The sequence below is a fragment of the Candidatus Hadarchaeales archaeon genome, assembly GCA_038823825.1.
GTDB lineage: Archaea > Hadarchaeota > Hadarchaeia > Hadarchaeales > Hadarchaeaceae > JAVZGN01.
Genome location: JAWBCC010000001.1, coordinates 57,672 through 288,357, shown reverse-complemented (window position 1 = coordinate 288,357; position 230,686 = coordinate 57,672). Strand labels below are relative to the sequence as shown.

Genomic DNA, 230,686 nt, shown 5'->3' with positions numbered 1-230,686 from the left:
GGCATGCCGTTTATTTCAAGCCTAACCGGATTTGCGTCGCTTACCGTGCCCCGCACTATTATCTTATCTTGTGTTGTCACAAATCCGTCTCTAGGTTCAGAAACGGTAACGATTGGTGGTGTTTTATCTGGAACGTACTCTATCGAGTACTCCTTCAAAACGGGGGTCAATGAGCCAAACCCATATAAAATAGCTTTGACCTGCAGATATCTGCAGTTGTAGACTGGGCTCCGAATGTTTCTTGAATCGAGCGGCTCCCACTCAGACCACAAAAAGCCATCTGGTGAGGACCTGGTGAAGAACTCTATCGATGTATCTGTCGGTGTGTCCACATCAAACTTTAACTCCCCCCAACTGTCCACGTAGCCCAATAGGAGTGGTTGGCTTACGAAAATGCCCTCCCGATAGATGAGCGGAAGATGTTCTATCTCTAGCACTTCAACTAGCGGTGAAAATCTGAAATCGGTTGAGAAGAGTTGAATGCGATACTGGAGATATCTGGATCTAAAGGCAAGATTGTCACCAACGTTGAAAATAATCCAGTCAGTCCAATTTTCCGGAGGAAATGGCTCATCGGTTGGATCGTTGTCTGATCCAAAACGAACTTCCACAACTATTGATGTTCCGTAAGATTTCACAGCTCTAACTGCTAAGTAATCGATGTAAATAGTCGTCTGTGTCCAATCCATACTGTCTGAATCTTCGAATTTCACGAAGAGATTTTCTCCCCCAATCAAGTAATCTGGCAAGTCAGAAAGTTTGAAAGACATGAAGTTCGGCGAAGCGGGCAGGACACCAAGCTTTACCCAGTTAGAAGTTGAATTTTTCCAAACACTTATCTCTATGTTTTCATCGTTGTCGGAGAAGCCAAGGATCATTATTTCCGCATTTTCGTATGAATTATCCAAACCTGAGAAAACATAACCCCACCTTAACGCATACTGATTCCTCGCGACTTGAATCTCTGCTACGAGCCTATCTGCTAGCAATTTATGAGCAATCGGCTCTGAAGATCTTATTCTGATTTTTATCAAGTTATCGCTTGAGACATATTCACTCCCGGTAACTCTCACAACCAGAACATTTTCAACCGTGTTGTCGCCGATATGCCTAAGGGAGTTCTCACTATACGTTCCCGTTATCCAGTTGTAAATTCCAAGATAGTACGTCGCCCCATTTTCCGAAGAAAATTTCAGATAAATTAACAAGTTTTCAACTTGGTAACCAGGTGGTAAGTTCAATCGGAGAGAAGACTCAGTAGATATATCGTATTGATAGGAAAGCTTGGGATATCTCCAGAAGCTGTTGTCTCCGTAAGCCCTCACCAGATACGTGAATGATCCATCGAAAACAAGTCTGTCGTTTGCATTGCTGATCGCCGCTGGTAAGTCCGTCATTTTCACCCATCGATTTTCTGGTATTATGAATCTGCCGAATCCAACTCTCGGACTACCGAATCCAACCGCATAAATGATATTCTCATTTATCACTTCTTGTGCTCCTCCAGCCCCCCATGTTCCAGGAGCGCCCGCAAGTCTATCCCAAGTGTTATCAGCAATGTTATATCTCCAGTATTGGCTCATTCCGCCGACTGCGTAGTAGAGATATCCGCCCACCGCAACGAGCGATGAACCGCTTCCCGGACTCCTCGGGGTCCCACCATAAACTATCGTGTACAATCTTGTCCATGAATTATCACTTATCGAGAAGACATAGAGTGCGTTATCGGTTACAGCTTGGAAGATTCCATATATTTTATCTCCTCCATCCCATGCGATGCAACTTCCAGTCCTCTGATCAATCGGAACATTTGGTAGGTTTTCCCATTTGTTTTCTGGGATGTGATATCTCCAAAAATTGGGAAGACTGTATCCTCCTTTGGTCATGTAAATGTAATTATCTTTAGTCCACACCATTCCGCTACCGGCGAATGCCTGAGCCGGCAAGGGTCCGATATTCTCCCACAAGTCCGCCGCAATGTCGTAACGGTAGAGATGTCTAGTATCGTGGGCATAAACATACTTTCTGCCCGACAATATGTTTTCAGCGTAGCAAGCGGCTCCATTTGTCAAAAGTCCAGGCCAGGCCGCCATATTTTCCCAGTTTTCCTCTGTTATGTACGACTGAACAGAAAATACCTCAAAATATATTCCATCTTCATCATTCATCAAATCCGGAGAACTTACATTATCGCCTTTCAAAACTATTGTGGTTTGCTGATTCTCTAGGAAAACTTGTGACTGTTGTCCTACAATTTTCTCTGAAATGTTTTCAAATAATCCATCTAAAACGAACGTTTGCGAATAGTTGGCAAGTGGCATGGGAGTTGGTGGAATTTCGGGCGCGCTCAAAGAATTTTGAGGATTTCTCACCGGTCTTACAAAGAAATCAAAAGAATTGTTGTTTGTGTCGCAAGCATTTCCTAAATTCTCATGCATGCCTCCGACCAACATGTCAGCAATTGTGGAAAATGGTGTGGCTCTCCGCTCTACACTCTTGTTATTTTTTGTAGTTCCATGGTTTGGGGCCGGTGGTCCTTCTTCAGTATAATTATGACCGCTTCCATAACTGACAGCATCCAACACATTGCCAAAATTATCTACGAGTCTCAAATGTCCGCTGTCCGCAATTGTATCCGTCATCTGAGCATCTCCCTGCACACCTTCGATCACTCCTCCTGGATACCCCTGTCCATTTACAGCAAGATAGAAACCGTACGCAGGGATCTTCGCTCCGCTTGGAAATACAACCCTGTCGTACCAACTCGTGCCGGTCACTGACCGGTACTGAATCTTCCATCCTGTGAGATCAACATCTGAGGATGTGGGATTGTATATCTCGATAAACTCTTGATATGCGTTGTCGGGCCCTCTCGTTGCAAACTCGCTTATAACTGGATGATCTGCGGGATACCAAATCGGAATCTGACCAACCCTATTAGAACCATCTGGTAATGCGCTTGGCTCATCTGAAGTTTGAAACACGCTTTCTACTATCCCATCTGGCTTGGAGTAAGACCAGGATATCTTTCCCCAATCCGTCTCCGCGCCGACATCGATAACTCGCGAATAAAATGACTCAGCTGTAGAAAATAGCGGAGGATTGTACTTCCAAAAGCCTGTTGAACCGTGGCCACGCAGGAAATAAACGACACCATCTATCGCCGCTAACCGACTGCCGTTTCTTCTTCCAACACCCTCTGGAAGATTTGCCAACTTTTCCCAACTGTTCGTGCTGATACAGTAGCGATAGAAATTGTCCGCGTAATCATGTCCTGCTCCATCTCCTCCCTTCACGGCGTAAATGTAATCTCCTGCCCAGACGATAGTGCCTCCATCATCGACACCCGATCTGTCCTCCGGTCTTCCGTTGTAAGGTATAGGCGCTAGTTCCTCCCATCGGTTCTCTTTGAGATGATATCGCAGAAAATGGCTCTCCTCTAGTCCGCTCAATGTTTCATTATATGCTCCGACCAAGTAGTATAGATAATTATCTCCCGTCCAAACCATGCTCGAACCGTCATCACATCCGTATGGAATGGTTCCACTTACCCCATACCGGCTATATCCACCAACCCACTGGATGACCTCCCACTTCGAAGGTTCGTTGTCCGGGTCCATCTCCCATGCAGCGATGTTAAATCTGGCAAAAACCATTCCTCGCCTGCCCGCCGCAGCAGATGAGCTAGTAGTTCCTATTATCGCATATATGTACTCCTTTCCATCAAGTCGCACCCATGCCATCGCATTTCCTGCACCCTGATACCATGGAGTATTCTCCAAGATTTCCCAGGTGTTCGTCTTTATGTCATACCTCCAGAAATCCCTGTAGAAATCGGAATATGCGCCACCACGCATGACATATATATAACGTCCGCCGTCCCAAGCCATACAAACGCCATTCTTCACTACATCTAGCCCGCTTTCGGTTGGACTCGACAGAACCTCCCATCTGTTTGCTGACACGTTGTACCTTCTAAATGCGTCCGAATAGCTTCCTTTCCGCCAGAGAACATAAATGTAGCTTCTTCCATACTCGTCCTTAACGCCCACCATCGCCTTTCCATCGTAATCCGCCCAGCTTTCGATATTTTCAAGAGAGACCCAGTTGTCCCCGCCAATTTTCTCCAGGCGCAGGCTCAGCTTGTCAGAAATCTGTTCCGGTCCTATTCTGAGCCTGACTTTTCCATCAACAACTTCAGTTCCCTGGAGATAAATTTCCGGAGATGAAAAATCACGCTCAATGAAGGTTTCTCCCGATGTAGCAAATGCTATGATGTGGCAGAAAACAAATACCACCAGCGCCAGTAGCGGAAATTTCCTCATGCCTTCCACAAAATATTGTCAAAAAACGGTTAAAAAGTTTCCGAGTCAAATGCTGCGCAAAACGTTTAATATAGCCAGTGATGCGATGAGCGCTTCCTCCGTTCTCACCGTTTCCGTTCCCTGTCCCGGGACCATGTTTATCACCATGTCAAAAAGATCTTCGGTTTTTACACCCTCTCTCGCACATATTTCGAAAAGCCCGGCATAGGGGCCTCCAAAAGCTACCGTAAGAGGATCTCGGACAGATTTAAGAAGGTGCATGACATCCTCCAGATTCCTGCCATGCTTAGAGGTTCCTATCATGAAACCTGAACGCGACATTCGAACGGCTTCGCTCAGACTGGGGGCAGTATAAACTCTGTATCCCCAATAATCCTTTACCTCCTCTTTCCTAACTTCCTCCACGATCAGATAATCTCCGATATCTTTGAGTATCCTCACGGTAATTCTTGTGCCTGGCTTAACCTCTTCGCTTAGAAGTCCCCGCTTTGGAAGACCTAACTCGACTATGCTCTTTCCTCCTTTAGAAGAAATGACAGCCCCCTCGCGTATCTGTTGGCGAGAGGACCTCTCATGAACAGATGGATGATGGGGCGTGCGTAAGGGAGGAAGCATTCCTGCAAATTTGAGCTCTTCTTTCTTTCTAAAAAGTATCTTTCTGAGATATTGGGGTGTTTCCATGTACTCGAGTATGAGTTTTATAAGATTCATTTCCTCTTGTGGATTTTTCACCTTCGGCTCGTGATCGTCGTATATCCACACTGAGTCTACTCTGAATATCGCTAAAGCCCTACCAACAATCCCAATCTTAAGCGTTTTTTGTCTTAAATCTGAGACGTCGCACACAAGAGAGGCCGGAAGGAGGACTCTAAATCTCATCCTTTTGCTACTCCTATCGGGCGCAATCTTGCAACTTTGATGGCGATTCCAGCTCGATGCGAAACATCTGCAACACGATCGACATTTTTGTATGCCTCTGGTGCCTCCTCTGCGATAACAGAAATCTTCGCCGCTTTCACGACTATTCCCTGAGATTCCAGCGCTTTCTGAACATAATCGCCCCTGAAGCTCTTTAGAGCAGCCGCCCTGCTTAGATGACGCCCTGCTCCGTGAGCCGTCGAACCAAAAGTCTCCCACATGGCTAAATCTGTTCCAACTAAGACATACGAAGCAGTCCCCATATCTCCAGGAATAAGAACTGGCTGTCCAACATCTCTGTATGTCGAAGGAACATCGGGGTGTCCAGGACCGAAGGCTCTGGTTGCACCCTTTCTATGAACTACAACTTTTCTTTTCCCATCATCGACTTTATGCTCTTCGAGTTTTGCTATGTTATGGGCAACATCGTAAATTATGTGGAGACCCATGCTTTCTGCATCTTTTCCGAATACTTGCTCGAAGGACTCTCTCACCCAATGAACGATCATCTGCCTGTTAGCCCAAGCATAGTTAGCAGCACACTTCATGGCCGAGAAGTAATCCTGCCCTTCTTGGGAGGTGAATGGAACGTTTACAAGCTCCCGGTCGGGAAGTTTTATTCCATATTTGTGAACGACGTGTTCCATTCTGCGCAAGTAGTCTGAACAGACTTGGTGACCAAGACCTCTAGAACCTGTGTGAATCATCACAGTAACCTGGTCTTCCTCAAAGATCCCGAATTTCTTTGCGACCTCCGGGTTGTATATTTTATCCACAACTTGAACCTCGAGGAAATGATTTCCGCTGCCCAAACTGCCGAGCTGTGGAAACCCCCTCTTTTTGGCTTCTTGACTAACTTTGCTCGGATCTGCACCCCCCATACAACCTCCCTCTTCCAGTCTCTCCAAATCTTCTTCCCATCCGAAGCCATTTTCCACCGCCCATTTTGCTCCCAACCGTAGAACGTCATCAAGCTGTTGTGGTGTGAGCTTAACATGCCCTGTGCTACCTAAACCCGAGGGAACATTTCTGAAAAGAGTTTCCACTAGCTGACGAAGTTTTGGGATAACATCCTCTTTCTTCAATTCTGTGCGTAGCAGTCGAACACCACAGTTTATGTCGTAACCAACCCCACCCGGGGATATCACGCCCACCTCGGCATCTGTTGCAGCTACGCCACCAATCGGAAAACCATAACCCTGATGTCCATCGGGCAAAGTTATGCTATATTTGTAAATCCCTTTAAGGAAAGCAACATTTGCCGCCTGTTCTAGGGTCATATCCTTACGCATTTCTTCGAGAAGTTCTCTGTCTGCGTAAATTCTCGCCGGAACCAGCATACCGGGCTTATAATCGCTTGGAATTTCCCATCGTACTTCATCTATTTGTTTGATTTTCCCCATCCACGTCATAAAAAGTCACCAAAGATAATTATCAAGGAGAGGGAATATTATCTTTTTGTTTTTTCAGATATCTACCACAGCCTGAACCAGCCACTCGTCATTTTTCTTTTTTATTTCCATCATGTGATACGTCATTGCCTTGACGGCTGTGCGTCCCTCATGTCTGCTTGGATCGAATTTCTCCCCCCAAGCTTTCGCATTTAGGAGAAAGCCCTCGGAAATCTGTGCAATGTTCACCTCAAACTTCGAAAAAACTAGTTGCTCACTGTCGTGTAACGCTATCAATCTATCTAGCCAGTCATACAAGAGGGACTCCGGATCCTCCGACCTCAATACTATCGATTTCTCGATTTCAGGCCGCACAGTGGATGTGTCAACCATTATCTCGAAAAGCGCAATTGCAGCGTTTTCAAAAGCTTCTGAGAGAGTTCGCCCATAAGCACGGAATCCAACATCGCTCGGATGTTCAATCCAATCAAACCTCTTCACTTGGCTTCCTCCCTAAGAACCTTTCTAATTTCCTTCTCAAGCAATTTATGAACCGTTTCCCCATCAACACGTCCACGCAAACTTTGCATTAGGATTCCCATCAGAGGCTGGAGAGCAGCCTCTCTTCTTTCCAAAATGAAAGATTTTTTCTCACACACTACTTTTCGGACAAACTCGCACAAATCCCGCTCACTTATCGACCACAAATTAAGCTTATCAATCGCTTCTTTTACCGAAATCCCGGAAGAAATTTCCCTAAGAATTTCTGAGATTCCTTCTTTCGCAATTTTTTTCTTTCTAACAAGAATCAAAATTTCAGCGATGTCCTCCACTCTTATTCTCTCGACTTGAACACCTTCCCTCCTCAGACTTGTCAGAGTTTGCGTCAAAAGAGTCGCTACAAGGGTTGGATCCGCCTTGGTTCTTTTTAAAAGATCTTCAAAAAGTCGGAAATCTCCATAAAAAACCATCTGCTCCGCAAGTTCACGACTCAATTTGTATGACTTCATAAACCTTTCGATCTTTTGTTCAGGACGTTCAGGAAGTTTTTTCTTTATTTTGGCAATCCTTCTCTTGTCTATGGGAATCGGTGGTATATCGGTTTCCGGATACATTCTGGCTGCTCCAGGCAGTGGACGCATAAACTCGGTGGTTCCATCAGAAAGAGCTCTTCTCGTTTCTTCCGGAACTCCAACGATCGCCATATTGGCCCTTTCGACTACTGCTCTTAACGCATTCTCCGCATCTTTGGGTTTAGCCACCGTTAAAACTACAACATCATTTTCGGAGGCACCCATCTCATTCTTTAACTTTGAAACTTCCTCATCCGAGATTCCATAATTAGGAAGTTCATCGGTATGGAAGATTCCTCCAACTTTGCCGAAAACTCTCGCCCGATCTGCAAGCTCCATTCCAAATCTTCTTCCCGGACAAAGTTCCATTCCCAATAGACCGGCAAACCCAGCTAGCTTTACGGCAAAAACGTCTGCACCGCTTTCAATAGCTTTCTTTATCATTCTACAAGCCGTATTTTCGAAGATGTGTGTGACTTTGCGAATCTCACAGGGGTTCTCCTTGACTCCACGCCTGTTCAGCTCATCTTTAAGCTTCAGCAGACCAAGTTGCCTAGCGGCTTCAAATTCGATCACCTTCGGAATCAGTGAAAGTTCTTGAATGCCTTTTATCTCCTGTCTCGCTCCACCAGAAATCGATATATTTATATCTTGCCTAGTTGCTCCTAACCCCCATTTTACCTTGCTAGTCATCCTGCAGAGCTGACCGATATAAAAAGCAACCTTCGCCGGTGTCTCTGGATCTGAAAATTCTGCCGCGGTCGCTATCTCCACTAGCGGGATTCCTAACCTGTCAAGACGATATTCTATATATTCCTCTGTTTCTCCCACCTTTCTCGCGGCATCCTCTTCCAAGCAAACGGTCGTGATTTTGTATCTTTTTCCTTCTACTTCTATCCATCCATCCATCGCAATTAACATTGTGCGCTGAAATCCAGAGGTGTTGCTTCCGTCTATTACCACTTTTCTCATCACATGAACTTCATCTACGGGCTTCGCGTTGAGTAATAGACTTATTTCGAGAGCTGCATCTATAACGTCATCACGAACTGAATGTGGCGGCTCCTCGTCCAGTTCCACTAAACAAGTTGTGTCCGAATCCATTTGATATTTGAAGCCTTTCCCCTTGATGGCTTCAGCAAGCGCCGCCCTGTCGAACTCGCCTAACTCGCTCTGTGTCGGTCGGAGTCTTCTTATTACCGTGCCTTCCGGCGTTTTGTCTGAAAGCAGGGTAGGACACGCACAAAACAGTTTTTTAGTTGCGAGTTCTTGATGAATTTCGAGCCCCACTTTCAGACCGATTGCGCCATAATCTATTATCATCACCTTCCCTCCCAAAACTCGACAGACGGCGATCTTTCAGATATCTCCCCAGCCATGTTTGTAAGCATCATTTCGTGGATTTTTCTCATATTTTTCGTATGGCCGAGAACATACATGAGCTTCACGAAGGCTGTTTCTGGGAGCATATCTTCTGCGGGAATTATGCCCAGATTTAGCAGATCCCTGCCCGTTGAATAGACTCGCATGTTTACTCTTCCCCATATACACTGGGAAGTCATTACGACTGGAACACCCCGACTTATGGCATCTTTTATTCCATCGAACATCGTCTCAGGCACGTGCCCCAAACCTGTTCCTTCAATCACAATCCCACGATATCCAAGATTCACAATTGCTTCCAACACTTCAGAACGAAGACCCGGCGTGGCCTTGAGAAGTATTACCTTTGGATCAAATTTACCGTCCACCCTGACCCTCCCTTTTTCACTCGCTCTGCGATAGTTTTCCTCAATTATTTTTACCTCTCCATCTTTGATCAAAGCCAATGGTTTCTGATTAACGCTGACGAAAGCATCACGCCTACTGGTATGACATTTTCTAACCTTTGTACCCCTGTGAGCCAAACAAAAATCATCAGACATTGAACCGTGCATAACCACGGTAACTTCCGCCACGTCGGACTTTACAGCAAATGCTACCGCGGAAATCAAATTCAGAAAAGCATCACTGCTTGGTCGATCGGAAGATCGTTGCGCACCAACGAGAACTACTGGCCTAAAGAGACCTTTAAGCATGAAACTCAAAGCAGCTGCGGTATATCCCATCGTGTCTGTGCCGTGAGTAACTACCACACCTCTGGCTCCTTTGTTTATCTGGTGGGCAACCTCCTTTCCTATCTTTACCCAGATATCGGGTCTCATGTGCTCGCTGAAAACTCTGCACACTTCAACAACTTCTATGCTTGCTAGTTCGGCGAGTTCTGGAACGATGCTATAAAGCTCCCCAGCAGTTAAAGCTGGAAAAACGGCTCCCGTTCTATAATCAACTCTGCTGGCTATCGTCCCCCCAGTCCCCACAATCGCAACTCTTGGTTTTTCTTTAGGAGCCGAAGGTGGAGGTGCTAGCAGAATTTTCGGGGGGCTTCCTTTCTCAAGAACTTCAAGTTTTTTGATGGATTCAACGCGAATGCCAATATTATAACCGCTCTGCAACTTCACTACCAAATGCTTTTCATCCGCCAGTTCTGTTCTGGGCATCAAAAGACCTTCAAAAATCCCTTTGTCGGTTTCGATCCTAATCTTGTCCCCAACGGCTGCCCCCGCTTTTTTCAAAAAATCTGCAACCAAACCGCGATATCCAGTCATCAAGAAAATTTAAACGCAGGCTAACTTAAATGTAGCCTAACGGCGTGAAAATTCCTGCACTGTCTCCTCATAAACTTTAATCGTTTCTTCGGCAACTTTCTGAATCGTGAATTTCTCGAGTACTCTTTTTCTTGCATTTTTACCCATTTGTCTTCTCAGACCGTCATCCTTCAAGATTTCAACAACAAACTTTGCTATGTCACTTGGATCATCCGGATTTATGTGTGCTCCACACCTGTCAGGTCCCCAAGGAATTACCTGCTCACGCATGCCCGAGACCCCCCTTGCACCTACGACCACTGGTTTACCCATTGACATTGCCTCCGTACAGACTAGACCGAAGGGCTCATATTTTGATGGAAACACTGCAACATCACATGCTGCGTATCTCAGAATTCTATCCTCCTCTTTGACATACTTGTACTCAAGAATGACGCTCTTTTGTATTCCCATGTGTTCAACCATTTCTCTTATCATTTCCTCTTGGTCTCCCTTTCCAAGGATCAAGAGTTTCGCGTTTGGGACTTCTTGAAGAATCATTGGCATCGCTCTCACAAGTGTGTCTGCACCTTTTATCCAAACCAGTCGTCCAACGAAAAATATGAGCGGATCATTGCCTATTCCAAGAGATTCTCTGAATTCCTTGACTTTTTCTTCTGGAACTCTCGCTGGATCATATTTCTGCTCGTCGATTCCGTTATAGACTACTCTTATCTTGGCTTCCGGGTATCCAAGAGAAACCAACTGGTCTCTCATAGCGTAACTTACTGTGACTATTCTATCCGCAATTTTTCCGGCTTGCTTTTCCAGCGATTTTATAGTCACTGAACCATCGCCACTCCTGCCTTCTTCAATTGAATGTAAATGAAGAATAAATGGCAACTGAAGCATCCTTTTACAAAGTATACCTGCCATGCAGCCGAGCCAATCATGTGAAACGATTAGATCGAACTTTCTGTTGTTCTTGCCGACCAAAAGATTTACAGCCTTGGTTGCAGAGAGAATGTTATACATCAAAACATCGGCAAAATAGCGCTGCGATTTTGGAGGCCAGTATTTTATGTCCTCTGGAACTATGCAAGGGAGAAGATCTGTGGCATCTGCGAGAAGTGGTCTGTGAACTTCAACACCCTCAACCAGATCGGTAGTGACGGCATCTCCTGGATTCATTGCGAAAAGCGTCACGCTATGACCAAACCTGGCAAATCTTCGACTCATCTCATACGCGTAAGTTCCAAGACCACCCACGAAATAGGGTGGAAATTCAAAGGAGAAATATAGGATGTTCATGTTTCACCTTATCGGTTGAAGATTTCATGGTATTTAAATCTTTCCCATCAAAACCTAGAGTTTTATAAAAGCTAAAAAAGACAAAGTGGGAGGTGAGAAAGAGCATGAGCAAAACCATACGCCACTTGAGCGGGACTGTCGCAGTTCTCCTCGTCTTCGCAGTTTCTCTTGGAGTGCTTTTAGCACCTGCTAGCTTCGCTGGGACAAGAACCGTCGATGGAAATCCAAACGACTGGATTGGAACACCGCCTGCCGCAGTAAACACGTACACAGTCGAAAATGGAGAGTGGATATGGAAGGACAACACAGGAGACCAACGAACAGATGTTGAGGGTCATGAAAACTGTGACATGAGCGAATTCAGGGTAACGGGAGATACGGAAAATATCTATTTCCTTCTGCGCTTTACAAATATGACAGATGCATGGAGAGTGCTCGTCTATATTGCCGTCGACACCACTCTAAACAGTGCTGGAAATGAATGGTTCCCAGATTTCACAACAACACTTGTGAACGCGAATGCAAGATGGGAGAGAGTTATAAAGGCATCAGTGGCTACTACTGGATATTATAACACATCGTGGCAGTATACCACCGCCGGAGCTTCTTATTTCAGCGCTACAAATAAGACCGTTGAAATCTCGATGCCATGGAGTGCCTTGGGCGTAAGCCTACCGGCTACTCTCAGATTCACGGTGATGATATGCGCTGACAACGGTAGTGGATTCCCCGTTGACATCGGCGGAGGAAGCATATCTGACGCTTTGGATGTCATTACAACGGTGAGTGGAAACACGTGGGGCGAGGTATCAGACAATGTCATAGATTATTATTTCGATGTAAACTTTGATTCCAGCGGAAATGCAACTTACGGGACCGGTCTGATCGCGGAAACTAGCAAACCAATGTACGTTACTTTAAGCCCAGGCATCGGTTACGTGCAGATAGTATCTATAAGCGATAACATCAACTTTGGCAGCGTTACTGCAGGAGAAACCAAGGAAGCATTGACGAATCCTTTCACTGTCGTTGTTAACAGTGAAAATGTTTCCGGAGTGGATGTCTACATAAAAGGAACTGATCTAACTGGTGGAGGCTGGACAATCGGAGTTGATAATATCGAGCACAGACCATTCGAGGGCGGATCCTGGGTTGCATTGACAAAAACCTACGCATTGCTGAGAGGAGACCTAGCAGCAAATCAGCAGCACACGATCAGGGAAAACTTCAGAATAAAGGTACCAGCACTGAACGTTCCAACAACGGTCAACTTCACGGGGACTGTATGGGTGAGAGTTCAAGACAATAGCCTACCCGCTCCGTAAGGCTGGAGGGAGAGAGATGCCAGACCACCGAGCTCGAACACTCGGCGGTCTGGTTATTTTTATTTTTTTAATAATGTTTCCTCCCCAAGTCTCGGCTAAGGCAGCCATTTTAGCCGACTTTCCTAGCTTTTATAAAAATTTGAACTTGAAAGCTGGAGAAAACGCAACTGTCTATCTTTATATCGTCAACAATGCGGAGGTCTCGGACGAGAACTGCTGGGCAGTTATCAGATCTGAGGTTTACCAAGACAACAAAATTATTGAACCAAAACATTTCTCGGTTTTGATAGATCCGGAAAACTCTGCTAGAGATGATCAAGCCCCCATTAGTGAAAAAGATGTGATAGCTGTGTTCACGACACCGGGTCAACCAGTAGTAGAGGTGCCTCCAAGAGAAGAATGGTCAGAATATGTTGACACATATGTCAAGATTTTAGGGGAAAATAAGTTCTACCCTGCCAGAATGGTGAAAGTGGTGATAATAGTGAGCAAAGAGGCTCCTTCAGATAAGTATTTGTTGGTTTTTCCCATACATCCTTGGACCGGCCAGGCGGGGGGTATCCAGATCATTGGAGAAACTGCTCCTTTCGTAACCCTTAACATTATAGCGAAACCCGGAGTAAACTATGTGCCAATAATTGTCATCCTTCTATGTATTGTCGGCTTGTGTCTTGGATTTCTTATGTTCAGAAATCTTCAGCGTAGATAGTTCTTCAAAAAGGAAGCAAGATCTTCCGGCATCGTGTCTATCACTGGCTCAAGCTGGAAGAGTTCCATAAAACCTATGTCGCCGGCATAAAGAGACGCCGGTGTTGGTCTCGCAACGAGCCTTATATTAAGCCAATAACAGTTACTCCAGTTTTCACCAACTGGTGCAGAAAAGGTTCCCATATTAAAGCTTCTGACACCAATTTCACAGTAACCACGAAGAATAGCTGAGAGCCCTTCGCAGAAATCGGAAATCTGCTGGTCATTCAAATCACTTAATGAAGAACTTCCCTCAAAAACCGCTATGATTTCCTTGTTGCCAATTGGAGAGAATGCTGCTATCCAGTGAACATTTCCTTTTCTCCCAATATATCGTTCATTAAGTTTTTGCTCTACTTCTATCAGCTCGCTCCAGTAATTCTTCCCCGCGCGTTCCTCAAATTCTCTGCTTTTTTGAAGCATGGTATGAAGGAAGAAAGTCGGTTCCCTACATGCTACAAGCTGAAAATGAGGATGAATGAGACTAGCAGCGGCTGGGGGCATGTAGTTCCAGCTGATGTTCCATATTTTGGCTGAATTGTCGAGTTCGAATATCCGTCTGAAATATTCGAGCGATGCTTTCATACAATCGCGCAAAAGAACTGGAGAAAAAGAAGACATCTCTATGTGATGCTCTCGAGATATCACTGCTACGGCATGATGGGCTGCAAATGGGAAGAGATTCGGTAAAACACATGCTTCTCCAACCCATATCCGATCCGGAAGTGGAGATGGAAACTTTGGAGTTGTGTTTTCTATGTTCTCGGGACAGAAAAAGCAGCCTTTTCTAGAGCTTTCAATTATTTGCTCGTATTCTGGAGAGCATTTGACATGTTTTGGCCGACGGGCTCTTTGGATGTTTAAACGCGATTTTCTTCCGGTAAGCGGATCTACACGAACCTCCACCTCTTGCGTCACAAGATTAAATCCTTCAAGTGGACTGCGGAATGTCGCTTTTTCTATTTCGCGCCTGAATTCCACAGTCATCCATATTATGAAGATGTCTCAACTTAAAAATATAATGTGTAGACTTTTTTATCTATACCAGCGAAGACGATCGTCAAAATATTCAGACAAGAAAAGTCTGGCGTCCTCATTTCGCAGGAGCTTGGAAGCCTCTGCATCGATCAGAAGTTCGCAATTTCCCTTCATTATGAGATCTGCGACATCCTTGCCAAAACCCAAACGCTTCTGAAGCAGATCCTTTATAACGGATACCGGGTCTCTCCATTTTCTTTCGATCTCGAAAACAATGTTGCCAAACTCATTTACTGTTGGACCGACAATTGTTCGCTCGGAATTTATGTACGTTTCGATAAACTTAGATGAATCGATCGGTGGGCGCGGACCAACTCTAGCCTCAACATTTGGTAACTTCTTGGGAAACGTCTCCATTACGATGGCAGCATGACGGTCACCTGACCATACGGCATAACGCAGCACTGAAAATCCCCTTTGCACAAGCCCAGTATGAATGGCTTTGGCCGTTTTTCTAAGCTGAGGATACATAACTTCCTCAGATATTCCATCATGCTTTATGTAAAGGACTATGAATCTTGTTTCCCTTTGCTTTAGGATTTCACGCAGACTTTTTTGAGTTAATCTTCTTGGAGGTCGCGGGAAGAAGAAATTCAAGCTCGGTGATTTCAGAAAATCTCTGCAAGCCTGAATAAACACGCTAAAACTTCTGTGAGAAACCGCTGCAGCCACATTTCGTTTCGGATCTACTGGGTCTATCACGATTAGAGGTTGATTTGGAAATAGCTTTGAGAGATCACGTCTGTCGCTGTAAAATTTTTCAATGTCGATGACGACGCCATGATACCAGTTGCAGGCGTTTTTTACAAGTTCCATGAATGATCCGTAGTGAAGAATCAAAAGTTCACAAAGATATCCGGAAAATCCTTGCACTTTTGCTTCTGCTCCGTATATACCGATCCCTATGGCAAACTGTTTGAGAAGAAGCACTTCATCCGCGAGCTTTCCCTTGATTCTTTCTTTAATATATTGCTGGTGGTGCGGAGTACGATCCGGAGCGCTTTTTGTCTTAGTCGGATCAGAAATATCGAAGCAAGGGACTAAATCGACTTCAAATCCCTCAAAAACCACTCTAACGTACGGATGCTCGGCGTATTCCTCTTTCCCTGATGATCCAGCAATTTCTCTAGCAAGCTTCATTCCGAGAAACTCCATCTCCTCTTCAGATATTTTCTCAGGGAAAAGAAGCAGAAGATCGATGTCCTTTTCCCCTTTCAACCAAGTCCCTCTTGCGGCAGAACCAACGAGCATGACTTTTGCATCAATTCCGAGTTGCTTCATTTTTTTCTCTGCAATCGCCTGCAGCTTACGTGCGGCGGACAACATTCTGGTCAAATCTTGGTTGCTCGGTTTTACCTTCTCAAGGACTTTCCTCAGGATTTCTTCATGCATACAGCTCAAATTATACACCAATGTAAATAAGTTCTCATGATACGGGTTAAAGGTATTATCTCTTAAACGGAATTGGGAATATGATGATATGCCTCGGAATAGAAGGAACTGCTCATACCTTCGGGATCGGCTTGATGAACTCTAGAGGAAAGATCCTCGCCAACTGTTGGAAAACGTATATCCCGGAAAGTGGAGGAATTCATCCTAGAGAGGCTGCGAGGTTTCATGCTCAAAATGCGGGAAAAGTTATAGAAGAAGCTATGAGAATCGCTGGGGTTTCTCCTCAAGACTTGGACTTGATCGCATTTTCACAGGGGCCTGGACTCGGTCCTGTGTTACGAACCGCTGCAACAGTTGCCAGAGCCCTGGCTGCATGGCTCGAAATCCCAATCATTGGGGTTAATCACTGCATCGCACATGTAGAGATCGGAAGGTTAGTTGGAAAAGCTAAAGATCCCTTAACCGTTTATGTAAGCGGTGGAAACACACAAGTGATTGCATTCGCTTCTGGTAGATATCGAATATTCGGAGAAACACTAGATATACCATTAGGTAACTGCCTGGACGTTTTTGCCAGAGAGGTTGGAATACCTCATCCTGGAGGACCCAAGATAGAAAAGCTGGCAAAAAAGGGCAAAAAATATCTCCACCTGCCTTACGCTGTCAAGGGGATGGACTTGTCTTTTAGTGGCATACTGAGTGAAGCGATCAGACTCGTCGAAAGTGGAGAACGTTTGGAAGATGTTGCATATAGTTTACAAGAGACTACCTTTGCAGCTTTGGTCGAAGTATCTGAAAGAGCTCTGGCTCACACTGAGAAAAAGGAGCTCATGCTCACCGGAGGTGTTGCAGCTAACAAAAGATTGCGTGAGATGTTAAGTTTAATGGCCAAGGAACATGGAGCCAAATTTGTTGTCCCTCCGGCCGAACTCTGTCAAGACAATGGTGTAATGATTGCTTGGACCGGATTATTGGCTTACAAGAGTGGTTGTAGACAGAGACTGGAAGAAACCCAGGTAAAACAGAGATGGCGAACGGATGAGGTGGAAGTGACATGGAGATGATAAAAAAAGGTGCCGAGGCAGACTTGTATCTCGCTGATTTCCATTCTGTTCTTCACCGCGGAGGGAAGGGTAAAGTCATCATAAAATTGAGAATTTCGAAAAAATATAGGATACCCGAAATCGACCGGTGGTTGAGAAAATCTAGGACTTCTTTGGAAGCTAAATTGATGATGGACGCAAAAGCGGCTGGCGTACCGGTTCCGGTTATCTTCGAGGTAGATCCTGAGAGTTCAAAAATTGTCATGAAATTCATAGAGGGCATACAGCTTAAGAAAATTCTGGATCGGATACCAACCAAAAGACGTAGAAAAGTTTACAGGAAAATCGGAGAATATGTGGCAAAGCTTCACCGAGCAGGAATTGTTCATGGAGATCTGACAACATCTAACATGATACTAACAGAAAACGATGAAGTATTTTTCATAGATTTCGGACTTGGAGAATACGATTCTTCGACTGAAGCAAGGGGCGTTGATCTTCATCTTCTCCGAAGAGCTCTAGAGAGCGTACACTTCCGAATAGTTAATGAAGCCTATCACCAAATAATCGAGAGCTATCGCAAGACTTTTGGCTCTGGAGCAGAGGAGATAATAAAACGAGCAGAAGAAATTTCTAAGAGAGGAAGATATGTGGCAAGAGAGGAGAGAACTTGGCGCTGAACTTTGTCACAACAAATGAGCATAAGTTCAAAGAAGTTTACATAATAGCGAAGGAGGTCGGAGTTAAAATAAATTGGAAGAGGATGTCTTATACCGAGATTCAATCCGATGATTTAAGCGAAATAGTGAAAATCGGGGCTAAAGAGGCCTGCGAAAAAATCAAGGAACCATGCTTCGTAGAAGATGCAGGAATGTTCATACATGCGCTAAAAGGTTTTCCGGGCCCATATTCCAAATTCGTTTTCCTCACAATAGGTAACAAAGGTATATTGAAGCTGATGAACGGTGTTGAAGATAGAACTTCTGAGTTTCGATCAGCAGTGGGTTTCTGCACACCTGGGCTGGAGCCTATTGCTTTTGAGGCTTCTGTCAGAGGTAAAATAGCCTTTGAAGAGAGAGGAACACACGGATTTGGATTTGATCCAATTTTCGAAATAAATGGCAAAACTTATGCAGAGATGACTACTGAGGAGAAGAATGCTCTTTCTCATCGTGGGATAGCAGTCAGAAAGTTTTTAACTTGGTTTAAAGGGAAATATGGAGAAGGTATAGGGGAAGAAGATGAGACTCGAGATACCAAACTCTGAAGAAGTTGAGAAACTCGTGGTAAAGCTTGCCAAAGAAGGAAATCCACCAAGTAAGATAGGGTTGATACTCAGAGATCAGTATGCGGTACCTAGCGTCCGGGAAATCACGGGAAAGACTGTAAAACAAATTCTCAAGGAACACGGACTCATGCCAAAGCTCCCAGAAGATTTGGCGAATGTCATAAGAAAGGCTGTAAAACTTTATGATCACCTTTCTAAACACAAGAAAGATTATAAAACAAAAAGAGCTCTGGAAATCGTAGAATCAAGAATAAACAGACTTGTACGATACTACAAGAGAAAGGGCGAATTGCCTCCAGACTGGAGATATGACAGAGAAAAGGCCAGCTTGCTCGTATGAACCCCTTTGGGGATTGAATGAGAGAAAAGTTAAAGTCACTCCAGCGAGATGCACAGGAAGCAGCTGAATTTTTGAGAGAAAAGTTAGAAGAGGGCGAAAGCGTCAAAATCATTTCCCACGTCGATGCGGATGGGATTTCTGCAGCTGCCATCTTGGCCAGATGTCTTCATTATTATAACGTTCCATACGTTGTGAAATTTTGTAAACCCATGAGAAGTGATGAAATAGAAAAACTAAGCAGAGAAAGTTGCGGGGTATTCATTTTTGTAGACCAAGGCACCACTCAGCTTGAAGACATCCATAAACATCTGCTGGCTAAGGGAAAAACCGTTCTTTTGATCGATCATCATGCTGGTGAGCTCAAGACTCATTCTAATTTGAGATGCGTTCACTCGCATACGGTTGGAATAAATGGCGGACGGGACATAAGTGCTAGTGGTGTGGCGTATCTCGTGGCCGAAAATATGGGAGCAAAGTTCAAGTCACTCATCAGACTTGCTCTAGTAGGGGCAATTGGAGATAGGCAAGAGTTTGTAGATGGATTCCAAGGAGCAAACGCGATATTTCTAAAACAAGCGGTAGATTTCGGCATGGTGGAAATAAAGGAAGGATTAAAACTTGCAGGGAGAAGTCTGCGATCAGTTCTTTTTTCTCTTTGGCTCTCCACCAGACCTTATCTGCCAGGACTTTCTGGAGACATCGATGAAAGTAGAAAACTTTTAGAAAATTTAGACATCGATCCGTCAGTGTCCATTTGTGAGCTTGATGAAGAAAGCGAGAAAACTTTGCGGGACGCTATCATTGCGAAAACCAACATTGGCGAAGATCTTGGACATCTGATATGGGGAAAAATTTACATTGATAAACAAAAAGAACTTGTAGGAACTAATGACTTAAGAGATTTCGCGTATTTGCTTGATAGCTGTGCTGATATGAATTCGGCCGATGTTGGATTTGCGGTTGCAATCGGAGATAAGGGGATGTTGAATACCGCTCTGGATAGATTTGAAACCAGACAAAAAGAGATGCTGAAAATTTTACAACAGATAATGAAAAAGATGGAAAGCTTTAAAGAAATGAAAAACTTCCGTTACATTTTCTGTCCTGAAATTGGACCTCTCATGATAGGTGAGGCTATTTCTCTTTTACTCGAGTCTGCGATCCTTAGAGAAGACAAGCCCGCCGCGGGAATAAGCGTGATAAATGAAAATGAACTAAAAATTTCCGTGCGAGCGACTCTTGGTCTTGCTGATGCGGGCTACAATGTTGGAGAGGCTGTGAGGAAAGCGGCGAGCGAAGTTGGAGAAAACGGAGGTGGACACGATGTGGCAGCTTCTGCAAGAGTGAGAAAAGAAAAGCTTGATGATTTTCTGAGGGCGCTGGATAGATATTTGGGAGGAGGTGCATGAACTACTTTGAACAGGTTGAGAGACTATACAGAGAGAATTCTGACTTTAAACACGCTATCGAAACAATCAAAGGTCTTGGAAAAAAATCTAAAGTTTTAAACTTTTCTCATAACGATGTAGATGGAGTCTGCAGTGCTTTTCTGTTAAAAAGAATGCTAAAAAAATACGGAGGAATTGAAACAATCTCGGTTATGCCTCCAGATTTCAAACTAACCAAGAAGGATGTGGAAAGTTTCGGAAAAGAGGGGAGATTCGACCTGCTGATAGTTTCTGACAAGGGGACTTTTGAAGACTACGATGAAATTTGCGAAATTGCGAGCGATGTGTTGATTATAGATCACCACCAGCCCCAGGGCATGCCTAAAATCTGCAAAGTGTTCAATCCAAGATCTGATAATAAAGAATATGCTGCTGCGACCACACTTCTTTGCCATATGATTATGACGAAGCTTGGTATATCTGGAGAAATCGAAGATTTCATTTGCGCGATGGGCTGTAGAGGAGATTTCGCGTTTGATGTCGTCAGCGGTAAATGTCAGCCGTTCGCAAGACCTTTCTTAGAATATGTCCGACCAAAAATTCCAGAAATTTTCGAGATAGTGAAGGAGAAACCAACGATGTTTGACACAGAAGACCGAACAAAAACTGCCATTTTACATAAAATTACAGAAATTGTTCATGCTGGAACACTTGCGCATCTCTATTCTGAAGATTTTGTCCTAGATATACCCTATGGCCCCGATCTTGTTCTAAACTTCTTCATTGAACTCTCCGAAACTGGAAAATATCCAAAAAACGTGGAGGAATTTCTCTCCACCAAAAGTGGTAAACTTATCGGAGAAGTTTACGAAAAATTTCAAAACGACTGGAAAATTTTAGAGAAACGTGTCAAAAATCCTATACATCTTGGAAAGGTCGGCAATGCATCCATTTATCTAATTTTCGCTAGAGAGATTCGCAGAGCAGAACAAACAGCTTTCTCTGCGATTCTACCATTTGTTGCCTTTGCACACATGAATGAATTTAAAAAGGAAGGAGAGGAAACAGTAATCATCGTATTTTGTCCAAAGAAAATAGGAACACATATTTCTATGCGGACAGATGGAAAAATCATCAACTGCGGCGAGTTTCTGGCGAGGCTTGCTGAAAAACTTAGGAAAAGATACCCCAATGAGAAAATCAGTGGAGGTGGTCATGCTAATGCCGCCGGATTCTTCGCGTCGTCCGGAGTATCAATGTACAAAGTTTTACAGGAGTTGGTCTCTTTAACAGAGGAGATACTCACGGAGATAAATATTTGAAATTAACTGACAATTTTCTGATGAATTATGAAAATTGAACTTCCTCCGGGGAAATTGTACAGACTCGAGGGACCGGCAAATCTTCGAATAATAAGCGGCAGTCTGCGCGTGTCGGGCGGATTACGAACTGAGGGAGACCAAATTGTTGTTCCAAGATTGAGATCCGTTCCGATTGAGGTTCTGACACGTTCGCTTGTCGAATATCAGTTGGGGGAGGAGGGAAGGTTGGAAGAGTTAACGGGGGTTGCGATTCCGGAAGATTGGACAAAAGTCATTGAGAAAATCCAAAAATCTAGGGGCAAGGTTCTCATAATAGGAGAGGTGGATGTGGGAAAAACCTTCTTTGCGACGTATGTTGGAAATGTCCTTTTTCAAAATGGGCTTAAAGTTGCTGTTGTTGATGGAGACGTCGGACAAAGCGATATCGGACCGCCTACCACTGTAGCTTTGGGTATTTTCGAAAAACCTGTATGCCTTCTTTCGGAGGTGCCAATGGTGGCGTCTTATTTCGTGGGCAATGTCTCACTCGCGAATCATATACCAGAATTCTTGGCCGGTATGGCTAAATTGACGAAAAAGGGCTCCACTTTGGCCGACGTTCTACTGATTAACACGCCTGGCTGGATAACCGGGCTGGGGGCTTTTCTACAAATTTTGACCGAAGAATTACTTGAGCCAGACATAGTTGTTGGACTGCAACGAACTTGTGAACTCGAACGAATTCTGAGATTTTTCCCGAACTGGAAAGTTCAGCGAATACCCGTTTCGCCTCACGTTAGAAGAAGAAGCAGAGGAGAAAGAGCTGAGATAAGAAGGCTAAACTTCGCGAAATACTTTGAAAATGCGAGAAAAGTGAGAATTGACACCAACAAGTGTCGAATCCTTGGAAAGCATGAGGATTACGAATTCTGGCAACTGGGAGAAAAAGTTCATTTCTTAGAAAATCTCCAAATTATGAAAGGACTTCTAGTTGGATTGGTCGACGAGGAAAGGAAATTACTTGGTTTGGGGATAGTAGACGGATTTAACATGCGGGAAAAATATATCGAAATCATTACAGCGGTTGAAAATCCAGAGAAAATTACCGAAATTAGGCTGGGAAGCATCAGAATAAAACCTAATGGAGAAGAAATATCTGGGGAACGCTATGAAAATGAAAGCGGAACTAGAAATCGAATATGAGGACGAAAAAACTGCCAGAGCGTTGGCGGAAGCCTTAACACCTGATAACTTAGAAGCTCCAAATGAGATGAAAATAATCACTAAAAGCGAAGGGTGTGTTATCTTTACGGAGATAAATTTCGGTGGAAGGATTAGAACATTGATTGCCACGATCGATGACCTCCTTTCTTGTCTCCAAGCTGCAGAGGAGGCAATCGGACTCGGATTTACAAAAGAGAAGGTGGAAGAATGAGATTCGAACTAGAGGGCAAAATAGTCTTCAGAAAACCAATTGAGGAAATCAAGGTGGAGATTTCTGAAATTTTGCATAAAAATGAAGATTTGCTCGTAAAAGGTGCCCGCGATAAAGAAGATGCTGCGAAAATAACGGGCTTCAAGATAGAAGGTGACTCCGTTACTCTTATGTTGGAGTCGGGCAGAAAAGTTCGGGCACACGATGTCTTACTTCGGTTTGCCCGTGTAATGTCTGAAGAACTTGGAAAAAAACATAAAATAGGATTGAAAACAATTGAAATTCCAAACTGTAGAATAAGGATACCCTGCATAGATCCGGAAACCGCAACAGATAGACTAAGCAATTTGCCTTGCAAGATAGAAAAAGGAACAAAAGAAATCGTTTTGATTTTGAACAACTTGGGGGAAGCAGACATCAGAAAAAGAATGATCGACAGACTAGTCGCAGATGCAGAAAAAGCCCTTGTCGAAATTCCGAGAGTGGAAGAAGAAAAAATAGTAAAGAGAAGTGAACCAAAAGAGCACAAGTTCAAAGAGGATCCGTTCAAACTAGCTCTCGAGCTTGGATGGGTGAAAGAATTTCCGGGGAGAGGCCAATGGATTTATGCCTCTCCTTATGCTAAACTTTTCACTGCCATCGAAGATTTAATTGTTGAAAAAATTATCAAGCCGATGGGGTTTGAGGAAGTCCTTTTACCAAAACTCATACCGCTCAAGGTCATGATGAAGATGCCAGGTTATCTTGACAACGTTCCGGAAGGAATGTATTATGTTTGTCCTCCCCCAAGAGACCCAGAAGCTTTTGAGAAATTTAAGCAAAAAATCAGGCTGAAGAAAGAAATCGATGTAATAGAACTCGGAAAAGTTCTCAAGAATCCTGCTTATGTCCTCGCTCCTGCCCAGTGTGAACCCTTCTATCAGCAGTTTTCCGGAAAAATCGTGAAAATGGAAGAACTTCCGGTTAAGCAGTTCGATCGCAGCGGATGGACGTATAGGTGGGAAGGCGGAGGTGTGGAAGGACTGACCAGAGTTCAAGAATTCCAGCGAATTGAGGCGATAATGCTCGGAAAACCAGAGGATATCAGAAAAATCAGGGATGAGATGGTGGAAAGAAGTGTGGCACTGGCGGAAGAACTCGGAATGGAATGGAGGGTTAAAGTAGCAACACCTTTCTATTTGCGTGAAGGGTCCGAAGGAGAAGTCGGTGCTGCCACTTACGACCTAGAAGTTTTTCTGCCTTACAATCAAGAATGGCTCGAAGTAGGGTCCTATAACGTACATGGAAATAAATTTGCAAAAAGCTTTAGAATAAAAGAAGCAAGAGGAAGGGAGGTCTGGACTGGATGTTGCGGATTTGGAACAAACAGATGGGTCGTGGGCTTTTTAGCTCAGCATGGGATGGAGATGGAGAAATGGCCGAAAATCGTGAGAGATAGGGTGATCGGATGACAGAGGCTACTGAGAGGAAGAAAATCAAAAGTTGGAAGGAGAAAGTCTGGTATGAAGTATACGCTCCTTCGATGTTCGGAGGAGCGATGGTAGGAGAGATCCCTGCTTCGGATCCCTCGCACTTAATCGGGAGAGTCTTCGAAACTACGCTCGGTGATATTTTCAATGACCCTTCAAAGTCATGTGTCAAACTCTATTTTAAGATAACCAAGGTTGAGGATACGAAAGCTCATACAGAGTTTGATGGACATGAGATGGTCAAAGACTACATCAGAAGTCTGGTTAGAAGAAGAAGCGAGAAAGTCGACGAAATAACTCCTGTGCAGACAACAGACGGATATCAAATGAGGATAACTTCGATGGCAATAACGGCGGGAAAGACTAAGAGTTCTAAGATCTCCACTATGAGGAAGATGATAAGAGAAATCATACAAAAAAGAGCTGCGGAGAGAACTTTTGATCAGTTTGTGCAGGAAATGGTGCTCGGAAAGCTCGCAATGGATATCCTCAAGGCGATAAAGGTTATTCATCCTATCCGCAGAATTGAAGTTTACAAGAGCAAGATTTTGAAAAAGCCTCAGCAGACATAAGGGAAGATAATGGGAAGACTTTTTGGAACTTCTGGGATAAGAGGAGTTTTCGGTCATGATATAACACCAGAAATGTTCATAGAAATTGGAAAATCTTTGGCGACTTTCATTGGCGGAGGGGAGGTAATTGTTGCCAGAGACCCTAGATTATCTGGAGAGATTTTGGCGAACGCACTAATGGCCGGGATTATGGGCGGTGGATGCCAAGTACTCGATGGAGGAATTGCGCCGACTCCAGCCTTGGCTTTTTCTGTGAGAATTCTCAGAAAGAAAGCTGGAGCAGTCATAACAGCATCCCACAATCCACCCGAGTACAATGGAGCAAAATTTTGGGATGAGCGCGGAATGGCATATACAGCGGAGATGGAAAGGGAGATAGAGCGAATCTATTTTGAAAAATCTTGGAAAGGTGTTGAGTGGAAGTTTGTTGGAAAATCACGAAAGATTGATGTCTGCAGAACCTACATACAGGAAATACTCAAAAATCTGCAACTTGAAAGAAAGTTTAGAGTTGTTGTAGATTGCGGCAATGGCGCTGGCAGCGTTGTTACACCATTTCTTCTGAGAAAGCTTGGATGCGAAGTAATCGGGCTGAATTGTCACTTGGATGGCAGATTTCCGGGAAGAGGCTTAGAACCAAACGAAGAAAACCTAACAGTCCTCTGCAGGATAGTAAAGGAGGTTAGGGCGGATCTCGGGATAGCGCATGATGGAGACGCGGATAGGGTGGCTGTCGTTGACGATCACGGAAGGTTTGTTGGCGGAGATAAGCTAGTGGCAATGCTCGCCAGCTGGATCGTGAAAAGCAAAGGAACCGTTGTCACGACAGTTGATGCATCTATGATCGTAGACGAAGCCGTGGAAAAGGCTGGAGGCAGGGTAGTTAGGACCAAGGTAGGAGATGTGAGCGTGGCTTGTGAAGTTGCCAAATATGGCGCAAAATTTGGAGGAGAACCCAGTGGTGCTATGATATTTCCCGACCTTCATCTTGCGCCAGATGGACCACTCGGAGCAATCAAAGTTCTGATGATGCTCGAGGAGATAGGACGACCACTCTCAGAACTAGCAGATGAGCTTCCAGAATTTCCAATAGCGAGGAAGAAGATAGCATGCCCCAACGAGATAAAGGAAAAAGTCATGAAAGAGGTCTCCGAAGAATTACCAAGAATGCTGGAAACCATTTCCTTAACAACGGTTGATGGAATCAGAGTAGAAACTGAAGATGGATGGGTACTCGTGCGTCCTTCCGGGACTGAACCTTACATAAGAATAACGGCAGAAGGTAGAAGCCCAGAGGTCACCAAAATGCTCGTCGAGAAAGCTTCCAAGGTTGTGGAAAAAATCATTTAGATATGGCTTTATAGAGAAACACCGCGATTAGTGAATATGAGAAAATGAAAGCGGTTGTGTTAGCTGCTGGATTGGGCAAGAGACTGCGACCGCTAACTTTCACAAAACCGAAGTTCTTATTGCCTGTGGCCGGAAAACCGGCCCTAGATCATGTATTGCTCCTCCTTAAGAGTTTGGGCGTGGAGGAAGTTGCTTTAATAGTTGGCTTCGGAAAGGAGCAGATAATTGACAGATATAAGGATGGAAGAGAACTGGGATTAAAGCTTCATTACATCGAGCAAAAGAAGCTGCTTGGAACTGCGAACGCACTAGGCATGGCTGAGGACTTTGTCGGAGAAGAAAGGTTCATAGCGATGAATGGAGACACGCTCGTTGACTTCGAATCAATGAAAAGTCTGCTTGAAAAGTATGAGAGGGTGAAAGATAATGGGAATTTCGGCGGAGTGATGGCGACCATTGAAGTTGATCAGCCTGAACAGTTTGGAATCGTTTTTGTGGAGAACGGAAAAGTTGTGAAAATTGTTGAAAAAGCCAAGAGAATAAAAAGCAGAACGGCGAACGCTGGAATATATATTTTTGATCCAGCGATTTTCGAGGCAATACACAGAACACCAAAGTCTGTTAGGGGAGAATATGAGCTTACCACTTCTATGCAGATTTTGATAGATGAAGGAAAGAGCATCCATGTTTCACCTGTGAAGCTCTGGGCCGACATTGGACGACCTTGGGACCTTTTGGTCGCTAATGAGTATTTTCTCCAAGGTATCAAACATGAGATTCATGGAAAGATTGAGGTGGGAGCGCACATAGAAGGTAAAGTCTACATAGGAGAGGGGACGACAATAAGGTCTGGTTCATACATAATCGGGCCGACTTATATCGGAAGGAATTGTGATATCGGGCCGAACTGCTTCATCAGACCCTGCACGAGCATTGGAGACAATGTGAGAATAGGAAACGCGGTTGAGATCAAAAATTCGATTATCATGGATAACACACATGTGGGGCACCTTTCTTACGTTGGGGATAGCGTTATCGGGAGTAACTGCAACCTTGGCGCTGGAACAACTATAGCCAATCTGAGGCTTGATGAAAGACCGATAAAAATGAAAATCGATGGGAAGGTTGTGAGCTCCGGGAGAAGGAAGCTTGGAACTATAATCGCTGATAATGTAAAGACGGGTATAAACTGCACCATAAATGTTGGAGTTAAAATCGGACCAAACTCCGCAATTGGTCCCGGAACGTATGTCTACGAAGATGTGCCGCCGGGTACATTTGTTTACACGAAGCCACAAGTTAAAAAGAAAAAATGGAGACCCAAGGAGTCGTAAAACAATGGAGATTGATATTGAAGAATTCAAAAGAAAGTTTCCGAATCTCGCCAGAGAAATTTTAGGATCCCAGGGATATAGGATAAGCTCTGTCAGAAGTTCGATTGAGGAAGGAGAAAAAACTGCAATAGGAGAGAGACCGAACCTGATTGACTTTTTGAGAAGATGTGATACGGACGAACAAGCGCTAGAGATAATCAATTATTTCGAGAAAAAAGGCGAGATTTCCGAAGAATATGCGGCAAGATTACGGGCACAGCTTGTAAAGGAAGGTGTCAGAAGTTTTGGCAGCAAGCTTGAAAGAAACTGGTTCCTGAGGGAAAAGACTTGATGGAGATTGGATTGGTCGGAAAACCGAACTCCGGGAAAACTACGTTTTTTAACGCTGCTACTCTCCTCAACGCTCCGGTTGCTGATTATCCGTTTACAACAATTGAGGCAAACATCGGCGTGACCTACATTCGACGTCCATGTCCATGTAGAGAGTTAAACGTTAAATGTAATCCTCAGAATTCGATGTGCATTAATGGAACCAGATTTATCCCGGTAAGGATCATAGATGTTGCAGGACTTGTCGAGGGCGCACATGAGGGGAGGGGTCTCGGGAACAAGTTCTTGGACGACTTGAGAATGGCTGCCGCGCTTCTGCACATTGTGGACGCATCCGGATCAACAGACAAAGAGGGGAGAGTATGTGAACCTGGAAGCCACGACCCCCTGGAGGACGTGAAGTTCTTGGAAAATGAAATCAGAATGTGGATAAAAGGAATCCTGGCTAAAGATTGGAAGAGCTTTGCTAGACGAACAAAATATCAGAGATTGGATCTTGCGAAGGAGATTGCAAAGATAATGACAGGATTGGGGATAACCGAAGAGCAGGTAATTGAGGCGATGAAGAAGGCCGGCGTTGATAGGGGGGACCCGGAGAAGTGGTCGGATGAGGATCTTCTGTCTTTTGCTGGCGAGCTGCAGAAGGTTAGCAAACCGATGATAATAGTTGCAAACAAATGTGATGTTCCGACGGCCGAGAAAAACATCGAAAGGTTAAAACATGCTGGATATCTCACTGTTCCTGCGTCCGCGGAGGCTGAGCTGATACTGAGAAGAGCAGCGGAGAAAGATATCATTTCCTACCAGCCCGGAGATCCTAGCTTCATTATAAAACATCCAGAAAAGCTCACCGATCTTCAGAAATCGGCGCTTGAAAGGGTGAAGAAACTTATGGAGAAGTTTGGAGGCACTGGCGTTCAGCAAGCTATAGAGATAGCGGTCAGAGATTTGCTGGAATTAATAGTTGTATATCCTGTAAGCGATGAAAACAAGTTTGCGGATAAGAACGGGAATGTTCTACCCGATGCGTTTCTGGTAAGACGCGGGACTACGGTAAAGGAGTTTGCATACAAGATTCACACAGATCTAGGAGAAACGTTTTTATATGCTGTCGACGCCAAAACAAAAAGAAGAATCGGAGAAGACTATGAGTTGAAGGAAGGAGATGTGATAAAGATAGTGGCGACGAAGGGATTGTGATGAAAATATTGGTAGCAGACAACATCCACGAAGACGGTGTGCGAGAACTCCGTAAGCTCGGAGAGGTAGAGGTAAGACCCGGAATGTCGATAGAAGAACTTCTTGAGCGTGTAAAGGATGCGGATATTCTCGTGGTTAGAAGTGCAACAAAAGTGACTAAAGAAGTTATTGAAGCAGGGAAAAAACTTAAATTAATCGCGAGGGCTGGTGTTGGACTTGACAACATAGATGTGGCCGCCGCAAGGGAGAGAGGAATCATCGTAGTAAATGCTCCAGAAGCACCATCCGTTGCGGTTGCGGAGCTAACAATCGGGCTTATGTTGGCGATTGTTAGAAAAATTCCAGCAGCCGACATGAGCATGAAGAGTGGAAAGTGGGAGAAAAAAGCCATGATGGGTAGAGAGCTCCGTGGGAAGACTCTTGGAATAATAGGAACTGGAAACATTGGAAAAGAAGTGGCAAAGAGAGCGAAAGCTTTCGGGATGGATCTGCTGTTTTACGATGTCGTAAGAGACGAGAATTTTGCTAAAGAGGTTGGCGGGAAATATGTTGGACTTGAGGAACTCTTGAGAAATTCCGACTTTGTGTCCATTCACGTGCCATTGACAGAAGAAACACGGAGAATGATCGGAGAAAGAGAAATTGCGATGATGAAGCCTGGAGCTGTGCTTGTGAACACATCGAGAGGACCAATTGTGGATGAAATGGCGCTTGCGGAGGCGCTTAAATCAGGTAGACTTGGAGGAGCTTGCTTGGACGTTTTCGAAAAGGAACCACCGGTTGGCAGTCCGATTTTGGAATGTCCGAATACTGTGCTCACTCCTCATATTGGAGCTTCGACCGTGGAGGCGCAGAGAGAGGCTGCGCTTATAATCGCAGAGAAAATTAGGAAGATTGTGGTGGGCTAGAGTGAGACGATACAACATACCTGAAGAGGATTTAGAAGCTGTGATGAAAGAGAGACTCATAAAGTGGAGAAAAGGTCCGGCGATCGTCAGAGTTGAGAGACCTACTAAACCGAGAAGAGCTAGGAGTCTGGGCTACAAACCCAAGCAAGGGATAATTGTCGTAAGGGTGAGGGTCAGAAAGGGTGGAAGGAGAAAACCTAGACCATCTAGAGGAAGAAAACCGAAAAGAATGGGAGTTAGAAAGATTACGCCTGGAAAGAGTCTGCAGGTGATTGCGGAAGAAAGAGCAGCTAGAAAATTTCCAAACATGGAAGTTTTGAATTCCTACCATGTTGCATCTGATGGAACACATGAGTATTATGAAGTCATCCTTGTAGATCCGCATCATCCGGTTATAAAAAGCGATCCACAGCTGAAATGGATAGCCGAACCCCAACATAAAGGAAGAGCGTTCAGAGGGCTCACCAGCGCTGGAAAAAAGATGCGTGGACTGAGACGGAAAGGAAAAGGTGCGGAGAAAGTAAGGCCGAGCGCTAGGGCGAATGAGTAGAATGAAAAGAATAGTGGATAATCTCGAGGTCACTGTTTTCGCTCATGCCACTGAGAACGAGAACAAGGTGTTGAAGTGTTTGCAAGTAGTGCTTCCTGAAAATATCGGAGTTGAAAAAAATCTTTTAAGAGGTCACTACGGAAATCCCATCACAAAATTTTTTGGTAAATGCCGTGGAAAGAAGGCTCAGTCATGTCTTGATGATCTAATCAGAAAAATGAGCAGAGAAGATTTGAAGAGTTTAATCGAGAATTTGAAAAACAAGTTCGATAGCTCTTGTCATCTTTACCTGCGGCTCTCCAAACAGGAGGCTTATGAAGGAAAAGTAAAGCTTTCTGAAGGAGATGATGTGATTCATGTGAAAGTGAAGGTGCTCGCCAGACCGGCAAAGGTTGAAAACGCTACACGCATCATCAGGAATTATCTTCTTGGGGTGTCGGGTTGCGTAGAGAAAGAAGAAGATACATAGTCGTGCGTGGTAAACCAGAAATAATTGAGGGTATAGTTGGATGCGAGATAATCAGAAAACTTCCAGCCAACGGGGTTGTTATCAGATGTCGACATTTGGACCTCCCACGGATAAGAAAAGAACTCGTAGAGCGTGGCTGTGAAGTTCTCGGAGTGTCCGGAACGATCAAGAAAGCGATAACGAAATTTTGGTATAACCTTTAAAAATGTCGATTTCTGAGTTTTAGTGGAAGAGATGCGAAAAAGTGCTATCGGAATCGTCGTGTTGTTTTGGCTTTTGGGTTCCACGCTTGTGAGCGCTTCTTTGAGCATCAGATATCCTGCGGAGTTAAACAGCTTGAACTTGAAACTTGTGGAGAATCAAACTATAACGTATCCAATTACGATTGTCAACAACTTTTCGAGAAATGTCTTAGTGCATATTACGGATAACAACGATAACAAAGTTGTAGATATAAATCATCCCACAACCGTGCTCATCACAGAAGGAGGAAATTTTGTCGTAGATGTCACAATCAGAGCGAAGTCCTCTGGATCATTTTGGTTTAGAGTTGATTTTAACTGTGGTTTTGAAAATGAAGAAAACATTGTTAAATATTACGGAATCACCTTTAAGGGGAAGGTAACAAACGAGATCGAGGAAGACTCAGTCGGCGTTTCCTCAGGATCGTTGATCTGGGTGATCATACCCGTATTTGTGATATTTCTATGGGACTAATTCTGAAAAAGAAGCAATAGAGTGGTGCCGGGGGCGGGACTCGAACCCGCGGCCTTGGGATTTCCCACCCATCATCCGAAAGTCAGCACTCACAGCCTATTGGACGTAGGCTATGAGTCCCACGCTCTAACCATCTGAGCTACCCCGGCCCAAAAATATCTCGAAAACATCAAATCTTAAAGTTTGCTGAAGAATCCGAGGAATTCTCTTTTGCTTTTGATAACGTCGTAGCCGCCTTCGTGACCTACGATGACAATATCTGCTAGATCGGTAAAAATTCCGTTCTCGACAACGCCAGGAATTTCATTCAACTTTTTCTCCAAGCTTTTCGGATTTGTTATTTTTTTAAATCGAACGTCGAGGATATAATTCCCGTTGTCCGTAACAAACGGTTTTTCACCAGAGAGTCTGAGTTCTGGCTTTCCGCCGAGTCTCTTTATTTCTTCGGATGTAAACCGCAGGGAGAACGGAATGACTTCGACTGGGATTGGGTTTTTCTTTCCGAGTTTCTTCACGAGTTTCGTTCTGTCGACTACGATTACGACTTTTTTTGCGGCTTTAGCCAGTATTTTTTCCCGAGTCAGCGCACCACCCTTGCCTTTAATCATGTTGAAGGAAGTATCTATTTCATCCGCGCCGTCTATCGTTAAGTCGAGCTCTCCGCCGAGTTCGTAGAGCTTCAGACCGAGTCTTGAAGCCAACTTCGCTATTTGCTCTGAAGAAGGAACATACTTCGCTTTTATTTTCTTCCTGGCAAGAGCTTTAACAACTTCAGCCATTGTAGTTCCAGAACCGAGACCGACCGTCATGCCGGGTTCAACCAACTCAACCGCGGCCGTTGCAGCAAACTTTTTCCACTCTTCCCACATCTGACCATCAACAATCGATTAGAAAGTTATTTATAATAACTCGTTGCGCAAATAGAAAATTGAGAGCAATGAGGAATAGAGTGCTCGTCGGAGAAATAATGACGAAAGACGTTCTTACTATAGGACCAGAGAGCTCTGTGATGAAAGCTGCGAAGATGATGGCGAGCAGAAGCGTTGGCAGCATCGTTGTCGTACAGAAAGGAAAACCGATTGGGATAGTCACCGAGAGAGATTTGTTGATGAAGGTGATAAGCACAGATCTCAGACCCAGCAAGGTTCTAGTGAAAAAGATAATGTCTAAGCCTGTGATTACTGTAACACCAGAGACTGATGTGCTTGATGCTGTCAGAGTTATGGCTAAAAATCACATAAGAAGGCTTCCAGTGGTTGATGGTGGAAAGCTGGTCGGCATAATAACAACGAGGGATATAATGAGAATTTCCCCGGAGCTCTTGGAGGCAAACATGACGCAGCCAATGGCAACGGGTGAGAGAATAGAGGGTAGTGTCTGCGAGATCTGCGGAGAGTTTACTACTCACCTTTACGAAGTCAATGGAATGTGGGTGTGTGAAAGCTGTAGAGATGAGATAGAAAGGTAGATTGTTTGAGGAGTCCTGGGGTCTCACTTGGTGGCCTCACGGCAAGAGAAGTTATGGTTAAAACTTTTCCCAGTGTAGGATCGAGAGATCTCGTTACTAAAGCCAGAGCTATAATGCGCGAAACCGGATGGAGAATCTTGCCAGTAGTCGATGGTGGTATGCTGGAAGGGATTATCACTCAGCGTGAAATCCTCCGAGTAAGTTCGACGAGATCGAACATACCTGTAAGCGGAATTATGTCAATCGTGCCGGTTTTGATCACACCGGCCACTGAGTTGAAAAGGGTAGTCAAAGCCCTAATCGATTTTGGGCTTGACGGGTTGCCGGTTGTGATGGATCAAACAAACAGAACCATTGTCGGGATGATCAGGGCCGAGGATATTATGCAGAGATTGGTTGAGCTCTCTAGTCTAAAAGTCAAGGTGGAGGACATCATGACAAGAGATCCTGTCGTGTGCAGCCCGGAGGATGAAATCGTAAAAATCTGGGAAATAATGGAAAAATCTCACTTCTCGGGAGTGCCTGTTGTTGAGGTGAGAGGGGGGAAGAAAATTGTTATTGGCATGATAACTAGAAGCGACATCATAAGAGAAGGTAGTGCGAGGTTATCGGAAGAATCCAGAAAAGAAAGAAAAACCAAGGTCAGAAGTGTTATGAAATCGCCTGCTGTTACGATTGAGCAGGATTCCGAGGTGGTACAAGCGATGAGACTCATGCTCGAGAGAAAGATTAAAAGGCTACCAGTTGTGAAAAATGGAGAACTGGTCGGGATAGTGAGCAGAGAAGACATACTGAAGATGATATGCAGGTGATCGATTGAGAAGAATTCCATCGTATGGGTATGGAGACAGGGGGCCTCTGGAGTTTAAATCGAGACTTCACAGAGAGGAAGGAGAAGTGATGAAAATCGCAAATAGAGATGTTGTTACTGCTACATCTACGACCCCTATTTTGAAGATAGTTAGCCTGATGGTCAAGAATAAAATAAGAAGAGTTCCGATCGTGCAGACTGGCACTAAGAAAATCGAGGGAATCGTGAGATCTAGAGACGTCATAAGCTTTCTCGGTGGTGGTAAGAAGCATGAAATCGTGCAGAAAAAGTTTGCAGGGAGCTTTTACTCGGCGATAAACGAGCCGGTCAGAGTGATCATGGAGAAAGATTTTCCCAAAGCAAGCATGTACATCAAAATTCCTGAGGCAGCTGGGCTTTTGCTGAGCAGTGGACATGGAGGACTAATTCTGACCGACGAGAAGAATGAAATAGCTGGGGTTGTTACAGACAGAGATTTTGTGAAGTTTTTGCCTGAGAGGACAGGATATAATGTTGGGTATTATATGACGAGAAGGGTTGTGACGGTTGAGCCTTCACATCCGATTTTAGAAGTAATGAAGAGAATAATCGACTGGAATGTGAGGCGGCTTCCAGTGGTGGAAAACGGAAAGCTTGTGGGAATCATCACAAGTATGGATATATTGAGATATTTTGGAACTGGGAAGGTTTTCGAATACCTCATGAGTCAGAAAATTGACGACGTGGTCTCGGTGCCCGTTGAGGAAATAATGACTAGAAATGTCTTGAAGATTTCTCCTGAGGCAGACATAGGAGAGGCTGCAACTTTGATGAGGGAAAAAGGATGCGGAGGTTTGCCAGTCGTGAGTGACGACATGTTGGTTGGGATAATAACGGAAAGAGACATACTCAGGCTGATGGTGTGAATTTTTGTCTTCTCCTCGGAGGATGAGAAATGAGAGTTAAAGACATCATGAGTTCTCCGCTTCTGACGATCGACCCTCGTGTTTCTCTTGGGGAGGCTGTCAGAATCATGAAAGAGAGAAAAATATCCAGACTTGTTGTTGTGGAGGGAGAAAAACTCGTGGGTGTGCTGACGGAAAAAGACATCGCGAGAATCGAAATCCCGCGAAAAGGTACTCTGGGACCGATCCAAGTTGGAGATATCATGACTAAAAATCCCATAACAGTTGACCCTAACGTTACGGCGAAGAGAGCTGCGGAGATAATGTTGGAGAGAAACATCGGATGTCTGCCAGTTGTCGAGGGATCTAAGGGAATCGGAATAATAACAAAACTGGACTTTGCGAAAGTTTGCCTCGATTTTGATGACGTTTTTGTCGGAGAAGTTATGCAGTCTGGACCCAGAACAGTCGGATTGGCGGAAAAACTCCCCCAATGCAGGAAGACCATGGTGGAAGAAGATTTGGTGGTACTTCCGGTGATGGAGAGGGAGAATCTAGTCGGAAATATCGTTCTGATAGATATCGTAGAGAAAACCGTCCAAATAGAAGCTGATAGGGTGAGAACAATGACTGCTGGTGAGGTGATGAGTCCGCCGAAGGTGGCTAGAACAGACTGGACTCTGGCGGAAGCTGCTAGGCTGATGTTGGCGGAGAGAATTTCTGGATTGCCGGTCGTGAATCCGGCTGAGGAGCTAGTAGGCCTGCTAACGAAGACTGAACTTGCAGAGGTTGCGCGCGAAAGACTTTAGATTATCGAGGATGATTGAAATTTGGCGGCCGTGGTCTAGCCTGGTCTAAGACCCGGGCTCCCCGGGCCCGTGACGCGGGTTCGAATCCCGCCGGCCGCATCATTCAATTTCAACTTAGTGGGTTCATTTCCAAACCCTCCAGGATTGCCTTAACCCTTCTCCAACCTAATCATTTGGGTTACAAGGATTTCTGTTCGGAATTTGAAGTTTGTCACGGTGGCGGTAAGATTCAAATTTGGATAAAGGTTGCTCCTTAAGACAACATCCTTAACAGTATTGCAAAGTGTTAGAGCTTCAAAATTATAAACTAATTCAATTTGACCTTTTTTCCCATCTATCAATCAGCTCTTTAAGTTTTGGAAACAAAAATGAAATTAGCTAACCATCAGCTTTCCCCCCAATGGCTATCTCAGCATTGAGATCGTATTCTCTGAGATTTAGTATCCATTGATGGAAGTGATCAAAACATACTTTTAAAATGGAAAAGTCACAGAGGCTGCAGGAAGGATGGAGAAGACCTCAGGATGAAAGGGAACTAACACACTTGGGTTCCGACGGGATAACCAAGCTTTGATTCGTTTTTAATGGCGTTTAGCTCATGCCACGACTAGCGCTTGAAAAGACCATATCACCGTTCCTAAAGACGATTAGCTCTCCACGCTCAAATTTCTTCCATCGCTCGTAGGTCAGCTCTCTCGACGCTATGATAAACCCCCTCTGAGATGGGTCTTTTTCTGCATCAAGATTTACTTCAAAATCCTCATCTCGCAGACGAACCGTACAGAAAGGGGCCTTGCGTCGGACGAAACAGAGCCCGCTGTATCCACTCATATCATGATAGCAAAAGAGATATTCTCCATCAGACATTAGACAGTTGAAATCCCCGTAACTGTTGATTTCTCTAAGTTTGTCATGCAACCATCTGAAATTTCCCTTGGACCAATTGTTGATGTCGAGGCTCCCCTCTTCAATTTCGCTCTCTAATGAAGCAAGAATATGGCAAAATGCGTGCTCCGAATCGGTCTCCCCCACCGGTCTGAATCTTCCGATTTTCAGCGCCCGGTAGTTATGAAGTGTTCCATTATGGGCGAAAACGAATTCTTTACCCCCCAATTCCCTCTGGAAGGGATGCGTGTTTTTGTGGGTCACAGGTGAGCCGCTTGTACACCTCACGTGGGCAATTATTATTTTGGACCTTATTTCCGGGTAGTCTTTTATAAATTCGGACAATAAACTTTCGCCTGCCCGTATTGGTTCTTTGATTACCTGGACTGACTCATCCGGATAATAGGCAATTCCCCAACCGTCTCGATTTTTCTCCCCCCTAAGCCGGAACCCTCTAAATGATAAATTGGGCCTGACTGGCTGATTGAATATCATCCCCAACAGTTCACACATTTTACTTTCCGAGTGAAAACTTTGGTTGTGGATATATTAATCTAATCTATTATTCTGGGGATCGTATCCAAACTTCAGCCAAGAGTTTTCTGCAAGCTGAACCTGCCCCGTTTTTATTCTCAAACGTTGAAAAGAATAGGTAAAGCAGGAGCATCCAAGAGGCTAATTAATCTTCATCTTCGCTTCCCTTTTTTCCAATACTTTCGAAAGTATCCAATGCTCGCCGGCCGCACCATGCAATTTTTGAAGAATTTTCGCAATTTGACGAAAAAAAGCTAGCATATCGACTTGACGTCGAGCAAAGAATCACAGGAATTCCTACTGCCGATAACCATATGCTTCAAATTGAATATCACATAACCGGAGATTCAGAGAATGTTTCCCTCTACCTCTATAATTTTTCGTCTGGTATATGGGAAGAGATAGACATTCTGCGGGCCCGCACCCTTGAAAATTACTATTTCAAGCTTACTGACACGCCATATCTCCAAGGAGGCGAGGTAAGATTGAGATATGTACAGAAAGAAAACGATAATGACACGACTTATTTAATGATCGACTTTGTGCGTGTTAGAAGTTGGATGGATGACCCGTGAGAAATGCTTTTATAAGCGTGCAAGAATCGAGTATTTTTCGATGCCCAAAAGGAAATGCGGTAAGAAGAAAAAGAAAATCAAAAAAGAGGAGGAGGTCCTGGAAGAGGAGGAAGCCGAAAAGCTCCTAGAGGAGTTTCCGGAGGAAGAGATACCAGAAGAAGACGAGGGTATGGAGTGGTACTACGACGAGGAAGGCTGGTAACTTCTTTTCCGGGAACCTCCAAGGCAAACCACGAGTCTAGTAGAGAGAGGAGGTTATAGGCAAAATTTCTTAATTTACCGAGAAATCAAATAGTTCTGGTGAAGCTTGAAAAGATTATACTGGTCTCCTGAACTTCCTGTTCCTGAAACCTTGCGGTCCAATAAGCCACTTGTAATTTTGGACTCCTGCGCACTTTTCCTGCTATTCCGACCACAAATGATGGAACACATCTCAATTTTCAAAAAAAAACAACCATCACGGAGAGACTGAATAAACTGATGGATCCAAAGATAGAAACATCTGTGGTTGTTTTCGATTTTATTCTTAACGAAGCAGAGATAGAGGAGAAAAAAATTTTTGGAGAAAAAACGATGAAGAAAAGTCTAAAGCAGAAAAATGTTTTTCTCGTGAAAACCGATATCAGAGGATTGCGGGCGGCGGCGAGAACAATAGACATGATTCCGCACAAGCATGAAGTAATCAAAAAATTTGACAGCTTTTACTCAATCGACTCTGCTCTGATTGTCTGCACCCGCAGACTTGCCCAAGAGGGTGTGAAGGTGTATATTGCAACTATCGACCGCGCAATGACTGAGCATCTGCAAAAATGGGGAATTCCAAATTTTTTCAAGGAGATAGGTATTTCGTTCTGATTTGTTTATATGAATCGTGGGTAAATTTTTATTGATGAAATTCACAAAGAAGGAAATCGATTTCCTCGAGAAGGGCGAGGTCTGTAGGTTCGCGACAACCGATAAAAATGGAAGACCACATGTTGTTCCGGTTTGCTACATCTTTCATGACAATTTTATCTACATAGCCACCGATTACAACACAAAGAAATACAAGAATGTGAAAGAGAACCCTTATGCAGCTTTGGTTGTAGACACCTACAAACCACACAGAGCAATCGTCATACAGGGGAAAGTGGAGATTTTGGAAAGGGGAGAGGAATTCAGAAAAATCCGTGAGATGTTTTACAAGAGGTTCAAATGGGCGAGGGACGATCCGTGGGATGAGGGAGAAGCCCCCATCTTGAAAATCGTTCCCGAGAAGAAGCTAAGCTGGGGGCTTTAGACACATCTTCAAGAAAAATTCGTGTAGTCTGGTGTCGTCCGTTAACTCGGGATGAAAAGCGAGGGCGAGAAAGTTCTTCTGCAAAACTCCTACAATCCTTCCGCCAAACTCTGCGATAACTCTGGCGTCTCCCCAGACTCTTTTGACAGCCGGAGCCCTTATGAAAACCGCCCTGAAGAGTCCACCCTCGATGATCGGGATTTCTATGTCGGCTTCAAAGGATTCTCTCTGTCTGCCGAATGCGTTTCGCACAACCTCCATATCCATAAGACCTAAGAGGGGCTGACCGGTTCTTTCCACCTGCTCATCCCCCTTTTTCGCCAAAATGATCATCCCAGCACACGTCCCAAAGACTGGAGTCCCAGACAACCCGAGTTTCCTGACCGTTTCAAACATTTGGGAAGTTTGCATGAGTTTGCCTATCGTTGTGCTTTCGCCACCAGGGATGATTATACCCGAGCAATCGAGGAGATCTTCTACGTTGCGTGCCCAGATGACTTCACCTTCTATTCCCATCTTCTGCATGGTTTTCTTCGTCATTTCGATGTGCTCCTCAACTGCGCCCTGCAAGCCAATCACACAGATTCTAATGGGTTTCACCGTCATTCTCCCAAAAATCTCGGAAAACTTCCAGATTTAAGATATGTGGAGGGGAGTTTGATACGATGAAAAAAAGGCTCTTTGGAACCAGAGGGATAAGAGGACCAGTTCATGTCAAGGTTTCACCGGAGCTTACTTTCAAATTAGGACTTGCGCTCGCCGAGTTGACCGGCGGTGGCGAGGTTGTGGTCGGAAGGGACACGAGGGTTACTGGGGAGATGCTTTTTTCAGCGTTTTCGGCGGGATTGATGGCTGGCGGATCCGATGTGCTTGATGTTGGAATTGTTCCCTCGCCATGCTTGGCTTTCGCGACGAAGAAGCTTGGGGCGTCGGCTGGCACGATGATAACAGCCTCCCATAATCCGCCGACGGACAACGGTCTGACGTTCTACACCGAGAATGGGTCTGAATTCACAAGCGAGAGGGAAGTCGAGCTTGAAAGGCTCGTCCTAGATGTTCAACCAAAAATGGTGGAGTGGATGAATGTTGGAAGCGTCCACAAGATCGACATCACTGAAGAATACATCACGGATATCGAGAAGAAAGTAAAGGTCGATGGGAGTGTGAAGGTGGTTGTGGATCCGGCAAATGGAGCAGCATCAGGGATCACCCCTGTCCTTCTTAGGAGACTTGGGTGTGAGGTCGTAACTATAAACTCTCATCCAGATGGTCACTTCCCGGGCAGACCTGCAGAGCCTCAGCCGTGGAACCTTGGAGAGCTGATGGCGGTCGTCAAGAAGGTGGGCGCAGATCTTGGAATAGCACACGATGGAGATGCTGATAGATTGGCCGTTATCGATGAGAATGGAGATTTCATCAAGCATGATACGTTAATTGCTTTCTTTGCGCAGAAGATTGTAAGAGAAAGAGGTGGTGGGATAGTAATCACAAGTGTAAACACTTCTAAATCGATCGAAGAAGTTGTCCAACGGATGGGTGGGAAGGTCATCAGAGTTCCGCTTGGCGCGTTTACGGAAGGATTGATCGAACACCAGGCTTGCTTCGCTGGGGAACCGGGGAAGCTCGTGTTCCTTGAGCATGGGATGTGGGCGGACGGGATTTTTTCGGCAGCCAAAGTCGTCGAATTGATTTCCAAAGAAAGAAAACCGATTTCACGTATTTTCAAGGAAAGCGTTCCGGACTATCCCATGTATCATGAAGATTTCCACTGTCGGGACGAGATGAAGCCCTACTTCATGGAACACATGAAGAGGCATGTTTTGAAAGAGATCGGAGATGTAGAGAAGATAATTGATATTGACGGTGTGCGCATTGAAAGAAAAAACGGAAGTTGGGTCCTAGTGAGAGTTTCCGGGACTGAACCAAAAGCGAGAGTCGTCATAGAGGGCAGAAGTTTGGAGGAGCTCGAGGATTTGAAGAATAAAATAGTTGAAGAGGCTAGGAGATTTCTCGATGCGAGGATGAGATGACAGCAAACGTTCCTTTTTTATATTCCAAGTATCTATTTTGATGAGGTGAAACGGAAATGGTTAGAGCGTACAGTTTGATTTCTACCGAGCCTGGGAGAACGGCTGAGGTTTATAGGAAAATAAAAAGCATCGACGGAGTAAAACTCGCGGAAACCGTTGCTGGTCCGTACGACATTGTTGCACAGATAGAAGTCGATTCCTTGGAGAAGCTGACGAAGATAATCTTTGGAGAAATCAGAGGAGCTCCCGGCGTAACAAACACAACCACGCTGATCGTGATTGAACTGTGAGGGACTTCAAGGTCATCGGGCTTGTCGGACTTCAGGCGGCTGGGAAGACCGAGATAGCCAAAGTTTTTTCAAAATTTGGCATTCCTTGCATCAGAATGGGGGATGTTGTAGTCGAAGAGGTCAAGCGAAGAGGTTTGGAAGTAAATGAGAAGAGTGTAGGCGAGATGGCGGACGAATTGAGAAAAAAGCATGGGATGAGCATCATCGCGAAGTTAAACATACCAAAAATAGAAAGCGCTGGGAAGAGCAGCAGAGCCGTTGTCGTTGACGGAATAAGAGGATTGGCAGAAGTTGAGGAGTTTCGACGGGCCTTCGGGGAGAGATTTATTCTCTGCGCCGTTCTGGCACCAGCCAAGGCAAGGTTTGAGAGAATAACAGGAAGGAGGAGAGAAGACGATGCTGGAAGCTTTGCTGAGTTCGTTGAGAAAGATGAGAGAGAGCTTGGATGGGGATTAGCGGAAGCCATTGCGCTGGCGGACGTTTTCATCGTGAACGAAGGGACGCTGGAAGAACTTAAGGAAAAGGCGGAAGAGCTCTATAGGAGGATTATTGGTGAAGCTTGAGGTAGAGGCTGAAGTGAGGAAGACTGAAGACCCGGAAAAAGTCAAAAAAGCCATCCTGAATATCTTCCCGGGATTGCAGCTGGACATCAAAAAGGATGTTATTTGCGGTGAGGGGAGTGATGTCATGTTACTTTCGCGATTCAGGGAGCTTCTCAGAAAGCAGGCGATTCTGGATGCGGCGAGGTCCGTGATGAACGCGGGAGTTTCGGATGAAAATTCGATGTGTTTTCGTCTAAACAAACAAGCCGCCTTCGTTGGAAAGGTGAGTTTTACGAATGGGGAATCGCCGATGGGGCCGATTGTTGTGAAGATTTGGGCGGAAGATTTGAAAAGAATGATCGATTATCTCGCCCCGAAAACGAAGAATGGGGTACCACTTTATGAGATCGATTATCTGCTTGACCCGTGAAGTTAAATAGAGATTTCTAGCTGAGGTTTTAGCGATGCAAACGATTGCCGTGATAGGCGGAACTGGAGACTTGGGCAGAGGTCTTGTGGCGAGATGGGTGCTCGGAGAGGAGAAAGTGATCATAGGCTCGCGCTCGCCGGAGAAGGCGAAGAAGGTTGCTGAGGAGCTTTCTAGGCTTACCGGGCGGGAAATCGGATGGGGTAGAAATAGTGAAGCTGCCAGACTTGCGGAAATTGTAGTGTTAAGCGTGCCGTTCGCGGCTCTCTCCGAGATTGCGGAGGAGATAAGACCAGAAGTTCGTGGGAAGATTGTTCTAAGCGTCATCGTTCCTCTGAAGTTTGAAGGAGGAGATATAGAGTACATCAGGCCGGAAAGTGGATCTGCCGCGGAAGAAGTTGCGAAGTTGCTGCCGGAGGCGAGAGTCGTTTCGGCCTTCCACACGGTCGGAGCGAAGATGCTTCAAGATATCGGATCGCCGGTTCCGTGTGACGTCGTGATCTGTGGGGATGACCTGGAAGCCAAGAAGAGAGTTATCAGGCTTATAAATCACATCCCTGGGATGAGAGCGATTGACGGTGGGCCGCTAAAGAACAGCAGGTTAGTTGAAGTTACTGTCGCATTGCTTGTCGAGCTCTCGCGGATGTACGGAGTTCCTGGCGTGAGTTTGAAGTTTGAGGGACTTTGATTTTCTTCTACGTGGGGAAGGAAATCGGGCGGAGCGAATCGCTTTTATCGTCCGCTGAAGAAGAAATATGGGCGATGAGGAAAAGAGGGTTAGGAGATTTGATGATCGAATCCTCCAGACTGAGCCCTCATTCTTCGGGATAGGGAATCTCGAGTTCCATCAGGTCTTCTGCGATGATCGTGTTTGGAAAAATCCTTCTGGCTTGCTCGAGCAGAGGGGATGGGTCCTCATGTCTCGGGCTTATGTGGAAGAGAATCAGAAGGCGAACGTTTGCTGCTCTCGCGATTTCGGCCGCCTCTAAAGGGGTGGAGTGACCTCCTTCTCTTGCCTTTTCCGAGAATTCTTCGCCGAGCGTGCAGTCGTGAATTAAAACATCCGCATCTTTCGAAAGCTTGACTATTTTCTCAGAAGGAATGGTGTCACCAGTGTAAACTATCTTTCTTCCCCTTCTGGCCGGACCTAAAACATCACTAGGGTAGACTTTTCTTCCGTCTGGAAGTGTGATGCTCTCTCCGGCTTTGAGCCTTGAGAAGCCGGGGCCGGGACGAACACCGAGCGAAATCGCTTTCTCAACGTTGAGCTTTCCTGGGCGGTCGTTTTCTACTAGAGCGTATGCTAGAGAGGGGACTGAGTGGTCGGCCTCCGCCGCGACTACTCTGTATTCAGACATCCTGACCTCTTCCCCGTCAGAGAGCTCGCGGATCTCTAAATCGAACGTTAGGTCGTATCTGGGAGCGAAGATGTAGGATTTCAGACGTTCTCCTTCGCCACGCGGACAGTAGATGGATAGTGGCTCTTTTCTTGAGAAAAGGGACATCGTCTGGATGAGACCAGCAAGACCAAGAAAATGATCTCCGTGAAGATGCGTGATGAAGATAGCGCCAACTTTCAGCGGGCTTAAGTGGGCTAGGAGCATCTGGCGCTGCGTTCCCTCACCACAGTCGAAGAGGAGCAAGTCGCTCTCTCTCCTTATGGCTATTGAGGGCATTCCGCGAGATTTTGTTGGAATGCTGCCGGTTGTTCCCAAGAAGATTATCCTTAGAGTCATCACATAATTCTCGTGTTTGGAAGTTAATAATCGATTTTTAAAGCCCACGTGTGCACTTAAAAACTGCCCGGCTTCCTGAAAACGTGAAAACATCTGATGAGACTGCGATGAACCTTCTGCTCGTGATAATCGACCACTTCGAGGCCCGCCTCCTTTCCAGTTTCTCTGATATCTGCCGGTGCAGTTATACAGAGAAATCTTCCAGGCTTGAGAACCTCTGTCATCGAGTGAAGAGATTCTCGATAGAGATCCCAGACCTCACTCCCTGCGGTCGTGGCTTGCCTCCCGTAGGGCGGGTCTGTCGCTATCGCGTCCACCTCCATTCCACCCAGCTTTCTCGCGTCTCCAACTTCCAGCCTGTAATCCCTGATCCCGAAGGCCTCCAGATTTTTCTTCGCTCCCTCAACCATCTCTGGTTTTATGTCAATCCCAACCGGAATCGCACCGACAAGACCCGCCTCAATCAAAATTCCACCGACACCACAGAAAGGATCCAGAAAAATCCCACCCGGAGGTGTTCTCGCCAGATTAACCATACATCTTGCCAAAACCGGTGTCAGAGTGCTCGGATGAAATGCGGGTCTCCTGGATGGTCTCCTCGCCGTAAACCTTTTCCTATCAACCTCCGCTACTTTCACTCCGCAAACACAACTCTCCCCAGTCAAAACGAAAACAAGTTCAAACTCCGGATTTCGCAAATCAGTTTTAAATTTTACCTCCCGCGAAATCTTCTCCGCGAGCCACTTTTCCAACTCCGGCGTTTGAAGATGTTGTGCGCTTCTTTTAATCCTCTTCACGGTGATCGCAAAAGTCTTCCTCGGATTAAATATCTCCAAGAAGTCAGAGCTGAAGAGAGAATCCAAGATTTCCCGCTTGAATGCCGGCGAAGTAAAGAGGTGGAATCCAATCATCCAGCTCATTGCGAGTCTTTCAGCCAGAACAGCAGGCTCCGCCGAGGTTTCCCCAACCAAAACTTGATCGAGAACATCGACTGGTTTAAAAGTATGCCCTAGAGCCTCACACGCCCCCACAACCTCAGCGGCCGGGAGGCTTGAGTGCTCCCCAGAAAGAAGAAAGAAAAATCTCGCCATCAGCGCAACGCCTCAACAATCAGAGGTGCCACCGAAACTACGCTTTCCTTACGCTCAATCGTGTCAGTCGCTACGATTCTTGCGACTCCCGCATTTCTGAGTTTTTCCTTAGCATTCCCGCAGAGAACGGCATGCGTACATGCGGCAAAAATCCTCCTCGCTCCAGATTTCCTCAAAATCCTCGCAGCCTCGGCTACAGTCCCACCCGTGCTTATCATATCGTCTATTATCACAACATCTCTTCCCCTAACCTCAAACCTCTTCGGCCTCATCATAACCTTCGTCGGAGTCAGCCTTCTTTTCTCTAGATAGTCATAGTCTGCGCCGAACTCTCTTGCGACTAGTCTAGCTCTTTCCTCTGAACCTTCGTCGCCCCCCACAACCAATGGTTTCCTCAAGTGAAGCCTCTTTAGCCAAACTCCCAAGAGTGGCATCGCCGTAAGATTCCTAGACTTCAAGCCAAATCTTGGAAGGGTTTCTGGTTCATGGATATCAACCACTATGAAGGAGTCGGCGCCGGAGTTCGAAATAAGGGATGCCACATAATCGAGCGTCACGGCTTCACCTGGTTTGAATCTCTTATCTTGCCTAGCATAGGCGAGATAGGGAACAACCAAAGTGACTTCCAACGCACCTAGATCCTTAGCGGTTTTAGCGAGAAAATAGAGTTCCATCAGATTTTCGTTCTGCGGTTCCGGGGTTGATTGGACGATCACGACGTGCTCACCGGCAACCTCCCGTGTAAACCTGACGTAAAGCTCGCCATCGGGAAACCTCTTGCGCTCGGGTCTTAAGAGAGGACATCCCAAAAGTCTCGCAATCCTTTTCGAGAGCTTCGGGGAAGCCGATCCTTCCACAACCAGCAAATCTTTCACCATTAGAAATCTCCAGTTTATTTTTTATCGGTTGCCTCTGTGGCCACTTCTATTTTCACGTAAGAACGAGTTCTGAAGATATACGTCAAATGTCGAAATTTCCTTCAAAAATCGTCGAAAAAAATAAAGCGCTTTTCTTACCATTTGCAAAATTTAAATTTCCGATAAGCTTTAAATAGGGTAAGAAAAAGATAATTCCGCAAAAAAGAGGTGAAAGAAATGAAGAGTACAACAGCAATGATAGTGATTGCGGCAATGCTAATGACACCGATAGCCATGGTTCTTTCGACGAGTTTCACCAGCGCAGCGCACACAGCAACAATCTCGATCACACCAAGCAGAGTCCGTGGCGGAGAAAACGTGATTCTCGACGTCACAGTAACAAACTCTGGAGATAGCGTGCATGCCATCAGCAAAGTGAGAGTCACCATTCCGTCTGGATGGTCAAAACCATACCCGGTCGTGCGGATTCCAAAGGAGAACAATGTATGCGTTGTTGCAGCTGATAACGTTGTATACATCCCCGCAGGAACCACCGTGCTTCTGATCGAGAACGACAATATCTTCCTGCCGGAGAACACCGTGGTCATCGTGAAGGAGAACAAGTGGGTTTGGGTGCCTCCACTTGGACAGACGCAGTTACTTGAAGACGTCGAGGTCAAAATCGCTGCTAGCGGAGGAACTTTCACAGAGAATGTTGACTGGGAAAACTTTGAGGTTGCCAAAGACGTAAGCTTTGGTTACCCCGTCGGCACGGCTCTAGTTGTGGATCAAGACATTTTGGCGATCAAAACCGGTCCCAGTATCGTAATGCTTCCAGAGAATGCAAAGCTTAGAACTGTTGGCGATATGAACATCAAATTGTCCGACAACGCAGTGAAACCGGCTACAGACATAACCGCGGTCATAAAGGACAATGCTGTGACTCTGGTGACAGACAGACCACAGAACGTGATGAACTGGACCTTGCCCAGCGGGCGCAGTCTACAATTGATTGACAACGAAGTTGTCATACCCGCTGGTACCTTGGTACAGCTCACTAGAGCAACAACATTCGAAATAATCAGAGTCTCAGACAACACAGTGGTCATAAGAAAAAAGGGTCAGGAACTCGATGTTAGCGCCGCAACCGTGGAGAACATCCCGAGCGGATGGTCCGCGAGTAGTGCGGCAACCTATGTAGAGTGGACCGGTGGTCAAATCGCTCCCGGCTCAACCGTGACCTTCAAGATCGCCGTAGAGTCAGCAACTTCAAGCGGTCTTTACAACTTCACAGTGACAACAACGGATACGACAAATCTTGCCAGAAACTGGACTACCTCAGTTGAGGTCGACAGTAACCCGCCAGTGCTCACCCTCGAGGTTGACAAGAGCTGGGTGGGCGGAAGCGAAAACGTGACAATCAAGCTGAAGGGCAATGAATCGTTCACCTTCGAAAACGTAGAAATCTGGGAGAACGGAATGGCTCCCAGGCTGCTCACCCTTACACCGAACGAAGACAACACCGAGTGGACTGGAGTCTACACAACCGAGAACACGGATTACTGGGACAACGACGGTTACATAACCGTGAGAGTAAACAAGGCAAAAGATGTGCTCGGGAACGAGAATACTGTTGCCATCTTCGCTGACAAGATATTCGTCGACAGACGCAGACCGATAGCTCCCAGTCTGACTGGTATTGGACTGTCCGTAGGCATCGAGAACAAGAACGACTACGTGGTCAACGTAACTCTCTCCGATACCGATGATAACCTAGTGTTCACACCATCGGGCTACACACCTGAAGGCCTGAAGCTCGAGGTCCTATTGGACAACGAAGTAGTCGCCAGTGGAGTTGCGGACTGGACCGGACTGGTAAGCTTTGAGCTTACTATTCCGGACGGCAAACACAAGATCGCGGCAAGAATAATCGACAAGGCCGGAAATATCGGTGAAGAAAGCATCGACAACTTGGTCGTCGACACACGTGCTCCAAATGTGACAGTAGAAGTAAAAGAGAACGTCTCAGGGGAGAGCATCTCTGACGGAGGTTACGCCAACGAAAACGTCTTGGTGATCAAAGTGACCTTCAGCGACGAGGTTCTGGGAATAGAGAATAAGCTCAACTGGCCAGACCTCTTCGAAAACGAGAACCTTGACAACGGTTATGTCGTCGTCCTGAAAGCTATCGATAACAAGGGAGTTCTGCCAGCAGACAACTTCGTTCTCCTCCCGAAGATCTACCCCGTTGAGGAGAACGTTGAAAACGCCGTACCGAACGTCTTCCTAGCCTACGTTCTAGAAAACACTATCTGCCTGCCAGAGGGAACGTACGAGATCGTTGCAATTGCCGGAGACAGTATGTTCTCGAACTACGGTAAGGGAGCTCAGAGAACAAAGGTTGTCCTGCGCTTCACGGTCGACATAACACCACCTTCCGCGCCGGTTCTCACGACCACACAGTACGTGGGAACCACGAAGGAATCCCCGGAGAGGTCGAGGAGATTCTCCTACACCATCTCCGGAACCGCGGAGGCTGGTGCGACCGTGAGAGTGCTAGCCAACCTCTACAACTTCAGAACCGGCCAACTCATCCAGTCTGGAGTTGTTCTGGGTTCCACAACAGCCGGCAGCGACAACCGCTGGACGATCATCATTGACATCAGCCAATACCAGGGTAAAGTCGTCGAAGTCCTGACCGAAACGATCGACGTCGCAGGAAACGTCAGCACATCCCGCACTAGCTACGGTTATCTGCTATACGATGCCAGCGCGCCAAGAGTGACAATCGATGCGAAGTATAAGAACATGAAGACTGGTCAGAGCTCCGTCGTCATCGAAGGAACAATCACAATCGACGAGTGGGAGACCTACGACGACATCACCGTGACGGTTAGCCCGGCTGGCGCTTCCGTGAACCTTGACAGAACTACAGGCAAGTTCACGGCAAGCATCCCGCTGGCCGAGGGTAAGAACCAGATAACTATAACCGCCACGGACCTGGTAGGCAACTCCGGCTCCGACGCTGCTATAATCACAAAGACTGTTACACCATGGGCAACTTACGCAATCGTCATCGTCATCATCGCACTGATCCTGGCCGCAATCGCTATCTTCAGGAGAGCCTGAGGGTCGATTTAAAACCGGCCCTCTAGCCTTTTTTTCTTTTTTATTTTCTTTTCATTCTCCCAGTGTAGAGATTTTTGCCGTGTATGTCTATAGCTACTACACAAGGAAAATCCTTGACTCTTAAGACCCAAATGGCCTCGGCTGGCCCCAGATCTTCCCAGATTACCTCCTCGACCTCTTCAACAAATCCGGCAGCAAGCACCCCGGCGCCCCCTGGAAATGAGAGATAAACACATCCAAGCTCGGGAAGTCTGGCGGCAATTTTTTCCCCAACACCTCCCTTGCCAATCAAAACCTTTACTCCGGTGATTCGCAGAAACCTTTCCTGAATTTCGTCCATCCTAGAACTCGTTGTCGGCCCTGCGGAGATAACCTCATATTTTTCCTCATGTCTGACAACAAGCGGACCACAATGATACACCACGCCCCCTCTCATGTCAACAGGCGCCTTACCCGATTGAACGACCCTCACATATGCCTTGTCTCTCGCCGTGAAAATTCTCCCAGAAATTTTCACGAGATCTCCAGCACGAAGCTTGGATATATCTCTTAGAGTTACCGGAGGATGAAGGATTTTCAAGGCTCTATCACCTCCATCCTTCCGTCAACAAGCCTAGCCAGTCCCCTTCTCCCCGGCCAGCACTGGAAGGAAAACGCAATAGGAAAACATGCCGTGTGAGTCGGAGCGGTTTCGATCTTCACACCGAGAACAGTACAAACTCCACCAAGACCCATCGGACCAATTCTCAACAAGTTCGTCCTTTCAGTTAACGATCTTTCCAACTTCGCAAGTCTTCGATCCGGATTTCTCACATCCAACCGCCTGAGGAGCGCTCGTCTCGATAACAGGATCGCGCGAGAAGCATCACCCCCGATTCCGACACCAACGATAACGGGAGGACAGATTTTACCACCAGCCTCCCGCAAGACTTCCAAAAGTTGCGCCTCTACCTTTTCCAAGCCATTCGATGGTGAAAACATGAAAAGTTTTGAAAAGTTCTCCGTTCCGGCACCCTTAACAAGCAAAGCCACTTCAAGCCCCTCATCTGCTGGTTCTATGTTGACAGACCACACACCTCCAGAAATCGCCACACGGCTCAGCGGATCCACGGCACTCATCCTCAGAGGTACCTTTTCCTCCGCCTCTAGAACCGCTGCACCGATTGAACGAGCAACATCAAAATCAAGCCTCTCCCCAACACGAACGAAAAAGGAGAGAACTCCAGTATCCTGACATATTGGTGCTTCCTTCTTTTCAGCCAGCTTTAGATTCTCCAGCATCATCTCGAGCTGCAGCCTCGCAACCCTTGAACGCTCGATCCTCACACACCTCTGAAGAGCTTTCCGCACGTCTTGAGGGGCTCTAGTTTCAGCTTTTTTTACAAGTTCGACAATACAGGCGCGGAACTCCCTCTCAGAAATCATCACTCCACCTCTATCACGGCCGTTGTGAAGAAGGGACCGCGAACATCCACCCTCTTCTTGTTCGATGTTATAAAGTTCCTCGCGGGCTCTTCTATCTCCAAATTTATGTCCGATGGCAGCTTCACATTTTTAATCTGAACCTCCACCATTTTCTCCCCACTCTCAACGGCTTCCTCCGCTCTCCTTCCGACCAAGTTTGCAAAAGCCGACATGAACTTTATCCCAGTCGAGATCCCCTTCTCCCTGACTACTCTGACGAATTCTTTTTCCTCCCAGCCAGTTGGCGGAACCGCTATGATGTTTCCGTCATAAACAAAGATTTCGTTAAAACCTGCGGGTCCCACGAGCTTTTTATTCTCCTCCGGTTCCACAAGCTTAACGCTCACCCGTCTCCCGCCGATTTCACCCTCGAAGACAAGAAATCCGCACGGACTGGGAGCATCGGCATATTTTTTCGCTATCTCAAACAAATTTTCGGCGATCTTTCTCCCGACCTCTGTTTTAGGAATCTCCACCATGTGAATCATCTTCGCTATCTCTTCATCGGAAAGAACAACAGGTGTGTAGAGATACGGATAAACCAGCCTGCGTATATCCGTTTCCCCCGTCTCGATCATGAGAAGACGTTCAAGCCCGATTCCCAAATTGAAAACCGGATACGGTATCCCGTAGTTCGCCAGAGCAACCGGACTGTAAAGCCCTCCATCCCCAACCTCAACAGGACCAGACTTATGTTCTAGGAAGACTTCGAATTCCGTCCCGGGAGCGTAATAACGCGAAGTCGACTTTTTGATCTTCATCTCAACACGCGGATACCCAACTTCGGCAAAGATTCTCCTTGTTATCTCCATTCCATCTTCCAGCGTTATCTCCTTCGCCATCACGACAACTGACGCCGTCCAAGACTCATACAGATGCGTTTCATCGAGTCTTTGTTCTCTCCTGAACTTTGGCCCGACGTGAAAGAGCTGGATTGGAAGAGACTCTCTCCGGTAGAGCTCTGCGAGTATCCCGAACCAGCCGGCCGTCGTATGCGAGCGCAGCGTGAGATCGCCAGGAACAGGTTTAAGATCTCTCAGCTCAGAAAAGAGTGATAAAATTTTCTCCGCCTCCGCATCGGAAATCGAAAGCTCGCTCGAAATCGTTTCTATCAGGTCGTCCGCAGGAATCTCCCCCAGCTTATACCTCCTAAAAATTTCCTGAAGCTTCTCAACCTTGTTGAACGATGGAAGAAAGCTCCTTATCTCCTCTATCTTTTTCTTCCCGATTCCAATGTCAGGACGCTCAAGCGTTGCGAGGAAGAAAACCCTGTCCAATATTATCGGCGCCTCCGATCCGTATTGCTTATAGACCTCACGCTTGTCGACGATAATCGGGACAATCATCTCCCTGAAACCAAGTCTAATCAGAGCCTGTCTGAATCTTTGTACAAGTTCGAAGAGTGGGTTTGGCTTTCCGCTAGGTTGGAGCTCGAAAACCCTGCCCGATTTCCTGACAAGGTTCGCGCTTTCTTCCCAAGCCTTCCTGAAATCCTTCTCCGCAAGTTCACGCAACTTTCCGACATCAAACGGCAAACTAACCACCCTCCATGAAGGCCAGAGTAAAATCCCTCCTAGCCTGTTCTACTATCCTCCTCACCCGATCCTGTTTGTGTTTCATGCCCGGTAAAACAGACTGTGGGAAATCAAGCTCCATTAACATCTCAAAAATTTCCTCCATAACCCCCAAGATTTTTTCGCTCTCACGCCTATCTCCATTTCTCACACCATTGAGAAAAACCCTGTAAAGTTCTCCGGCAACGTCTGCCAAGGCGAATGCATACGCTCTTGGAAAAACTCCAAGACTCTCAAGATCCGGAAGTGTCCCGTTTTTCAAGATAGAGGCTAGCATAACCGCTTCGGCATACTCCTGCTGAGCTGAAACGAGGACATTATAGAACATTCCCCAACCCTCTTCATCCAAAAGTGCTTCGAAACTTTTTAGATTTTCACCGCTTTTTCTGATCAAAGCATTAGCGGTCTTGAAATTTCCCCTGTGAATAGCGCTAATAGCTCTCGACGCATTTCTTATTATCTCGCGGGAGAGTTTCTGCACATTTTCCTGTATCCTCTCTTGCCGGGCGAAGTGTTTCCTCAATCTTCCTATCGTTCTTCTCAAGAGAATTCCCTCAATCTGGCTTTGACCCCTCTTTCAGCGGAATTAGATATATCTCCGGAATTCTGGGAAGAAGGAAGGGAGCTAAGATCTTCGATGCCCTGCCAATATCTGTCGATGTCAAAATTCCAACTATTTTGCCCTCCTCGACCACCGGCAACCGTCTTATCATATGCTTGTCCATCAGCTGGATGGCTTCTATTATGGGTGTTTTAGATTCCACAGTTATCAGCGGCTGGGACATTATCTTTTCTACTTTTTCGTCCATCGATAAACCTCGAGCCACCGCTCTGACCACGATGTCCCTATCCGTGACAATTCCGACAGGCCGATCTTCCTGGAAAACTATGATGCTTCCAACTTTTTCCTCTGCCATCAATCTGGCCGCCTCCGCAATCGTTCTAGAAGCCTCTATCTTCACGACCTTTCTCGTCATGAAATCTTCAACCGTCACGGGCATGCAATCCACCTCCAAACAAAATCTTTTCTGCCCCAACACTATTAAGATTTCCCGCCGAACTCCTTCGTTGCCCTCAAAATGTTTGTCTTATGATACCTTATTTTGATGATTGCACCCTTCTTTTCGAGATTGTTGACAAGAGCACTGAGTTTTGACTTCGACATGTCGACCCGCCTTCTAAGAACGTCCTGCCTTATCTCTCCTTCTCTTAATATCTCATTCAAAACTTTTCTCTCATCCTCACTCAAAGTGAGCATTGCCACCCTAACCGCTCGCTCAGTTGCGTAGCGTTTGAAAAGAAAAAGCAGAATTGCCGCAATCGAACCAGCTACAGACGCCATGATCGCCACAGCAACAACCAAGGCTGAAAGATCAAAAAAAGGTGAAAAAAGATAAACAATAAAGCTCAGACAAAGCTGAAGAACCACGACAACCGCGACGATCGCTAGCATCTCCTTGGTATCCATCGATTTTATCTTGACATTCTGTGTTTTTATTTCTGGCGACGCGTGGCGGCGACCATCAGAAGAGCTATCCCCCCTGAGACCACCGCCGGCAGCAGAAGAGCAAGAACTTTGGCTGAAAGGTCTTCGACACCCTGAAACAACCCAGCGAGGATGACCACTGGTAAGATCATCGAGAGTATGACTATCCCTGCGTCCTGCCTCATCGTTTCACCTTCTCCAGTGCGGCGGTTTTATCATATCTACGATCGTGGACTGTATCTGCTGCGGAGGTATCTCTCCAGCTTCAACTCCCTGCTGAATCTGATTGATACTCTGCAAACAGTTCTCCGTCCATTCTATGAGATTTTCGACTGGTGCACCGGCCGGAACGTTCTCTTTAAGTGGCAATATCTTGTGCTCCAAGAGATTTCTGACCCTTTCCAGTTGTTCCGGTTTATTCACTCTCCTAACGATTCTGTAGACATGTTCGCTCGCCATGTCCAATGATCGCATGCTTCTGAGATTTTCGACCTGCATCTGGAGATTCTTGATCAAGACCTCGACTGTTGAGAGATCGAGATTATCGATAATTTCTTGAATGTTCTCACCCTGACGCAGCCTTTCTCTTATTTCCTCTCTGATCTGCTTGAACTCTTGCCTGATTTCTCTGATTTCCTCTCTGATCTGGCGCAACGTTTCCTTGATGTTCTCACGCATTTCTATCGGAGGTACTTGAGGAATGTTTACAACTTTGTTCTCCACAACGACTATTACTATAACGATCCTGTTGCAAATAGGTGGAATCCATGGCAGGATCTCTGGCATGTTTTCGCGGATATTCTCGAGCTTCTCCCGGTATTCAGCGAGTTTCTCCAGCACTTCTTCGATGAGCTGATTATCCGTGCAGTTTGTCAGCGCTTCCTCTAGCCTTCTCTGTATGAGTTCTGCGAGATTTTCAGCGTTCTCTGGTTTCACAACAATAATGTTCTCTATTCTGGCCATCAACCTTGTGGCGACCATCATATGGACTCTGTGCAGAGCCGGCTCTATCGGCAAATTCATTCGTAGGTTCTCTTCCGCTTCTTTCTTGAGATCTGCGAACTCCTCACGCATCTCTCTGATTCTCTCGCGGATCCTCTCGCGAGCCTCAACGCGAGCCTGAACTTCTGAAAGAACGCCCATCACTGCACTGCTCCTGCAAAGCGCAAAGGAAACCGCAAGCCTGGCTTTCTCCGGCAGATTCTCGTTCTCCAGAAGAGTCTCTAGTCTTCTCGTGTGTATCTGGACCGCCTCCATCGCCCTGACGAGACCGACGTTTTCAGCAGCCCTCTCCGTCGCCTTCTCCAGTCTTTCAGCGATCTCGTCTGCAAGCCATGCGTATCTCTCGGCCTTTTGACGTCTGACCATGAGCTCTAGCTCCGCTGTTCTCTCTTTTGCGAGAGAGATATCCATCTGCTGTCCACCTGCAAACGATTCTCTGATTCTCTCTCCGATCCTTTCCAGTCCGTACAGCGGACTGTCTGGATTAACATCGATGGAATCTACGATAACCGGTATCGCCATTCCCGCGCCCACCGAGACCAGCACTATTACGACCACCACGGCCGCAAATCCGTGTTCTCCCAGCATTGTTCTCCCTCCTTTCATTTCGGGTGCAGCTCCTCGTGCGGCCCCTGTCACCGCACGACTCATTGATTCCGAAGAAATTTGTGTAGGAGGAAGTATTTAGAAAATCTCCAAAAACGGTTCGATATTTTAATTTTCTTTCTGCAAAAACAAAACTTTTCCAAAAAATTGAAGAAAATTTTCCTTTAGACCGTTCAAATGGTCCAAATTTTCCCAAATTTCAAAAATAAAGCACGAAATAATTGTTTTTGATCAGCGCTTGAGTAGGACAACTCTGCTCGCCGGTTGCTCACCTGGTATCCGATATCCCGTCGCTGAGGAAAGTTCGCTTGCGAAACTTGTAACATCTGCGTGAGAAGGCATGTTCTCCAATTTGAGTCTGCTTCTAGAGTAACCAACCCACATATATCCCTTCACTTCAACAAAGTCCGGCTCAGCGCGAATGACAAGCGGAGCATACGCCGCTGGATCGTCCATATTCATTCCTCTGATTAGAGTTATCCTTATAGCCGTACGACCTTTAAAACTCCTGAGAACATCCAAACTTTGCAAAAGCCTGTTCCACCCATCCTGAATGAGTGGAGAACACAGTCTTCTGTAAAGTTCCTCATTGGGAGCAAGAACGGAGATGTAGAGTTGACTCGGACTTGGTATCTTCTCCAAGACTTTTGGATGCATGCCATTAGAGACAAGAAAACTTGTCATTCCACGTTTCGCGCATTCTTCGATCAGTTCGGCAATCTTAGGATAAAACGTGGGCTCACCAGCGAGCGATATCGCACAATGCTTCGGATTCTTCGCTTCCTCAAATTTCTTTCTGTTAACTACCGGATTCCCGCCGAAACCGCTCAAGAGTTCTCTCTGCGCTCTGATGGCTAAATCCAAGATCAGGGAAGGATCGTCAGGTTCCCCCTCCCAAACACTGGAGGTCACTCTGGTGTCTCTCCAGCAGTGGACGCATTTGTGGTCGCAAAACCACAAAGCAGGCGTCATCTGGAGACATAAGTGACTCTTTATCCCGAGCTCACGTCCGTAAAACTCCTCTTTGTAGCAAACGCCCCGGTCTAACAAGCTCTTTTTCGTCCAGTGGCAAACCTTCACAGCGCTATGTCTTCCGATTATCCTGTAGCCCGCCTTCTGTAGACGTTCACTTTCCAAGTGCATACCTAGCCAATTTCTTCTGAAGAAGATTAAACAAATTTCTTTTGAGATCTTTGAGCCTTCCTTCTCCCATCATGCTTGCCGCCCCTGGATGTCCCCCACCGCTTCCGTTGAAAATCTTCCCGAGTTCTTCCGCCACTTCACCAAGATGAATTTTGGTCTCCTCGATGAACTGCTCGCTTGCCCTCATGCTCATCCTTAGCTTACCCTTATCCTCAGATGCGACAAAGGCAGCGTCCGCACCGATCTTCACGAAAATCGAAGCCACATCACCCTCAAAAGCTCCGACCTCTGAAAAAATGAAATGAAAACCGTGAATTCTTTTAACCTCCGATCTTTCAATCGCCTTAAGAACCGCTACCCTCTTTGACTTATCCTCCGGAGGCTTGAGTAATTCTACAACTTTTTGATAATCCGCTCCCGCCTTCAAAAGCTCTGAAACCACGAGAAAGGTCTTTGGTTTAGCTAACCTGAAATGCGCCGTGTCCGTAAGAATACCGGCGAGAAGCATGGAGGCCTGCTCGGGGGTTAACTTAAGTCCCATCTCCTTCACGAGATCCGCAAGCAGTTCACATTCGGAAATGTACTCTTCAAAAACAAAATGAAAATCCACGGCTTTTCTGGTTTCCTCATTTGGTCGGTGGTGGTCTATTACTATCTTCAAACCCTGAAATTTTTCGACTTTTTCACCAAAACTTCCGAGATGACCAAAACTGGAAGTGTCCACGAGGACTATGGCATCAAAATCGAGCTCCGGGTTGATTTCCACCTTCCTTCCGAAATACTCCAATATCTGCCGAGCTGGCAGGGATATGTCATCGGCGACAGCAGCCACTGATTTTGCTCCAAGCGTAGAGAGAACCTCGGAGAGAACGACAGTGCTTGCTACCCCATCCGGGTCGGCAAAGTGGTGACAGAGAACTAACGCCCGCTTGCCCGAAAGCGACCTGAGGGCTTCCGCTACCTCCATCATCGACAAGCTAACCGGCCGCCCCACCTTTCGGCTGTCCCTTGAGAGCCTCTTCCAGCTTCTGGCGCATTTCCTCCAGTCTCTCCAGAATTCTCTCCTGCTGCCTTGCCAGCGTCTTTATTCTCAAGTCCAGCTCCTCTTTTTCTTCAGTTAAACTCTGTTGCAGCTCCTGCTTGTTCACCCTGACCAGAATTGTCCCAACGCTCTTGTAAACCACAGCATCGTCAGGTAACTTTTGCAGCTCCTGCAGCGCCATCTCTGTTTCCTTAATCAGCATCTCGAGCTGCTGTCTCTGCGCGATTATCGCCTGCGCCTGCTGCTGCGCCTGCTGGAACTGGACGAGCTGATGTCTAACCTGCGGGGAAAGCTCTTCCATTCCTCACACCTCTCCACCATCTCATCCGCTAGAGCTATCCACCTCCCCACGGAGTTTATGGCAGCTCTCAGCGAAGCCGTGTTTGGAGCATCTATCTCAACATATAAAACGCTTTCCCTTAAAAACATGGAAACTCTGCATCTTGATCTCTCTATATCCTTCTCCGGTAGAACCGCCTTGAATACACTTTCTGCTTTTTTCGTGTCTTCAAAGTCGAAATAAAGCTTTGCAGAAACTCTTTTAGGCTTCGCCACCGACTTTCCTCCAAGAAGAAACATATAACTCCGGAGGAATCCTTCCCTGTCCATCCCAGAATGCTATTTCTCTTTCTCCGACGAGCACCGCAGGTTCTCCGGATTTTTCAGCAATCTGTAATTGCAGAAACTTTGATATCTCGTGGGCAAGGGGTTCTCCCCCAGGAAGAATCTTCAAGTGCGTAGGACTGATTTCTATCTTCTTTCCGGTTCCTCTTTGAAGAACAAAATCCGAGAAGTCGATTTGGAGTTCTTCCCAGAGGCTGCCACGGGTTGGCAATATACACCTGAGAAATCCTGGCTTCCCATCGGAGTTCTCCACTATCCACACCCCTTTGAGCCCGAAGCGGAATGCGAGCGAGAGAAGTTCGTTGACCGTTTTAGTTCCCCGCGGAAGGTAGCGGGAAGACGGGAGGACTCTTGAGAGTTCACGGGCAAGAATTCGCGTCTCGTGATACGGCCTCCTTGAGGTCGTAAGCAATATCATACAATCTCTTTCAAGCGGATTCAGTCGGATAGTATGCCCGACCTGCGAATTTCGTCCCGCATCGTCTGCACTGCCATATCGCCGTGCTTATTCTCTTGGCCTTCACCGCACCGCAGTTCGGACACGGATACTGTTTCCTGGCCTTCTCCGCAACTTCGGCATATCTCCTCCTCAGAGTGAATCCATAGCGCGGGCCGAATTTTCCGGCTATTCCAACCTTTTTCGTCCTCTTTCTAGCCATTTTAACCTACTCCTAATAATCTTCTGAGCTCCGCGGACTTTTGCCTTGCAATCTGAAAGGCTCTCTCCACTTCCTCTCTGGTAAAGTATCCCTTTCCTCCCTTCTGCATAGCGCACAAGGCTCCATCCTCCGTGAAAGCCATCGTCAGTCTAGCATCCATCACCTGCTCTTCCTCAAGATTTGGATCCAGCAGAAGCTGATCGCCAATCTTCGCAAAAGTCACGGCTACAGGATACTTTCTCAGCGGAAAACCTTGAAGCTTCCAAGCCTCATCGGCCGGTGGCTTCGTATCAGTCAGAGCGGCTATGGCTGCGAGAGCCGAGGCATCAATAAGGTTTCCGTCGTGATCCAGAACATAAATATCTATAAAAACCGTCCAGACTTCCTCGCCCGGAACTATCGCCATCTTTTCAAGCTCCAAGCATTTAGACTCCCGGATACCGCGGTCGACGACCCTCGCAAGCTCTATCGCATCTTCGTCCGGCGGACCTGGCTCAAAAGTCGGTGAGGCCAAAGGAAGAAGCTCCGCGTTCACGACCAGAATTCCTTCTTCCGGCTGGTCGGGAAAAGGTTCTCCTTTCCCTATCTTCACTCCAACAAGCACCTGCGTGGCACCCATCTTCACAAGAGCCGATCCGTTAGCAGTTTGGATAATCCCTTTCTCCACGCTAACACTTCTGAACTGATCGAAAGCTCTCCCATCTATTCTCTTCCCTTGCTGCAGCAAACTCATTATGTAATCCTTCTTTATTCTGGAAACCACTTCCATTTCTCACACCTTCACCACATATTTCTCCTTCAAGGCACGTCTCTGAGCCTCAAATACCTGCTCGCACCCTTTGAAAGCAAAATCCAGAGCTTGCTTAAACTCTTCCTCCGTGAAATGTCCGTCCATCTGGAGAAGCGTGATCGCCTTTCTCCTGACTATCATCGCGACTGGCATGTCTGTCTCTCCAAATTGATCTTCCTCTTTGTTAAGATCCAAAACCACTGTTCCATCGACCTTTCCCACGGCAATCGCGGAGACAAGATCCTTCATTGGAATCCCGGCGTCGGCTAGGGCAACTGCCGCGGCGTTTATCCCGGCTGTTCTTGTCCCAGCATCGGCTTGAAGCACCTCGATAAACACGTCTATGACAGCTCTTGGGTATAATTCCAAGAAAAGAACCGGTTCAAGGGCTTCTCTTATGACCTTGGAAATCTCAATCGATCTTCTGTCTGGTCCTGGTTTCTTCCTCTCCTCAACAGAGAACGGTGCCATGGAATATCTACAGCGCAGGATGCACTGGTCGGGCTCTGCTTCATGCTTCGGATGCATCTCACGAGGTCCGTAAACCGCCGCAAGAACCTTGTTTTTTCCAAGCTCTACATAGGCTGATCCGTCAGCCCTCTGCAAGGGTCCAGCAATTATTTTCAGTGGTCTCATCTCGTCCGGTGCCCGACCATCTAGCCTTCTGCCATCAATTATCAGCTTTTCAGGTTTCTGCATCCTTTACATTCCTCCCTTCCAGCATTAAACGTATTCGGTCTGTCAGACCTGGTATGTGCGCTTCCCTCTCAATTCTCTTCAGAGCCTCAACTATTACAGCCGTGCGCTCAGGTGTTTTCGCCCATATAACTATTCTTCCATTCTGTCCGACCAAAAGTCGACATCCACCGATATCCTGAAGAACCTTGAGCATTGAACCCTTTTTTCCTCTCACGCGTGGGATTTTCATGGGAGAGATCTCTACCATTCTGCCTCCTCGCAACCTCCCGAGACCAGCTTTGCCGCCCTCAAGTAAAACGTACTTTCTTTCGTTAACTTCTTTGACCTGCAGAGCAACAACATCACCAAGTGTGAGATGTTTGTGTGGATTTTCCCGGACCGGATCCACCTTTCTTTCTAAGTAATCGGAAAACAGCAGATTTCCAGTATAGGGTGAGTTTATGTCCACAACCCACCCCCAAGCGTGAACGTCTATCACAACTCCTATGACCAGATCGCCTTCCTTGGGAATATATCTCCCTTCTAGCGGGATCACCTTAATCGTTTCATCGCTGATTTCCGCTAGACCAACCACTGCAGCAAATATCTCGTCACCTTCCTTGTAAACTCCTTCCTTGATCTTGTACTTTCCTTCCGCGATTTTCTGACCTGGAATCACAAGCTCCCTGTTCTGAACGAGAATCATTCTATCACCTTCGTTTCAACCTCTCCTTTCGTTAGCTCGTTCAACTTTTCGTAGACTTCGGCTTCCACAGCAGCCGGGATCTCCATTAAAACCACCCAAGAACCATCTTGAAGCCACTCCTCCTGCTTGATGGTGCCCATTTTTCTCACAACGTGGATAGCTTTTCCGACGTAGGCTGGCGGAATTTTAACTGCAATTTTCCTGATTTCAAATTTCAACGGTAGAATTGGAAGCAAGGCCTTGACTATCTTCGGAATCTGCTCTTCAGCACTCTTGAACTCGTCGATTTGAACCTTTGCCTCCTTCAGGGCAGCTTCTATCCTTGCCGGAGGATGAGGAGTTCCAGTCTGTGGATTTATCGCCCTTCTTGAAAGGATAGTCACGATTTGCTTCACCTTTTCCTCCCTCATCTTTCTGCGCTGCTCGGTCGTAAGCTGAATTTCACCGTTTTTCACGATTTGTTCGGCAACCCGGAAAACGTCGGACGTACCGAAAACCTTTAAAAGACTTTCTTCCGACGCCGACTCTCCCTTCCGGGCATCTTTGAAAACCTTGTCAATGGCGAGCATCGCTCTCATGTCTACCTGCTTGCCCTCTCGCAGACTAACAGCCAAGTTTGGGTCGACCAAAATTTCGAAGTTCATGCCGTGACTTGAAAATCTCGCTATCACGGCATCCTCTAACTTGACCATAGGAGACTCCTTCTACTCCTTCGGTCTGGCTTTTTCGTATGGCTTCGTATACTTTGAGATCTCTGTCTGCGTGAGCTTTCGGAACTTTGCGGTCTCCATTGGAATCACAGCCATTTCTAACTTGTCGGAAGTTAAGGGCGGCTCGACAACTTTCGATAGGGCCTCGACCGCAAGCTTTATCGCATCTTCTAAACCGAGGTTCGGGTCGTATTTTTCCTCGAAGAAGTTAACCACGGTTTGCGATTCCCTACCTATTGCCTGACATTTGTAAGCAGCTACAACTCCGCTTGGATCAGTCTCGTAGAGGCTGGGCGTTCCATTATCCACTCCTCCTATCAGAATTCTCACCCCGAACGGACGAACGCCACCGTGCTGAGTGTAAAGTTGCTGGATATCTCCGATCCTCTTGGCCAATGCGTAGACCGTTATCGGCTCGTCATATCGCAGTCTGTTTATCTGTGCCTCAAGTCTTGCTTGATCTATTAGGACTCGACCGTCAGCGATGAGGCCGGAGACTGCAGCCCCTATGTGCTCGTCTATCTGGAAAATTTTCTCTATCGAAGTCTCCTCAACGAGTTTGCTGCGGACCATCTTTTCAGCTGCGAGGACAACGCCATCCTTGACTTTCATCCCGAGAGCTGTGAGTCCCCGTTTTACCGCTTCTTGAGCGTACTGGACCTGATAAAGTTTGCCATCCGGGCTGAAGACGGTTATCGCCCGGTCATAACCCGCGCCTGGTGGTGCAAATACCATTTTCCATTCCTCTCCTTTCTTCGACTCAATAATCGTAAGAGAACGATGCTTTTAATCCTTTGCTTTTTAAAGCTTCATGCCATAATTTGTGCTTCCCCTGGGCGTGATGTGAATTTTAGTTTTTTCATAGTGTAAACACAAAGCATCAGCTGTTTTTTCTCAAAGCCAGAGGAACATCGAAGAAATTTTTTAAACTAAGGGAAATTAATAGTGAATATCAATGGAAGCAAGAGCTTTCGACGTGTCCTTTTGGATGGAGACTCTGCAAAAACTGGGTTATCCGCTTCGAGAAGAGAAGCTGGACACAGAAACACTGAAGGATGCTGGGGTTATTCCTGCCCACGTTAGTCCTGTAGACGTATTGAGGATTTACAAGGACGATTACGTGGAGGGGATCATCCTTCAATTCTCCAAACTTCCTCCGAGGAGTGTCCGCTCTCAAGTGGCGAGAAACTGGAAAAGCAAAAGACTCATCAGGCCCCTCCTCTTCTTCACGGACGGGAGAGATAGTTACGCTGTGATCGTTCCGGGAAAAGGCACTGGAGGGGAAGTAAAAATCCTTTGGCTTCACGAGAGACTTTATCGCACCGACATAGAGGTTCTGGAATCTCTCAGGTTTCCAGGAAAGGAGAAACTGAAAGATGCCTATGATACGAGCTTCTTTCCGTATGAAAAAGTCAGGGATGAGTTCTTCGAGGGATACCGTGAACTCTACGAGAAAACGGTTTCGGTCCTCAAAGCGAGTATGGGGGAAAGAGCATCCTCCTATGCTCAGAGGTTCTTGGGCAGACTCATGTTCCTGTACTTCCTTCAAAGGAAGGGATGGTTGAAAGGAGACAGGAAATACGTCGATAGGATAAAAAATGTACGGGACTTCAACCGCCTGTGTTACGAGGAACTCGCCAAAGGAGAAGGTGGAATGCCTTTGCTCAATGGATCGCTTTTCGAGCGAGAAGAATACTTCACACCGGAACTCGAGGATAAGACGGAAAAGAAGCTTGAGCCCATCTTTTTGGAGGCTAGGGAGTTTTTCAACAGATACAATTTCACCGTGGATGAGTCTTCCCCTATGGAGATGGAGGTATGCATAGATCCCCTCCTGCTGGGAACCGTGCTTGAGAACCTCCTTTCGGAAAAGGAAAGAAAAGAGAAAGGAACCTTCTACACCCCTCCCAACGAGATAGGGTTCATGTGCAGGAAAGCCATTGCGGCCTGTCTGGGGCTCAAAGATAAAGTGGTGGAAAGAAATGGGAGACTGGAGCTGGTGGATGGACTTGAGGAATTCTTAGATGAACTTAGGAGAGAAAAATCGGAAAAGAAAGTCAGGGAGTTCAGAGAAAAGCTCCTCTCCCTGCGGGTAATGGATCCCGCGGTAGGGTCCGGTGGTTTTTTGGTAATTATGATGCAGACCCTGATCCAGCTCATCCACGAAGCCGAGGCTACTGTGGGATGGAGAGGGGACCCAGAGGAATACAAGAAAAGGATTCTCCCTAACCTCTGCGGCTTCGACATAGAGCCTGAGGCAGTGGAAATAGCAAAGCTGAGGCTCTGGCTTTCCTTGGTCATAGACCAGAGGGAACCTGAGCCTCTTCCAAACCTAGACTTGAACCTCATGGAAATCGAAGATTCCCTATATCCTCCTTCCCAGAGTCCAAAGCTGGACGAGTTTATGGAGACAAAGCTTTCGGAATTAATAAATGAATTTAGGAGACTCAACGCGGAGTATCTCAGAGAGCACACAGAGGAAAGGAAAAAACTGCTCAGAAAGAAAATGAGCGAACTGAAGAGGAAAATCAGTGAGAAGATGGGGGTACGCGAGGGTCTTACCATCGAAAGCCTCTATCCTTCCAAGGTGGATATCGTGGTAATGAACCCGCCCTATGTCAGGCAGGAGCAGATACCGGAGGGAAAGAAGAATTTGTATGTTGGGATTTACGGTTTGGACAGGACCTCGGATCTCTATGCCTACTTTATGTTAAGAGCCATTCAATTGGTCAGAAAGGGCGGGGTGGTGGCCGTCATCTCTTCTGATAAGTGGTTGGAGTCGGGCTACGGAAGAACTTTACAACGAGAGCTCCTGCCACACCTCAGGGCGGTATACGGGCAAAGGAAGAGGAGCTTTCAGGCTGACATAAACACCGTTATAACCATCCTCCAGCGGGAAACGGGGGAGGAAAGTGTCGATTTCATCTACTTGGACTCCTATACGGGTAACACTATTAGAAACTATAGGTCCTTTAGGAGGTCAGAACTGAAACCAGGAAAGTGGTACTATTTACGCTCCCCCCGCATTTTCGAGGAAGTTTTCTTACCGAGGTTGACTCACAAACTGAAGGAATTCGTTGAAATAAAATTTGGGATTAAAACGGGAGCAAATGAGTTCTTCTACATGAAGGATGTGAGCCACCTCTATGAAGCCGACAGGCTCGCGAATCCCCAGAAATTCAGGGATATCCCAGCAAAGAACCGGAAGGAGTTGGAGGAAAAGGGGCTGATATACATAGAAAATGAGGCCGGAGAGAGATTCGTAATAGACCGTAAAGACACGAAGCCCCTCGTGAGGAGCCCAAAGGAGATAAGGAGCTTCTTGATTCCTTCCGTCAAAACGCTGTGTCTCTACACCTCGGACCCCGGACCCTTCACCAAGAAGTACATCAAATGGGGGGAATCGCAGGGATTCCATAAACGTCCCACCTGCAAGGCGAGGGAAAGATGGTGGGAGCTTCCCGAGTTCGAGCCCACCCACATCCTCCTTCCCATGTCTTGGAGGGACCTCATCTACATACCCTTCAGCAAGAATCCCGTGATGTGTGACCATAGGTTGTATGCTTTGTATTGTAACAGGGGAATTGATCCCTTGACCGTTTGGATTTACATGAATTCCACCCTCTTCTACCTCACCGTGGAGCTACACTGCAGGAGGCTTGGAGGTGGAGGTGCAGCCACAGACATAATGGTGGAGGACTACGAGGAGTTAACTGTCCCAGACCTGAGTGACATGAAGATAAAGTTCGACCCACACAAGCTGATGGAAAGAAAACCGTTGAAGTATGCGGAGGAAATCAAGCAAACTGACAGGAAAGAACTCGATAAGGCGGTAATCGAGAGCCTTTTAAGTATGCCAGTCTCTAAGCCACCCTCTTGGTTCACCGTCCAAACAGTTTTCGGCACACGTCCCAAGCTGGAGCTGGATTCCCTTCTCAACGAGCTTCACCAGGCCTTCCTCGAAGTGGTGGAAGATAGGCTAATAAAAGCAGGGAAGGTGTTGGCCACTTGACTGCTAGAATCGTGGATAATAGAAGGGAAGTTCTGGCGGAAGTCCTGAAAAGGGAGCTGGCGAAGGCTAACGAAATTATGATTGCCACGGCTTACTTCAACATCCGGGGCTGGGGTGCCATCAAAGAAACCTTGGTTGGAAAACCTCTCAAACTCTTGCTGGGAAAGGAGCCCACGGAGAGCATGAGGTGGGAAGACGAGATCTTAAAGGAGCTAGAGGAGAACGAGGACAACCCTGAATATTTCAAGCTTCTCCAGGAAGCCATATCCCATTTTGAGTCCCCAGAAGTAGAAGTGAGAATTTTGGAGATGCCCTTCTTTCACGGAAAGGCTTACCTAGGCATTTCCAGCCAACAAGAAGCCAACGGAGTGGCCGTGGTCGGATCTAGCAACTTCACCTATGCCGGTCTGGTCAAGAACCGTGAGCTCAACATGGTAGACACGGATCCGATGGCAGTTCAACAGCTCTTCGACTGGTTCCAAGAAGTCTGGGAGATGGCAAAGGATTTCAAGGAGGAGTTCCTCTCCATGCTCAAGAACTATACCGTCACCTGGACCCCCTTGGAGGTGCTTGCCAAAGCTCTCTACGAGAGCTATAAGGAAGGACTCGAGCAGATAGAAGAAAAGGAGAAAACTTTTGAGAAACTTTATCCTCATCAACGCCTTTCGGTGCTGGAGTCCCGCTTGAAGCTTCAAAAATGGGGAGGCGTTTTAGTCGCGGACTCTACGGGGTTGGGCAAAACTAGGGTAGGTCTGGTGTTGGCCCACGATGCCATGCCTGACCGCACTCTTCTCATAGCCCCCAAGAGTGTGCTGGAGACCACTTGGAAGGAGGAGATGAGGAAGATGAACATCCAGCTGGAAAGCATCAACTCCGAGAGGCTGTCCAGCGACCCTGAGGGAACAGTTGAAAAATTCTCGGACCCGGAGAATCCCCTTGGTCTAATCATAGTGGATGAGGCGCATCAATTCAGGCATCCGTCTACCAACCGCTATCGGGCTTTGGCGGAGTTAATCAACAAGAATCGAGCCGATGTGGTTCTGCTTACTGCTACTCCCGTCAACACGAGCTTGATGGACCTTTACTCCCTCCTAAGTCTTTATTTGCCCGATACAGCCTTGGAAGGAGGATCCCTGAGAGGATACTTTACCGCCAGACAAAAGGAGTGGCTAGAAGGAAAACCTGTGGACATGGACGAGGTTCTCCGAAGGTTCGTGGTGAGAATCTCAAGAGATTTCGCCAAAGAACTTTCAAAGGAGGTAAAGTTCCCAGAAAGGAAGCTCCTCAGCATCCACTACTCTTTGCCCTTCGACCCCGAGAAGGTAATGGAGATTCTAGAATCCATGGATTTCAAGTGCTACGATTTTTCCGTCGAGAAGCTGAGCGGAGAACTGAGACTTCCTGACGGAAGCATCATCTCGAAAGCTGTGGCCTCCGAGAAGCTGGAAAAACTCAAGGAGCTGGTGAAGACGGTAGTAAGAATAAACCTACTGAAGAGGCTCGAGAGCAGCTTGGAGGCCTTCCGAAAGTCCTTGGAGAAGATGGAGAATTATTTGGAGAACGCGGTCAAGTACGCGAAGGAGAAGGGAATCTTCCTTCCCCCGCGAGTAAGGGGAGAAGTACTTTCGCTGGTTGGAGAAGAAGAAGGAGGAGAGCTTCCGGAACCTGAGGAAGTCTTCAAACTCCCGGAGCTTGTGGAGAAATGTAGGCTCACCCCTGCGGAAATCGAAGAGTTCCAGCAAGGGTATGAGAAAGATAAAGAAAAAATCCAAGAACTCCTCAAGCTGCTTCCAGAGAGAGATACCAAGCTCGAGGAGGTTAAAGCTTGGGTAGAAGAAACCTCACGTAACCTGACCGGAAATAACGGCATCATCATTTTCACGCAATACGCCGACACCGCTCGGTATTTATACGAGAGATTCAAACACCTCTCCCCCTTCCTAGTAACAGGAGAAGGAGCCATAGGGCCTCAAGGAAAAAGGATGGGGGAGGCTGAAGGAGTCGAAGAATTCAAGAAAAGAGGAGGACTGATGATCAGCACCGATGTTCTCAGCACCGGCCAAAACCTACAAAACGCCCAATACGTGATCAACTACGATTTCCCTTGGAACCCAGTGGTTCTCATCCAAAGGGCAGGAAGGGTGGACAGGATAGGTTCTCCTTATCCTGTTGTGTATTTAACCAACCTATTCCCGGAAGAAGACACTCTACAGCGCTTCCTCCGTCTGACGGAAAGGTTGTATCTGAGGTTAGAAGCCATCCGGAGTACCGTAGGGCTTGATGCTTCGGTTTTGGGAGAGCAACCAATCCCCAAGGACTTTACGCTGATTAGGGCCCTCTCCAAAGAAGACCATGAAGCACTCAGGTTCCTCGAAACCCAGATGGAGCAGTTCACCAACGATCCTGCTGACGTTCTAGCGGAAATCCTAAGGGAAAAAGGAAAAGAGTGGCTGGAGAAACTGCCTTGCGGCATAGGTTCCTTCATGAGGGGGGAGAGGGAAGCCCTTTTCGTAGCATTTACCGACGGAAAGGAGATTTACTGGAGGTTAAGGTATTTCGATAAACCTCAAACCGAAACTTCACCCATTAAGGTCATAGAGATTTTGAGAAGACCTGGAAACGGAAAGGGAGAGAGAATAGATTATGAAAAGTTAGTGGAACGTTTAAAACTGGTCAAACTGGAACTCATCAAGGAATTGGAAAGGAAAAAAGTTCGTCAACGAACTCAAGGTCCTCTAGGCGGTCGGAGGGTTAGAGAAATCTTTGAGAAGCTCAGCGCCTTAGGTGATGAGGGAGAAGAACTGGCCGCAGGTTTTAGGGAAGTTTGCGATAGGACAACGGTGGTGAACCAGCTCTACAGAGCCATGAAGGAGGAAAGGTTACTGGAGGAAGCAAAGAAGGTGATACCTCCTCTCTTAAAGGAAAAGAGAACTTTAACACCAGAAGAGGAGGAAATCAAACTTAAGAGGATTTGCTGGTGTTGGATTTCACCCAACAAAAAGTGAATTTAACTTCTGGTGCGGCAGGCGGGATTTGAACCCGCGTCACGAGCGTGGCAGGCTCGTGTCCTAACCAAGCTAGACTACTGCCGCCCGGAAATTATCTAACCACACAAACTCATAAAATTTTCTCCAGTTCATTTCGCACGCACGAGATCAATACATATCCCAGCGGCTAATGTCTGACCCCCATGTCTTATAGCGAACCTGCTCATGTGCGGAATGTCGGAAGCCCTCTCGATAACGATTGGCTTGAGTAGCTGGACCTGAATTATTCCTGCCTCCCCTTTGCGCAGAGCTCTGGGAGTCTCCTCCAAAACCGAACCACTCCTCGGGTCTATCTTCTGCAAAATCTGAACAACCCGCCCGGGCGCGTGCGCAGCATGACAGTGAAAAGTGGGTGTGAAACCGGGAGCGATCTCGGGCGGAGAAAAAAGAACAACAACCTTTCCAGTAAACGCGGAAGCCACAGTCGGTGGGTTATCAGGATGTCCCGCCACATCTCCTCTTTTAATCTGCTCCTTCGAAACCCCTCTCACATTGAAACCTATGTTATCCCCAGGGAGCGCCCGCTGCACAGGTTGGTGATGAATTTCTATCGATCTAACCTCACCCTTCACACCTGGTGGCTCAAAAACAACCATATCACCAACTTTGAGCACACCTGTCTCAACCCTCCCAATCGGAACTGTCCCGACACCCGTGATGGAATAGACATCTTGGATCGGAATCCTGAGGGGTTTGTCGACCGGCTTCGGCGGTTCCTTAAGAGCCTCAAGAGCCTCCACAAAGGTTGGGCCTTTATACCAAGGCATGCGTGGGCTATGCTTGGTTATTCCTTCCCCGTGAAAAGCGGATATCGGTATGTAGGGAAACTCCTCCGCCCGCTTATATCCGATGCTGGAAAGGAGAGTCTGCAAGTCCCTCTTCAGCTTCTCATAAACGTTCTGATCGAAATTCACCAAATCCATCTTGTTTATGGCGATGATGAGTTGATCAACCCCGAGAGTGAAAGCCAGCACGGCATGCTCCTTCGTCTGCGGCATAATACCATCATCGGCAGCGACCACAAGAACCGCAGCATCAGCCTGACTTGCCCCTGTGATCATGTTTTTTATGAAGTCTCTGTGCCCAGGAGCATCGATTATCGTTATTATATTTTTCGACGTTTCAAACTTCTGATAAGCCACGTCTATCGTCACGCCGCGTTCTCTCTCTTCTTTTTCTCTATCCATTATCCAAGCAAACTTGAAGCTGCCAGCCTCTTCCTGAAGTTCCTTCTCAGAAATCACGCCGGTTTCGACAAGCATTCTACCTATAAGAGTAGATTTTCCGTGATCTACGTGACCTATGAAAACTAGGTTTATGTGAGGCTTCATCGAGGACTACCCTGTCCCAAATGCAACCTTGGCAAACTCCTGATAATTTTTGGCTGCTATCTCAAGATCTCTCGCGAGTCTATCGGCTGCTCTCGCAAGCGGGTCCACATAAGGACGAAGAATTTCCGGTTTAGTCTGTGCATATCCCGAGAGTTTCTCAGCGATTTTCTTCATCCGGCTGGACAGATCGGTTAAATATCCGGTGATTTCGGGTTCTAGCACCATTTTCCTCTCAATTCTTTGAAGCATGACGCGCAGAAAACTCCGAACGGTATCCAGCTCCGTCATCACGTCCCCGCTCGGTAGATCGGCGAAGTCTCTCCTCCAAACGATCAATCTCATCCTCTGAAAGAGAAGCTCAACATTTTTAGCAACGGGACGGAGATCGGAGAGAAAAACGCTCGGGACTGCCATGGATTTTGGATCAAGTCTCTTTAGCGAGGCAAGCGGTTCTCCTGCATCCATCCACCACGAAAAATCCTCCAGCGGTATCTCCTTGAACCTCTTTTTAGGATAGGCGGAGATGTAAAGATAAACGGATGCTGCAGCAACTAGCAACGTCGCAAGAGCAATCCCCATCGTAAGCGGAGTACCAGAATAAGCCGATGCTCCGACCGCGATTATTGCGACAATCAGAGCAAAGACCGGCCAGATTATTTCCATCCTCTCACTTCATTATCACCAACAAGACTTAAAAAATGCTTTTTTGGAGTTTGGAGAAGAGGAAAAATCGTGGAGAGTTGGGTTTCAGAAGAACATCCTCGGGCTTGGTCTTTAAAAATAAGGGAGAGATTAGCCGAGGGTTTCAGAAGAGGGATCGTCGTCCCGGAAGGGTTGATCGCTCACGGACGCGGAGAAGCTTTCGATTATCTTCTCGGTGAAAAAACCTGTCCCTTCGCTAGGAAAGCCATAAGAGCTGCTGCCGCGATGCTTCTTCTAGCTCGTTCACCCGTGATTTCTGTAAACGGAAATGTTGCAGCGCTTGTGCCAAACGAGATTGTAAAATTGGCAAAAGAGACAGGTGCAAGGATCGAAATCAATCTCTTCCACAGAACCGACGAAAGAGTCAAAGCTATTGCAGACTGGTTGAAGGCCCATGAAGCTAAAGAAATTTTTGGAACCGACAAAAGATACTTCACAAAAATTGACGAAATCCATAGTGAGAGAAGGGTGGTAGATAGAAGAGGAATCTACTCGGCGGACGTCGTTTTCGTTCCACTTGAAGACGGAGACAGAACGGAAGCTCTGAGAAGAATGGGCAAATGCGTAATAGCGGTCGACTTGAATCCTCTCTCGAGAACAGCAGTAGCTGCAAACATAACGATAGTAGACAACATCGTACGAGCCGCTCCGCTTTTAATTTTGGAAGTCAAAAAACTTAGACACATGAGCTCGAGAAGGCTCGAAAAAATTGTGAGGGAATTCGACAACAAAGAAAACCTGAAAGAAGCGTACATGCACATAAAGAAAAGATTGATGAAAATCAGCAGGCAATAAGTGTCCTTTTTATTAGATGATCCCGGATTGATTAGTATATGGAGCCGGGGTAGCTCAGTAGGTAGAGCGCACGGCTGTTAATCGGACGCGAATGAAGAACGAACCTCCATTCGAAAAACGGACGCGTGGCCGTGCGGAAACCGTGAGGTCGGAGGTTCGAGTCCTCCCCCCGGCGCCAAAACTTAAATTGACCTACTTTAGCATACGTTCTTCATGCTCACGCAAATATTGAACCGACCTGCTTACGTCTACAAAAAGTTCCCTTACATGCTCCACGTGTTTCTTCTCAACGATCTTCGCGCCTTCGGCTATGGCGACTTCGGATGCGGGAGCAAGAAGCTGGATCGCATATCTGAGAGAATTTGCCTCACCGATTTGTGCCAGATATTCCAGCGCCTCCTGCGAGAGATTTATTTTTTCGGTTTTAGCTCTTATCTTCAATATTTCCAAAATCTCCTCCCTCGTATACGGTTGTGTGGTTATTATCAGAAGCCTGTCCAGAAGATCCAGTGGCATGCCATGTGGAGCTTTAAAGTCTGTTCCTCTGACTACGGTAAGTCCCCTGTTTGTGGCAAAGATGATAATCGGAGCAAGCTCCTGTTCCATTGCCCTACCGAGAAATGCAAAGGTTTCTATGTCCAGCATAGAACATTCGTCAATAAAGACAACTCCCGGGAGTATTTCGGCCTTTCCCTCCTCCACCCATTCTTTAACAGTTTCATCTACTGTTGCACGCGTTTCGGCCGAAATCTCCTTTCTACCCTCGCCACCAAAAAGAAGTCCAAAGAAGCTGATGCTGCTTCTGGAGTGCGCAAGATCTAGATCATGAAGGGTTACCGTGTAGACGAACTCCTTATTCTTCAATACGGGACCGCTCGGAACATCAACAACCTGAACACTGGAGAGATCAATTTTCTCTTTTTCCGCGGCTTCTCTCGATTTTCCTAACTTGACGACCCTACCACCATCGACATCTATCTGAATCACGTCGCCTGTTTCCACCCCTTCTCGTATAAGAGAAATCGCAAAAGCTTGATCCATCGAAAGTTTTTGAGAATGATCAAGCGTGGCAAGCTTTATCGTCCCACCGACCGGAATTTTGACATAAGGATTGTAGGGATGTGGCTCCTGTCGAATGGAAAGCTCCTCAACCTTCCCCTCGTAAACTCTTCTCATCTCCCGTATCCTAACACCTATAGCCCTCCGCAGAGCTTGCGTGAGGAACTCCGTTTTCTTTATTTCAGCGGAGTAGATTTCCGAAGCCGTGAGAAGGACCACCGGAACATCGCGTCCCAACTCTTTTGCGATGGCTATCGCCAGAGCTGTTTTACCAGTTCCGGGGGGTCCGGCTAAGAGAACGGCGCGTCCGGCAAATTTTCCCTTCCGAACTAAATGAACTACCAAGCCTGCCGCCTCTCTTGCTTTGATCTGACCGACCATCCCTGCAGCCACTGGTTTTGCTTTTAGACCTTCCAGACCGAGGCCGGTTATGTGGGTGTGAGCAGCAACCCGTTCCCATTCTTTAAGAGAAACCGGAACTGCTCCCTCCTCCATGCACAAGCGCCCCCAAATTTTTTTAAATTTTCTTTTAAGTTTTACTGTTAAAGAAGATTTTTGAACCATGAGAGAAATCAAAATAGAGTCGTGGAAACATGCCAAAAGTACTGATCTTGACGAAAAGTGAAGTCGAGAGCCTTCTCTCGATGAAAGAAACAATAGAAGCTGTTGAAGAAGCTTTCCGAGAAAAGGGAATGGGCAAAGTCCAAATGCCTCCGAAGTCCTACGTTTTCTTCAAAGAATTCAACGGAGATTTTCGGGTGATGCCAGCCTATCTCGAAAGCATAGGAGCTGCCGGTGTCAAAATTGTTAATGCTCATCCGGACAATCCGAGAAAATACGGACTTCCAACCGTAATGGCCATCATAGTTCTCATCGACCCGAAAACCGGGACTCCGCTAGCGGTTATGGATGGCACAACTATAACCAACATGCGGACTGGGGCGGCCGGAGCTGTTGCGGTCAAATATCTCGCTAGAAAGGATTCTAGAATCATAGCAATGGTTGGGGCCGGCGTTCAGGCCAGAACCCAACTTCTAGCCATCTCCGAAATCATGAAAATCGAAGAAGTACGGGTGAACGATGTTAGGAGGGAGAAAGCCGAAGAATACTGCAGAGAAATGGAAAAGAAGATAGATGCCGACTTCATTGTTTTTGATGATACGGAAAGAGCCGTGAGAAACGCGGACATCGTGATAACAACTACGCCTTCGAGGAAACCGATTGTGATGAACGAGTGGATAACCGAAGGCGTCCATATAAACGCTATAGGAGCGGATGCACCAGGGAAGCAGGAGCTGGATCCGGCAATATTAAGGAGGGCCAAGGTGGTGGTTGACGACATTGAGCAAGCATCACACAGTGGAGAGATTAATGTACCTATCTCTCAAGGTTTATTCAAAAAATCCCAGATTTACGCAGAACTTGGTGAGATCGTGACGGGTAGAAAATCCGGCAGGGAATCCAAGGACGAAATAACTGTTTTCGACTCCACAGGGCTCGCTGTTCAAGATATAGCAACAGACTGGTTGGTTTACCGGAAGGCTCTTGAGCGCGGCATCGGGAGGGAAATGGAAATTTTCGATTAAATTCTCAGGATAGGAGTCAGTTCTTTCTGGAGTGCATCCAAGAATTCATCGAAGAGGTTAACTGGTACACTTGCGCCTGCAGCCGTGCTGTGACCTCCACCTGAACCTCCAAGTCTTGAGACTATCCTGCGTAGAATCTCGTTCAGATCAACCATCGAGTCGCGTTTCCTCCTCAAGCTCATATCTATTTCTTCGCCGCTTCTCCTAGCGCAAACACCTACCTCGGCGCCCGTAATCCCCACAGCAAAAATCGCGGCTTTTCCCAAACTTCCCCGCGGCAGATCACGGACTATCGCGAGAGGACCCCTTTTCTCAACATTCGCCTTAACGTACTTGTAAAGCTCCCACTCTGATTCAGTAGCCTGAATAGCGCGTCTGATCACCTCCGGCATCCTAGATGGAAACTCAAGCCTAGAGAGGGATTCGACGACCATCCTTTTGAATTCGTAATCACCACCTGCCTCACCTATCGCCTGGCTGAGGAGACCTGCCTCCATGTAAATCGTCCGGCGATCATATCTTCCAAGAGTCTCCTGAACAAAGGAAGTTTGCTCACAATAATCTGCTATCGAACCCCAGAGGGCTATACGCTCATGTTCCTGACTGAAACCGTGTTTGAAAAGCCTGAACGTCAGCTCTGAGGCGCTTGGACCCAGCTCATGGGCGAGAGTCGTTGCCGGTATGTCTTTCTTGAGCGTGCGGTAGGGGAGAGGGTGGTGATCCACGTAGATTACTTCGCCAGATTTGGAAAGCTCACCAATCGTTGCGAGTATTTCTTCTTTTTGCGTTTCGTTTATCGCTATGTCTAAAATCACAACTGTGTAATTCGGTCTGATTTCTTGAAGATCCCGCAAAAGGTTAACCGGTCTCGTAAATTTTATTTCAGCGTCAGGAAAGAGGGACTTGACAAGAGCCGCAGAACATACACCGTCAGCATCTCCGTGGCAGAGAATCTTTACTCTCAAGCTTATCAAAATACTGGAAGTTGTGAGTTTTTAATGATGCCGAAACAATCAAATAAATCGACTGAAAGAAGATGAATAGGGGCCCGTAGCTCAGCCAGGTTAGAGCGTCCGGCTCATAACCGGGTGGTCGAGGGTTCGAATCCCTCCGGGCCCACCACTCGCGATGAAGATCGAAAGCTACGAATTCGGACGAATCATCATAGATGGTAAAACTTACACGTCTGATGTTCTCGTCTTCCCAGACAGGGTCAGAGATAAGTGGTGGAGGAAAGAAGGCCACCGTCTTGACGTGGATGATCTCGAGGAAATTTTGAAATTCCAACCTGCTGTTCTGATCGTGGGCACCGGTTACTCTGGTTGCATGGAGATTCCGGACTCCACAAAACGTTACTTGGAGATGAAAGGAATAAGATTAATAGAAGCGAAAACTGGAGAGGCTGTGAAACTTTACAATAGTTTGAGTGAAAAAGAAAAGGTTGCTGCTGCGCTCCATCTCACCTGCTAATCCCGAGATCGAATTTTAATAATTTAAGCGAGACTAGTTTAGATGTACAAGAAATCAAAAGATCGATTTGGAAGATCTATATTTTTTCCGCTAATTCTAACGGTGCTCGTTCTAACGGCTTCTATAGTCTGCGCATCTCAGCAATCCCGACAAACGATGCGCCGGGAGATAAAACCTTTTGAAGTCTTACTGCTTGTCGGTGTCATACTCGTTTTCTCTTTCCTGGGAGACAAGATATTTGAAGTCTCGGGCTTTCCAGATGTCGTTCCGCTCATAATCCTCGGAATCTTGCTCGGACCGATCACCGGGCTGATCAACACGGAAATCCTCAGCCCATGGATTCAATACTTCGCCACTCTTGTGCTCGTTCTGATTCTTTTTGACAGCGGAATGAAGCTTGACATGAAGCAAGTTTTCGTCGAAGGGCCCCGTGCGATAGCGCTAGCGATTGTCGGATACGTTTTCAGCTCCATCACAGTTGCTACTTTCGCGGCGATCTTCCTGTGGTGGGGAAAACCCTTCATTTATTCAATCATTCTCGGAGCAATACTGGGCGGAACTAGTAGCGTCATCGTAATTGCCATCGTATCACGCATGAAGGTGAGCAAAGCCTGTTCAACGATAGTTACAATTGAATCAGTGATAACCGATATCATCAGCGTAGTTCTCGTTCTGGCGGCTCTCAAGGCAGTCACAGGGGCTGTAGGATTTACAGAGATTGCCAAAGATATCGGATCTAGATTTTTGATCGGTATGGCTGTCGGGCTCTTTGCCGGGTTGCTCTGCCTTTCTTCTCTTTACGGGTTGCGTGGAACTCCAAATATCGACGTCCTCCTTTTTGCCCTCGTCCTGATTGTCTACGCTTTCTCCGAGTGGATTGGAGGCAGCGGTGCTCTCTCCTCCCTTTTCTTCGGACTCATCTTGGGTAACGAGAGAGGGGTCTACCGAGCATTCAGAGTGAAAAGAGGAGAATTTGTCGATGCGGGCTTCAGAAGATTCGAGACAGAGGTGACCTTTATTCTCAGAACGTTCTTCTTCCTTTATCTAGGATTGATGTTCTCCATCCGGGACTTGAAAATCCTCTTGGCTGGCGGATGTCTCTCAATCCTCCTTTACCTAGTGAGGAGCGTAGCCGTAAGAATGACAACGATCCGTTCACCACTCGCAGAGGAAAGGGATGTAATTTCTATTCTTTTCGCGAGAGGACTGGCGGCGGCCATATTGGCGACGTTGCTAACAACCTTCGCCGATCAAAATCCGACTCTCGCCGAACTCTCGAATATCTATCTTGGAGTCGTCACATCGGTGATCTTTTTCACTTCGATCGGTTCCGCAATCGGTGCTTTTATCGTGAAACGTCGAACAAAAAATCGTAGAATTTAACAGAAACAAGGGATAAAACAAGAATGGTAAAACGATGAAGGATTCCTCTATCCCAAAGAAAGTCATTCTCGCTTCGAAAAGCGACCCAGCCGCGCAGAACATCAAAAGACACCTTCTCAGACTCGGAAACTTCATCGAGATCGAAAAAGGTGTGTACACATCACAAAAGGCTCTCCTCATCGAAACGAGCCCTCAGTCCGTGTCGCTTCCTTCCGGAACTGATGAAGTCATCGTAGCATCCAGACATGCAAGCCAGTCGGGCAGGCCTTCGCTCACCGTGCACGTCCCAGGACTCCCGGAAAAATCGCTACTACCACCAGCATCTCCGTCAACCGTTCGTGCCGCTCTTCTTGAACTTAGAAATCAGGTGGCGCGTTTAAATTTACCTCACCAAGTTTCGCTAGAAGCCACACACCATGAACCAGGAGACTTCGCCGTTCCAATAACTTTCGTCGAGATCGGGAGCGAAGAAAAGGAGTGGGTTAACGAAAACGCTGGAGAAGCAGTAGCCCGAGCGATCCTCTCCGCATTGGACCCTCATCCATGTAAATTTGCGATCGGTGTCGGTGGTCCGCACTATTCTCCGCTTTATACGAGAATATCTTTCGAGTCGAACATTGGATTCGGACATATCCTTTCTAAACATGCCCCAGCAAATGTCGAACTCATAAGACTGGCTCTAGAAAAGAGTTCTAGTCGAATGATCGTGCTCGATTGGAAAGGTGCGACAAGAGAACAGAGAGAGATATGTCTGGAAATTTCCGAAAATTTTGGAATAGAAGTCGTAAAAGCCGGTTCCCTCCTCGTTAAAAAACTTTAAATTGACACTTGTCTAGTTCAAAAGGCGGATGATATGAGCAAAAGTGTTACTCCTAATCCCGAAGGAATTTGGAAACCCGGAATTTCCCCTGTGCCTACGAGAGGTCCGGCACCCCCTAAGGGCGTGACACAAGAGGAGCTCGAGGAAATACTCAGAGAGGCGAGGGCAAAGATTTTCGTGGTTGGTTGCGGAGGCGCTGGATGCAACACTATTTCGAGAATAGCGAAGGTTGGGATAGAGGGCGCCGAAACGATTGCTATCAACACCGATGCACAGGATTTGCTCTACACGGTCGCGGACAGAAAGATTTTAATCGGCAGGGAAACTACGCGGGGACTCGGGGCGGGCAACGATCCGGACAAGGGGGAAGCTGCAGCCAGAGAAGAAGAAGACGTAATCAAGGATCACCTCTATGGGGCAGACCTAGTCTTTGTCACATGTGGTCTGGGCGGAGGAACGGGGACAGGATCTATCCCAGTCGTTGCGGAGATTGCTAAAAATCTAGGAGCTCTAACAGTCGGTGTCGTCACACTTCCGTTCACGGTGGAAGGCACGAGGAGAATGAAAAATGCGAGGCGAGGACTTGAGAAGCTCAAGCAGGTGGCAGACAGCATCATCATAATCCCGAATGATAAGCTTCTGCAGCTTGCGCCGAATATCTCCCTCATCTCAGCGTTTGAGCTCGCCGACAAGATCCTCATGAACAGCATCAAAGGGATAACAGAATTAATAACAAAGCCTGGTCTCGTGAATTTAGATTTCGCCGATGTCAGAGCCGTGATGAAAGACAGCGGGATAGCGGCAATAGGTATAGGAGAATCAGATACAGCAAACAGGGCGGAGGATGCCGCAAATGAAGCTCTTAACAGCCCACTCTTGGACGTCGATGTGACCGGTGCAAAGGGAGCACTCGTAAACGTTTCCGGAGGACCCGATCTCAGCGTAGCGGAAGCGGAAAGAGTTGTCTCTAAGGTTTCGGAAGTTGTTGATCCGGAAGGCCAAGTGATATGGGGAGCGCAGATAGATGAAAACTTGAAAAAAACGCTCAAGGTTATGGTGGTTCTCACGGGAGTGCATTCGCCCTATGCTGCTGAACCGAAACTAACTAGAAAAATAGAAATCGATCTTGGACTAAAGGAGATATAGGGATGGGAGAGTTCATCCAAAATTGCAAACGACTGTTGCAAATAGCCAGAAAACCGGATTCAGAAGAATTCAGTAGAATAACAAAGATAAGCGGACTAGGTTTTTTGCTGATAGGAGCTATGGGATTTATAATTATGTATGTCGCCTCTATTATTTCGGGGGCTTGAGGAATGGAAGTTCCGAGAGTCAGGATCTATGCGGTGAAGACAACGATTGGCCAAGAAAGAGCTACGGCGGATATGATTTACGCCAGAGCAAGGAGTAAAGGCATCAAGGAGTTTATCTCTGTTGTTGTTCCACACGGACTTAGGGGCTATGTCTTTGTCGAGGTGGAGGGTGACCACACCGTCGTGGAGAAACTCCGTTCTGGAATAAAGCATGCAAAGAGTGTGGTGAGGAAGGAGGTTGCATTAAGAGAAATCGAACCCTTCATCTCACCGGGTCCGCCACCCATCAAAGTGAGCGCCGGGGACCTTGTAGAATTAACTACTGGACCGTTAAAAGGAAATAGGGCGAAAGTCATCAGAGTAGACGAAGCAAAAGAAGAGGTTACGATCGAACTCATCGAGGCAACCTTTCCGATTCCAGTCACGGTCAAAGTAGATATGATTAAAGTCATAGAGAAGAAATAAATCCTCTGGGCATCTTTTTAAACAGTGGGTGCTATTTTTGAAAAGGTTAGGAGATAACCATGTCCCCAGAAATAAAGTTGCTGATTGAAGGAGGCAAGGCAACTCCGGGCCCCCCAATTGGCCCAGCCCTTGGTCCCTTCGGGCTGAATGTGGCAAAGATTGTGGCGGAAATCAACCAAAAAACCCAAGAGTTCGAAGGGATGAAAGTCCCGGTTACGTTGATCATTGATCCTAAAACGAAGAGTTATGAGATAAAAGTTGGACTTCCGCCAGTTTCTGCTCTGATCAAGAAAGAGCTGGGCTTGGAGAAAGGAGCGAGTGCACCACAAAAAGAGATTTTTGGGAACCTCACAATGGAGCAGGCTATCAAAATTGCAAAGATGAAGCGTGGAAGTAGTTTGGCGAAGACCCTCAAGGCTGCTGTGAAAGAGGTTCTTGGAACCTGCGTGAGCATGGGTGTAACAGTCGAGGGGAAGGATCCGCGTATTGTCCAGAAAGAAATCGATGAAGGAAAGTATGATGAGGTGCTTAAAGAATGACAATCAATAGAAAGGAGATTCTCGAAGCCATAGCAAAGGCGAAGCAGAATAAGGGAGAAAGAAAGTTCAAACAAAGTTTTGATATTTCCATAGCGGTCGAAGGTCTAAATCCGAAAAAACCCGAAAGCAGAATAACAGCAGATGTAACTCTGCCTCATGTTCCTGGAAAACCACAGAAAATCCTCTTCTTCGCCGATGGAGAACTAGCTAGAAGAGCCAGGGAAGCTGGTGCGGACAGGGTTGTCGGAAAAGAAGAAATTCAAAGACTAGAGGGTAAGAAGAAGGAAATAAAGAAACTTGTTGAGGAATATGACATGACGGTTGCTCAGGCCGACCTCATGGTTCTTGTAGGCAAGATCCTCGGACCGGTTCTTGGACCGAGAGGGAAGATGCCGAGACCTATCCCTTCCACGGCCGACCCCGCGCCGCTGATAGAGAGACTTCGAAAGACGATCAGAGTAATGAATAAAGGTCAATTATGCTTCCATACAAAAGTCGGCGATGAGAGCATGGATGATGAGAAGATAGCTGATAACGTGATGGCGGTGATAGAGGAAATAGAGAAGAAAGTTTCAGACGCCGGAGGAAGGCTGAAGGCGATTTATCTTAAAACAACGATGGGCAAACCCGTTAAGGTGGTGGTAAAGTGATTTCCGCTTCAAAAAGAATTCCGCAGTGGAAGAAAGACCTTGTGGAAGATCTGGCGCGCCTTATGATAAGTCATAGAGTAATAGGGATCGCTGATATCTCGAACCTTCCCTCTGAGCTTTTCCAACAAATAAGGCAGATTTTCCGGGGTAAGGCTAAACTGATAGTCGCGAAAAATACGCTCGTCAAGCTCGCTCTGGACAGGGCATCGGAAGTCAAACCAGAAATAAGAAAATTGCGCGATCACGTCAGGGGACAGACTTGTTTGATTTTGAGCGATCAAAATCCTTTTGAGATAAACGCTATCTTACGCAGAAACATTCGGAAAGCCCCAGCCAAACCTGGAAGCATTGCCGCAACCGATATAATAATCCCGGCTGGGGAAACCGATCTACCACCAGGACCAGTCGTGGGGGAGCTACAGAGAGTCGGGATAAAGGCGAGAATTCAGGCTGGAAGAGTTGTCATCACAGAGGACTGCAAGCTTCTGAAAGCTGGAGATGTTATCACAAAAGAAATTTCGGATGCCTTGGCGAAGTTTGGAATATTGCCCGTAGAGCTCGGATTAAAAATTAGAGTAGCTTTTGAGGACGGATTGATCTACACGCCCGAAATTCTAGAAATTGATGAAGAAAAAGTATCAAAAATGGTCAAGGATGCCGTTGCGGCTGGCGTATGTCTTTCACTGAACTCCGGATATCCGACCGCAACAACCATAGGAATAATGATCGCTGAAGCGCATGCGAAAGCGATTGGGCTTGCTGTAGCGTGCAGATTCCCGGCAGACGAAGTTCTTCCAAAACTGCTTTACATTGCACATGCGGAGATGCTTGCTGTTGCGAGGCGAGTAGGAGAAACCGAACCAGCAGCTATTGACGAGGATTTGAGAAAGCTGATCGGTTCAGTTGAACAGATGAAACCCGTCGAGGAAAAACCTAAAAAGGAAGAAGTTGAAGAAAAACCTAAAGAGGAGAAAGAGGAAGAACTATCGGGACTGAGCGCACTGTTCGGGTGATGGAGGTGAGCGGAATGGAATATATACATGCTGCGCTGGTGCTGCATGCGGCTGGCAAGCAGGTAGACGAGCAGGGAGTGATCAACATACTGAAAGCTGCCGGGGTTGAGGTTGACGAGGCGCGGGTTAGAGCGCTCGTTTCCGCGCTCAAAAACGTAAACATAGATGAGGCCATAAAGAGCGCGACCATTCCGGCTGTTCCTGCGGCTCCGGCCGCACCAGCCGCGCCTTCAAAGGCTGAGGAGAAGAAAGTAGAAGAAAAGAAAGAGGAGAAAAAAGAGGAAGAAGCTCTAGCAGGACTTGGGGCGCTCTTTGGATGAAAAATTCCATGACGCCCGAAAAATCAAGCGTTTTAATTCCCACGATTAGTTAGTATGGGCTAAAGTATGCAGGAAATTTACAATGTCAGGCTTTTCAGAGAAGAGGGCTTCGTGAGAAAAAAGTGCAGCGGATGTGGAAGGTTCTTCTGGACGCTTGATCCGGCCAGAGAGACCTGCGGAGATACGCCTTGCGTGGAGTACTCGTTTATCGGAGATCCACCGACAAAAAGGCGCTACACGTTGCACGAGATGGAGGAGGTTTTTCTTAAATTCTTCGAGAAGCGCGGGCATTCAGTTGTAAAAAGGTATCCCGTTGTCGCTAGATGGAGGGACGACATCTTTTTAACTATCGCTTCAATAGCCGGGTTCCAGCCTTGGGTGACGAGCGGACTTGTACCACCACCAGCGAATCCTCTCGTGATAAGCCAGCCGAGCATAAGATTAAAGGATATAGACAATGTAGGCAGATCTGGAAGACATTTCACGCTCTTTTTTATGGGTGGACATCACGCATTCAACTATCCCAAGAAAGAGATTTACTGGAACCATGAAACTGTAGAATTCTGCCACGAATTCCTAACGAGGAGTCTGCGAATCAAACCGGAGGAAATCACATATATAGAGAGTTTCTGGGAGGGTGGTGGAAACGCCGGAGAAGACTTTGAGGTTAACGTCAGAGGCTTAGAGGTTGCCACACTTGTTTTCATGAGGTATGCTGGAGAAGCTGGAAATTATAGAAAGCTACCGATAAAGGTTGTGGATACAGGTTACGGAATGGAAAGGCTTGTTTGGATTTCTCAGGGGACTCCAACTGGGTATGACGCCATTTTTGGCGAGTTGGTGGAAAGGATAAGACAAATGGCTGGCGTCAAGATGCCTCCTGAACACATTTTGCGAGAGAATTCGAAGATGGCCGGAATCATCGACATAGAGAGCGGAAGAGATCTGCGCACGCTCAGAGCAAAGGTTGCAGAACGAATCGGGATCGATGAGGGGGAGTTGCAGAGAATACTTGAGCCAATTGAATCTATTTACGCTGTCGCTGATCATCTCAGATGCCTGTGTTTCATGTTCGCCGATGGAATAACTCCGAGCAATGTTAGGGAGGGATATTTGGCCAGACTCGTTCTCAGAAGGACGATAAGAATGGTTAGGGGATTGGGAATCACTGCCCCCCTCTCGGAGCTCGTGGACATCATGATATCAGAGTTGGCACCATGGTTCCCGGAAATTTGGGAAAAAAGAAATTACATCTTGCAGGTTGTGGAGGTTGAGGAAAAGAAGTATATGGAATCTCTGGAGAAAGGTGTGAAACTACTCGAAAGAATGCTCGTGGAGATGAAAGAGAGGGTTTTGACCGAAGAACAGTTGATAATGCTTTACGATAGTCATGGATTGCCGCCGGAGAATGTCAAGGAGATCGCCGAGAAAGCTGGTGTAAAGGTCGAGGTACCTGAGGATTTCTATATAAAGGTTGCTAAGGCTCATTCTAAGGCTAGACATGTTCCTACAAGCGTTTCTCCAGTCGATAAATCTGAGCTAAAAGGACTGAAGCCGACAAAGCTTATTTTCTACGATCATCCAAAGATTTCCGAGTTTCGAGCTAGGGTGAGGAAGGTCATTGGAGAATACGTTGTGCTCGACAGAACCGCTTTTTATCCCGAAGGAGGCGGACAACCGTCGGATATGGGAGAGTTGATTGGAAAGAAAACCGAGGCGAGGGTGAAAGAAGTCGTAAAAGTCGGAGAAATTGTGCTACACAGAGTTGAACCCCCCAATTTCAGAGCCGGAGAAGCAGTCATTGGTAGGATCAATTGGCAGAGGAGAAAATCTCTGATGATCCATCACACAGCGACGCACATATTGCTCGGGGCCCTGAAGAGAGTGCTTGGAGAGCACGTCTGGCAACAGGGGGCGCAGAAGGGTACGGACAGATCTAGGCTTGACATCTCACATTTCAGGCGGATCACGCCGGAGGAGATTGAGAAAATCGAAAAACTCTGCAATGATGTGATTTTTGAAAACAGAAGAGTTATCGCCAGCTGGATGAATAGAAATGATGCCGAGAGCAAATATGGATTCGAGCTTTATCAAGGAGGTGTGGTTCCCGGGAAAAAACTTAGGGTCGTGGAAATCGAGGGATGGAACGTTCAAGCATGCGCCGGAACACACTGTGAGAGCACAGGAGAAGTTGGTCTTCTAAAGATACTTGGAGTTGAACGTATTCAGGATGGGATCGAGAGATTGGAGTTCGCTGCTGGAGAAGCCGCTCTCAAGATAATCAGAGAAAGGGAAAACGAAATCTCAAAAATCTCGGAGTTGCTAGGCGCACACAAGGAAAATGTTTCTGAAGCTGTGGAAAAACTCTTTGGAGAGGTTAAGGAACTGAGGAAGAAAATTCAGAGAATGGAGGAAAAGATTGGGAATATGCTTGCCGATTGGCTTAAGTCAAGATGTGTTAGAATCGGAGAGTTGAGCGTTTTCAAAGCGAGAGTTGATGACGTGGGGGTCGGGGAACTGATTAAGACCTGCGAAAAAATCGTAAAGGAGAATGAGAACGCGGTAGTCGTGCTCGGGAGTGCGGCGGAGGGTTCCGCCAAAATTGTCATGATGGCTGGAAGAGGAGCTGTTGAGAAAGGCGTTGATTGTGGAAAAATTATGAGCAAAATCTCGGCGGTGATCGGCGGTGGGGGCGGAAGAAAAGATTTCGCCCAAGGAGGTGGAACTAAGATTGAAAAACTGGATGAGGCTCTCGAAATGGCAGTTTCAGAGATCTCCGCCATCTAGAACGAATTAAAAAGCTGGATGATGGAGGTTTTTAGATGCGCGATTTCAGGGAAATTTGCGAAGAATGGCAGAAGATCTGGGAAGAGAGAAAGATATTTGAAGCAGAGCCAGATGAGAGGCCCAAGTTTTACTTGACTGTTGCATATCCTTACGTCTCCGGTCCCATGCACATCGGACACGGTAGGACTTACACCGTTCCCGACGTCATTGCACGCTACAAGAGAATGCGCGGATATAACGTTCTCTTTCCCATGGCGTATCACTTCACAGGGACTCCAATTGTGGGGGCTGCGAGGAGAGTTGCAAGGAGAGACCCAACACTCGTGAGGGTCCTGACCGAGAGATATGGGGTGCCAAGGGAAATGCTTCCAAAGTTTGAAAATCCGGAGTTCTACGGGAACTTCTTCGCGAAGGAGAGTGAAATGAGTTACAGAAAAGGTATGGAGAAGCTTGGGTATTCGATTGATTGGAGGAGAGAATTCAGAACGATAGATCCGCACTACAAGAAGTTTGTGACGTGGCAGTACCACAAACTCTGGGATGCCGGACTGATTGTGAAGGGCAGACATCCTGTTAGATGGTGTACGAACTGCGGAAACCCCGTTACAGATCATGACCTGCTAGAGGGAGAAGGTGTGGAGGTGCTAGAGTTCACGATCATAAAGTACAGAATGGGAGACCTAGTTTTCCCAGCTGCAACACTCAGACCTGAGACTCTTTTTGGGTTGACAAACATTTGGCTGAATCCAAACAGCGAATATGTGGTGGTTTCCGTTGATGATGAGAAGTGGGTGGTAAGTAAACAAGCCGTCGATAAGCTGAGGATGCAGGGATACAGAGTAGGGGAGCTAGAACCATTCGAGATCAAATTCGGGGCTCTGGTAGAAGTGCCTATCACAAAGAAAAAAGTGCCGATACTACCAGCAACGTTCGTTGATCCGGATAACGTCACAGGAGTGGTCGGGTCCGTTCCTGCACATGCGCCTTACGATTACGTTGCCTTGGAAAACTTGAAATCATCCGATCTCTCGAGATGGGGTATCGGCAAAGACTTGGTTGAGAAGCTTTCACCAATTGGTCTGATTGAGGTGGAGGGTTATGGGGAGTTTCCGGCTGTCGATGTCGTGCGAAAAATGGGAATCTCGGATCAAACTGACCCAAGACTGGAGGAGGCTACGAAGGAGGTCTACCGAGCGGAATTTCTTAAGGGAACTATGAGAAGCTGGATTCCAAAATACGGAGGGATGAAGGTCTCAGAGGCCAAAGTCGCGGTCAAAGAGGATTTGATAAAGTCTGGAGATGGAGCGATTATGTATGAATTCGCGGAGAAGCCCGTCACCTGCAGATGTGGAACCGGAGTCACCATAAAAATCGTTGAAGATCAGTGGTTCATTGATTATGGGCGAGAAGATTGGAAAAAAATGGCGAGGAAATGTCTCTCCATGATGCATCTCGTCCCGCCGGAGACGAGAACACAGTTTGAATATACGATTGAGTGGCTGAAGGAGTGGCCTTGCACTAGGAAGATTGGAATGGGAACTCCGGCCCCGTGGGATCCTAGCTGGATAATAGAATCCCTGAGTGATTCAACGATATATATGGCATATTACACAATCTCACACATACTCAAAACAATAGATGCAGAGAAACTCAATGATGAGGTTTTTGACTACGTATTTTACGGAAAAGGTGACATAACGGAAATCGCAAGAAAGAGCGGGATTGAAAGGGAAAAGTTAGAGAAGATGAGGAAGGAGTTTACATACTGGTATCCTCTCGACTACAGAATGTCGGCAGATGAGCTTATACCAAACCATCTTACCTTTCACATATTTCACCACGCACTGCTCTTCCCCGATGCTTGTCCGAGAGGAATCGTAAGCTTTGGAATGGTTATACTCGAGGGTCAGAAAATGTCTTCTTCTAAGGGGAACATAGTGGCGATATCTGAGGCCGTGAAGGAATTCGGAGCGGACACTGTGAGACTTCACCTGCTGGCGGTGGCGGAGCCTTGGCAGGATTTAGACTGGAGAAGCGAAGAGGTGAAGGCGACACATTCTAATCTCAGAAGATTTGCGTCACTTGTAGATGAGATTCTTTCAATCCCTGTGGAGGATGGAGAAACCGGACGAGCAGAGCAATGGATTTTGAGCAGGATGAACTTCCATCTTGGAGAAACGACTGCCGCACTTGAGGCTTTTGAAACGAGGAAAGCCGCACAGCATGCGTTTTACATGATGATGCAGGATGTGAGAAGATATCTGGAAAGATCTACAAGTTCTGCTAAGGGCAAGGTGCTTAGGGATGTTCTGGATGTCTGGATTAGAATGCTCGCACCATTCATTCCGCACGTCTGTGAGGAGATATGGAAAATGATGGGTAAGGATGGGTTTGTCTCTCTTGCAAATTGGCCGAGTGTGGAAGTGAGAAACCTTGAGGTTGAGTTTGCCGAAGCTTTCGTTGACGAGATCGTTGAGGACATCTCAGAGATCAAGAAAGTCATCGGAAAAGAAACGCCGGATATCGTTTGCATTTACGTAGCGGAGGAATGGAAATGGAAAGTCTGCAGGATGGCTCTAGAACAGATGAAAAAAGGGAAGATAGACTTTGACGCTCTTCTGACAGAGGCGAGGAGATTTGCAGAAGATATGACCGAAAAAGAGCTGGCGAAGATTTTGCAGACGATGATCGCAGAGGTGAGAAAGGCTTCTCCAGAAGAGATAGAAGCTATTAGGAAAGGAGTTAACGAATTTGATATCCTGAGTGATGCCATCAGATACATCGCGGGTCAGGTCGGAGCAAGAGAAGTTCGTGTTTTCAGGGAAAGCGATGAGGAGAAGTATGATCCAGCCGGGAGGGCGAAGAGGAGTCTGCCCCTGAGACCGGCTGTATACGTGGAGTAAAAAGAATGGAGAAGCTGGTCGAAGCTGCCAGGGATTTGAGATATCTGCTTGACAGGGGCTACCGGAGAGAATCCGCGGTCACGTTTGTAGCAAATCATTTCAGGTTAAATGAATGGGAAAGACACCTTTTGGCTAGGTGTGTTTTTTCCAAGGAGGAGGCGAGGAAACATAGGGAGAAGATCGTCGGGATCAGGGAAGTAAGGAAAAGATGGCTAGCTGTCGATGGATACAATGTGCTAATAACAGTAGAAGCTATTCTGAGAGGTGAACCTGTGATAATGTGTGAGGATGGAATTGTTAGAGATCTCAGAGGGGTTTTCGGAAAGTATCGATTTGGTGAGAAGAGTGCAGAAGCAGTGGATGAAATCGTCAAAGCGATTTCAAAAACTAAACCTAAGAGGGTAACCGTACTCTTTGACGCCCAAGTGAGCAGAAGTGGTGAGTTAGCACGTTTCGTGAAAGAAAGGCTGGAAGAAAGTGGAATTCGTGGAGAGGCTAGAGCGGAGAAAGGGGTCGACAGTAAAGTGGCGAGAGCAGAGGTTACAGCGAGCAGCGATCGTGTGGTCATCGAAAAGGCAAGGATGATTTGGGATATTCCGGCTTACATCTTGCGCAGAAGAAAAGAAAAAGTTTTAAAAATTTGAGTCTCTGGTAGCTTTTGCAAACAGGATGTCCGGTAAGCAAACCGTACCTTTTAAAAGTTCGAGAGTTCTACTATACTTAGAAAGCCAGATATCAAGCTCACTCACTTCTGGCTGTAAAAGAAGGTGCATCGTGTGAACGAGAAGCAAAACTCAGCGGAAGTTAGGGAAGTGAAAGAAGAGAGTCTCATCCCAACCGTGAAATATATGATTTATGCATCGCTGGAAGCGAATGGGGTAGTGGATAGACCAGATGTTGTCGGAGCTGTCTTTGGGCAGACTGAAGGGCTGTTGGGAGATGAACTCGATCTCCGGGAGCTTTTAAAAACTGGGAGAATTGGGAGAATTAAAGTTGATCTGCAGACTGAAGGGGGGAAGACGAAAGGAACTATAATGATTCCTTCGAGCTTGGATAGGTATGAAACCGCAATCATAGCGGCTGCGTTAGAGACTATTGAAAGAATTGGACCTTGCGAGGCCAAGATAAAGGTTGAAAAAATCCAAGATGTGAGAGACACAAAAAGAAAGTACATTCTGGATAGGGCGAAGGAAATTCTGAAGAAGCTCGAGGAGGAGCTTCCAGAAGCACAGGAGATAACCGAGCATGTGAAGGATACGATCAAAACCGGAGAAATAGTTGAATACCGTGGGTTGCCGGCCGGACCAGAGGTCGAGACCTCGGATGCCATAATCATTGTTGAGGGCAGAGCGGATGTTCTCAACCTGCTCAGAGCTGGGATAAGGAATGTCATAGCCGTTAACGGAACTAGCGTACCGCCGGAAATTGTCGAACTCACAAAGAACAAGACCGTTACGGCTTTTGTTGACAGCGATAGAGGAGGCGATCTAATCCTGCGCGAACTTTTACAGGTTGCAAGGGTTGATTATGTTGCTAGGCCACCGCCGGGAAGAAGCGTCGAAGAACTTACAAGAAAAGAAATCATCAAGGCGCTTAAGGATAAGAAACCGGTTTCGGCGATCATTCACAAGATTCTTCCCCCGAAAAAAGACATTCTCCAGAAACTTATGGACACTATGAACAGACTTAGGGGAACTTTGCAGGGGGTTCTCTTCAACTACGGTCTGGAGCCCATCAAAGAAGTACCTGTTGCGAATATCAAAGAGGAGATAAAGAACTCAAGTGGTGTGATGGCAGTGGTTTTCGACGGCATAATCACGCAGGAGATGACAGACCTGGCAGCCGCAAAAGGCATAAAGCATATCGTGGGGCTTACATCAACTGTTTCTAAACCTCCGGCGAATGTCGAGATCCTTACACTGGAGGATTTCAAGAAGCAGGGGTTGGGGAAAGATCGCGCTCCATGGTGATTGCGCTTTCCCCGTCAGCGTAATAGAACGGGACCTCGAACCTTTCGACGAAACCTAGAGTGCGGTAAAATTTGATGGCAGTGACATTGCTTTTCCTCACTTCAAGTCTAACCAAGGTCACGCCATGCTTTCGGAAACGACGGAAAATCTCTTTCATGAGGGCTGAGCCGATTCCTCTGTTTCTGTAATCTGGATCTACAGCGATTGCGAGAATGTGGCCGATAGAGAGCCATCTGATCCCTGCTATTATATAACCGACGATCCTCCCTTCGAATTCGGCGACGAGGAAAGTCTCAGGATATGTTGAAAGAAGCTTCTTTAAAAGGTCTATAGGGTAGGGGTCTGGAAAACACTTGAGCTCTATCTCAAAAACCTTCTTGAGATCTTCCTTTTTTGCTTCTCTAATCACGAGACTAGGAAGCTCGGACATCGATTTTCGTATTTTTAATTCTTCAGCCACAAAAATAAAGCTTGGGGACTGCCGTGGTCTCGCAGAAAAAGAGAGGGACGAATTTTGAATATCGGGTGGCATATCTCTTCGAAGAGTTTGGATTTGAATGGGATAGAGCCGGAAGCTCTCTCGGAATCGATCTGAAGATCTACAAAAAAGGAAAACTGAGATATTTGGTGAGCTGTAAAAAAACTTCTAGGTTGGTACCGATTTACGTGGCTAAGGATGAGATCCGTATGCTTGAGAAGAAAGCGAAGGAGATGGAAGCGGAAGCCATTGTTTGTTTTGGGTTCCGAAGAACCCCCGTTCTAGCGCTGAAAACAAAGGAAATCAAAAGACTTCCAAAAAGTAGGATGTATTATAGAATTGATCCAGATGTCGGGAGACCGCTGAGAGAAATTCTCGAGGAGGAAAGCGATTGATAAAATTGATTCCTGGAGAGCCAGCGTTGATAGTGAGAGCTGGTGGGCAGAAAATCTTGGTTGTGGCAGATTTGCATCTTGGAGTAGAGGGGGAGCTAGCCGAAAGCGGGATTTCTCTTCCAAGCCAGACACCGAAGGTCAAAAAGAGGCTTTTGAGCCTTGTTGAGAGATTCAAACCTGACAGGATTATTCTCTTGGGAGATGTGAAGCATGGAATTCCGGTTGCTAGTTGGCAGGAATGGAGGGAGCTTCCAGCACTACTCGAGGAGCTCATGAAGTATGCGAATGTAGAAATCGTTCCAGGTAATCATGATGGAGACATAGAAGGAATGGTCCCAAGAGGGGTTGTGCTGCACGATGTCAGAGGAATAAAGCTCGGGAATTCTGTTGGTCTGCTACATGGGCATGCATGGCCATCACCCGATGTTATGGGGTGTAAAGTTCTGGTGATGGGTCACACACATCCAGCGGTTGAGATCAGAGACAAATATGGTGGAAGGATAGTGGAGCCGGTGTGGCTAAAGGTCGAGCTCGAACGGTCAAAATTACCGAAAGAACTCAGAGTGGGGAAAAAATGTCCAAAGTTGATTGTCATGCCTGCCTTTGGAGAAATGGTTGGGGGAGCTCCTGTGAACAGAAAGATGTCTGAGGAGTTCATAGGTCCGATGTTCAAAAGTGGGGCGGCGAACGTTCTAGAGGCTGAAGTTTACCTCTTGGATGGGACTCTGCTGGGGAGGGTTAGAAACTTGGAAAAAATAGCGGAGGGATGTGAAACCTCTTAATATTCCACGTGAATATGACAGTAGTGAGAAATTGAAAAAGATAAGCAGGGTTCTTGTAACTGGCGTGGCTGGGTTCATGGGAAGCCATCTCGCCGAAAGATTCATCTCCGATGGTGTGAAGGTTGTGGGGATCGACAATTTCTCATGTGGCTTCATGGAGAACTTGGAAAATTTGGTGAAGAAAAAAGAGTTTCATCTTGTAAAGGGAGATATCAGGAAAATCGCTGACTTGCAAAGAAGCATGAAGGAAGTCGAAGGCGTGCTTCACTTTGCCGCACAATCAAGCGTTCCTAAATCAGCTGAGAATCCGCTTGAGGATTTTGAGGTTAATGTCAGGGGGACCCTGAACGTTCTCGAATGTGCTAGGAAGCTTGATGTTGGAGTCGTGATTTTTGCAAGCTCATCGACGGTCTACGGTGTTACAGAGGTTCTGCCGACTGATGAAAACCAGCCTATTTTACCGATCTCTAATTATGGGGCCTCAAAAGCGGCTGCAGAAGCTTTCTGCGCATCTTACTCTGCGCTCTATGACATCAAAACAGCAAACCTAAGATATTACAATATTTACGGTCCGAGATCCCGGCGTGGGGTCATGTTTGATCTGCTCGAAAAACTGAGAAAAAACTGGAGGGAACTCGAGGTTCTTGGAGACGGAAAACAGACAAAGGACTATCTTTACATAAGCGATGCGGTTGATGCGACAATGCTTATAATCGAGAAGGGGAGACTGAAGGGCGAGGCTTACAACGTCGGATACGGGAGAAATTTCTCGGTGAGCGAGATCGTGGAGGAAATCTTGAAGATTACTGGGCTTGCTGGAAAGACGAAAATTAGGTATACCGGTAAATCTTGGCCCGGCGATGTTCCGGTGACTCTTGCAGATATCTCCAAACTTAAATCGCTTGGATTCAGACCGAAGGTCTCTTTAGGGGATGGGCTTCGAAAATTCATAAACTGGTATGAAAAAACCTATGGGTGCGTTGGGGCGAAATAGGGGCTTCAGAACAGACGCCGGGTGTTTAGGATGAGAATAGGAATCGTCACGGAGTTCTTTCCCAAAAGCCCGGAGGTTGAGGTGAGAGGAGGAGCTGAGGCGAGGGCCTTTCACGTGGCAAGAGAAATCGCGAAGAGCGAGGAAGTGACGGTTTTCACGACCAGAGAGATTGGAGACCAGAAAGAAAGCGAATTTTTGGGAATCAGAGTCATCAGGCTTGGTAAAGAGAGAAGATATTCCCAGAAAGGGAGCATTGTGGAAAGGCTAAGCTTCATCGTCGATGGCATAAAAACGGAGGGGGAACTGGATATCGTCGATGGATATTGTTTTATCGCATATCCTGTCGCTTGGCTGATTTCTAGAAGGTTGAAGATCCCAGCCGTTGCGACATATCATGATGTGTGGTTGGGAAGATGGGTTAAGAACGTTGGAGTGATCGGCATAGCTGGAGAGCTTCTTGAAAGTTTCATGTTAAGCAGAAAGTGGGACCGGTTCATTGCTGTAAGCCAGTTTACCAAAAGAATGCTCGTCAAACACGGTGTTTGTGAAGAGAAAATAGAAGTAATACCGAATGGTGTAGATGTTGAGAAGATCCGCAAGCTGGAGGCAAAAAAAGAGATAAACCCAACAATCTGCTGCATATCGAGGTTAGTGGAGTACAAGCATGTGGATGATATCTTGAGAGCGGTCGCGGAGGTCAAAAAGGAGCTACCGGATGTCAAATGTAAGATTGTTGGAACTGGACCTGAAGAAGAGAAACTGAGGAAACTCGCTGCTGCGTTGGAAATCGAGAAAAATGTAGACTTTCTTGGATTTTTGAAAAGCCATGAAAAAGTAATGGAAGTTCTGAAATCTTCACATGTTTTTTGCTTAGCGAGCACGGTGGAGGGGTTTGGAATCGTGCTGCTCGAGGCGATGGCGGCAGGGGTTCCATTCGTTGCGACGAAAATCGAACCTCTACTCGAAGCCTCGGGGGGGAAAGGAGGTCTGTTTTTCGGCCCGGGGGATATCAAGGATATGGCAGGAAAGATTTTGGCGGTTTTGACGGATGATAATCTGAGAAAGAAACTTGTGGAGGAAGGAGAAAAATGGGTGGAGAACTTCAGATGGGAGAAAATTGGAAGGAGGGTTCTGGAGGTTTACCGCGACCTGACGAAGTAAGCGCGGTGATGACTGTTTATAACAATGCAGATCAGCTTGCGAAGTTTTTCGAATCTTTTCTCGAGCAGACTTATCCAGTCAGAGAGATAGAATTTGTGATCGTGGACGCGGGGAGCACGGATGGAACCGTCGAGGTCGCAAAAAAATATTCTGAAAAACTCCCCAAACTGAAAATCATGGTTGAGCCCGGGTGCAACATAAGCAGGGGGAGGAATCTGGGGATAAGAGAGACGAAGGGGAGATACATTTTGACTTTTAATTCTGATGTTAGACTCGAAAAGAACTGTGTGGAGGAACTCTTGAAGGTTCTGATGGAGCATCCGGAAGCCGGGGGTGTGGCCGGCATGCAGGTTTTTCCGGAAAGCCAGAACTTCGTGGCAAAATGTGTTTATTTTATACCTGGCATGGCCCAGGTCAGTCTGGTCACAACGCCAACGCTCAAAGAAAAAGATATCGTAGAAACCCATTCGGTCCCTTGCGAATGTGGAGTGTGGAGAAGAGAAGCCCTGCCTGAGGGGTTGTTTGACGAAAAAATTCAGTGGGGTGAGGATTCGGAATTTCATTTCAGGATGATGAAATCTGGGTGGAAAATCTACGGAACGAGGAGGGCGAGATTTGAGCACTTTTACAAGAGCAGCGTGCGGAAGTTCTGGAGGCAGCAAGTTGCGTACGGTTATGGTGCTGGTCTGATGTTCCGACTTGGGAAAGAGATAGGATGGGGATTCCGGTGGAAAAGGTATGTTGCGCTATTTTTACCCTTCGCCGTCGTGGCTTGGGCGGTTCTCACAGCTTTCTGGCCTATTCTTGGGCTCCTGCTTTTCATTCTCGGAATCTCCCCTCTTCTTTTAATATCAGTTAAAGCTGCGGTGGCTGGCGGACCGAAGTTTTTCCCTGGAGTGTTTTCTCTTTTAATCGTGAAATATTTTGCGAACGAGGTGGGATTTTGGAAGGCTCTGTTAAGACGTTCTCCGTGATCATCCCCACCTATAGAAGACCGGTTGAGCTAGACAGGCTCCTCACGGATCTGGAGAAACAGAAATTTGAGAAACTCAGAGAAAGGGTTGAGGTAATCATCGTGACTGAGAATCCGGACGAGGATACTCTTAACGTTATAAATAGCCACGAAGAAAAGAGCATCCTAGATATTGTCAAAATAATCTTCGATAGGAAGTTGGGATTACCGGGAGCGAGAAACAGGGGGATAGAGAAAGCCAGGGGGGAGTTCCTGATTTTCCTTGACGACGACGTAAGAATTGACGAAAACTTTCTGAAGGAATGTGAAAGATACTCCGAACTGAAAAATTTCTGCTTTAGGATAGAGGGAGTGAAATCCCATCTGCTGGATAGAATTTTTGTGGGAAAGATGATTTTCCCCTTGGGTTTGGTTTTCGCCGGGTTTGGGGAAAGGCTGGAGAAAATCGTTGAAATATCGCATCTTCCAGGAGCTTGCTTCATCGTGCGGAGGGGTTCTGGATTGATATTTGACGAAAAACTAGGGGAGGGAAACGCATACCTTGAGGATTGTGATTTCTCTTTTAGACTTAGAAAGCTTGGGGAGAAACTTTACTATGTTCCATTTTACTCGATCAAACACATGCCACCGGAAAGTGGTGGATGTAGGGAACCGGATTACAGAAGATGGCTTAGGTATTATTGGAGTCACAAGAGCTATTTCATACGCAAGAATGGAAGTAGCGCTTGCCTGATCGCGGCGTTTTTTGTGGCATTTCTGGAGTGCTTCTATCTTTCTGTGAGCAAAGGGAGAAACTTTTTCAAGGAGTTATTCCGTGGTTGGAGGGAAGGAATCCTTGGAAAACTAGAATAAACTTCTGTCTCCAAGTGGTTGTGAGGATGAAAAGCGATTTGAAAGTATTCATTTGGCAGAGGGGATGGCTGGGAGGAGCGGAAAGAGTGATGCTTGGACTTGCGGAGACATTTAAGAGTTACGCCCGAATAGAGCCTGTTTTAGGGGTTTTTGAAAAAAACGAAAACATCGATTTTGAACAGGTTTGCGTGAACAGAATTTTTCCGGAAAAGGCGGTTGGATATAACACGATTTGGGCCTCGTTTTATCTGAATAGAAAAGGTATTCTTGATGATTTTGATATCGTTATAGCCCATGGGGGCGGAATGTGGAAAACTAGGAAAAACTTCTACGTTTGTCATGAAGCAGGGGATCTAGATGCTTTAGCAAAAAACCTGCCCCTATTCTCCAAGCTCACGTTTTTTCCTCTGAAAGAGCTTTACATTTGTTTTATCAAAAAATCTGATCTAATCATATCGGCCACAAGAGAATGCGACAGATTTTTAGAAAGGCATGGTGTGAGGGATTACGTAAAGGGGCGCAATTTTGTGGATACCAAATTTTTCAGGCCAAAAGGAAAAAAACCAGGCGGAGCTTTCAAGATTCTTTTCGTCGGAAGGGATGAACCCAGAAAAAACCTTGGGGCTCTGAAAGAAGTCTGCAGAAAACTTCGTGGAGTTGAGCTCAACATAATCGGAGCGGTAGGAGAAAATGAGGGGGATGTTAGATATCTGGGTTATGTGAGTGATGAGGAGCTAGCTGAATGGTACAGAAGATCTCATCTTTTTGTTCTGCCATCTTTCTGGGAGGGCTTTTCTGTTTCAATTCTCGAGGCGATGGCGAGCGGGACCCCTGTCCTAGCTAGCGTGTATGCCATTCCGGAAGAATTGAAGAAATTTGCTATCACTTTTGATCCGTACTCAAAAAACGAGCTTTCCAAAAAGATTCAATGGATAATGGAGAATTATGAAGATGTGACAAGGATTGCCAAGAAAGCGAGAAATTTCGTCGTCAAAAACTATGAGAAAGAGATGGTTTTGAGATGGGAGGTAGAAACGATTCTCGAAAGATTCAGAAGGAGGAAAAGAAGATGAACTACAAAGTTCTCTTCATTCCTGGAAATGTCTACCACGTTAGAATGTTTTCCAAAGTTGCGAAGAAGCTGAAAGGAGATGTACTTGCGATAAGTTTGGAAGGATACGGCGAAAAGGGTAGAGCTGGGATAGAGCGAGCACTTCAAGAAAACGGAATTCGATTTAAACGGGTTCAAGATTATCGAAAGAAGGATCCGGAGTTTATCCTACGAGAGGAGAAACCCGACGTTGTGGTTGTTTTAAACGATATCGACCCAGGTTGTCTCTATTTCGTCAGAGGAGCTAACAGACTGGGAATACCAACGCTTCTCATAGCTGAAGGGATAGTTGTGGACACTCCGCATAGAAGCTTAGGACCAAGTTATTTCATAAATATCATCAAAAATGTTTTGTTCTCTGGAAATATTGCTCATTCCATAAAACTTCTCGTTAGAAGAACTTCCAGCATATTGTCCGGAAATCCTGAACCCGGATATGATAGGTATGGTGCTGAGTGTATGAAAATTGCTGTCTGGGGCGAATATTCAAAGAATTTTTTTGAAAGTAGAGGCATACCGTCGGAAAAGATTGTAATCACGGGAAATCCACTGATGGACGATATTTTTAGATTAAAACCGAAGGCCGATAAAATAAAAAAGCAATTGGGTTTACCAGCTGGGGCTAAACTCATTGTGTACGCTTCTTGTAATCCTATTGATATTCAGTATTGGACGGAAGAGGAGACAGCTCATCTAGTGAGACTTTTAAACAAGATAGTGCTAAACATGAAGAACTGCTTTTTGCTTATCAGACCTCATCCAACTGAACCGAACGAAAGATATCTGCGCTTTTTACAAGGAGAGGATACAAGCAAAACATTCGTGAGCAAAAAGGAGAATCTTTACGATTTGTTGGCTTCTTGTGATCTCTTGATAACTGAGGGCTCAGTAGTGGGGAGCGAGGCCGCTGCAATGGGAAAACCCGTAATAATCGTCAATTTAACCGGTAAACCCTACCTAAACAGATATTACCCCAAATTGTTAGCGGACGAGGGAGTAGCCATTGAGGTTCTAAAAGAATATGAACTCGACAACTCAATCAAGCGGCTTCTGAAAAGCAAAGACCTTGCGAAAAATCGCTGGAAATTTATAAGAAAGTATTTCTATAAGTTGGATGAGATGTCTTCTCAGCGGGTGGCTAGTTTAATAGAAAAACTTGCCAGAGGGCGGGGCGGATAGCTTATGAGATTTTTATTCCTAAATCCTGATTTTCCCTATAAGCAAAACGACCAAATAATAATCACGGGCGGATTACAAGCACACGGTTTTTTTATAGCGAGAGAACTCGTCAAAAGAGGACACGAGGTAACTGCTATAGCTTTTTTACCAGAAGGCGGAACGGAGGTAATTGATGGAATTAGGGTTTGTAGAGTTGGGAACTGGACTACCGAACACAGTATGTTTAAGAAGACATTTAATTTTGGAAAAAACTTGATGGAGCTTTTAAGAGCTGGAATGTTTATAGCCGAGGAATATAAACCAGACTTCATCTACAGTTGGTCAAGTGAAGGCTTTATTATTTCTCCCGTGATAAGTAAACTGTATAAAATCCCGTTTATTGCAAGCATCCATGGTATCGGCGGGTTGAATGTGTTGTTTTACGGTTTCTTTTTGAACAAGGGAGCATATGCCTGCCCCACGTCTCTAGGGGAGCTAGTGCTCGCGACACTTGGTAGTAGGATGGCAGATCTGGTTGAAACGATCTCTACAGAAAGTAAAAAACTTATCATAGATTTCGTCGGAATTGATGCCAGAAAGATCTTTGTGACTGGCAATGGTGTGAATATTGAAGATTACGAATATTCTGAAGACAAGGAAAACCTAATCGTTGTTCTGGGCAGACTTACTCGCGTTAAACGAGTTGACAGGGCAATAGAGATCTTTAGAAGGGTAAAAGAGAAAGTGAAGGATGCGAAACTGTGCATTATAGGTGATGGTCCGGAAAAGGAACTACTGATGCGTATGACAAAAAACGAACCTGATATTATTTTTACCGGCATAATACCAGAGAAAGAAAAAATTTCTCTTCTGAAGAGAGCAAAAATCTATCTTTCGTCCTCTTCTTATGAAAGTTGGAACATACCACTTTTAGAAGCTTGGGCATGCGGAGCTTATCCAGTAGTTCCCCACATCCCTGCTCTTGTGAATATTGTCGGTCCTTATGGATTCGTTTACAAAGAAGAAAGTGAAGCCGTTAGAGCAATTACGCATATGCTAATTCAAGAAAATGAGAGAAGAAAATGTACATACGCCGCAAGGAAGTTTGTAGAAGAAAACTATGATTGGAAAAAAATAGCAGATAAATTTATCTCAGCAGTCGCTAGTTGGGATAGTAAAAGATAAAATTTTAACTTTTAGCGAAGGCCGATAAAATAAAAAACAATTGGGTTTACCAGCTGGGGCTGAACTCATTGTGTACGCTTCTTGTAATCCTATTGATATTCAGTATTGGACGGAAGAGGAGACAGCTCATCTAGTGAGACTTAAAAGATAATACTTCATGAGCAAAAAAGAGAATCTTTACGATTTGTTGGCTTCATGCAATATTTTAATAACCGATGCATCTGTTGTTGGAAGCGAAGCCGCCGCAATAGGAAAACCCGTGATCATCGTCAATTTGACTGGAAAGCCTTATCCGATCAGGTATTACCCGAAGCTATTGATAGATGAGGGGGTAGCCGTGGAGGTGAGAAGAAAAGGCGAGCTACTTCCAACAATCGAAAGACTTCTAAACAAGAAAAGTCAAAATGAATTGATGAAAAACCGTGAAAAATTCGTGAGGAAATATTTTTACCGAATAGACGGGAAGTCATCTGAGAGAGTCGCAGAATTGGTAGAAAAGATGGTGAAGAAATAATGAGCTTCATTGAAGGAAAGAAAATCCTCGTGACTGGAGGAGCAGGATCGATAGGAAGCCTGCTTGTTCAAGAGTTGCTTGAACACAAACCGAAAGTAGTGAGAGTTCTGGACTCGGATGAAACACGTTTGTTTGAGCTGAAATTGAAAATCGGGGAGAGAGAGGACATAAGATTCCTTCTCGGAGATGTCCGGGATAAAGACAGATTGAGATATGCAGTAGAAGATATAGATTTGGTTTTTCATGCGGCCGCTTTGAAGCACGTGGAGGAGTGCGAGTACAATCCCTTCGAGGCGGTGAAAACCAATGTTTTGGGTACGCAGAACGTGATTGATGTAGCGATTCAAGAAGAAGTCGAGAAAGTGATCTTCACGAGTAGCGATAAAGCCGTCAATCCAACTAATGTTATGGGGGCGACAAAGCTTCTATGTGAAAGGCTTATCACAGCAGCCAATTATTACAAAGGGGCTAGGAGAAGCGTTTTTTCAAGTGTTAGATTCGGAAACGTCGTTGGTTCGAGCGGCTCAGTCATCCCGGTTTTCCTAGAGCAGATAAAAAAAGGCGGTCCTGTGACCATCACGGATCCGGCAATGACAAGATTCGTGATGTCTAGCAAAAGGGCAATTGAGCTTCTCATAAGAGCCACAGAAATGGCGAAAGGCGGGGAAATCTTCATTTTCAAGATGCCAGTTGTAAACATCTCTGACTTAGCTACGACTATGATCGAAAAGTTTGCTGAGAAGTATGGACATGATCCCCAAAAGATAAAAACCAAGATAATTGGGAGGAAGCCCGGAGAAAAGCTCTATGAGGAGTTGATGACGGAAGGGGAAGCCGAGAGAGCCCTAGAAACCGAGGATATGTTCATCGTCCTTCCGGAGATAAAAGAGATACGAGCAAATTTTGAGTATCCAAAAGCTAAGAAGGCGGAGGTTAAACCCTACAGATCCTGTGATACCAAACCGATGACCAAAAAAGAGATCGAAAAGATGCTTGAGGAGCTTCTTCCGGAGGCTTAAATTTGAAGGTTCTGGTCACCGGGGGCGCAGGATTTATCGGTAGATGGGTTGTGAAGAGGCTTCTTTCCTCTGACTATAATGTCATCGCTTACGACAACTTGAGTAGCGGCAGCTTAGCGAACATAAACGAATTCTTGAAAAACAAATGTTTCAAATTTGTCAAGGGAGATGTTCTAGATGTCAGAAAAATGAAGAAAGTTTTTGAAGATGTTGATATCTGCGTTCACCTTGCTGCCCAAATAAATGTTCAGAAATCGATAGAAGATCCGGAGGAAACATTTCGGGTGAATGTTATCGGAACTCATAATGTTTTGGAGGAATGCAGAAGACGTGATGCGAAACTCGTGCTCGTTGGAACTTGTTTAGTCTATGATACCAGTCTGGGAAAACCGATAAGTGAGAACCACCCGGTAAAGCCGGCCTCCCCTTACGCCAGTTCTAAGCTTGCAGGAGAGGAACTTGCGCTCTCCTACTTCCGGGCATACGGATTGCCTGTTGTCGTAACGAGACCATTTAACACCTACGGGCCTTTCCAGCGAAGCGACAGCGAGGGTGGGGTAGTTAGCATTTTCATCAAGAGAAAGTTGGAGAAGAAACCTCTCCTAGTTTTCGGGGATGGCGAACAGACGCGCGATCTTCTTTATGTCGAGGACTGTGCAGACTTCATCGTAAGGGCTATGGAGAGCAGAAGGGCTGTGGGTGAGATCATCAATGCGGGAACTGGAAGAGATGTGAGCATAAACGAACTCGCACTTATGATCTGTGGAAATAATAAAATGATAAAGCATGTGAAGCATCCACATCCACAGGCTGAAATAAGAAAACTCGTATGTGATTTTTCGAAAGCAAGAAAACTTCTAGGATGGAAACCTGCAATAAGTTTGGAGGAGGGAATAAAGAAAACCGAGCAATGGCTGGCGGGAGCATGAAGTTCCTTCCATACGGACTTCACTGGATAGATGAGAAAGATATCGAAGAAGTTGTGAAGGTTCTGCGAAGTGATTGGATCGTAATGGGCAGTAAAGTTAAAGAATTTGAAAATGCTGTATGCGATTACGTCGGGAGCAAACACGGGATTGCGGTCAACTCCGGGACTGCCGCGTTGGATATCGCTGTCAATTCTTTGGAGATAGAGAGCGGAGAAGTGATAACAACACCATTTACGTTTGTGGCTACAGCGCACTCTATCCTGTATGCTGGGCTCAAGCCTGTCTTCGCCGACATAGAAAAAGATACCTTTAATATAAACCCCGAAGAGGTCGAGAAAAAAATAAACGAAAAAACAAGGGCGATAATTTACGTTGACTTTGCCGGGCATCCCTGTGAAATCGATGAGCTGAAAAGGATTGCTGAGGAGAATGACTTATGGCTGATTGAAGATGCAGCCCACGCGCTTGGTGCCGAGTATAAAGGAAAAAAGGTTGGAAGTTTCGCAGACATCACAATATTCAGTTTCCATCCTGTGAAGCATATCACAACAGGAGAGGGCGGGATGTGCGTTACTGATGATGATGAGCTCGCTGAAAAAATGCGAATCCTTAGAAATCAGGGTGTTGAAACCGCCGCGCTTGAGAGGTTTGGACCTAAGGGGAAATGGACATACGATGTGAAGATGCTGGGCAGAAATTACAGAATGACAGATTTTCAGGCTGCGCTCGGTCTTTCCCAACTGAAAAAGCTAGAATATTTCCTCAAAAGAAGAGAAGAGATCGTCAAAATCTACATGGAGGAACTGGCTGACGTTCCTTTCGTAGAACTTCCGATTTCTCGACCTCACGTTCGGCATGCTTGGCATATTTTCACCGTGCTTGTCTGTAAAGGGATCAACAGAGATGAATTCATTCTTCATCTTAGGGAGAGGGGAATCGGTGCGGCGGTGCACTACATTCCCGTCTACAAATTTTCCTATTATAGGGAAAAATTCGGTTTCAGACCAGAAGATTTTCCAGTGGCTGAAGACATTAGCGAAAGAATAGTCACCTTGCCCTTATTTCCCAAAATGACGGATGAGGATGTCATGAGAACAATATCTGTGGTCAAAGAAATCGGGAGGGAGATTTCCCGATGAAGGACCTTAAAATTTTGGTTGTAGGATGTGGGTCTATAGGAGAACGTCACATTAAAAATCTGCTTTCGTTGGGGATCAAAAAACTTTCGGCATACGACAGCGATGCGAAGAGGCTCAAATATGTTGGAGAAAAATATGGAGTAGAAATCGAGAAGAATTTGGAATCGGCGTTAGCGAAAAAACCTGATGGGGCTCTCATCTGTACGCCTCCGGTTAATCATGTCCCTCTTGCCAGGCAGGCCTTGCATGCGGGTGCAAATGTGTTCATCGAAAAACCCCTCTCCCACTCGATGGATGGTGTAGACGAAATTATCGAAGAAGCAGAGAAAAAGGGTTTGATCATTTCGGTGGGATACAATTTCAGATTTCATCCCGGTATGCGACTCGTGAAAAAAATTATCGAAAGTGGAGAGATCGGAAAAGTGATGTTCGGTAGAGCACAGGCTGAGCAATATCTTCCTGACTGGAGACCTTGGCAGGATTATCGGAAAAGCTACACAGCTAGGAAGGAGATGGGTGGCGGAATAATTTTGGACGGATCACATGAGATAGACTATATGAGATGGCTTTTGGGAAATGTCAATGAGGTCTTTTGTTTCGCTGGAAAGTTGAGCCCGCTTGAAATCAATGTCGAGGATACGGCGAGCATTCTCATGAAGCATGAAAAAAACAAACTTTCAAACGTTCATATCGATTTCGTGAGGAGGGATTATTCTAGAATGTGCGAGATCGTAGGAGAGGAAGGAACTGTTGTCTGGAGTTTCCCCGCTGGAAGTGTAAGAGTTTTTCTGGCAAAAAACAAAAAATGGCGAAATGTGTATCGGGGATGTGACTGGAATAGAATGTATGTAGAGGAAATGAGACATTTCATAAAATGTTTGGAGGGAAAAGACAGACCGGAAGTAAATGGCGAGGAGGGAAAAATGACCTTGGAAATAGCGCTTGCTGCGAAACTATCCGCGAAAACCGGAAGAGTGGTGAGGGTCTAAGGATGAGAAAAACTGTAGCTATCATACAAGCGAGAGTGGGATCTACCCGTCTTCCGGGCAAAGTTCTGAAAGAGATCTGTGGAAAACCCATGTTATGGTATGTGATAGAGCGGGTGAAAAGAGCTAAGCTCATAAATGAAATCGTTGTAGCCACTACAACAAATGCTGAAGATGATGAAATCGTAAAAATTGCAGAGCAGTGCAGGGTCAAGACCTTCCGGGGTAGCGAAGATGATGTTTTAGACAGATATTATCGGGCGGCCAAAGAATTTAAAGCGGACGTTGTTGTTCGGATTACCGCTGATTGTCCTCTTATTGACCCAGAAATCGTCGATAAAACGGTGGAATTTTTCTTGAAAGGTGATTTTGATTATGTGAGCAATACTGTCAGGCCAACTTTTCCGGATGGACTCGATGTGGAGGTGTTCTCGTTTGATGCTTTGAAAAAGGCGTGGGAGAATGCCACCAAACTTTCGGAGAGAGAGCACGTCACACCATACATACGAAAACATCCCGAAAAATTTAAGATAGGAAGTTTTGAGGCTGAGCATGATCTCTCTCATTTGCGTTGGACCGTCGACAGAGAAGAGGATCTGAGATTTGTGAGAGAGGTTTACGAAAGAATTGGAAAAGAAATCTTTCACATGCAGGATGTTTTGGAGTTGCTGAAGGAGCATCCTGAACTTGCCGAAATAAACCGCGGCATAAAAAGGAATGAAGGATACGAAAAATCGTTAAGAGAAGACAGAGAGATTGTAAAAAAGTGATGAATGTGAGAAAGCCCAGCAAAGGTATAAAACTCTGGAAAAAAGCCAAAAAGCTCATTCCGGGAGGAACACAGCTCCTCTCGAAAAGGGCAGAGATGTTTCTACCCGAGCAGTGGCCATCGTACTTTCGACGAGCAAAAGGGGTTGAGGTGTGGGATCTAGATGGAAACAGATACATCGATACATATATGGGGATTGGCGCCTGCATTCTCGGTTACTCGGATGACGATGTGAACGAAGCCGTGAAGAAAGTGATAAACGAGGGCTCGATGTGTACCTTGAACTCTCCGGAAGAGGTCGAGCTCGCCGAACTTCTTTTAAAACTCCATCCTTGGGCTGAGATGGTCAGATATACAAGAACTGGTGGGGAAGCAATGGCGGTTGCTGTCAGAATTGCCAGAGCATATACCCGAAAAGACAAAATCGCTTTCTGCGGATATCACGGCTGGCATGACTGGTATCTAGCGGCAAATTTAGCGGATGAGCGAAGTCTTGATGGACACCTCCTTCCTGGCTTAAAGCCGCTTGGGGTTCCCAGAGTTCTAAAAGGCACAGCATTGCCTTTCCATTACAACAAGATAGAGGAATTAGAAAAAATCATCCAGGAAAACGACGATATTGGAGTTATTGTGATGGAACCGAGAAGGGAACAAGAACCGAAAAACGGCTTCCTTCAGAAAGTGAGGAAAATCGCCGACGAAATCGGAGCGGTCCTGATTTTTGATGAAATATCTTCGGGGTGGAGAATGAATGTCGGTGGAATTCACATGCTTTATGGGGTCTATCCTGACATTGCCGTTTTCGGGAAGGCTATGAGTAACGGCTTCCCAATGGGTGCTGTTATCGGGCGAGGAGAAGTGATGGATGTGGCGCAGGAGAGCTTTATAAGCAGCACTTACTGGACGGAAAGGATAGGACCGGCGGCGGCTATCGCGACCATCAGAAAGCTGAAGAGGTGTAGAGTACCTGCGCACGTGAGAAAAATCGGTGAGAAGGTTATGAAAGGATGGAAAGAGATGGCAGATGAAAACGGTCTAAAACTTGAGGTTGTCGGAATGCCGGCTCTGGCCACTTACAAGCTGGGCTATGGAGAGATAAACCAGGAGATATACACTCTCTTCACGCAGGAAATGCTCGAGAGAGGATTTTTAGCATCCAAGAGCTTTTATGTCTCCTATAGCCACACAGAAGAATGCATCGAGAAGTATCTCGGAAATGTCGACGAAGTTTTCGAAATTCTTGCTAAAGCCATCGCGGATGAGAAAGTTCAAAGCATGCTGAAAGGACCAGTCGCCCATGCTGGATTCAAGAGGCTAACCTGATTCTTACTCTATCATTTCCCAAGTCAGGGGTGTGCCTGCTTCTATGTCAAACTTTGCCCTTCTGCCGAGGATTTCTTTGAGATACTTCGGTGGTAGGCCGTAGTTTGGTCTTATCGATCTGACGTTCTCCTCGGTAAACATCTCTCCTTTCTTTACATCCCTAACGACGAAAAGCGACCTTGCTAACTGCCGGCTCTTCTTTTGTTTTTCCGTAAGTTCATAGGTCGGTTTGCCGAGAGCCTTCTCAACCTCTCTGACTGCCTTCACCATCTCCGAGAATTCTCTTGGCTCCAGCGAAAAAGCGCTGTCAGGTCCGCCGATCGTTCTATCCAGTATGAAGTGCTTTTCTATCAAAACCGCACCCAGAGCCACGCTGGCGACTGGAACAGAGATTCCGCGAGTGTGGTCTGAAAGACCTACAAGAACTCCGAACCTTTTCCTCATGTCGGAGATCGTCAATAAATTGACATTTTCCAAAGGTGTTGGATATTCTGAGACACACTTTAGGAGGATGACCTGATCATTACCGACCCTCCTGCAGGCGGTGAGAGCTTCCTCGATATCGGAGAGGGTAGCGATTCCCGTTGAGATCATCACCGGTTTTCCTTGGCTGGCGACATATTCGATGAAGGGGATATCGGTTACCTCAAAAGAAGCGATTTTGTAGGCTGGAACATCAAACTTTTTCAAAAAATCGACGGCGGTTCTCTCGTATGGTGTGGAAAAGCATATGAGATTTAGTTTTCTGGCGAGATCAAATAACTCCTCGTGCCATTCCCAAGGCATGTAAGCCTGTTTGTAGAGATCGTAGAGATAGTGGCCGTCCCAAGGCGTCCCCTGTTTGATTTTAAAATAATCCTTTTTTGAGTTTATCGTAAGCGTATCGGGAGTGTAAGTCTGGAGCTTTACCGCGTCCGCGCCCGCCTTTTTCATGGCTTTTATCGTTTCTTTCGCCAAGTCCAACTTTTGAAGATGATTTGCGGAAAGCTCGGCGACTATGAATACTGGATGCCCCTCGCCGATTATTCTATCTCCTATTTTCAACTCCACTTTCATGACGCTTTCTCCGATATTCCTCTTCGGTCATTCCCATAATAATTACGTCTTTCCACTTTCCATCTCTGAAGACAAATTCTCTCAACCTTCCTTCTTCGACAAAACCCAATTTTTTATATAGATGTATCGCCCTCTCGTTGTCCTCTATGACCTCCAGCTTCAGAGTGTGAAGTCCCGCAATGTCGAAAGCAAGTTTTAGAAGAATATTTCCCAAAATTGTTCCAATTTTTTTCTCAGAAAAAAAAGGATTCGCATACAGACCCAAATATCCGTTTCTGTTCATGAAATCCACTCTGGTTAGATACACTACCCCCATAAATTTGTTTTGCCTCCTGACCAAAAAATAGAAGTTTTTTGAATCTTTTTTGAGAGACCAAATAAAACGGTAATGTTCGTGCGGCGAGATGATCCTATTATTATACATCCACTTCCTCACTGTATCATGATTTCTCATCTTCAAAACGATGTTCTTCTCGTCTTTGTTTAAATTCACGAAATTAATCAGCTCTATATCATCAATTTTGAATTTTTTCAGACGTAAATTTGCCAAGTTTCCGTGTTTCTGCTTCATTCTATCAGACCATAAATTAGCATACTTTCCGTATTAATTCAAAGGCTTCGGCAAATTTTAGACCAACTTTACTTCCCCAAACTGCCGCATTAAATTTTATAGTTTCGAGAGAGCGGGGGTGAGGAGGTGTTCTCAACTCCTCTTTGTAGGCCTCCATGGCATGAAGCTTTAGATCAATCGTATCCGATATATCGACAAATACATTTGGTGAAAAACGAGTGGGGTACCGCCATTCCGTTGAAGACATTATTTCGAAGGAAAGTATCTCTTTCACGGTTTCATTAGGTAAAGGCCTCATTGCAGTAATAGTTGCCTCATATGTTATTCTATGATCAATATTGAGATCCTCTCTGAAGTGAGTAAAAACAAAACTAGGACGTATCATGTTTTTAATTTTTTCAATTGATTTTACAATTTTAAGTAGGGGTATTGTATCAAACATATTGTCTGGAAAATCGAGCATGAAAAGTCGCTTTGTGCCAATTATCTTATTTGCCTCTCGAGCCTGAATTTCTAACTCACTAATCTTTTTTTTGCTACTTTTTTCTTCACTTTCGTATCGCGAAGTTACGCCGCGACTAAGACTCAGCACATATACTTCCCATCCCTGTTTTGCAAACTTGGCTAGAGTTCCACCACATCCTAAAATTTCATCATCAGGGTGCGCTACTATAGCCAGAATTTTGTTCTTCAACTGCCTCAAACCTCCCAACTACTTTTCCTTCCTTCTTGTGTGCTTCTGAAAACAAGATTACCACATTATTTATCTTAATGAAAGCTCTGGGGTATCCCTCAGCGTCCAACATTCTTATGAAATCATAAAGATCATCGAGATTTTTAATATCTGCTCCTGCTAAATTACTTTCCTCTGGGCTTCTTCTTTTGAAAATTACTACTTCCCCCGTTTGTGGTACAGGAATTGGTCTGGATTCTAAAATTTGAGGAATCATTTTTGTGAAAATGATCTCAGATGCTTTAATAAAAATTTCCTCTGCGCTACCCAATCCTATGTAAAATGGGACTTTCAAATAAATTTCCCCAGCATCTATGTCTCTGCCGATCCGAAAAGCTGTTATTTTTGTTTCGTATTTCTTTTTCAAAATCAAATTTTGTAGTGGACTTCCTCCTCGACCATACGGTAAGTCTGTAATGTGAAAACCTATACATTCAAATCTCGTATACACCTCTGGTGGAATAATCCAAGACCAATGGGGAAAAAAGATGTAAATCGGTCGAATGTTCTCTAGATTCTCAGGCGACAAATCCTCTTTCTTTGTCATGATATATACATTGTATTTCCCTTCCAATTCTTTTTGAAGTTTTTCTGCCAGCCTAATATTCCAGCTTTTGATTGTGGCGACAACGATGTTTTTGCTCTCACCCATCTGGATTCCTCCCATACTTGAGTCTACCAATTGACTATATTAATCTTGCAATAAATTTTTGAGATTTACGACTTTTTAGCCAAATTGGAGTTTATCCATCCACTTCCGGAGTCCAACTACTGTTTCTCAAGTCTTTAGCAAAACGATTTCATCCACTATTCTGAAATTCTTTAACAACTCTTCTAGCCCCCTGCCCGTCGACATATTTTCTCCCAATTTTACTCATCTTTGACCTAATTTTTTCGTCTTCAAGTTTTTTCAGGTGCTCGATTATTTTTCGGAGTGTATTCTCACTTCCGGCAAAACCAACGTAATAAGCGAATCCAGCCCCCTGCCAACCCTTACAGTTCAAGAGCTGATTTTCCGCCACGGCTATGAGAACAGAAGGTACTCCAACTCTGGCGAGTTCATATGTAGTCTGACCTCCAGCACTCACGGCAACATCGCATTCAAGCATGAGTTCCTTCATCTCTTCCGCGGATAAGTTTCCGAAAATCTTCACGTTTTTCAAATCCATCGAAAGCAACTTCTTTCCACTCGGCGACTGTGGGTCTACGACAACGCATAGCTCACACTGTGGAAATTTCTCGGAAAGAGTTTTCACCACTGACGGTATCAATCTCCTCGTGTCATTTAGACCAAAACTGACAAAAATTTTTTCGATCTCCGGATTTACAACTTTTTCTTCAACCTCCCAGAAAGCCCTTCTAAGCGGTGCGAACTTTGAACCCAATAAATATCGAACACCCTTCCTTTTTGGATATCTCAGCTTCTCAGCGTAGATGCTTCCATTCAAGACGATGCTTTTTGGCGGATAGTCCAATCTTCTGAAATCGTCAACAAATAGACACCTTTTTAACTCACTTGCCCACCGGTAATGGTCTAGCGACGCCAAGTACGAGTCTATCACAACAAGATCGGCGGAAGAAAGAAAGCTTTTGAACGTCTCGAAATCATCGATCCAATTTTCCAAAACTACGTCCCTATTTAGAAACTTGACGATTTTTTCATCGCCTTTTACAACGAAAGTGGTCTCCCTACCAACCTCTTCAAAAGCATCGGAAAGAGCCCTGCATCTAGTTATGTGACCAAAACCTGCGTTTTCTCCACCTTCTGTGAAAAATACCACATTGAACGGCATTCCTTATCCACTCGTCTTCTTTAGGAATTCTAAAACAGCCTTTGCGATTCTCTCTCCACATTTCCCATCAATCGGTCCCCCGCTTTCCTCGACAATTTTCCTTCTCCCTTCCCTGTCTAGCTCCGGATTCTCCAGATACATGTTTATGAAATCGACAAGCTCTTTCGGATTCCTCGCGATTTTAACCCCACCAGACTTCGCAACTACTTTGTAGTGCGTGGTGTAAAAGTATCTCCTCGTCGACTCTATGAATGGCCTTTCCCGATATCCGTCAAAGGCTATATTGACTGTTGGCTTGTCCACGGCAACAGAGTCCAAGGTAACGGACGAAGCAATATTGACAGCAACATCGCACGAGTAGAGAAGCTCAGCATAGTGAATCATATCTCCTTCATCAGGTAGCCACATTTTACCCCTCGTATCCATTTCGGTCTGAGCCTTCACGGAATAGACTCTTGGAACCAAGGTCTTACCTCCGCCCTCAAAGGTCACAAAATCGCCATACTTCTCCTCTATGTGCCTATATCTGGCGTAGTTGTCCTCCGGATGAACGCGGACGTGAACGTGAACCGGGAAATTGATTTCGCCCTTTCTAACCGCCTCGCATAAAATCTCCACTATTTCAGGCTCGTAATATATGCTCCGAGCAGTTGTGTAAAGGATAAGTTTTTCCTCTTTGAGTCCGAGCTCCGTTCTTATCTTCCTTTTAGCCTCCTCGGGGTTTACTCTTACAAAATAATCCTGATGCGGGATTCCGACAATCGCGATCTGATTCGGATGATACCCATAGTAAGACATTAACTCCTTCCTGTTGAACTCGCTCCAAGCGATGACGAAATCTGAGGGCGGAAGAATCCCCTTTGTGAGATGATCCCAATTCGCAACCATTGAGATTACTGGAACCCCTGCTCTGCGGGCTGTTTGCACGAGCTTCCAATCTGTATGCCTCAGTATGTTTGTTGAAAAAACAAGGTCCGGTTTGTATTTCCTGAAGAGTTCCAGATATCTCGAGTGCTTCGGACTTGCCAATAGCCAATCTAAAGAGTCAAGATACCTCAGAAGAAACCTTCTCTTTCCAAGAATTCTTTTGAGAACCTCAAAAGACGAGTAGAGCAGAAGATTTTCCCTCATCAGATATTTTTCCTTAAACCAAACGTTTTCTACGTAATTTATGTTGAAAACGATCAGTTCCTGCATCTTCCTGAACAGCCTTTCCACGAAATTTGGTAGATATCTGGCCTGATCCTCAAAAATCACATTCTCCCCTTTCACGCCCGGCAAATCTTCCAGACAAGATCTTCCGCCAGCAAAAGGGGAAAATACCACTATCCGCAGGTCCTCCTGAGATTTTAATATCCTGAAGGCGTCGGTTTGGATGATATTTCTGGCCGAAAACCAATCCGGAATCGTCATGAAGATTGTCCGCATCCATTAAATTAGGAGGTTCGATTTTATTAACGATTCTTAAAAGCATGAGGTTATCAAGTTCTTTTGATGAAGAAACCTAGCAGAGAAAAACTGAAGAGGATAAAGCTGGTAGCCTTCGATTTCGACGGAGTTTTCACAGACAACAAGGTTTACGTCGATCAAGACGGAAGAGAGATGGTCTGCTGTTGGAGATCAGACGGAATTGGATTGCAAAAACTGAAAGAGATCGGCGTCAAAACCGTTGTAATAAGCTCGGAGATAAATCCGATTGTCGAAAAGAGATGCGCAAAACTAGGATTGGAATGCGTGACGGGTGAGAAAAACAAACTAAATGCCTTCAAGAAAATCTTGGAAAGAGAGAAAGTTCTTCCGCAGGAAGCTTGCTTCGTCGGAAACGACACCCCGGATCTCGAATGCATGAGGTTTGCCGGATTGTCGATTGCGCCAAAAGGTAGCATGCCTGAAGTAGTGAGAGAGGCCGACTACGTGACAAAAAATCCAGGTGGGAGAGGAGCCGTAAGAGAAATCTGTGATATGATTTACGAGGCAAAGAAATCTACCACTCGAGAGCCTCAAGTGGAACGATAGTATCCTCGGGCAAATCCTTCTTAGCCACTTTGCCAACAAGCATGTCAATATATTTCGGCTTGAGCCCCGTTCCCGGACATTTAACGGTGAGATCTTCCCTTCTTATGACCTCTCCAGCCCTTATGTAGCGCGTCGTTACTATGCTTTTCGTCATTTTAAGCCTCAGAGGCATCTCTATGTCCAAAATCTTTTTCTCACCGTCTCCGAAGGCCTGCTCCAGCTTACGGATGTTTTTAACCAGTTCGGCTAGACCTTTCGGCTCTAAAGATGCGGCATGGTCAGGTCCTTTCATCGTCCTATCGAGCGTGAAGTGTCTTTCGATCATACATGCACCCATCATTCTGGCTCCAAGCGAAATGACAAATCCTGATTTCTCGTGCCCTGAATATCCGACCGGTACTTTGTATCTTTCTTTCAGCTTCTGAATCATCCGGAGATTTGACATCTCGTTGTCGTGCGGATAGGCCGAAACACAGTGGAGGAGGATGAAATCGTTTCCATTTCTCCGTATGACTTCGACCGCCTCATCGAGCTCCTCCCATGTGCACATGCCGGTAGAAAGGATAACCGGTTTTCCCTTCTTGCATACGTAATCGATCAATGGCAAATTTGTGACATCAAAGGAGGCTATCTTAAAGCAAGGGACACCCAGTTTCTCAAGAAAATCGGCGCTTTTGAAATCAAAAGGCGTTGCATAAAAATCAATTCCGAGCTTCTTGGCAAAGTTGAAAAGCCTATACCAATCTTCTTCAGGAAGCTCCAATTTTTGTCTGTGTTCGCCATAGGTAGCCCCAAAAGAATCGTATTTCAGATAAGGCATGTTTTTGAGTTCATTTGTCATTAGAGAATCGATATCCCTCTTTTGGAATTTGACGGCATCAGCCCCACACTCATAAGCAGCCTCGATCAGTCTTTTAGCAATCTCGAGCTCACCGTTGTGGTTGTTCCCGATTTCAGCGACGATGTAACATGGATGGTCGTCGCCCACCCACCTGCTGCCTATCTTGACCTCTCTTATCTCTTTCATCTTTCCAAATTATGATGACTTCTTCTAATAAAAACGATTTTTGAAAAATTTTCCCCAAACAGAAAACTCTATTTATCTACACGAAAAATCAATTTTGAAGCATGACGGAAGTAGACTTAGAGATGTTAAGCAAGCTTTTTGGTCTCGAGGGCAGGGTTGCCATAGTCACGGGCGGCACCGGACTCCTCGGAAGAGAATTCGTAAAAACTCTCCACGGCGCAGGGGCGAAGGTCGCAGTCTTTGACCTTCAAACCGAGGTCCCTGAGGAATATCGAGAACTTTTTAAAAGCGAGAGAATTGCCGTCTACAAGGTTGATGTGACGGACAGAGACTCGATAGAGCGTGCCCTCGAAGACGTCGTCAAAAAATGGGGTTTTCCAAAAATCTTGGTAAATGCCGCAGCAATAGACGTGCCACCTACATATGGTGGAAAAACTCTAACATTTGAGAATTACCCAGAGGATCTGCTTCGCAAGATTCTTGACGTGAACGTCATCGGAACTATTCTCTGCACACAAATCATAGGAAGCAAGATGGCCGGGGGCGGGGGCGGGAGCATCATAAACATCTCATCCATTTACGGCGAAGTTTCGCCCGATCAACGCATATACGAGCTGAAGAGCGGGCAAACTTTTGTAAAGCCGGTTTCATACTGCGTGAGCAAAGGAGCCGTCTCCAACCTGACGAAGTATCTTGCAACTTATTGGGCCAAAAAGAATGTCAGGGTCAACTGTCTAATTTTTGGTGGTGTTTTCAACAATCAGGATCCCGAATTCGTGAAAAATTATTCAGCAAAGGTTCCGCTTGGAAGAATGGCAAGAAAAGACGAATATAATGGTGCAATACTCTTTCTGGCTTCGGATGCCTCCTCGTACATGACTGGAGCGAACATCGTAATAGATGGAGGTTACACGGCGTGGTGACATGCCCGAAGTTTTCCGCAACTTCATAGGTGGAGAATGGGTCGAGACAACTTCCGGCAGAACCTTTGAGAGAAGAAATCCCGCAAACACGGACGAAGTGATCGGTCTCTTTCCTAAGTCTGATGAACGAGACGTTGAAAAAGCCGTGGAGGCGGCCGAGAAGGCTTTCAGGGAATGGTCAGAGACACCTCCCCCCATTAGGGGAAGAATGCTTCAACAGATAAGCGAACTTCTTAGAAAGAGGAAGGAGGAGCTGGCTAAAGCTCTCGTAAAAGATGTTGGCAAAACGATGAGGGATGCCCTGGGCGAGATAAAAGCTGCCATAGACATGTGCGATTTTATGGCAGGCGAAGGAAGACGCCTGTATGGAAGAACAACTTTTTCCGAACTCCCGAAAAGGCTGGCAATGACCAGAAGATTTCCAATAGGAGTCTGCGGCATCATCGTCCCTTGGAATTTTCCGATTAATCTGATATGTTGGAAAGTTTTTCCCGCCCTAATCTGTGGGAATACTGTTGTCGTAAAGCCATCGGAAGAGGCACCTTTCGCGGCAACGAAGATAGCGGAAGTTTTTGCGGAATCTGAGCTTCCTCCAGGAGTTTTCAATATGGTACAGGGAATTGGAGAAGAAGCTGGAGAGGCTCTCGTTAGAAACAAGAGAGTCAGACTCATCTCTTTCACCGGATCAACGGAAGTTGGAAGAAAAATCGCTTCCATCTGCGGGGAGAGACTCGCCAAGGTCTCGCTCGAACTCGGCGGAAAGAATGCTGCGATAGTTATGGAGGATTGTGACTTGGAGCTAGCCGTGGATGCGGTTGCACGCGGTGCTTTCACAGTCTCTGGACAGCGTTGTACGGCAACGAGCAGAGCAATCGTCCACGCAGAAATTTACGAGGAATTTATCGAAAGACTTGTAGATCGAACAAAAAAGATGAAAGTCGGACATCCAGAAGATGAAACTACGGAGATAGGCCCAGTGATAAGCGAGAGACAACTGAACAAGATCATCACATACGTGGAGATAGGAAAAAGAGAAGGAGCCAAACTGATCCTCGGGGGAAGAAGGTTGACAGAGGGGGATTATTCAAGAGGATTATACTTTGAGCCAACCATTTTCACCGAGGTCAAGCCCGAGATGAGGATCGCCAGAGAGGAAATCTTCGGCCCGGTTCTCGCTGTGATGAAAGTTGACTCCTTCGAGGAAGCCATAAAAGTCCACAACTCAACAAACTACGGTCTCTCTGCATCAATCTTCACTAGAAACGTCAACAGAGCTATGGAAGCCCTTGATAAAATGGAGGCTGGAGTTTGCTACGTTAACGCCCCGACTTTTGGCTCCGAAGTCCATCTACCTTTCGGCGGTGTAAAAGACTCGGGTGGCCACAGGGAGGTGGGATGGGCCGCAATCGAAACCTTCTCCGAGCTTAAGACGATTTACATAGACTACAGTGGAGGAGTTCAGAACGTCCAGTTCAAAAGGGATTGAGGATGAAAATCTTTTTCGAGAAATCAGACTTTGACGAGGTCAAAAAATGCAGAACGATGAAGCTTGAGGAGAAGCTTTCGGTTATCGCAGACATGATCAGATTAAACGCTTTGAACACAATCATCTGCGCAAAATCCGGGCATATAGGAGCATCCTTCAGCGCCGTAGAAATTTTGACAGTTTTATATCACTCCGAAATGAAAATCGACCCCACCAATCCAAAAAACGCCGAACGAGATGTTTTTATTCTCTCCAAGGGACATGCCGCGGCTGCGCTTTATTCAACATTGGCATCCTGTGGCTTTTTCCCAACAGAACGTTTGGCAACCTTTAGAAGGTTAAATGGGCTGGAGGGACATGCCGAGATATCTGCTCCCGGAGTGGAAACAAACACCGGTTCGCTTGGAATGGGAATATCAAAAGCGAAGGGATTTGCTTTAAGCGCAAAGCTGGATGGGGTTAAGAAGTCCGTTTATGTTCTGGTTGGAGACGGCGAACTCCAAGAGGGACAAAATTGGGAGGCCGTTCTCTCAGCGAGTCACTGGAAACTCGATAACCTTTACCTGCTCATTGATAGAAACTATGTACAAACCGACATGCCTGTTGAAAGAGTCGTCGATATCTCCCCAATCAGAGAAAAACTGAAATCATTCGGATGGCATGTTGAGGTCACAAACGGGCATGATATTGGCAAAATCTTGAGAGTTCTGAAAAAAATAAGGAAAATAAGGGGTAAACCGAAAGCCATCATTCTCAACACGATAAAAGGAAAGGGTGTTTCTTTCATGGAACATCCTGTGGCTCTCAAGTCCGGCAAGGGATTCTACAAATGGCACGATAAACTCCCCTTCGGAGAAGAATATCGGAAAGCTTGGGGGGAAATTGCAACGAGAATAAAGAAAAAGTTGGCTAGACATAAAATTCCCATAGCTTTCCCCGTCTTCCGCCCAGATTTAGCAGAAAAACCTCCAAAACCCGGAGAGTCTCTAGTCGAAGCTTTCTCACAAATTCTGGTCGATGTAGGAGGAAAGAAAAAAGAGTTAATCGTGCTCGATGCAGATCTCGCGGAGTCCTGCGGCCTGCGCGAATTCCAGATAACCTTTCCCGAGAGGTTTGTGGAAGTCGGAATCGCGGAACAGGACATGGTTTCGATAGCCGGTGGACTCGCTCTCGCCGGCAAGCTTCCAATTGTAAACACCTATGCCGCATTTCTAACCTCCAGAGCAAATGAACAAATTTTCAATAACTGCTCTGAGGGTTCAAAGATAATCTATGTCGGTCATCTCGCCGGAATCCTCCCCGCAAAACCGGGAAAATCTCACCAAGGAATCAGAGATATAGCCCTCCTGCGAAACATTCCAAATCTTCTACTCTCCGCGCCTTCATGCAAAGAGGAGTTGAGAAGAATCTTTGAGTTTTTGGTCTTCGATTACGATGGGCCAAGTTACCTTAGGCTTGAGCACAACATTCCAAGGTTGCAAATACCATGGAAAGAACAAAAACTCGAACTTGGCAAGGGAATAAAGTTGGCGGATGGGAAAGATGCCGTTATGATAGGTTATGGTCCGACCATGCTTTCCGAGGCTCTGATTGCCCGCCAAATGTTGGAAAAAGATGAGATAAAAGTCAAAATAATAGACCTACCTTGGCTGAACAGAATTGACGAAGAATGGCTCCTGAGAGAGACGGAAGACTTTGAAACTGTGATCTGTTTAGAAAATCATTCTACAAAAGGTGGGATATCGGAAGAGCTAAACAGAATACTTGGCAGAAGAATCTACACAATAGGAATAGAAGGGTACGGGAAATCCGGAGAAAATGGAGAAATTTTGGCTTATTTTGGACTTGATGCGGAGAGCATAAAACAAAAGGTGAAGAAATGGCTCGGGAAATGAAGATTTTGGGACTGATTCTTGCCAGAGGTGGCTCCGTAAGGGTTCCGAGAAAGAACATCAGACCGCTCGCGGGACAGCCCCTTATTTACTACGTAATACAGGCTGCGAGAAAATCCAAATATATAAACAGAATAATCGTTTCAACCGATGACGAGGAAATTGCCAAGGTTGCCAGAGAGTGTGGAGCAGAGGTTCCATTTTACCGTCCAAAAGAATTCGCAAAAGAGGATTCCCCCGAGTTTTACGCCATAGAGCATGCCCTTAACTGGTTGCGGGACAATGAGGGGTACATCCCGGACCTCGTGGTCAAGCTATTTCCCACCTCGCCTTTTCTTAAACCTTCAACAATCGATAAAGCGATAGAGATGATGCTTGAGAATCCAGACGCGGATTCGCTTCGATCAGTCAGGCTATGTAAGGAACATCCTTACAAGATGTGGGTAATTGAGGGGAATAGACTTAAATCGTTCGTACCACTTGATAAAAAACCAAAAAATGGACACAGCTTACCATACCAGATTTTACCCAAGGTTTACATACAAAACGCCTGCATAGACGTGATAAGACCGAAAACCATTTGGGAGAAAAAATCCGTGACCGGGGACGAGATCCTAGCTTTGGTAATGGATGAAATGGAATCCTTTGACATAAACACAGAGCTTGACTTCATCATCGCGGAAGAACTCATGAAAAGAGGTTTTCTCTGAAGATTATTTGAAATATCTTGCAGCCCATGTAACAAGTCTCCGCGGAATTGGGAATGCTCTCACCAGAAGAGCGATGTCATCTCTTGTCAAGGCCTTTGTCGCAATAATCCAGATGAGGTAAAATAGCAGACCTGCGAACGCAACGATCGCTGTCTCAATGAAGACTGGAAGAATCAAAATCGATTTTAGACTCCAGACAATCAGAAGAGTAAAAACGCTTCCAGTTATTGTTTTTATCATGGGGGAGACTGGAAGAGAGAATTTTATAAATCTGCGCAAATATGCAGCGTATACGACAAAACCAGCCATGTGAGCGATAAGCTGAGAAAAGGCTGCGCCTTTCATGCCCCAGACAGGGACCAAAGTCATGTTAAAAGCGATCGCCGCCACACCCATGCTGATCGCTACGGTCAAGATTGCCTTCGGTTTTCCTATTCCCGCGGCTGTCGTGCTGAAGATTTTGTATAAAAGCGATATCAAGGCAGTTACTGCGAAGATTTGAAGAACGGGTGCACCAGCGACATATCCTTCTCCGAAAAGGATGCGAATGACGACCTCTGGAAAAGCTATGAAAACCAAAACAAAAGGCATCATTAATAGAAATGAAAAACTCAATATGGACGAAACTACGCCGCTCAAAAATGACCTATCGTTTTTTGCCCAGAGCTCCGAAATCAAGGGAAAAAGCGGGATAACGATCGATCCGGCCACATAGTATAGCAGACGTGCTGTCGGCTGTGCAACCTGATAGTATCCAACCTCTTCTACGCCACAGAAGGCGGTGACTGCCCAGGTGTCAATATAACTCATGAGCATAGAGAAAATGCTCGCTAGCGCGAGCGGGATCGAAAAGAGAAGAAGAGGACGTGCAACGATTTTGAGCTGAGCCGAGGGAACTGAGAATATTTCGCCGTGCTTAAGTCTAAGGTAAAAAAGGAATATAACGGAGAGAACTAGAGTACCGAAAAGATAGGCTAAAGCGGCGCCGTTTGCCCCCAAATTGAAAAGAAATAGGAGGGGAACCAGAAAAACCAAAATTGATATTTCAAAACCAGCCGTCAGTAAACCGTGCGCAGCTATATCGCGGAAGCCTTGAAAAATGCTGAGCAAAGTTGAATAAAAGATGGAGAGAAAAAGCCATATCGTGAAATATCGGAGAATTTGGGTGGCTCCCGGTTGTCCGATAAAGCCTGAGGCAATGTATGGTGAGAGAAAGAATAAAACTGTTGAAACCGCACCAACTATGGCCACTTGAAGAAGCAGAACGAATTTTATGGATGCACGTATCGATGAATAATCCTTTTTTGTCAGAAACTCGGGGATATATTTCGTAAGAGATGCCGTCAGACCCAGCTCCCTGAAGAAACCAAAAAAGCTCACGAAATAAAATGCAGCATAGACCATTCCATACTCTTCTGGGGTTAGATTTCTGGCCAGGACTATCCTGATCAGCAGAGCGGCTAGACCGGATAGAACAAAGGATAGGAAGATTGTGATGCTTCCGCGGACCATGTACTTCGCGTATTTTTCAGCCTCTGACAACGATTCACCTCCTTATTTTTCTCAAACAAAGAAATAAAACAATTGGGAGATTTCTAAACAAGTAATAAAAACTGGGAAAGAGAGCTTATGAGGATGGAAACGGCGATTCTCCTTCTGTCGTGCCCGGACGCTCGGGGAATAGACGCAAGAATATCTAACTTCATATGGCAGAACGATGGAAACATCATTCATTTCGACCAGCATGTCGACGAAGAATTCAAAAGATACTTCGCCAGGGTTGAGTGGACGCTCGAAGATTTCAAAATCCCTAAAGTGCGACTTAGAGAGGCTTTTCAGCCGCTTGCTTCTGACTTGAAGGCGGATTGGGAAATCCACTTCAGCTCGGAGAAACCGAGAATCGCAATCATGGTCTCCAGGCTTCTCCATTGCCTTTACGACCTCTTGGCTAAGTGGAGGGAGGGTAGATTACGCTGTGAGATTCCTTTGATCATAGGTGACAAAACGGATGCCAGCGATGTGGCCAAAATGTTCGGTGTTCCATTTTATCACATCCCAGTGGACCCAGCAAGGAGAGAGGAAGGTGAGAGAAAGCAAGTGGAGCTGCTAAGGAAGGAAAAAGTCGAGCTTGTCGTCTTAGCCCGTTATGGGAAGATTTTATCGTCATATTTCGTCAATCAATTCAGAAACAGAGTGATAAGTGTTCATCCTTCCTTCCTTCCAGCCTTTCCAGGAAAAGACCCGTTCACACAAGCGTACAGGAGAGGTGTGAAACTCATCGGCGCAACCGTTCACTTCGTCACAGAGGAGATAGACGAAGGACCCATTATCTATCAAGACGTCGTCCGGATTTCTCATAAGGACAGCCTGGCGGACATTATGAGAAGGAGCGAAGATCTTGAAAAAACGATTCTCAGCGAATCCGTTCGTCTCTACTGCGAGAGAAGACTCTTGGTCTACGAAAATAAAACGATAATTTTCGAGTAGAAACCCATTAAGAAGTGGAAATCCTAGAATTACCGGGTGGTTATGAATGTTTAAAAGAGCTCAAAACATCGAGGAGGAATCGATAACCAAAGCGATTCTCGAGCGATTCACGTCCGATTTTCAAAAGCTTCTCGACCTAGATGTTGCTGTTGTCGGAGCGGGCCCTTCTGGCCTCACCGCGGCTAAATATCTGGCGGAGAAAAAAGTCAGAGTGGGGGTGTTCGAGAGAAACCTCCACATAGGAGGAGGAATGTGGGGCGGAGGAGTTCTTTTTCCAAAAGTTGTCGTGCAGGAGAGCGCCCGAAGCATTCTCGAAGAGATAGGAATCAAAATGAAGGAAGCCGGCAGTGGATTGTATACTGCTGATTCGGTCGAGGTGATCTGCAAACTCGCAGCCAGAGCGATAGACGCTGGCGCAAACATAATGGTAGGGATGGCTGCGGAAGATGTTGTTGTCCGAGAAGAGGGGAAAATCTGCGGAATCGTTCTGAACTGGAAAGCCGTACAGATTGCCGGCATGCATGTCGACCCGGTGGCGGTGAAATCCAAGATTGTCATAGATGCGACGGGTCATGACGCATCAATAGCTAGAATCGTGCAGAAAAAGATCCCTGAGGCTAGATTTCCTACTAAGACTGGTGTGGTTATCGGAGAGGGACCGATGTGGGCTGAAAAAGCTGAAGAAGAGGTGCTGAGCAACACTAGGGAGATATGGCCGGGATTAATTGTAACTGGTATGGCTGCAAACACGGTTTTCGGATCCCCAAGAATGGGGGCAATATTTGGGGGAATGCTCCTCTCAGGCAAGCGAGCGGCCGAGATTTCTCTTGAAATTTTGCATAGGAAGATTTAGAAAAACAGGAAAATCTTTGGTGGACCGACCAACGCCATAGAGCTGATATGAGCATGGCGGGCCCGCCGGGATTCGAACCCGGGACTTTCGGCTTTCTCCGGCCTTTCCAAACCTTAGAAGGCCGACGCCATATCCTGGCTAGGCCACGGGCCCAAAGATATCTCAACGAGTACTTACATAAAGGATTTAATCCTGCTGCGTGCGAGTAGTTTGGTTGAAATGGGAAAGCTGTTCGGAACCTTTGGGGTCAGAGGAATCGTGAACCGTGAGCTCACGCCAGAACTCGCATACAAACTCGGTCTCGCCTTAGCCACCCACTTGGGAGGAACCGGAACTGTTGCGATCGGGAGAGATAACAGAACTTCGGGAGAGATGTTCGAGCAAGCAGTCGCAGCAGGTCTTATGGCTGGTGGTTGTGATGTTCTCAGACTAGGACTAACGCCCACCCCCGTTCTTTCTTTTGCTGTCAGATACTTCTCCTGTGATGCTGGAGTTATCATAACGGCATCGCACAACCCGGCGGAATACAATGGGATAAAATTCTTGGGCTCTGACGGAGCAGGTTTCGAAAGAGAACGCGAAACGGAGATAGAAAAAATCGTTGAGGAAAACGGAAAAACTGTGAGCTGGGAAAAATGTGGAAAAAGCTCCACGGCCGACGCTATTGAGCCCTATGTCCGGAATCTTCTGACCAAAATCCCAAAATTTGAGAGAAAGCTGAAAGTCGTCGTTGATTGCGGAAACGCTGTCGGCGCTCTGGTCACTCCATACATCCTGAGGGATCTTGGATGTGAAGTTATCTCCATGAATTCCCAGCTCGATGGAACATTTCCAGCGAGAAAACTCGAACCAGTTCCGGAAAATCTGGGAGAACTGTCAAAAGCAGTCGTGGCGTGTGAGGCCGACGTTGGAATCGCGCATGATGGAGACGCTGACAGGACGGCGATCGTGGACGAAAATGGAGAAATTTTGATGGGCGATAGAACCTTCGCCATTGCCGCACTTCACTATCTGCGCGGGAGAAGAAATCCTAAAATAATCACCACGGTGGCAACGAGCTCCGTTATTGACGATGTAGCGGAGAGACTTGGTGGTAGCGTCGTGAGAACTAAGGTTGGAGAGCCGGAAATCGTGGGAGAATACAAAAGAAATGGTGGAGATATCGGAGGGGAAGAAAACGGTGGTGTTCTTTTCTTTGACTGGACTCCCTGTCGGGATGGAATAATGACTGCTGTCCAATTCATCGCCGAGCTGGCAGAAAGCGGTCTAAAAGTTTCTGAGCTAAACAACACACTCCCGAAATACTACCAAGTAAAGATGAGGATCGAGTGTCCGCATGAACTAAAACAAAAGGTCATGGAAGTCCTCCGAAATAAATTCTCTGGAGAAAGGATATGCACGATTGACGGTGTTAGAGTGGATTTCGAAGATGGATGGTTCATCGTCAGACCATCCGGCACAGAGCCGATATTCAGATGCTTTGCTGAAGCCAAGACTCCAGAGAGAGCAAAAGAACTGGCAGAAATCGGAATGAGAGAATTAAAGTCGTGCCTTAGTGGACTGTAAAAAAGATCCATCGCTCAAGAAAAGTCAACTTTTTCATCGTTTTAAATATCTTCCAACGATCGGGATTTTTTCCCCGCAGTCCGGACACTTTCCGTTTCTCACTCTATACTCGGTTATGTAGAAGCCGCGCCTCTCGATTAGCAGACCTCCACAGCTTGGACAGTATGTGTTGTCGAACTCGTGGCCCGGAACATTTCCGATGTACACGAACTTCACACCGGCTTTCCTCGCGATTTCAACGGCCATCTCTAGCGTCTCCACCGGTGTTGGGGGTTTGTCCGTCATTTTGAAGTGTGGATAAAATCTGCTGAAGTGAACCGGCACATTTTCGCCGAGTTTTTCAACCACCCATCTGCTGAATTTTTCTATCTCTTCACGTCCATCATTTTCTCCCGGAATTATGAGATATGTGATCTCAAGATGAACCCCATGTTCGACCATCCATTCGCAAGATTCGAGCACAGGTTGTATGCTTGTAACCCCACAAATCCTGCGGTAAAAATCTTCAGAAAAGGCTTTTACATCGACGTTTGCAGCGTCGATGTATTTACCTATTTCTTCCAGAGCTTCAATCGTCATGAAGCCGTTCGTAACATAAACGTTGTAAAGATTTCTCTTGTGAGCGATTTTCCCGACATCGATCGCGTACTCAGACCAAAGCGTTGGCTCCGTGTAAGTATGAGCGATACCGGAAGAACCGCTTTCCTCTGTCATGTCAACGAGCCTCTCTGGAGGAATCTCCTCACATGGAATGTCGAATATGCTGGCCTGCGAAATTTCCCAGTTCTGACAGTGCTTGCAGAAGAAGTTGCAGCCGGGAGCCGCTATTGAAAAGACATCGCTTCCGGGCCAAAAATGATAAAGCGGTTTTTTCTCTATCGGATCTACGGCCATCGAGACGATCGAGCCGTAAACGAGCGAGAACATCTTTCCATCCTCGTTTATTCTCGCCCTGCACACGCCTGTTTTCCCATCTGCAATCTCGCATCTTCTCGCACAGAGAAAACATCGGACTTTCTTTCCGGACATTTTCTCCCAGAATTTCGCTTCAACCTTCATTATGTCACCCTAAACTCATGCCCGCACTTTGGACACTTTATCATTGGACAACCAGATACTGAGGTCGGACAACCGCTACAAGATGTTATCCTAGCATAAGATCTGCTGAACGTGAAACCGCACCTCGGACAACTGAGAATATCTTTTCTCATCAAGTAAAACTCCTTCCTACACCCTTAAATCATCGTTTTTTATTGGTGAACAGAAGTTTATCAGATGAGCGAAGACATCGAAAAGGCCGCGGAGGAGATAATTCAATCCTTCTTGCAGGCGGTGCGAGATCTACCGGAGACCAAGGAAACTTACTACAGTTACGAGATGTATAACACAACAAGAGAAGATGCTCCACCGAACAAGGAAAAACTCGCAGAATTCAGAAAAAGATTTCTCTCTATAGCACCGAAAAAAGATGAAGAAGGTAATATCCGGGTGGAGGTTGCGACTTGGGTAGAACGCTAGAGAAGTTGGAAAAAATTAGGAATGGGGAGATCTCTGCCGAGGAAAATGTTCTAGAATTCCTCGAGAGGATTGAAAAGCTAAACGGAAAAATAAACGCGTTCATAGAAATCAACCCAAATGCCATTGAAGAGGCTAGGAAAATCGACGAAAAAATAAAAAGAGGTGAAAAGATCGGTAAACTGGCCGGGCTGGCGATAGCCGTCAAATCAAACATAAATGTTTTGGGTCTCAGAGCAACATGCGCATCGAAAACGCTTGAGGATTACGTCTGTCCCTACGATGCGGAGGTCATCAAAAGAATCAAGAGAGAGGATGGGATCATCATAGGGATGACCAACATGGATGAGTTCGCCTGCGGATCGAGCGGAGAAAGCAGCGCATTCGGTCCGACAGATAACCCCTCAGCACCCGGCAGGATACCCGGAGGATCGAGCAGCGGGAGTGCAGCGGCGGTTGCGGCGGAATTCTGCGATCTGGCCCTCGGGACAGACACTGGCGGATCAATAAGAAATCCCGCAAGCCACTGTGGAATCGTTGGGATAAAGCCAACGTATGGACTGGTTCCCAGACATGGCTTGATAGATCTGGGCATGAGTCTCGATCAAATAGGACCGCTCGCTACTGACGTCGACGGGGCCGCGCTTCTTCTGGAAGTCATGGCAGGAAAAAATGAGAAAGAATGTATGATGCTCGATGTCAAAAAAGTTCAATATTTGGGAAAGTTGACTGACGACATAAAAGGCATGAAAATCGGCGTGAGTGAAAAATTCCGCCTTCTCACGGATGAGCGGATAATGGAAGTCATCGATGGAGCAGTTGAAAGGTTAAGAGATCTCGGAGCGGAAATCGTAGAGGTAGACCTTCCAAATCTCGAGAAAGCTTTACCGGCATATTATCTCATCGTCTCCGTCGAATTTTTTTCGGCTACTAGGAAGTTTGACGGAAGAAAGTACGGAAAAAGAATAGAAGAAGTCTGCGGCGAGGAAGTTTTACGAAGGATAAGACGCGGTTCATACATAAGTCGCAAGGAATACCGGGGGAAATACTACCAGCGGGCTCTTCAAGTCAGAACGATAATAAAAGAAGAGCTGATGCGCGTTCTCAGTAATGTTGACGTGATCGTTGGCCCGACTGTTCCAAAACTTCCACATAGACTCGGAACCAAACTTGCGCCAATGGAGATGTATAGCTACGACTATCTGACGGTTCCGGCAAATTTAGCCGGAATATGCGGAGGTGTTGTGAAAGTAGGAGAAGTAGACGGAATACCAGTGGGCCTACAGGTTCAAGGAAAACCCCTCGGCGAACTTGATGTCTTTCGGGTTCTTAAAGCACTTGAAGGATCAAACGATTAACCCGTTCTGCCTGCAGATTCGGTTAGCTCTCTAAGTTTCTTTGCAAGTTCTCTCGTCAGCTGTCCAGGTAAAAGCCTCCACCTCCAATTTCCGCTCGCCGTTCCGGGAACGTTCATTCTCGCCTCGCTTCCGAGTCCAAGCAGATCTTGGGCAGGAATCATTGAGACTAGAGCTCTGGAAAACATGACCAATTTGATGAACTCGAAGGGGAGCTCATCTGATTTTACTTCCTTTCTCAAGTAATGGAAAACTCTGCTCCTAACTTGAGGATTCGCTTCATTCTCAAACCAGCCTCGAACGGTGTTCGTATCGTGGGTCCCCGTGTACGCCAAACAGTGTTCGTCAAAGCGGTGAGGTAAATGAATGCTCTCTGGAAAATCGTCACCGAATCCAAAGATCAGGACTCTCATCCCGGGTAAGTTGAATTTTTTAATGACCTCAACGACATCTGAGGTTATCACGCCCAGATCCTCAGCTACAAACGGCATTTCAGGGAATTTCTGTTTGACACGACTGAGAAGTTTCTCTGCTGGAGCTGGGACCCATCTGCCGTTGATCGCTGTCGTCTGTCCAGCTTCTACTTCCCAGTACGCCACCAAACCCCTAAAGTGATCTATTCTGACCAAATCAAAGAGTTTCAAGGCATGCTCTACTCTAGATAACCACCAGGCGAAACCATCTTTCTCGTGTTCCGACCACCTATAGACGGGAGTTCCCCAAAGTTGTCCGGTCGGGGAAAAATAATCTGGAGGAACACCAGAAATGTGCGTAGGCAGCAGCCTCTCGTCAAGTTTGAAGAGTTCCGGATGAGCCCAGACATCGCAGCTATCGTATGCGGGATATATAGGTATGTCTCCTAAAATCTTTATCCCTAATTCTTTACACCTTCGCCTAATTTCTTCCCATTGCTTGAAGAAAATGTACTGACCGAAAATCACGCGTTTTATTTCTTTCTGTTTTTCGAGTCTAATGCTTTGAAGAACCTTCCAGTTTCTCTCTCTAACTTCCTTTGGCCATCTGCTCCATTCAGTCCCGAATTTCCGCTTGAGAACCGTGAAAAGCGCATAATCTTCCAACCAGTAGGAGTTCTGTCCAGCAAATTCTTCCAGTTCCTTCTTTTCGCCAAAATTCGAGAAAGCCTTATCTAAGATTTTCCTCTTTAAATCTGTGACGGTCTGATAGTCGACTGGTCCGTGTGGTAAATAGGAGATTTGTGAGAGATCTAGAAGACCATCGCGAGCCAAAAGTTCTGGACTAACTAAAAGCTCATTTCCTGCAAAGAGGGAACTGCTCACGTACGGCGAATTCCCTGTTGATGGATCTGTTGGCGTAAGCGGCAAAACCTGCCAAATCCTCTGACCGGCCTCGGCTAAGAAATCCAGAAATTCTAGGCATTTGGAGCCAAAATCTCCCACACCAAATTCTGCAGGTAAGGAAGATACGTGTAAAACAATTCCACTTCCTCTCTTCAGCATATGCCACCACCCAGTATCCTTCGCAGGATTTCAGCCTCTTTTCCGGAACTTCCGGTGTGAAGCTTGCGAATGGCAAAAGTTCTTACCAGCCATTCGTCAACACCTGGTCGGACCATGTCGAGTAGGTCGATCATCTTTTCCAACTTTTCTACGTCCGAGGATGCGATTAACTCACGAAGCTTTTGTCTCATCAGAGAAACCTGCTCTATGCATGGCTCAAAACCGGCTTGCCGGAGCTCGAGGAGTGTAGATCTTGCTTTCTCGAAATCTAGCTTTTCCACTGCTCCCCTCAGTTCAGAAAGAAGAGCGAGTAGCCACAACAGACGAACTCCGGAGAGAAATCCCTGCTCGACAAATTTCAACCTCATGAGAGATTTTCGGAGTTCCATGAGAAGCTCTGAATCGAGAAGACGTGTGAACATCTCTCTTCGCTCCTCGTCGAACAGTTCAGAAATGGTGTGCTCCCTTTCCCCAGATCTGCGGAAATAGCTGATAACAGCACCCGCCCCATTCTCTAAGAAAAGCTCGAGAATTCCGTCTAGATTCCAGCTCCCAGCTTTGGAGATCCAGGCGAGCATAGTGTTGCTTCTCAAGGCAACAAAGTCTAACTCCTCCTGCTCGAGGGTTGCTTCGCTGGAGATCTTCATCCGGCCAGCCACTAGCCTATGCCCGTCCTTTTGAACATCATTGTGCAACTTGTTCTCAATTCTGTAAACATAAAACTTGAAGGAATTTGGATATTCGGACTGCAGGAAAATTAGAGCAAAATTTGCCGCAACTCTTTTCAGATCGGTCTTCAGGGGGAGCACAACATTGCGGTATATCATGGAACCGTTTCCGAATTGTGAAATGTTGCTTCTGGCTTCCTTTAGAATTTCCAAGAAGCTTCCCTCAAGATATATACCCGTAACCTGCCTCGCCAGCTGCATCGCCCTAGAAGCTTGTGAGAGTATTTGGATCGACGAGATATCTGAGATGTCATCGAAGAACCAGCCACAACTTGTAAACATCTGCATCGCCTGCCTCTCCATTTCGAGCAGCAGAGTAACCTTGATCTTCTCCTCTTGGGTCAATCTTCTGCGAGCGTGCTTGGAGAAGAACTTCTCAATGTTTTCTGGGCTTCTATCCGCCAATATTTCAATATAATCATCCCTGGCAGCCCACGAATCCTTGAGATATTCCGACGAAAAACACTCATATATTTCGATAAGATGCCTGTTGAGCCATTCCATCGCCTTACGCAGAGGCTCCCTCCACTCCTGCGACCAATTGGGATGCATGCCGGTGTTACACCCACAGTTTCTCCTCCATCTTTCCACGCCATGGAAACAACTCCAAGAAGTGTTCTCGCGAATTTCTACCTCCGCCCTAGGGGGATTATGTTCTAGATACTCAGCCGGTATCGTGAGCTGTACATTATCTTTCCCGGATAGGACCTCTACACACTTGGAGAGTTCCCGAGAACCGCAGGGCGTGTGATGACCAAATGTTTCTCCATCTACGGCAACCAAAACGATTTCAGAATCTGAGACAGAATTTTCCAGTCTTTTAGCCAATTCTTGACCGTTTTTGGCTAGGCCGCCGAATGCGACATCGTTTGAAATAACATCATCGCGGAAAAGAATGAACATTTCCCTGCCTGATGGAAGTCTGCAGACATACGGAATTCTCGGATTAATTCTACCACCTGTTTCTTGCCACCCTTTGCCCGCATATTTCACCCTTTTAGCCTGGTGAGGTGAGAGAATGGTAAACTTTATCCCGAAATCAGCCAAGATTTCTAAAGTCTTCAGATCCACAGCCATTTCCGGAAGCCACATTCCTTCAGGTTTTCTGCCAAATCTTCTTTCGAAGTCCCGCACACCCCAGGCAACAATTGTGCGCTTGTCAAGGTCATTGGCAAGAGGGAGAATCACATGGAAATATGGATGAGCAATTGCCGAACCATGGCCAGAAAATCTCTTTTGGGATTTTCCGTCGGCGCTCAAGATCTTCTCATAAACTTCTGGAGAATGCCTCTCCAGCCAGTTCAAGAGGGTTGGACCAAAATCAAAACTCATGAATTCGTAATTGCTCACAAAATCTCCGTCGATAAAGCGGGCAAAGGCGTTGGGGGCGTAACACTCGGAGTTTATTTTGTCATTCCAGTCGTGATATGGATACGCAGAAGTTTGGGTCTCAACTTCCTCAAGCCATGGATTTTCCCTGGGTGGCTGGTAAAAATGACCATGGATGCAAATGTATTTCATGAAAACATCACCCTGAAGATTTTAGGAAAATCGCAGCAAGCGGAGGAAGGGTCAGACGCACAGAATATTGTCTTCCGTGAAATGGGGTCTCTTCGGCCTGAACCCTTCCAAGGTTGCCAACTCCAGAACCCCAATACTCTTTCGCGTCGCTGTTCAGCTTTTCTTCCCAGAAACCTCCTCTCGGAACACCCACCCGGTAATCATACCTAGGAACGGGAGTGAAATTGAGAACCACCAGTATTATGTCTTCTGTAGATTTTCCCTTTCTGATGTATGATATTATGCTTTTCTCCCAGTCACTGAAATCTATCCATTCAAATCCTTGGAGGTCAAAATCCAACTCGTGCATCGCTGGCTCAGATCTGTAAAATTTGTTGAGATCTCTGACCCATCGCTGGACTCCCGCATGACTCTCATATTGAAGGAGATGCCAGTCCAAACTCTCTTCATGGTTCCATTCCCGTCTCTGACCAAACTCCCCTCCCATGAAAAGAAGCTTCTTTCCTGGATGGGAATACATGTAGGCATAGAGAAGCCTCAGATTGGCAAACTTTTGCCAATCATCTCCCGGCATCTTCTCTAGAAGAGATCTCTTCCCGTGAACCACTTCGTCGTGAGAAAGCGGAAGGATGAAATTCTCCGTATAAGCATACCACATGCTGAAAGTAAGCTGGTCGTGATGATATTTTCGATAGATTGGATCCTTTGAGAAATAGAAGAGAGTGTCATGCATCCAACCCATTTTCCACTTCATTCCGAAGCCTAAACCGCCAACATAAGTTGGTCTGGTGACCATCGGCCAAGCGGTTGACTCCTCCGCAATCATCTGGACATCTGGAAAGCTCGAGTAAACAATTTCATTCAATCTTCTGATGAGATATATCGCTTCTAGGTTTTCTTTACCCCCGTACTCATTTGGAATCCACTCACCGTTTCTGCGGGAGTAATCCAAATAAAGCATGGACGCCACGGCGTCTATTCTCAGACCATCAGCGTGATATTTGTCAAGCCAGAAAAGAGCGCTGCTTATGAGAAAGTTTCTCACTTCATATCTACCATAGTTGAAGATTGCCGTCTTCCAGTCTGGATGAATCCCTTTTCTCGGATCTGCGTGCTCATAGAGATGTGTTCCGTCGAAGAAATAGAGACCATGGCCGTCCATCGGAAAGTGAGAGGGAACCCAATCCAAAAATACTCCTATACCGCGCTGGTGGAGATAATCCACAAAAAACATGAAATCTTGTGGTGTTCCGTACCTCGATGTCGGAGCAAAATAACCAGTGATTTCATATCCCCAAGAGCCATAGAGTGGGTGCTCCATTACTGGAAGAAGTTCAACGTGAGTGAAGCCCATGTCCTCGACATAATCGGCAAGAAGTTTGGCAGACTCTCTGTAGGTCAGAAATCTGTTGCCATCCTCCGGAACTCGTCTCCAAGAACCCAAATGAACCTCGTAAATCGCAATCGGGGCATCCAACGAGTTCTTCTTACTTCTCTCCCTCATCCAGTCATCATCACCCCACTTGTAGTCAAGATCCCAAACTATCGAGGCGGTTTTCGGCGGAACCTCATGGTAAAAACCTACCGGATCCGCCTTGTCTGCTTTATAACCGAACTTTGACTCAATGTGATATTTGTAGAGATCGCCTTTCTTAACACCTGGAATGAACCCTTCCCAGATCCCTGATGCATCCCAGCGCGGAGCTAGCGGATGGATGCCCGGCTTCCAACCGTTAAAATCTCCAATTACGGAAACCCTTTCAGCATTTGGTGCCCAAACAGCAAAGTATGCACCTTTTTCTCCGTCTGCTTCCATCAGATGACATCCAAGTTTGTCGTATATCTTGAAATGATTTCCTTGCTTGAAGAGATAGATGTCGTAATCCGTGAAGCGGCTGACGTCGTGCCTCACGGTTGCCATTTTCTCAACCGAGCACTCTTTCATAGACCTTGAGCAATTTAGCGAGAGAGTTAGCCCATGAAAACTTTTTAACTTTTTCTCTTCCACCACGAGCCACAAATTCCCTTCCGTCTGCAGACTCGAGCAGATAGTTTATCCCCCAAGCAATAGACTCAGGCCATGGAAATACTTTTACACCATCTACAAAGTTTTCTATATTCTCTCCCAAACCCCCAACATCCGTTGCAACAACAGGCTTACCGGCCGCCCAAGCTTCGAGGAGAGCTATCCCAAATGGCTCGTTTCTGCTCGGCAAGCAAACGATATCGCAGGCGTTCAATATTTCTAGAAACTCGCGATAAGGAACAAAACCGAGAAATCTGGTGGCATGCGAAATTCCCAGTTCTCTGGCCCTCTGCTCGAGGTAGCCCTTCATGCCACCGCTCCCGGAAAATATGAATCTAGCTTGGGGATGGGCCTCTAAGACTTTCGGTATTGCCTCGACGAGAAGATCCGGTCCTTTCTGATATTCCATTCTGCCCACAAAGTGAATCACGGGAGAGGAGGGATCTATTCCGTATCTCTTTTTGACTTCAGCCGGATCTACGTTTAGCTGATACTTTGCCGGATCGACGGCATTAGGTATTACTTCGATTTTGTTCATAGGAATTTTATATAACCAGTTCAACTCGCCTTTCATCGCGTTCGAGACGGTAGTCACCACATCCGAGATCTGTCCACCCCACCACTCTTTCTTCGAGATTTCACGGAATTCCCACCAATCACCAAACTTTGAACCATTTCTTCCGTATTCTGTGGAATGGAAAGTAAGCACGGCGGGATATCCCTCTTTCTTGAGTTTATCTAGCGCATCGACAACCATCCAGTCATGTCCGTGAATTATGTCAAACTTGCCCTCATATTTCTCGACCTCCCGGAGAGTTTTCACCATCGACATGGACATGTTATATGCAAACTGCACACAGTTCATACCGGGATCAAATTCGCAGATGTAATAGTTCACGCCGTTTATGTACATGTAGCTCGGTTGTCCGGGAGCTCCACGCGTGAACATGTAAACCTCGTGGCCGGCTTTTGCCAGCTCTTCGCAGAGCCTTGTCGCGACTACTCCCAGTCCTCCAACCTGCAGCGTGTAAAGGGATTCCCAGCTCAATACCCCTATTCTCATGATCCTCCACAAAACTAACCGCTAAACCTATTTAAAAATGGAGTAAACTGCGAAAAATTTTGCGAAACGATTAATAGAACATCTGAACACAAAATTGTGGGGAGATCGTTGGAGAAATGGCTTGCGATAGCCGTTTCGCTGGTTTGTGTCGCTGCTTCAATCAGCGGTTCTTTTTATTTGATGTCTAAAGGGAAAGTCACGCTCTCCCCGCCTTATGTTCTCACGCCCGATCTTCTCGAAACAGAGAACGAACAGATTACTCTCAGTTGGGCGATTATGGAGGGAGTGAAATACAGGGTACAAATCAGCCAAGATCAGAACTTTTCCGCGATTCTGATGGAATTCGAGGATTTAGAAACCGGAAATGTCTCCTTACACTTACCTGGACCGGGTACCTACTACTGGAGAGTCAGAACAGAAAAAGGAAAAGATTTCAGCTCCTGGTCAGACGTTAGAAGAATAGTTGTCTACGAACCGGTTATACCAACTCTGCAAAGTCCTGAGAATTCCGCCGAAATTCGTTCGCTGACAGTGACTCTTGGATGGAGTGGACCGCAAAATGTTTCCTTCAGGGTTCAAGTTGCCACATCCATTCTCTTCCAGAATCCGATAGTGGATAATCTCGTAAACACTTTCTCAATGCAGATTAGCCTGCCTTCCCCCGGCACCTACTACTGGAGGGTCAGAATTGAGAACGCGGGTAGAATTGGCAAATGGTCAAGCATATGGAACTTTAGGGTGGCTGTGGAAAATATTCCTCCAACTCTCTTCCTGCTTCTGCCTGAAAACGGTTCCATACTGACAGAAAACACTATTTTCTTCACGTGGGTTGGAGAGAATGATGCTTCCTACCTCTTCCAGCTCAGCGGACTTGACGATTTCTCCGTTCCAATCGAGAATCTTCTGCTTGCTGAAAACAGCCTGATTTTACAGCTTTCTCCGGGCGTTTACTTCTGGAGAGTTGCGAGGGTAGTGGAAAATGTTGCTCGAGAATGGTCGGCGATCTGGACCTTTACCGTCCTCGCAGAAAATGTGCAATTACAATTTGGAAAACACGTCATAATCATCACCATAGATGGATGTCGTCCCGATATTCTTCTGGAAGCTAACACGCCTTACATAGACATGCTCGCCGAAAACGCTCTCTATAACTGGCTCGGTGTGACGGTTTACCCGTCCACCACCCCGGTAGCTCACGCATCACTCTTCACAGGAGCATATCCTGAGGATCATTGTTACGAAACCTCTGGAGACACTTTAGAGGCAGAAACGATTTTTGAGGTTGCTGAAAGTTACGGCTATCGAACTGCTCTCCTCGACGGGAAGGGCGGCAGGATAGCTGGACTGGAAAGAGGCGTAACTTGGGTCAAGAACGATGTGGACTACCGTGCGATAGGGGATCCATATGCTGACATCAGAGTAATGGAAAACGCGATCAAGATATTCATCCAGCATAAACCAACCTTAATGTTTGTTCTTCTTCCGATGGTCGATTCAACCGGGCACAGTTATGGTCATGAAAGCCAACAGTATAGGCAAGCTATAGAGCGAGCGGATGCGGCGATTGGAATACTTGTGGAGAATCTGAAAAATTTGGGACTCTATGAAAACACAATCCTCATAATTGTCAGCGATCATGGGATGACAGGGACCAATCATGGGAGCATAGAACTTGGAGACATGGCTATTCCCATCATCGTTTCCGGGTCGGGCATAGAGAAAAGAAAAGTCCTCGGAGCAGAAATCGTTGACATTGCACCGACGGTCGCAGATCTCCTTAGGATAAGAAAACCAAACAAATGTAGAGGAATAAGCCTCTTCGAGCGCCGATCTGACAACATTTTCGACGAGAGCGATGTGATATATCAGATCATGACTGATAGGTTTGCGAATGGAGATCCATCTAATGACAACTTTGGTTATGGAGAATACCGTCCCGGCAACCTCTTCTTCTATCAGGGTGGCGACTGGCAGGGGATCATAGACAAGCTGGCGTACATCAAGCACCTCGGAGTAACTGCGATCTGGATATCTTCCGTACATTGGAACCAGTGGCTAGACGTTCCTGGAAACTCGGCTGGATATCACGGCTACTGGCCGTACGACTTCTATAAACCCGAGCCTCACTTCGGAGATTTGGAAAAGTTGAAAGAGCTGGTGAGAAAAGCGAGCGATATGGGGATTGCGGTTGTGACCGAAGCTATACCCAATCATACGGGAGACTTTCTGTATGATGCTCCCGGTACGCGACGTTGGAGAAATAGAGACGAAACTCGGTCACCGGAACTCAAGCCTGCTCCACCCTTCGACAATTTGCAGTGGTATCACAACTATGGACACATTGAAGATTGGGATGACCCATTCCAGAGGATCTACCATGACCTCAGAGGCAACATAAGACAGCCAAATGTGTGGGGAGGACTGGACGACCTCGCTCAGGAAATTCCGGAAGTGAAATTGGAGCTTTTCAAGGTTTATAACTACTGGAAGAATGAGGTCGGCTTTGCCGCGTTTAGATTTGATGCGAGTAAACATGTACCGGATAACTTTAGAAGAGAATTCCAAGAAAACGTGGGGATTCCGTGCTTCGGGGAATCTTGGTATGGAGATCCATCAGTTCTAGCGCAACACTGGAAAGACGGTCCACTCTGGGGCTTTCAGGATTTCCCACTCATGTTTGCCGCTAGAGATGTCTTCGCCAGTGAGCAATCTTTTGACAGAATTTCTTCGATTCTCGCGCAGGATATCAACTATCCCAATCCATCTCGTTTGGTTACATCTTTCGAGAGCCACGACATTGAGAGATTCTTGTATGTAGCAGGTGGAGACAACCAGAGACTGAAGCTTGCGCTGACGTTCCTCCTAACGTGCCGTGGCGTTCCTTCTCTCTTCTACGGCACAGAGCAAGGACTTTCCGGTGGAGCGGATCCAAACAACAGGGGGATGATGCCATCCTTCAACATGACGCCGATATATCTCCACATAAAACGGTTGAACGAAATAAGACAGAGATATCCAGCAATCTCGCGCGGCCCACAGTATGAACTTTATAAAGAAACTTCCGTTTACGCCTACCGCAGAGTTTATCAAAACGAACAAGCGATAGTCATCTTGAATAACTCTTGGAGTAACAGAACTCTCTCCATTTCCGTTCCGCTGCCACCGGGCACAGAGCTTGTTAACTTGCTGAACACGGACGACAAAGTGACAGTTGGAAGCGATGGAAAAATAACTGTAAGCTTGAGCGCAAAGGAAGGAAAGATTTACTCCAACGTGGTACGCGAGAATTATTCGAGAGGTGCTCCACCTCCGCAGCCGACTTATTCAACGACAACGATCAGAGTTCACTACGACGTTGGGTGGGGAAATTCAATCTACATAAGAGGAGACACGCCTCCTCTTTCCTGGAGCGTCGGGCTACCAGCAACCTGGACTGAGGGAAACATCTGGGTCTGGGAGACGAACCAAATCCCAGATGGTCAGAGATTCGAGTTCAAACCCCTCATAAACGACGAGCGATGGAGCATTGGAGCCAATTACGTAGGCTACGGAGGTCAAACTATTGACGTTTTCCCGACCTTTTGAAAATTTTTGAGCTGAGGAAGAAACCGACTACTGCACCTACGCAGAAGAGAACAGCAATTGTGACGTATTCTATTAGAGGTGTTGATGGCGGTGAAGTGATGGCAAACCAAGACAGCCCGGTTGCTTTAGCCGAGTAATATGCGTAAGTGGCGTCCTTCCCGGCATAACTGGTGGATATTTCCTTCCAGTCTCCGTCATAACGCAATAACCTTATGTCACGTGTCGAGAGTCCATTCTTCTCGAGCCAGCTGAGCTCGACCCTGAAAGAAAACTTCACTTCTGCGATATCTCCGGCAGGTACGGTAGACTCCACGACGAAGACTCGGTAAACCTTTGCACGCTTGGGCAAAGGAACTTCAACCCAGTTTTCCCAGGGCATAAGCTCTTCGACGTAAATCGCCGGAGCAGCGACATCCTTATTTGTCTTCACTCTTATTTCTTGAATGCTTGTTTGATATCCGACTAGTGCGAAGGCACGCTCAACTCCTGCTTGGAGTCGGTCTGCAGTCAGACGAATTCCGAGTCCTCCGGTAACCTTAATTCCGATCGAAGACGTAAAGACGCTCGCGTTTCCTGCTCTGTCAACGGCTCTGAACTTTACGCTATTCTGTCCGAGTTGGAAGGTAACCCACAGCGTGAAGCTTCCATTCTCTGCCACATTTTCCGCAACTAGGGAATCGTTAACAAAACACTGAACGGTTGCATTCGCCTCCGCTGTTCCAACTATCATCCATCTCCTAACCCTAGTGCTGGCCGGCAAGGATGTCAAAATCTCTGGAGCTGATGGGGGTATAGTATCTACCGTAAAGGATGCGCTGGCCGCTGGTCCCGTTTTTAATTCTGTCTTCGCTCTTACCCTCCAATAATATTTTCCATCTGATAGATCAAACTGAAGCTGGTAAGAAGTATCTGTTAGAGCGTTTTCGACCACGAGAGGACTTGAGAAGTCTTGGCTATCATCGAGTTCAAAGATGTACACCACATCAAAAATGCTTTGTACAGGAGACCAACGGAACTGCGGTCTTTTCGTGTTGATGAAACCCGTGGGGGAGAGGCCCGTGGGGGCTGGTAGCGCCGTGAGATCAACAATGAAAGAGGACACAACCCAATCACTCAGATTTCCGGCATTGTCCTTCGCTCTCACTCTCCAGTAGTAAACCCTTTCCTCTAGGTCGATTGTGAGAGTATACGAGTTCTCCGTGAGACCAGAATTGTCTACGATAAGGGTAGAGAAAGTTGGGGAGCCACTCAGTTGAAGATCGTACGTCACAGGCATGCTTACGTCGGTCACAGTCGACCATCTGAGTGTTGGTCTCCTCACATTCACGCTTTCACCATTTTCAGGATACAAGATCTCTGGTGGTTGTGGTGGAGTAATGTCGACGATAAATCTTTTGGTCACGGAATTCTCACCGATCTGGTCGAGGTTGTCCTTCGCGCAAACTCTCCAGTACCATATTCCCTCGGGAAGCTCAACCTGCCAGCTATTCTCCATGACCCAGCCGGATGTGAAGTTTTCGTATGGAAAACCTGCATCATCACTCAGAGCGACACGATACAGAACCGGCTCTGATGCATCCGGAACTCTCGTCCAGCTTAAGGTTATTCGATTTTCTTTTGTGCAGAAGTTATCGGGCGGAGAAATCGGCGTTGGAGCCGGTGGTGGTCCGAGATCTAGCCGAAAGCGTCTGACCTCCGACCAGTTGCTCGCGTTTCCATCATAGTCTTCTGCTCTAACCCTCCAGAAGTATACTCCTTCTCCGATGCTCGGCTGATAAGAGTTTTCTTTCACATATATATCAACAACAGTTGTGGAAAAGTCGGAAACTTTAGAAATCTGAAGGCGATATCCGAGACCGGAGGATGGTTGCGGATCTACTGACGCCGTCCAGCGTAAGGTCGGAACCGATGTCAGCAAAGCGTCGTTCTCTGGCGAAATAAGAGAAACAGCGGCTGGCGGTATGTTTTCGTAAAAGATGATCATGAAGTCATAGTTGTCCACAGGCTGAACTGTGCTCTCCGTTCTAGTTTGCGGAAAATCATACATTTTTCCTGTTCCTCCGTTCCTCGGAAAAGTGTCATCGGCGTAACTATCGATGTCCACCTGCGTTCCTATATTCACCGGATTTTGCCAGATGTCCCAGCTGTATGTGCCCGTTCCGCCGTTGTCAACGAGATAGAACCTATACCACATTCTTGCCGGCCTTCCCGGAGCGGGAATTGTGGTAACCCAGTATTCGTACGTCCCATCCGAGCTTTCTTTTGACATCCGATATCTCACGGCGGCATTTTCAACAACATTGTTTTCATAAATGTTCTCCCACCAGATTCTAAGCCAAACTTCGCTCAGGTCGTTCTCATTTGTTCTAAGCCTGACAGTTACGTTTTGATCATATAGAATGCGCCTTCCTCTATCAAGCAATGGGGGGAGTACTGTCGTTTCCCCTTGGGGTGAGAAGTAGAAGGAATTGTCTTGATCATGTAAAACGCCCTCCCACCAGATATCGCTATCTATTGAAGCGCCTACAGGGACAGATCCTACGACCTCGCCATTCGAAGCAAAACTCACGTCAAAATAATAATCGACTATTTGATCTTGGACCTCGTTCCAAGTGGTTGGTCCGGTTGTTGTTATCGCATCAAGAGCATCGGAGGTATTAGAAATGTCCACAGAATTGTCGTCGGTATTCTGTCTGTGAGTTATCACCGTGAACCTCAGGGTGCAAGGTGGCGAAACTCCAAGTCTCGCCCATCCAACTCTGAACTCGATTGTTTCATTTTGGGCAGATATCGCTTGAGTGTCATCTGATGTCGCCTGATCCACCCAACTTGTATTAAACACATAAACCCTCTGTGATCCGCTCCCAAATCTCGTCATAATCAGACGCTCCCAACGCGCGGAGTTGCTCGTCGCTGTGTCTGACCATCCACCAAACCAGTTCTCCCCTGATCCGGCTATCCTATCGGTATCCACTGCAACTTGGACACACGGAGCTCCACTTCCAGATTCTATGTCGATATCGACCATTTTTGCCATGAAGTATATATATTGTGTATCGGCAGTGATTCTGAACTCTAAAAGATCCACTCTTCTATCCGGTTGCCAATTATTCAGGTCTGTACGCTCGTCGCCTTGCGCATCCTTCCATATGAATTCCCCGGCGGAAACAGTAAACGTGTTTACAGTTGTTGGCGGGGTGCCAGTCCAGTCGGCTGGAGAACCATCAACGGTCCTAGTGGGCGCATTGACTGGAACTGTATGAACCAAAGAAAGCAGAAGAAAGACTGCAAAAATTAGTGAGAAGAGTTTGCCCGTTATCCGGATTTTGCCGATAAGAACACCTATTGCCAAGCCGATCGCAGAAAGAATACTGCCATATGTTACAATCATTCCACTGTCAATTCCCGTGGGTGGAGAATATTCAGCAGAAGTTGTAACATTTTGGGAGAATGACGCAAGAAGTTCTCCTTCTCCGCTGTAGGCTTCTAGCCTTAGACTGCTTGAGCCAGGAGGAAGTGTGACGGCTATGCTGAAACTTCCATCTCCACCAGCCGTTGCCGTCTGAACGACCTGACCATTTATGAGAACTTTCAAAGATGCTCCTGGTATAGGATTACCGGCTTGATCTTCGACCACCCCGCTGAGTATAATGTCAGAACCCGCTATAGTGGATGGTATTGGTCTCAGACTCAACTGAGCCGATATGGGCGAGATGCTTCCAATGCTTTGACCGGTTGATGAAGCATACTGACTGTCACCTTGAAAAGTTGCGGTAATGGTCACTGAAGTTTGAGCGGTAACAGATGGGGCCGTGTAGGTTGCGGCAGCCATTCCGTTTGAATCTGTGACGGAGGAGGACGATATGCTCCCGACAGTTGCCGACCACAAAATCGTCTTTCCTGCGACCGGATTGTTTTCGTTATCCTTCAAAATCGCCATCAGAGTTCTCGAAGCTCCTGAAGCTAGCGAAAAGGAGGTAGGATCTATTGTTAAGGTTGTTGGCTTGACTCCCGGAGGTGGCGCCGGAGCTTCTGACACAACCACCAATTTGGAGACTGTCGCGCTCGCGCCTCCATCGTCAGTCACCGTCAGCTTTACTGTGTATGTTCCGGATGCTGTATAGACCTTTGTTGGATTACGCTGGGTGCTCGAAGTCCCGTCGCCAAAATCCCATAGCCAGGAAACTATTGTCCCATCTGGATCTCTCGAGTTATCAGTAAACTGCACGGTTTCACCTGGAGCGGGAGAAGTGGGAGAAAACGTGAAATCTGCAACCGGTGGTTGGTTTGATGTGTAAACCAGAATCGCTGCCCACATGTTTTCGACAGTTAGCGAAACAGTTCCGTTTGTTACCGTATACTTTCGATTTCCATTTAGAACATCGACGAGCTCCGTACCATTGGGAACTTTTCCGGTGAGATTGAGAGTAACGCTCTGCGGGGAAGCGCCACTGTTGTAGACGAGAACCGCATATTCAGTTCTCCAGTTCGAATATTTTGTTAAACTTGGATTTGGAAGTTTTCGGAATAGTGCCAAAATCTTCTTACCATCATCCGTCATCAGAGTCTCGACCGTTCCAGTTCTAAGGACTTGATAACTCTTTCTTATCGAAATCAAGTTTTGGTAGTGCCTGAAGATATCCCAGTTCGGAACGTCTGGTTGTTCAGGGACCGGGTATCCTAGCTCTGGCCAGGGGAACGGTCTTCTAGTAAACGGATCCGCATCTCTGACTGTTCCACTCCCCCTCGGATAGTCGCTCGTCATCCCGACCTCATCCCCATACCATATGCACGGGGCGCCTGGGTATGTCATCTGGAAAATCACGGCAAGCTTAACCCTGTCAATTCTTCCACCAACACGCGTTCTCAGTCTGTGATCGTCATGCGAACTCAGAATGTTAAGCTGTGTGTAGAAAGCATCTGCCGGATATGCATTCTTTATGTACTCCAGTCTCCCCGCGAAGCTGCTCGGACTAGCCGTTCCATTAACCCAGTCTATAACCGCGTGCATCCAAGCATAGTTCATGACGCCGTCTAGGTAACCCTGAGTAACGTAATCTGGCTGAGCTGCCGTTCCATGGTCTGGTTCCGCGACGAGGTATCCCTCTGAATTCAGCTGGCTGAAGGCTTGACTGAATTCCCGCCAGAACGCCCAGCCAAATCTATCTTTCATCTGCATGGCGACATCGAGACGCCAGCCGTCTATTCCTATATCGTTCCAGTATTTCAACAGACTGTTTGAACTTCGGTAAAGGTAGTCTTTGTATCCTTCAGTAAGTTGGAGCTGCGGAACATGAGAAAAATTGTTCCATCCCTCATAGTTCAGAGGCCATTGCCAAAATTTGTACCAACTGAAATATGGTGAATTTTGACTTTCGTATGCACCCAGATAATCTGGGAATCTATTTTCGCGGTCAAACCATGGATGTGTACAACTCGTGTGGTTGAACACACCGTCAAGAATCACCCTTATTCCCTTCTCCTTTAGCGCGGAGAGCATTTGTTTGAACATGTCGAGCCCGCCATAAAACTTGTTGGCTGATTCATAGTTTTCAACCGTATAACCGTGGAAGTGCGGACCGTCATGAATCGGATTAAAGTATATTGCTGTTATTCCGAGATTCTCAAGATAAGGAAGTTTGTCCATTATCCCCTTGAAATCGCCGCCATAATAGTCTCTTCCGAGTGTAGGTGCATATCTCAAGTTTCCATAATCGTCCGGCCAGAGTACGTTTGTTTCAACATCCTCCGTCCAGCGCATTTTTCTAGCATAGAGATCTGGGAAAGTGACACCGTTTATATTAGTCCAGGAGCGAAGGAGAAGGGTGTTATTGTCCGGATCATTAGACGGGTCTCCGTTGTAAAAACGGTCGACCATTATCTGATAAAAAACTGCGTTCATTACCCAATCGGGCGCCCGATATGTCGAAGGTGAAGCAGCCGCTCCAACGTCCAAAATTTTAGACGAAGAAGCAAATGGCGCCATAAAGAAAAGCGCCAAAAAAACAAATGCAGGAAAGATTTTTTTCAACGTCACCTTTTAATTTTTTCCATATATTCCTAATAAAAGTTTCGCCTGAAGCTGGAAACTTTTTCGAAAGATATAAAAACCGCAGAAGAATACTTTAGATGGAGGGAATGAAGAGAGAAATATGTATATTGATTGTGGGCTTTCTGATGCTCTCGCTCATAATTCTACCGAGACCGTCGAAAGCTCAAGCTGTAAACGTCCTGTTTGAGATGGAGGATCCGGAGGATGATGACCACGGAATTGACGACTTCATGTATCCGGAGGACCCCAAGTTTGCTCCTGGAGTTTTCGATCTGACTTACTTTGCGGTCAAGGATGATGGAACAAACATAATCTTCGAACTCACATTCAAAAATCTCGGCGGGAACCCAGATGGTGCTCCACATGGATTCTCCATTCAACTCATAGAGATTTACGTAAACGATGGAACAGGGACTGCCACGTCGGTCATCCCCGTCTCGGACACGGAAACAGAGGATTCGGCGAAGGTCGTAATTCAGAATGGCTGGAAGTGGGCGGTGAGAGCGAACGGCTGGCCGAGAAATTACGGCGGAAGATACAACACACATGGAAGATGGCAAACGGGAGAAGTTTTCGATGTCTTCGTAACAGCTAACCAAGCAACTGGGAAAGTTCAAATAAGCGTGCCAAAATCCGTCGTTGGATCCCCAAGTGAATCAGCTCCTTGGTATTGCACAGTACTCGTCGGCTCTGACAACCTTGGAGCGTGGAGAAAGGTAGCCATGGTTGAAAAATCTCTCATCTTCATTCGCTGGTTACCCGATCCAGATGCTGCCAGAGCAACTTGGCAATCAAGGGTAATGGCTGCAAAAGTCGAACCGAGACCGATGGACATACTTGTTCCTGAAGGTATGACTCAGAAGAGTGTTCTCCTCGGATTCAATGAAAACACTGGGACCTATGCTAGGGTTCCAGCCGTGGGACCAATTCCGGGAAGACCATATTTCACAATCGCGGTAACACCTAGCAGCAGGATTATTCAGGTCGGAAAGTCTGCACAGGTTTCTGTTAATGTTAAAAGATTCCTCGGATATTCACAGACGGTTTCGCTTGAAGCAACAGGATTGCCCAGTGGGGTTAGTGTAAACTTCAGTCCAACCAGTGGGACCCCACCGTTTACCTCAACTTTGACGATCTCAGTTGCAAAAGAAACCACCTCGGGCATCTATGAAATCACCGTTAGAGCAAGCGACGGCACAATTTCGCACACTGCTCCGCTCAAGATATGGGTTGCAGAAAGAGTTGTTGAAATTACCGACCCAGTGGGTGATGATTACGGACCTGGCACCTACAGATATCCGGAAAGCGCATATTTCCAAGGCAAGACGGGTCTGTTTGATATCACAAAATTCATGTTTTTCGAGGATGCGCAGAACTATTATTTCGCCGTGGAGTTCGCCGCCGACAGGCTTGGAGGAAACGTGTGGAGCGGAGAAGCTGGTTTCTCCTATCAACTCGTGGAAGTCTGGGTGGATTGTAAGCCTGGAGGAGAGACCATACCATTTAGCAGGGAGGGGCCGAGAATTAAAATAGAAGAAGCCCACGCTTGGGATTTCGGAATTCAAATAACCGGATTCTACAAGCCACATAAGGCTAGAAGGAATTGGGTGGTCTTCGCAGGACAATATGATGTCATAACTGGAGTTCTTACCGTCTCCTGCGACTTGGCTTCGAGAACGGTCTTGGCTTCCTTGCCAAAAAGTATTGTCAGACAATACCTAGGTGATCTTCCAACTGATTACAAATGGCACGCGGTAATCATTTCTGGCTCACAGGATGGCTTCAGCGAATATTGGAGCTGGAGATTGGCGCTTCCAGAAAACGAAGCAACTCCAGCGGAGAGAGAGTGGAAGATTTTGGGCGCTGACTCGGCCGCATATGCCGTCGGTGTCTCACCGAACGTTCTAGACATAATTGTGCCACCTGGTCGTGATCAAAGAACCGTGCTCTCGGGATTCAACACGAACGCCTTTGGCGTTGAGGGATACACGGTCGTGCCTGCGGTTCCGCTCGTGGCGGAGGTCGAAGCGCCCGTAGAAAAACCCACCGAGATTCCAGTTCTTCCGATCATCGGTGTGATTGTGATTGTGATAATCGTTGCCGCCGTTGCACTGATGAAAAGGAAATGAAACATTTATTACCAGCAAGAGATAATACAAACATTCGAATGCGACTTGCGATACTGTTGGTTATACTTGTCCTTTTGGGTGCTGTCGCACTACTCCCAAGACCATCAAAAAGCCAGACACAAGTCCCCCTTTACATCGCATTCGCTGTTCATTTTCACCAACCGATCTACCATCCTGGAATGCAGATCGGCTGGGATTATTTCAACAGTCCAACGAGTCCTGGTTCAAGCATGACTGTTAAAGATGTCTTCGAAGAGTGTGGCTTCTGCTATCTTAGGCCAGCGACGCTCGTAAACACCTATCCGGAAGCAAAGATAACTGTCCACTTTACGGGTTCGCTTCTGTGGCAACTCGATTTTCTGGCAAAAGAGAATTTCGTTTCAAAAGACACAAGTCTGGCGGGTATCTGGGACGAGTACAGACGGGCGATTCAAACAGGTAGATTGGAACTCGTGATCGATGGTTTCTATCACCCAATATTCCCGCTAATCGAAAGAGAGGATGCACAAATCCACTTCCAGAAGATGCTGGCGTGGTGTAAGAAATATTTTGGAGTTACTCCGAAGGGATTCTTTCCACCCGAACTCGCCTTCAGCGAAAATATAATCCCATGGTTGAAAAGTTTTGGAATAGAGTGGGTCTTTTTCGACAGCTTTCACATCATTGGATCGGATAACACCAAATGGTCCAGAACATACTGTGAGCTGGCTTTCAGGCCGCACCTAGCCGAATATGCTGGAGTTTTTATAATCGTCATTCCAAGGGAGCACTGGCTCGGTCAGAACCAGCAGGATGGCTTCGATCCGGCTTACCTGATTGATCAACTCAGAATAATTCAGCAGTGGAACAACGATCCGAGCAAACCTTTCCTCGTAGTCATACTAAGCGATGGTGAAAACGGATGGATGCGACAGGCAGGAGCCGGATATTACGACTGGTTCTGGCCAGGATTTCTTGAGCGAATCAAAAATGAAGGTTGGATAAGGTTAACCACTATCAGCGAGTATCTGCGTGAAGTCTACCGCCCGACCGACGTGATAAAGATAAAAACCGGCTCCTGGGGAGTAGGCGGAGCAAGATTAGACCTCTCGACTTGGGCCGGTAGCCAGCTAGACAGAGAGATGTGGCAAAGAGTTGCGGAGGTTAGACAACAACTCAAACAAATCGATTCTCAAATTTACGGATCACTGGCAGAGAGCTACATGAAAAGGGCTTGGGGATATTTTGCGATGGCAGAAACAAGTTGCTACTGGTTCTGGGATTCTCAGGATTGGGCACAGAAGTGCTACACAGCCCTGAATCTTGCGCTCCAAGCTGCCGAAAACGCGGTAAAATCTGTGGGGATGTCCGGAGAAGTTCCAAGCGAACTGGGAATCTTTGAGAATTTTCCGATGTGGCTCAACTCATCAATAGAATTCGGTGAACCCGAATTTTCAATCACCGGTAACTCGGAATGGTCTTTGGCTTGCACTTTCACAAACAAGAAAGACTCTTTTCTCTGGATTTCAACTACTGGTGAGCCAATTTCGCAGTTTTCCGGTTTTACTGTGAAGAATAAACGAGTCGTTGAAAGCTGGGCAACCGAAATCGGCGGGCAAAGAATTACGCCCGCCCCATCAACTTTTACATATCTGCCTTACAAACTGCTCAGATCCGCCGGTGGCTGGACCGAAGAAATTTTCCTTCCAGATAACCTAAACGTTTTCTTCGTAAGATACGCAGGAGATTCACAGTCTACCATCAGATTCACACCATTTCTGGATATCTCATATAGCGACGAGGAATACTTCGAGAATGGTGTGCTTGTACTTCATTCTAGGGCGTCCGACAGAGAGAATGTGGCATATGTGGCAATCACCTGTCGAGAAGGAGCCACCTATCAGTCGGGAGGGGGAAGCGCCACGCACGAATATCCTTTCGATGAAATGAGAATAGAAAACAAACAACGGATTTTTTGGAACGTTTATAGAAGTGGAACTCTTGTCGTTGAAAATGCTCGGGATGTCCTATTTGCCATTGCTGTTGGTAAAACCTCTCAGGAAGCCATATCTTTAGCGAGATCGGCGATCAATAGCTATTCCGACCTGCTGGACACAAAGAGATCCAGAATTCTTTCGCTCATACAGTCATGCGAGATTCAGACCTCGGATCCTTCATTAACAAAAGCTCTAAAGCTTGCTGTAGCCTCCGTTGACAGTTTGATCGTGAATGAAGAATTTGGAAAAGTGATATGGGCTGGTCTTCCTTGGTTCAATCAGGGGTGGGGAAGAGACACTTTCATAAGTCTGAGCGGGTCTGCACTCGTTACTGGTAGACTTCAAGAAGCAAAAGAGATAATCCTAAGCTTCGCAGGATTTCAGAGGGAAAGCGACGGTCGCATTCCGAACAGGATTGGTGACTGGCGCGCCTATACGACCTCCGACGCCACCTTGTGGTTCATCATCAGATGCTATGAGTATTATCTGTACAGTGGAGATAGTGGATTTCTCTCCGACATCTTCCCGGTGATCGAAAGAGCGATCGAGAGAACTTGGGCGGTCTACGGTGATCCAACAGACGGCTTCGTCAGAAGTGACAATTTGGAAACTTGGATGGACACTTCGAGAGATCCTAGGATAGGAAAACCCGTAGAGATACAGGCTTTGTGGATAAAGGCTCTGGATGATGCGGCAAAAATTGCTGGAATTTTGGGACAAAATCAAAAGAGTGCGAAGTGGTGGGAGATAGCCGAAAATGCGCGTAAGAACTTTGAAGCTAAATTCTGGAACCAATCGACAGGATACCTCAACGATTATATTACACCCGCAGGGCAGGCAGTGGCTAGAATCCGACCGAACGCTCTAATAGCTATCTCCGTAGCCGAGAATTTGCTTCCCTCAGAGAAAATAGAGCAAGCCATTAAAACTGCGATCTCAAGCGGACTGATAGCGGCGCATGGTGTAAGATCGCTAAATCCGGCGGATCCGCTTTACGTTGGAATTGACGATCAAACGTGGGATCCACCCGCATATCACAACGGAGATGTCTGGCCGTGGTTATCTGGTCCTGCGATAGAAGTCATGGCAGAATCGAATAAGCTTGGGGAAGCTTCACATCTCTTTCATTTATTCAAAAAGCAACTACTCCAGCAAGCAAACGTTGGGGCCATTCACGAGATTAGCGATGGTGATAGAGATAAGCCAAAAGGTTGCTGGACGCAGGCTTGGTCGATTGCAGAATTTTTGAGAACGTATTATCAAGTGTTCCTCGGGGTAAAGCCGTTCGAGAACTATACAGTTATATCTCCTAAACCTCTTGAGAACACGAATCTCCTTTCTGGCAGAACTATTGTGAGAGGGAAGCCGCTGAAGGTCAGTTACTCTTGGAATGAAAATATGCAAAAGGTCGATATCTCTGCGCAAAATGAACAGATTCTGCTTGAGCTGACCCTACCGGCTGGACTTCCTGCTGTAACAGTGGAAATAGATGGCGAAAACGACATAGTGCACGTCGACGGAGAAAAACTTAGGTTAAATCTGAAAGATGTTAATACAAAAACAGTCATTGTATACTATACGGTCGCGCTGCCCGTGGCAGACTTCCGACTTGAAATCATACCATCTCAGATTCAGGCGAGAGCAGGTGAAAATCAAACTGTGGAGTTAAGAATCGAAAATTTGGGGGTGTATGAAAATCTGGTGGAACTCAAAATTTCCGGTCCGTCAGGTTTTCTGCTCTCGGTCTATCCTGAAAATGGCTATCCGCCATTCACGGCAAGCCTGTTCATATCGGTTGGAAGGGAAACCTCAGACGGAGATTATGAGATAACAGTCACGGCTAAGTCTGGATCTTTAGAAAAGAGGAAAACTCTGACTGTAAAAGTTAGAACTCCTTTGCCTCCTGTCGGTCTAAAAATAAAAAACACGAGCTATGTTCTTTTTGGTAATTTCGTGCGAGTTTCATGCCAGACCGAAGGGACAATTGAAAGCGTTTTTGTCGTTTGGTGGACCAACAAAGGTAGTAGCGGAGAAACGCAGATGCAAATCGATCCAACCACCGGGTGGTGGATCGCAGAATTGGGACCATTCGCGGATGTAAAACTCACATTCATGATTAAAGCCATTGGCGGAGGTGAAACCGTCTGGGATCGAGGAGAGAACAATTTGGGATATTCGGTCGAAATATTCGAAGAAAAACCCAAGCTCGACTACACATTCATAGGAGTAAGTATCGGAATCGCAGTGGTGGCTGGCATAATCTTAAAGATCCTTCTCAGTCTCAGATAATCGCCTTTGTCGTCTTTCTATCAAAGATGTGCCACTTCTCCGATGGGAACTCGAGTAAAACCATTTCACCAGGTTTCGGTGCACTCTTCGGATCCGTCCGCATCATGGCTGGAGATTTGCCGATTAGAAGATGAACAAGAACTTCTGCTCCCAATGGCTCAACAACATCCACCTTTGCTTTTATTCCGCCTTTCTTCGTCGAAAAGCATATGTCCTCGGGTCTTATTCCAAATCTCAGTTCCTTGCCAACCAAACCCTTGAGGATATCTTTCAGTTCTCTTGGGACATCCAACACAAACTCTTCAGCCTCTATAACGAGCTTTCCTCGCTTTCTCGTCAAAACACAGTCAAAGAAGTTCATTGGTGGGCTTCCTATGAAACTCGCGACGAATTCATCCGCAGGCTTGCTGTAAACTTTTTCCGGTGAATCGAATTGTCTTATCCTCCCGTCCTTCATTACGGCAACCCTATCGGCCATTGTCATTGCTTCGACTTGATCGTGCGTAACATGAATGGTCGTCACCTTGAGCCTGCGCTGAAGCTTTCTCAGTTCTGCCCTCATTTCGACTCTCAGTTTTGCGTCAATATTGCTGAGCGGCTCATCCCACAGGAAAACTTTCGGTTCACGAACGATGGCTCTTCCAAGTGCAACTCTTTGCCTTTGACCTCCAGATAACTGCGCCGGTTTCCTGTCTAGAAGATTCTCGATTCCCAGTAGATGGGCCGCCTCTTTGACTCTCTTTCGAATTTCTCTCTCATCATATCCAAAATTCTCTAAAGCGAATGCCATATTCTCAAAAACTGTCATGTGTGGATAGAGAGCGTAATCTTGAAAAACCATTGCAACGTTCCGGTCTTTGGGAGGCAAGTCGTTTACAAGCAAATCATCTAAATAGATGTTTCCTTCGTCCGGTGTCTCAAGCCCTGCTATCATTCTGATCAAGGTTGATTTTCCACATCCACTCGGCCCAACAAGAACAACGAGTTCCCCATCCTTAACCTCTAAAGAAACGTTATCAACTGCAGTTACTTGACCAAATTTTTTGGTGACGTTTTCCAGGGTAACGCTTGCCAAGTTTATCAAATAATTTTTACACAGAACTGGGATTTATTAATTTCTCTCAATCCAAAAAAGTTAATATTGAAATTTTTGAATATTTTTTGGTGTGAGGTTGAGTCGAACACCTGGGCTCTTCACATATATGTTGCTTGCAGTTGTTGCTTTTGTAATCCTCATCCCTACTAGACAAATGCTAATACCCAGAGGTGAAATCACGCTCTGGATTGGATTAGTCAGGAGCGAAGTCGAAGCTGTTGAGAATCTCGTCAAAATCTTTGAGAAAGAAGAAGGAACCACCGTAAGAGTTGTCTGGGTAGCAAACATCGAAGATCTAAGATCGAGATACCGAGTTGGTGTTCCCATCGGAAAGGGACCAGATGTTTTGCTCGGTCCACATGACTGGATAGGAGAGTTTGCAGAAATGGGCGTTATCGCCCCAATCACGGACGAATATTTCCCCGAAAGCGAGAAAAGCAAATTCTTTGAAAAGGCTCTTTCTGCGGTAACATATGAAAACAAGATATGGGGTTTTCCATGCCTGATGGAGAGCTTAGTTTTAATTTACAATTCTGGCTTGGTTGAGAACACTTTTGAAGACTGGGAGGACCTTCTCAATTATGCGAAATCCGTGAGAAGACCTGACTTCTTTGGTTTCTATTATCCACATGTCGATCCTTATTACTCTTTTCCGATTATGTCGGGCTACGGGGCATATGTTTTCGGGGATGAAGAGAATGTTGAAAATATAGGACTCGCAAATCCCGGCGCCATTGATGGCGCACGATTCATCCAGCAAATGGTAAAGGACGGTGTCCTACCGATAGATACTACTCTTAATCCCTACTCGGTGCGTGAGTATTTCAAAGCGGGCAGGGCGGCTGTGATAATCGATGGACCTTGGGCCTTCGAGGAAATAAGAAGAGCGGGAATAACCTATAGGATATCAAACTTTCCGAAGCTCCCGAACGGAGAATATCCGAAAACGTTTGTGGGGGTTCAAGTCTGCATGGTCAACCCAAAATCCAAGAACTTTGAAACAGCGATGAATCTTGCGAAATTCCTCAGTAGTGAAAATTCCCAAAGAACTCTGCATCAGGCCGGCTGGAGAATCCCAAGCAGACTTGATGTGCTTGCTGAAATGGAAAATAAGGAAGAGGTTAGAATAGTTCTCGCCCAGATAGAGAATGGAATAATAATGCCCAAAATCCCTGAAATGGACAGTGTGTGGACGCCTTGGACAAACGCTCTGAAGATGATCGTCCTAGGGCAGGATCCTGCATCCACGTTGGAGGAGGCTGTGCAACAGATGAAAGAGTCGATAGCGAAGAGAAGGTGATGTTATGAAAATCGGAGAAAAAAGCGCATATCTTTTTATCCTCCCTGCGGTCATAGGGATGAGCTTTGCGATCCTTGCCATCAGCACATACAACATTTATATCTCCCTCACAAACTGGGGTCCTGGTCATGATCCGCATTACGAATTTGTCGGACTTCAGAACTACGCTGAGATCGTCAAAGGAGGCTACACCAGATATTTCTTAGGTGTCTTCAGTTGGAACCTCTTGTTCGCTGCTCTTTCAGTTGGAATCGCATTCTCAATCGGACTTGTCCTCGCAATAATCCTGAACAATCCTAAGCTCAAGGGTAGGGCAATCTACAGGACTCTTCTGATAATCCCCTGGGCCCTTCCATCCACGATAACGATAATGGCTTGGAGAGGTTTGTTAGGAACAAGTTGGTCCCTTTACCTTAAGGGAGGATTTCAAAGCGTCTGGGGAGCAAGGATGATAATACTTCTTGTGAATGTTTGGACCGCCTTTCCATTCATGATGTGTGCTTGCCTCGGAGGCCTCCAAAGCATTCCACCGAGTGTCTATGAAGCCGCAGCAATTGACGGTGCAAGTAAGATCCGTAAATTTTGGAAAATTACCCTTCCGCTTCTAAAGTCTGTGATAGTCCCAATTCTTATATTCACATTCGCATTCCATTTCAACAATTTTACGGTCGTGTGGATGCTTTCGGAGGGAGGACCGCCGACGGGAGTTACAAATGCCCCGGGAGGTAGTGACATAATGATAACATACTTCTACAGGCTCGCCTTTGGTGAAGGACACTTCTATGCTATAGCCGCGGCTTTCTCTGTCATTCTCTTCTTCATCCTAGCCGGCCTGACCTTCATAAACCTCAAGATTACTGGAGCCACAAAAGAGGTGGTCAGATGAAGAAAGAGAAGCTGGAAATTTTGCTCAGTCATTTTATGCTGATCATCGTCGTTTTGGCCGTGTTGTTCCCGGTCTTCTTTATATTTACGGCCTCTCTCAGAAGCACGTTCATACCGCCGAGCCTTATGCCCGAATCCATAACTTTCCAAAACTTCGTGAAGTTATTCCGTGAGCAGCACTTCATCCTTTGGGCGGTGAATACGGCTATAATCTGTCTTGGAACGATAATTCTAACCTTTGTGATGATATGTCCGGCAGCATACGCCTTCTCTTTTATGAAGTTTGCCGGGCGTAAACAGATGCTTGCCTTTATGCTTTTTGCTCAAATGTTCCCCTCGCTGGTCGGAATGGTCGCTATATACAAGATAATGAGCAGCTTGGGTTTAGTTAACTTGGCCGGAATGATACTCATCTATGCGGGTTCAAGTGTCCCGTTCTATACTTGGTTCTTAAAGGGATACATGGATACCATACCGAAAACACTCGTAGAAGCATCGATTATGGACGGAGCCGGACACTTCAAGACTTTCGTAAAAGTAATACTTCCCCTCGCAAAACCGGCTCTAGGAGTGATAGCCTTTATGGCGTTCTTGGTCCCATACAACGACTTTATACTTCCGTCTTTCATGCTCGAGTATCCTGACACGACTCTCGTCTATGGCTTAGCGACTTTGGCCGGAATAGGCGGAAGAGCTCCAGATTATCCGCTTTTGGCTGCGGGCGTTTTGCTAGCCTCGATTCCGCTTTTGGTGGTCTTTCTTATCTTCCAGAGGTATCTGATAATGGGCCTCACGCGCGGAGCTATCAAATGAAGCGGAGAGATTTAATATCTGATAAAAGCGATTCTGCTTTGATGAATGTAAAGATAGGATTTGAAGTTCATTTACAGCTGGCCACCGAGCAGAAGCTATTCTGTGAGTGTCCAACAAACTACCAGGATGTTCCTCCAAATACAAACATATGTGCGATATGTACGGGTACTCCCGGAGCTAAACCAATGCCACCTAATAAGAAAGCAATAGATGCGGCGATAGAAATTGCGCTCATGCTCGGATGCCGAGTGATAACCGGAGAACCGATTTATATATTGCGTAAGCACTACGATTATCCCGATCTTCCTTCAGGCTATCAGAGAACAAGCATGCCAATAGCCAAGGATGGAAATCTCAGCGGAGTTCGCATAAGAGAAATACACATCGAAGAGGATCCAGGTCAATATAATCCGGCGAACGGAACTGTGGATTTCAATAGATCTGGGATACCGCTGGTCGAAATCGTAACAGAACCGGACATTTCATCACCGGAAGAAGCAAGAGAATTTCTCAGAATTTTAACGCGTACTCTTGAGTACACAGGAGTCGTCAGACCGGAGGCCGGAGGAGCGATGAGAACTGACGTCAACATCTCGATGGAGGGGGGCGGGAGGGTTGAGATAAAAAACATAAACTCAGTACATGGGGCGTACAGAGCGCTGAAGTTTGAGATAATGAGACAAAGTGAAAAGATCAAGAGAAAGGAAATTGTGGCAAGAGAAACCAGAGCTTACCTTGAAAATCAAATGATTACTGTCCCGATGAGGACTAAGGAGTTCGAGGAGGACTACAGATACATTCCTGACCCAGACATCATGCCACTCATAATCGATGAACAATGGGTTGAAGAAATAAGAAGGAAAATGCCTGAGGCTCCTCATCTGCGAAAGGAGAGATTGATTAGACAGTACGGAATAACAGAGGAGATGGCTGAGGCTATCGTGGGTGAAAAAGAACTTGCCGATTTCTTTGAAGAGGTAGCCAAACTAACAGATTCGGTTCTGGCAGCCAATTGGATTAGAACGAGATTGAAAAAAGTTTTGAATTACTTAAAGCTAAGAGCAAAAGATTTGAGAGTTTCGCCCAATGATATCGCCAAACTGCTTGAGATGGTGAGATCTGGGGAAATAACTCCCGAGCAAGGAGAGCTGGTTCTACGCAAGATGGTTGTTGAGCCCGGAGATCCTAAGGAAATCGCGAGAGAGATGGGCTTTTTAGCTATTGAAGCCAGCGAAATTTTAAAGGCTATAGAAGAGACCCTGCAAGAAGAAAACAAAGCCGTTGAAGATTACCGAAAAGGAAAAGAAAAAGCCTTGGATTTTCTTGTTGGTGTGGTTATGAAAAAAATCAAAGGAAAAGGAGACCCCAGAGAGATAAGGCATATTCTGGAGAAACGCCTTTCTCAGTAGCCATACATTTTTTCCGGTTTTGGAACGACATCAGAGATCTCCAATCTGTTCGGTGGGAGAACTTTGGCAATAGCTTTTTCAAAGTCTACTTCTTCCACTATTTCCCGCCCTTCTCTGATTGCGAACATTCCCGCCTCGGTACATATCGCTTTTATATCGGCACCCGTCGCTCCGGCTGTGGACTTGGCCAACCTTTTAAGATTAACGGATTTCCCTAGATTCATTCTCCTCGTGTGAATCTGGAAGATTGCGAGTCTTGCCTGCTCATCGGGGAGTGGGAAGTGAATTAGACGATCCAGTCTTCCTGGTCTCAGAATGGCTGGATCTAAGATATCCGGACGGTTTGTGGCGCCGATTATTTTCACATTATCGCAGGGGTCAAAGCCGTCGATTTCCGCAAGAAGTTGCAGGAAGGTTCTGTAGACCTCTCTGTCTCCACTAGTGGCAGAGTCTAGACGTCTTGCCCCGATTGCGTCTAACTCATCTATGAAGACTATTGATGGAGCTTTTTCTCTTGCCAGATCGAAGAGCTCCCTAACTATTCTTGCGCCCTCCCCGATGTATTTCTGAACCAACTCAGAACCTATTAACCTTATGAAGGTAGCTTTGGTTTCGTGAGCAACCGCACGAGCGACCAATGTTTTTCCGGTTCCCGGCATTCCGTAGAGAAGAATTCCTTTTGGCGGATCTATGCCTACCTTCTTGAAAATCTCCGGTTTGAGAAGCGGAAGCTCCACAGCTTCCCTTATCTCCCTTATCTGCTCTTCCAGTCCTCCTATGTCGTTATAGGTAACCTGTGGCGCTTCTTCCACTTCCATGCCCAAAACATAGGGGTCCTTTTTTGATGGGAGGACCTCAACCACGGCATAGGTTCTTTGATTCAGTGCCACGCGCGCGCCTGGCTTTAAATCTTTATGATTTATAAATCCATGAACTGGGACTATGAAACTCGGACCTGCACTGCTTCTGACAATTGCCCTCCCATCCTCTAGAAGATCTACTAGAGTTGCGGTTAGCAGAGGCGGTGTCTGCAGCCTTCTCAGCTCATTCCTCAAAGAGGCTATTTCCTTCTCCAGTCTGAGGCAACGGGCTTCGAACTCCCTTTTCTCACGCTCAAGTTCTCTTATTCTCTGTTCCAAACTTTGGATGTAATCAGTGACGTATTCTTCATGCGTGTTCTTTTCCGCCAAACTATCCCCAGTTTATCTTACATAACTCGGTAATATAGCTTTAGCTCTCATAGACAACTTGTCCGATAACGTCTGCCTTTACGTTTTCTAGACTTAAACGAGACAATCAAGCATAAAACCCCAAAAAGAAAAGAGCCAACAACCAGCAAAATCCAAAGTTGTCTAAATTGGGTCTCAGGTTTCCATGCTCGAATGACCTCGTTGGAAAGCTCCACCGATCTTTTAGCATGATGGACGGTGGCATCAAAATTTAAAGCGATTTCTGCCAAGGCTAACTCGAGCTCGGCCTCTGAAATCTTGGCGAGGAGTTCACGATTCTCACGTGCTAGATTCCTTGCAATCTCTAAATGTGTGCGTGCGGATTGAACGTACAACTGTGCAGCCTCGGCGGGCGAAAGTATTTTCACCTCTGAAACTTTCTCAGAAATCTGAACCGACTTTCCAACATATTTCACATTTATCCAAGATTCTGAGTCGTTTACTCCCCGTCTTGATCTTACAATATGTGAGGAGTCCAGCCTGCAGAAATAGTCTCCGTGACTATCTCCCCAGCTCGGATCGACTGGCTGCCATCCTACCATCGGAAGATAAATCTCAGCAAATGCATGAGGGGAAAAATTCTCGGTCGTGTAAGCCCAACCATAAAGAGCTCTTGCCGGAAGCCCTGAGGCCCTAGCCAACGTGATGAAGAGATCTGTATACTCGCTACAGTCACCGATTCCACTTTCCAGTGACCAGAACACGCCTCGCCTTACCTCCTGCTGCTGGTAAGAGAGCTTATCTTCAACGAATTTCATGATAGCTGAGGCTAACAAAAAAGAATTTGATTCCATTTGAGTCATTTGTTCTACAATACTCAAGATTGTTGGGTTATCACATGGCCACCATTCGGTAGGTAGAAGAAACTCCGCTAGCTCCGGTGGGATTTCGAATATTCCTTCCACATTTTCCGATGTTATTTCTGGATCGTAAACAGAAACGTCGAAGAAAAGTTGTATTCTAAGCCTAAAAACTTCTTCCGGGTTCACAAATTTAAAAACGCCATGGAGATTTCCATCTTTATCAAAAAAAACTTCAGAGGGCATTGGATCTGCCGAAACCAACGAGGAAAACTGCCATTCCACATAAGGATTAACAAGAATGACGTCTAAACTCAAATTTCGGACATCTGCGTTTATTTCATAATCGAGCGAAATAGAGTAAAATGTTCGTTTGGAAAAAATGGCTGTTAGACCTGCAAAAGACCGACCGCGAGAAATCGTTGTTGAATACAAAAACGATGGAGGAGACCTAAACGAAGTTGCCGAAAGATCGCAGAGAAATGGTACATAACCCGGAGGACCATATACCTTAATTAAAAACTGCTGACAGTCAAAGTCAAACTCCTTCAGACCCCAGAAACTGACGATATAACTTCCACCGGCGACTTTAGCCCATTTTGTGAGCACATAAGAGATGCGAATGGTATATTCTCTTCCCGTCTCGATCCACCTAGTCGAAAAAGTTATCTCTGTAAAGTTATCGAGACTCCGCGAAGAAAAAGAAAGCGGTCCCGTTTCATCAACCACCTGAATGTTCTCAACCATTCTCGCTGGAATCCTTTTCTGAATAGAAAGAGAGATTGTTTGGTCAAGGTTCAGATATTTTATTGTTTCTGTAACAAGCACATTTGTGTCCTCTAGGGATAGAAGCTCTATTTGGTAAAGCGAGTAAATGAGGTTTGTTCTTGCCTGAACCGGTACCGGAAGAAGAGTCAAGAATATGAATACCGCGAGAATCGCAGCTTTCCTCATCACTCCACACCAAAAATAGTTAACCTATTTCCAATAATAAAGCCAAGATGTATTTGATGAAAGTCGTCTTGGTAGAACGAAGAAATCCTGGTCAGCTTTCAATGCTTCCGGAAATCGAGGCTTTAACCAGAACGCTTGGTTATGAGGTTGTGGAAAAGATAAGTCAGGTTAGAGAGCCCGACCCGGCTTATCAAATTGGTAGAGGTAAGGTCAAAGAAATAGAAAGAGCAGTAAAGCTTCATGGAGCGAAAAGGGTTGTCTTTGCTAATCAGCTGACTCCAACTCAAGCATTTAACCTAAGCAAGGCATTGGGAGTGGAGGTTTTAGATAAAGTCCAGCTGATTTTGGAGATCTTTGCCATGCGTGCTGGAACCCCCGACGCGAAACTTCAGGTTGAGTATGCCAAGCTCAAGTATGAACTCCCAAGGATAAGAGAAAGAATAAGATCAATAGTTGCGGTTGAGCAGCCGGGTAGAATGGGAGGGGGAGAGTACGAGGTTCAAGTTCACTATGACGCTATAAAACGAAGGTTGGTAAGTCTTCGAAAGAAACTCGCAACCATTGAAAAAAGAAGGGAACTCTTGAGGAAAAGAAGAAAAAAGCTAGGTTTCAAACTCGTGACGCTGGCGGGATATACGAATTCTGGAAAATCGACCCTGCTGAACGCACTGACCGAAGGTGGAGCAGAAGTGGACGATAAATACTTTGCTACTCTCGCCCCACGAACAAGAGCTTTAAAGAAATCCCCGAAAATTCTCCTGACAGACACTGTTGGATTCATCGAAGATATGCCACCGATGGTGGTCGAGGCCTTTAAAGCCACCCTCGAGGAGATTTATCTAGCCGATGTTATACTGCTGGTTCTGGATGGAAGCGACCCGGTGCACGAGATGATGAGAAAATATAAAGCTTGCATGCAGTTTCTCGAGAATCTAGATGCTAAAATCGTGGTTGCCTTGAACAAAATAGATCTGCTGAAAAGCCCCGAAGAACTTGAGGAGAAGTTGAAAATCCTAAACTCTGCGGCTTCAACTGTTGTCCCCATCTCAGCTCTTAAAGGTGAAAATTTGGACACCTTGATCGAAACTCTGAGGATGAATACATGATCGTCGTTCTGAGATTGGGCCACAGGCCAGAGAGAGATAAAAGAGTTACAACACATGTTGGACTTGTTGCAAGGGCCTTTGGAGCGGACGGAATAATAATCGCTGACATCCGTGATGAAGAAGTGGAGAAGAGCATAACAGAAGTCGTGGAAAGATGGGGTGGAAATTTTTTCGTGAAGAGCGGAGTTCCTTGGAAAAAAGAGATTGAGGAATGGAAGAAAAAGAAAGGAAAAATTGTGCATCTGACCATGTATGGTGTTCCGGTGTCTAGCGTGATCAAAGAACTACGCCAGCAGGACCTAATGATCGTTGTTGGAGCAGCTAAGGTTCCGGCAGAGGTTTTCGAACTCGCCGACTACAACGTAGCAATAGGAAACCAGCCTCACTCGGAGGTGGCCGCACTCGCCGTTTTCCTCGACAGACTTTTTGAAGGCAAGGAACTTGAAAGAGATTTTCCAAATTGGAAGCTGAAGATTATTCCCAGTGAGAGGGGAAAACACTTAATAACATGATGACTCAGATATATGATGTTTCTACGCCCATTTGCTTAAGTGTGGAAATAAAGCTCGGATATGCTTGCTTCAACGCCTCGGGTCCGTTTGTTATCGAAACTTCTCCATTTGCAAAAGCTCCTGCGACTGCAAGAGTTGCAGTCACGGCGTAATCGTTTGCCCCATCTACTTCTCTTCCTTTCAGCTTACATGGTCCCTTGACGATCAACTTGTCTTTGTAGAGTATCACTTCGGCTCCCATGCGCCTCAGGCCTGAAAAGATCGCCTCCGCTCTGTTAGATTTCGACTGTTTGGCTGCCTCAATACCTGTGATGATTGTTCTACCTTTCGCAAAGCACGCAAATAAGGCGAAGAACGGGAGCAGTTCTGGGATTGGTGAAATATCTAGATTGGTGCCTCTCAGTTTGCCGGGATAAATGGAGATAGAGCGCTTGGTTTGCGAGATTTTTACGCCGAACTTTCTGAGCGCGGACAAAAATATCTGATCTCTTCCGGAGATTTTGCCTAGCTTCGTTTTGACTTCCTCGCCACCGAGCAGAGAAAGAATTACAAAAGGAGCAGAGCTTGACAGCTCCTCTTTTACCGTGTACGTGAATCCTGGAACAAGTTGCTTTGGAAATGACAATATTTCGCGCATGCTTTCGATTCTCAGACGTGCAGAGCCGAAGACATCGAGAACCGGTTCTACATACGGCTGCGCTCCTTTTTGTGGAAATTGGAAAACGGTTTCTTCTGTGGTCCCGCAAGCTGGAATCGCCAGCGCGGGCAGATATCTTACTTCCTCGGCTGTGAGCGAAATCCTTCCTCCTTTTACTTCTCCACCGAAAATGATGAAGGGCGGTGTTTCATCTTTTTTTGTCGAATGAACGTCTAGCCCCATTTTATGAAATGCTGAAAGGAGACCGGACATCCTCCTTGCTCTGAGCGAAGAATCTCCAGAAACCACAATCGAAACTTGAAAAAGGCTTAGAGCAGCCGATATCATCGCCAAAGCTGTTGCTGATCCTCCAACACTGATCGATTTTTTGACGAGAGTCAACCTGTCAGGGGGATAAATTGTCCAAGACGACTGGTTTTTCTTGACTAGAAAACCGAGATCCTCCAAAATTTTGAGAATTACTCGCGTGTCGGAAACTTGCAAAGGTGACCGAATTTCCACTTTTCCTCTCGCGAGCATTGCCAGCGAACTGGCCAGCTGTGTATGAAGTTTTGAAGGCAACATCTCGAAGTTTGGCTTTATCTCGCCGGCAGGCTTCACGACAAGCTTCATAGTTTCCTCCTCACAAGAGAATTCACAATTCCATCCAAATCTTTAAGGATTTCCCTTTCTAGCTCTAGGACTCGCTTTTTCTGAATTTGAAAAATTTTACTTGAAGGCTTTGGCTCCGCTTTCAGCAGATCTCCCCCGAGTAGGGGACGAAGTATAGGCGAATTGCTTGAAGCCTCGTCAACAAAACGAATCCCTTCAAGTCCAAATTTTCGAACAAATTCCAGACCATCTGGAAGTACTAGGCAAACAGAACCCGTTCTAACCGAAAGCAAGTCGGCTATCTTGACGAGAGCCCTCTTTTTGACGATCGTTCTAAGCCGGGGAGGTGTTTGTTTGATCGACTTTGTGAAACTTTCAGGCAGGATGAAAACTGTCAAATGAGGATGGTGAACCAATAGACTCTTAGCTCTATGGACATTTGACGCTTCGGATAAAATCTGGATGACGCAACCTCTTTTCATCATCAAAAAGGCAGCCTTTACGTCCCTGCCGCTCCCATCAAAAATGCATATGGCCTTGCCCTCGCTACCAACAGGCAGGCCTCCAACCCCACTTATTTTCTCGGTGAAGATGTATGTCTCATCTTCACGAATATCTATGAAGATTTCGCGATCGGGATTAGAGAGATCTACCTTAGAACCGGGCAACGAACGGAGAATGCTCTCTCCCACAATCCTATTGACATCCATGCTTGTGAACTCGTGCTTTCCCTCCCTGCTCGTCCGGACGGCAAAAGTCTCACCTTTTTTCACCGTTCTCTTTGCGATTTTCGTGGCGTTTTGCACTATTTCCGGTAAAACAGATCTGACACGCACCGCGGGGCTGCAGGAAACAACGCCCGGAATCTTCGAAATGACTTTACATACTTTCCATGGAAATTCGCTTTCCACGATTATCCTAGCGGATTTTTTATAAGCGTGACCGAAGCTTCTTATCATCCTCCGTATGTTTGAAAGCAAGATTTTCTCAAATTTGGAGCGCACAGGCCCGCTTTTTAGGGCAATCTCCCCGTATCTAACGACGACGACCTTCATCTTTTAAAAAGTAGACTGGACTATCTTTAAATTAGACCTTTGCGGAGAACTTGTTACCCAGCAGACGATCCATTTTTTCGGCGGTTCTCTTTATCTCTGCCATCGTCTTTGCTCCAGCACACACACCCTTGCCAGAGACGAAAAGCAGAATTACAACCTTTGGATCATCAAGCCTGAAGACGAGGCCCGGAAATACCTCCGGCTCGTACTCCGTGTTATCGAAGCTTCTTGCAATTGCCTCTAGGTCAAACTCTCTGAAAAAATCGAAAGAGGAGACTATATTCTGAACCTGGACTTTCGGGGGGCCTTTTATTTTCGCCCCACTCGCTTTCAGCTTCTTTGTCAACTTTTCTATAGCGAGCTTGGCGTCTTTCATGCTTTTCGCCCCAACACAGTTCATTTTTCCGGAGGCGAAAATCAGAAAAGATGCCGGTGGGTCTTCAGATTTATAGGCTATTCCGGGAAAAACTTCAGGATCATATCTAGCATCTTCCAACGTGCGGGCTAATTTTTCAAGATCAAACTCTGTGTTTGGGTATATGACGGACAAAACAATGTTCTGGACTTCGATTTTTACCTTAGACATATTTACCTAAAAGTAATGGTCTTAGGGGTATAAAAAAGGATTGGGAGAAAATGCGGAAGCTTAAAGACACTGAAGGCGGAGGATTCGTCGTTGGAAACCTGCCCCTTGGATGTGATCTCTGTCTCCAAGGAGCCAAGCTCGTCCTCTTCTTGACGGGATTATGCAGAAGGAGATGTTTCTACTGTCCTCTTTCCGAAAAGAGAAGACAGAAAGACGTAGTCTATGCGAACGAGAGACTTGTCAGAAGCTGGAGAGATATCGTTGCCGAGGCCGAGGAAATGGACGCGCTTGGTACCGGTATAACCGGTGGGGACCCGATGCTCAGATTTCGAAGAATGCTTAGATACTCCAAGCTCCTGAAAGAAAAATTTGGGAAAGAACACCACATTCATGTCTACCTTTGTGAGGATGTTTCTCGCGAAAAACTCAAAAAGATGAAAGAAGCCGGAATCGATGAAGTTAGATTTCATCTCTTAACTTCAGAGCCTGTTGTAAAGGCTATAGGCGTAGGACTGGATGCGGGGATAGAGATTCCAGCAGTGCCTGGCTGGGAGGATAGAATAATAAATTTGATCAGAAAACTTGACGAAATAGAAGGAGTCTTCATAAATCTGAACGAGCTGGAGTTTTCAGAGACAAACGCGGCAAACCTTCATAGAAGGGGATTTAGACTTAGAGAGGACTCGGCCGTTGCCGCAGAAGGAAGTAGAGAATGTGCCCTCACCGTCGCAAAATGGGGGGCGAAAAACGCTACGCTCACGATTCATTACTGCTCGAGCATTGTGAAAGATTCTGTTCAGCTGAGAAAGAGATTGATCAGAAAAGCCTTCAACGTGGCAAAACCACACGAAGAGGTGAACGAAGATGGACTCCTTTTCAAAGGAATCATAACCGGATTAAAAACTCAGGAACTGACCGAAGTGCATAAATATCTGATGAGAAAATACCGATTAAAACAAGACGAAATCTATCTGAACAGGGAAAAGAAAAGAATCGAACTTCACTGGAGGTTAGCGGAAAAACTGGCTAAACTAGAGAAAAACCTGAAATTCGCGCTTGTCGAAGAGTATCCAACACAGGACAGGTTGGAGACTACCTTTTTCCCTCTTTGAAAGCTTTGAGATAACGGGTTGCAAGCTTCGAATAATGAATCGCCTGCGTTTTTATTCCTTTGAACTCCGCAGGCGTAACTTGCCTAAGCGGTCTGGCCGGAATCCCCACAACCACCGTTCTGCGAGGTACCTCCGCCCCTCTTAAAACAACAGCGCCAATACCTACCATCGCACCTTTCCGTACAATAGCATCATTGAAAATTGTGGCCTGTCCGCCGATAAGTGTCTGATCCTCAATTGTTGCGCCATGGACCAAGGCTAGGTGACCAACGATGACATAGTTTCCTACCCTTGTGGGAGAAGCTCTAACTCGGCTGTCATAAACGTCTCCAGCGTGGATAACCACGTTGTCTTGGATACATGTGTACTTCCCAATCGTTATCCTGCCTAAATCTCCACGGATGACGGCGCCAGGCCATACACTCGAAAAATCTCCTATCCTAACATCACCTATCACGACGGCCGAGGGGTGCACAAAGGCTTTCTTTGATATCTTCGGCCTTTTGCCCTCGAATTCTTCAATCATGCCGTGGCACCGATGGTCTCTTCTTTCTTCGATTGAACGATTATTATGTCGCCGACTGCTAGAACACCGCTGTAAGGCACGCTTATGGCCTTTTCAGCTCTTTTCCCTATAACCAAGCCTACAACAGCTCCAACTCTGTCATCTATCAGAACATCTTCGACGACTCCAACGTATTTCGCTTTATCTGTGTAGATTTTCAAACCGACAAGCTGTCCAACTCTTTTCACAATTTTCACCTCGATTACTGATTAAACATCATCCTTTTTAACTTTGCCATTGAAAAGAAGCAATCTGAAAAATCGCATAACAACCCTTATAAGTTTTCTCGCGTTATCGTTTGTGGAGGTGCAATGGGAGAACGATTAGAATTGATTTTAAGGATTCCTCTGGCCATCATCTACGGAATAATTCTTGCTGTCTGGGGTTTTGTCGCTGGGCTTGTCGTGGTGATACACTGGCTCTATACACTCATTCTGGGCAAGCGACACCTCGGCATGGCAAAATTCACCAACCGATACGTCACTTACTCTCTACTGGTTGCCAGATATCTCTATCTGATCACAAATGATCGACCTTGGCCGATAGGAAAGAAGGGGCCCGAGGAAGTACTACCAGTAGATATTCGCTAAATCCGTTCGCACGCTTAAACCTCCTTCGCAAAAACCTAGGCGCGGATGGGGAACGGAAAAATAGTCAGATTGAGTCTTATCTCGTCGCTCGCGGGCTTGGCCGCGGTTTACGCAACTGCTTTATCGATTTCACAGAGAATCACTCCGATCGCAAAAATAGATAATAGTTTCATCGGCGCCAGAGTGATAATCTCCGGACAAATAATTGATGTACAGAGTTCCGGCAACAAGCACATGTTCCTTAAGATCAAAGATGACTCCGGAGGGATTATAACTGTCCCAATCTTTTCCAATCTGGCGTCAAAGTTAACCCTGACAATAGGATTGCTTGACTACGTGGAGATTAGGGGAAATGTTTCGGTTTACCAAAACGAGCTGGAGGTTATTCCTTCCAAGCCAGAAGACATAAAAATCGTGCATACGGCTCCGGCTAGCATTTCAGAAATTAAGGAAGAGAATCTAGGAAAACCCGTCAAAGTTTACGGTATAGTTTCCAGCCGAGAGATAATTGGTGCTGGAAACATCATATTGAACATAGGAGAAAACGGTAGGAAACTGAAGGTCTTCATACCGTCAAAAATCGTTGAAGGAATACCCGAAGTGCACGTTGGGGATGAAGTCGTGATTGGGGGATGGTTGCAGTTATATAATAACGAAATCGAACTTAAGGTGACGAGTCATCTTTGTATCCAAAAGCTTGAAACTTTCCTAAAATGATTGTGCTAATCCTATGGATGCTCGCGGGCGTTCTTCTTGGAGTAATCACTGGAATGATTCCGGGTTTACATGTCAACAATTTAACGCCGGCTTTTGTTATCTTAGCAGGAGGCTCGGGATCTGTTGAAATCGCTTCCTTGATAGTTGCTATGTCTATCACAAACGTTTTTGTCAGCTATATACCTTCCACATATTTGGGCGTTCCGGAAGAGGGAACTGAGTTATCCGTTCTTCCAGCACACAGGCTACTTTTAGATGGAAGAGGTCACTACGCCATAAAACTCGTAGTTTTCGGATGCCTGGGAGGATTGCTAGTGAGCGCCGCCTTTCTTTTTCCATTTCTCATGATAGTTGAACCCGCATATGGATTGATAAAACCAAACATGCACTGGCTTCTGCTGTTTGTGGTGATTGTTATGATCGCAATAGAGCGATCTCCTAGTAAAATTGTTTGGTCTTGTGTAATCTTTGTTCTCTCTGGTTTTCTGGGACTTGTTGCTTTGGATGGAGGAATTCTGAAATCCGAGACTGCCCTAATGCCCCTCCTCTCCGGACTTTTTGGAGCCAGTGTTCTCCTTCCGAGCATAGCGAGCAACTGCCAACTTCCGGAACAAAAGATAGATGATAGAGAACCGGACGGATTGAAGAAGCCGATTTTAACTGGAGCATTCGCCGGAGCTGTGACTGGAATTATCCCGGGCATAGGACCATCACAAGGAACCGTGCTTGCGCAGCTTGTGAGTGGTTGTAAGGGAACAGAAGATTTTCTCGCAGCGGTAAGTAGCGTCAATACTTCGAAGGCTCTATTTTCTTTTGCCGCGCTTTATGCTATAGGAAGAGGCAGGAGTGGAGCGGCGGTTGCGGTTGGGCAGATTCTCGAGATCGGAAGTAGAGAACTTATCATCATGGTTGGTGTTTCTCTCTTCGCTGGCGGAATCGCTGGACTTCTCACGCTCAAACTTTCCAAGATTATGGCCAGAGAAATGTCAAAACTTCCATACAGGGGTTTGTGTGCGGCAGTTCTGGTCTTCATCACATTTCTCGTTTTCTTCTACTCGGGATTTGTCGGGCTTCTAGTTTTTGCGACAGCGACATCGATTGGAGTCCTTCCAGCAGTCGTTCAGGTTAAAAGAACCCACGCGATGGGTGTAATTTTGTTACCATGCATTCTCTTCTTTGCTGGTGTTAAAGAATCTACGCTCTCCATGTTCGGGCTTGCGTAAAACATCCTACTTGTTAAAATTCCCTTTTGGAGAAAGAATTACGTGATGAAACTCGCCGCTCTCTGTAGTGGTGGTAAAGATTCCATTTTTGCTCTTTGGCTTGCAATGAAAGAACATGAGATCGAAAAGATCATCTTTGTTTTACCGCAAAGAGAAGACTCATGGATGTTTCACCATCCTAACGTCCATCTGTATGAACTCTTTTCCAAATGTATTGGAATTCCGGTTGAGGGGCTCAGATTCACTGGAGGAAAGAGAGAAGAAATTCCATTCTTGGAGAAAATACTGAAGAAAGCCGATGTCGAAGGAATAGTGAGTGGTGTGATATCGTCAAAATTTCAAAAAAACAACCTTGATGAAATCTGCCGCAAATTGCGGAAGTCTCATATCGCTCCTCTCTGGAATAGAGAGCCGGAGGAGGTATTGCGTGAAGAATTGAGATCCGGAATAAGCTTTATAATAACCGGCGTTTTTGCGGAGGGTTTGGGAAAAGAGTGGTTAGGAAAAAAAGTTGGGGAGGATGAAGTAAGAAAGTTTCTTGAACTCTCGAAGAAGTATGGAATCAACCCCTGTGGGGAAGGAGGAGAATACGAGACTCTCGTTCTGGACGCACCATTTTTCAAGTTCAGAATAAAAATCGATGAAGCGGAGATTCTGTGGGACGGCTTAAGAGGGGTTTATTTGGTCAAAAAAGCCGAACTGGAGGAAAAGAAATGAGACTTGCTCTCATTTATTCTCCAAGATATCTGGAGCATAATCCTGGAGCTTGGCATCCTGAATCGCCACAGAGGTTGCATGCAATAGTGGAAACTCTTAAACGAAATGAACTGTGGACAAATGTTCTAGAACCTGAATCAGCGAAAATGAACGAAATTCTGACTGTACACAGCAAAAATTACATCGAGCTTCTCAAAGAGATGACTAAGGATCAAGCTTTTTTAGATTCAGACACGCCGACCAGAGAGAACACTCTCGAGATCGCACTCTTAGCCGCTGGAGGAGCCCTAATAGCCGGAAGATTGGTTGCGGAGAAAAAAGCGGACAACACGTTTGCTCTCGTCAGACCACCTGGACATCACGCCTCAAGCGATTTTGGTGGAGGATTCTGTTACCTGAACAACGTAGCAATAATGACCAAGGATCTACTGAACGTCTTCGATAGAATTATGATTTTTGATTTTGACGCCCATCACGGAAATGGTACGCAAGACATTTTTTATACCGATCCAGATGTTCTCTATTTATCCATTCATCAGTTTCCCCTGTATCCTGGAACTGGACGGGTGGAAGAGATTGGAGAAGGGAGAGGAAGAGGTTTCAATGTAAATGTGCCTGTTCCTCCCGGAACCGGTGACGGTGAATATGCGACTATCATTGAGGAAGTCGTTTGTCCAATAGCGGAGCAGTTTGAACCTGGCCTGATTGCTATCTCCGCCGGTTTTGACGGACATATTTGGGATCCACTTACACAGCTAGAACTGAGCAGCGAATTTTACGGATGGATGGCCGAAAGGATACTGGAAACTGCAAAGAAAGTATGCGGTGGAAGAGTTGTCTTTGTGCTGGAGGGAGGTTACAACTTAAAAGCGCTCGGCGAAAGCGTGACAAACGTCATCAAAGCTCTCAGAGGTGCAAAATTCCGGAGCCCCATCAAAAGAGAAATCAAGGTTGTGGAAACTCTCAAGAACTTTTTGTCTTGGAAGTGGAGGATTTAGCCTTCCTCGCATGAGGTTCTACGTGAACGGTCACAGAGCTTATCTCCGGAATTTTTGACTTCAATCTGCGCTCTATTTCGGTTGCAACATCGTGTGCCTTTCGTAAACTCATTTCGGAATCTACGAGCACGTGAACATCCACAAAAATTTTTGGACCGGAGCGTCTAGTTCTGAGCCTGTGAAAGCTCTCAACACCTGGTGTCTCTGCGCAGATTTTCCTTATCTTCAAGACTGTGTCCTCTGATGGGGCTGTTTCCATCAGCGCACTCAAGGCCGAGCGACCAAGTGAGAAGCTGAGATAAAAAAGAATTCCTGATATAATTAGAGCTACAATCGGGTCTGCTAGAATGTTTCCTCTTATGGCGAGAACCAGACCTATTACTACGCTTATGCTTGAGAGAAAGTCCATGAAAGTATGATAAGCGTCAGAAATAAGTGGCAGACATTTTTCTTCCTTTCCAACTTTCATCTTATATGATGCGAGTAAAACAAAAACTATTGCTGAAAGTGAAGGTGTAAGGAGGACCTCAGAAGAAAAAGTTGAATTTGTCCCGTGTCTGAGACGATCCACTGAAGATAAGAGAATTCTAGCTCCGGAGACCAAAAGAACCACGGCAAAAAGCAAGGCTACAAGCGACTCCGCCTGCCAGTGGCCGTAATGATGTCTCTTGTCCGCCGGTTTCCTCGATATTCTGAATCCACCTAGAGCCACTACTGTCGTTATGGAGTCCGATAAAGATTCTATGCCCACGGCGAGAAGAGCCAAACTTCCAAATAGAAAGGATGCGGAAATCTGCATCAGACCGATTAAAGTTGTCAGAAGCAGAGAGATCAAAAAGACTTTTTCTATTTCTTTTCTTCCCATCAGATAAAAGAAAGTCTATGAAGACTTAAAAATTCATAAGAAAATCCGTGAGAGACCGATAACTTCGACACTTGCAACGCCCGGGATGGAAGAAATCTCCCGTTCAAGTGGCTCGGTCCCGCCTTCCTTATCCTCAACGACAGTTGCTATCCTTAAAGCCTCGAGACCAAACGCTATGGGTTCTCTCTCAACAGCAAAGACCTTGACTTTTTCTCTTATCCGCTTTTCAAGTTCCGCAAGATTCACCTCTGTATCTTCTGGCATCACTCTCAAAATAACAACAACTTCTCCCATGATAGACACCTATGGTCCCGTAAAACCACATTTATGACAAGTGTATGAAACGCTCAGTTTTCGGCAGGTGCTGCATCTCCAAATTTCGAATTCTCCGCAGGAGGGGCAGGGGAAATGGACAGCTGACTGCCCCGGACTAATTTCCCTGCCACACGATGTACACTTCGGCATGCTCTCCTCACTCTCTCATGTAACCTTTTTTTAAGCTTTTCCACCTAGAATGGCGATTATGAATGAAACAGCCATTGACAAAATAAAAAGGATTACTAAAAGTATCGCAAGCAAGCGTCGGACAGATTCCTTCATACGTCTGTATTTAACAACCAAAAGAATATAAGGATAGGTTATCATGAGACGGGAATATCATCCTTACGCGATAATGCTTGCAGTCAATGCAGCGATTTCACTCTCTGCCCTTTTCGTACCATTGCTCGCCAAGGATATCGGGCTATCTCTTGCCGATATCGGTATAATTGGATCTGCATACGGACTGGCCTCTTTCTTTTCATATACGATCTTCGGAAAACTTGCAGATCTCACAGGGAAAGAGAAAGAGATAGTATGCGCAGGGCTGTGCGTGGGAACCATTTTTTTCGGCATGCAGATTTACATGAAAGATTTTCTGTCGATGATTGTGCTCAGAGCAATGGCTGGGATTTCGGTAGGGATGTGCACATTTCCGCTTTTTTCCTATATCTTTGGAACAAAAGACTACCGACAAAAAATCGGATGGCTGGCCGGTTTCGGATCACTCGGTTGGGCTATGGGATATCTGATAGCCGGAGTGGTCGGTAGATGGAGAGAAGGTTTTATGATCGCTGGACTCTTCTTTGCCTTCGGCTTTCTGACTTCACTCGGCTTAAAAAGTCAGGAGAGAACCCGAAGACTAAACAGTTCTGTTAAAGAAATCCTCGCGAGAAATTTACCGCTTTATCTCTCTTATTTTCTGCGACATGCCGGAGCTTACGCCGTTTGGGCCATTTTCCCTGTCTTCCTGAAGGAGGAACTTGGTACGCCCATTTTCTGGATAGGCATGCTTGATGCCATCAACACCGGAAGCCAGTTCTTTATAATGGGAACGCTGGGGAGAAAAGCCGGTAGCTGGAACGGCAGAAAAATTTTCAGAATCGGATTGATTCTTTCCACAAGTGCGTTTCTTCTTTATTCTGTAGTTACTTCTTACCTACAGCTGATTCCGGTAATGCTAATGATTGCCGGAGCGTGGAGCTTTCTGTACATCGGAGCGCTCACACACCTTTTGGAGAAAAATGCTGGAAAAGCCACCTCAACGGGGCTTCTGGGTTCCACAATAAGCCTCTCCATGGTAGTCGGACCCGTTTTAGGAGGATTTGTATCGCACGTGGCTGGAATGAGAATGACGGGGGTTCTTGCCGGAATATTATCGCTGGGTGGTTTTGTGTGCTCAAGGTTTATTAAATAACAAACTTTTAAGTCTTGAACTCAACCTATACTGGTAAGACAGATGAAGGAAGAAGACGTGATTCAAACCGTAAAGAGAGAGAATGTCAAGTTCATCCAGCTTCAATTTACCGACATTTTGGGTACTGTCAAGAGCATAACCATACCATCTACTCAGCTCAAGAAGGCGCTGGAAGAGGGGATATTCTTCGACGGTTCTTCTGTTCTCGGTTATGCCACTATCGAAGAGTCGGACATGAGACTCAAGCCGGATCCAAACTCGTTTGTAATCTTGCCATGGACTGAAAATGATTTAAAAACAGCAAGAATGGTTTGCGAAGTCTACGATCATGCTGGAAACAGGTTTGAGGGAGATCCGAGATGGGCGCTTGAAAGAATCACCAAAATAGCAAGGAAACAAGGATGGATATGCTATACCGCTCCGGAGTACGAGTTCTTTTTGCTTTTGCAAACCGAAAACGGTGACCCCACGACAAAACCTTCCGACTACGGCGGATACTTCGATCTCATGCGTGATAGGGGAGAAAATGTCAGAAAAGAGATTGTGAATTACCTAAATGCGATGGGGTTTGAGGTTGAAGCCTCACATCACGAGGTTGCTCCCGGACAACACGAAATCGATTTGAAGTATGCGGATGCGATAACCTCGGCAGACAGAGTCTCTATGATGAAATATGTCACAAAAACCATTGCGGAGAAGCACGGGTTATATGCAACTTTCATGCCAAAACCTATTTACGGAGTGAATGGGAGCGGAATGCACACCCACATATCGCTGATGACATCTGAGGGAAAAAATGTATTTTACGATCCAAAGGGTCCGTACAAACTAAGCCAAGAAGCATTATGCTTCATAGGTGGCTTGATCAGATACGCAAGAGAAATATGTGCAATCTTGGCCTCAACCGTAAATTCTTACAAGAGGTTGGTTCCGGGCTATGAGGCCCCGGTATATATCTCTTGGGCCAATCTTAATCGCAGCGCATATATCCGGGTTCCAGCTGGGAGAGAAATCAAAACGAGAGTTGAGGTGAGAAGCCCCGACCCTGCCGGAAATCCCTACCTACAATTTACTGTAATGCTCGCGGCCGGACTGAAGGGAATAGAGGAGAAAATCCTTCCACCAGATCCCATAGAACGGGATATCTACAGAATGACTCCGGAAGAACGGGAAACGATGGGGATTGAATCTCTCCCGGCAAACTTGGGCGAAGCCTTAGAATGCATGAGAAAAAGCAAACTGGTCAGAGAAGCCTTGGGAGATCATTTGTTCCACCACTTCCTGTACGTCAAAAGAAAAGAATGGGAAGAGTACTCTGCCCAAATTACCGACTGGGAAATAAGGAATCTTCTCCCGCTTCTCTGATTTCTTTTAATACGATCAGAAGCGATTCGAAATCTTTTACGATTTTTCTGACCGATTGAAGAATCATGTTGTTAACTTCTTCCATCTGTGCAAAAGTTCTGATATCGGTTTTTAATCCTACGACTGGCTTTCCCTTTGCGGTCGCGTATCCGATCTCAAACGCTGTTCCCGAATCAACATCCGGACCATCCAGAACTGCGACCACGACATCCGCTTCTTCAATCGCACGCAAATCCATTTCATAGATTTTCCTGTAATTGATATCTGTCTTCCAAACTTCTCCAATATCCCGTTGAGGAAGAATCGTTTCGAAGCCGTTCTTGCGCAGTAACTCGTCAAGTTTAGCGTTAAACTCCCTTTCGGCTTGGGAAAAAAGCGGACCTGCTATAAATATCTTCATGCCTTTCATTCAGTTATTTTTTGCCAACCATATTTCTTAACCTTATCCAAGAGTAACTATCGCTTCCTTTATTCCTGAAGCGATGAACTCGATTGCAATAGCGCCAAGTAGAACTCCTATAACCCTGGAGGCGATCTCCACACCAGTCTCTCCGAGAAGTCTCGCAATCTCCTTTGAAAGAACCAAGATAAGAAAACTCAAGAAAAGCGCTGCAAGAGAAGCCAAGGAGGTAACAAGGTAGCCTGTTTCTTGAGAAAAGATTACGGTAGTTGCCATGACGCCGGGGCCTGTCAACATTGGGGTTCCGATGAGAACGAGCTCTGGCCCGTGCTTTTTCCTTTTAACGGGTTCTATCCCCAATATTGTCTCTGCCGAGAGTATGAAAAGCAGAACACCGCCTGCGACCTTGAAAGAGTAAAATTTGACCCCGAAGATCGTGAAAATGTACTCCCCCAAGAAAAGAAATGTGAAAAGAACTAGAGATGCCACACCTATCGCGTAAAGAGCAGATTTTTTGACGTTCTTTCCTTTCGTCAAAATCATAAAGAGCGGCAGACTTGCAAATGGATCCATTATGACAAAAATCGAAATAAATATTTTCAGAAACTCTCCGATCATTGTCTTCACCTACTGCTGAAATTAGAACTCGGAGAGTAATAAGGATTTTATCCCAAGTTGAACAAAACTAAAATTGCCGGCGAGCTGGCGGGCGACTGCCGGGCGAAAGCCTGAGGAAACACCGTCCACCGGGTGGGATCGCAGCCCGAAAGGGCACGGCTGAGAAGCCGGGAAAGCCAGCACAGAAACGACACCCTGACTGTCCTAATGTGATGATGCGGAGACGCTGAAGTCGGACAGTCGGGGATGAAACGGCTGGCTCTGCGAGGTGCAAGGGCAAATTTCCGTCGATGAATACCCACCTGAGACGGGTGGTAGCCCGCTTAGCTGAATGTCGCCTGAAAACAGAAGACGGGTTACAGCCAGCACGCCGGCAACCGAAAAAAATAAAAAGAGTTGACAACTAAAAAAGTAGGATACCATGAAAAAAACAATTCAAAACTTGGCAAAGGCATTTATAGGGGAGTCGCAAGCAAGAAACAGATATACTTTCTATGCCAAGGTTGCGAAAAAAGAAGGTTACGAACAAATCGCTGAAATTTTTCTCATCACAGCCGACAACGAGAGAGAGCACGCAAGTTGGCTTTTCCGTCTACTGAACGAACTTAAAGAGAAGAGTGGAGAAAGCTTCAATGAAGTAGTCGTAGAAGCATCCGCTCCGGTTGTCTTCGGAAATACTAAACAAAATCTCGAGGCTGCCATTGCCGGCGAAAACTATGAGTACACGAAAATGTACCCGGAATTTGCGAAAATAGCTGATGAAGAGGGCCTCCATGAAATCGCGAACAGACTAAGAGCGATAGCGAAAGCCGAAGAACACCATGAGGAGAGATTCAAAAAACTTCTGAAGGAGGTTCAGAACGGAACTGTTTTCAAGAAACCTGAGCCGATCTGGTGGGTTTGCAGAGAGTGCGGTTATGTCCACTACGGAACTGAACCTCCCCAAGAATGTCCATCGTGCGGACACCCGCGGAGCTTCTATCAAGTCAAGTGTGAAGAGTACTAGATAGTCCGACTATCATCTTAATATAGGCTTGAAAAGATAACTACCCCAAGGGTAGGGATATGGGAAAGAAGTGGGGACTCTATAAAGTTGGGGGAAGAAGCCAACCGGTACCGTGCGTTTACTGTGGTCGACTGGTTCCACGTATAAAGGCTATTCCAGTGAAGAGACGACCAGGAATAGACCTTAAAAGCATACCAGGAGTTGATAGAAGAAAAGTTTATCTTCCTGTAGAAAAAGGCTATGCTTGCATTTCTTGTGCCAAACACCGCGGTCTCATCTAACTGCCTTTGTTGCCCGTATAAGCGAACTAAGTACTGAAAATACGTCTGCGGCTTTCTCAACGAGAGTTCCGGTCACTATTATGTCTGCTCCGGCGGCAACTCTTTCAGCTGCCATTTCTGGGGTTTTTATTCCTCCCCCCACAATCAACACCAAATTTGTTGCTTTTTTAACCGCCTTGACCATCCCAACAGGGACGGGTTTGTCAGCACCCGAACCTGCCTCTAAGTAAAAAAATCGCATCCCCAGATACTCCGCAACTATTGCATAATTCGCGGCCAACTGCCAGTCGTTTCTTGGTATCAGCTTCGCTTTTCCCACTTTTCCCACAGTCCCACCCGGTTCAACTACGAGGTATCCCATAGGAATTGATTCCAGGCCAAATTTGCGAACTATCGGTGCTCCTCTCACCTGCGCACCAGTTATAAAGTATGGATCTTGAGAGTTGAGCATACTCATGAAGAATATCGCATCTGCGTATCTGCTAATACCACGTTCACTAGCCGGAAAAAGGATAACTGGGAGATCTGTCACCTTTTTTATCTCGAGAATAGTATCGTCAAGCAAACGGCCGAAAGCCCCAGTTGAACCTCCAACCATTATCCCATCAGTTCCGGCACGATCTGCTTCAGAAACTATGTAAGCTGCTTCACCAGGTGATTGCTTTGCTGGGTCTATAAGAGTGAGATGAGCCGCACCGTCTCTTTTTATTACGCGGCGCAGATAGTTCTCAACCTTCATGCTTTGGACTCCTTCGACTTCGGACGTAGACCTTTATAGCCACACTTTCTGCATTTCTCTGCCCGCCAAGGATTGTGAGCGTTGCATTTCATACAGATTTTGACTTGGAAGAGTCTACGCTCTGCAACCTCAAACCTAGCCATTCATCTGCACCTCCTCAACTCCTTGAACACCTCGGGTATCTTTTCTATTACATCAGAAGATAAAAATTCATATCCTTTTTCCCTTGCACATAAATCACCAGCTCTTCCGCATATCCAGGCTCCAGCAATGGCTGCCTCAAAGGATGGTAAACCCTGAGAAAGGAGAGCTCCGACAATTCCAGAAAGCACGTCTCCTGTGCCACCAACGGTCATTCCTGGATTCCCCGTTTTGTTAAGTCGCACATTTCCGTTCGGAGAAGCAATGACATCTATTCGTCCTTTTAGAAGAATAACACATTTAGATTCTTTCGCGAACTCCAGAACGATCTCGCAACGCCTGTCTAGTTCCGGAGGAAGAGTTTCTCCGGAAATCTTTTGGAATTCTCCGGCATGTGGCGTCAAAACCCAAAGCTGGTTACCCAGACGTTCGAGTTCGGGACCAACGATTTTTAAGCCATCGGCATCGAAAAGAGCTGGTACCTTTGCCTTATTAATTTCTTCGGCAAGTTTGATAACTCCTCTCGAGACTTTTTTACTCATTCCTAAGCCGGGACCTACAACAACTGCGTTCGCTCTCTTCATCTCTTCCATTACAATAGGCATCGCATTAATTCCGAACTCCGAGCCTGGAAGTTTACATGTTATCAAGTCCGGAGAAAATGTATTTATTACCCAAGCTACTTTCTCGGGTGCGGCAACTATCGCAAGATCACAGCCAGAGTGGAGAGCAGACAGTGCAACAAATGCGGGAGCTCCTACGTACTTCTCGCTTCCACCAACAACTAAAACAACTCCGTTCTCACCCTTGTGGGAATCCGGTCGTCTTTTTGGAAGTAGTCTAGCCACTTCCTTCGCTTCTACATATCGGTAATTCACACACAAATATGGAGATAGTGAAATAAATAAAACTTGTCAAATCATAATTATTTTCTGATATGCCAACGAGGTTGAAGCCAAAAATAGTAACCCCGATTCCGGGCCCTAAGGCAAGAAAGATGGTAGAACGAGATCAAAAAATAATGTCTCCTTCATATACGCGGGCTGAGCCCATAGTGGCGGTTGAAGGAAAGGGGTGCTACGTAAAGGATGTAGATGGAAATATCCTGCTGGATTTTTCATCTGGAATGTTTGTTCTAAACTACGGATATTCACACCCGAAGTTAATACGGGCTGTTGAAAAACAATTGAAAAAACTAACACATTTCGCCGGAACCGACTTCTACTACGAACAGCAGGTTGTGCTGGCGGAGATGCTCGCTGAAATAACGCCCGGTAAATTCAGAAAACGTGTTTACTTTGGAAATAGTGGGGCTGAAGCAGTAGAGGCGGCATTCAAATGTGTGCGGTGGCACACGAGAAAACCGAGAATAATCGCCTTCATGGGTGGATTTCACGGACGAACCTATGGAGCGATGAGTCTTTCCTCCACGCGCGTTCTCCACCATCGCTACTTTTCTCCTCTCGTCCCTGGAGTCGAATTTATACCTTTTCCGTACTGTTACCGTTGCATCTTTAAGCAAAAATACCCCGGGTGTGACTTCCTATGTTTGGAGTTTTTGAGAGAAAGGCTCCGAACAGTAGTTCCACCGGAGGAAGTAGCAGCCGTAATCACTGAACCCATCCAAGGTAATTCCGGATACATAGTTCCTCCACCTGAATATTACCCAATGCTGAAGGAGATCTGTGATGAATATGGGTGGATATTCATCGCGGACGAAGTTCAAACCGGGTTAGGGAGAAGCGGCAAGATGTTTGCGATGGAACACTGGAATGTGGAACCGGATATCGTGTGCATAGCCAAGGCCTTGGCTGGAGGAATTGCTCCTATCGGGGCGACTGTGGCCAGGGAGGAGATTATGGATTGGGAGCCTGGTGCCCATGCCTCAACCTTTGGGGGAAATTTAGTTGCCTGCGTGGCCGCGATCGAGGGGATAAAGATACTCAAAGAGGAGAAACTTGTCGAAAGGGCTGCAAAGCTAGGAGAAGAGATCATGAAAAGACTTCAAGAGATTGCGGAGACCTCCAAGCTCATTGGAGATGTGCGCGGGAAAGGACTCATGATTGGGGTAGAGCTCGTTAAGGATAAAAAAACAAAAAATCCGGCCACGAACGAGAGAGAAGCCCTGATACGCAAAGCTTTAGACAAGGGACTCATTCTTTTCAGAGGAGGCCAATCAACCATAAGAATTGCACCACCTTTGGTAATTCCCAAACGTGATCTGGAGATCGGAATGGATATCTTTGAACAATCGCTTCGCGAGGTTGAAAAAGAATGCTGATGCTGAAATCTCATTTCAAGGTTAACGATAAAGGACATCTAGTAATAGGCGAAATTGATGCTGTTGAACTTGTGGAAAAATTTGGAACTCCGCTTTACGTCATGGATGAGAAAAGAATTAGAGAAAATTACAGGAGATTCTACAGAGCATTCTCTAGCCTCTGGCCTAAAGTCATTGTGTACTATGCTTTGAAAGCCAATTCAAATCTAGCGGTTGTTAAAATCCTGCAAACCGAGGGCACCGGAGCCGATGTGAGCTCCGAAAATGAGATAAAAATTGCTCTTAAGGCCGGAATCGCCGGTGAACGTATGGTTTTTAATGGAAACAATAAAAAACCTGAAGAGTTGGAGCTGGCGATCAGAAACGGAATCATGATAAATATCGATAATCTTCAAGAATTGGAGCTTGTCGACAAAATTGCCGCGAGGCTTGGAAAGATCGCGAAGATCTCTTTTAGAATAAACCCTGATGTTTCAGTACCAACACATCCTTACATAGCTACAGGGCTGAGAGAGAGTAAATTCGGTTTAGAGGTTGAAGACGGCGAAGCATTGAATGCGTATCGAAGAGCAATAGAGCTAAAACACGTGAAAGTAGTTGGAGTACATTCTCATATCGGATCACAGATCTTGGACGCTGATCCTTTTGAGGAGGAAGCAAGAAAATTGATGAACTTTGTTGTAGAGCTAAAAAACGAGCTTGGAATATCGCTGGAGATAGTCGATTTCGGCGGGGGCGTTGGAATTCCCTATAAACCTGAAGATAAGGAATTGCCTATAGAAGTTGTAGCGAAGAAAATCGTTAAAATCGTAGAGGAAGTCGTGAATAGTGAAAAATTGATTCCGCCAACCCTTGCTTTCGAACCCGGCAGGTACATCGTTGGGGATGCTGGAGTGATATTGGCTAAAGTTGGTTATGTGAAGAAAAGAAAAAACCTTCCAGCTTGGGTTTCCATAGATGCCGGAATGAATGCTCTCATAAGACCGGCTCTCTATGGAGCATATCATCACATCGAAGTTGCGAACAAGATGAACCTTCCGAATGATACTGAGTATAACATAGCCGGACCGCTATGTGAGTCTGGAGATTTTCTTGGAAAAAACCGCAAACTAGCAAAAATCGAACCTGGGGATATTTTGGTCATTTTCGATACTGGAGCATACGGTCTTGCAATGTCGAATCAACACACGGCACAATCACGGCCCGCGATGGTTCTTGTGAATGATGGAAAAGCGGAGATAATCAGAAATAGAGAAACTTTTGAGGATATCATTAGATTGGATAATATTCCAGAGTGGTTGCGATGAGTTTGATGGTTGTAAAATTCGGTGGGACCAGTGTTGGCAACATCGAAAGAATTAGAAAAGACGCGCGAGCAGTAGTCAGAGAAATTGAGAAAGGAAATTCGGTAGTCGCGGTTGTTTCCGCCATTGGACACTCCACGGATGCTCTCATCAAAATTTACAAAAAAATCGCAAAGAAATCGGATCCAAAAAAACTGGATTTTGTCATGGCATTAGGAGAGAGGACTAGTGCTCGAATTTTTGCGAAAGCTTTGTCCGAGATCGGAGTCAAGAGCAGAGCAATAGATCCTCTAAACAAAGAATGGCCAGTGATAACCGACAGCAGACACGGAATGGCTGAAATAAATCTACAGGAAACGGAGAGAAGAGTTAAAAAATACATCTTGCCGCTTGTGAAAAAGGGTGTGGTCCCCGTAATCTGTGGATTCCTCGGAAGAGACCAAAACGGTGAAATAACCACAATTGGCAGGGGCGGTAGTGATATAACCGCCTTTGTCATCGGAAAGTGTTTACCAGCCGATCTCGTGATAATCGTAACGGACGTGGATGGCGTCATGAGCGCTGACCCCAACGTAATAAGGGGAGCAAAACTAGTGGAAGAAATAACCGTTGAAGAGATGCGAGATTTGGCAAGATTTGGGGCACAGGTCATGCATCCAAGAGCGATGAACTACAAAGATCCAAAAATAGAGGCGAAGGTGATAAATTTCAACAAGTACGACTTAAACGCCCCTGGAACGAAGATTGTAGGGCCTTTCCCCGAACCAACCACCGTCAAACTCTACCCTGAACCTCTAGCTATGGTTACCGTTGTCGGAGAGCAAATGCAAACAAAACCTGGAATCCTTCTAAAGACTGTTAAACCCGTCAGCGAAGCTGGAATTAATATTTTTGGTGTTTCTATAGGACCGAGATCGTTCTCTCTTTATGTTAAAGAAAGCGAGGCAGAAAAAGCTGCCGAACTCGTTCACGAAATTGTCAAGGAAGATCCAGTGATGAAGTCGGTGACCATTCAGAAAGGATTGGCTATGATAATCACGGAAAGTGAGAAGTTCATATACACACCTGGCGTTATAGCAAGGCTAACTGGACCGGTGGGAGAGGCAGGGATAAACATCATAGAAATTCTGTCGAGCAGAGCATCCATAAGTTTCTTCGTAAATTGGGAAGATAGAGAAAACGCACTGAAGCTTTTTGAAAAGGCGATGAGGGAAATTTGATGTTCGAGGGTGCACTTACGGCGATGATAACTCCTTTCGACGAAAATGGGGAAATAGACGAAGAGGGGTTGAGAAAAAACGTCGAGTTTCAGATTAAAAACGGAATAAATGGATTGGTTCCAGTTGGAACCACTGGAGAATGTTCCACTCTATCCTACGATGAACATATACGAGTGATAGAAATCGTGGTGGACGCGGCCAAGGGAAGGGTTCCAGTTTTGGCTGGAACCGGCAGTAACTCAACGTGGGAGGCGATAATGTTGACGAGGAGAGCGAAGGAAGTTGGTGCAGACGGTGCGCTCATAGTTGTGCCATACTACAACAAACCTACACAAGCTGGACTCTATGCCCATTATAAGAAAATCTCTGAGGAGGTGGACATTCCTATCGTCATTTATAACATTCCCTCTAGGACTGGTGTAAACATGCAACCCGAGACTGTAGCAAAACTGGCGAAGCTGAAAAACATAGTTGGGATAAAAGAAGCAAGCGGAGATATGCAACAGGTGAAAAGAATAATTGAGCTAGTTGATAGAGAAGATTTTATCGTGACCTCTGGCAATGACTCAGATACTCTCGAAATCATGAAACTGGGGGGAGTAGGTGTGATTTCTGTGGCATCGAACATAATTCCGAGTGAAATAGTCGAGCTAGTCGAATCCGCGCGAAAGGGAGATTGGAAAAAAGCCGAAGAAATTCACAAGAGACTTCTTCCGCTTTTCAAGGGCCTTTTCATAGAAACAAATCCCGTTCCGATCAAAACAGCGATGAGATGGTTGGGAATGCCAGCTGGTGGAGTTAGATTACCTCTTGTTGAAATGGAACCAGAGAATCAAAAGAAATTGAAGCTGATACTCATTGAAACAGGCATACTTGTGAGTGAGAACCGATGATAAAGGTTGTTTTATGCGGAGCTGCCGGAAAAATGGGTCGAGCGATAATAAGAGAGCTTGTGAAAAGTGATGACGTCAGACTAGTAGGAGCCATTGAAGCACCGGATAATCCAGCAGTTGGAAGTGACGCTGGCCTCGTTGCCGGAACCAAGAGTCTTGGGGTTCAAATAGTTGGAACTCAGAAGCTTGAAAGAGTAATAAAAAAGACTAAACCGGATGTCCTAGTTGATTTCACAGTGGCTCATGCTGCGGTTAAAAATGTGAAAATCGCTGCAAAACATGGTGTGCAGATAGTTGTGGGGACCACGGGGTTCACGAAAGAGCAGTTGGAGGAAATCGAAAATGCTGTGAAGGAATCCGGAGTAACTGCAGTTTTGTCTCCCAATATGTCGGTTGGTATGAACGTTCTTTTCGAACTGGTAAAAGAAGCAGCGAAACTTTTGGGTAAAGAATATTCGGTGGAAATCATAGAGATACATCATAAAGAAAAACGTGATGCGCCCAGCGGAACTGCGCTACGCATCGCAGAGATCCTTTCAAAAGAGATGGGTGGTTTGAGGATCATAGTTGGAAGAACCTCTGAGGAAAAAAGAGAAGGAATTTACATTCACTCGCTACGAATCGGAGATGTGACCGGAGAACACACGGTGATATTCGCTGGTCAAGGAGAGAGATTAGAAATAACCCACAAAGCACATGGAAGAGAAACCTTTGCTGCCGGAGTTTTGAGAGCTGTGAGATTTGCATATAAACACAGAAAAATGGGAAAAATCTGCGATATGTGGGATGTGTTAGGACTGAGATGAAGATCTTTTTTGTCCGTGATATGGACAGTTTATGCCTTTTTTGCAGAATCTGCACTTCTCCGGAGGTGGCGGCTGCGGAAGTGGTTTAATCATGCGCCCGTACTTTCTCCGTGGCATCAAATGAAATTCGATAGCAGTTCTTTTTTCCTTTTTGACGGTTTAGAAAACTCTTATATATTGATCCGGGCGTAAAAAAATAGGACAAACATGGCAATGACAATTACTGAGAAGATACTTGCGAAAGCGGCTGGCAAGAAAGAAGTGACACCTGGAGAAATCATTGATGCAAAGGTAGATTTTGCGATGATGCACGACCTCACGGGTCCTCTCACCGTTGAAAGCTTCGAAAAAATCGGAGTAAAAAAAGTGTGGGATCCATCCAGAATCGTGATAACCTTTGATCATCAGACTCCTGCTAGCTCAATAGATGCCGCAAAGAACCATATACTCCTCAGAGAATTCGCCAACAAGCATAAGATCGTCCATTTCTATGACATGTTTGAAGGGATTTGTCATCAAGTGTTACCTGAGAAGGGTTTTGCCTTACCCGGGAAAGTTGTGATTGGAGCAGATTCCCACACTGTAACGTATGGTGCGCTGGGATGTTTCGCGACTGGAGTAGGGTCTACCGACATGGCTGCAATTTTGGCAACAGGAAGACTTTGGTTCAAGGTACCGGAATCAATAAAGATCATTGCTCGCGGAGTTCTAAAACCACCAGTGATGTCGAAAGACCTGATTCTACACATAATTGGAGATTTTGGGATGGATGGTGCCACATACCAGGCGGTAGAGTTCACCGGTGAATGCATATCGAAAATGAGTATAGATGGCAGGCTAACGTTGTGTAATATGGTTGTTGAGATGGGAGCAAAAAACGGAATAATTGAACCCGATGCGAAGACCCTGCAATGGCTCAAAGGTAGAGCCAAAGAAAAATTCGAGATAATAAAGAGCGACGCTGACGCTGAGTACAAAACAACGAAAGAGTACGATGCAAACAAACTGGAACCTCAAGTTGCCTGTCCACACTCTGTAGACAACATCAAAAGTGTTCGCGAAGTAGAAGGAGAAGAAATAGACCAAGCCTTCATAGGAACATGCACAAACGGAAGATTGGAAGATTTAAAAATCGCTGCTAAGATTCTCAAGGGTAAAAAAGTCAGCAAAAAAGTTAGACTTATAGTAGTACCGGCTTCAGCAGAAGTTTATCGTGAAGCTCTTGATTCCGGTATCTTGAAAATCTTGGTAAACGCCGGTGCTCTTGTCGAGTCACCGGGATGCGGAGCATGCATGGGATGTCACATAGGTGTTTTAGGTCCGGGGGAGGTAAGCATATCGGCGTCAAACAGAAACTTCAAAGGGAGGCAAGGCAGTCCAGATTCAAAAGTGTATTTGGCATCACCGGCGACAGTTGCTGCTTCTGCAATAACCGGTAAAATAACCGACCCGAGGGATTTCTATGCCTAGAGCATGGGTCTATGGAGATCACATAAGTACGGACGATATAATCGCGGGGAGATATCTCGCCAAGCACGACTGGACTGAGTGGGGAAAACACGCTATGGAAAACATAGACCCTGATTTTTCGAAAAGAGTTAAGCCGGGAGATGTGATAATCGCAGGTAAAAACTTCGGATGTGGATCAAGTAGAGAGCAGGCACCGATTGCGCTGAAGGCGGCCGGCGTCTCAGCGGTTGTGGCGGAATCTTTTGCCAGAATATTTTATAGAAATGCGATCAATCAGGGCCTTCCTGTTCTTACGTCTCCAGGTATCAAAAATGAGTTCCAAAACGGAGACGAAGTAGAAATAAACATGAGCGAAGGATGGATCAAAAATCTGAGAACGAATAAAGTGCTGAAAGTACAACCACTCCCCAACTTAGTGTTGGAAATCCTTAAAGAGGGTGGCTTGATAAATTATTTAAAGAAAACTCTGAAAAAGTAAGGGGGATCAAGAAATGAAAAACTTGGATTTCGAACTGCTCGAGAAAAAGAGAAGAGAGATTGTGAATAAAGTAAAGGGACTTTCCTCGTTAGAGTTCAACCTTAAGGCATGGGGAAAAATAAAAGAAGAGATTTACACAACGCTTCCGCTCAAAACTGATGTCATAATAGATGATTCCACTTTGCGTGAGGGAGTTCAGATGGCTGGTCTTCTTAGCCCGCATCCAGCTGACGCTTGCCGGATCGCGTGCATGCTTAGAGACATCGGTGTGGAAAGAATAGAGGTGATGATGTATAACAAGCCGGATCAAGAGGGGATTAAACTCATGAAAGACGAGGGACTCGGAGATATGCTCGCTGGATGGTGTCGAGCTGATCCTGCGGATATCGACATTGCCCTAAAAATGGATTTAAAACAGATTGGAATTTCACATCCGGTTTCATACTTGCACTTCGAGAAGTGGTCGGAAACACCGCTAGCAACTCTAGTTGAGAGAGTTGTAAAGGCGGTCGAGTATGCGCACGACCATGGACTAACAATTTTTGTACATGGTGAAGATAGCACACGAGCAGATTGGGAATTCGAAAAAATCTTCATAAACGCTGTAGCGGATGCTGGGGCTATGGTATATAGAATCTGCGATACTGTAGGATGTGGATTTTCCGACCCGGAAGCACCGCTACCTCAAGGTATACCGGCAAAGATCAGAAAAATCAAGGAAGAAACGAAAATAAAGTATGTCGAAATTCACGCACACGATGACCTTGGAAATGCTGTCGAGAATACAATGGCTGCCATAAGAGCCGCGTCGGGCATTTATGATAAGATTTATGCCAGTACGACATTTTTGGGCGTGGGAGAAAGATCTGGAAATGCAGAAACTGAAAAAGTAATAATGAACTGTTACATGCACTATGGTATCAAGAAATGGAACACCACATTGTTCAGAGACCTTGCACTTTTCCTATCTTCCGCAATAGGATTCAATTTACCGATCAACAAGGCCATGGTGGGGGATGCCGCCTTTGCACATGAGTCTGGTATACATCTTCATGGCATAAGAATCATGCCACTGACGTATGAGATTTTCCCGCCTGAACTTGTCGGTCAAGAGAGAACAATCGTTATAGGAAGAAGATCTGGAAAGCATGGGATAAAACTCAAGCTTGAACAGATACTGAAACAGACCGTGGACGACAACGACCCAAGGTTAGCTCAACTCGTGGAGATAATTAGAAAGAAATTCGTGGAAGGTAGACGTAGGTTCCCGCTCAAGGACGAGGAATTTAGAATGCTTGCACACAAAGTCGGTTTTCCTGTAGAGTGAAGGCCAACATGTACCGAATTACCCTCATACCAGGCGACGGTGTAGGTCCTGAAGTTATTGACGCTGCCAGAAGGTGCGTTGAGGCAACTGGACTGGACGTCGAATGGGAAGTCGTGTATGCGGGAGCTGAGATTGCTGAGAAAATGGGAACCCCGCTGCCGGATGAAGTTTTGGAATCAATAAAAAGAAATCGCGTTGCGCTTAAAGGTCCAATAACTACACCCGTGGGCGAAGGCTTTAGGAGTGTAAACGTTGCGATCAGGAAGGCTTTAGATCTTTATGCCTGCGTGAGACCGTGCAAGCTCTACCCCGGCGTTAGGTCTCCCTTCAAAGATGTGGATCTGGTAGTCATTAGAGAAAACACTGAAGACCTCTACGCGGGCGTAGAATTCCAAGAGGGAACAGCTGAGGCTCTCGAATTTTTGAGAACACTTAAAGAGAAGTTTGGAGTTGATATAAGAGAAGATTCAGGGATATCACTGAAAACTATCTCTCGGTTTTGCTCGGCGCGTATTGTGAAATTCGCCTTCGAATATGCTCGGAAAACCGGTAGGAAAAAGGTAACGGCTGTTCACAAGGCAAATATTCTAAAATTTTCAGATGGACTTTTCTTGACTATCGCAAGAGAGATAGCATGTGGTTTTCCGGACATAGAGTTTGAAGATAGAATAGTTGACAACATGTGCATGCAACTTGTTCAAAAGCCCCAGCTCTATGATGTAATAGTTGCGCCGAACCTTTATGGCGACATTTTATCCGATTTGTGTGCAGGATTGATCGGTGGACTTGGAATGGCGCCCAGCGCAAATATAGGGGACAAATATGCGGTTTTCGAGCCTACACACGGTTCTGCACCAAAGTACGCCGGAAAAGACAAAGTGAATCCAACAGCGGCCATACTTTCGGCGGCAATGATGCTAGAACATCTGGGAGAGAAAGAAAAAGCCGATATAATACGGAATGCCGTTGCAAAGGTTATCAGCGAAGGCAAATATGTCACATATGACCTAAAGCCTACACCAGATGATCCCACCGCTGTAGGAACCAAAAAAATGACTGATGCCATAATCAGAGAGATCAGGGAAAGAACGTGATGCTTTTATCTTAATGAATATTCATCAAAATTGTGATTCCGTGGCATACAAAATCGCCGTAATCCCCGGAGATGGAATAGGTCCAGAAGTGATACGTGAAGGAGTAAAAGTTCTCCAAACCTTGCAAGACTGTATGCCGGAGGTCAAGCTAGAATTCGTTTACTTTCCGTATGGTGCGGACCATTATCTTAAAACTGGAGAAACGATTTCAGAAGAAGGTCTGAAAGAACTCTCGAAATTTGACGCGATATATTTGGGTGCCTTGGGAGATCCGCGAGTTCCACCCGGCATACTCGAACAAGGAATTTTGCTGAAAATACGTTTTTACTTTGAGCAATTCGTCAATCTACGGCCGGTTAAGCTTTATCCGGGGGTACCGTGCCCGCTGGTCGGAAAGAAACCCGAAGACGTGAACTTCTATATCGTGAGAGAAAATACCGAGGATTTTTACGTTGGAATTGGCGGAAGAATCCGAGAAAAGAGAAGAACAGAGCATGAGATCAAACGTTCGATTTATTCGATAAAATTTGGGCTTGACTTGGAGGTTGATGGCGACGAAATCGCATATCAAATCGGCGTAATAAGCAGAAAAGGTGCGGAACGCGTAATCAGATATGCATTCGAACTCGCACATAGAAAGGGAAAGAAAAGAGTTACCAACGTAGATAAAGCAAACGTTTTAACGCATGTATATTCGCTTTGGAGGGAAGTTTTTGAAAAAATAGCAAAAGAATATCCCGACATAGAGACTGAGCATGCCTTCGTCGATGCAATAAGCATGTGGTTTGTTAAAAATCCTGAATGGTATCAGGTTGTTGTGACACCGAATATGTTCGGAGACATCATAACCGACCTCGGAGCGATGATCCAGGGAGGAATGGGTCTCGCACCAGGAGGAAACATAAACCCGGAGGGCATCAGTATGTTTGAACCGATCCATGGGTCGGCACCGAAGTATGCCGGGAAGAATGTGGCTAACCCAATAGCTACAATACTTGCTGGACACCTAATGCTTGAGCAGCTGGGAGAAACGAAAGCTGCAGAGGTTCTAGAGAAAGCCGTTGCAGAAGTGCTTAGGGAAGGAAAAGTAAGGACAAAAGATCTGGGCGGTTCTTCTTCAACCTCAGAAGTAGGTGATGCAATAGCCAACAAGATTAGAGAAATATGCGGAATTCGACATCAAGCTTGATTTTTAATATGTAGATGAAGATGTCTATAGGATGCAGGAGAAGGCTCAAGCTTTACTGGAGGCTCTACCTTACATTCAAGAATTTCATGGAGAGATAATAATCATAAAACTTGGCGGAAAGATTTTGGAATCTGAAAAGCTCTTACAGCATGTGCTACAAGATGTTGTACTTCTACACCTGCTAGGGATGAAAATCGTTCTAGTTCATGGAGGAGGACACGAAATCAGCGAGGAAATGCGCAAAGCGGGGATAAAACCAAAATTTGTCGAGGGACTCAGGGTTACTGACGAACAAACGATGGAAATCCTTTATGAACAACTGGCAGGTAAGCTCAACAAACAGATCGTCCTGGGAATCAACAAGATCTGGTTTGAAACTCGGCAGAGAAGAAAAGAGGAATATCCGATCGGTCTAGCCGTTGGGATAACAGGAATGGATGGCGCTCTCATAAAAGCAAAAAAACTCATATACAAGACCACAACGAGTAAGGGCAAGGAAATTGAAATAGATTTGGGACTGGTTGGAGAGGTTGAAAAAATTGATACCGAGCTCATACGCAGCTTGCTCAGAGCAGGAAAAATCCCAGTCATAGCACCGATCGGTGTCGATTCCGAAGGGAGAAGCTTAAATCTTAATGCGGATACTGTTGCGGCAGAACTTGCTATCAGCCTAAAAGCCAAAAAACTGATTCTTCTCACAGACGTAACTGGCGTTCTTAGAAATCCAAACGATGAAACTTCTCTCATTTCGGTGCTGACTGTTGAGGAAGCGCAAAAACTCATCAAAGATGGTGTGGTAAAGAAAGGAATGATACCGAAGCTCGAGGCATGCATAAAAGCTATTCAGGGAGGAGTCGAACGCTGCCACATATTGAGTGGTCTGATTCAACATTCGATCTTACTCGAAATTCTTACTGACAAAGGAGTAGGAACGATGATCGTTGGGGGATAATATTGAGAACGCTGGAGGTATATGCTAGACATGTCGCAAACACTTACAATAAGATACCGATAATTCTCACAAAAGGAAAGGGAATGTATGTCTTCGACGAGAAAGGACGAAGATATATCGACTTCGTCGGAGGTATCGCAGTCTGCTCTCTAGGTCATTGCCCAACAAGTGTGGTAAAGGTCTTACGCAAACAACTTGGAAAATTAATGCATGCATCTAACCTCTATTACACACATGAACAGGCAAATCTTGCCAGACTTCTCGCTCAAATCTGTCCAAACGGTATAGAAAAATTCTTCTTCTGCAATTCTGGAGCCGAAGCAAATGAAGGAGCCCTAAAACTCGCGATAAAACATACAAAAAGAAGCAAGATAATCGTCATGGAGGGGTCCTTTCATGGACGTACAGCCCTAATAGTTGGAGCTACTTGGAAAATCGAATATCGAAAACCTTACGAGGCGATAATTCCAAAAGTTTTCGAATTCGTGCCTTTTGGAGATTTGCAAGCGGTTGAAAGAGCAATGAACGACCAAGTTGCTGCAGTGCTAACCGAACCGATTCAAGGAGAGGGAGGTGTCAGGGTCCCTCCAGATGATTTCTTACCGGGTCTCAGAAAGTTATGCGATGAGCGAAATGTGCTCCTTGTTCTTGATGAGATACAAACCGGTATGTGCAGAACCGGTAAATGGTTTGCATGTGAACATTGGAGGGTTTCGCCGGATGTGATGACAATAGCCAAGGCTCTTGGCTCAGGCTTTCCAATAGGTGCTCTGGGTGCGCGCGCAGAAGTGATGGACTCGTTCATGCCTGGCGACCATGCATCGACCTTTGGTGGAAATCCGCTCGCCTGCGTAGCCGCAATCGAAACAATAAAGACCATGAAAAAGCTGAAATTACCCGAAAGAGTAACCAAAACAGGAGATTATTTCATGAAAAGACTTTTAGAGCTCGCGGAGAGCTACAAGCAAATCGTTGAAGTTCGCGGAAAGGGGCTTATGATAGGTATGGAAGTGGTATCCAAAGAAATCGCACAGAAAATTCAGCTCGATATGTTGAAAAAGGGATTCTTGATAAATGTTACAGCTGAAAAAGTGTTAAGATTTGTTCCGCCGCTGATAGTCGAGAAAAGTCATATAGATAAGCTTGTTGATGCACTTGATCAGCTTCTCGGGGGATGAAAGCTTGAAGAGAGACTTCATAGTAATGTCAGACATAAGCCCTGCCGAACTTTTCAAACTTTTGAAAGAAGCTAGGAAGATGAAAATCGAAAGAGGGAAAGTAAGAAAAGATTTAGCTGGAAAAACAATTGCTATGATTTTCGAGAAACCCTCAACAAGAACGAGGGTTTCTTTTGAAGTTGGAATTCGAGAACTTGGAGGAAACGTAATTTTTCTTGGTACCCAAGAAATGCAGCTTTCTAGAGGGGAGACAATCTTCGACACTGCTAAAACTCTGAGCAGATATGTTCATGGAATAATTGCTCGAGTATCTGCACATGAGACGCTTGTTGAGTTTGCAAAATATAGCGATGTTCCGGTCATAAATGCGCTCAGCCCACTTGAACATCCCTGTCAGGCGCTTGCGGATCTTTTGACGATATATGAGAAAAAAGGAAAGTTGAAAGGAGTTAAGCTCGCCTGGATTGGAGATGGAAACAATGTTTGCAATTCATTGCTTATCGCTTGCGGGATGACTGGAATGAACATTAGCGTGGCTACACCAAAAGGTTATGAACCACCTGTAGAAATCGTAAAGAAAGCCAAAGAATTCGCCTCAAAAAGTGGGAGTAAAATCGAAATTTTGAATGATCCAAGAACTGCTTTGATCGGCGCGGAAGTCGTTTACACTGACGTTTTTGTTTCAATGGGGCAAGAGAAAGAAAAAGAGAAAAGAATGAGGGATTTTTCCGGTTTCAAAGTCACAGAAGAACTCATGTCATTTGCAGAACCTGATGCGATTTTCATGCACTGTTTACCAGCACACAGGGGAGAAGAAGTAGATCCAGAAGTAATCGATGGGCCAAAATCTGTTGTTTTTGACCAGGCTGAAAATCGGTTGCACGCACAAAAAGCCTTGCTGAAATTTTTAATCACTTGAGGAGGAGAACTATCCTTGGGAGGTCCTCTTCCTCGTTTCTCGCCGCCGCATCTTTGGATGGCTCTTGAGCTGATAGGCAAACATAAACGAATCGGGCGCGGGCAACTCGCCAAAATCATGAAGCTAGGAGAAGGAAGCGTTAGAACTATTTTGGAGAGATTAAATAAACTGGGACTCGTTCTTTCCGCAAGGGGTGGAAGTTGTCTGAGCGAGAGAGGGAAAAAACTTCTAGACGAATTACCAACAATCTCGGAGATAAAATTAAGATATCTTTCGCTTGGCAAGATTAGTATGATTTCCAAGGTTCCTGGTGGAAGTGTTCGCGTAACCTCGGGAATGGAGCAAAGAGATGCTGCAGTACAAATCGGGGGAAAAGGCGCTACCGTGTTGGTTTTCAAAAAGGGAAAACTCAGATTTCCCGACGGAATTGAGGTCAGAAAAGAGGCTGATGCGATTCTTGCGATTTCTAGACCTGAAGAAGGTGATGCAATAATAGTTGGCTTCGGAGACGATAGAATATCAGCCGAGCTAGCCACCAAGGCTGCAGTTCTTTCTCTTTTGCCGAAAATATCGAAAATTTTTACGGAGTTATGTCGTGTATCTTGAGTTGATTCTCACATAATCGTACGTCAAATCACATCCCAAAGCAGTCGCGCATTCTTTACCCACTCCCAAATTAACCCTTATTTCTATTTCTTTGCTTCTCAGAATATCCCTCGTACGCATCAGAAGCTTTTTCGTTGGTGGATTTTCCCCTTTGACAAGTAGAACCCTTCCCCTTTCACTTTCAAACTCAAGCGATAGCTTGCGCGGGTTAAAAGAAACTCCCGAGTAACCTAGAGCTGCGATCACCCTACCCCAGTTTGGATCTCTTCCGAACATGGCTGATTTTACGAGATTTGAACCGACAATCGTTTTTGCCGCTTTTTTTGCTTCCTCCGCAGTTTTAGCGTTAATGACATGAACTTGGAGAACTTTTGTTGCACCCTCCCCATCTCTAGCGATCATCCAAGCCAACTCACCCATTACGCATTCTAGCCCGCTCTGGAAGTTTCTGTCTATTTTATCTGACGTTATTTCCCGATTTCCTGCTCGACCGTTCGCCATGACGATCACCATATCACTCGTGCTGGTCTCTCCATCTATGTTCAACATGTTAAAGGTTTTATCAACAGCTTGGGCAAGAGCGGTGCGCAAAGCTTCTTGTGTTATTTTTGCATCCGTCACGATGAACGATAACATTGTTGCACATTTCATCTTTGGACAAATCATTCCCGCACCTTTGGCTATACCTGCAATGGTGACAATTGTACCATCTTCCAACTCCACTTTCGCAGCTGCCTCCTTTGGAAAAGTATCAGTTGTCATTATTGCTTTAGCCGCATTCAAGCTGGCTTCCCTAGAATCCGATAATTCTCTGACCGCCAGTCTTATTCCTTTTTCTATTTTCTTGATCGGGAGGTATACTCCGATTATACCGGTGGATGCCACAACAACTTCCTTTTTCTTTAAATTTAGCAGATTGGCGGTCAACTCGGCCATTCTTTCTGCATCCTTTAGACCTCGCTTACCGGTAAACACATTCGCAATTCCGGAGTTGCAAACGATTGCACCAATTCTTCCATTTTTTATGTGTTTCTGGCTCAGGATGACTGCTGCTCCTTTTATTTTATTTGTTGTAAAAGCTCCGGCTGCAGGAACTGGGCCATCTTTAGAATATATCAACATTAGATCCAAACCTCTCCTCTTTATTCCGGCTCTAACACCCGCGGTCAGGAATCCAGGAACTGTTGTTATTCCACCCTCTATTAGAGTAATCATCAAAAGCTCCTCCCATTAGGGTCGCAGGGGAGGTATACTGAGGCCGGTCTTCTCATCAATTCCAAACATTATGTTCATGTTCTGTATGGCTTGACCGGAGGCGCCCTTGATCAAATTATCGATTACAGAAACCACCACGCCCCATTTGCCGTCGCTGGAAATTTCAAAGCCAATATCGCAGAAGTTTGATCCGACAACGTAATTGAGCTCAGGGATTTTTTCACGTAGCCTGACGAAGGGTTCTCCATTGTAAAAATCCAGATAAACTTCTCGAATGTCTTCAGAGAAAACATGCTCGCGGAAGAAGACATGCGCTGTCATCAATATCCCTCTAGTAATTGGAATCAAATGTGGTGTGAAAAAAACGTTCACTTTCTTTCCGGCCAGCTCACTAAGCTCCTGCTCGATTTCTGGAAGATGCCTATGATTACAGACAGAATATGGTTTAACATTCGAAGCAGTAGTCGGATGATGAGTAAACTCGGTAGGAGAGGCTCCGGCACCCGAACTTCCGGACAAGGCGTCAACGACTATGTGATCTGTGTCAATCAAGTTTTCTTTTACGAGAGGGGCGAGAGCCAATATAACCACGGTAGAGTAACATCCCGGATTTGCAACAAGTCTCGAATTTTTAATTTCTTCTCTATGAATTTCTGGAAGTCCATAAACTCCTTTTATCTCCGGACTCTCATGCTTTCCGTAGTATTTTTCAAAAATTGACAAATCCTTTAATCTATAGTCGGCACTTAGATCGACTACTTTCGCTCCGCCTTTCAGAACTTCTGGCGCATGTTTCATCGCGACACCATGGGGAGTTGAAAAGAAAACAACGTCTACCGATTCTCCCAACCTTCTGTAATCTGGTTCTTCTATCTCCCAATCCAGTAAACCCACTAAATGAGGTTGATAATCCTTCAAGGTTTTACCGGCGCTTTTTGCCCCGCAGATATGGGCAATCTCCACATTTGGGTGGTTAAAAAGAAGTCTGAGCAACTCTCCGCCCGTATAACCAGAAACTCCAACGATAGCTGCTCTTATTTTCATCTGCAAACCTCCTTAGCCATCTTGATTAACTTCTTTTCCACTACCTCCAGTTTTTCTTTTTCACTCGTTAATTTTCTAGTCAACGCATCGATTTCTTTTTGCAATCTCAGCACCTCTTCTTTTATTCTGTTCGGAGACGGTCCTCCCTCTATGTTTCTTGACTTTATTGCACTGGTTGGATCCAAAATTTTCTTCAGAACGCTCTCGGATATCTCGATCTTTCTGCCGAGTATCTCTGACGAGGCCCTTGCCACATCACTTACATTTATTTTTTCGATAGTCTTTCCATCCTTTATGGCATTTAAAACGACTCTTCCAGCAACTGCATGCGCCTGCCTGAAGCTTAGACCATAAGAACGAACAAGTTCGTTCGCTAGCTCAACGATGGTAGCGAAACCTTTTTCCATCGAATGTTTCATTCTCTCCTCATTGACCCGTATTTCTCTGACAGCTAGCGAAACTACCTCAATCGCGTGTTTTGTTTCATCAAAAGATCTCCAGAGCAATGGTGTCAATTCTTGAAGATCCAAATTGTAAGATTGGGGAAGACCCTTCACAAGCGACATAGCTCCAGAAAGGAGACCTATTGTCTCGGCAGCTTTTGCTCTAACCACTTCGAAAACTATTGGGTTCTTTTTCTGTGGCATTATGCTGCTAGTTGAGCTAAATTCTTCCGGAAAATCCACAAAGCCGAACTCCAGAGAAGACCAGATAATCATGTCTTCGGAAAGTCTGCTCAAGTTTGTCATCAATATCGCAGAAGCGGTCATGGATTCAAGTAACCAATCGCGAGAACTCACAGCATCCATGGTATTCTTATCGATTCTTTCAAAGCCTAAAAGTTCTGCAACAATTTTTCTGTCTATATTGAAACTCGTCCCGGCAAATGAACAGGACCCCATTGGACTCGAATTAACTCTGTCATATGCCTGCAAGAATCTCTCCAAATCTCTCCAAAACATCTGAACATACGAGAGAAGATAATGCCCGAAAGTCGTTGGTTCTCCGACTTGGAGATGCGTGTAGCCCGGCATTACAATTTCTGCGGTTTCATCGGCTTTTTGATTGAATACTTGAATTAAATCGAGCAGCTTTCTCGCGATGTCCAAAATTTCTTCTTTGATCTGTAATCTGAGTGCCGCAACAACTTGATCATTTCGGCTTTTTGCTATATGAATTTTTCCGCCTATGTCTCCAACTTTTTTAATTACAAAATCTTCCACCACCATATGTATGTCTTCAAATTCTGGACGAAGTCGCAACTTAGATGGTGAAATTTCAAACAGTTCTAGTAAAGCTGATAAAATTTTTGATGCCTCTTTGGCGGAAATTATTTTCATTTTGAGAAGCATCAAAACATGTGCGATGTTTATTTTCACAACTTGTCTAAAAATCCGGATATCCTCTTCTAGTGAACTTGTATATTTTGCAATGCGCTTATCCATTTCTTTTTCAAATCTACCTTTGCGGAGCAACTTTTCTCCTCCTTCCGGCAATCATAGATTGTAGACTGAAGAATTTGATCACAGATGCCGCTTCTCGCTGATCAAAACCGAATTTTTCGAAAGACACAAGATCCTCCTCATAAAGAGAATATGGCGATTCTCTACCCACCACTCTCGAAAAGCCTGCATTCAACTCTACTTTAACTTTCCCAGTTACTTTTTCTTGTGTTTTATCTATAAAGGCATCCAAGTCCTGCTTCAATGGATCGAACCAGAAACCGCTATAAACCAAATCAGACCAAAGCTTGTCAACCGTTTGCTTGAAGAAAAATTCCTGTTTCGTCAGAACAAATTGTTCTAGGGCTTTGTGAGCTTGCAAGATTACCGTTGCGGCGGGAGCCTCATAGTTCTCCCTTGCCTTTAGACCTAGAATTCTGTCTTCGATTAATTCTATCCTGCCAATCCCATACGAACCAGCTAATTTATTTAACGCATTGACCAGCGCTACTCCCTTCATTTTCTTACCATCAAGTCCTACCGGAACTCCGTTCTCAAAGTTTATAGAAATAATCCTGCGCTTTTTCTTGACCTTCTCCGGAGATACCGTCAGAGCGTATATTTCATCGGGAGGAGGTTCGGCCGGGTTCTCCAGAATGCCTCCTTCAATTGATCTACCCCAGAGATTCTCATCAATGCTGTAAGGTTTTTTCTTTTTGACAGAGACGGGGATCTTGTTTTTTATCGCATATTCGATTTCTTTCTGTCTATCTAAGTTCAGTTCTCTGATTGGAGCAATTATTTTCAGCTCTGGAGCGAGTAGAGAAAATGTTATGTCAAATCTGAACTGGTCGTTGCCTTTTCCTGTACATCCGTGAGCTACAGCATCTGCGCCTTCTTTCTTTGCGACTTCAACTACCTTTGCTGCTATCGGATATCGAGCCAGGGCCGTCGAAAGCGGATATCCCTCGTAATTTCCATTGGCTTTCACGCTTTGAAAAACATATTTTTCTATGAACTCGTCCTTCGCATCGATATGAACGTGTTTTAACACCCCTAGTTTTTCCGCCCTTTCTGCTGCCTGCCGGAGGTCCTCTGGACTCTGGCCCACATCTACACAAACCGTTATGACCTCCGCATTCCATTTTTCTTGGAGAAGCTTTATGCAGACCGTTGTGTCTAGACCGCCGCTGTATGCTAGAGCTACCCTCATCTCCTTCACCTTTTGATGAGAAACACAACATAAAAGCTTACTACATCGAGAGAATTAAAGGGTGTATTGTATGAATATCTTTCTCTTAGGTCGACCTGGGAGCGGGAAAACGACGATCTTCAAGATGCTTAGGGAAGAGTTGGCCTCTTCAGGAGTTGACGCAGAAATTGTAAAAATAAACGACTTTCCGATTCTTTTGAAAATCTTCGAGGAGGACAAAGAGTTCAAAAGACACAAGCCTACTCCTGGAGGCTTTAAGGTTACAGATGAAAGCGTTTGGGATGACATGGCAAAAGAGCTCGCGAAGACCGTGGAAAAACTCCAGGAGCCCGGAAGACTTGTCTTTGTTGAGTTTGCGAGAAAGAGTTATGAAAGAGCCTTAAAAAACTTTGACAAAAAGATTCTGGAAAAAAGTTTGGCAATTTATGTTAAGGTGCCTTTCGATATCTGTCTGAAAAGAAATCTCAAAAGAAGTGGAATGGAAACCGAAATTCATCTCGTTCCAGAGGAAGAAATGAGAAAAACATACGAAGAAGACGACCATGACAAAATCTCCGAGTTTCTTCCGCTGATCATTGTCGAAAACGTGGGGGATTTTGAGGATTTAAAAAAGAAAACAAAAGAAATCGTGCAAAAAATTTTGGAGTACTGGAGGAAGCATGAAACACATTAGTTTTAGACCTATATGGTTTGATAGCTTGGGTGTAAAATCTTCATGTGTTTTAGTTTGGACAAAAGATGTGCGAATCCTAATTGATCCTGGAGCAGCCATTATGCAACCATCGTTTCCAGCCAATCTCGTAAAAAAGCTTTACTGGCTGGCTAAGGCAAAACTTTCGATTCGGAAATCTGCAAAGTCCGCGAATGTCGTGGTTATTTCTCACTATCACTATGATCACTTTGTGGATTTTGATAAACAACTTTATGAACACAAAATTGTTTTTGCAAAAAATCCAAACGAATTCATAAATGAGTCTCAAAGAAAAAGGGCAGAAACTTTCTTTCAGCATTATTGCCGGAGCATAGGAAAGCAAAAGCTGAAAACCATCGAGATTGAAGAGAAGGAGGAATATGAAGACGCTATAAAGGAGCTTTCTCGCAATTTAAGCAAAGAAACCTTCGAAAAGGGACTCAAATGGTTTAAAAATTTATCGGAAAAGTGGAAAACTTGGGAAAGAATCCCAGAACTTTCTTTTAAAAATGGAAGCTTGAAATTTCCTGAAGGGAAAACTTTTACATTCGGTAGAACCAAGTTGCAAATGTCCGAACCTTTTTTCCATGGTGTCGAATTCTCTAAGATAGGTTGGATTTTCTCTACGATCGTAAAACATGGTAAAGAAAAACTAATTCATTCTTCTGACTTAAATGGGCCCGTTATCGAGAATTATGCAGAATGGATAATTGATCAAAACCCGAATATATTGATTCTTGATGGACCATCCACCTACATGCTCGGATACTTGGTGGCAAAATCCAACCTAAAAAGAGCCGTGAAAAACGCGGAAAGGATACTGGAAGAGGCAAGCAATCTTGAAATCTTGATATACGATCACCACTTGCTGAGAGAACCGAAATTTAAAGAAAAAACGGCAGAAGTTTGGAAAACCGGAGAACGAAAAGGTGTGAAAGTTTTAACCGCAGCGGAGTTTTTAGGAAGGAAACCAGTCGTTTTAGGTTAGCGATTAACCAGCGGTGGTGGGATCTATCCCTTCCTCCATCAACTTGATCGGCTTTTTTAAGACCCTGCGGAATATCCTAAAAACTATCTGTCGAACAAAAAATCTTTGGAAAGGATCTGAAAGATAATCTTTCGCAAGATCATCAACCCACTTGAAATCGTGTTTTATGCATTCGGCCATCAGCATCCAATGCTCAGGTAGCATGTCTTCTTTTGAGAAAAACTTTCCTCCTTCCAGTCCACCTAGAGGTACGAAAAAAAGTGGAACTATAAGCGACCGGTATTCTCTTAGATTCTGGACAAGCTCGATCGTTTTGCGTATGTCTTCTGCGGTTTCTCCTGGTAAACCTGAAATCAAGGTCGAACATGGTACCCATCGGTGGTCGGCCAAAATTTTGTGCGCTTCAATGACGATCTCTGGCCACTGTTCAGGCTTGAAAGGAAGAACCTTTCCAAACATGTGCTTCTCCATTAACCTAGGTGATCCCGTCTCAATGCCCACCTGTCCCGAATAGAATTTAGCATCCGTTTTCGAGTCCAGAAGTTGTGTGAGTTTTGGAATCAAATCTGGCTTGGAGACAACCGAAGCAAATGCAAAATGGGATATGGATATCTTTGAAGTTTTTTCTAATACTTTGCCGAAAAGTTCTAGAACCTTGCTTTCGTCTGGTATTGGTCCTTGAGCCCCATATCTAAGAACATCCTCTGCATGTAGGAGTATCTCGTGTGCTCCTTCACGCAGGTTCACCTCTACCTCTTCCATTATCTTCTCGATGGGTCGACACCTGAAAATTCTGAGATTAGGAACACAGAATTTGCAGCCTCTACCACAGCCTCTTGCAATTTCAACCAAACCGCTTATTGTTCTATGTTTTATGGAAGGGATTTTCTCTACAGGGACTGTTTCGCCGTAAACAATTTTCGGCAAAGGTTCTCCCTTAAGAGCCTTCTTGAAAATTTCCACACCCGTTATTTCTCCTTCTCCGACAAGCACACAATCTATTCCATAACTTTCTAAAATTTTCTCATCTGCCAACTGCCAAGCGCCCGGACCCCCAGCGATTATCTTGAGCGAAGTATTACCTCTGCGTTTTGCCACTTCTCTGATTTTTTTCACTGTTTTCTCGAAAAAGATCGCAGAAAACGTCCTTTTCCTCGTAAGACTGCTGAAAGTAGTGGAAGCTGGACCTAAACCGCGTGGATCATTGGTGGTGATTCCTACGACCTTCGTGTTTTTGTCTATCACATTGTCCAGATGGTCCGGATGAGCCACAACAACATCTATGCCAGCCTCTAGCAGAGCCGCTTCCATCTTTCTAGTGCCGCAGGGCGCCGCTTCCGCTATTCCGTTATGATTTCCAACTGGTGGACTAAGAAACAACTTATAGAGAAAGTCTGAAATGAGCTTTGGAGCACAAGCTGCAAATCCTACAAAGATCGAGTATCCATACTCCGACATGAGAGATCTGTCTGAGGTGATGATCACTTCATGTGACATGTCAATTCCTCCTGTGCATTCTATTTTTCACCCTTAAAAGTAAAGCTTATAAAACCATTGGAGTGATATAACCTACGATGCAAACACAAAGAATAATTAAGGAAGTAAGTGGGATGTTAAACATACCACCCGTCGGAGGACAAATACTTCTTACTTTATCTTCGCATCGAAAAGGTCTCTTTTTAAAAGAAATCGTGAGGAAAACAAAAAGATCTGAAAGAGCAATAAAGCACAACCTTAAGAAACTGCATCAGTTTGGCTTTATTCGCAAAAAAGTTGTAAGAACTGAAAAAGGTAAAACTGCGCATATTTATCACTTTCAAGTTCGCGATTTTCTAAAGTCTGCTAGACTGGTTCTTCTTAAAAGGATGAAAAGGCTGAGGGAGCTAGAAGGCTGAAATTATGATCACAAAAAGAGGCGCAGTCATCATCCTAGTGATGGTCTCGCTTGTATCAGCTTTGATGGTTATCGGAGCCAGACAACTTAAAACCACTGTAGAATTCGAAGAATTTCTTCCGAAGGATTATCCATCCATCAAGGCTTTGGATGAAATAAAGGGGAGATTTCCCCAGAGCTCAACAATTTTTTTCGTTGTAAGTGGAGAAAATTTGGCCACACCAGAGGGTGTAAAAATTCTGAGAACTCTTGAGAATTCTTTACTCTCGGACCCCAACTTAGGGATGTTAATCTTGCGTGTACAGAGCTTTGCAGACTATATTGTATCTCTGGATCGCCCAATTCCTCCAGAACCCGTTCTGAAAGATTTGATCGATAACATTCTCTCCAATGATAATCTTAGAAAAGAAATAATTGGCAGAAGTCTTAGCGAAGATTACCGCTCAGCATTGGTTACAGTGAGCATCTATCCGGTAAACACGCGAGAAAGAGGAAAAATCATTCAGCTGTTCCAGAGATGTGTGGAAAACTTGAAAACAGAAAACTTTGGAATAAGCATGACCGGAGATATTGTCATGTATTCTGACATGAACAAACTTATGAATAGAGATAACAGAATTCTGATACCGGTGGCTGGCATTTTTGTACTTTTCGTGCTCCTCGTCGCCTTGCGCAAATTATCTGACGTTTTGATCTCAATCTCCCTTGTTGGGATAGCTAGCCTTTGGACAATTGGTCTAATGGGTTTTTTAGGAATATCATTTACAACTCTGCATGTTGCTTTAATACCGCTCCTTCTCGGTCTGGGTGTAGATTATGCAATTTATTTCATGAAAAGATACCATGAGGAGAGAGAAAAGAGCAATGCCGTAGAGGCCTCTAATATAACCGTAAAGACCACCGGAAAAGCCATATTGGTCGCCGCTGTCACCACGATTATAGGATTCGCTTCATTTGGTGTTTCCTGGTTAGTCCCGATCCGAAATCTGGGATATTTTGCTGCTTTGGGAATAGGTTGTGCTTTTGGATTAGCGTTATCATTCGTTCCCGCGGTAGTAATTCTCCGCGATGCTGGGAAAAAACATGAAAAGAAAATTGAGGTGAAGAGAAAGTTTGGTCGGAGACTCGCAAAGATTTGTTTGACCACGGCGCATAAATGGAAGTTGGTTCTAATTATCGTCATGTTGATTTCTATCCCATCTGCTCTTTCGGCACTAAGTCTGAAAACCTCCATGTCTTTTGAAACTTTCCTACCTTCCGACATCGAGTCGGTCAGAACTTTCGAAATGATTGAGAACAACTTTGGTGGGCAGACAGCCATCTGGGTAATCGCAAGAGGACAAACCACTACAAGCGAAAGTTTGCAAGAAATGCTTATTTTTGAAAACGCCGTTTTATCTGATCCAAAAAACACTGGATTGATAACTCACAGCTGGAGCATTGCTAATCTTCTGCTAATTATGAGTGGCGGCACATTACCCAATGATGACGCACTAATCGTACAAATGCTGAAATCAATCGATCGAACTAAAAAGATCCCAGTACTCAGTGAAGACAATGTTGCCCTCATCTACTTTTTCGTTAACACAAGAAGCGAAGATGAAATGAGAAAAGCAACCGAGATAGTCAGAAAACATGTTGAAAACTATCAAGGAAATTTGAATTTGCGAATAAACGGAGCCCCCGCCGTAACCGGTTTCCCAGTTATTCTCAGCGACATAATGGGGAGTCTTTGGGGAAGTATGATGAGATCCACTCTGTTAACGATCATCCTCTGTTTCATTACACTTGTAGTTCTTTTCAGATCTCCTTTGCTTGGTATTGGAGCTATGCTACCCTTGCTCCTGGCTCTCTCCTGGGAATTCGGAACGATGAGACTGGCTGGATGGTCTCTAGACGTTTTGACGATCGGAATTTCTGCTCTTGTAATTGGTCTCGGAATAGATTATGCTGTTCACATAACACATAGATATCTGGAAGAAAGAAGCCGAAATCCGGATAAAGCCCTAGTCGAAAGTTTACCGAAGATTCTACCCCCTGTTCTTATGGGATTTGCAACAACGGCTGGAGTCTTCGCCATACTCTCCTTGTCTAGAATGCCCGCTATGGCAAGATTTGGATTGCTAACTGCTCTAGTGGTGACTTACGCGCTGCTGGTAGCATTCTTCGTTCTACCAGCTTTTCTAATTGGATATAACAATTGGAGAAAAGCATTTTTGAGAAAAAACCGATCTGAGAGTTGAGACCGTGAGAATACTAGTCGCAATTACCGGGGCAAGTGGCGTAATTTACGGAAAACGATTTTTGGAAGTATGTAAAGAGCTTGATATAAAAACTGAGCTCATCGTGTCCGACACTGCTAGAAAAATACTCTCATACGAAATAGGAGAAAGCAAAGAAAATCTTGAGAAGCTAGCCACAAAATGTTACGATTATAACGACCTCACATCGCCGCCAGCAAGCGGTTCATACAAAATTGATGCAATGGTGATAATACCCTGCAGTATGGGTAAATTGGCGAAAATAGCCAACGGCATAGCAGACGATCTGATTGCTAGAGCGGCTGATGTCTGCCTGAAACAGAGACGTCCACTGGTACTTGTCATCAGAGAAACGCCATTAAATCTTGTCCATCTGGAAAACATGTTAAAGATCTGCAAAGCTGGTGGAATCATTTTGCCGGCTAATCCAGCCTTTTACCATAAACCAAAGGATATTACGTCGCTCGTGGATTTTGTGATCGGAAAGGTTCTGGATGTCCTAAACATCTCACATGATCTTTACAAACGCTGGACCGGAATTCCTTAAATTCTCTCTACGGAGTAATTCTCAATTGTGAGTTAGAATGAAAGAGCTACCTTCAACACGCTTTGAATGCAAGAAATGCGGCCATGTCGACTATCGAATGTCCCTGGCGGAGCTTGGAAAGGAAAGTTCCGAGAAATGTCCTAAGTGTGGCTCGCCTCTCGTGGCGGCTAGCAGAGAAACACCTGACTGGATTTCGAAGATTCTAAATGAAGTTAATAAGTTTTCTGAAATCGAGGATTTCATTGCAAAAGAAAACTGGATAGAAATCGAAGTATGCTCACTTCCAGGCAAGAACACTTTTCTGAAATTTCAAAGAAGAATGAAGCAGAAGGGATACCTTTCTGGGTTACGGAAAGTTAACAGTACTATAAAAATATACCTAATGAAAATTCCCGAGTTTCAAAAAAGATTGGCTCCAAGCATTATCCTGCTGATAGTCACTATAATCTCTACTTTTTCTGTGGGCTATCTCTGGACGAAAACTATCCATGGTGGACTCTTTTTCTCTTTCGCGGTGATGTCTCTTCTGGGAGCACATGAATTGGGACATCTGTTGGCCGCACGAGAGAACAAAATCCGAACCAGTCCACCGTACTTCATACCTTTCCCAAGCATATTAGGAACAATGGGTGCTATAGTAGAAATGAGAGAACCACCGCCGTCTCGAGATGCCATGGTAGAGATTGGATCAAACGGTCCAATAATGGGCTTCTTCATGTCACTTGTTTTTCTGACAGCTGGACTCATACTCTCCTCACCTGCTTCTGAAAATAGCGCACCATATCTCGCTCCCCTTATCTTCGATGCAATCCGACGCCTATTGGGACTTCCAGTCAACCTAAATCTTCATCCCTTCGCATTTGCTGGTTTGGTAATGTTAGTGATAACCTTCCTTAATCTCATGCCTTTGGGCCAACTAGACGGAGGTCACATTGCCAGAGCGGTTCTAGGTCTTGAAAGGCATTTCTATTTAACTAGGTTTCTGAGCCTCGCGCTTTTCTTCTCAGGTTTGTTTTATCCGGAGCTCCCATTCTGGTTATGGGGACTTGTGGCATTTCTCTTGTTTTCACGAGGACATCCCGGTGCTCTCGACGACATCCATCCTCTGTCTCGCCGAGCGAAGCTCAAGGCCGCCGCATGTTTAGCTATTTTTATCCTATGCTTCCCAATCCCAAGAGGGTGAAAAACTGAGAGGACTGTTCATTGTATTGGAGGGTATAGACGGGTGTGGAAAAAGTACACAAGCAAGAATGCTTGCAGAATGGTTAAGATCTGAAGGATATGAAGTTATCCTCACCGATGAACCTACTGACGGACCAATAGGTAGATTTATAAGAAAAATTCTAAACGGAGAAATCAGGACTTCGATTTCTGCTGAGGTGAACCTATTTGCTGCCGACAGAATGTGGCATCTGGGAAACGTTATACTTCCTGCTCTCGGAGATGGAAAGATTGTTATAAGCGAGAGATATGTCTGCTCATCAATCGTTTATCAGACAACTCGTGGAGCAAGCTTAAAGGAAATTCTGGCCGCAAATAAATTTGCACCAGAACCAGATCTCTCAATATTGATAGACACGCCACCCGAAGTCTCGATGAGAAGAATGAACAAGAAACTCGATGAGTTTGAGAAGGATTTAAAGCTGCAGAAAAGTGTTCGTCTTCGCTATCTTCAGCTGGCGAAAAATGGAAAGTTAAAACTCGTGAATGGGACCCTATCGGCCGATGAGGTTCAAAATGAAATAAGAAAACTTGTTCAACCTATGCTCAGATGTTTATCTGCGTAAAGAATGGCATCGAACCGAAAACTTTCTCTGCCGCTTTCTCCACCACATCTCTGTATTCTGGGAAAGTGTAAACCCGGATTATATCTACGTATCCTTTCAAAATATTCAGCAGCTGCGAGTAATGAGAAACTGGAACAATCTCTTTTGTTCCATCAGAGGTAATACGAAAAACTGGGATCTCCATGGGGTCTATCTCACGCGGATAATAGGGAATAGAATCGAGAGTGGGAACATCCACAAACACACTCTCCGGATCTATTCCAGAAGCGGCTGCTATTTCTTTCTCCTTCTCCTCGCGCAGGGACTTGTCGCTCAGCAGACTCGCCAAATATGCATCACGTAGATGAATGCTTCGCTGATAAACTGCCTTCAGAAGTTGTCTTCTATCGAGCCTTTCAAGCATTTCGCGAACAATCAAAATATCTCGGTTCTCGCTTGAAGCTGAAAGTTCCCGCAACTTTGAAATAAGGTACGCATCGTCCATCCGCAAAAAATCATCGATTGTTTTAAAATCCGTTAAACCAAGAAACTCATCTGCATGTATCATCGCTTTGTGAAGCATGATCTCAGCCGCTCTGACGGCGTGGTGATAATAGACCGCTAAAAACATCTCATATCTTGCGATCATGAAGGCCTCCAGCGCATAAAGAGCTTTCAAATCTATGGCTATATTTCCATTCACCACTCCCATTGCCTGAATTAATCTGCTGACATCGACACGCCCATATTCGACTCCCGTGTAGTATGAATCTCTGGTTAAAAAATCCAACTTGTCCGCATCAACTTGACTAGCGATCACTTGTTTGAGATATCCCTTTCTTCCGCCGGTTTTTCCAAAAGAAAGTTCACAGACCTCCTGCGGTGTAAACCCCAAAGAACTTATAGTATCGGCCAACTCACTTTCCGTGACTACTCTTCTCCCCATGTCCTCGTGAGTTAGATTTTTTTTCTCAACCATCACTTCTTCAAAGGAGTGTGAAAAAGGACCATGCCCGACATCATGAAGCAGGGCCGCTATTCGCACCAGCTGTTCTTCATCTTCGGAAATCTCGACATGTTCACGCAAAGCTCTGACGATTTGGCCAGCAATATGCATGCTCCCAAGAGCATGAGAAAATCTTGAATGATCTGCGCCTGGGTACACTATCGATGCTATTGAAAGTTGTTTTATTCCCCTGAGGCGCTGAACAGGCAACGTATCAAGAACTTTCAGTTCCGCTTCGGTAACGGGGATATAACCGTGCACCGGATCTCGGATGAATTTGACAAATCTCATCCAAATCTTCCTGAAATCAGACTAAACTCCTCTGACTTGAAGTTTTTCCTTTTCCTCGAGCATTCTTATATCTATACCCCTCATTGGCATTGGCAAATTCATACATGCCTCCAAGACTTTCTCCGGATTGTCGTAATACCTCGCTGCCTCCACTATTGCCCTTGCCATTCTCGGTGGATCGCTGGACTTGAATATCCCAGAGCCCACAAATATCCCATCCACACCAAGCTGCATAACAAGGGCGGCATCGGCTGGCGTGGCGATTCCACCAGCGCAGAACCATACAACCGGCAATCTCTGAAGTTTCGCTGTTTGCTCGACAAGTTCAACCGGCACTCCATATTGCCTGGCCTTTGCAGATAGTTCTACTCCATCTAATCCTGAAAGTTCTGCTATTTGTCTTTTTGTCAACCTTATATGCCGGACCGCCTCCACTATGTTTCCGGTTCCAGCTTCCCCCTTTGTTCTTATCATGGCTGCACCTTCGTTAATTCTTCTGAGTGCTTCTCCCAAATCTCTCGCTCCACACACAAACGGGACCTTGAATTTTCTTTTGTCAATGTGAAATTCCTCATCCGCTGGGGTTAGCACTTCAGACTCGTCAATCATGTCGACTCCTAAGGCTTCTAGAACTTGAGCTTCTGCGAAGTGTCCTATTCTACACTTCGCCATTACTGGAATCGAGACAGCATCCATTATCTCTTTGATCAGAGCAGGATCCGCCATCCTTGCCACACCGCCAGCTGCTCTTATGTCGGCCGGAACTGCCTGGAGAGCCATGACTGCAACAGCTCCCGCTTCCTCTGCTATAATCGCTTGCTCAACGTTCGTAACGTCCATTATGACCCCGCCTTTTTGCATTTTGGCAAAGCCTCTCTTCAACCGCTCAGAACCGATGATTATTTCCATGTTTAATCCCTCAAGGAAAAAATATGAAAAAAGAAAGCTTTAAAGCTTTGGGATACTTTTTATTTCTCTTTCTCTGCCATTAGGTTTAAGAGATCCACGAGGCGGCAGGAATAACCCCACTCGTTGTCATACCAGCCCAGCACTTTGACAAAGTTGTCCATTACCATTGTGCTTAGACCATCAACTATGCAGGAGTGCGGATTGCCGATTATATCCTGCGAAACCAGCGGATCCTCTGAGTATTCCAGAATTCCTTTTAGTTCTCCTTGAGCAGCTCTCTTGAATGCTTCGTTGACCTCTTGAACAGTAGTGGATTTCTCGACCTCTGCGACAAAATCTGTTATCGATCCGTCGGCCACTGGCACGCGGAGGGCTAGACCGTTCAGCTTGCCCTTTAGCTCGGGTATGACTTCCCCTATCGCAACAGCTGCTCCGGTCGTCGTTGGGATTATTGAAAGCATGGCTGCTCTTGCTCTACGAAGGTCTTTGTGAGCAAGATCGAGTAAACGCTGATCATTTGTCACAGCATGACAGGTTGTCATGAACCCTCTTTTCACCCTGAAATTCTCATGAAGGACCTTCACCATGGGAGCAAGACAGTTTGTCGTACAGGATGCGTTCGAGATTATCACGTGTTTCGATGGATCATACCAGTTGTGGTTAACCCCCATAACAATTGTTACGTCTGGATTCTTTGCCGGAGCAGAAATCAATACCCTTTTCGCTCCTGCTGTGAGATGCTTGCTTGCTCCGTCCCTAGATGTAAATGCGCCGGTGGATTCCAAGACGTAATCGACTTCGAGGTTTCTCCATGGAAGATTCGCTGGATCTTTCTCTCCAAAAGTCTTTATCTCAATTCCATCAACGAGTATGGAATTGTCAGTTGCTTTCACTTCCTTTTTGTAGATACCGAAAACCGAGTCATACTTCAGGAGATGTGCAAGAGTATTTGCACCGGTGAGATCGTTTATGGCGACTACTTCAAAGTTCTTCCTGAACTGTTCGTTTTCAAGGGCTGCTCTGAGAAACAGGCGTCCTATTCTGCCAAATCCGTTTATGGCCAATCTCCTCTTCATGATTATCCAGTTGTCTGAACATTCAGGCTTTTTAAGCTTTTTGGTGATTCGGGTTTATCAAAAAATCGATTTAGCGGGCCGGGCTCAAGCCTCCTAACTTATTTCTTGGAACGCGGATTTCAGGGAAAATAAAAACAACTTCAGCCATATTTTGTTGGTTATAAGTCTCAGCTGGATCCTGCTAGCTTTTCTCGGCTTCTCCTAGAGGCTTATAAATTTTAGGCAACCCCGATGATTCGCTGAAAAAGCGGCTGTCCTGCCAAAATTTTGTTTTGATCCCTTTAAAGCACATAAAAAGGTTCCAAAGATAAATTAATAATGTGGGCATCTGCAGGGTCTGTGGCAAAAAATCTCCTTACATTTCTAGCGTTCTGGAGGTTTGTCCAGATTGTGTTAGAAATAGATTCGATGATGCAAAAGAGTACATCGCAAGAGCACATGCAAAGATAAGATCTGCGCATGGACTTCCACCAGAACCTCCGAGAGACCCGAATGGTGTACAATGTACGGACTGTGGCAATATGTGCGAGATACCACCAAACAGCGTGGGGTTCTGCGGAGTCGTTAAAAACAATAATGGAAAGTTATTGCGAATTTTCGGCACATCAGAAAAAGGTCTCCTAACATACTATCATGACCCCCTGCCAACCAACTGTGTTCCAGCAGATTTCTGTGCTGGTTCTAGCGGAGCTGGATATCCAAAATGGTGCAGGACCCCATATGGAGACATAGGGTGGTACAATCTGGCCGTTTTTCTAGGAAGTTGCACTTATAGCTGTCTTTTCTGTCAAAATTTCTCTTTTAGAGAATTGACAGCTGCTGGTGGCCCCGTCATGAGCGCATCCGAACTGTCCGAAAAGGCAAATAGCAAGGTTGGCTGCGTCTGCTATTTCGGAGGAGATCCATCGAGCCAGATGCCTTTCGTTATCGCCTCCGCTAAGCTTATTAGAGAAAGGTCGGAGAGCGAGCGAAGAATCATAAGAATATGTTTGGAAACAAATCTGAGCATGAATAGGAGATATCTTGAAGACATTGCGAAGATTTCTCTTGAAAGCGGTGGTGGAATAAAGGCTGACCTGAAATGCTGGTCTACCGAAATTCTCTATGCTCTTACTGGAGTCAAGCACAGGAAGGCATATGAAAACTTTGAATGGCTTGCCAAAATGCATCGAGAACGTCCTGAAGTTCCATTTGCCCGTGCGAGCACACTACTCGTTCCTGGCTATGTAGATGACGAAGAAATCGAACAAATTGCTTCTTTCATCGCTGATCTCGATCCAACCATTCCATATTCTTTGCTTGCCTTTCATCCAACGTGGTGGATGAACGATATGCCCTACACGTCGAAGAAGGATGCGGAACGATATCTAAAAATTTGCAAGAAAGAAGGTTTGGAGAAAATCAGAATAGGAAATCCTTGGTTACTCAGATAGAAACTCGGCAAGGTTTTAACCGAGAATTGCGAAATAAAATCAGAGGATGACGCTTCACATATCGGAATGTGTACTTGGCGTGTTCGCCTTCGACGATCAAGGGGAGCTAGTAGCATACAAAAGATTTCCAGATGACCCTGCAGAGATAGCCGGAAGATTGGCTAGCGTTCAGATGGGCGTTCCAACAGAAGAGCATAGAAGTCTAATCAGGGAGCTTATCATGAAAGGAGAGAGCTCCTTTACGCTTGAACAAACGCAACTCGCAGAAGAGCTAGCAAAAGAATTTAAAAACGCAAAATTCGAAGTTCTGGCTCCAAACAAGGCTGGAATGTTGCTCAGAGGGAAACTTCACGATATAGGGGAAGAAATCGGATACAAAGATGTTGATTTGCTTTTACGCGAGGTCAACTTCATACTTACTAGACTGAAGTTGAAACGTGAAGTCTCGCAGAGAGACAAACTTGTTATACGTGTAATCGAGGTTCTGGATGAGCTTGACAAGTTCATAAACATCCTGACTGTTAGAGTTCGGGAATGGTACGGTATGCACTTCCCAGAACTGGATAGATTTGTTCCAGATCATCAGAACTATTTGAAGCTTGTTCTCGAATTAGGACTCAGAGAAAATTTCAAGGCAGAAAACATAAAAACTATCGCAAAGATTTCTGACGACCTTGCAAAGAAAATAGAGGACGCTGCAGTGACTTCTGTGGGCGCATCCTTCGACGAGATAGACAGACAGATCATACAGGAAGAAATCAAGATGATAATTGAACTGCAGAAACTACGAGAAAAAACTGCTGAATATATTGACGATTTAATGACACAGATTGCGCCCAACCTAAAGACCTTGGTTGGGGGAACAATAGGAGCCAGACTCATAGCATTGGCGGGGGGCTTAGATGAATTAGCAAAAATGCCCGCGAGCACCATACAAGTTCTAGGAGCGGAAAAGGCCCTCTTCAGAGCGCTGAAAACAAGGGCGAAACCCCCGAAGCACGGTGTGATATATCAACATCCCTCTATAAGGACGTCGCCCAAGAAGTTTAGAGGGAAAATAGCAAGAGCACTTGCGGGAAAAATCGCAATCGCGGCACGTTTAGACGCAATGGCCGGAGAATTTATGGGAGACCGTTTACTCGAGGAATTTAAGATAAAGGTAGCAAAAATCCTTAAAGAGTCGGAAAGCCGATAACTCGAAAAATATTTATTCAGCGATAATGTTTTTCATATTGAATGCCAAAGGTAATCGCTCACGAAAAATTCCGAAACATCTTCTGGATAGAGTTCGAAAATAAAACCAGAAAACTTGCAACTGAAAGTTTGGTTTCTGGTTGCAAGGCATATGCTGACGAAATCTCCATTGAAATCGAATCTCGTATTTATCGCATATGGGATCCCTACAGAAGTAAACTAGCTGCTGCGATATTGAAGGGAATTAAAGAAGTTCCGCTGGAGAGAGGAAACGGAGTGCTTTATCTAGGTGCTGCTAGCGGAACTACTGCAAGTTATGTCAGTGACGTGGTTGGCCCCGAAGGTAAAGTATTTTGCGTCGAGATATCAACCAGACCCTTGCATGCTCTTTTATCTCTCTGTGCAAGAAGACCAAACATGATTCCGATTTTGGCCGATGCTCGAAATCCGGCGAGTTATGCTCCGCTCGTCAGAGAGGCCGATGTGATTTATCAGGATGTTGCTCAGCCTGACCAAGTAGACATCATGCTGAAAAATGCATCGATGTTTCTCAAGAAGGATGGATATATCTTGTTAGCTCTAAAGGCTCGTTCTATAGATGTAACTAAGGAACCTAGAGAAATATTCCGGGATGAAATCGAAAGATTGGATAAAGAAATGGAGATTCTCGACATGAAAATCCTTGATCCTTTTGAGAAAGATCACGCAATGTTTGTTCTCCAGAAGTAGATTAAAGCGTTGTTATCTCGCAGCCATTCTCGGTTACTATGACTGTGTGTTCTGCTTGAGCAACTTTTCCACCGGCTCTTTCGGCGAGCACGTGATATGGCCATAATGCCCCACTTCCAACCAGCTCCTTCAAACAAAGTTCTAATCTCACTTTGGAGAATTTCTTGGACAGCCACCTTTCAGCAAATGGGAGCGAATTATAATTCTGTTTTATGTCACGCAGGAGTTGGCGAGTCATTCTCAACCTTACTGGAGCGTCACGTACATACCTGAAGATGTAAACTTTTTCTTGATCCTCCACAAAACCGATTCCGGTGGTGATAAACGGTTCTATAGCAAGCACATCGCCGACTTCAAGTGTCTGTCCTGTCCTCTCAACCACGTTCGGGATCGATATCCCCGCATGAAGATCCCAAGGAGCCAAACTGTGTCCTGTGAGATTTCGAATTGGTCTATATCCCGCGGCTTCTACTGTCTCCTGAACTGCCCTGCCTATTTCTCCAACATCGATTCCCGGTTTAACAGCATTTATGGCCGCTTCGAGAGCTTTTTCGACGGTTTCGACTAGTTTTACCTCGTTGCCGAAAGCTACTGTAAATGCCGTGTCAGCAATGTACCCGTCGATGTGCGCCCCGATATCTACTTTGACCACATCGCTTTCTTGAATTACTCGCTGATCATCAACAGGTGGGGAATAGTGGGCTGCTATTTCGTTCACGGAGATGTTGCACGGAAAAGCAGGTTTTGCCCCCTTCTTTCTTATGAGTTCTTCGGCGGTTTCGGCCAAATCAAAAATCCTAACACCCGGCTTAACCATTTTCCTTATCTCTTCTCGAACTTCAGCTAGTATTTTTCCGACTTTGCGATATTTCTCAAGTTCTTCTGGGGTAAGCATGCATATCCTGCAAAATTTCCGAGACTTTCCTTAAAAACATGATTTAGGCTAGGAAGAAGTCCAATCCCTTTGGTTTTTCAACAGTTTTCGATGTTAACTCTCGTTCCGAGTATCCCAAAACCTCCATTATGCGCATCACTGCTGGGAGAACCTGATGGTTTATGTAATACTCCGGATCATAGCTTCTGTCGCCAAGCAGCTCCACTGGATAAGCTCTTTCGCTTATGCTACCCCTGCCGCGCGTTTGAACATAGGCGATTATCATTCCAGGCTCAACCTCTCTTCCAGCCTCTCTGAGTCTCTTTGCGGCAACGACGTGGGGCCCAACGGATTTGTAATTTTCAATCGGCATCTTCAGTTGTGTGTATATTATGAGATCTTCGAGTTTTACGTCACCTTTTCGGATTCTTTCTACTATCTCGTTGATTATCCGAGCGGCTTTTTCTTTTGAACCATCTTTGAGAAGGGCTTTCAGAACTTCCTCCTGCGTGTATTTCGCTATTGCTGCCCAATCCCTGCGGACAAACTCTAAACCCTTGACAGTTATTCTCCCATCCTCGTCTATCATCGCGTATCTCTTTTTTGTTACGTAGATTGCTCTCGGATAAAATCCTTCCAACTCCAGCTCGATTATCCCAGGAAGTTTGCTGTTTACCTCGTCCAAAAATTTCAGTGCATCCTCTTTCGTTTTGTTTCCCAACAGGCAGTGTAGGCTATCGGTATCGGAGTACACAACCTTAAGACCAAATTCTTCTGCCATCTTTATTGTCTTCTTTATATAATGCCTACCAAAACTCGTAATGCTCTCCGCGCATTCTTTTGAATACCACCTAGCCTTCGGATAACCAAGCATTCCGTAGAAACTGTTCGCGATGATTTTCAGAGCCCATTGTTTCGCATTGAGTTGTTTATATTCATAAGAATCTCTTTTCAATTCTTTGAGTTTCTTTTTCGTCTCGAATCTGGCGTTAAGAATTTTTTCAACGACCTCGGGTAGAAAACCACGCTTTCGTTTGCAAATATAATAGGGGAGATCCGGCACTTTTTCTCCATCCTCTTGACAGCAGTCGCAGTTTATCGTCGAAGGATCTATATTGTGCGTTACTATTATCGAAGGATAGAGGGAGCGAAAGTCAAAAACGACAAGGTTTTCATGCAAGCCTTTGATGGGTTCCATCACATAGGCTCCCGCGTATGTTTCTTCCATTCTTTCCTCGTAAGTCTCTGCAACTGGTCTCGCCGGAATCAATTCTCCTTTGCGGTAACCCTCAGCGATCAAGAGCCACTCGACTATCTGTCCAGGCGTCATCCTCACAACGTCAAAGGGGGTCTGACCGATGATTTTTGAGAGCTCGAGGAATAGTGGAAGAAGCTCCTGCCCAAGCTCCAAGGTGGCCACAGCATCGGAAAGATTGTACATCAAAAGTTTCTCCCATTCCTCACCACCTTTTTCCCAAGCATCCACAAATTTCGTAAACTCGAAATCGGGTTTTTCCTTACCTAGCAGATAGCGATAAACATCTTCTAAAGTATAGTGGATCAGTTTGATCGTACCAATTGTCGCTAGAAAATCTATAATCGCAAAAACATCTATGTGGATTCTACCTCTTACACGTGTGGCCGTGGCGAACTTGCGCCTTCTGGCTACGACTTCGCTCCCATCTCTTCCAAAACTCAGCTTGACCTTCAGCAGCTTTGCCCTCTCCTTTAGGTACGGAAAATCGAAGAAGTCTGTGTTGTAACCGAACAAAACGTCCACGTCGCTCTCTTTAACGATTTCTACGAATCTTTCAATCATCTCTCTTTCGCTCCCTACGATCTCCACAAAATCGAGCTTAGTTGGGAAATTTCTCCATGTTATAATTTTACGAAAGCCGTCGTCTCCTGCTAGACCGACCATCATTATTGGGTCCCTTTCTGGTCTGGGCGAGCCAGTTGGATTGTAAACCTCTATGTCAAAACTCAAGGCGCGAAGCTTGGGGATTGGCATTTGAACGCGTCTCAGAGATTTGGTTTCAGCTTCCTCTACGCCATCCATTGGAACCAGATTTTTTGAAATGAGATAGTATTTGGCCACAGGGATGTCGTAGTTGTAAATCTGCTTTACACCGGGGAGATCTCGTATCTGCCTTCTCAAAGTTTGAACATCTTTCGGTAACTCTGGAATAACCTCGATGACCTCCAGTCGCCTGCCCAATTTTTTCATCTCAACTTTTCTAACAGACTTTGGCCTTACAATTCGCCCGTTCTCTTTTATTTCTATCTTTTCGATAACTTTCACTAGTTTATCCAGATCTTCGCCTTCTACGAAGAAACTGCAAAAGACATCTTTATCAGAGATCGAGAATACACGATCATCTGATTTCAGCCATAACTTCATCTCAGCCTTTTCGTCGATGTATTCGGCATCCAGAAGAATTCCTTTCATCAATGTAGAATATTTAGTACTTCAATTAAATCAGTGGCGGGGAGGTCTGAAAAAAAGTTCATCTCAGCTTTCCCTTATCTTCTGAGATTTTTGATTTCACTGGAGGTGTTTACACCCCCGAGAGAGCTTGAGTATGTTGCTTACGTTGCAACTTTTTTTCGAAGGCGGCCCGGCCTCCCCGCCATTTCAATTTATGAAATAACCTGTATTTTAGCCTTTTGGAGTGAAGGGGCGACTGGTGTAAGCTGTTCATCCGGAGCGTTGACCAACACCAGTCCCAGCCAGCTTGGGGTCGCCCCATTCAGAACTTTATACACCTTGTTTTAAAATAAGAGGATGTTTAAGTGATGGTGATGGAGATCTTCGCAGCAAATCATAGCAGTTATCCTAAGATTGGTGATGCACCTGATCAGCAGACGCACAGAATCGCGTATGCAAGGTGGGAAAGAGGCGAGATATCTGATGAGGAATTTGAGAAAATTCAGGATCTTGTAGTTAAGGATGTAATCGAAGAGCAGAAAAGGGCAGGTATTCAAATAGTAACGGACGGACTGATCAGATGGTATGATCCGATTTCTCATATTGCACGCGGAATCGATGGATGTGAAATAAATGGACTTTTACGATTTTTTGATACGAATTTTTATTTCCGACAGCCGGTGCTGAAAAACAGGCCTCGGAGAAAGCAGCCCGTTCTCCTTAGAGAGTTTGAGTATGCGAAGAGTGTAACGGATATGCCTGTCAAAGCAGTGATGATTGGACCCTACACGTTCACCAAACTCTCAATAAACATGTCGGGCCTTGGTTTTGAAGATCTCGTACTGGAGGTTGGAAAAATCTTGGCAGAAGAAGCTAAAGATCTTTCTAAGGCTGGAGCGGAGCTTATACAAGTAGAAGAGCCAGCGATTTTAAAAAACGTAAATGAATTTGAAATTTTTAAGAGCGCTTTTGAGATCATAACGAAAGAAGCTGGCGAAGAGAGAATTATACTGACTACATATTTCGGCGATGTTAAACCACTTTATGAGCGTCTGCTGGAGATCCGCGTGGGTGGTCTTGGATTCGACTTGACTTACAGCCCGAACCTTCCGGATCTCATTGCCAAAGTAGGTTGCGAAAAGGATATATGGCTTGGGATAGTCGACGGAAGAAACACTAAGATGGAAAGAGAAGAGGATATTCTGCGAATAGTCAGAAAAATCGCAGCCAATACTGAAAGCAGAAGAATTTTTTTGATGCCGTCCTGTGGGCTTGGGGAGTATCTGCCTAGAAAAGTTGCCTTCAAAAAGCTCGTATTGCTCTCAAAAGTTGTGGAGAGGTGGAAAAATGAGCAGGAGCAAGCTTGAGCGACTTAAAATAAACGTTCCAAAGCTTCCAACAACTGCTGTTGGAAGTTATCCGAAGTTTCCGTATCTTCTAGAAGCGAGAAAGAATTTCCAACTGGGGAAGATCTCCAGAGAGGAACTCTTCGAGCTCGAGAAAAAAGCGACGAGAGATTGGATCTCTCTCCAAGAGGAAATAGGGTTAGATGTTTTGGTGGATGGAGAGATGTACCGCGGAGACATGGTGACATATTTTGCAGAAAATATGGATGGCTTCGCTTTGAGTGGTTTGGTGAGAAGCTATGGAAACCGGTATTACAGGAAGCCCATCATCGTGGGAGAAGTAAGATGGACCGGACCGATAACAGTTGGATGGTGGAAGTTTGCGCAGGAGTTAACGCAAAAGCCTGTAAAAGGTATGGTAACCGGACCGTACACGATGATGGATTGGTCGTTTAACGAGTTCTATCCAAGCAGGAAGGATGCTTGTCTGGCGCTGGCGAAAGCCATTCACAGAGAAGTCAAAGAACTCTGGAGGAATGGGGCAAAAATAATCCAGATAGACGAACCAGCCATATCTGCCAGACCTGAAGAGCTTGACTTTGCCATTGAAGCGATGAAGACGGTCGTCGAAGGTGTCGATGCCTACTTCATCGTACATATCTGCTACGGGGCATTCGAGTTCATATATCCGCGAATGCTTGAGTTGCCGGTGGATAACTTTGATCTCGAGATGTCTAACTCTTCTTTGGACTTGGTCGAGCTCTTCAGACTACACCCATTCACTAAGGATATCTCTTTTGGGGTGGTGGACGTTCACTCACACATCGTTGAGGACGTCGAAACCATTGAGCAAAGAATCGAGAAAGCCCTCGAAGTGATAAAACCAGAACAACTGTGGATTGACCCAGATTGCGGAATGAAAACGAGAACTGTGCAGGAAGCCGTAGGAAAGCTCAAGAATATGGTTTTGGCTGCGAGGAAAGTAAGGGAGAAAATCGATGGTTAAGAAAAACGTGGTTATATCGATTGCCATGCTGATTGCCGCGTTTTGCATGTCTGTCTGGGTTATTCACACGCATATGGAAAAAACGTCTTTCGAAAATTTAGAAATAATTCAACCGAAGTTATTCAAAGAAGTGCATGAAACTAGGATATTCGTTGATGAGAGAGGAAACGGCTATGGATGGGCCGAATTAAGCATTCCTCCATCGGAACTTGCGGATTTTATGAAATCTTTCGTCCTAACCGTTGGAACCGACATCATACAGCAGGAGTATGAGAGCATCTGGAGGTCGAGTTTTTCTATGCTCGGAATTGAAATCGATTTCATAGAAAGCATGGTGAAAATCGAAGAAAACTTCACAATCCTACTAAATTGGAGGTCTCCACATGTTGCCAGATGGGATGGAAATAAATGGGTAATCGAGATGGCATGGGTGGATCCCGACTCCGCAGCTTCTGAGATCTTGAGTGGAATACTGACGAGCTGGCTGACCGTCGCAAGCATAGCCAAGGAGTACGGATACAAGGCCTGCGTCATGGAGATGCACAGCACTACAAGGATAATACTCCCGGAGTGGGCAGAAAACGTTTGGTGCAACGCCTTTGAGAACGAGGAGCATATGGAATATGGACGCGGAAGTTACAGTTTGGGAAGATTCACGCTTAGTCAAGAAAATGGTAGACCCGCCATAATTGAGGAGGAGCTGGAGGTTTTGGACTCCAGATATCTAATAGAAATCCGTACAGAAAACCTATTGGAAAACCATGCGCCACTTCTCATAACCTACTCAGGAGGGCGGCCGGTTGAGAACTTTGAGGGATTCTTTTCCAAAGTCAGAATCGATTTAAAGTTCGGAAGAATTCGAGATGCCTATCTCTTTTCTGGCGACAACGTTTTCGAGAATTTGACTCTCGGACAAATCCTTTATAATGCCTCTCTGTTTTTGCTCAATGGTGAAAACTTTTCTCCCTCCTTCATTCCCGTGACCGTAGTGGGTGAAGAAGTTGGTGATTGGAATGTCGTCTTACGGGAATTGAACAGGGAAAATCTCACTCTGCTTGCAGGAGAAATCGTGGCACAAGCTGCTACCGGAAGCATTCCCGCCAGCATCCAAACAGTCTGGGGCCAGATGAGATATCGAGACTTTCTCTACACAATACTACGTCTTTTGAGGGAAAATTCTGATGTCATAACGTTTTTGCCAGTCCCAGATGGTGTACTTTTCTGGGATAACGTTATCGTGGAAGCTAAGCTTGCCTATTATCTCCTACCTGACTCTTTTGTATTGACCGGAACTGAAAGGGTTCGTGAAATATTGAAAAATATTTATGACGAAAACAAGAGGAAGCTTGCCGAGGAAATCTGCAACTGGACGGGATCAAATATACTCTACTCACTTTCTTTCAGACCGCCAACCTCTGAGGAAGTTATTGAAAGTAAACGTGGACAGTGCAGAGATTATTCAAATGTATATCTCGCGATAGCACGGACTGCTGGTCTGCCATCTAGAATTGTCAACGGATGGGTGGAATCTGATTGGATTCCTCCGGCTGGCTGGGGTTTTGGCGCAACCACAACTCCGGACGGTAAGCGGGTTATCCTTCACGCTTGGGTGCAGGTCTTCATACCTGCGGTCGGATGGTTGGATGTAGAGCCTCAAAGCATGTATCCGCAACTTTACGTTGGAGTCCTGCCGTATTCTGTATACGTCAGATCGAATCAGAGCTGGACCGAGGCCATAGCATCATACGAGACCGCGAGGGGGTTAATTTGAAGTCGTTGAAAATCAAGAGAGAGACTTTAGAGTTCATTCTAGGAGCGGCAAAGTCTGTTTATCCGCGGGAATTCGCGGGATTGCTGAGAAAAAGAAAAGAGCTCATAGAGGAAGTCTTGATATTGCCCGGGACCTTGAGCTCGAACGATTCTGCGGTTTTACGCCTCCATATGCTACCAATGGATCCATCGGTCTGCGGAAGTGTTCACAGTCATCCTTCCTCATCTTTCGCGCCCTCAGCTTCAGATATCCAATTTTTTGGGAAATTCGGCTCAATCCACATCATTGTGGCCTATCCTTACGATCAAAAAAGCTGGGCCGCCTATAACCACCGTGGCGAAAGAATACCTCTGGAGGTGGTCCCATAAAATGGGAATTGTGGGCTCCAAAATATCTTGAAATAGCTGAGCGTCTTCGAATCGATAAAGAAGCAGATTTGAGAGCTGCCGCGGTTCTTGAGTCTCTTCTTCCAGAACCGGATATTGCTGGGCTTACAAAGATCGTCCGTGGTAAGTCCTGCGTAGTAGCCGGAGCTGGGCCTTCCATCCAGAAGGATCTAGAAAATCTTGAAAAGCATGGGATGATGCGTCTGACGATAATTGCTGCCGACGGAGCAACATCTGCCGTTCTCAGATACAAGGTTCCGGAAATAATCGTTACAGATTTGGACGGAAATGTGAAAGATCAAATCTCGGCTTGGAGATCCGGGGCTTGGATAGTTGTTCACGCACATGGAGACAATCTTGAAAAAGTGGAAAGATTTATGCAGACGGTGAGGAATGGTAGAATAATCGGGACCACACAGACCAGACCTTTCGGAAAACTTTTCAACTTTGGGGGGTTTACGGACGGGGATAGGGGAGCCTTCATGGCCCACGAGCTCGGAGCTGCAAAAATCCTGCTCGCGGGGATGGATCTCGGCGAAAAGATCGGGTTGTTCTCTGGAAAGAAAGATCCAACTAGGAAAATCGAAAAATTGAAAATCTGTGGAGAACTTCTCTCATGGTTGGCAGAGTTGGGCGCGCCACTGATAAACATCACCTCTGGGGAAAATAGACTACCCTCTATCCCTAAGATGAAGGTTGAGGAGCTTTCGAAGTTTTTTAATCAATTATTTCCAGAAGATTCGCTTTCTCCAGATTTTTAAGAAGTCTCTCAAGCACGGGTCTCAGGGCTTCGACGTCTATTTCGAGTTCTGCGCAGAGGTTTTTCAAAAGGTCCTCCTCCGAAATCTCGCCGTCGCACATATCCCAGACGAAGATAACGACTTCACCTGCAGAAAAAGCCTGTCCCTCGTCGTTTACGAGAACCAGCTCCCCCTCCTCCGTCTTGCCTAGACTTCCCTTCTTTTTGAGTTTCGCCAAATATCACACCTCTGATTTTGTGAAGAATGCTCGTTTTTTCCCTATTTAAAGGTTGCTGAGAGGGCTGTCTAAAGCCAACCAGATTAGCCATACACACCCGACTAAAGCCGAAACTGTCTCCGGGATCGCCACATTGCTGACGACATCAATAAGCGGTAACAGCCAGCTTGCCGCTGCGCAAAGAAAGAGAAGAGAGAAAATCATTGCAGAAAGATGTTGCCTGGCACGAATCAGTAGAAAAATAGAAAGCAAAATCACAAACGCGAGAGAAACGAAAAAGAGAACTGAAAAAAGAAAGTGTATCTTTCCAAAGTTTTCATTGAAAACTCCAACAAAGACGAGGAAGATTCCAACAAGAATGGTGGATGCGGAAACTGATTTCCAAGGACTGCGGGCTCTCCGGAACATGTCAGCAGAGAAAATGACAATCATGAATCCGGAAATCGCGAGCCCTGCGTTGAAAATTATGCCGTGATTTTTCCACACACCCAGGTCGCTCAGAGCGTTGTTCGTAAATGAGAAACCTGGAGAAAGAATGATCGAGATTATGATTGAGAGAAAGGCGACAATTGGGGCAGTTAATCCGAGATATCTGGACTTCAAGATTGCTGTTGCCCTCCCGTCTCCTCTGCTGGTTTCTCCTTTTTCTTTGGCTTAGGCTCTATGACTTCCTCTATTTCCTCTTCGATGGATTCGGCTTCTGTCGGGAAAAGTTCTTGGTAAAGTTTCTTTATTTCCTCCTCTTTTTCTTTCAAGGCCTTCTTGGGTGGTTTGGATGGCCGCAAACTTACTCCGTGCTCGGCTAGTTCTCTCTTGATTCTAGCTAACTTGGCTGCACGCATCTGAAGTCTCGCCCGCTGTAAAGCTTTACCCGTCTTTCTCGTCATTTTCTCCCTCCACAATCTACCGCAGAATTTAAAGATTTTCACTTATCCTTCTGACTTTTCTTGAAGCCAGTACTCCGCTTCCTTTCTCACTTCTTTCCAGAACTGGTTGAAACCGTCAAAGCTCAACTGATAGATCGTTTTTCCACCGGCTCTTCTCGCTGCGATCATTCCCGTTTCTCTAAGCGGCCTGATGAGTGTGAAAAAGTGTTTCTTTCCACCTGGAGTTTCGATGTTTATCCCCAAAGCGCCTGCCAGCTCTGCCATGGTCTTTGGACCCTCTCGCAAGACTCTCAGCAGTTTGACCGCCTCTGGCTTTAGCGAAGCACTTCTCGGATGATTCCCATATGCCAGCATGAGCAGCCTCTCCGGACCTCTCTCTTCCATTTCTCCCACCTCCCTCTGCCGGTTTTGTTAGCCTTTTTCTCGTTTTCACATTATCTTTTAGCTGATTACTTATAAAAGGTAACGGTTACTCCACATTCTTCATTTTTACTCTTAAAAAGTAATTTGTCCTTCATCAAAAGTAATTCCAAGTCTTCAATACCTTTCATAGGTATCAAAAATACCTTTCAAGCGTAATAATCTCGCGGACACCACCCTTCAGCGCCTCAAGCGAATTACCTTTTAAAAGGTAACTAGCCGAGTTCATCCCCCTCAAATGCCATCCGAAAGCCAAATTATGCTTGGACATCTTTCGGTAGATTACTCTTGAAGAGTAAATTCCGTCCCCGGTGGAAGGCCTAGGACCTCCGCGAGTATCATATCGATCTTGGCGGCTACTTTTCTCGACTTCAGAGCTATGAAATGGTTTGGATCCGAGAAAAAGGTTGCCAGCTTTCTTTTCAGTCCGATGTACTCCCTTTTCACCGCTTCTCGGTCGATCTCTGTCGGCAGCTTCCCTCTCACAGTTGACTCGTATATATTAGTTATTTTCTGCTCGATCTCGGATATTTCAATCAACCGTCTGATGGTCTCTATCTGAGCAGCAACCTCCGAACCTACGTCCGTTAGATAGATATATTTGACTTTTCCCTCCTTTTCTGACCTTATTAGCCCAGCTTTTTCCATATTTTCTAGAATTCTCAACGTATGGGCAAAGGTCGCGTCAATTTTTTTAGAAATTTCTGTTTGATAAACTTTTTTTCCTGTTTCTTTCAAAAAGAGCAATAATCTTGACGGTTTTTCTTGAAATATCAGCCATAGCGCTTTTTTCCGCATACCCCCCATTTATGTATCTTTTAGTGGATATATTTAAAGCTATCTATCTTTTTGTATATATCATAAAGTAAACATTTGTGAGAAGAGCGTTCATTTAGTGAACAAAAGGTAGCAGAAATGAAAAGCCAAGAAGCGATAAACAGACTAGAAAAGAGTTGGGTCGAGTGTGAGAGATATGGACGTACGAAATCTCGATTGTTATGAAAAATCCTGTGAGAGGTTGGCGAAACATCTAACTCTACATAGAGTCATTTCACGCGCCGAAATTAGCTCCTGCAAAAAGTAGAAAAGACACAAAAACGAGAATGAGCGGATGATCAAACCATTGCAACCGGTAATCGAAATCTTCTACATTTTGGTCTTTGTGTTTTTAGGACTCTTCACTAGGATGCTTGCGAAAGGGAAGAAAATTGAAAAACCAGTGGAGCATTTCTTCGAATCCGTGAATATATTCGCAGTCTGGGCAATACTCCCGTCGATTGCATTTATCTCCATTATGAAGCTTGAAACAGGTGAGATCACGGGCTTTCTAGCGGCGTTTCTAATCGGAATGTTCTGTTCCTCCGTTTGTCTCCTGCTGTCTATCCTGATATCATTCTTGAGGAAAGAAAGTAAAGAGAAGATTCTTGCAATCTCGCTGAATTCCGGGTTCATGAATGTCGCTTATCTCGGTCTGCCCGCGGTCTACGCCGTTTTAGGAAGCGAATATCTCGCCCCGGCTATCGCGTTCGCGCTGGGTGTCTCCATTCTACATGTCTTCATCGGAACTCTCCTCTGCAACATGCTAACGGGCCGCGGTAGCAGAATTCCCCCACTTCTAGCGAGAGTCTTTTCTTTTCCTGCAGTCTTCGCAACAATCGTGGCTTTTTTCTTTCTGTTTTTAAACATTCATATCTCTGATTATGCCATAGAATTCTTTGACCTCTACCTGTCACCAGTCTTTCTAGCCCTGATGCTGCTCTTCACTGGTTATCTGCTCACCGTCACGGGTCCACGTAGCCACATACGTGATTTATCAAGAGTAAGTTTGTTTAGGTTCATAATCGGGCCTCTCGCCACATCTCTTACGCTTCTTTTACTGGGTTTTGATTTCAAAAGTGCACTGACTCCGAAAGCCGCGCTTCTTCTTTCCGCCATGCCTCCGGGAACTTTCAATCTCATCCTAGCCAAAAATTTCAAACTGGATGTAGAATATTATGGAGCTCTGATGTTTCATACCACATTAATTTTCGTTTTCCTCGTGCTCCCCTTCCTCTCGGCCTTTATACTCTGACCCTACAGAGAAAAAGTCCAACGACCCGGAAATGAGGCCACGCAAAACCTGAGAAAGATCTGAAATCTTGATTCTCCTCTGCTTTGTCGAATCTCTGTCCCTTATGGTGACAGTCAAATCTTCGAGCGTTTGATGGTCGACGGTTACACAGTATGGCGTACCTATTTCATCCGCCCTCGCGTATCTCCTGCCTATTGACCCGCTATCATCGTACTCAGCGAGAAATCCGCTTCTCCGGAGATTTTCCCATATTTCTCTAGCTTTTTCGACGAGTCTGTCCTTTTTGAGTAAGGGGAAAACAGCCACTTCGACTGGAGCCAGCTCTTTCGGAAGTCTGAGATATTTCCTCTCGCCGTCAGTCACATATGCGTGCTCAAGAGCGCAGTAAAGAGGCCTATCTATACCATAAGAAGGTTCCACAACATGACAAATCACGCTTTCCTTTCGGTTTTCTATAAACGCCGTGAGATTTTCTCCGCTGTATTTCATGTGTCTGGAGAGATCGTAATCCGTTCTGTATGCGATTCCAGCGACCTCCACCCAGCCGAATCTGCGTGTGAAAACCTCCGCATCCCAGGTTTCCGATGAATAGTGAGCTCGCTGGGCAGGGGTTTGTTCTCTAAAACGTATCGCGTTTTCAGGGATCCCCAATTTCTTCAAAAATCTCTTTGTAAGAACGAGATAGTAAGCCATCAACTCGTTACAAACGATTTTCTTTTCCACAGATTCGTCCGCCGTAACTTCGATTTCGCCCTTTCCATCCATTTGATTTTTAGCCGGCCATAGCCTAAGCTTCTCATCCCTTACTTCTCCAAACCTAGGATGATTTGGATTCTTCGGATCAAAGAAAACCTCTGCCTCCGCCATCGTAAACTCTCGCAACCTGATCACACCCTGCCTAGGAGAAATTTCGTTTCTGTATCCTCTTCCGATCTGAACAACCGGGAGTGGGAGTCTTCCCCTTGCAATCCTGAAGAGACGCCTGAAGTTGATGAATATTCCCTGTGCAGTCTCAGGCCTCAGATATGCTATCCTTCTGCTCCCAGGCCCAATCGCCGTCTTAAACATCGTGTTGAATTCGGAGACCTCGCCGAACTCCCCGCCGCAATCCGGACATTTTAAGTTTCTTTCCCGTATTATCCGGGAAATCTCCTCTTTACTCATGCCTTCAACGTTGACTCCCGCTGCCTCCGCCAAAAAATCTGTAACTTTGAAAGCGCTACCACACTTTTTGCACTCAACCATCAGGTCCAGAAAATGTTCGACATGGCCGCTCGCACGCAGAACCTCCTCTGGAGTCACAGTCGGACTATCAATTTCGATTGCGCCTTCCTCAAAAACATATATTTTTCTCCACTGATCTATGATTTTCCATTTGAGAATCGAGCCGAGAGGACCATAGTCGTAAAACCCTGCCACTCCACCGTATATCTCGAAAGCTGGCCAGAGGAATCCTCTACGGATGAGCAAATCCATCAAGTCTTCTGCTTCTGCCATCTTCTCCAAATCTCAAGTGCTCGCATCAATAAAAACGGTTTTGGAATCAGAAAAGGACTTTAAGCAGATCGATGTCCCTAACCAGACCCAAAAGTTCCTCTGAGCTGCCGAGAACGAACGCCTCATTATCTCTGCTCTCGGCGAGCATTCTCGAGACCTCGCCGACCGGTGTGCTCCTAGAAATCGTTATGAGCTTTGGCGACATGACATCCCTCACGAGTTTATCTGGAAGTTTCAGTTCTTTTTTTGTTATGTAGATTCGCGCCTCGGTGTCCCAGGCCCAGCTATCACTTTCACTTTTGCCCGTGAGCTGTCCAACGGTCGAGGAAATGTCCACATCGGACACTTTTAAGACGTCGGTGTCGCTCAGCTTACCCACCAGTTTACCCTCATCGTCTATCACGGGGAGCACACGAAAGCCCGAAAGCTTGAGAAGGTGAACGGCAACTTTCAGGGGGGTCCCGTCCCAAACCGCAATCATATGGGGGCGCATGAACTCCTCAGCCGGCTTGTCTATATTCATGGCCGCTATTACTCTCCTTAGGATGTCTCTTACGGTGAGAATCCCCACAAGCTTTTTCTCCTTAAGAACTGGGAGTCTGCGCACGTTTTTCTCAAACATCAGTTTTGCTGCCTCGCCGAGATCTGCGTCAGGAGAAATAGTTGGAACATCGCGGTCGACAAGCATGGCTAATTGATTCTCATCCGGATTCTCAAGAATTGTTTGAGCTGAAACCATGCCAACAAACTCCTCCGTGTCCTTCCGAACGACCGGGACCGCATTCGTGCCGAGTTTTTTCATGAGGTCTAGAGCGTCTGAAGAGACTCCCGGCACTTCTACCCATTTGACCTCGCGAGTCATCGCATCTTTGACCTTCACGGATCTCCTCCCCGCAAAATTTTTCAAAATATTTTTGGTTTTTATACTAAATAAATCTAATCTCGGAATTAAACTTCCTTTCCGCAGACAAAAAATGAGCGAACATTGTTAACATTGGCTCGGTTCACTATGCCCGCGTAAATATCCTCGACATACCGCAGATTTTCTCTCCTAGCTAGAACCACAAAAGTTGCGTCTTTGCCCTCCTTAATGCCGCCCTCTTTGAGGAAAAACTTTGAAGGAGAAACTGTGGCGGATATCAGTAGACGACGCGCCTCTTCACTACCTGCTCGTGGGTTATCCAGCCTTACGCATTCCCAAGCAGAGCTGAGAACATCAAACATCACCGGCTCGCAAACGCACACGTTGTCTGAGCCAAGCCAGAACTCGAGATCTATTTCCAAGGCTTGGGAAATCGGAGGGGAGCCTACGGATAGAAGCCTATTTGCTCTAGGACAGAAGACTACCGGGACTTTCTTCTTTTTCGCCTTTCTCAGATCTTCCCTACTGCTGTGAGTCCCGTGAACCAAGAAGCTCGGACGAAGTTTCAGAGCCACAGATAGTTCTCCCTCTCCTCTTTCCCTGATGGATTTTCTTTCAGCTTCGGCCGTCTCCGAAACGTGAACAGAAAAAATCTTGGCAAGACGTCTCGTTTCACGCGCAACCTTGACAAGCTCCTGCCAAGGTAAGAAATCTAGAGATGGCATCCCCATTCCATCTGCTTCTCTGAGAACCTCAATGCATTCGTCAAAAGTGTTGCCTCTTGCTAAAATAAAACTTCGAATTTGTGAAATGGTGGCTCTCTTCAGCAACCTCAGTCCAGCTAAACCTCCTTCTCTGAAGTCACAGAAGCCTATCGTTCCAGATATCAACATTGAACGAATGGAGTTTCGCATCGCCATAACGAGGTCATCTTCCTTTGCCTCTTTCAGGAGTTTATGCTTCAGACCGTCCGGTCCTACGACTTCATTCTGCGTCTTCCCGATGTAAAGTTCTTTCCACCTTGAATCTCCAAGATGAGTATGAGCATTGAGGAAGGGCGGGATTATAATCGATCTTTTCAGATCTTTTGAGAAGCTTGGAGGGAATCCCTCTGAAATCTTCTCTATCTTTCCGTCCTTTATGACGAGATATCCATTTACGGGAGATAGGTCATCGCCCTCCAAAATTGTAACATTCGACAGCACCAGCGAGGACGACATGAAATCTACTGTTTAAGTAAATCTGCTATTTCTTTCTCTGAGAGTTCCCGGTAACCTCTTCCATCGATGACCGCAACCACAACGCTGTCTCCCGTCGCGGCGTCTCTTTCTATCGCAGTCTTTATGGCAGACGCGGCGAGTTTCGCCCCTTCTTCCACACTAATCCCGGGCTTGAATTCTTTCTCAAGAGTCCCATACGCAACGGATGCTCCGGTTCCGCCAGCAGCAAATTCTCTTTCCTCCAGCTTCCCTCCGACCGGATCTAAAAAGTATAGCACAGGTTTCTCACCGTCTATCCCGGCAATGATTGCTTCTAGGATGTATGGGAAAATCCTTCTCTCGTGAAGGATATTTGACGCCATTTGAGCGATTCCCTTAGTAGACATCGACCTCTCGTTGTGAATGCGATAAAGCCTTGCCTCAGCCCGGAGTAAGTTGACAAAACTCTGAACATCACCTGTGCTACCCGAAATCGCTGCACCGATCTTCTCCTCCAGTTGAAAGATTTTCTTGACACGCTTGCTTAGAATCATGTAGTAGCCTACTCCTCTAGAATCCGAAGCCAGGGCTATTCCATCTCTGCACACAACTCCTACAACTGTTCCGCTAAAGCCGTACATCGATAACAAATAACCGAGACAACTAATAAAAGCATGTCTTTTTCCTTCGATAACTATATTCAAAGTGGAGGATTTTTTAGAATTGGAGCCGGGGTAGCCTAGCCAGGTAAGGCGCGAGCCTGGAGAGCTCGTGGCCCGTTGGGCCTCGAGGGTTCAAATCCCTCCCCCGGCGCTCAAGTTTTTCACCGAAAAATCACACAAAAGGAGAAAAGCCTAAGGATTAAAACCCTTACGTCAGTAGTCTATAAAGATGGCAGAAGAGATAAAGCACATAGTCAGAATCGCGGGGCATGACTTAGACGGAAAAAAGGCAGTTCACCATGCCTTGCTCGGGATAAAGGGAGTGAGTTTTAGTTTAGCGAGAGCGGTGGCATATGCTGCAAACATCGACCCATTCAGGAAAATCGGAACACTTACGGAAGAGGAGGTGAAGAAAATAGAAGATGTTCTAAAGGATCCATTGGCTCATGGTATTCCCGCATGGATGCTCAACAGGAGAAAGGATTATGAGACCGGGAAGGATATGCATCTCGTCGGACCGGAAATCGATTTCTATGTGAAGATGGACATCGACAGAGAGAAAAGAATAAGAAGCAGAAGGGGCATCAGACACGAGCTCGGGTTGCCTGTCAGAGGGCAGAGAACCAGAACCACTGGTAGAAGAGGAATGACGGTTGGAGTTGTTAGAAAGAAAGGAGCTCAACCGAAGGCTGAAGAGAAGGAGGAGAAGAAGAAATGAGGAGGATTAAGAAGAAATATGAAACACCAAGGCATCCTTGGGACAAGGCAAGGATGGATGCAGAAGACAAGCTCTTGCGAACATACGGTTTGAGAAGAAAGAGAGAGATCTGGAGGGCGCAAACAGTTCTTAGGAAATTTAGAGCACAGGCTAGGGAGCTAATGGCGAGGAGCGACCCGCAGGCTGAGAAGGAGAAGGCAGCACTCATAAGAAGGTTGCAGAAGTTTGGGCTGGTTGGGGAAAACGCAACACTTGACGATGTCCTTGGTTTGACAGTCGAAGACATCATCCAGAGATATCTTCAATGGATAGTTTACAAGAAAGGATTGGCAAGAACACCAAAGCAGGCCAGACAGATGATTGTCCACGGACATGTAAAGATCGGCGGAAGAGCTATGAAATCTCCGAGCTATATGGTTCCAGTTGCCGAGGAAGATATAATAGAAGTCACCCTTCCGCTTGAGAAAATTGGAAAAGGCGCCGCGGTGGAGGCTGGTGAGTAATGCCTGAACAGAGAGAAAAGTGGGGAGTGGCGCACATCTATTCGTCTTTCAACAACACGATCATTCACATAACTGACTTAACCGGTGCGGAGACGATTGCGAAGGCTTCTGGAGGGATGATGGTCAAAGCGGACAGGGAAGAGGCTTCTCCCTACGCTGCAATTCAGGCTGCCATGAAGGCTGCGCAAGAGGCGATGGATAAGGGAATAGCTGGCGTACACATAAAAGTCAGGGCTCCTGGAGGACACGGACCGAAAATTCCAGGACCGGGTGCTCAGGCGGCGATAAGAGCACTCGCTAGAGCAGGTTTAAAAATCGGGAGGATAGAGGATGTAACACCCATACCGCATGACGGGACTAGAAAACCAGGAGGAAGAAGGGGAAGGAGAGTGTAAGGATGGAAATCGAAATCGTCAAAAAGGATGGTTTAAAGCTTGAGTTCATCCTGAATGGGAGTGATCCGGCTTTCGCCAACTCTCTTAGGAGAGCCGCTATCGGAGAAGTTCCAACGATGGCGGTTGATGAAATCGAAGTAATTGAAAATGAGTCTCCTCTTTACGACGAGATAATCGCTCACAGACTTGCGATGATCCCGCTGAGGACTCCGGCAAAAGGATACGTTCTCCCGGATGAATGCAAATGTGGTGGAAAAGGGTGTCCAAAATGCACTGTTGAGATGTCTCTGGATGTGGAAGGACCAGCGATCGTGAAAAGCGGAGACATACAATCGTCTGATAAAGAAGTCGTGCCGGTCTCGAATGAGATTCCAATAGTAGAGCTTCAGCCAGGACAAAGGCTCGTGCTGAACATTTATGCTAGGCTGGGGCTTGGAAAAGATCATGCGAAATGGATGCCTGGTCTCGTGTTTTACAGATATTTCCCCGTCATTGAAGTGGGGAAAGAGTGCAACGGGTGTGGAAAATGTGTTGAGGCCTGTCCGAGAGAAGTGCTAGCGGTGGAGGAGAAGGAACTGAAGGTGAAGAGACTCATGGAATGTATACTCTGTCGCGCATGTGTGGAGGTCTGTCCGAGGAATGCGATAGAGGTGAAAGGAGATCCGACGAAGTTTATATTCAAGGTGGAGTCTAGCGGAGCTCTTCCTCCTGAGGAGATCGTGCTGAAGGCGGTGGAAAGTCTGCGTAAGGGTTTTGAAGACGCGGGCAAGGCGTTTAAATAGGCATAAAAGTTAAAGGAAAGTTTTCTTCCAGTTAGAATTGGCGGGGGTGGCCGAGCCAGGTCAAAGGTGCCAGCCTGAGGCGCTGGTCCCGTAGGGGTTCGGGGGTTCAAATCCCCTCCCCCGCACCATCTAACTTGTTTAAATCTCCCTTCTGGGAGCTTACAATTCCCCCTTTCTCCACCAAGATTTGCTTTAAGGGGCCTCCCCGGAGGAGGTCATCTCTTCCAGGAAGTGAAGATATCCTTGGAAGGAAGAGGCTGGAGAGGATGGGTGCTGGTCTCCGTCCTTCCTTTCGATTTTCTGGACTCGACTATAGGAGTCTTTCTTGGGCTTGAGAGATGATTTGCCCCGAATGAGGAGACTGGCCAGCGGGGGGTTAAATTTTATTTTTACTCATCTCTTAATAATATTTTGAGGAGAAGATGTATGAACCCGAAGCTTATCCCACAACGAACTTAAGGGGAAGAATATTGAAAGAAATTAATCAAAAAGAAAAACACTTTGCGAGAAAAGAAAAGGTGTTTGGACAGTTCATGACCCCCCCAGAAGTAGCAAACTTCATAGTAGATTTCGCAGTCATATCTTTGGATCGCAGACCCAAACTTGCCATTGATCCTGCTTGCGGCGATGGGGTTTTCCTTAAAGCTTTAATCAAGAAAAAAATCAATCGGATTGTAGGAATCGATATTGACGAGAGTATAATACCCGACAATCTGAAGACTGCATGCGAGATTTTTGCTCCGAGAAATGGGCTCCTTCCATTAAGTGAAGAATTGGAGGGACATGCAGACATCGTAGTGGGTAATCCTCCTTTTAGTGCGAAATATGGGAGAGTAAAGGACAAAGAAATTTTATCAAAATTTGAACTTGGGAAAGGGAGAAAAAGTCAAGCAATAGAAATCCTTTTTCTAGAGCGGTTTATACAGTTGGCCTCTAGTGGTGGAGTGATAGGAATTATCCTACCTTCAAGCATCTTTTCTAATGTTTTACTTCAAGATGTGCGAGAATTTATCAATAGTAACACTTCGATTCTTGGCATAATCTCCCTTCCAAGAGGAATATTTCGGGGGACAAAAAACACGACGTCAAAAACTAATGTTTTGTTCGCAAAAAAGGATGCTGAAAATGATGATGGTAATATCTTCATGGGAATAGTGAACAAGCTTGAAGACCTTTCTTTAGTTCTGAGGGCTTACCAAGAGAAAAAAAAGATGAATAACCCTCCAGCATTTTGGATTAAAACCAATGTTGATGTCTTGTCCCCAGAATTTTACTTTGTACCCATCCACTTGAAGAGCAATCAAAAAATAGTGAAGTTGGGCGAGCTAGTTTCGGAAATGTTTTGTGGAAAAACAAAATATGGGCCAAAAAGGCAATTCGTAACTAAAGGGGTTCGCTTCATTTCTGCGAAAACTGTTACTCCTTTGGGAATAGATTTTAGCAGAGAGAATCGAGGCAGACACTATATCGACCCAAACAGCGAGATGTACCACCCAAAAGCGCATGTCAAAATAGGTGATCTTCTTTTTGTTCGCGTGGGCGTTGGTTGTATAGGTAGAGCTGCAGTTGTTACTACGCCAGATGAACAAGGAGTTGCCGATGATTGGATATACATCATCAGACCAAAGAAAGAATCGCTTGCATACTACTTGGCGTTTTACTTGCAATCAAAATATGGAACTTCTCAAATAAACGCGTTGAAAAGAGGTGTTGGAACAGTTACAATACCACAACGCCTATTGAAAAATTTGGTTGTTCCAATTCCCTCTGAGGCCCAATTGCAAAAATTCAAAGAATACTATCTAGAAATGATAAAGTGCAGACAACAAAATGAGGACAGGGCGAGAAAAATTTTCCAGAAAGCCATTGAAATGGTCGAAAAAATATCAGGAGAAGAAAAATTATGAGAGTAAAAGTTGAAGAAAATAAAATCGTTGTAGGATTTTCTTCAACTCAAACTAAAAAGTTGTGGAAAAATAGAATA

The 230,686-nt window shown here is 45.7% G+C and carries 221 protein-coding genes, 8 tRNA genes and 1 other RNA gene (2 of these 230 only partly in view); 139 read left to right on the top strand and 91 right to left on the bottom strand.

The window, feature by feature from the left end; translation table 11 throughout:
* The 7 genes in view from QXF64_01445 to QXF64_01415 are tightly spaced (at most 54 nt apart) and all read right to left on the bottom strand, a layout consistent with a single transcriptional unit that may run on beyond the window.
* Positions 1–4,325 carry the 5' portion of a lamin tail domain-containing protein gene (locus QXF64_01445; GenBank protein ID MEM1689158.1) on the bottom strand. It extends 2,098 nt beyond the left edge of the window, so only the first 4,325 of its 6,423 coding nucleotides appear in the window; its start codon is at positions 4,323–4,325; its stop codon lies off the left edge, out of view.
* A 45-nt stretch (positions 4,326–4,370) separates the two neighbouring features.
* On the bottom strand, positions 4,371–5,204 hold the full coding sequence (locus QXF64_01440; GenBank protein MEM1689157.1) for an RNA methyltransferase: 834 nt from the start codon (positions 5,202–5,204) through the stop codon (positions 4,371–4,373).
* Positions 5,201–6,655 carry an RtcB family protein gene (locus QXF64_01435; GenBank protein ID MEM1689156.1) on the bottom strand — a complete coding sequence of 485 codons (1,455 nt, stop codon included), beginning with the start codon at positions 6,653–6,655 and terminating at the stop codon, positions 5,201–5,203. Before QXF64_01435 ends, QXF64_01440 begins: the two co-directional genes overlap by 4 nt.
* A 54-nt stretch (positions 6,656–6,709) precedes the next feature.
* Positions 6,710–7,135, bottom strand: coding sequence for an archease (locus QXF64_01430; GenBank protein ID MEM1689155.1), 426 nt, complete (start codon positions 7,133–7,135; stop codon positions 6,710–6,712).
* Complete coding sequence (gatE, locus tag QXF64_01425; GenBank protein MEM1689154.1) at positions 7,132–9,030, bottom strand: Glu-tRNA(Gln) amidotransferase subunit GatE; 1,899 nt, start codon at positions 9,028–9,030, stop codon at positions 7,132–7,134. The genes QXF64_01430 and gatE overlap by 4 nt, the downstream gene beginning before the upstream one ends.
* A complete protein-coding gene (gene gatD, locus QXF64_01420) occupies positions 9,030–10,355 on the bottom strand; it encodes a Glu-tRNA(Gln) amidotransferase subunit GatD (protein ID MEM1689153.1) in 1,326 nt (441 codons plus the stop codon). Before gatD ends, gatE begins: the two co-directional genes overlap by 1 nt.
* A 36-nt stretch (positions 10,356–10,391) precedes the next feature.
* The gene (locus QXF64_01415) at positions 10,392–11,645 is read right to left on the bottom strand and encodes a glycosyltransferase family 4 protein (protein ID MEM1689152.1); all 1,254 of its coding nucleotides are present in this window, start codon (positions 11,643–11,645) and stop codon (positions 10,392–10,394) included.
* Between the two features lie 104 nt (positions 11,646–11,749).
* Between QXF64_01415 and QXF64_01410 the strand changes: the two genes are divergently transcribed.
* Entirely contained in the window at positions 11,750–12,970 is a 1,221-nt protein-coding gene (locus QXF64_01410) for a hypothetical protein (protein MEM1689151.1), read from the top strand.
* Between the two features lie 16 nt (positions 12,971–12,986).
* Complete coding sequence (locus QXF64_01405) at positions 12,987–13,679, top strand: hypothetical protein (protein ID MEM1689150.1); 693 nt, start codon at positions 12,987–12,989, stop codon at positions 13,677–13,679.
* Here the strand turns inward: QXF64_01405 and QXF64_01400 are convergent.
* Complete coding sequence (locus QXF64_01400; GenBank protein ID MEM1689149.1) at positions 13,667–14,704, bottom strand: hypothetical protein; 1,038 nt, start codon at positions 14,702–14,704, stop codon at positions 13,667–13,669. The genes QXF64_01405 and QXF64_01400 overlap by 13 nt on opposite strands.
* 48 nt (positions 14,705–14,752) lie before the next feature.
* Complete coding sequence (cca, locus tag QXF64_01395; protein MEM1689148.1) at positions 14,753–16,147, bottom strand: CCA tRNA nucleotidyltransferase; 1,395 nt, start codon at positions 16,145–16,147, stop codon at positions 14,753–14,755.
* Between the two features lie 80 nt (positions 16,148–16,227).
* On the opposite strand from cca, the gene QXF64_01390 reads away from it, so the two are divergent.
* The 19 genes from QXF64_01390 to QXF64_01300 are packed head-to-tail and all read left to right on the top strand — an operon-like array spanning position 16,228 to position 31,841.
* The gene (locus QXF64_01390; GenBank protein MEM1689147.1) at positions 16,228–17,211 is read left to right on the top strand and encodes a bifunctional N(6)-L-threonylcarbamoyladenine synthase/serine/threonine protein kinase; all 984 of its coding nucleotides are present in this window, start codon (positions 16,228–16,230) and stop codon (positions 17,209–17,211) included.
* Positions 17,208–17,870, top strand: a complete 663-nt coding sequence (locus tag QXF64_01385; GenBank protein ID MEM1689146.1) for a KEOPS complex kinase/ATPase Bud32 — start codon at positions 17,208–17,210, stop codon at positions 17,868–17,870. The genes QXF64_01390 and QXF64_01385 overlap by 4 nt, the downstream gene beginning before the upstream one ends.
* Entirely contained in the window at positions 17,861–18,457 is a 597-nt protein-coding gene (locus tag QXF64_01380) for an XTP/dITP diphosphatase (protein MEM1689145.1), read from the top strand. Before QXF64_01385 ends, QXF64_01380 begins: the two co-directional genes overlap by 10 nt.
* Positions 18,432–18,818 (top strand): 30S ribosomal protein S15, encoded by a 387-nt coding sequence (locus QXF64_01375; GenBank protein ID MEM1689144.1) that lies wholly within the window; start codon positions 18,432–18,434, stop codon positions 18,816–18,818. Before QXF64_01380 ends, QXF64_01375 begins: the two co-directional genes overlap by 26 nt.
* Positions 18,819–18,835: 17 nt before the next feature.
* Positions 18,836–20,227 (top strand): DHH family phosphoesterase, encoded by a 1,392-nt coding sequence (locus QXF64_01370; GenBank protein MEM1689143.1) that lies wholly within the window; start codon positions 18,836–18,838, stop codon positions 20,225–20,227.
* Positions 20,224–21,528, top strand: coding sequence for a DHH family phosphoesterase (locus tag QXF64_01365; GenBank protein MEM1689142.1), 1,305 nt, complete (start codon positions 20,224–20,226; stop codon positions 21,526–21,528). Before QXF64_01370 ends, QXF64_01365 begins: the two co-directional genes overlap by 4 nt.
* Positions 21,529–21,555: 27 nt before the next feature.
* Complete coding sequence (locus QXF64_01360; protein MEM1689141.1) at positions 21,556–22,710, top strand: Clp1/GlmU family protein; 1,155 nt, start codon at positions 21,556–21,558, stop codon at positions 22,708–22,710.
* Complete coding sequence (locus QXF64_01355) at positions 22,676–22,942, top strand: KEOPS complex subunit Pcc1 (protein ID MEM1689140.1); 267 nt, start codon at positions 22,676–22,678, stop codon at positions 22,940–22,942. The genes QXF64_01360 and QXF64_01355 overlap by 35 nt, the downstream gene beginning before the upstream one ends.
* Positions 22,939–24,393 carry an aminoacyl--tRNA ligase-related protein gene (locus tag QXF64_01350; protein ID MEM1689139.1) on the top strand — a complete coding sequence of 485 codons (1,455 nt, stop codon included), beginning with the start codon at positions 22,939–22,941 and terminating at the stop codon, positions 24,391–24,393. The genes QXF64_01355 and QXF64_01350 overlap by 4 nt, the downstream gene beginning before the upstream one ends.
* A complete protein-coding gene (locus QXF64_01345; protein ID MEM1689138.1) occupies positions 24,390–24,983 on the top strand; it encodes a 30S ribosomal protein S3ae in 594 nt (197 codons plus the stop codon). Before QXF64_01350 ends, QXF64_01345 begins: the two co-directional genes overlap by 4 nt.
* 9 nt (positions 24,984–24,992) lie before the next feature.
* A complete protein-coding gene (glmM, locus tag QXF64_01340; GenBank protein MEM1689137.1) occupies positions 24,993–26,333 on the top strand; it encodes a phosphoglucosamine mutase in 1,341 nt (446 codons plus the stop codon).
* A gap of 44 nt (positions 26,334–26,377) precedes the next feature.
* Positions 26,378–27,667, top strand: a complete 1,290-nt coding sequence (locus QXF64_01335; protein ID MEM1689136.1) for a sugar phosphate nucleotidyltransferase — start codon at positions 26,378–26,380, stop codon at positions 27,665–27,667.
* A gap of 4 nt (positions 27,668–27,671) precedes the next feature.
* Positions 27,672–27,998, top strand: a complete 327-nt coding sequence (locus QXF64_01330) for a DUF2095 family protein (GenBank protein MEM1689135.1) — start codon at positions 27,672–27,674, stop codon at positions 27,996–27,998.
* Positions 27,998–29,197: a redox-regulated ATPase YchF gene (locus QXF64_01325; protein ID MEM1689134.1), complete on the top strand. Its 1,200-nt coding sequence runs from the start codon at positions 27,998–28,000 to the stop codon at positions 29,195–29,197. Before QXF64_01330 ends, QXF64_01325 begins: the two co-directional genes overlap by 1 nt.
* Entirely contained in the window at positions 29,197–30,105 is a 909-nt protein-coding gene (locus QXF64_01320; GenBank protein ID MEM1689133.1) for a hydroxyacid dehydrogenase, read from the top strand. Before QXF64_01325 ends, QXF64_01320 begins: the two co-directional genes overlap by 1 nt.
* A gap of 1 nt (position 30,106) precedes the next feature.
* Complete coding sequence (locus QXF64_01315; protein ID MEM1689132.1) at positions 30,107–30,655, top strand: 50S ribosomal protein L15e; 549 nt, start codon at positions 30,107–30,109, stop codon at positions 30,653–30,655.
* 1 nt (position 30,656) lies between these two features.
* Positions 30,657–31,124 (top strand): RNA-binding domain-containing protein, encoded by a 468-nt coding sequence (locus QXF64_01310; GenBank protein MEM1689131.1) that lies wholly within the window; start codon positions 30,657–30,659, stop codon positions 31,122–31,124.
* Positions 31,097–31,327, top strand: coding sequence for a hypothetical protein (locus QXF64_01305; protein MEM1689130.1), 231 nt, complete (start codon positions 31,097–31,099; stop codon positions 31,325–31,327). Before QXF64_01310 ends, QXF64_01305 begins: the two co-directional genes overlap by 28 nt.
* Before the next feature lie 31 nt (positions 31,328–31,358).
* Entirely contained in the window at positions 31,359–31,841 is a 483-nt protein-coding gene (locus QXF64_01300) for a hypothetical protein (GenBank protein MEM1689129.1), read from the top strand.
* 22 nt (positions 31,842–31,863) lie between these two features.
* Here QXF64_01300 and QXF64_01295 read toward each other — a convergent pair.
* Together QXF64_01295 and rpiA are read right to left on the bottom strand one after the other, a co-directional pair.
* Positions 31,864–31,990 (bottom strand) — tRNA-Met (locus QXF64_01295).
* 27 nt (positions 31,991–32,017) lie between these two features.
* A complete protein-coding gene (gene rpiA / locus QXF64_01290; GenBank protein MEM1689128.1) occupies positions 32,018–32,710 on the bottom strand; it encodes a ribose-5-phosphate isomerase RpiA in 693 nt (230 codons plus the stop codon).
* A gap of 68 nt (positions 32,711–32,778) precedes the next feature.
* On the opposite strand from rpiA, the gene QXF64_01285 reads away from it, so the two are divergent.
* The 5 genes from QXF64_01285 to QXF64_01265 all read left to right on the top strand — a co-directional run bounded on the left by QXF64_01285 (position 32,779) and on the right by QXF64_01265 (position 35,912).
* Positions 32,779–33,309 carry a CBS domain-containing protein gene (locus QXF64_01285; GenBank protein ID MEM1689127.1) on the top strand — a complete coding sequence of 177 codons (531 nt, stop codon included), beginning with the start codon at positions 32,779–32,781 and terminating at the stop codon, positions 33,307–33,309.
* A 5-nt stretch (positions 33,310–33,314) separates the two neighbouring features.
* A complete protein-coding gene (locus tag QXF64_01280) occupies positions 33,315–34,121 on the top strand; it encodes a CBS domain-containing protein (protein MEM1689126.1) in 807 nt (268 codons plus the stop codon).
* A gap of 4 nt (positions 34,122–34,125) precedes the next feature.
* Positions 34,126–35,025 (top strand): CBS domain-containing protein, encoded by a 900-nt coding sequence (locus tag QXF64_01275; GenBank protein MEM1689125.1) that lies wholly within the window; start codon positions 34,126–34,128, stop codon positions 35,023–35,025.
* A 29-nt stretch (positions 35,026–35,054) separates the two neighbouring features.
* Entirely contained in the window at positions 35,055–35,813 is a 759-nt protein-coding gene (locus QXF64_01270; protein MEM1689124.1) for a CBS domain-containing protein, read from the top strand.
* A 24-nt stretch (positions 35,814–35,837) separates the two neighbouring features.
* Positions 35,838–35,912, top strand: a tRNA-Gly gene (locus QXF64_01265).
* A gap of 492 nt (positions 35,913–36,404) precedes the next feature.
* On the opposite strand, the gene QXF64_01260 is transcribed toward QXF64_01265, so the two are convergent.
* Positions 36,405–37,211, bottom strand: a complete 807-nt coding sequence (locus QXF64_01260; GenBank protein MEM1689123.1) for a class II glutamine amidotransferase — start codon at positions 37,209–37,211, stop codon at positions 36,405–36,407.
* A 335-nt stretch (positions 37,212–37,546) separates the two neighbouring features.
* Here QXF64_01260 and QXF64_01255 point away from each other — a divergent pair, with 335 nt between their 5' ends.
* The 4 genes from QXF64_01255 (at position 37,547) to QXF64_01240 (ending at position 39,086) form a co-directional block, all read left to right on the top strand.
* Entirely contained in the window at positions 37,547–37,807 is a 261-nt protein-coding gene (locus QXF64_01255; protein MEM1689122.1) for a hypothetical protein, read from the top strand.
* A 40-nt stretch (positions 37,808–37,847) separates the two neighbouring features.
* Positions 37,848–38,009 carry a hypothetical protein gene (locus tag QXF64_01250; GenBank protein ID MEM1689121.1) on the top strand — a complete coding sequence of 54 codons (162 nt, stop codon included), beginning with the start codon at positions 37,848–37,850 and terminating at the stop codon, positions 38,007–38,009.
* A gap of 278 nt (positions 38,010–38,287) precedes the next feature.
* Entirely contained in the window at positions 38,288–38,662 is a 375-nt protein-coding gene (locus tag QXF64_01245; GenBank protein ID MEM1689120.1) for a hypothetical protein, read from the top strand.
* A gap of 34 nt (positions 38,663–38,696) precedes the next feature.
* Positions 38,697–39,086: a pyridoxamine 5'-phosphate oxidase family protein gene (locus tag QXF64_01240; GenBank protein MEM1689119.1), complete on the top strand. Its 390-nt coding sequence runs from the start codon at positions 38,697–38,699 to the stop codon at positions 39,084–39,086.
* Here the strand turns inward: QXF64_01240 and pdxT are convergent.
* Positions 39,069–39,686: a pyridoxal 5'-phosphate synthase glutaminase subunit PdxT gene (gene pdxT / locus QXF64_01235; GenBank protein MEM1689118.1), complete on the bottom strand. Its 618-nt coding sequence runs from the start codon at positions 39,684–39,686 to the stop codon at positions 39,069–39,071. The genes QXF64_01240 and pdxT overlap by 18 nt on opposite strands.
* A gap of 65 nt (positions 39,687–39,751) precedes the next feature.
* Here pdxT and glmM (QXF64_01230) point away from each other — a divergent pair, with 65 nt between their 5' ends.
* Genes glmM (QXF64_01230) through npdG form a run of 5 tightly spaced genes read left to right on the top strand, consistent with a single transcriptional unit; the run spans position 39,752 to position 43,063 of the window.
* Positions 39,752–41,116: a phosphoglucosamine mutase gene (gene glmM, locus QXF64_01230; protein MEM1689117.1), complete on the top strand. Its 1,365-nt coding sequence runs from the start codon at positions 39,752–39,754 to the stop codon at positions 41,114–41,116.
* Between the two features lie 56 nt (positions 41,117–41,172).
* Positions 41,173–41,406, top strand: a complete 234-nt coding sequence (locus tag QXF64_01225) for an Lrp/AsnC ligand binding domain-containing protein (protein MEM1689116.1) — start codon at positions 41,173–41,175, stop codon at positions 41,404–41,406.
* Positions 41,403–41,969, top strand: coding sequence for an AAA family ATPase (locus tag QXF64_01220; GenBank protein ID MEM1689115.1), 567 nt, complete (start codon positions 41,403–41,405; stop codon positions 41,967–41,969). The genes QXF64_01225 and QXF64_01220 overlap by 4 nt, the downstream gene beginning before the upstream one ends.
* The gene (locus tag QXF64_01215; protein ID MEM1689114.1) at positions 41,959–42,378 is read left to right on the top strand and encodes an RNA-binding domain-containing protein; all 420 of its coding nucleotides are present in this window, start codon (positions 41,959–41,961) and stop codon (positions 42,376–42,378) included. The genes QXF64_01220 and QXF64_01215 overlap by 11 nt, the downstream gene beginning before the upstream one ends.
* A 34-nt stretch (positions 42,379–42,412) precedes the next feature.
* Positions 42,413–43,063, top strand: a complete 651-nt coding sequence (gene npdG, locus QXF64_01210) for an NADPH-dependent F420 reductase (protein MEM1689113.1) — start codon at positions 42,413–42,415, stop codon at positions 43,061–43,063.
* Positions 43,064–43,190: 127 nt separating this feature from the next.
* Here the strand turns inward: npdG and rnz are convergent, their stop codons facing one another.
* Genes rnz through QXF64_01195 form a run of 3 tightly spaced genes read right to left on the bottom strand, consistent with a single transcriptional unit; the run spans position 43,191 to position 46,080 of the window.
* Positions 43,191–44,111 carry a ribonuclease Z gene (rnz, locus tag QXF64_01205; protein MEM1689112.1) on the bottom strand — a complete coding sequence of 307 codons (921 nt, stop codon included), beginning with the start codon at positions 44,109–44,111 and terminating at the stop codon, positions 43,191–43,193.
* Between the two features lie 56 nt (positions 44,112–44,167).
* Positions 44,168–45,202, bottom strand: coding sequence for a methyltransferase domain-containing protein (locus QXF64_01200; protein MEM1689111.1), 1,035 nt, complete (start codon positions 45,200–45,202; stop codon positions 44,168–44,170).
* Complete coding sequence (locus tag QXF64_01195; GenBank protein MEM1689110.1) at positions 45,202–46,080, bottom strand: ribose-phosphate diphosphokinase; 879 nt, start codon at positions 46,078–46,080, stop codon at positions 45,202–45,204. The genes QXF64_01200 and QXF64_01195 overlap by 1 nt, the downstream gene beginning before the upstream one ends.
* 216 nt (positions 46,081–46,296) lie before the next feature.
* Between QXF64_01195 and QXF64_01190 the strand changes: the two genes are divergently transcribed.
* Positions 46,297–49,188: a hypothetical protein gene (locus QXF64_01190; GenBank protein MEM1689109.1), complete on the top strand. Its 2,892-nt coding sequence runs from the start codon at positions 46,297–46,299 to the stop codon at positions 49,186–49,188.
* A gap of 40 nt (positions 49,189–49,228) precedes the next feature.
* Here the strand turns inward: QXF64_01190 and QXF64_01185 are convergent, their stop codons facing one another.
* The 19 genes from QXF64_01185 to psmA form a co-directional block, all read right to left on the bottom strand.
* Entirely contained in the window at positions 49,229–49,768 is a 540-nt protein-coding gene (locus QXF64_01185) for a FumA C-terminus/TtdB family hydratase beta subunit (protein MEM1689108.1), read from the bottom strand.
* On the bottom strand, positions 49,765–50,613 hold the full coding sequence (locus QXF64_01180) for a fumarate hydratase (protein MEM1689107.1): 849 nt from the start codon (positions 50,611–50,613) through the stop codon (positions 49,765–49,767). Before QXF64_01180 ends, QXF64_01185 begins: the two co-directional genes overlap by 4 nt.
* Positions 50,613–52,187: an O-phosphoserine--tRNA ligase gene (sepS, locus tag QXF64_01175; GenBank protein ID MEM1689106.1), complete on the bottom strand. Its 1,575-nt coding sequence runs from the start codon at positions 52,185–52,187 to the stop codon at positions 50,613–50,615. The genes QXF64_01180 and sepS overlap by 1 nt, the downstream gene beginning before the upstream one ends.
* A gap of 1 nt (position 52,188) precedes the next feature.
* Positions 52,189–52,770 (bottom strand): hypothetical protein, encoded by a 582-nt coding sequence (locus tag QXF64_01170; protein ID MEM1689105.1) that lies wholly within the window; start codon positions 52,768–52,770, stop codon positions 52,189–52,191.
* A 10-nt stretch (positions 52,771–52,780) separates the two neighbouring features.
* The gene (locus QXF64_01165; protein MEM1689104.1) at positions 52,781–53,227 is read right to left on the bottom strand and encodes a CBS domain-containing protein; all 447 of its coding nucleotides are present in this window, start codon (positions 53,225–53,227) and stop codon (positions 52,781–52,783) included.
* A 41-nt stretch (positions 53,228–53,268) separates the two neighbouring features.
* Positions 53,269–53,694 carry a winged helix-turn-helix transcriptional regulator gene (locus tag QXF64_01160; GenBank protein ID MEM1689103.1) on the bottom strand — a complete coding sequence of 142 codons (426 nt, stop codon included), beginning with the start codon at positions 53,692–53,694 and terminating at the stop codon, positions 53,269–53,271.
* Between the two features lie 26 nt (positions 53,695–53,720).
* Complete coding sequence (locus tag QXF64_01155; GenBank protein ID MEM1689102.1) at positions 53,721–53,897, bottom strand: hypothetical protein; 177 nt, start codon at positions 53,895–53,897, stop codon at positions 53,721–53,723.
* Between the two features lie 4 nt (positions 53,898–53,901).
* Positions 53,902–55,302 (bottom strand): DUF5667 domain-containing protein, encoded by a 1,401-nt coding sequence (locus tag QXF64_01150; GenBank protein ID MEM1689101.1) that lies wholly within the window; start codon positions 55,300–55,302, stop codon positions 53,902–53,904.
* 249 nt (positions 55,303–55,551) lie between these two features.
* The gene (twy1, locus tag QXF64_01145; GenBank protein MEM1689100.1) at positions 55,552–56,463 is read right to left on the bottom strand and encodes a 4-demethylwyosine synthase TYW1; all 912 of its coding nucleotides are present in this window, start codon (positions 56,461–56,463) and stop codon (positions 55,552–55,554) included.
* Complete coding sequence (locus QXF64_01140; GenBank protein MEM1689099.1) at positions 56,447–57,433, bottom strand: DHH family phosphoesterase; 987 nt, start codon at positions 57,431–57,433, stop codon at positions 56,447–56,449. Before QXF64_01140 ends, twy1 begins: the two co-directional genes overlap by 17 nt.
* 7 nt (positions 57,434–57,440) lie before the next feature.
* On the bottom strand, positions 57,441–57,806 hold the full coding sequence (locus tag QXF64_01135; protein MEM1689098.1) for a prefoldin subunit beta: 366 nt from the start codon (positions 57,804–57,806) through the stop codon (positions 57,441–57,443).
* Entirely contained in the window at positions 57,731–58,060 is a 330-nt protein-coding gene (locus tag QXF64_01130) for a KEOPS complex subunit Pcc1 (protein MEM1689097.1), read from the bottom strand. Before QXF64_01130 ends, QXF64_01135 begins: the two co-directional genes overlap by 76 nt.
* Entirely contained in the window at positions 58,047–58,547 is a 501-nt protein-coding gene (locus QXF64_01125) for a hypothetical protein (GenBank protein ID MEM1689096.1), read from the bottom strand. The genes QXF64_01130 and QXF64_01125 overlap by 14 nt, the downstream gene beginning before the upstream one ends.
* A gap of 10 nt (positions 58,548–58,557) precedes the next feature.
* Positions 58,558–58,788: a 50S ribosomal protein L37ae gene (locus QXF64_01120; protein ID MEM1689095.1), complete on the bottom strand. Its 231-nt coding sequence runs from the start codon at positions 58,786–58,788 to the stop codon at positions 58,558–58,560.
* A gap of 1 nt (position 58,789) precedes the next feature.
* Positions 58,790–59,557, bottom strand: a complete 768-nt coding sequence (rrp42, locus tag QXF64_01115) for an exosome complex protein Rrp42 (protein ID MEM1689094.1) — start codon at positions 59,555–59,557, stop codon at positions 58,790–58,792.
* Positions 59,558–59,560: 3 nt separating this feature from the next.
* Positions 59,561–60,277, bottom strand: coding sequence for an exosome complex exonuclease Rrp41 (gene rrp41, locus QXF64_01110; GenBank protein MEM1689093.1), 717 nt, complete (start codon positions 60,275–60,277; stop codon positions 59,561–59,563).
* Positions 60,264–60,962 (bottom strand): exosome complex RNA-binding protein Rrp4, encoded by a 699-nt coding sequence (gene rrp4, locus QXF64_01105; GenBank protein ID MEM1689092.1) that lies wholly within the window; start codon positions 60,960–60,962, stop codon positions 60,264–60,266. The genes rrp41 and rrp4 overlap by 14 nt, the downstream gene beginning before the upstream one ends.
* The gene (locus tag QXF64_01100; GenBank protein MEM1689091.1) at positions 60,959–61,654 is read right to left on the bottom strand and encodes a ribosome assembly factor SBDS; all 696 of its coding nucleotides are present in this window, start codon (positions 61,652–61,654) and stop codon (positions 60,959–60,961) included. Before QXF64_01100 ends, rrp4 begins: the two co-directional genes overlap by 4 nt.
* Positions 61,655–61,666: 12 nt before the next feature.
* Positions 61,667–62,407 (bottom strand): archaeal proteasome endopeptidase complex subunit alpha, encoded by a 741-nt coding sequence (gene psmA, locus QXF64_01095; protein MEM1689090.1) that lies wholly within the window; start codon positions 62,405–62,407, stop codon positions 61,667–61,669.
* Positions 62,408–62,627: 220 nt separating this feature from the next.
* On the opposite strand from psmA, the gene QXF64_01090 reads away from it, so the two are divergent.
* Together QXF64_01090 and QXF64_01085 are read left to right on the top strand one after the other, a co-directional pair.
* The gene (locus tag QXF64_01090) at positions 62,628–65,684 is read left to right on the top strand and encodes a DNA methyltransferase (GenBank protein MEM1689089.1); all 3,057 of its coding nucleotides are present in this window, start codon (positions 62,628–62,630) and stop codon (positions 65,682–65,684) included.
* Positions 65,681–68,689: a helicase-related protein gene (locus tag QXF64_01085; protein MEM1689088.1), complete on the top strand. Its 3,009-nt coding sequence runs from the start codon at positions 65,681–65,683 to the stop codon at positions 68,687–68,689. The genes QXF64_01090 and QXF64_01085 overlap by 4 nt, the downstream gene beginning before the upstream one ends.
* A 10-nt stretch (positions 68,690–68,699) precedes the next feature.
* Here QXF64_01085 and QXF64_01080 read toward each other — a convergent pair.
* From QXF64_01080 to QXF64_01070, 3 genes are all read right to left on the bottom strand, one after another.
* Positions 68,700–68,776: transfer RNA gene (locus tag QXF64_01080), tRNA-Gly, on the bottom strand.
* Between the two features lie 44 nt (positions 68,777–68,820).
* Positions 68,821–70,062, bottom strand: coding sequence for a translation elongation factor EF-1 subunit alpha (tuf, locus tag QXF64_01075; GenBank protein MEM1689087.1), 1,242 nt, complete (start codon positions 70,060–70,062; stop codon positions 68,821–68,823).
* Positions 70,063–70,068: 6 nt separating this feature from the next.
* Positions 70,069–70,725, bottom strand: a complete 657-nt coding sequence (locus QXF64_01070; GenBank protein ID MEM1689086.1) for a hypothetical protein — start codon at positions 70,723–70,725, stop codon at positions 70,069–70,071.
* A 69-nt stretch (positions 70,726–70,794) separates the two neighbouring features.
* Between QXF64_01070 and QXF64_01065 the strand changes: the two genes are divergently transcribed.
* Both QXF64_01065 and QXF64_01060 read left to right on the top strand, forming a co-directional pair.
* Entirely contained in the window at positions 70,795–71,559 is a 765-nt protein-coding gene (locus tag QXF64_01065) for a 4-phosphopantoate--beta-alanine ligase (GenBank protein MEM1689085.1), read from the top strand.
* A gap of 43 nt (positions 71,560–71,602) precedes the next feature.
* A tRNA-Asn gene (locus tag QXF64_01060) sits at positions 71,603–71,737 on the top strand.
* Positions 71,738–71,751: 14 nt separating this feature from the next.
* Here the strand turns inward: QXF64_01060 and QXF64_01055 are convergent.
* Positions 71,752–73,113 (bottom strand): RuvB-like domain-containing protein, encoded by a 1,362-nt coding sequence (locus tag QXF64_01055; protein ID MEM1689084.1) that lies wholly within the window; start codon positions 73,111–73,113, stop codon positions 71,752–71,754.
* A 98-nt stretch (positions 73,114–73,211) separates the two neighbouring features.
* Between QXF64_01055 and ala the strand changes: the two genes are divergently transcribed.
* Complete coding sequence (gene ala, locus QXF64_01050) at positions 73,212–74,204, top strand: alanine dehydrogenase (protein MEM1689083.1); 993 nt, start codon at positions 73,212–73,214, stop codon at positions 74,202–74,204.
* On the opposite strand, the gene QXF64_01045 is transcribed toward ala, so the two are convergent.
* On the bottom strand, positions 74,201–75,169 hold the full coding sequence (locus QXF64_01045; GenBank protein ID MEM1689082.1) for a DHHA1 domain-containing protein: 969 nt from the start codon (positions 75,167–75,169) through the stop codon (positions 74,201–74,203). The genes ala and QXF64_01045 overlap by 4 nt on opposite strands.
* A gap of 79 nt (positions 75,170–75,248) precedes the next feature.
* Between QXF64_01045 and QXF64_01040 the strand changes: the two genes are divergently transcribed.
* The 14 genes from QXF64_01040 to dnaG all read left to right on the top strand — a co-directional run bounded on the left by QXF64_01040 (position 75,249) and on the right by dnaG (position 89,837).
* Positions 75,249–75,326, top strand: a tRNA-Ile gene (locus tag QXF64_01040).
* A gap of 6 nt (positions 75,327–75,332) precedes the next feature.
* Positions 75,333–75,674, top strand: coding sequence for an Mth938-like domain-containing protein (locus QXF64_01035; GenBank protein ID MEM1689081.1), 342 nt, complete (start codon positions 75,333–75,335; stop codon positions 75,672–75,674).
* Between the two features lie 42 nt (positions 75,675–75,716).
* On the top strand, positions 75,717–77,057 hold the full coding sequence (locus tag QXF64_01030) for a cation:proton antiporter (GenBank protein ID MEM1689080.1): 1,341 nt from the start codon (positions 75,717–75,719) through the stop codon (positions 77,055–77,057).
* Between the two features lie 34 nt (positions 77,058–77,091).
* On the top strand, positions 77,092–77,877 hold the full coding sequence (locus tag QXF64_01025) for a D-aminoacyl-tRNA deacylase (protein ID MEM1689079.1): 786 nt from the start codon (positions 77,092–77,094) through the stop codon (positions 77,875–77,877).
* A 33-nt stretch (positions 77,878–77,910) separates the two neighbouring features.
* Positions 77,911–79,023 carry a cell division protein FtsZ gene (ftsZ, locus tag QXF64_01020; protein ID MEM1689078.1) on the top strand — a complete coding sequence of 371 codons (1,113 nt, stop codon included), beginning with the start codon at positions 77,911–77,913 and terminating at the stop codon, positions 79,021–79,023.
* Positions 79,024–79,193: 170 nt separating this feature from the next.
* Complete coding sequence (locus QXF64_01015) at positions 79,194–79,655, top strand: transcription elongation factor Spt5 (protein MEM1689077.1); 462 nt, start codon at positions 79,194–79,196, stop codon at positions 79,653–79,655.
* Between the two features lie 59 nt (positions 79,656–79,714).
* The gene (locus tag QXF64_01010; GenBank protein ID MEM1689076.1) at positions 79,715–80,194 is read left to right on the top strand and encodes a 50S ribosomal protein L11; all 480 of its coding nucleotides are present in this window, start codon (positions 79,715–79,717) and stop codon (positions 80,192–80,194) included.
* Positions 80,191–80,844, top strand: coding sequence for a 50S ribosomal protein L1 (locus QXF64_01005; GenBank protein MEM1689075.1), 654 nt, complete (start codon positions 80,191–80,193; stop codon positions 80,842–80,844). The genes QXF64_01010 and QXF64_01005 overlap by 4 nt, the downstream gene beginning before the upstream one ends.
* Positions 80,841–81,857: a 50S ribosomal protein L10 gene (locus QXF64_01000; protein MEM1689074.1), complete on the top strand. Its 1,017-nt coding sequence runs from the start codon at positions 80,841–80,843 to the stop codon at positions 81,855–81,857. The genes QXF64_01005 and QXF64_01000 overlap by 4 nt, the downstream gene beginning before the upstream one ends.
* 14 nt (positions 81,858–81,871) lie before the next feature.
* A complete protein-coding gene (gene rpl12p / locus QXF64_00995; protein MEM1689073.1) occupies positions 81,872–82,177 on the top strand; it encodes a 50S ribosomal protein P1 in 306 nt (101 codons plus the stop codon).
* A gap of 66 nt (positions 82,178–82,243) precedes the next feature.
* The gene (gene alaS / locus QXF64_00990) at positions 82,244–84,964 is read left to right on the top strand and encodes an alanine--tRNA ligase (GenBank protein MEM1689072.1); all 2,721 of its coding nucleotides are present in this window, start codon (positions 82,244–82,246) and stop codon (positions 84,962–84,964) included.
* A 35-nt stretch (positions 84,965–84,999) separates the two neighbouring features.
* A complete protein-coding gene (leuS, locus tag QXF64_00985; GenBank protein MEM1689071.1) occupies positions 85,000–87,867 on the top strand; it encodes a leucine--tRNA ligase in 2,868 nt (955 codons plus the stop codon).
* Between the two features lie 5 nt (positions 87,868–87,872).
* Complete coding sequence (locus QXF64_00980) at positions 87,873–88,511, top strand: DUF434 domain-containing protein (GenBank protein MEM1689070.1); 639 nt, start codon at positions 87,873–87,875, stop codon at positions 88,509–88,511.
* Between the two features lie 132 nt (positions 88,512–88,643).
* Complete coding sequence (dnaG, locus tag QXF64_00975) at positions 88,644–89,837, top strand: DNA primase DnaG (protein MEM1689069.1); 1,194 nt, start codon at positions 88,644–88,646, stop codon at positions 89,835–89,837.
* On the opposite strand, the gene rimI is transcribed toward dnaG, so the two are convergent.
* A complete protein-coding gene (gene rimI / locus QXF64_00970) occupies positions 89,797–90,267 on the bottom strand; it encodes a ribosomal protein S18-alanine N-acetyltransferase (protein MEM1689068.1) in 471 nt (156 codons plus the stop codon). The two genes, dnaG and rimI, sit on opposite strands and share 41 nt — an antisense overlap.
* 41 nt (positions 90,268–90,308) lie before the next feature.
* Here rimI and QXF64_00965 point away from each other — a divergent pair, with 41 nt between their 5' ends.
* The 16 genes from QXF64_00965 to QXF64_00890 all read left to right on the top strand — a co-directional run bounded on the left by QXF64_00965 (position 90,309) and on the right by QXF64_00890 (position 105,605).
* Positions 90,309–90,710: a restriction endonuclease gene (locus QXF64_00965; protein ID MEM1689067.1), complete on the top strand. Its 402-nt coding sequence runs from the start codon at positions 90,309–90,311 to the stop codon at positions 90,708–90,710.
* A complete protein-coding gene (locus QXF64_00960; GenBank protein MEM1689066.1) occupies positions 90,707–91,492 on the top strand; it encodes a metallophosphoesterase in 786 nt (261 codons plus the stop codon). Before QXF64_00965 ends, QXF64_00960 begins: the two co-directional genes overlap by 4 nt.
* Positions 91,493–91,523: 31 nt before the next feature.
* A complete protein-coding gene (locus QXF64_00955; GenBank protein ID MEM1689065.1) occupies positions 91,524–92,486 on the top strand; it encodes an SDR family NAD(P)-dependent oxidoreductase in 963 nt (320 codons plus the stop codon).
* A 30-nt stretch (positions 92,487–92,516) separates the two neighbouring features.
* Positions 92,517–93,647, top strand: a complete 1,131-nt coding sequence (locus QXF64_00950; protein MEM1689064.1) for a glycosyltransferase family 4 protein — start codon at positions 92,517–92,519, stop codon at positions 93,645–93,647.
* Entirely contained in the window at positions 93,593–94,621 is a 1,029-nt protein-coding gene (locus QXF64_00945) for a glycosyltransferase (protein ID MEM1689063.1), read from the top strand. Before QXF64_00950 ends, QXF64_00945 begins: the two co-directional genes overlap by 55 nt.
* Entirely contained in the window at positions 94,591–95,472 is an 882-nt protein-coding gene (locus tag QXF64_00940) for a glycosyltransferase (GenBank protein MEM1689062.1), read from the top strand. Before QXF64_00945 ends, QXF64_00940 begins: the two co-directional genes overlap by 31 nt.
* Positions 95,473–95,510: 38 nt before the next feature.
* Positions 95,511–96,545, top strand: a complete 1,035-nt coding sequence (locus QXF64_00935) for a glycosyltransferase family 4 protein (protein ID MEM1689061.1) — start codon at positions 95,511–95,513, stop codon at positions 96,543–96,545.
* Positions 96,542–97,762, top strand: coding sequence for a CDP-glycerol glycerophosphotransferase family protein (locus QXF64_00930; protein MEM1689060.1), 1,221 nt, complete (start codon positions 96,542–96,544; stop codon positions 97,760–97,762). The genes QXF64_00935 and QXF64_00930 overlap by 4 nt, the downstream gene beginning before the upstream one ends.
* 3 nt (positions 97,763–97,765) lie before the next feature.
* Positions 97,766–98,926 carry a glycosyltransferase family 4 protein gene (locus tag QXF64_00925; protein ID MEM1689059.1) on the top strand — a complete coding sequence of 387 codons (1,161 nt, stop codon included), beginning with the start codon at positions 97,766–97,768 and terminating at the stop codon, positions 98,924–98,926.
* Between the two features lie 157 nt (positions 98,927–99,083).
* Positions 99,084–99,440: a CDP-glycerol glycerophosphotransferase family protein gene (locus QXF64_00920; protein MEM1689058.1), complete on the top strand. Its 357-nt coding sequence runs from the start codon at positions 99,084–99,086 to the stop codon at positions 99,438–99,440.
* A complete protein-coding gene (locus QXF64_00915; protein MEM1689057.1) occupies positions 99,440–100,459 on the top strand; it encodes an SDR family NAD(P)-dependent oxidoreductase in 1,020 nt (339 codons plus the stop codon). The genes QXF64_00920 and QXF64_00915 overlap by 1 nt, the downstream gene beginning before the upstream one ends.
* A gap of 2 nt (positions 100,460–100,461) precedes the next feature.
* Positions 100,462–101,388, top strand: coding sequence for an SDR family NAD(P)-dependent oxidoreductase (locus QXF64_00910; GenBank protein MEM1689056.1), 927 nt, complete (start codon positions 100,462–100,464; stop codon positions 101,386–101,388).
* Complete coding sequence (gene pseC / locus QXF64_00905; protein MEM1689055.1) at positions 101,385–102,527, top strand: UDP-4-amino-4,6-dideoxy-N-acetyl-beta-L-altrosamine transaminase; 1,143 nt, start codon at positions 101,385–101,387, stop codon at positions 102,525–102,527. The genes QXF64_00910 and pseC overlap by 4 nt, the downstream gene beginning before the upstream one ends.
* A complete protein-coding gene (locus QXF64_00900; protein ID MEM1689054.1) occupies positions 102,524–103,516 on the top strand; it encodes a Gfo/Idh/MocA family oxidoreductase in 993 nt (330 codons plus the stop codon). The genes pseC and QXF64_00900 overlap by 4 nt, the downstream gene beginning before the upstream one ends.
* Positions 103,517–103,518: 2 nt before the next feature.
* Positions 103,519–104,283, top strand: a complete 765-nt coding sequence (locus QXF64_00895) for a glycosyltransferase family protein (GenBank protein ID MEM1689053.1) — start codon at positions 103,519–103,521, stop codon at positions 104,281–104,283.
* Positions 104,284–104,288: 5 nt separating this feature from the next.
* A complete protein-coding gene (locus QXF64_00890) occupies positions 104,289–105,605 on the top strand; it encodes an aminotransferase class III-fold pyridoxal phosphate-dependent enzyme (GenBank protein ID MEM1689052.1) in 1,317 nt (438 codons plus the stop codon).
* 3 nt (positions 105,606–105,608) lie between these two features.
* Here QXF64_00890 and pseI read toward each other — a convergent pair whose 3' ends face one another.
* The 6 genes from pseI to QXF64_00860 form a co-directional block, all read right to left on the bottom strand.
* Positions 105,609–106,661, bottom strand: coding sequence for a pseudaminic acid synthase (gene pseI, locus QXF64_00885; protein MEM1689051.1), 1,053 nt, complete (start codon positions 106,659–106,661; stop codon positions 105,609–105,611).
* The gene (gene pseH / locus QXF64_00880) at positions 106,633–107,232 is read right to left on the bottom strand and encodes a UDP-4-amino-4,6-dideoxy-N-acetyl-beta-L-altrosamine N-acetyltransferase (protein ID MEM1689050.1); all 600 of its coding nucleotides are present in this window, start codon (positions 107,230–107,232) and stop codon (positions 106,633–106,635) included. Before pseH ends, pseI begins: the two co-directional genes overlap by 29 nt.
* A 16-nt stretch (positions 107,233–107,248) precedes the next feature.
* Positions 107,249–107,926, bottom strand: a complete 678-nt coding sequence (locus tag QXF64_00875; GenBank protein MEM1689049.1) for a PIG-L deacetylase family protein — start codon at positions 107,924–107,926, stop codon at positions 107,249–107,251.
* The gene (locus tag QXF64_00870) at positions 107,889–108,617 is read right to left on the bottom strand and encodes a hypothetical protein (GenBank protein ID MEM1689048.1); all 729 of its coding nucleotides are present in this window, start codon (positions 108,615–108,617) and stop codon (positions 107,889–107,891) included. The genes QXF64_00875 and QXF64_00870 overlap by 38 nt, the downstream gene beginning before the upstream one ends.
* A gap of 148 nt (positions 108,618–108,765) precedes the next feature.
* Positions 108,766–109,758, bottom strand: coding sequence for a hypothetical protein (locus QXF64_00865; protein MEM1689047.1), 993 nt, complete (start codon positions 109,756–109,758; stop codon positions 108,766–108,768).
* 3 nt (positions 109,759–109,761) lie between these two features.
* Positions 109,762–111,186 (bottom strand): CDP-glycerol glycerophosphotransferase family protein, encoded by a 1,425-nt coding sequence (locus tag QXF64_00860; GenBank protein ID MEM1689046.1) that lies wholly within the window; start codon positions 111,184–111,186, stop codon positions 109,762–109,764.
* 66 nt (positions 111,187–111,252) lie between these two features.
* Between QXF64_00860 and QXF64_00855 the strand changes: the two genes are divergently transcribed.
* Entirely contained in the window at positions 111,253–111,774 is a 522-nt protein-coding gene (locus tag QXF64_00855; protein ID MEM1689045.1) for an HAD hydrolase family protein, read from the top strand.
* Here QXF64_00855 and QXF64_00850 read toward each other — a convergent pair.
* Positions 111,743–112,801, bottom strand: coding sequence for an N-acetylneuraminate synthase family protein (locus QXF64_00850; protein MEM1689044.1), 1,059 nt, complete (start codon positions 112,799–112,801; stop codon positions 111,743–111,745). The genes QXF64_00855 and QXF64_00850 overlap by 32 nt on opposite strands.
* 101 nt (positions 112,802–112,902) lie before the next feature.
* On the opposite strand from QXF64_00850, the gene QXF64_00845 reads away from it, so the two are divergent.
* The 4 genes from QXF64_00845 to QXF64_00830 are packed head-to-tail and all read left to right on the top strand — an operon-like array spanning position 112,903 to position 117,812.
* The gene (locus tag QXF64_00845; protein MEM1689043.1) at positions 112,903–113,724 is read left to right on the top strand and encodes an SDR family oxidoreductase; all 822 of its coding nucleotides are present in this window, start codon (positions 112,903–112,905) and stop codon (positions 113,722–113,724) included.
* The gene (locus QXF64_00840) at positions 113,702–115,210 is read left to right on the top strand and encodes an aldehyde dehydrogenase family protein (GenBank protein ID MEM1689042.1); all 1,509 of its coding nucleotides are present in this window, start codon (positions 113,702–113,704) and stop codon (positions 115,208–115,210) included. Before QXF64_00845 ends, QXF64_00840 begins: the two co-directional genes overlap by 23 nt.
* Before the next feature lie 2 nt (positions 115,211–115,212).
* A complete protein-coding gene (locus tag QXF64_00835) occupies positions 115,213–117,105 on the top strand; it encodes a transketolase C-terminal domain-containing protein (GenBank protein MEM1689041.1) in 1,893 nt (630 codons plus the stop codon).
* Positions 117,090–117,812 (top strand): acylneuraminate cytidylyltransferase family protein, encoded by a 723-nt coding sequence (locus QXF64_00830; protein MEM1689040.1) that lies wholly within the window; start codon positions 117,090–117,092, stop codon positions 117,810–117,812. Before QXF64_00835 ends, QXF64_00830 begins: the two co-directional genes overlap by 16 nt.
* A gap of 3 nt (positions 117,813–117,815) precedes the next feature.
* On the opposite strand, the gene QXF64_00825 is transcribed toward QXF64_00830, so the two are convergent.
* A complete protein-coding gene (locus QXF64_00825) occupies positions 117,816–119,354 on the bottom strand; it encodes a flippase (protein MEM1689039.1) in 1,539 nt (512 codons plus the stop codon).
* 87 nt (positions 119,355–119,441) lie between these two features.
* On the opposite strand from QXF64_00825, the gene purU reads away from it, so the two are divergent.
* Positions 119,442–120,299 carry a formyltetrahydrofolate deformylase gene (gene purU / locus QXF64_00820; GenBank protein ID MEM1689038.1) on the top strand — a complete coding sequence of 286 codons (858 nt, stop codon included), beginning with the start codon at positions 119,442–119,444 and terminating at the stop codon, positions 120,297–120,299.
* A 46-nt stretch (positions 120,300–120,345) separates the two neighbouring features.
* Entirely contained in the window at positions 120,346–121,152 is an 807-nt protein-coding gene (locus QXF64_00815; GenBank protein ID MEM1689037.1) for a sulfide-dependent adenosine diphosphate thiazole synthase, read from the top strand.
* A gap of 54 nt (positions 121,153–121,206) precedes the next feature.
* Here the strand turns inward: QXF64_00815 and QXF64_00810 are convergent.
* Positions 121,207–121,305: transfer RNA gene (locus tag QXF64_00810), tRNA-Arg, on the bottom strand.
* A 66-nt stretch (positions 121,306–121,371) separates the two neighbouring features.
* On the opposite strand from QXF64_00810, the gene glmM (QXF64_00805) reads away from it, so the two are divergent.
* Entirely contained in the window at positions 121,372–122,718 is a 1,347-nt protein-coding gene (gene glmM, locus QXF64_00805; protein MEM1689036.1) for a phosphoglucosamine mutase, read from the top strand.
* A gap of 33 nt (positions 122,719–122,751) precedes the next feature.
* Here glmM (QXF64_00805) and amrS read toward each other — a convergent pair whose 3' ends face one another.
* Positions 122,752–123,777 (bottom strand): AmmeMemoRadiSam system radical SAM enzyme, encoded by a 1,026-nt coding sequence (gene amrS / locus QXF64_00800; protein ID MEM1689035.1) that lies wholly within the window; start codon positions 123,775–123,777, stop codon positions 122,752–122,754.
* Positions 123,777–123,929 (bottom strand): hypothetical protein, encoded by a 153-nt coding sequence (locus tag QXF64_00795; protein ID MEM1689034.1) that lies wholly within the window; start codon positions 123,927–123,929, stop codon positions 123,777–123,779. The genes amrS and QXF64_00795 overlap by 1 nt, the downstream gene beginning before the upstream one ends.
* A gap of 64 nt (positions 123,930–123,993) precedes the next feature.
* Here QXF64_00795 and QXF64_00790 point away from each other — a divergent pair, with 64 nt between their 5' ends.
* The gene (locus QXF64_00790) at positions 123,994–124,236 is read left to right on the top strand and encodes a hypothetical protein (protein ID MEM1689033.1); all 243 of its coding nucleotides are present in this window, start codon (positions 123,994–123,996) and stop codon (positions 124,234–124,236) included.
* Positions 124,221–125,591, top strand: a complete 1,371-nt coding sequence (gene gatA / locus QXF64_00785) for an Asp-tRNA(Asn)/Glu-tRNA(Gln) amidotransferase subunit GatA (GenBank protein ID MEM1689032.1) — start codon at positions 124,221–124,223, stop codon at positions 125,589–125,591. The genes QXF64_00790 and gatA overlap by 16 nt, the downstream gene beginning before the upstream one ends.
* Here the strand turns inward: gatA and malQ are convergent.
* Genes malQ through QXF64_00765 form a run of 4 tightly spaced genes read right to left on the bottom strand, consistent with a single transcriptional unit; the run spans position 125,588 to position 132,404 of the window.
* Positions 125,588–127,066, bottom strand: coding sequence for a 4-alpha-glucanotransferase (gene malQ, locus QXF64_00780; protein ID MEM1689031.1), 1,479 nt, complete (start codon positions 127,064–127,066; stop codon positions 125,588–125,590). The genes gatA and malQ overlap by 4 nt on opposite strands.
* A complete protein-coding gene (locus QXF64_00775) occupies positions 127,060–129,315 on the bottom strand; it encodes a DUF3536 domain-containing protein (GenBank protein ID MEM1689030.1) in 2,256 nt (751 codons plus the stop codon). The genes malQ and QXF64_00775 overlap by 7 nt, the downstream gene beginning before the upstream one ends.
* Before the next feature lie 7 nt (positions 129,316–129,322).
* Positions 129,323–131,260: a 1,4-alpha-glucan branching protein GlgB gene (gene glgB, locus QXF64_00770; protein ID MEM1689029.1), complete on the bottom strand. Its 1,938-nt coding sequence runs from the start codon at positions 131,258–131,260 to the stop codon at positions 129,323–129,325.
* Complete coding sequence (locus QXF64_00765) at positions 131,241–132,404, bottom strand: glycosyltransferase family 4 protein (protein MEM1689028.1); 1,164 nt, start codon at positions 132,402–132,404, stop codon at positions 131,241–131,243. The genes glgB and QXF64_00765 overlap by 20 nt, the downstream gene beginning before the upstream one ends.
* A gap of 96 nt (positions 132,405–132,500) precedes the next feature.
* Between QXF64_00765 and QXF64_00760 the strand changes: the two genes are divergently transcribed.
* Positions 132,501–135,989 carry an alpha-amylase family glycosyl hydrolase gene (locus QXF64_00760; protein ID MEM1689027.1) on the top strand — a complete coding sequence of 1,163 codons (3,489 nt, stop codon included), beginning with the start codon at positions 132,501–132,503 and terminating at the stop codon, positions 135,987–135,989.
* On the opposite strand, the gene QXF64_00755 is transcribed toward QXF64_00760, so the two are convergent.
* Positions 135,964–141,945 (bottom strand): alpha amylase N-terminal ig-like domain-containing protein, encoded by a 5,982-nt coding sequence (locus tag QXF64_00755; GenBank protein MEM1689026.1) that lies wholly within the window; start codon positions 141,943–141,945, stop codon positions 135,964–135,966. The genes QXF64_00760 and QXF64_00755 overlap by 26 nt on opposite strands.
* A 182-nt stretch (positions 141,946–142,127) precedes the next feature.
* On the opposite strand from QXF64_00755, the gene QXF64_00750 reads away from it, so the two are divergent.
* Positions 142,128–144,170, top strand: a complete 2,043-nt coding sequence (locus QXF64_00750) for a glucodextranase DOMON-like domain-containing protein (GenBank protein ID MEM1689025.1) — start codon at positions 142,128–142,130, stop codon at positions 144,168–144,170.
* The gene (locus tag QXF64_00745) at positions 144,167–148,435 is read left to right on the top strand and encodes an amylo-alpha-1,6-glucosidase (GenBank protein MEM1689024.1); all 4,269 of its coding nucleotides are present in this window, start codon (positions 144,167–144,169) and stop codon (positions 148,433–148,435) included. The genes QXF64_00750 and QXF64_00745 overlap by 4 nt, the downstream gene beginning before the upstream one ends.
* On the opposite strand, the gene ugpC is transcribed toward QXF64_00745, so the two are convergent.
* On the bottom strand, positions 148,428–149,510 hold the full coding sequence (gene ugpC, locus QXF64_00740; protein ID MEM1689023.1) for a sn-glycerol-3-phosphate ABC transporter ATP-binding protein UgpC: 1,083 nt from the start codon (positions 149,508–149,510) through the stop codon (positions 148,428–148,430). The two genes, QXF64_00745 and ugpC, sit on opposite strands and share 8 nt — an antisense overlap.
* A 91-nt stretch (positions 149,511–149,601) precedes the next feature.
* Here ugpC and QXF64_00735 point away from each other — a divergent pair, with 91 nt between their 5' ends.
* Genes QXF64_00735 through gatB form a run of 4 tightly spaced genes read left to right on the top strand, consistent with a single transcriptional unit; the run spans position 149,602 to position 153,938 of the window.
* A complete protein-coding gene (locus tag QXF64_00735) occupies positions 149,602–150,831 on the top strand; it encodes a maltose ABC transporter substrate-binding protein (protein ID MEM1689022.1) in 1,230 nt (409 codons plus the stop codon).
* A 4-nt stretch (positions 150,832–150,835) separates the two neighbouring features.
* On the top strand, positions 150,836–151,717 hold the full coding sequence (locus QXF64_00730) for a sugar ABC transporter permease (protein ID MEM1689021.1): 882 nt from the start codon (positions 150,836–150,838) through the stop codon (positions 151,715–151,717).
* Complete coding sequence (locus QXF64_00725; protein MEM1689020.1) at positions 151,714–152,529, top strand: ABC transporter permease subunit; 816 nt, start codon at positions 151,714–151,716, stop codon at positions 152,527–152,529. The genes QXF64_00730 and QXF64_00725 overlap by 4 nt, the downstream gene beginning before the upstream one ends.
* 41 nt (positions 152,530–152,570) lie before the next feature.
* Entirely contained in the window at positions 152,571–153,938 is a 1,368-nt protein-coding gene (gene gatB, locus QXF64_00720) for an Asp-tRNA(Asn)/Glu-tRNA(Gln) amidotransferase subunit GatB (protein ID MEM1689019.1), read from the top strand.
* Here gatB and QXF64_00715 read toward each other — a convergent pair.
* Both QXF64_00715 and QXF64_00710 read right to left on the bottom strand, forming a co-directional pair.
* Positions 153,932–155,128: a proteasome-activating nucleotidase gene (locus QXF64_00715; protein ID MEM1689018.1), complete on the bottom strand. Its 1,197-nt coding sequence runs from the start codon at positions 155,126–155,128 to the stop codon at positions 153,932–153,934. The two genes, gatB and QXF64_00715, sit on opposite strands and share 7 nt — an antisense overlap.
* A 47-nt stretch (positions 155,129–155,175) precedes the next feature.
* Positions 155,176–156,921, bottom strand: coding sequence for a transglutaminase domain-containing protein (locus QXF64_00710; protein ID MEM1689017.1), 1,746 nt, complete (start codon positions 156,919–156,921; stop codon positions 155,176–155,178).
* Positions 156,922–156,977: 56 nt separating this feature from the next.
* On the opposite strand from QXF64_00710, the gene hflX reads away from it, so the two are divergent.
* Positions 156,978–158,027 carry a GTPase HflX gene (hflX, locus tag QXF64_00705; protein ID MEM1689016.1) on the top strand — a complete coding sequence of 350 codons (1,050 nt, stop codon included), beginning with the start codon at positions 156,978–156,980 and terminating at the stop codon, positions 158,025–158,027.
* Entirely contained in the window at positions 158,024–158,539 is a 516-nt protein-coding gene (locus QXF64_00700) for a tRNA (cytidine(56)-2'-O)-methyltransferase (protein MEM1689015.1), read from the top strand. The genes hflX and QXF64_00700 overlap by 4 nt, the downstream gene beginning before the upstream one ends.
* 4 nt (positions 158,540–158,543) lie before the next feature.
* Here QXF64_00700 and QXF64_00695 read toward each other — a convergent pair whose 3' ends face one another.
* The 3 genes from QXF64_00695 to QXF64_00685 are packed head-to-tail and all read right to left on the bottom strand — an operon-like array spanning position 158,544 to position 161,429.
* The gene (locus QXF64_00695; protein ID MEM1689014.1) at positions 158,544–159,809 is read right to left on the bottom strand and encodes a hypothetical protein; all 1,266 of its coding nucleotides are present in this window, start codon (positions 159,807–159,809) and stop codon (positions 158,544–158,546) included.
* Complete coding sequence (locus QXF64_00690) at positions 159,806–160,843, bottom strand: THUMP domain-containing protein (GenBank protein ID MEM1689013.1); 1,038 nt, start codon at positions 160,841–160,843, stop codon at positions 159,806–159,808. Before QXF64_00690 ends, QXF64_00695 begins: the two co-directional genes overlap by 4 nt.
* Positions 160,844–160,874: 31 nt before the next feature.
* Positions 160,875–161,429, bottom strand: coding sequence for a TATA-box-binding protein (locus tag QXF64_00685; GenBank protein MEM1689012.1), 555 nt, complete (start codon positions 161,427–161,429; stop codon positions 160,875–160,877).
* Positions 161,430–161,479: 50 nt separating this feature from the next.
* Here QXF64_00685 and QXF64_00680 point away from each other — a divergent pair, with 50 nt between their 5' ends.
* Positions 161,480–162,541 carry a radical SAM protein gene (locus tag QXF64_00680; GenBank protein ID MEM1689011.1) on the top strand — a complete coding sequence of 354 codons (1,062 nt, stop codon included), beginning with the start codon at positions 161,480–161,482 and terminating at the stop codon, positions 162,539–162,541.
* Here QXF64_00680 and QXF64_00675 read toward each other — a convergent pair.
* Both QXF64_00675 and QXF64_00670 read right to left on the bottom strand, forming a co-directional pair.
* Positions 162,522–163,067 (bottom strand): gamma carbonic anhydrase family protein, encoded by a 546-nt coding sequence (locus QXF64_00675; GenBank protein MEM1689010.1) that lies wholly within the window; start codon positions 163,065–163,067, stop codon positions 162,522–162,524. The genes QXF64_00680 and QXF64_00675 overlap by 20 nt on opposite strands.
* Positions 163,064–163,294: a PRC-barrel domain-containing protein gene (locus QXF64_00670; protein MEM1689009.1), complete on the bottom strand. Its 231-nt coding sequence runs from the start codon at positions 163,292–163,294 to the stop codon at positions 163,064–163,066. The genes QXF64_00675 and QXF64_00670 overlap by 4 nt, the downstream gene beginning before the upstream one ends.
* Before the next feature lie 123 nt (positions 163,295–163,417).
* On the opposite strand from QXF64_00670, the gene QXF64_00665 reads away from it, so the two are divergent.
* Genes QXF64_00665 through QXF64_00645 form a run of 5 tightly spaced genes read left to right on the top strand, consistent with a single transcriptional unit; the run spans position 163,418 to position 167,351 of the window.
* The gene (locus tag QXF64_00665) at positions 163,418–163,696 is read left to right on the top strand and encodes a DUF4389 domain-containing protein (GenBank protein ID MEM1689008.1); all 279 of its coding nucleotides are present in this window, start codon (positions 163,418–163,420) and stop codon (positions 163,694–163,696) included.
* Positions 163,697–163,741: 45 nt separating this feature from the next.
* Positions 163,742–164,413 (top strand): OB-fold nucleic acid binding domain-containing protein, encoded by a 672-nt coding sequence (locus tag QXF64_00660; GenBank protein MEM1689007.1) that lies wholly within the window; start codon positions 163,742–163,744, stop codon positions 164,411–164,413.
* Entirely contained in the window at positions 164,410–165,636 is a 1,227-nt protein-coding gene (locus tag QXF64_00655) for a tripartite tricarboxylate transporter permease (protein MEM1689006.1), read from the top strand. Before QXF64_00660 ends, QXF64_00655 begins: the two co-directional genes overlap by 4 nt.
* 45 nt (positions 165,637–165,681) lie before the next feature.
* Complete coding sequence (locus tag QXF64_00650; GenBank protein MEM1689005.1) at positions 165,682–166,353, top strand: diphthine--ammonia ligase; 672 nt, start codon at positions 165,682–165,684, stop codon at positions 166,351–166,353.
* Positions 166,350–167,351, top strand: a complete 1,002-nt coding sequence (locus QXF64_00645) for a histone deacetylase (protein ID MEM1689004.1) — start codon at positions 166,350–166,352, stop codon at positions 167,349–167,351. The genes QXF64_00650 and QXF64_00645 overlap by 4 nt, the downstream gene beginning before the upstream one ends.
* On the opposite strand, the gene QXF64_00640 is transcribed toward QXF64_00645, so the two are convergent.
* Together QXF64_00640 and QXF64_00635 are read right to left on the bottom strand one after the other, a co-directional pair.
* Entirely contained in the window at positions 167,317–168,216 is a 900-nt protein-coding gene (locus tag QXF64_00640) for a cation diffusion facilitator family transporter (protein MEM1689003.1), read from the bottom strand. The two genes, QXF64_00645 and QXF64_00640, sit on opposite strands and share 35 nt — an antisense overlap.
* A 33-nt stretch (positions 168,217–168,249) precedes the next feature.
* On the bottom strand, positions 168,250–168,510 hold the full coding sequence (locus tag QXF64_00635; protein MEM1689002.1) for an elongation factor 1-beta: 261 nt from the start codon (positions 168,508–168,510) through the stop codon (positions 168,250–168,252).
* A 349-nt stretch (positions 168,511–168,859) separates the two neighbouring features.
* On the opposite strand from QXF64_00635, the gene QXF64_00630 reads away from it, so the two are divergent.
* Both QXF64_00630 and glnA read left to right on the top strand, forming a co-directional pair.
* Positions 168,860–169,951 (top strand): MFS transporter, encoded by a 1,092-nt coding sequence (locus tag QXF64_00630; GenBank protein MEM1689001.1) that lies wholly within the window; start codon positions 168,860–168,862, stop codon positions 169,949–169,951.
* A gap of 42 nt (positions 169,952–169,993) precedes the next feature.
* Positions 169,994–171,316, top strand: a complete 1,323-nt coding sequence (gene glnA, locus QXF64_00625; GenBank protein MEM1689000.1) for a type I glutamate--ammonia ligase — start codon at positions 169,994–169,996, stop codon at positions 171,314–171,316.
* Here glnA and QXF64_00620 read toward each other — a convergent pair.
* Both QXF64_00620 and QXF64_00615 read right to left on the bottom strand, forming a co-directional pair.
* On the bottom strand, positions 171,276–171,716 hold the full coding sequence (locus QXF64_00620) for a nucleoside 2-deoxyribosyltransferase (protein ID MEM1688999.1): 441 nt from the start codon (positions 171,714–171,716) through the stop codon (positions 171,276–171,278). The genes glnA and QXF64_00620 overlap by 41 nt on opposite strands.
* Positions 171,717–171,758: 42 nt before the next feature.
* Positions 171,759–172,334, bottom strand: a complete 576-nt coding sequence (locus QXF64_00615; protein ID MEM1688998.1) for a MarC family protein — start codon at positions 172,332–172,334, stop codon at positions 171,759–171,761.
* Positions 172,335–172,413: 79 nt separating this feature from the next.
* Between QXF64_00615 and rnpB the strand changes: the two genes are divergently transcribed.
* The 3 genes from rnpB (at position 172,414) to QXF64_00600 (ending at position 173,621) form a co-directional block, all read left to right on the top strand.
* Positions 172,414–172,705: RNase P RNA component (gene rnpB / locus QXF64_00610), an RNA gene on the top strand.
* Between the two features lie 50 nt (positions 172,706–172,755).
* A complete protein-coding gene (locus QXF64_00605) occupies positions 172,756–173,340 on the top strand; it encodes a rubrerythrin family protein (GenBank protein ID MEM1688997.1) in 585 nt (194 codons plus the stop codon).
* A gap of 59 nt (positions 173,341–173,399) precedes the next feature.
* Entirely contained in the window at positions 173,400–173,621 is a 222-nt protein-coding gene (locus QXF64_00600) for a hypothetical protein (GenBank protein ID MEM1688996.1), read from the top strand.
* Here QXF64_00600 and QXF64_00595 read toward each other — a convergent pair.
* Genes QXF64_00595 through QXF64_00585 form a run of 3 tightly spaced genes read right to left on the bottom strand, consistent with a single transcriptional unit; the run spans position 173,614 to position 175,379 of the window.
* A complete protein-coding gene (locus QXF64_00595; GenBank protein ID MEM1688995.1) occupies positions 173,614–174,360 on the bottom strand; it encodes a geranylgeranylglyceryl/heptaprenylglyceryl phosphate synthase in 747 nt (248 codons plus the stop codon). The two genes, QXF64_00600 and QXF64_00595, sit on opposite strands and share 8 nt — an antisense overlap.
* The gene (locus QXF64_00590; GenBank protein MEM1688994.1) at positions 174,357–174,503 is read right to left on the bottom strand and encodes a 50S ribosomal protein L40e; all 147 of its coding nucleotides are present in this window, start codon (positions 174,501–174,503) and stop codon (positions 174,357–174,359) included. The genes QXF64_00595 and QXF64_00590 overlap by 4 nt, the downstream gene beginning before the upstream one ends.
* Positions 174,504–175,379: an NAD(P)H-hydrate dehydratase gene (locus tag QXF64_00585; GenBank protein MEM1688993.1), complete on the bottom strand. Its 876-nt coding sequence runs from the start codon at positions 175,377–175,379 to the stop codon at positions 174,504–174,506.
* A 59-nt stretch (positions 175,380–175,438) separates the two neighbouring features.
* Here QXF64_00585 and QXF64_00580 point away from each other — a divergent pair, with 59 nt between their 5' ends.
* The 14 genes from QXF64_00580 to QXF64_00515 all read left to right on the top strand — a co-directional run bounded on the left by QXF64_00580 (position 175,439) and on the right by QXF64_00515 (position 190,218).
* Entirely contained in the window at positions 175,439–176,782 is a 1,344-nt protein-coding gene (locus QXF64_00580) for an acetyl ornithine aminotransferase family protein (protein MEM1688992.1), read from the top strand.
* Positions 176,776–178,089 carry a diaminopimelate decarboxylase gene (gene lysA, locus QXF64_00575; protein MEM1688991.1) on the top strand — a complete coding sequence of 438 codons (1,314 nt, stop codon included), beginning with the start codon at positions 176,776–176,778 and terminating at the stop codon, positions 178,087–178,089. The genes QXF64_00580 and lysA overlap by 7 nt, the downstream gene beginning before the upstream one ends.
* A gap of 5 nt (positions 178,090–178,094) precedes the next feature.
* The gene (locus tag QXF64_00570; protein MEM1688990.1) at positions 178,095–179,306 is read left to right on the top strand and encodes an aspartate kinase; all 1,212 of its coding nucleotides are present in this window, start codon (positions 178,095–178,097) and stop codon (positions 179,304–179,306) included.
* On the top strand, positions 179,306–180,199 hold the full coding sequence (gene dapA, locus QXF64_00565; protein MEM1688989.1) for a 4-hydroxy-tetrahydrodipicolinate synthase: 894 nt from the start codon (positions 179,306–179,308) through the stop codon (positions 180,197–180,199). The genes QXF64_00570 and dapA overlap by 1 nt, the downstream gene beginning before the upstream one ends.
* On the top strand, positions 180,196–181,005 hold the full coding sequence (gene dapB / locus QXF64_00560) for a 4-hydroxy-tetrahydrodipicolinate reductase (GenBank protein MEM1688988.1): 810 nt from the start codon (positions 180,196–180,198) through the stop codon (positions 181,003–181,005). Before dapA ends, dapB begins: the two co-directional genes overlap by 4 nt.
* Before the next feature lie 207 nt (positions 181,006–181,212).
* Positions 181,213–182,475: a 3-isopropylmalate dehydratase large subunit gene (locus tag QXF64_00555; GenBank protein ID MEM1688987.1), complete on the top strand. Its 1,263-nt coding sequence runs from the start codon at positions 181,213–181,215 to the stop codon at positions 182,473–182,475.
* A complete protein-coding gene (locus QXF64_00550; protein ID MEM1688986.1) occupies positions 182,468–182,953 on the top strand; it encodes a 3-isopropylmalate dehydratase small subunit in 486 nt (161 codons plus the stop codon). The genes QXF64_00555 and QXF64_00550 overlap by 8 nt, the downstream gene beginning before the upstream one ends.
* A 13-nt stretch (positions 182,954–182,966) precedes the next feature.
* Positions 182,967–184,280, top strand: a complete 1,314-nt coding sequence (locus tag QXF64_00545; protein ID MEM1688985.1) for a hypothetical protein — start codon at positions 182,967–182,969, stop codon at positions 184,278–184,280.
* A gap of 8 nt (positions 184,281–184,288) precedes the next feature.
* Positions 184,289–185,374 carry an isocitrate/isopropylmalate dehydrogenase family protein gene (locus QXF64_00540; protein MEM1688984.1) on the top strand — a complete coding sequence of 362 codons (1,086 nt, stop codon included), beginning with the start codon at positions 184,289–184,291 and terminating at the stop codon, positions 185,372–185,374.
* Positions 185,375–185,414: 40 nt separating this feature from the next.
* On the top strand, positions 185,415–186,563 hold the full coding sequence (locus tag QXF64_00535; GenBank protein MEM1688983.1) for an isocitrate/isopropylmalate family dehydrogenase: 1,149 nt from the start codon (positions 185,415–185,417) through the stop codon (positions 186,561–186,563).
* 31 nt (positions 186,564–186,594) lie between these two features.
* A complete protein-coding gene (argB, locus tag QXF64_00530) occupies positions 186,595–187,515 on the top strand; it encodes an acetylglutamate kinase (protein MEM1688982.1) in 921 nt (306 codons plus the stop codon).
* 2 nt (positions 187,516–187,517) lie between these two features.
* Positions 187,518–188,693, top strand: coding sequence for an aspartate aminotransferase family protein (locus QXF64_00525; protein MEM1688981.1), 1,176 nt, complete (start codon positions 187,518–187,520; stop codon positions 188,691–188,693).
* A 4-nt stretch (positions 188,694–188,697) separates the two neighbouring features.
* Positions 188,698–189,612, top strand: a complete 915-nt coding sequence (gene argF / locus QXF64_00520) for an ornithine carbamoyltransferase (protein ID MEM1688980.1) — start codon at positions 188,698–188,700, stop codon at positions 189,610–189,612.
* A gap of 15 nt (positions 189,613–189,627) precedes the next feature.
* Entirely contained in the window at positions 189,628–190,218 is a 591-nt protein-coding gene (locus QXF64_00515; GenBank protein MEM1688979.1) for a DUF4443 domain-containing protein, read from the top strand.
* On the opposite strand, the gene argJ is transcribed toward QXF64_00515, so the two are convergent.
* Genes argJ through QXF64_00495 form a run of 4 tightly spaced genes read right to left on the bottom strand, consistent with a single transcriptional unit; the run spans position 190,201 to position 195,132 of the window.
* Positions 190,201–191,433 (bottom strand): bifunctional ornithine acetyltransferase/N-acetylglutamate synthase, encoded by a 1,233-nt coding sequence (gene argJ / locus QXF64_00510; GenBank protein MEM1688978.1) that lies wholly within the window; start codon positions 191,431–191,433, stop codon positions 190,201–190,203. The genes QXF64_00515 and argJ overlap by 18 nt on opposite strands.
* A gap of 15 nt (positions 191,434–191,448) precedes the next feature.
* Positions 191,449–192,477: an N-acetyl-gamma-glutamyl-phosphate reductase gene (argC, locus tag QXF64_00505; protein ID MEM1688977.1), complete on the bottom strand. Its 1,029-nt coding sequence runs from the start codon at positions 192,475–192,477 to the stop codon at positions 191,449–191,451.
* Positions 192,474–193,952 (bottom strand): argininosuccinate lyase, encoded by a 1,479-nt coding sequence (gene argH / locus QXF64_00500; GenBank protein ID MEM1688976.1) that lies wholly within the window; start codon positions 193,950–193,952, stop codon positions 192,474–192,476. Before argH ends, argC begins: the two co-directional genes overlap by 4 nt.
* Positions 193,936–195,132 carry an argininosuccinate synthase gene (locus tag QXF64_00495; GenBank protein MEM1688975.1) on the bottom strand — a complete coding sequence of 399 codons (1,197 nt, stop codon included), beginning with the start codon at positions 195,130–195,132 and terminating at the stop codon, positions 193,936–193,938. The genes argH and QXF64_00495 overlap by 17 nt, the downstream gene beginning before the upstream one ends.
* 70 nt (positions 195,133–195,202) lie before the next feature.
* Here QXF64_00495 and QXF64_00490 point away from each other — a divergent pair, with 70 nt between their 5' ends.
* Together QXF64_00490 and QXF64_00485 are read left to right on the top strand one after the other, a co-directional pair.
* Complete coding sequence (locus tag QXF64_00490; GenBank protein MEM1688974.1) at positions 195,203–195,805, top strand: AAA family ATPase; 603 nt, start codon at positions 195,203–195,205, stop codon at positions 195,803–195,805.
* The gene (locus QXF64_00485) at positions 195,792–196,811 is read left to right on the top strand and encodes an MBL fold metallo-hydrolase (GenBank protein MEM1688973.1); all 1,020 of its coding nucleotides are present in this window, start codon (positions 195,792–195,794) and stop codon (positions 196,809–196,811) included. The genes QXF64_00490 and QXF64_00485 overlap by 14 nt, the downstream gene beginning before the upstream one ends.
* Positions 196,812–196,814: 3 nt before the next feature.
* Here the strand turns inward: QXF64_00485 and QXF64_00480 are convergent, their stop codons facing one another.
* Complete coding sequence (locus QXF64_00480) at positions 196,815–198,308, bottom strand: radical SAM protein (protein MEM1688972.1); 1,494 nt, start codon at positions 198,306–198,308, stop codon at positions 196,815–196,817.
* A gap of 77 nt (positions 198,309–198,385) precedes the next feature.
* On the opposite strand from QXF64_00480, the gene QXF64_00475 reads away from it, so the two are divergent.
* Genes QXF64_00475 through tmk form a run of 5 tightly spaced genes read left to right on the top strand, consistent with a single transcriptional unit; the run spans position 198,386 to position 203,300 of the window.
* Complete coding sequence (locus QXF64_00475) at positions 198,386–198,706, top strand: hypothetical protein (protein MEM1688971.1); 321 nt, start codon at positions 198,386–198,388, stop codon at positions 198,704–198,706.
* A gap of 4 nt (positions 198,707–198,710) precedes the next feature.
* Positions 198,711–200,948, top strand: a complete 2,238-nt coding sequence (locus tag QXF64_00470; GenBank protein MEM1688970.1) for an MMPL family transporter — start codon at positions 198,711–198,713, stop codon at positions 200,946–200,948.
* 4 nt (positions 200,949–200,952) lie between these two features.
* Entirely contained in the window at positions 200,953–201,513 is a 561-nt protein-coding gene (locus QXF64_00465) for a UbiX family flavin prenyltransferase (GenBank protein MEM1688969.1), read from the top strand.
* Positions 201,514–201,550: 37 nt separating this feature from the next.
* The gene (locus QXF64_00460) at positions 201,551–202,696 is read left to right on the top strand and encodes a site-2 protease family protein (protein ID MEM1688968.1); all 1,146 of its coding nucleotides are present in this window, start codon (positions 201,551–201,553) and stop codon (positions 202,694–202,696) included.
* Between the two features lie 4 nt (positions 202,697–202,700).
* Positions 202,701–203,300 (top strand): dTMP kinase, encoded by a 600-nt coding sequence (gene tmk, locus QXF64_00455; protein MEM1688967.1) that lies wholly within the window; start codon positions 202,701–202,703, stop codon positions 203,298–203,300.
* Here the strand turns inward: tmk and QXF64_00450 are convergent.
* From QXF64_00450 to gap, 3 genes are read right to left on the bottom strand one after another with little or no spacing between them, the layout of a single operon-like run.
* On the bottom strand, positions 203,281–204,576 hold the full coding sequence (locus QXF64_00450; GenBank protein ID MEM1688966.1) for an HD domain-containing protein: 1,296 nt from the start codon (positions 204,574–204,576) through the stop codon (positions 203,281–203,283). The two genes, tmk and QXF64_00450, sit on opposite strands and share 20 nt — an antisense overlap.
* A 21-nt stretch (positions 204,577–204,597) precedes the next feature.
* Positions 204,598–205,485: a pyridoxal 5'-phosphate synthase lyase subunit PdxS gene (gene pdxS / locus QXF64_00445; protein ID MEM1688965.1), complete on the bottom strand. Its 888-nt coding sequence runs from the start codon at positions 205,483–205,485 to the stop codon at positions 204,598–204,600.
* A 59-nt stretch (positions 205,486–205,544) separates the two neighbouring features.
* Positions 205,545–206,561, bottom strand: a complete 1,017-nt coding sequence (gap, locus tag QXF64_00440) for a type I glyceraldehyde-3-phosphate dehydrogenase (GenBank protein MEM1688964.1) — start codon at positions 206,559–206,561, stop codon at positions 205,545–205,547.
* Positions 206,562–206,881: 320 nt separating this feature from the next.
* Between gap and QXF64_00435 the strand changes: the two genes are divergently transcribed.
* Genes QXF64_00435 through QXF64_00425 form a run of 3 tightly spaced genes read left to right on the top strand, consistent with a single transcriptional unit; the run spans position 206,882 to position 209,917 of the window.
* Positions 206,882–207,994, top strand: a complete 1,113-nt coding sequence (locus QXF64_00435) for a radical SAM protein (GenBank protein ID MEM1688963.1) — start codon at positions 206,882–206,884, stop codon at positions 207,992–207,994.
* Positions 207,995–208,040: 46 nt separating this feature from the next.
* Positions 208,041–209,189, top strand: coding sequence for a hypothetical protein (locus QXF64_00430; protein ID MEM1688962.1), 1,149 nt, complete (start codon positions 208,041–208,043; stop codon positions 209,187–209,189).
* A gap of 41 nt (positions 209,190–209,230) precedes the next feature.
* Positions 209,231–209,917, top strand: a complete 687-nt coding sequence (locus QXF64_00425) for a fibrillarin-like rRNA/tRNA 2'-O-methyltransferase (GenBank protein MEM1688961.1) — start codon at positions 209,231–209,233, stop codon at positions 209,915–209,917.
* Position 209,918: 1 nt separating this feature from the next.
* Here QXF64_00425 and map read toward each other — a convergent pair whose 3' ends face one another.
* Together map and QXF64_00415 are read right to left on the bottom strand one after the other, a co-directional pair.
* Positions 209,919–210,812 carry a type II methionyl aminopeptidase gene (gene map, locus QXF64_00420; protein ID MEM1688960.1) on the bottom strand — a complete coding sequence of 298 codons (894 nt, stop codon included), beginning with the start codon at positions 210,810–210,812 and terminating at the stop codon, positions 209,919–209,921.
* A 43-nt stretch (positions 210,813–210,855) separates the two neighbouring features.
* Positions 210,856–213,240, bottom strand: a complete 2,385-nt coding sequence (locus QXF64_00415; GenBank protein ID MEM1688959.1) for a DNA-directed DNA polymerase — start codon at positions 213,238–213,240, stop codon at positions 210,856–210,858.
* Between the two features lie 353 nt (positions 213,241–213,593).
* Here QXF64_00415 and QXF64_00410 point away from each other — a divergent pair, with 353 nt between their 5' ends.
* The 5 genes from QXF64_00410 to QXF64_00390 are packed head-to-tail and all read left to right on the top strand — an operon-like array spanning position 213,594 to position 218,489.
* Positions 213,594–214,586: a hypothetical protein gene (locus QXF64_00410; protein MEM1688958.1), complete on the top strand. Its 993-nt coding sequence runs from the start codon at positions 213,594–213,596 to the stop codon at positions 214,584–214,586.
* Positions 214,567–215,571, top strand: a complete 1,005-nt coding sequence (locus QXF64_00405; GenBank protein ID MEM1688957.1) for a methionine synthase — start codon at positions 214,567–214,569, stop codon at positions 215,569–215,571. The genes QXF64_00410 and QXF64_00405 overlap by 20 nt, the downstream gene beginning before the upstream one ends.
* Positions 215,564–217,342 (top strand): transglutaminase family protein, encoded by a 1,779-nt coding sequence (locus tag QXF64_00400; protein ID MEM1688956.1) that lies wholly within the window; start codon positions 215,564–215,566, stop codon positions 217,340–217,342. The genes QXF64_00405 and QXF64_00400 overlap by 8 nt, the downstream gene beginning before the upstream one ends.
* Positions 217,339–217,710, top strand: coding sequence for a Mov34/MPN/PAD-1 family protein (locus tag QXF64_00395; protein ID MEM1688955.1), 372 nt, complete (start codon positions 217,339–217,341; stop codon positions 217,708–217,710). The genes QXF64_00400 and QXF64_00395 overlap by 4 nt, the downstream gene beginning before the upstream one ends.
* A gap of 8 nt (positions 217,711–217,718) precedes the next feature.
* On the top strand, positions 217,719–218,489 hold the full coding sequence (locus QXF64_00390; protein MEM1688954.1) for a 6-hydroxymethylpterin diphosphokinase MptE-like protein: 771 nt from the start codon (positions 217,719–217,721) through the stop codon (positions 218,487–218,489).
* Here QXF64_00390 and QXF64_00385 read toward each other — a convergent pair.
* From QXF64_00385 to QXF64_00365, 5 genes are all read right to left on the bottom strand, one after another.
* On the bottom strand, positions 218,446–218,706 hold the full coding sequence (locus QXF64_00385; protein MEM1688953.1) for a PqqD family protein: 261 nt from the start codon (positions 218,704–218,706) through the stop codon (positions 218,446–218,448). The genes QXF64_00390 and QXF64_00385 overlap by 44 nt on opposite strands.
* 45 nt (positions 218,707–218,751) lie before the next feature.
* Entirely contained in the window at positions 218,752–219,309 is a 558-nt protein-coding gene (locus QXF64_00380) for a DUF998 domain-containing protein (GenBank protein MEM1688952.1), read from the bottom strand.
* Complete coding sequence (locus QXF64_00375) at positions 219,306–219,593, bottom strand: hypothetical protein (GenBank protein ID MEM1688951.1); 288 nt, start codon at positions 219,591–219,593, stop codon at positions 219,306–219,308. The genes QXF64_00380 and QXF64_00375 overlap by 4 nt, the downstream gene beginning before the upstream one ends.
* 42 nt (positions 219,594–219,635) lie before the next feature.
* Positions 219,636–219,977, bottom strand: a complete 342-nt coding sequence (locus tag QXF64_00370) for a helix-turn-helix domain-containing protein (GenBank protein ID MEM1688950.1) — start codon at positions 219,975–219,977, stop codon at positions 219,636–219,638.
* A 318-nt stretch (positions 219,978–220,295) separates the two neighbouring features.
* Complete coding sequence (locus tag QXF64_00365) at positions 220,296–220,811, bottom strand: winged helix-turn-helix domain-containing protein (GenBank protein MEM1688949.1); 516 nt, start codon at positions 220,809–220,811, stop codon at positions 220,296–220,298.
* 313 nt (positions 220,812–221,124) lie between these two features.
* Here QXF64_00365 and QXF64_00360 point away from each other — a divergent pair, with 313 nt between their 5' ends.
* On the top strand, positions 221,125–222,084 hold the full coding sequence (locus tag QXF64_00360; protein ID MEM1688948.1) for a hypothetical protein: 960 nt from the start codon (positions 221,125–221,127) through the stop codon (positions 222,082–222,084).
* On the opposite strand, the gene glyS is transcribed toward QXF64_00360, so the two are convergent.
* The 4 genes from glyS to QXF64_00340 all read right to left on the bottom strand — a co-directional run bounded on the left by glyS (position 222,034) and on the right by QXF64_00340 (position 226,283).
* Positions 222,034–223,581, bottom strand: coding sequence for a glycine--tRNA ligase (gene glyS, locus QXF64_00355; GenBank protein MEM1688947.1), 1,548 nt, complete (start codon positions 223,579–223,581; stop codon positions 222,034–222,036). The two genes, QXF64_00360 and glyS, sit on opposite strands and share 51 nt — an antisense overlap.
* 46 nt (positions 223,582–223,627) lie before the next feature.
* Positions 223,628–224,461, bottom strand: a complete 834-nt coding sequence (locus QXF64_00350; protein ID MEM1688946.1) for a CBS domain-containing protein — start codon at positions 224,459–224,461, stop codon at positions 223,628–223,630.
* A gap of 68 nt (positions 224,462–224,529) precedes the next feature.
* Positions 224,530–225,648 (bottom strand): amidohydrolase family protein, encoded by a 1,119-nt coding sequence (locus QXF64_00345; GenBank protein ID MEM1688945.1) that lies wholly within the window; start codon positions 225,646–225,648, stop codon positions 224,530–224,532.
* Positions 225,649–225,668: 20 nt separating this feature from the next.
* Positions 225,669–226,283 carry a hypothetical protein gene (locus QXF64_00340; GenBank protein ID MEM1688944.1) on the bottom strand — a complete coding sequence of 205 codons (615 nt, stop codon included), beginning with the start codon at positions 226,281–226,283 and terminating at the stop codon, positions 225,669–225,671.
* Positions 226,284–226,370: 87 nt separating this feature from the next.
* Between QXF64_00340 and QXF64_00335 the strand changes: the two genes are divergently transcribed.
* The 8 genes from QXF64_00335 to QXF64_00300 form a co-directional block, all read left to right on the top strand.
* Positions 226,371–226,455 (top strand) — tRNA-Ser (locus QXF64_00335).
* Between the two features lie 78 nt (positions 226,456–226,533).
* The gene (locus QXF64_00330) at positions 226,534–227,022 is read left to right on the top strand and encodes a 30S ribosomal protein S13 (GenBank protein MEM1688943.1); all 489 of its coding nucleotides are present in this window, start codon (positions 226,534–226,536) and stop codon (positions 227,020–227,022) included.
* Positions 227,019–227,525 carry a 30S ribosomal protein S4 gene (locus tag QXF64_00325; GenBank protein MEM1688942.1) on the top strand — a complete coding sequence of 169 codons (507 nt, stop codon included), beginning with the start codon at positions 227,019–227,021 and terminating at the stop codon, positions 227,523–227,525. The genes QXF64_00330 and QXF64_00325 overlap by 4 nt, the downstream gene beginning before the upstream one ends.
* Positions 227,525–227,920, top strand: a complete 396-nt coding sequence (locus QXF64_00320) for a 30S ribosomal protein S11 (GenBank protein ID MEM1688941.1) — start codon at positions 227,525–227,527, stop codon at positions 227,918–227,920. Before QXF64_00325 ends, QXF64_00320 begins: the two co-directional genes overlap by 1 nt.
* A 2-nt stretch (positions 227,921–227,922) precedes the next feature.
* Entirely contained in the window at positions 227,923–228,702 is a 780-nt protein-coding gene (locus QXF64_00315; protein MEM1688940.1) for a DNA-directed RNA polymerase subunit D, read from the top strand.
* 40 nt (positions 228,703–228,742) lie between these two features.
* Positions 228,743–228,830, top strand: a tRNA-Leu gene (locus tag QXF64_00310).
* 294 nt (positions 228,831–229,124) lie between these two features.
* Positions 229,125–230,609, top strand: a complete 1,485-nt coding sequence (locus QXF64_00305) for an N-6 DNA methylase (GenBank protein MEM1688939.1) — start codon at positions 229,125–229,127, stop codon at positions 230,607–230,609.
* Positions 230,606–230,686, top strand: the start of a protein-coding gene (locus QXF64_00300) for a hypothetical protein (protein MEM1688938.1). 159 nt of this gene lie beyond the right edge of the window; only the first 81 of its 240 coding nucleotides appear in the window; its start codon is at positions 230,606–230,608; its stop codon lies off the right edge, out of view. Before QXF64_00305 ends, QXF64_00300 begins: the two co-directional genes overlap by 4 nt.

What these genes read in the sequence shown, in the direction of transcription:
- rpl12p (MEM1689073.1), top strand. Translation starts at nt 81,872, where the DNA reads ATGGAATATATACATGCTGCGCTGGTGCTGCATGCGGCTGGCAAGCAG.
- gatE (MEM1689154.1), bottom strand. Translation starts at nt 9,030, where the DNA reads ATGATAATAGATTATGGCGCAATCGGTCTGAAAGTGGGGCTCGAAATT.
- QXF64_01285 (MEM1689127.1), top strand. Translation starts at nt 32,779, where the DNA reads ATGAGGAATAGAGTGCTCGTCGGAGAAATAATGACGAAAGACGTTCTT.
- QXF64_00595 (MEM1688995.1), bottom strand. Translation starts at nt 174,360, where the DNA reads ATGAAGGTTGAGAACTATCTGCGCCGCGTAATAAAAAGAGACGGTGCG.
- glmM (MEM1689117.1), top strand. Translation starts at nt 39,752, where the DNA reads ATGAAAAAAAGGCTCTTTGGAACCAGAGGGATAAGAGGACCAGTTCAT.
- QXF64_00645 (MEM1689004.1), top strand. Translation starts at nt 166,350, where the DNA reads ATGAGACTTGCTCTCATTTATTCTCCAAGATATCTGGAGCATAATCCT.
- QXF64_00590 (MEM1688994.1), bottom strand. Translation starts at nt 174,503, where the DNA reads ATGGCTAGGTTTGAGGTTGCAGAGCGTAGACTCTTCCAAGTCAAAATC.
- QXF64_00680 (MEM1689011.1), top strand. Translation starts at nt 161,480, where the DNA reads ATGCGGAAGCTTAAAGACACTGAAGGCGGAGGATTCGTCGTTGGAAAC.
- QXF64_00315 (MEM1688940.1), top strand. Translation starts at nt 227,923, where the DNA reads ATGGAAATCGAAATCGTCAAAAAGGATGGTTTAAAGCTTGAGTTCATC.
- ala (MEM1689083.1), top strand. Translation starts at nt 73,212, where the DNA reads ATGCCAAAAGTACTGATCTTGACGAAAAGTGAAGTCGAGAGCCTTCTC.
- QXF64_00330 (MEM1688943.1), top strand. Translation starts at nt 226,534, where the DNA reads ATGGCAGAAGAGATAAAGCACATAGTCAGAATCGCGGGGCATGACTTA.
- QXF64_00605 (MEM1688997.1), top strand. Translation starts at nt 172,756, where the DNA reads ATGAAAAAAACAATTCAAAACTTGGCAAAGGCATTTATAGGGGAGTCG.
- QXF64_01180 (MEM1689107.1), bottom strand. Translation starts at nt 50,613, where the DNA reads ATGATTTCTGAGAGGGAGTTCCGCGCCTGTATTGTCGAACTTGTAAAA.
- QXF64_00305 (MEM1688939.1), top strand. Translation starts at nt 229,125, where the DNA reads ATGTATGAACCCGAAGCTTATCCCACAACGAACTTAAGGGGAAGAATA.
- QXF64_00775 (MEM1689030.1), bottom strand. Translation starts at nt 129,315, where the DNA reads ATGAAATACATTTGCATCCATGGTCATTTTTACCAGCCACCCAGGGAA.
- QXF64_00550 (MEM1688986.1), top strand. Translation starts at nt 182,468, where the DNA reads ATGCCTAGAGCATGGGTCTATGGAGATCACATAAGTACGGACGATATA.
- QXF64_01160 (MEM1689103.1), bottom strand. Translation starts at nt 53,694, where the DNA reads ATGGATACCAAGGAGATGCTAGCGATCGTCGCGGTTGTCGTGGTTCTT.
- QXF64_00580 (MEM1688992.1), top strand. Translation starts at nt 175,439, where the DNA reads ATGCCAACGAGGTTGAAGCCAAAAATAGTAACCCCGATTCCGGGCCCT.
- dapB (MEM1688988.1), top strand. Translation starts at nt 180,196, where the DNA reads ATGATAAAGGTTGTTTTATGCGGAGCTGCCGGAAAAATGGGTCGAGCG.
- QXF64_01385 (MEM1689146.1), top strand. Translation starts at nt 17,208, where the DNA reads ATGATAAAAAAAGGTGCCGAGGCAGACTTGTATCTCGCTGATTTCCAT.
- QXF64_01330 (MEM1689135.1), top strand. Translation starts at nt 27,672, where the DNA reads ATGGAGATTGATATTGAAGAATTCAAAAGAAAGTTTCCGAATCTCGCC.
- ftsZ (MEM1689078.1), top strand. Translation starts at nt 77,911, where the DNA reads ATGAGCAAAAGTGTTACTCCTAATCCCGAAGGAATTTGGAAACCCGGA.
- rrp4 (MEM1689092.1), bottom strand. Translation starts at nt 60,962, where the DNA reads ATGATTCTCGTTCAGAACAGGGAGCTTGTGATTCCAGGTCAGAAAATC.
- QXF64_00730 (MEM1689021.1), top strand. Translation starts at nt 150,836, where the DNA reads ATGAAAATCGGAGAAAAAAGCGCATATCTTTTTATCCTCCCTGCGGTC.
- rrp41 (MEM1689093.1), bottom strand. Translation starts at nt 60,277, where the DNA reads ATGCAGAAACCTGAAAAGCTGATAATTGATGGCAGAAGGCTAGATGGT.
- QXF64_00570 (MEM1688990.1), top strand. Translation starts at nt 178,095, where the DNA reads ATGGTTGTAAAATTCGGTGGGACCAGTGTTGGCAACATCGAAAGAATT.
- QXF64_01375 (MEM1689144.1), top strand. Translation starts at nt 18,432, where the DNA reads ATGAGACTCGAGATACCAAACTCTGAAGAAGTTGAGAAACTCGTGGTA.
- pseH (MEM1689050.1), bottom strand. Translation starts at nt 107,232, where the DNA reads ATGAAGCAGAAACACGGAAACTTGGCAAATTTACGTCTGAAAAAATTC.
- QXF64_00830 (MEM1689040.1), top strand. Translation starts at nt 117,090, where the DNA reads ATGGCTCGGGAAATGAAGATTTTGGGACTGATTCTTGCCAGAGGTGGC.
- QXF64_00945 (MEM1689063.1), top strand. Translation starts at nt 93,593, where the DNA reads ATGGGAGAAAATTGGAAGGAGGGTTCTGGAGGTTTACCGCGACCTGAC.
- QXF64_01440 (MEM1689157.1), bottom strand. Translation starts at nt 5,204, where the DNA reads ATGAGATTTAGAGTCCTCCTTCCGGCCTCTCTTGTGTGCGACGTCTCA.
- QXF64_01200 (MEM1689111.1), bottom strand. Translation starts at nt 45,202, where the DNA reads ATGGCGAGATTTTTCTTTCTTCTTTCTGGGGAGCACTCAAGCCTCCCG.
- QXF64_01155 (MEM1689102.1), bottom strand. Translation starts at nt 53,897, where the DNA reads ATGAGGCAGGACGCAGGGATAGTCATACTCTCGATGATCTTACCAGTG.
- glnA (MEM1689000.1), top strand. Translation starts at nt 169,994, where the DNA reads ATGAAGGAAGAAGACGTGATTCAAACCGTAAAGAGAGAGAATGTCAAG.
- gap (MEM1688964.1), bottom strand. Translation starts at nt 206,561, where the DNA reads ATGAAGAGGAGATTGGCCATAAACGGATTTGGCAGAATAGGACGCCTG.
- QXF64_01300 (MEM1689129.1), top strand. Translation starts at nt 31,359, where the DNA reads ATGCGAAAAAGTGCTATCGGAATCGTCGTGTTGTTTTGGCTTTTGGGT.
- QXF64_01360 (MEM1689141.1), top strand. Translation starts at nt 21,556, where the DNA reads ATGAAAATTGAACTTCCTCCGGGGAAATTGTACAGACTCGAGGGACCG.
- leuS (MEM1689071.1), top strand. Translation starts at nt 85,000, where the DNA reads ATGCGCGATTTCAGGGAAATTTGCGAAGAATGGCAGAAGATCTGGGAA.
- QXF64_01015 (MEM1689077.1), top strand. Translation starts at nt 79,194, where the DNA reads ATGGAAGTTCCGAGAGTCAGGATCTATGCGGTGAAGACAACGATTGGC.
- map (MEM1688960.1), bottom strand. Translation starts at nt 210,812, where the DNA reads ATGCTTACCCCAGAAGAACTTGAGAAATATCGCAAAGTCGGAAAAATA.
- QXF64_01345 (MEM1689138.1), top strand. Translation starts at nt 24,390, where the DNA reads ATGACAGAGGCTACTGAGAGGAAGAAAATCAAAAGTTGGAAGGAGAAA.
- QXF64_01370 (MEM1689143.1), top strand. Translation starts at nt 18,836, where the DNA reads ATGAGAGAAAAGTTAAAGTCACTCCAGCGAGATGCACAGGAAGCAGCT.
- glyS (MEM1688947.1), bottom strand. Translation starts at nt 223,581, where the DNA reads ATGGCAGAAGCAGAAGACTTGATGGATTTGCTCATCCGTAGAGGATTC.
- QXF64_00400 (MEM1688956.1), top strand. Translation starts at nt 215,564, where the DNA reads ATGGTTAAGAAAAACGTGGTTATATCGATTGCCATGCTGATTGCCGCG.
- QXF64_00650 (MEM1689005.1), top strand. Translation starts at nt 165,682, where the DNA reads ATGAAACTCGCCGCTCTCTGTAGTGGTGGTAAAGATTCCATTTTTGCT.
- QXF64_00895 (MEM1689053.1), top strand. Translation starts at nt 103,519, where the DNA reads ATGAGAAAAACTGTAGCTATCATACAAGCGAGAGTGGGATCTACCCGT.
- rrp42 (MEM1689094.1), bottom strand. Translation starts at nt 59,557, where the DNA reads ATGGAAGTGGTTTCCAGAATAAAGAAGGATTACATAATGAGTTTGCTG.
- QXF64_00655 (MEM1689006.1), top strand. Translation starts at nt 164,410, where the DNA reads ATGATTGTGCTAATCCTATGGATGCTCGCGGGCGTTCTTCTTGGAGTA.
- QXF64_01225 (MEM1689116.1), top strand. Translation starts at nt 41,173, where the DNA reads ATGGTTAGAGCGTACAGTTTGATTTCTACCGAGCCTGGGAGAACGGCT.
- QXF64_00860 (MEM1689046.1), bottom strand. Translation starts at nt 111,186, where the DNA reads ATGCGGACAATCTTCATGACGATTCCGGATTGGTTTTCGGCCAGAAAT.
- QXF64_01090 (MEM1689089.1), top strand. Translation starts at nt 62,628, where the DNA reads ATGGAAGCAAGAGCTTTCGACGTGTCCTTTTGGATGGAGACTCTGCAA.
- QXF64_01025 (MEM1689079.1), top strand. Translation starts at nt 77,092, where the DNA reads ATGAAGGATTCCTCTATCCCAAAGAAAGTCATTCTCGCTTCGAAAAGC.
- psmA (MEM1689090.1), bottom strand. Translation starts at nt 62,407, where the DNA reads ATGGTATTTGCACCACCAGGCGCGGGTTATGACCGGGCGATAACCGTC.
- QXF64_00925 (MEM1689059.1), top strand. Translation starts at nt 97,766, where the DNA reads ATGAGATTTTTATTCCTAAATCCTGATTTTCCCTATAAGCAAAACGAC.
- QXF64_01070 (MEM1689086.1), bottom strand. Translation starts at nt 70,725, where the DNA reads ATGGAAATAATCTGGCCGGTCTTTGCTCTGATTGTCGCAATAATCGCG.
- QXF64_01255 (MEM1689122.1), top strand. Translation starts at nt 37,547, where the DNA reads ATGCTTCAAATTGAATATCACATAACCGGAGATTCAGAGAATGTTTCC.
- glmM (MEM1689137.1), top strand. Translation starts at nt 24,993, where the DNA reads ATGGGAAGACTTTTTGGAACTTCTGGGATAAGAGGAGTTTTCGGTCAT.
- QXF64_00690 (MEM1689013.1), bottom strand. Translation starts at nt 160,843, where the DNA reads ATGAAGGTCGTCGTCGTTAGATACGGGGAGATTGCCCTAAAAAGCGGG.
- cca (MEM1689148.1), bottom strand. Translation starts at nt 16,147, where the DNA reads ATGCATGAAGAAATCCTGAGGAAAGTCCTTGAGAAGGTAAAACCGAGC.
- argB (MEM1688982.1), top strand. Translation starts at nt 186,595, where the DNA reads ATGCAGGAGAAGGCTCAAGCTTTACTGGAGGCTCTACCTTACATTCAA.
- QXF64_00375 (MEM1688951.1), bottom strand. Translation starts at nt 219,593, where the DNA reads ATGACGAGAAAGACGGGTAAAGCTTTACAGCGGGCGAGACTTCAGATG.
- rnz (MEM1689112.1), bottom strand. Translation starts at nt 44,111, where the DNA reads ATGACTCTAAGGATAATCTTCTTGGGAACAACCGGCAGCATTCCAACA.
- QXF64_00555 (MEM1688987.1), top strand. Translation starts at nt 181,213, where the DNA reads ATGGCAATGACAATTACTGAGAAGATACTTGCGAAAGCGGCTGGCAAG.
- lysA (MEM1688991.1), top strand. Translation starts at nt 176,776, where the DNA reads ATGCTGATGCTGAAATCTCATTTCAAGGTTAACGATAAAGGACATCTA.
- QXF64_00980 (MEM1689070.1), top strand. Translation starts at nt 87,873, where the DNA reads ATGGAGAAGCTGGTCGAAGCTGCCAGGGATTTGAGATATCTGCTTGAC.
- QXF64_00405 (MEM1688957.1), top strand. Translation starts at nt 214,567, where the DNA reads ATGAGCAGGAGCAAGCTTGAGCGACTTAAAATAAACGTTCCAAAGCTT.
- glgB (MEM1689029.1), bottom strand. Translation starts at nt 131,260, where the DNA reads ATGAAAGAGTGCTCGGTTGAGAAAATGGCAACCGTGAGGCACGACGTC.
- rimI (MEM1689068.1), bottom strand. Translation starts at nt 90,267, where the DNA reads ATGTCCGAGCTTCCTAGTCTCGTGATTAGAGAAGCAAAAAAGGAAGAT.
- hflX (MEM1689016.1), top strand. Translation starts at nt 156,978, where the DNA reads ATGAAAGTCGTCTTGGTAGAACGAAGAAATCCTGGTCAGCTTTCAATG.
- argJ (MEM1688978.1), bottom strand. Translation starts at nt 191,433, where the DNA reads ATGATTACTCTAATAGAGGGTGGAATAACAACAGTTCCTGGATTCCTG.
- tuf (MEM1689087.1), bottom strand. Translation starts at nt 70,062, where the DNA reads ATGAAGCCTCACATAAACCTAGTTTTCATAGGTCACGTAGATCACGGA.
- QXF64_00615 (MEM1688998.1), bottom strand. Translation starts at nt 172,334, where the DNA reads ATGATCGGAGAGTTTCTGAAAATATTTATTTCGATTTTTGTCATAATG.
- QXF64_00320 (MEM1688941.1), top strand. Translation starts at nt 227,525, where the DNA reads ATGCCTGAACAGAGAGAAAAGTGGGGAGTGGCGCACATCTATTCGTCT.
- QXF64_00835 (MEM1689041.1), top strand. Translation starts at nt 115,213, where the DNA reads ATGAAAATCTTTTTCGAGAAATCAGACTTTGACGAGGTCAAAAAATGC.
- QXF64_00485 (MEM1688973.1), top strand. Translation starts at nt 195,792, where the DNA reads ATGAAACACATTAGTTTTAGACCTATATGGTTTGATAGCTTGGGTGTA.
- QXF64_00765 (MEM1689028.1), bottom strand. Translation starts at nt 132,404, where the DNA reads ATGAGAATAGGGGTATTGAGCTGGGAATCCCTTTACACGCTGCAGGTT.
- QXF64_01310 (MEM1689131.1), top strand. Translation starts at nt 30,657, where the DNA reads ATGAAAAGAATAGTGGATAATCTCGAGGTCACTGTTTTCGCTCATGCC.
- QXF64_00490 (MEM1688974.1), top strand. Translation starts at nt 195,203, where the DNA reads ATGAATATCTTTCTCTTAGGTCGACCTGGGAGCGGGAAAACGACGATC.
- QXF64_00460 (MEM1688968.1), top strand. Translation starts at nt 201,551, where the DNA reads ATGAAAGAGCTACCTTCAACACGCTTTGAATGCAAGAAATGCGGCCAT.
- QXF64_00415 (MEM1688959.1), bottom strand. Translation starts at nt 213,240, where the DNA reads ATGAAAGGAATTCTTCTGGATGCCGAATACATCGACGAAAAGGCTGAG.
- rpiA (MEM1689128.1), bottom strand. Translation starts at nt 32,710, where the DNA reads ATGTGGGAAGAGTGGAAAAAGTTTGCTGCAACGGCCGCGGTTGAGTTG.
- QXF64_00620 (MEM1688999.1), bottom strand. Translation starts at nt 171,716, where the DNA reads ATGAAGATATTTATAGCAGGTCCGCTTTTTTCCCAAGCCGAAAGGGAG.
- QXF64_01005 (MEM1689075.1), top strand. Translation starts at nt 80,191, where the DNA reads ATGACAATCAATAGAAAGGAGATTCTCGAAGCCATAGCAAAGGCGAAG.
- QXF64_00665 (MEM1689008.1), top strand. Translation starts at nt 163,418, where the DNA reads ATGGGAGAACGATTAGAATTGATTTTAAGGATTCCTCTGGCCATCATC.
- QXF64_00710 (MEM1689017.1), bottom strand. Translation starts at nt 156,921, where the DNA reads ATGAGGAAAGCTGCGATTCTCGCGGTATTCATATTCTTGACTCTTCTT.
- QXF64_01365 (MEM1689142.1), top strand. Translation starts at nt 20,224, where the DNA reads ATGAACTACTTTGAACAGGTTGAGAGACTATACAGAGAGAATTCTGAC.
- QXF64_01350 (MEM1689139.1), top strand. Translation starts at nt 22,939, where the DNA reads ATGAGATTCGAACTAGAGGGCAAAATAGTCTTCAGAAAACCAATTGAG.
- QXF64_01240 (MEM1689119.1), top strand. Translation starts at nt 38,697, where the DNA reads ATGAAATTCACAAAGAAGGAAATCGATTTCCTCGAGAAGGGCGAGGTC.
- glmM (MEM1689036.1), top strand. Translation starts at nt 121,372, where the DNA reads ATGGGAAAGCTGTTCGGAACCTTTGGGGTCAGAGGAATCGTGAACCGT.
- QXF64_00915 (MEM1689057.1), top strand. Translation starts at nt 99,440, where the DNA reads ATGAGCTTCATTGAAGGAAAGAAAATCCTCGTGACTGGAGGAGCAGGA.
- QXF64_00475 (MEM1688971.1), top strand. Translation starts at nt 198,386, where the DNA reads ATGCAAACACAAAGAATAATTAAGGAAGTAAGTGGGATGTTAAACATA.
- QXF64_00700 (MEM1689015.1), top strand. Translation starts at nt 158,024, where the DNA reads ATGATCGTCGTTCTGAGATTGGGCCACAGGCCAGAGAGAGATAAAAGA.
- QXF64_00365 (MEM1688949.1), bottom strand. Translation starts at nt 220,811, where the DNA reads ATGCGGAAAAAAGCGCTATGGCTGATATTTCAAGAAAAACCGTCAAGA.
- QXF64_00900 (MEM1689054.1), top strand. Translation starts at nt 102,524, where the DNA reads ATGAAGGACCTTAAAATTTTGGTTGTAGGATGTGGGTCTATAGGAGAA.
- QXF64_01405 (MEM1689150.1), top strand. Translation starts at nt 12,987, where the DNA reads ATGCCAGACCACCGAGCTCGAACACTCGGCGGTCTGGTTATTTTTATT.
- QXF64_00340 (MEM1688944.1), bottom strand. Translation starts at nt 226,283, where the DNA reads ATGTACGGCTTTAGCGGAACAGTTGTAGGAGTTGTGTGCAGAGATGGA.
- QXF64_00695 (MEM1689014.1), bottom strand. Translation starts at nt 159,809, where the DNA reads ATGAAGCTTGTCGTGAAGCCTGCCGGCGAGATAAAGCCAAACTTCGAG.
- QXF64_01435 (MEM1689156.1), bottom strand. Translation starts at nt 6,655, where the DNA reads ATGACGTGGATGGGGAAAATCAAACAAATAGATGAAGTACGATGGGAA.
- QXF64_01100 (MEM1689091.1), bottom strand. Translation starts at nt 61,654, where the DNA reads ATGGTCAAGTTAGAGGATGCCGTGATAGCGAGATTTTCAAGTCACGGC.
- malQ (MEM1689031.1), bottom strand. Translation starts at nt 127,066, where the DNA reads ATGCTGAAGAGAGGAAGTGGAATTGTTTTACACGTATCTTCCTTACCT.
- QXF64_00685 (MEM1689012.1), bottom strand. Translation starts at nt 161,429, where the DNA reads ATGTCTAAGGTAAAAATCGAAGTCCAGAACATTGTTTTGTCCGTCATA.
- QXF64_00850 (MEM1689044.1), bottom strand. Translation starts at nt 112,801, where the DNA reads ATGAAAGAGATAAGAGAGGTCAAGATAGGCAGCAGGTGGGTGGGCGAC.
- QXF64_00865 (MEM1689047.1), bottom strand. Translation starts at nt 109,758, where the DNA reads ATGCCGTTCAATGTGGTATTTTTCACAGAAGGTGGAGAAAACGCAGGT.
- twy1 (MEM1689100.1), bottom strand. Translation starts at nt 56,463, where the DNA reads ATGCACTTGGAAAGTGAACGTCTACAGAAGGCGGGCTACAGGATAATC.
- QXF64_01035 (MEM1689081.1), top strand. Translation starts at nt 75,333, where the DNA reads ATGAAGATCGAAAGCTACGAATTCGGACGAATCATCATAGATGGTAAA.
- QXF64_01410 (MEM1689151.1), top strand. Translation starts at nt 11,750, where the DNA reads ATGAGCAAAACCATACGCCACTTGAGCGGGACTGTCGCAGTTCTCCTC.
- QXF64_00640 (MEM1689003.1), bottom strand. Translation starts at nt 168,216, where the DNA reads ATGGGAAGAAAAGAAATAGAAAAAGTCTTTTTGATCTCTCTGCTTCTG.
- pseC (MEM1689055.1), top strand. Translation starts at nt 101,385, where the DNA reads ATGAAGTTCCTTCCATACGGACTTCACTGGATAGATGAGAAAGATATC.
- argC (MEM1688977.1), bottom strand. Translation starts at nt 192,477, where the DNA reads ATGAAAATAAGAGCAGCTATCGTTGGAGTTTCTGGTTATACGGGCGGA.
- QXF64_00660 (MEM1689007.1), top strand. Translation starts at nt 163,742, where the DNA reads ATGGGGAACGGAAAAATAGTCAGATTGAGTCTTATCTCGTCGCTCGCG.
- QXF64_00360 (MEM1688948.1), top strand. Translation starts at nt 221,125, where the DNA reads ATGATCAAACCATTGCAACCGGTAATCGAAATCTTCTACATTTTGGTC.
- QXF64_00920 (MEM1689058.1), top strand. Translation starts at nt 99,084, where the DNA reads ATGAGCAAAAAAGAGAATCTTTACGATTTGTTGGCTTCATGCAATATT.
- QXF64_01055 (MEM1689084.1), bottom strand. Translation starts at nt 73,113, where the DNA reads ATGGAGGAGGGAGCAGTTCCGGTTTCTCTTAAAGAATGGGAACGGGTT.
- QXF64_01415 (MEM1689152.1), bottom strand. Translation starts at nt 11,645, where the DNA reads ATGAACATCCTATATTTCTCCTTTGAATTTCCACCCTATTTCGTGGGT.
- QXF64_01140 (MEM1689099.1), bottom strand. Translation starts at nt 57,433, where the DNA reads ATGATGGAGGTAGCGGAAGCCCTCAGGTCGCTTTCGGGCAAGCGGGCG.
- QXF64_01355 (MEM1689140.1), top strand. Translation starts at nt 22,676, where the DNA reads ATGAAAATGAAAGCGGAACTAGAAATCGAATATGAGGACGAAAAAACT.
- QXF64_01165 (MEM1689104.1), bottom strand. Translation starts at nt 53,227, where the DNA reads ATGCCCGTGACGGTTGAAGATTTCATGACGAGAAAGGTCGTGAAGATA.
- QXF64_00725 (MEM1689020.1), top strand. Translation starts at nt 151,714, where the DNA reads ATGAAGAAAGAGAAGCTGGAAATTTTGCTCAGTCATTTTATGCTGATC.
- pdxS (MEM1688965.1), bottom strand. Translation starts at nt 205,485, where the DNA reads ATGGAAATAATCATCGGTTCTGAGCGGTTGAAGAGAGGCTTTGCCAAA.
- QXF64_01260 (MEM1689123.1), bottom strand. Translation starts at nt 37,211, where the DNA reads ATGTGTGAACTGTTGGGGATGATATTCAATCAGCCAGTCAGGCCCAAT.
- QXF64_01250 (MEM1689121.1), top strand. Translation starts at nt 37,848, where the DNA reads ATGCCCAAAAGGAAATGCGGTAAGAAGAAAAAGAAAATCAAAAAAGAG.
- QXF64_01335 (MEM1689136.1), top strand. Translation starts at nt 26,378, where the DNA reads ATGAAAGCGGTTGTGTTAGCTGCTGGATTGGGCAAGAGACTGCGACCG.
- gatD (MEM1689153.1), bottom strand. Translation starts at nt 10,355, where the DNA reads ATGACTGGATATCGCGGTTTGGTTGCAGATTTTTTGAAAAAAGCGGGG.
- QXF64_00815 (MEM1689037.1), top strand. Translation starts at nt 120,346, where the DNA reads ATGTTTAAAAGAGCTCAAAACATCGAGGAGGAATCGATAACCAAAGCG.
- QXF64_00430 (MEM1688962.1), top strand. Translation starts at nt 208,041, where the DNA reads ATGACGCTTCACATATCGGAATGTGTACTTGGCGTGTTCGCCTTCGAC.
- QXF64_01010 (MEM1689076.1), top strand. Translation starts at nt 79,715, where the DNA reads ATGTCCCCAGAAATAAAGTTGCTGATTGAAGGAGGCAAGGCAACTCCG.
- QXF64_01195 (MEM1689110.1), bottom strand. Translation starts at nt 46,080, where the DNA reads ATGGTGAAAGATTTGCTGGTTGTGGAAGGATCGGCTTCCCCGAAGCTC.
- QXF64_01190 (MEM1689109.1), top strand. Translation starts at nt 46,297, where the DNA reads ATGAAGAGTACAACAGCAATGATAGTGATTGCGGCAATGCTAATGACA.
- QXF64_01120 (MEM1689095.1), bottom strand. Translation starts at nt 58,788, where the DNA reads ATGGCTAGAAAGAGGACGAAAAAGGTTGGAATAGCCGGAAAATTCGGC.
- QXF64_00635 (MEM1689002.1), bottom strand. Translation starts at nt 168,510, where the DNA reads ATGGGAGAAGTTGTTGTTATTTTGAGAGTGATGCCAGAAGATACAGAG.
- QXF64_00870 (MEM1689048.1), bottom strand. Translation starts at nt 108,617, where the DNA reads ATGGGTGAGAGCAAAAACATCGTTGTCGCCACAATCAAAAGCTGGAAT.
- QXF64_01400 (MEM1689149.1), bottom strand. Translation starts at nt 14,704, where the DNA reads ATGACTGTGGAATTCAGGCGCGAAATAGAAAAAGCGACATTCCGCAGT.
- QXF64_01320 (MEM1689133.1), top strand. Translation starts at nt 29,197, where the DNA reads ATGAAAATATTGGTAGCAGACAACATCCACGAAGACGGTGTGCGAGAA.
- QXF64_00450 (MEM1688966.1), bottom strand. Translation starts at nt 204,576, where the DNA reads ATGAGATTTGTCAAATTCATCCGAGATCCGGTGCACGGTTATATCCCC.
- QXF64_00325 (MEM1688942.1), top strand. Translation starts at nt 227,019, where the DNA reads ATGAGGAGGATTAAGAAGAAATATGAAACACCAAGGCATCCTTGGGAC.
- QXF64_00600 (MEM1688996.1), top strand. Translation starts at nt 173,400, where the DNA reads ATGGGAAAGAAGTGGGGACTCTATAAAGTTGGGGGAAGAAGCCAACCG.
- QXF64_00855 (MEM1689045.1), top strand. Translation starts at nt 111,253, where the DNA reads ATGAAGAAACCTAGCAGAGAAAAACTGAAGAGGATAAAGCTGGTAGCC.
- amrS (MEM1689035.1), bottom strand. Translation starts at nt 123,777, where the DNA reads ATGAAGGTTGAAGCGAAATTCTGGGAGAAAATGTCCGGAAAGAAAGTC.
- QXF64_01325 (MEM1689134.1), top strand. Translation starts at nt 27,998, where the DNA reads ATGGAGATTGGATTGGTCGGAAAACCGAACTCCGGGAAAACTACGTTT.
- QXF64_00410 (MEM1688958.1), top strand. Translation starts at nt 213,594, where the DNA reads ATGGAGATCTTCGCAGCAAATCATAGCAGTTATCCTAAGATTGGTGAT.
- QXF64_00790 (MEM1689033.1), top strand. Translation starts at nt 123,994, where the DNA reads ATGAGCGAAGACATCGAAAAGGCCGCGGAGGAGATAATTCAATCCTTC.
- QXF64_00470 (MEM1688970.1), top strand. Translation starts at nt 198,711, where the DNA reads ATGATCACAAAAAGAGGCGCAGTCATCATCCTAGTGATGGTCTCGCTT.
- QXF64_00795 (MEM1689034.1), bottom strand. Translation starts at nt 123,929, where the DNA reads ATGAGAAAAGATATTCTCAGTTGTCCGAGGTGCGGTTTCACGTTCAGC.
- alaS (MEM1689072.1), top strand. Translation starts at nt 82,244, where the DNA reads ATGCAGGAAATTTACAATGTCAGGCTTTTCAGAGAAGAGGGCTTCGTG.
- QXF64_01270 (MEM1689124.1), top strand. Translation starts at nt 35,055, where the DNA reads ATGAGAGTTAAAGACATCATGAGTTCTCCGCTTCTGACGATCGACCCT.
- purU (MEM1689038.1), top strand. Translation starts at nt 119,442, where the DNA reads ATGAGGATGGAAACGGCGATTCTCCTTCTGTCGTGCCCGGACGCTCGG.
- gatB (MEM1689019.1), top strand. Translation starts at nt 152,571, where the DNA reads ATGAATGTAAAGATAGGATTTGAAGTTCATTTACAGCTGGCCACCGAG.
- QXF64_00495 (MEM1688975.1), bottom strand. Translation starts at nt 195,132, where the DNA reads ATGAGGGTAGCTCTAGCATACAGCGGCGGTCTAGACACAACGGTCTGC.
- QXF64_00845 (MEM1689043.1), top strand. Translation starts at nt 112,903, where the DNA reads ATGACGGAAGTAGACTTAGAGATGTTAAGCAAGCTTTTTGGTCTCGAG.
- dapA (MEM1688989.1), top strand. Translation starts at nt 179,306, where the DNA reads ATGTTCGAGGGTGCACTTACGGCGATGATAACTCCTTTCGACGAAAAT.
- QXF64_00425 (MEM1688961.1), top strand. Translation starts at nt 209,231, where the DNA reads ATGCCAAAGGTAATCGCTCACGAAAAATTCCGAAACATCTTCTGGATA.
- QXF64_00370 (MEM1688950.1), bottom strand. Translation starts at nt 219,977, where the DNA reads ATGGAAGAGAGAGGTCCGGAGAGGCTGCTCATGCTGGCATATGGGAAT.
- QXF64_00745 (MEM1689024.1), top strand. Translation starts at nt 144,167, where the DNA reads ATGAAACATTTATTACCAGCAAGAGATAATACAAACATTCGAATGCGA.
- QXF64_01150 (MEM1689101.1), bottom strand. Translation starts at nt 55,302, where the DNA reads ATGCTGGGAGAACACGGATTTGCGGCCGTGGTGGTCGTAATAGTGCTG.
- QXF64_00545 (MEM1688985.1), top strand. Translation starts at nt 182,967, where the DNA reads ATGAAAAACTTGGATTTCGAACTGCTCGAGAAAAAGAGAAGAGAGATT.
- QXF64_00950 (MEM1689064.1), top strand. Translation starts at nt 92,517, where the DNA reads ATGAGAATAGGAATCGTCACGGAGTTCTTTCCCAAAAGCCCGGAGGTT.
- QXF64_01125 (MEM1689096.1), bottom strand. Translation starts at nt 58,547, where the DNA reads ATGATATTGCTTACGACCTCAAGGAGGCCGTATCACGAGACGCGAATT.
- QXF64_00540 (MEM1688984.1), top strand. Translation starts at nt 184,289, where the DNA reads ATGTACCGAATTACCCTCATACCAGGCGACGGTGTAGGTCCTGAAGTT.
- npdG (MEM1689113.1), top strand. Translation starts at nt 42,413, where the DNA reads ATGCAAACGATTGCCGTGATAGGCGGAACTGGAGACTTGGGCAGAGGT.
- QXF64_00675 (MEM1689010.1), bottom strand. Translation starts at nt 163,067, where the DNA reads ATGATTGAAGAATTCGAGGGCAAAAGGCCGAAGATATCAAAGAAAGCC.
- QXF64_00930 (MEM1689060.1), top strand. Translation starts at nt 96,542, where the DNA reads ATGAACTACAAAGTTCTCTTCATTCCTGGAAATGTCTACCACGTTAGA.
- QXF64_01390 (MEM1689147.1), top strand. Translation starts at nt 16,228, where the DNA reads ATGATGATATGCCTCGGAATAGAAGGAACTGCTCATACCTTCGGGATC.
- QXF64_00480 (MEM1688972.1), bottom strand. Translation starts at nt 198,308, where the DNA reads ATGTCACATGAAGTGATCATCACCTCAGACAGATCTCTCATGTCGGAG.
- pseI (MEM1689051.1), bottom strand. Translation starts at nt 106,661, where the DNA reads ATGAAAGTGGAGTTGAAAATAGGAGATAGAATAATCGGCGAGGGGCAT.
- QXF64_01135 (MEM1689098.1), bottom strand. Translation starts at nt 57,806, where the DNA reads ATGGAAGAGCTTTCCCCGCAGGTTAGACATCAGCTCGTCCAGTTCCAG.
- QXF64_01030 (MEM1689080.1), top strand. Translation starts at nt 75,717, where the DNA reads ATGTACAAGAAATCAAAAGATCGATTTGGAAGATCTATATTTTTTCCG.
- QXF64_01245 (MEM1689120.1), top strand. Translation starts at nt 38,288, where the DNA reads ATGGATCCAAAGATAGAAACATCTGTGGTTGTTTTCGATTTTATTCTT.
- QXF64_00630 (MEM1689001.1), top strand. Translation starts at nt 168,860, where the DNA reads ATGAGACGGGAATATCATCCTTACGCGATAATGCTTGCAGTCAATGCA.
- QXF64_00750 (MEM1689025.1), top strand. Translation starts at nt 142,128, where the DNA reads ATGAAGAGAGAAATATGTATATTGATTGTGGGCTTTCTGATGCTCTCG.
- QXF64_00840 (MEM1689042.1), top strand. Translation starts at nt 113,702, where the DNA reads ATGGAGGTTACACGGCGTGGTGACATGCCCGAAGTTTTCCGCAACTTC.